We start from the raw sequence: 230,686 nt of genomic DNA on the forward strand, positions 1-230,686 counted from the left end.
AACTCACCATAGTGTGGTGGCGATAGCGAGAAGGACACACCTGTTCCCATGCCGAACACAGAAGTTAAGCTTCTTAGCGCCGATTGTAGTGAAGGGTTTCCCTTTGTGAGAGTAGGACGTCGCCATGCTGTAATTATTCCGGCATAGCTCAGTTGGTAGTAGCGCATGACTGTTAATCATGATGTCGTAGGTTCGAGTCCTACTGCCGGAGTCAAACATAGCTTGTTTTTATGTTTTGAAATAACGAATTACCTAAGTTTGCCGCTTTAGCTCAGCTGGTAGAGCGCATCCATGGTAAGGATGAGGTCGACGGTTCAAGCCCGTCAAGTGGCTTTGTTCCAAAAAAAATTAGTGTGGTAGTGATAGCGAGAAGGATACACCTGTTCCCATGCCGAACACAGAAGTTAAGTTTCTTAGCGCCGATTGTAGTGAAGGGTTTCCCTTTGTGAGAGTAGGACGTTGCCATGCTGTAATTATTCCGGCATAGCTCAGTTGGTAGTAGCGCATGACTGTTAATCATGATGTCGTAGGTTCGAGTCCTACTGCCGGAGTCAAGAAAATAAGCGAAGAAATGAGTTTTCTCATTTCTTCGCTTATTTTAGTTGAAAAAATGAAAACTGTTAGGATCTTGCGCACCAGATCGTGCCACGACTTCTTGTCCAGAATGGATTTGCATAAACGGCATACGGCTTTTATTTACAAAAGATCGACCTAAAGATTGAATAAAACGGACATATTGTATTTTTTCACTTTCAGATAAGGTATGCCACTTCTCTGTTACATTCAATTGGATATGACGAACTTCTCCATTTTCGTATAGAGAAACAGAAGCGCTTTGAATATAAGGTAGTTCTTTAGAACGAGTGGTATGAAGTAGAGTCGCTAGTCGTTCATTTGCTGTTTGAGAAAGTTTACTCACTGAAGCAGACAACGTTTCAGACTGTAAAATCGTAGAAGAAGATTTAGGGACGACGCTAATCGACAGTAAAAACGTAAAGCTAGCGAATGCTAAAAACAAAAGGGGAAAACGTTTAGGCTTAGAAGAAACGAATGAAGTGATCAGCCAAATCAGCCCGACAATAAATGCAAGTAGTGCCATTAGACCTGTATAAAACATAATATCCTCACTCCTTTGGTAAATAAAGCGGATACATGTATTTGTTCCAAGACAACTAGGTATATGTTTAGTGTACCTAGCTGTGTTTCAAAAGTCAAAATTTCTACTCAAAAAAACACTTGGCTAAGCCAAGTGTTTTATTCGTTTACGATATCAATCATTGAGGTATCTTGTACAGTTGAACGTGCAACTAATTTACCATCAGATTGAATTTGCATATAAGGATAGGTTTCGCCATCTTTAAATGGACCAGAGATCGCTTTTAACAAATCGATATATTTTTCTTGTTCATCTTTAGAAAGATCTTTCCAATTATCATTTACGTTTAGTTGAACATATTTAATGGAGCCATCATCATTGGTTAAGACTTCTGCTCCAGTAGCATCCATATAGTTGCCATCGTTGTAGTCATCAAATGTAGTTTTTAGAATCTCATCATTCTTCTTTGCAACATCATTTTCTTCAGCAGTTGCAGTTGTGCTTTCTGCAGTAGATGAGTTAGAAGTGCTAACGGATGGAGCTGTATTTTGTTTCTCCGTATTGCTTGTCGTACTTTCCATAGTAGATGAATTAGATGTGCTAACAGATGGAACTGTATTTTGATTTGCTGTATCACTAGTTGTCCCTGTGATGGTGACAACTACAATAAACCCAATCAAACTTAAGGCAAAAACGATACCCGGTATTTTTTTATTTGTTTTACGAATAAATGCTGCCACTAACCACACCAAACTAATGATCGCTAGAAATAAAAGCGCCATGCCAGTATAAAACATAATTTTCCTCCTTTGTTATTTAATATAAATAATTTTCTTGAAATATTAAATAAATTTATTAACCATTTATTTATATTATGATAACTTAAAAGAAAAATCATGTCAAAAATTACGGATGGAATAATATTATATATGTTATTTAAATTGAATGGTTTGATGAATCATATCGGAAAAAATAGAACTGATGCTGCTCATCTGAGTATCATCTTCTCGATTATTGGACATTAAAATTACTACATTATCCATCGCAGGCGTAAATAAAGCCAGCGTTTGTTGTTGCGCGATTTCACCTCGCGCACGATAGTAATTCAAATAGTTATATTGTCCACCGACATACGTTTCTTTATATAATGGTGCTAACATTGTTGTTTTTGTTTTTGGTGAGAGCAGTTGTCCTTGAAAGAGTAAAGTATAAAATGTATACAAATCGTTAATCGTCATATCAATATTTCCAGTACCTAGTTCTTTTTCATACGTATCCGTTGAAAAAGGAATCAATTCCCCATAGGGATCAAAAGTGGTTTGTTTGTAAGACTGACTATGCTGGGGTTCATTTAGCCAATTTGTAAAATAAGAGATACTCGTTAAGTGATAAGGGAGAATCAATTTTTTCTGGAGAGCCTCCCAATAACTTTGATGTGTGAGTTGTTGGATGATTCCTGCTAAAAGGTGATAATTGATTGGGCTATAGACAAATTGCTTTGGATGACTAAACGTCGTATGAGCTACATAATAATCTAAAAGTGCGGTCTCAGATTCTTGATGTTTTGGTTTTTTACTCAAGTGTAAACCGCTGACCATATCGAGCATTTCTTTGATAGTAATCTCTTGGCTATGCGGGATCTGAGGATAAAATGTAGCTAGTTTTGTTGTAAAAGACAACTGCTTTTGATCAATTAATTGTCCAATCAAAGCTGCAGTAAATGCTTTTTGGATAGATCCGATTTCATAATGTGTCTCAATAGAATTTTTAATAAACGCTGCTTTGTTTTGGAATCCATAGCCTTTATATAGTAAGACGTGGTGTTGTTTTACGACCAATGCCGTTCCGATAAAGTGAGCATCTTTTAGCCATTGATCATAAGTCGCCCCTTGTTGTTCGAAAGAATTACTTGGTGAAAGTACGGATGTATCTGCATGGATCGGTAAGGGGAATAGAGCACATGCTAAGCATATAATAAACCATCTGAGTTTCTTCATTTCATGAGTCCTCCTATTTGTTCTTTATTGTACGGCGATTTTATTGAAATGGATAAAAATGAAGAAATATTCGCAAAAACTTAAAAAAGTACTTGCGAAATCGTGACAAAATTGTTATATTATAGAAGAAGTTATTCCGGCATAGCTCAGTTGGTAGTAGCGCATGACTGTTAATCATGATGTCGTAGGTTCGAGTCCTACTGCCGGAGTTTAAAACATCCAATTTGGATGTTTTTTTTTGTCTAAAATTCAACAAGGCGGGATTTAAAAAATCAGTCTTTTTTTGTTTCATGGTATACTTAAGTTAGCAGTAGGAGGGACAGAAATGGCAAAAGAATTTACACGTCAACATGAAGTCGTTTATTATGAATGCGATCGTACCGGATCCATGACGATTCCGATGTTGATCAGTATCGCAATTCGTATTTCAGAAGAACAAAGTGACCAGTTGAATCGAGGAACAGATTTTATCCAATCCTTTGGCGTGACATGGATTTTAACCAACTATCATGTGACGATTTCACGTCTACCTCAAGTAGGCGAAACCGTTAGTGTAACAACAAAGGCACAAGAATATAATAAATACTTTTGTTACCGGACGTTTTGGTTTTATGATGAAGCAGGAAATGAATTGGTCAAAATCGAATCTGTTTTTGCATTGATGGATATCCATACCCGTAAGATGAGCCGGGTCACAGAAGAAATCATTGCGCCATTTGAGAGTGAGAAGATCAGTAAGATTCGTCGTTTTGGTCAACTGACTAAGTTGGATAAAGAGAAACCTTACACACAGTTGCCTTATCGTGTCCGATTTTATGATATCGATAGCAATCAACACGTCAACAATGCAATTTATTTTAATTGGATTTTAGACGCTTTAGGATACGATTTTTTAAATCAGCATCAACCAAAGTCCATTACAATTCGTTATGAAAAAGAAGTCTCGTATGGCAATCAAATCGATAGTTTAGTTCAAATCGATGAGACGACTATATGTAGCCGACATTTGATTCAAGTCGGAGATGATCGGTGCTGCGAGGCAGAAATTGAATGGCAAAAAAAATAAACGAACGCATGCGTTCGTTTATTTTTGAATAAATTGGCGGAAATCTGTTTCGGACAACTGGGCATTTTTCCCAATCAATAATTTGATTCTTGCTTTTTGACTATTGACGGTATTACAAAAAATAATCCCCATTTTTTCAAGTTCTTTTCCACCGCCAGGATATCCATATACCGGTTCAGCAACGCCATTAAAACAACGTGAAACCAATACGATGGGGATATCTTTATCTAGCAACTTTTGGATCTCGGGTAATGTTGCAGGTGGGAGATTTCCAGCACCTAAGGCCTCGATTACGATTCCATCAATTTTTGTTTGATTTAAAATGTGAAAAAAGTCTCCTGTCATCCCTGCATAGGCCTTGACGATCGGGACCAATCCTTGCATTTGATTGACATCATACCGTATCGTATCTAAAGATTCTAACATAAACAAAATCCGATGTTTTGTAATGATTCCGATAGGTCCTAAAGTGGGCGTTCTAAACGTCGCCACATTGGTCGTGTGCGTTTTGGTTACGTAGCGTGCAGTATGGATCTCATCGTTTAAGACTACCAATACGCCTTTTCCGATAGATTCATCAGATTCTGCTACCCGTAGTGCATTGGCAAAATTATACAGTCCATCACTGCCGATCTCATTACTAGAGCGCATCGCACCAGTTAGAATGATAGGCAATAAATCTCCGATAGTCGTGTCAAGAAAATAGGCGGTTTCTTCTAATGTATCCGTTCCATGCGTCACGACGATACTGTCAAAGCCTTCTGCTTTGGCTTGTTGAATCCGTTGTTTTAATGCAATCATTTCAATGAATGTCATATGAGGACTTGGGACATTTAAAAAATCTTCTACAGTCAAAGTAATACTTTCAGGAATCGAAAGAGTGGTTGTCAGTAGTGGATTAATGGCATCAGGAGATACACCAGTTGCATCTTCTTTCATAGCGATAGTGCCTCCTGTATGCAATACGAGAATTTGTTTCATAACGTGTGCTCCTTTTTCGTCGTCGTGTAAAAAAAGTATACGCAAGCTATCTGAGATATACAAGGGCAAATGCTAAAAATAGCGAAATTTCTTTAAAGGATGTGAGGTCATGATTTATATTGGGTGTACTGGATTTGAAGAACATCAAGTGATTACTGGAAAAACAAAAACAGGATTATCAGAGTATGCCAGTCAATTTCCGATCGTTGAACTGGATACAAGTTTTTATTTTATCCCAACACAACAGGCAATTAAAAAATGGATCCGAGAAACACCAGCAAGTTTTCGATTTATTTTAAAAGTACCGGGCATATTCACGACACACCATCCATTACCAGAAAATACGACATTTCAACAAGAGGCACAGCGCTTTTTGGAAAGAATCGCCCCCTTATATCAAACAGGTCGACTATTTTGCGTTTTAGCTCAATTTCCGGCACGATTCACTTGTACCAGTGAGCATGTTACTTATCTAGAAGAACTCAAACAGTTATTTTCAACTATTCCATTAGCGATTGAATTTCGACATCGAAGTTGGTATGATAAGCGGTATAACAAAAACATGTATCGTTTTATGTATGCCCATCAGCTGTCATTAGTCATTGTAGATGAACCTAAAAAATTGCCAACTACTGTGCCATTAGATCCAACGATTACCAACAAAACAATAGGCGTGATACGCTTGCATGGACGAAATGATGCAGGATGGCTGCATACGGGAAAAGATGCACGAAAATTCCGTACCTTATATCGATATTCGCAAGAAGAATTACAAGAATTTGCTACTCTTGCCAAAGAACTCACAAAAAAGACTGCAGATGTCGCATTTATTTTCAATAATAATTCAGGTGGAGATGCAGCTGAAAATGCTCGCCAGCTGATTCAACTGTTAGAGATTACATACCATGATTTAAATCCATCACAATTGGATTTATTCTAATAAAAGGAGGCTGAGTCGATGAAAAACATCAAAGCGATTTTTTTTGATATAGACGGGACATTATTAACTAGTCAAGGTCAAATCCGTCATTCAACACGTTGCGCGATTGAAACGGCTCAAAGCCAAGGTATTTTTTGTGGGGTTGCGACAGGAAGAGCTCCATTTGAAATCCAACGTCTGATTCAAGATTTACCGATCGATGTCTGTGTCAGTTATAATGGATCATTAGTAGAGATGGCAGATGTATCGATTTACGAACGAACGTTTTCGCCAGAGCGTTTAGAAGAATTAGTCGAAGTATGTACCCATCAAAAACGTCAAATGATTTTTGAAACAAGAACGAAAAAAATAGGTAGTTTCGCGATTCGAATTGGTCATACTTATCCATTCTCAGCATGGATCCCAGTGCTTTCAAAATGGTTTCCACTAGAAAAAGTAACGAAATTGTTTTCGTATCTTAAAACCAAGCGCTTGTCTAGAGGTGTCAGACAAATGCTTGACCAACAACTGAAAGTGTATCAATGTGTGGTATTGACGACGCCAAGTGACGAGGCTTCTTTGCATCAACTAGAACAAGTCGACGTTTTGCGGTCGAATCCCTATTCGGTAGACATCGTACCAAAAGATGGGAATAAAATCGTCGGGATTCAAATGTTTGGACGGTTTACGGACATTTCTTTAGATGAGATCATGGTGTTTGGTGATCATGAAAATGATATGGGGATGTTACAAGCAGCAGGAATCGGTGTGGCAATGGGGAATGCCAGTGATCACGTGAAGGCTGTGGCTGATTATGTCACAAAATCAAATCAAGATGATGGGATCTGTGAGGCAATGGAACATTTTGGTATCCTTACAAAAACAAAAAAAACGCTCTCTAATGGTTTAGTCGGCCAATAGAGAGCATTTTTTTAATCAAAAAATGTGTAATATAAGTTGCGAATGGCAAGCTGTTCTTGTTCTTTATGAATACCAAACATAATACTGACCTCAGACGCTCCTTGATTGATCATCTCAAGATTGATCTGTTTACGGGCAAGAGCAGCCGTACTTTCGGCCGTGATCCCCACGCGTTGACGCATTCCTTCGCCAACGACGACTACCATCGATAGATCATGGGTGATGCGTAATTCATCTGGATCGATATCGTAGGCGATCTTACGCAATAATTCTTCTTCTAAAACATCGGTTAATTGATCTGCACGTAAAATAATCGAAATATCATCGATACCAGAAGGCATATGTTCATAATTTAAACCAAACGTTTCGAAAATCTTTAAAACGCGTAAGGTAAAGCCGACTTCGCGGTTCATCAAGTACTTGCTGATATAAATCATACTAAATCCTTCATCGCTAGCGATCCCGACCACAGGCTGATGGGTGGTATCCCGTTGATTTGTGATTTTTGTTCCTGGATGTGTGGGATTATTCGTATTTTTGATGACTACTGGGATATGTGCTTTAAACGAAGGCATCAACGCTTCTTCATGAAAAACACCAAATCCAGCATAAGCGAGTTCGCGCATTTCACGATACGTCAGTTCGTTGATCAGTTCTGGTTGATGAACATAGTTTGGATTTGCAGCAAAAATCCCATCGACATCTGTAAAGTTCTCATAAAGATCCACTTTTAAACCAGCAGCAACGATTGCACCACTTACATCAGACCCACCACGAGAAAATGTACAGATTTCTCCTTTTTTTGTCACGCCAAAAAAACCTGGGATGACTAAAATTTCCTCAGCACGTTGCCACTTCGCGATTCGTTTATAAGCTTCAGGCAAAATTTGTGCGTTTTGAGGTTCTTCACTAACGAGCATACCGAGTTCTTGCGGGCTGACGTAGCGCGCATTCACCTGTTGTGTATTTAATACGGCTGCAATCAAACGTGCATTATTGTTCTCACCACTTGCTAGAACACGATCGTAAAAATAAGGCGTAAAAAACTCATCATGTAATGTTAGTTGTTCTAAATCATGTTTGATTTCTTCTAATACTGTTGTCTCGACATTAAAATGCATACCGATCTCAACATAACGTTGATAGATAGCATGAACTAACGTATCTGTCGGTGCCTGATCTAAAATGGCTTGATGCAACTCAATCAATAGATCGGTTACTTTGGTATCTTCCTTACTACGTTTTCCCGGTGCTGAAACCACAATGGCACGACGTGTGGCATCGTCTTTGATGATCGAAACTACTTTGGTCACTTGTTGTGCAGAAGCAAGTGAACTTCCTCCGAATTTGGCTACTTTCATATCGTCCGTCCTTTTGTTTTCATTCATTTTCATCTAGGGTACAGTTTTAAGCCTAATAAATCAATAGTTTTCTTAAAAAATTCCGAAGATTTGATGAGAAAAAAGCTGCAAATGGAAAATGTGTTTTTTTTTTAGTAGATTAGTGAACGAAGCAAGGCTTTATGGTATAATTTAACGTAGATGTCTTTATTTGAAGAAATGCCTTTCTTCTCGTCCGATTATGGTTCGATCGTGTAATCATCGGACTTAAAGCGAAAGTTTGAAAATTGGAGGAACCGTGAATGGGAAAAAACGGAGTCGTTGGCTTGGTCGTGGTGATTCTAGTCGTAGTCGCAGCTTTTTACTTAGTCGGCTATTTTATTAGAAAGAAAAATCAAGAAAAACTCAATGCGTTAGAAAAACGTAAAGAAATTTTATTTGATTTACCCGTCCTTGAAGAAATCGACGAAATCAAAAAAATGCATTTGGTTGGCCAAAGCCAAAATACATTTCGTGAATGGAAACAAAAGTGGACAGATCTATCAACCACTTCATTTGCTGAATTGGAAAGTCAAATCTTTGAAGTAGAAAGCTTGAATGAATCGCTAAAATTCTTTAAAGCTAAAGCTGCAGTTGAAGATGCAGAACAAACGATGACGGCAATGGAACAGCAAGCACAAGAAATTCGTAAGGGCCTAAAAGAATTGCGTGAAACAGAAGAACGCAATTCAGTCGCAGTACAAAATGCACTTGATCTTTATGAAGAACTAAAAACCGAATTACGCGAAGAATCAGATAAATTTGAACCTGCATTTGCTGAATTGCAAAAGTTAGCGAAGACAGTGGAAAGTGAATTTGCGAAATTTGTGATGCTAAACACTTCAGGCGATCCAGTTGAAGCGCGCGAAGTCTTGGCAAATGCAGAAAAAGATACGTATGCACTTGAAACAACAATGAAACGTATCCCTCCTTTGGCAGATGAATTAAAGAAACAATTTCCAGATCAATTAACTGATTTAAAAACTGGATACAAAAAAATGATTCAAGAAAATTACGTATTTCCTGAAGATCATGTGCTAGAAGATGTAAACCAGATCGATCATCAAGTACAGACAGCACTAGAAGAGTTAGAAAAACTTTCATTGGATAGTGTGGAAACGACATCTAAAGAAATCAATGATCAAATTGAAACATTGTATAGCTTTATGGAAAAAGAATATGAAGCGAAAAAATATGTCTTGCGTAACCGTAAAGTGTTAGCAGATTATATCAATCATTCGATTCGTAATAATCGTCAGTTATTGATTGAACTTGATCATACGGCACAAAGCTATGCGTTGAATCATAATGAATTAGGTCAAGTACGTGCATTCCAATCTGAAATCGAAGAATTATCGCGTCGTAACGAAGGACTAGCACCTCAAATTGAACATCATGAATTACCATTTACTGAAGTTCAAGCCTTTTTAAAAGATGCATTCCAAATTTTAGATTCGATCGAAAACCAACAAGTTGCAATTGATGAGGGCATTCATGAATTGCGCGAAGGTGAAAAAGTTGCACAAGAAAAAATGGAACATTACGAATTCACTTTACGTAATTTAAAACGATTTGTTGAAAAACAACGTTTACCAGGGCTTCCTGGAGATTATTTAGATTATTTCTTTACCGTAACAGACCGTGTAGAAGAACTAAATAAATCTTTAAATAAAATCCGTATCGATATGGATCAAATCAACAAACTGATTACAATTTGTGATGAAGATATGATTGAACTCACGGATCAAACACATTCATTTGTGGATGCAGCTGCGTTAACAGAACAAATGTTGCAATACGCGAACCGTTACCGTCATTCACATCCAGATATCAAAGCGGCTATCGATCGCAGTTTAGATTTGTTCAAACATGAGTATCGATACCAAGAAGCACTAGATGTAATTGGAACAGCTTTAGAACAAGTTGAACCAGGTGCTTTCAAGCGAATCGAAGATTTCTACTTTGAACATCCAGATCTAGTATAACGTGAAAAACAAGTAGCAGAATTTTCTGTTACTTGTTTTTTTTTCTAAATAAGTGATGAGGGTTTAAAAAGAGTTAAATAAGATACCTTGAAAGAATAGAAGTGGGGCCGTATAATGGATAAGAATTTCGAAAGTGAGGAAAAACAACTGTGATTTATTTTGACAATAGTGCAACTACGGCGATCGACCCTCAAGCATTAGATACATACATAAAAACAAGCCAGCGAATTATGGGCAATCCTTCTAGTTTACATGAATTAGGAAATCAAGCAAAACGTTTATTGGAACAAGCGCGAAAACAGATCGCCACTTCTTTAGCCGTGAGCGAAAAGGAAATCTTTTTTACCAGTGGTGGAACAGAAGGTGATAACTGGGTAGTAAAAGGTACAGCGTTAGAAAAACGTGAATTTGGAAATCATATCATCATCTCAAGTGTAGAACATCCGGCAATTAAAGAGTCTGCGAAACAACTGGCACAACTAGGATTTGAAATCAGCGAAGTTCCAGTTGATGAAAAAGGAATCGTCGAGGTGTCTGCATTAAGTGAGTTGATAAAAAAAGATACGATTTTAGTTTCCATAATGGCTGTAAACAATGAAGTAGGTGCGATCCAACCTATTGAAGAAATCAGTGCGTTACTCGAACAGTTTCCTAAGATTCACTTTCATGTGGATGCCGTACAAGCCATCACAAAATTAGAATTAGCTGATTGGTTAACGGATCGCGTTGATTTTGCTACTTTTTCGGCGCATAAATTTCATGGGCCAAAAGGAGTCGGCTTTATTTTTTGGCGTGAAGGACGTAAATTAGCTCCATTATTAACAGGTGGTGGCCAAGAAAAAAATTACCGTAGTAGTACTGAAAATGTACCTGCGATCGTCGCGATGGCAAAAGCGTTACGTTTAGCAAATGAACGAGCTATAGTGAAAAAAAATCAACTGCCACGTTTAAAAGAAGCACTTGTATCTGCCTTAAAAGGATATCGCAAAGTCACCGTCTTTTCAGAAGGTCCAGAGTATGCACCGCATATTTTATGTTTTGCCTTACGTGGAATACGAGGTGAAGTCTTAGTCCATGCATTTGAAGAAAAACAAATCTTTATTTCGACAACAAGTGCCTGTTCTAGTCGTAATAAACTGACAAGTAGTACACTTTATGCGATGGGAGTAGAAGAAAATCTAGCTACTTGCGCTGTCCGAATAAGTTTAGATGAACAAAATACAATGGCAGAAGTTGAGCAATTTATGATCATTTTCAATCAGCTCTATCAAAAATTTATAAAAGTAGGATAAGGAGTGTCAATGTGAAATATACAGAAATTATGGTTCGCTACGGTGAACTATCGACGAAAGGAAAAAATCGTCGCAAATTTATTATGAAACTCGCTGAAAACGTACGTCAAACATTAGGTGAGTTTCCTAAAATCAAAATCAATGCCGATCGCGATCGAATGCATTTATTATTAAATGGTGAAGATAGTACTCAAATCATTCCAAAATTGCAAAAAGTTTTTGGGATTCAAAATTTTTCGCCAAGTATTCGAGTTGAAAAAGACGTCGCGGCGATTGTCCATATGGCACAAGCGATGATGAAAGAACGTTATTCTGGAACAGAGACGTTTAAAGTGACCGCTAAACGAAGTGATCATAGTTTCGAAAAAAATAGTGGTGAACTAAATGTATTGGTTGGAAATGCAATCATTGATTTATTTCCAAAAATCGATGTTCAAATGAAAAAACCAGACATTAATTTGCGAGTAGAAATTCGTTTAGATGGTGCGTATTTATCTTGTGAAACGATCAAAGGTGCAGGCGGCTTACCTGTAGGAACAGCGGGTAAAGGCATGTTGATGCTTTCTGGTGGAATCGATTCACCAGTTGCCGGTTATTTGGCGATGAAACGTGGGGTATTATTAGAAGCTGTGCACTTTGCTAGTCCTCCGTATACAAGCGAACAAGCCTTACGCAAAGCAAAAGATCTGACAAAAAAATTAACGCCTTATGGTGGCTCGATCTCATTTATTGAAGTCCCATTTACTGAAGTACAAGAAGAAATCAAACGGTGCATTCCACAGGCATATTGGATGACGGTCACACGTAGAATGATGTTGCGATTGACTGATGCGATTCGTATGCAACAAAATGGTCTAGTGATTATTAATGGCGAATCTTTAGGACAAGTGGCTTCACAAACTTTACACAGTATGGTCGCAATCAACGAAGTAACCAGTACTCCGATCGTTCGTCCAGTCGCGACAATGGATAAATTGGAGATCATTGAACTTGCTCAAGAAATTGATACGTTTGATATTGCGATCCAACCTTTTGAGGATTGCTGTACGATTTTTGCGCCGCCTCAACCTAAAACACGTCCACAGCTAGAAAAAGTTCAAAAATATGAAGGACGAATTGATGTGGCAGGATTAATGGAACGGGCGTTAGCTAATCTTAAATTTGAAGAAATTTTAGTTTCTTCTTCTAATGAAGTATCTGAATTCGATGAATTTTTATAATGAAATCTATTTTAAACTACCTAGTCAGGATAGGACTGGGTAGTTTTTTTATTTCGTGAAAATTTGCACTTTGACTAGAAGCATGATACACTTATATGTGAAAAGATTAACAAGAGGTGAGAGCATTGGGAAAAGAATTACACAAAAAATTGCCAAAAGCGACAGCAAAACGATTACCTTTGTATTTAAGATATTTGAATATGCTCAATGAGTCGGGAATTGGTCGAATCAAATCAAAAGATTTTGCTCAAATCACGCAAATTCCTTCTGCAACGATTCGACGTGACTTTTCTTATGTCGGTGAACTAGGACGCAGTGGTTATGGGTATGATGTTCCTTATTTGGTTGAAGTCTTCACAGACTTATTAGAAAGTGATCAAAAAAAACGGATCGCGTTGATTGGGTTTGGAAATTTAGGAAAGGCTTTGGCAAATAATAATTTCCGACGCAACGAGAATCTACAAATTGTATGTGTATTTGATAACGATCCCAACTTAATTGGTAAAACGATTGCGGGCTATTATGTTCATGGGATGGATGAGTTAAAACAAGTTATTGAAGAAGAGCAAATTACGATTGCGATCTCGACTGTACCAAGCCAATACTCGCAAAATGCGATTGATCAAATCGTAGATGCCGGAATCACAGCGATTTTGAATTTTGCACCAGATCGAGTAAAAGTACCAAAACGAATCCATATTCAATATATTGATTTAACAACAGAGTTACAAACCCTGATTTTCTTTGATTCAATGATGAATCAAAAGGAAAAAGTTAAAGCAGAATGATTGTTTTTTTATCTTTATCTACCGTATACTAAAAGAGTAGAACAAGATAAAGGGAGTGGAATTAATGTACATTACACGTAAAGGGGAGCCCATCGAAGTACCAGGAAAACAACCAGAGGTGAATGAGAAAGCCCCCAATTTTCATCTATATGACATGAATGAACAACTCGTCACACTATCAAGTTTAGCTGGTCAACCAGTAATCATTAGTGTGATTCCAGATATCAACACGCGAGTATGTGCATTACAAACTAAACGCTTTAATGAGGAAGCCAGTCGTTTAGAAGGCATCCACTTTTTAACGCTATCTGTGAATACCAAAGAAGAGCAAGCTGCTTGGTGTGGACAAGAAGGTATCGAAATGACGATGTTGCATGATCCGGAGAAAACATTTGATGAGCAGTATCATTTAATGATGCCAGCTCTTGGTTTATACGCACGTAGCATTTTTGTATTGGATGCAAATGGTGTGATTTGTCATCGTGAAATCGTATCGGAAATGAGTCATGAACCAGATTATGCGAAAGCTTTAATGGTGGCAAAAGACTTAGTCTGATTGACTTTTGATCCGTGCTTGTTGTAAAATGTAGTCAAACAAAGAGCAAGAGGAGTATGTTATCCGTGTGTCTACAGAAAAAAAACCCAAGGCTGAAAGGTTTTTGTCGCACGTAACAGAAGGTAGCTTGTGAGTTATGGCTTTGAACAAAAAGTAGGAGCCATCGTGTCGTGTTCGTTAACACACGTATTAAGAGGCAGAGCATTCTGCAATTTAGGTGGTACCGCGTAATTTACGTCCTAATGTGTTTAACACATTAGGACTTTTTTTATGGAAAAATAAGGAGGAACATTATGACAGACAATCAATTATCAAGTAAGTATCAACCCCAAGATGTCGAACGTGGCCGCTATCAGTCATGGCTAGATCAAGATTTATTTAAACCAAGTGGAGATAAAAAAGCAAAACCCTATTCAATCGTGATCCCACCACCCAACGTAACTGGAAAACTCCATTTAGGTCATGCTTGGGATACTGCATTGCAAGATATGATCATTCGTCAAAAACGAATGCAAGGATTTGATACGCTATGGTTACCTGGTATGGACCATGCTGGAATTGCTACACAAGCAAAAGTAGAAGAAAAATTACGTGAGCAAGGCATCTCTCGTTATGATTTAGGTCGTGAGAAGTTTGTCGATCAAGTATGGGAATGGAAAGAAGAATATGCTGGTCATATTCGTGAGCAATGGTCTAAATTAGGCTTATCTCTTGATTACAGCCGTGAACGCTTTACATTAGATGACGGATTGTCAGAAGCGGTGCGTAAAGTTTTTGTTACTCTGTATGAAAAAGAGTTGATTTATCGTGGGGAATACATTATTAACTGGGATCCTCAAGCACGAACTGCGTTATCCGATATTGAAGTAATCCACAAAGATATCGAAGGTGCGTTTTATCATATGAGCTATCTTTTAGCAGATGGTTCTGGAGAAGTTCAAATTGCGACGACTCGACCAGAAACGCTTTTAGGTGATACAGCTATTGCGGTACATCCAGAAGATACACGCTATCAAGCATTGATTGGAAAACATGTGATCTTACCGTTGATCAATAAAGAAATCCCAATTATCGCCGATGAATATGTCGATATGGAATTTGGAACAGGAGTGGTAAAAATCACACCCGCACATGATCCAAATGACTTTGAGGTAGGGAACCGTCATGATCTTCCACGAGTAAACGTGATGAATGACGATGCGACAATGAATGAGTTGGCAGGACAATACGCAGGGATGGATCGCTTTGCTGCTCGTAAGCAAATCGTTGCGGATTTAGAAGCAGCCGGTCGTTTAGTCAAAATCGAAAAAATGATCCATAGTGTGGGTCACTCAGAACGAACAGGTGTTGTAGTAGAACCACGTTTATCTACACAATGGTTTGTGAAGATGGAGCCTTTGGCAAAACGTGCAATTGAAAATCAAGAAACTGAGGATGCTGTTGACTTTTATCCGCCACGTTTCAATCAAACGTTCTTACGTTGGATGGACAATGTCCATGATTGGGTAATTTCACGTCAATTATGGTGGGGGCATCGTATTCCTGCTTGGTATCATAATGAAACGGGTGAAATCTACGTCGGTATGGAAGCGCCAGAAGATGCTGAAAATTGGCATCAAGATCACGATGTGTTAGATACATGGTTTAGTTCAGCTCTATGGCCTTTTTCAACAATGGGTTGGCCGAATGAAGAGGCAGAAGATTTTAAACGCTACTTCCCAACGAATACACTAGTCACAGGCTATGATATTATTTTCTTCTGGGTAAGCCGTATGATCTTCCAAAGTTTAGAGTTTACAAATGAACGTCCATTTAACAATGTCTTGATTCATGGGTTGATCCGTGATGAACAAGGGCGCAAAATGAGTAAATCACTTGGAAACGGGATCGATCCAATGGAAGTGATCGAACAATACGGTGCAGATGCATTGCGTTGGTTCTTATCAAATGGTTCAGCACCGGGACAAGATGTTCGTTTTAGTTATGAAAAAATGGATGCAGCATGGAACTTCATCAATAAGATTTGGAATGCTTCACGCTTTGTCTTAATGAATTGTGAAGGAAAAACCGTAGCCGACCTTTCGATCGAAGGTGAAAAATCAGTTGCAGATCGCTGGATCTTGTCTCGCTTAAATGAAACGATCGTAAAAGTAACGGATTTATTTGACCGTTTTGAATTTGGTGAAGCCGGACGTCAATTGTATAACTTTATCTGGGATGATTTTTGTGACTGGTACATCGAGATGAGTAAAGAAACGCTATATGGCGAAAATGAACAAGCAAAAGCGATGAACCAAGCCGTATTGGTCTATACATTAGATCAAATCTTACGTCTATTGCATCCGATCATGCCATTTGTAACCGAAGAAATTTGGTCAAAACTACCACACGAAGGGACATCATTAGTTGTAGCAGACTACCCCGTTGCGCATGAAGCATTTGATGATCCAGCTGCGGTAAAAGGAATGGCCGTATTAAGTGATTTGATTCGTGCTGTTCGTAATATTCGTGCCGAGGTGAATACACCGTTATCTAAACCAATCACCTTACTGATTCAAACAGCAGATGAAGAGATCAATACCTTCTTAACTACCAATAAAAATTATATTGAGCGTTTTTGTAATCCTGAAGAATTGGTGATCTCAACAACCTTAGAGGCACCAGAACTAGCGATGTCTGCTGTCTTGACTGGAGCAACGATTTACTTGCCACTTGCTGGATTGATCAATGTGGAAGAAGAAATTGCACGTTTAGAAAAAGAATTAGACAAATGGCAAAAAGAAGTGAAACGTGTACAAGGAAAGCTATCTAATGAGCGCTTTGTATCCAATGCACCTGAAGAAGTCGTAGCACAAGAAAAAGCCAAAGAAGTCGATTATTTAGAAAAACAACAAGCTGTAACCGATCGTATTGCACAGTTACGTAGCTTGTAAGAACGTGTTGAAAAGATGGCAGTGAAAAACTTTCCTGTCATCTTTTTATCTTTTGAAGTGGAGGAGAAAACATGTACACAACGGTAGAAGAAGCAATCGAGTGGATCCATAGTCGAAAAAAATTTGGAGTCCGACCTGGTTTGATGCGCATTGAATCTTTGCTTGAAAAATGCGACCATCCAGAACATCAAATCCCAACAATCCATGTGGCTGGAACGAATGGGAAAGGATCGACGGTGAGTTTTTTACGGTCTTTGTTGGCAGAACAAGGATTGACAGTCGGCATATTTACCTCTCCTTATATCGAACGGTTTCATGAGCGAATCCAAATCGATCAAACGTTTATTTCCGACGAAGCATTGGTAACGATTGTCAATCGGATTTATCCGGTTGTGATGGCCTTAGATGAAGATCCAGAATTAACTGGAATCACAGAATTTGAAATTTTAACGGCATGTGCCTTTCTTTATTTTGCACAAGAAAATGTAGATGTCGCGGTCATCGAAGTTGGCCTAGGTGGATTATACGATTCCACGAACGTGATTACGCCAAAAGTCAGTGTGATCACTACAATCGGACTAGATCATATGGATATTTTAGGCGATACGATCGAAGAGATTGCCCTTCAAAAAGCTGGAATCATTAAGCCTTCTGTTCCGGTAGTCATCGGGAATATAGCCGAACCGGCATTGTCGGTTTTAAAACAAGTCGCAAAAAATAAACAAGCACCGGCAAGTATTTATGATCAGAATTTTCATCCACACTACGAACATGTAGATGCACAGTGGGGCGAATGGTGGACATTTTATAACGAAGCAGGCAGAATTCAAGAGCTATATATCCCGCTGATGGGGCGTCATCAAGTGGAAAATGCGAGTGTGGCTTTGGAAGCCTTTTTGAATTACTGCACACAAATGAATCTGAAACCGCAGCAAAAAGAGATCAGACGTGGATTAAAACAAGCGTACTGGCCAGCACGAATGGAACGACTGCATACAGATCCATTGATTATCGTAGATGGAGCACATAATGAACATGCGATGGCACGTTTAGTTGAGAATATGCAACAAGACTTTAGTCAACGTAAGATTTACGTGTTATTTTCTGCTTTACAAACAAAGCCTGTTACTCAAATGATCGATCAATTGCTTACGATTCCAAATTGTGAGATTTTACTGACGACATTTGATTTTCCAAAAGCCTTAGTACTAAGTGATTCATTATTAAAAAAGGCACCAAAACGGTTATCTTTTGTATCTTTATGGCAAGTAGGTCTTGGAGAGATTCTCGAAAAAATGCAAGAAGATGATGTATTGTTGATTACAGGTTCTTTATATTTTGTGTCAGAAGTTCGCGCGTTTATTTTAACTTTATTGGAGGAAAATAATGGCTAAACTAGAGGTACTTATATTTGATATGGATGGATTATTGATTGATTCAGAACAAGTCTATTATTTAGGAAGTCAAAAAATTGCTGATCAATATGAAATGGCGTATACAAAAGAAACCTATCTAGAAGGTTTGGGATTATCAGATGAAGAGTTATACGCTTGGTATCACAAAATCTACGATGACATCCACGGGGCAGATCTAGTTACACGATTTATTGAAGAAAGTTATGCCTGTTGTTTAGACTTGTTCGAGCAAGGGGAAGGAAAGTTAAAACCTGGTGTGGTAGAAGTCTTGGATTTTTGTGCTCAACATCAGATCAAAACTTGTGTAGCATCGAGTAATACCCGTCCTTTAGTTAAACAATTACTTGAAAAACAAGGGATATTCGAGCGATTCGATGCCGTGTTTACAGCAGATGATGTCGCCAAAGCCAAACCAGATCCAGCTTTATTTATCGCTGCTAAAGAATATTTTCAAACGCAACCACAACACATGCTCGTCTTGGAAGATTCACATAATGGTATTCTAGCTGCCAATCGAGCAGATATTTCAGTGATCATGATTCCTGATTTATTGCCACCAACAGTCGATATGCAAATGGAAGCCGTTCTAGAAAGTCTATCAGATGTTCCTCATTATTTAGTTGAACAAGGATTTATTTAAAAAATAAGTCGCAGTGAGAGGCTGTGACTTGTTTTTTTTTGCGTATATATAAGTAAAAGGAGGCGTATGATGGAACAAGAAGTGAATCTTCCACCTCGTGAACGGTTAGTTTTATATGGAGAAACCCAGTTGCACACAGCAGAATTACTCGCTATTTTATTTCGCAGCGGCAATAAACAATACGATGTAAATCAAATCGTCACGGCATTTATGCTACAATTTCCAACGCTTCATGCCTTACGTACTGCAAATTTAGCTGAATTACAGCAAGTCAATGGGATTGGATTGGTACGAGCAGTCGAGTTAAAGGCAATGATCGAATTAGGACGACGGATCCAAGTGAGTCAACAAACTAAATTTGGAAAAATTACGTCGAGCTTTATGATCGCGCAACAGTTGATGGAGGAGATGCGTGATTTAGCGCAAGAGCATTTACTGTGCTTTTACTTGAATACCAAAAATGAGGTAATGGGAAAAGAAACGATTTTTATTGGATCTTTGAATCAATCGATCGCGCATCCACGAGAAATTTTTAAAGGGGCCGTACGTCATAGTGCCGCTCGAATTTTAATTGCCCATAATCATCCCAGTGGCGACCCCAAACCATCAGAACAAGACTATGAATTTACGAAACGCGTGAAAAAGTGTGGATTCTTAATGGGAATCGAGTTACTAGATCACATTGTCGTAGGACACCAACAGTATGTTAGTTTAAAAGAAGAAGGCGTTATCTAGGGAGAATCTCTGAAATTCTATTGCAAAAAATCAAATACACGTGTAATATACTAGGTGTAATTTGTTTGAAAAGATTTTGAAGCAAAGGTTGTCAGGCCTCTGTCTTACACGAGCAATTTACGATAATTTAATGCTTTTGCATGAGGAGGTTATTTACATGGAACAAGGTACAGTAAAATGGTTTAATGCAGAAAAAGGTTTTGGATTTATCACGCGTGAAGACGGTAGCGATGTATTCGTTCACTTTTCAGCAATCCAAACAGACGGATTTAAAACACTTGAAGAAGGTCAAACTGTAACATTTGACGTTGAAGAATCAGATCGTGGTCCTCAAGCTGCAAACGTTACTAAAGCATAGATCATTGTAGCAAAAAAGCTCATTTCATTATGAAATGAGCTTTTTTTTATGCAGTTAATTCATCTGGTGTCATAATCATCCCTAAAATCATTGGATGACGTTCGGTTTGTTCAAATAAGAACGGCTGCAAGGCAGAAGCCATGGCTTCTTTTAATTTATGTTCTGTACAATCAGTTTGACGCAAAGCTTCACGTAAAGCGCGGAATAAAATCGTCTGTCCTTCATTGATCATTTCGCCGGATTCACGCATGTAGACAAATCCTCGTGACAAGATCTCTGGTCCGGCCAAAATTTCTTTTTTCGCGATATCGACAGTTGCAACAGCTAACACTAAACCTTCTTCAGAAAGAATACGACGGTCACGTAACACGACATTCCCGATATCGCCGATTCCATTACCATCCACATAGACATCACTGGCGTTAAAATGACCAGCAAGACGGGCGCTATCTGCAGTTAAGGCTAACATATCCCCATTTTCCATAATGAAGCAGTTTTCTTTTGGCACACCAGTTGCTTGAGCTAACTTGGTATGGATCTTCAACATTCTAAACTCACCATGAACAGGCATAAAGAATTTTGGTTTCATCAACCGTAACATTAATTTTTGTTCTTCTTGGCCACCGTGACCTGAAGTATGGATATTGTTTAGTTTTCCATGGATCACATGTGCGCCAGCTTCTAGCAATAAGTTGATCAGATGATTGACACTTGTTGTATTTCCTGGAATTGGAGAACTTGAAAAGATGACAGTATCATCCGGGTGAATCTGAATTTGACGGTGGGTTCCGTTGGCAATTCGACTAAGGGCAGCCATTGGTTCACCTTGAGATCCGGTACATAAAATCATGGTTTCATTTGCAGGTAAACGATTGAGTTCGTGGGCATCAACAAACGTCCCTTTCGGCACATTGATATAGCCTAAACGTTGGCCATTCACGATTGCATTTTCCATACTGCGTCCAAAAACAGCGATTTTTCTTCCCGTTGCGACAGCCGCATCGGCCGCTTGTTGCAAGCGGAAGATATTGGAAGCAAAACTAGCAAAAATAATTCGGCCTTCTACTTTTTCAAAAATTTTCACAATCGAAGAACCAATTGTTTTCTCAGATTTTGTAAATGTCGGAATCTCAGCGTTGGTGCTATCGGATAGCAGACAAAGCACGCCTTCTTCACCGATTCGAGCCATTTTGTGTAAATTCGCTGGCTCGCCTACTGGTGTAAAATCAAATTTAAAGTCACCAGTCGCCACGATATTTCCAGAAGGTGTTTTGACAACTACACCTAAGGCATCAGGGATACTATGTGTCGTTCTAAAGAAACTAACAGATGTTTTTCTAAAACGGATCACGGTATCTTCATTGATTTCATGCAGTGTCGCATCACGCAACAATCCATGCTCATCTAGTTTATTGGTAATTAATGCCAAAGCTAGTGGTCCAGCATAGATCGGAATGTTGGCTTGACGTAAAAGGAAAGGGATCCCACCGATATGGTCTTCGTGACCATGGGTGATCACTAACCCTTTTACTTTTTGGATATTTTGTACGATATAACTATAATCAGAAATAACATAATCGATTCCTAATAATTCATCTTCTGGAAATTTGATTCCAGCATCGATAATGATAATTTCATCTTGAAATTGAACCCCATAGCAGTTCTTACCAATCTCACCTAGTCCACCGATACCAAATACGCCAGTCTCATTATTTTTTAGTGAGACTTTCATCTTAAAACTCCTTAAGTTGGAAATCAGTGTTTTCTTTTTCGTATTCTAAATGGTTGCCATCTAGTAGTTGTACGAATTCGATGTTATATGGGGTATTTTCTTCAACAAGTTGACGTGCGATTACGTCAGATTCTGCTTCGATGTAGAGCGTTTGTGTTTGCTCTCTTTTTGGGTTTCTTTCTTTTGTTTCTTGATAATAAACTTTATAAATCATAATATAAACTCCTTTATCTGCGTCATGCAGTTGTTTAATTGGGGACAGTGTTTAGTCAACACAAAATAAGGTCAAAGGGACCTGGATTTTTAAACGATATACTCATACCAAACACGGATGTCTAGTCTAAGAGAAAGCCTTGTCTACGCCTTCAAATTGTCTGCTAAATCTGTTCAACCGGATACTAGGATAATTTTATCCTATACGTATCCATATTTTAGCATAAAAAGAAAAATAAGTATAGAAAGCAACCAAACTCTTTGGTCTAGCTCAAAGTTTTCTTTCAAAATTTACTATGATATAGTAAGGAAGAATGATTAAAAAGGAGGGAACGATAAGTGAAAGTTATGTGGCGTTACACAAAAGCATATAAAGGATTGCTGTTTTTGAATCTTATTTGTGCGTTTGGTTTTATTTTGATTGAACTTGGATTGCCAACATTGCTCGCGCAAATGATCGATGTCGGGTTACGACAAAATGATTTTGCGTATGTCCAAAAAATGGGATGGTGGATGTTGGGAATTGTTATTTTAGGTGTTGCGATGAATATTGGACTGGGGATTTCGACAGCTAGAATTACCTCGAATATCACTGCCGATATCCGAAATGAATTGTTTGAAAAGACGCAAACTTATTCACATTATGAATATGAACGGTTTGGCGTATCGTCATTGATTACACGTGTGACAAACGATGCCTATCAAATTATGCTCTTCTTACAAAGTACCTTAAGAATGGGATTGGTCACACCGATTATGTTTGTGTCCAGTTTAGTGTTGGTCTTTCGAACAAGTGCCTCTCTTGGATGGTATGTGTTTGGGGCGTTACCTTTCTTACTTGTAGGAATCGTCATCATTGCAAAGATCTCTGATCCGTTATCCGTAAAACAACAAAAGAACTTAGATAAACTAAATGGTTCCTTGCGTGAAACACTTTCTGGTTTACGTGTTATTCGCGCTTTTGTGAATGAATCCTTTGAAGAAAAACGCTTTGAAGACATTAACCGCGACTATACACAAAGTTCTAAAAAGTTATTTCGAATCATGGCGATTACTCAACCTGCCTTTTTCTTTTTATTCAATACGGTTATGGTATTGATCATTTGGCAAGGAAGTATCCAAATCAATGCCGGTGATCTTGAAGTCGGAAATTTGATCGCGTTTATTGAATATATTTTCCACGCATTGTTCTCATTTATGCTATTTGCGACTGTATTTATGATGTATCCTCGTGCAGCCGTTTCAGCTGGACGTATCGAGGAAGCCTTAGAAGCCAATCCAACGATTCAAAGTCCTGAAAATGGTATTACCACGACGACAACGAAAGGAGAGATCGCATTTGAACGGGTGACGTTTGCTTATCCAGGAGATAGTGAGTCACCTGTGATTCGAGATGTCTCGTTTGAAGCCCATCCCGGTCAGACCGTGGCGTTTATTGGAAGTACAGGAAGTGGGAAATCGACGCTGATTCAATTGCTACCACGTTTCTTTGATCCGACACACGGTAAAGTGAAAATCGATGGCTATGAGACTGCTGAATATGACTTAGCGCATTTGCGTCAAAAAATCGGCTATATTCCACAAAAAGCCTTATTGTTTACCGGAACGATTGCTGAAAACTTACGTTATGGAAAAGAAGAGGCAACCGATGAAGAGATTTATCGCGCATTAGACATCGCACAAGCAACGGAGTTTATTTCGCGTTTACCGGAAGGAATTGATACGAAGATTTCAGAAGGCGGATCGAATCTATCTGGAGGACAAAAACAACGTTTAGCCATTGCCAGAGCCGTGATTCGTCAACCAGAGATCTATATCTTTGACGATAGTTTTTCAGCTCTAGATTACAAAACGGATGCTGCTTTACGTGAAGCATTAAAACCAGTTACGACACAAGCGACTGTCTTGATCGTCGCCCAACGCGTTGGAACGATTCGTCAAGCAGATAAAATTGTGGTATTAAACGAAGGAAACGTAGTAGGAGAAGGCACCCATGAAGAATTATTAGAGACGTGTGCCATCTATTACGATATTGCATCCTCACAATTAACAGAGGAGGAGTTACGTAAATGAGACAGATAAAAGCATTATTTCGGATCGCAGAGTATCTGAAACCTTATAAGATTCGATTTGGTTTTGTATTGTTGTTAACCATTGCCAGCTCAGCGTTTAATGGGATCTTACCTTATGTAATTGGCTTGCCGACGACTAAAATCGCACAAGATCTTACAAAAGGCAACCCAGTTGATTTTGGGTATATCAAACAGACACTAGTCTGGATTTTGCTTGTCGGGTTTTCTTATGGGATTTGCCAATTGCTTGCCGGTGTGATGATGACCAATGTTGTACAATCCGCTATGCGCGATTTACGTCATGATATCGAACAAAAAATCAATCGCTTGCCTATGTCTTATTTTGATAGTCAAAAACAAGGAGATATTTTGTCTCGCGTCACAAATGACGTAGATGCCTTAAGTGGTGCGATGCAACAAGCATTGATTGGGATCTTTTCAGCGATCTTAAGCATTATTTTTGCTGTAGCGTTGATGTTTTACATCAATGTCTTTATGGCATTAGTGAGCTTGATCATGATTCCAGTATCGTATTTTATTTCTCAGTATATCGTCAAAAAGTCACAGATTTACTTCAATCGGATGCAAAACTCACTAGGAACCATGAATGGGTTCGTTCAAGAAAATATGACAGGTTTTAGTGTACTTAAAATGTATGGTCGTGAACAACAAACGGTTGAAGAATTTCATGAAGTCAATGGGAAATTGCGTCAATTCGGCTTTAAAGCCACTGTCATTTCAGGATTGATGATGCCATTTGTACAGTTGACATCCTATTTGACCTATGTCGTTATGGCTGTGTTGGGCATGTATTATGTGATTGCTGGTGTCTTAGTAGTGGGACAATTACAAGCCTTTATTCAATACATTTGGCAAGTCAGTCAACCTTTAGGCAATATCACACAGCTATCGGCATTGTTACAAAGTGCTTCGGCGGCGTCAAAACGGGTATTTAGTTTCTTAGATGAAGAAGAAGAGACGATCATTGGTGAAGATCAACAGTTACCAGAGCCTGTTACAGGAACCGTTAGTTTTGAAAATGTTTCGTTTTCATACCATCCAGATAAACCATTGATCAAGAATTTCAACCTTGAAGTAAAAGCTGGACAAACAGTGGCGATCGTAGGACCAACAGGTGCCGGGAAAACAACCTTGATCAATTTATTGATGCGTTTTTACGACGTGAATTCAGGTGCAATTAAAATCGATGGGGTCGATACTAAAACTGTATCCAGACAAGCTGTTAGACAACAATTTGGGATGGTCTTACAAGATGCATGGCTTTATGAAGGAACGATCGCAGACAATATCCGTTTTGGTCGTTTAGATGCATCTGATTATGAAATTGTCGATGCAGCAAAAGCCGCCAATGTAGATCATTTCATTCGAACGATGCCAAATGGCTATGAGATGGTGATCAATGCGGAAGGTGAGAATGTCTCATTAGGACAAAAACAGTTATTGACGATTGCCCGAGCGATTTTGGCGGATCCTAAAATTTTGATTTTAGATGAAGCGACAAGTTCTGTCGATACACGATTGGAACAATTGATTCAAAAAGCTATGGAAAAAATCATGACAGGACGCACAAGTTTTGTCATCGCCCATCGATTATCTACGATTCGTGAAGCCGATCTGATTTTAGTACTTGACCAAGGGTCGATCGTAGAACAAGGGACACATGAAAGTTTACTGGCATCAGGTGGATTTTATAGTAAATTATACAATAGTCAATTTGCAGAAGAATTGTAGAAAGAGGCGGAAGATGGAGCATTTTATCGCAACAGGTGCGCATGTGGTAGGGGACGTAACGCTTGGTAAAGAAGTAAGTATTTGGTATCAAAGTGTACTTCGTGCAGATGTTGCACCGATTATTGTTCAAGCGCGTTCAAATATTCAAGATGGCACGATCATTCATGTCGGACACGATCAGCCTACGATCATAGAAGAGGATGTGACAGTAGGACATCAATGTATGCTTCATGGCTGTCATATCAAAAAAGGTGCCTTAATTGGAATGAGTTCGATTATTCTAGATGGGGCTGTCATCGGAGAAAATAGCTTGATCGGTGCAGGCTCTTTAGTTACAAAACACACGGTGATCCCACCGAATTCTCTTGCCTTTGGTCGTCCAGCCAAGGTGATTCGACCGTTGACTGAAGCTGAAATCAACGCCAATCATGAGAATACCGCACATTATGTACAATTAGCTAAAGAATTTCAATCAGGAACGTATCCTGAACAATAAAAAAAGTGAGGATCTATTTTGATCCTCACTCTTTTTTATTGTTTATTGACTAAGATTTCATCGATCAAGCCATATTCTTTTGCTTCTGTTGCGGTCATAAAGTTATCGCGGTCAGTATCTTTTTCGATAACTTCAATTGGTTGACCAGTACGTTCTGCTAAAATACGATTTAAGCGTTCACGTGTTTTTAAGATATGACGTGCAGCGATTTCGATTTCAGTCGCTTGTCCTTGTGCGCCACCTAAAGGTTGGTGGATCATGATTTCTGCATTTGGTAAGGCAAAACGTTTGCCCTTAGTACCTGCTGTTAATAAGAAGCTTCCCATTGATGCAGCCATTCCCATTACGATGGTTTGAACATCTGCTTTAACAAAGTTCATTGTATCGTAAATCGCAAGTCCTGCGGTCACACTTCCACCAGGAGAATTGATGTAGATATAGATATCTTTTTCTGAATCTTGTGCATCTAGGAACAACAATTGTGAGATGATAGAGTTTGCCAAATCATCGGTCACTTGTCCACTTAACATAATAATACGATCTTTTAGTAAACGAGAGTAGATATCATACGCACGTTCACCTCTTGATGATTGTTCAATAACTGTAGGAATTAAATTCATTGAAACAGCCTCCTCTAATAGAATGAAATTAGTTTAACACAAACTAGGGTGAAAACCTAAGAGTAAGTATACACACAAGGTCAATAAAGGTCAAATAAAAAAACCTGTGTAAATTCGTGTCAAACGCTTAGAAAAATGCTAGAATAAGAAGAGAAATTAAGGAGGTTCGTAGATGATAGCTTTTGTTACTGGATTGATCGGTGTGTTGGTAGGTGCAGCCATCGTTACGTTTACCTTTAATTTACGGATTCGTTACGACGAGCGTAAAGAAAAACGCCAACGTGAGTTAGATCACCGAATTAGAGAAATTGAAACGTTAGTGTTATTAAATAAAAAAATTAACGAAATTTTAGAAAAACGAATGGTGATGATGGATAAGTATCTAAGCTTTGATGCTTTTGATGACTGTTATATTTCAGTAGATGATTATATCTACTTGCAATCTTTTACCGCTCAGAATAGTTTTTATTTACCTAATTATTTCGTAGAAGAGTTTTTCAAAAAAATCGCTACACGTAAAGTCGTCTTATCGCCTGAAGAAACAGTACAATACGGAGGATATGCCTTTAAAGGTGGTCGGATGTTGATGGAAAGTTTTTCAGATGAAATCAAAGAAATGATCTATGAGCGAAAAAATCAGGTACAGCAAATGACGGATCAACCGTATACCTATTTTTCAAAACCATTATAGTCGATGTGAATGAGGCTGATCTGTACACATACAGGTCAGCTTTATTCGTATCTTGAGAATACAAAAAAAGGAAGAAGCCTGTGGAAAAAGTAATCGTAATCGTTGGCCCTACTGCTGTCGGAAAAACAGCGTTGAGTGTCCAATTAGCAAAAGAAGTAAACGGTGAGATCATCAGTGGAGACTCGATGCAAGTCTATCGTCAATTAGATATAGGAACAGCCAAAGTCACACCAGCAGAAATGCAAGACATACCGCATCATTTATTGGACATTTGTGAGTTGACTGAAATGTATTCTGTGGCCGAATTTCAAAAACAAGCGCGTCAAAAAATAACAGAAATCACAAAAAGAGGACATATCCCGATCGTTGTGGGTGGAACAGGATTATATATCCAAGCGCTTTTATATGATTTTAAATTAGGTAGTTCGACGAGCGTGACACCAGAGCAAGAAAAAATCCAACATGAACTTGCTGTGTTAGAACAAACGCATACGCCAGAAGAGATCTGGCAACAATTACAGGCGTGTGATCCGTTAGCAGCTAAAACAATCCATGTAAACAATACCCGCAAAGTGTTACGTGCTTTAGAAGTGTACCGCACGACTGGAGAAAGTATTGTAGCACCTAAAGAAAACCCTGTCGCGTTATACGATTATTTTTTAATCGGATTAAATACAGATCGACACGTCTTATATGAACGGATAAACATTAGAGTTGAACAGATGATGCAACAAGGATTAGAACAAGAAGCGCGACAATTGCTCGCATATCCTCAGGCGCATGCTTGGCAAGGAATTGGATACAAGGAATTTATTCCTTATTTTCAAGCTCAACAAACGCAAGAAGAGACGATCGATGCAATAAAAATGTCTTCAAGACGATATGCGAAGCGACAATTGACTTGGTTTCGGAATCGTTTGTCGCCACATTGGTTTGATCTTGTGAGGCATCCAGAACAGTATGAAACAATCAAAAAACAAGTGCAACATTGGATGGAGGAAACGATATGAAAGAAGAACGAGTACTCATTGTAGGTGTCGAAACGGAAGAAAATTATCGCACGTTCCATTCTTCGTTAACCGAAATGCGCCAATTAGTACAAGCAGCGCATGGTGAAGTGGTAGCAGTCATGGAACAAAAACGTCCGGTAGTCAATCGCCAAACGATTGTGGGAAAAGGAAAACTTGCTGAGATCGCGTTAGCAGTCGATGCTGAAGAAATCGATATCGTCATCTTTAATCACGAGTTGACGCCACGACAACACCAAACACTCTCGGATCGATTACAAGTACTCGTCATCGACCGTGTGCAATTGATATTGGATATTTTTGCACTACGAGCACGTTCTAAAGAAGGGAAATTACAAGTAGAGCTAGCGCAACTCAACTATCTATTGCCACGTTTAGTCGGACAAGGTGCTGCAATGTCGAGACTTGGAGCAGGAATTGGTACACGTGGTCCCGGAGAAACGAAGTTAGAGACAGATCGTCGTCACATCCGTAATCGTATGACGAAAGTGAAACGAGAGTTGAAAGAATTAGCGGCTCACCGTGAACGAACAAGAGAAAAAAGACGTCAAAGTCAGTTGATTCAAGTCGGATTGATTGGATATACCAATGCTGGAAAGTCGACATTGTTAAATCGGTTGACAGATGCACAAACATTTGAGAAAGATCAACTCTTTGCCACGTTAGATCCATTGACAAAAAAATGGCGTTTGCCAGAAGGATTGATGCTCACGTTAACGGATACGGTAGGGTTTATGCAAGATTTGCCTACGCAATTGATTGATGCGTTTCATTCTACCTTGGAAGAAAGTCGTGCGATGGATATCTTGTTGCATGTTGTCGATGCCTCAGCTAGTGATCGTCAAATTCAAGAAAAAACGGTATTGGCGTTAATGAAAGAGCTCGGTTTAGACCATATCCCCGTATTAACGGTATACAATAAAGCCGATAAACTAGAAGAGGAAAATTTTATTCCTACTGTATTTCCAAATATTTTGATTTCAGCTTATGACAAAGAAAGCATTGCGCTTGTTTCAAAAGGAATCAAGCAATTGATTATGGAAAAGTTTGACCCATACGTTCTCTCACTACCAGATCAAGAAGCTTATCGTTTAGCCAATTTAGAACGTCAGACACTCGTAGTTGCGAAAGAATATGACGAAGAACATGGACAGTATGAGGTCAAAGGCTTCGTTGCTCCTGAAAATCGTACTGATGTTAGTTATTCTGACATGGAATCTTGACACTGTTTTCAACAATTGATATAGTTTGAACTATAGAGGCTGTGAAGAAAGGAAGTGCGGATAATGCGCGAAAAAGAACTTCGACGTTCGATGTCGGTTTTTCCGATTGGGACCGTTATGAAATTAACTGATTTAACCGCTCGTCAAATTCGCTATTACGAAGAGCAAGAATTGATCCATCCTGAAAGAAGCGAAGGCAATCGTCGCATGTATTCGTTAAACGACATTGATGTGTTGTTAGAGATCAAAGATTATCTATCAGACGGCTTAAACATGGCTGGGATCAAACGTGTCTATGAAATGAAAAAAGAAGAAGAAGAAGCAATCAAACATAAAAAATCCCTAACAGATAATGACGTTCGTCGTATCTTTTACGATGAGATTTTATCTCAAGGTGGGTTGGCTGGTGGATTAAATCAGCCCAATCCTTATTTACCACGTGGACCAAAACGTTAAAACAAGAAAGTAAAGGATGTCGAACATGTCAAAGCAAGTGCACACGTTAGAAAGTATTAAACAAAGCATACTCAAAGAAAATGTCCGCTTTTTACGGTTGATGTTTACAGATATTATGGGCACGATCAAAAATGTCGAAGTACCTGTTTCTCAATTGGAAAAAGTCGTTCAAAATAAAATGATGTTTGACGGTTCTTCAATTGAAGGATTTGTTCGAATCGAAGAAAGTGACATGTATCTCTATCCAGATCTAGCTACTTGGTTGGTTTTTCCTTGGGAAAGCGAACATGGAAAAGTAGCGCGCTTGATTTGTGATATTTATAATCCAGATGGAACACCTTTTGCAGGAGATCCTCGTGGAAATCTAAAACGCGTCTTACACCAAATGAAAGAAATGGGCTTTAGTGCATTCAACTTAGGACCTGAACCTGAATTTTTCTTATTTCAATTGGCACAAAATGGTGAAGTGACGACTGAATTAAACGATCGTGGAGGCTATTTTGATTTTGCACCTACCGATCTTGGTGAAAACTGTCGGCGAGATATCGTGTTAGAATTGGAACGTTTAGGGTTTGAAGTAGAAGCATCCCATCATGAAGTGGCACCAGGACAACACGAAATCGATTTTAAATATGCAGATGCCATTGAGGCGTGTGATAACATTCAAACTTTTAAATTAGTTGTGAAAACGATCGCAAGAAAACATGGGTTGCATGCTACTTTTATGCCAAAACCTCTTTATGGAATTAGTGGATCAGGCATGCATTGTAATTTGTCCTTATTTAAAGGGAAAGAAAATGCCTTTTATGATGCGCAAACTGAAGATGGATTAAGTCAAACGGCGCATCATTTCTTAGCCGGTTTATTGGAACATGCTAAGGGATATACGGCAATTTGTAATCCGACCGTCAATTCCTATAAACGTTTAATCCCTGGTTTTGAAGCACCGGTATATATTGCATGGTCGAGTCGGAATCGTTCGCCACTCGTACGCGTTCCAGCATCTCGCGGTATTTCGACTCGTTTAGAAGTTCGTTCGGTCGATCCATCAGCAAATCCTTATCTTGCGATCGCTGCACTATTGCAAGCAGGATTAGATGGGATTTTCCATCATACGACACCACCTGCACCAGTCGATCGCAATATCTATGTGATGAATGAGACAGAACGGGTCCGAATGAATATCTTTGATCTACCGTCTACTTTAAACAGTGCATTGCGAGCGCTTCGTAAAGATCCAGTGATCCAAAGTGCATTGGGCGAACATATCTATGCAAATTTTGTTGGCGCCAAGCAAATGGAATGGGCAGCATTTCGTCAAACTGTCTCACAATGGGAACGTGATCAATATTTAGAATTGTATTAAAAATTGGACGGAGAAAAAAACAACCAATTGGTTGTTTTTTTATACTAAAAATCAGCTATGATAACTAAAACAAAAAGAGGTGAGAAGATGACAGCGATCGTAGTAGTGATTGGTGGATCAGATCCATATGCTGGTGGTGGAATCCAAACCGATTTAATGACTATGCAAGCACACAATGTATTTGGCATCAGTGTGTTGACATCGATTGTGACCAATGTGAACGGACGATTTGAAATCCATGGCGTAGCAGAGGAAATCGTAAAAGCACAACTCGATTCTTTAACAGATATTCATTTCTCAGCAATCAAAATTGGATTAATAGTCACAAAAGCGCAAGTCGATCTTATTGCAGATTTTTTAACCGAGCATCCACAAATACCTGTAGTACTAGATCCAGTGTTTGCGCTTAAAGAGACCGATGAACGACAAAATGAATCTTTAGCTAGTTACGTAATGGAACGTTTGGCAATGATGAGTACAGTCTGTACACCAAATTTAAGCGAAGCGCGGGCATTGGTTCAAGAAAAACAGCCAGAAACAAAATCGGATTTGACGCAATTGGCTAAACAGTTGGTCGAACGCTATCACATTCCGATGTGTGTAAAGGGCGGTGCGCGTTTTCTTGATCGTGAAGCAGTCGATGTCTTAGCGACACTCCAAACGTCTCACACGTATACGTTACCTCTTTCTACAAAACAGACGACTAATGGTGCAGGGTGCGCCTTTGCTAGTGCCATTGCGGCCAATCTTGCAGTTGGCGCGTCGCTTGCAAAGGCAGTCGAACAAGCCAAACAGTTTGTGTATGAAAGTATCACACAAGGAATCTATGTGAATGAAACATTTGCCAGTATTTGGCCTAAAGGAGGAATTTGATGACTCGAGCAGTGACACGGTATGCATTATTAAGTGCGATGATTGTCGTGATTTCATTATTTTTTATTGTACCAATTCCCGCAACAGGTGGATTCGTCAATTTATCGGATGCAGGCATTTATGCGGTAGCGTTATTATTTGGCCCTCAAGCGGGATGGATTGTTGGAGGATTAAGTGGCGGGATGATCGATTTATTTTCTGGCTATCCACAATGGATCATATTTTCACTGATCATTCACGGATTTCAAGGATACGTTGTAGGCCAGTTTCGACATAAATCACTTCCAAAACAAGCGATTGGATTGATTCTTGGCGCAGCGATTTTGATTATTGGCTACGCTCTAGCAACGACATTACTGTATGGTCTAGCGGCTGGGATGGCATCGATTTTAGGGAATGTGATCCAAAGTGTAGTCGGAGTAGTTTTAGGTATTCCACTGTTAAAGGTGTTAACACGTGCCTTTCAGTATAGCTATTTTAAAAAGGGAGTGTAAGCATGGAAAAAATACAAATCCAAACGCAAATGACGGCATTGATAGAAGAAGTGTTAACGGCTGCAACATTAAAATCAGGTCAGCTTTTTGTTTTAGGATGTTCTACTAGTGAAGTGACAGGCGGTATCATTGGGAAACATTCAAGCAAAGAAGTTGGAGAATGGATCATTGAAGCTGTATTAGCTGTGCTAAAACCAAAAGGGATTTTTTTAGCTGTTCAAGGATGTGAACATTTAAACCGAGCTTTAGTCGTCGAAGAAGAATACGCTGAAGCACATGAATTGAGTATCGTTTCAGTTATTCCACAGTTACATGCAGGAGGTGCGTGTTCGGTTGCAGCATTTGAGCAATTTACACATCCAGTTGAAGTGGAACATGTAATAGCTAAAGCGGGTGTCGATATTGGCGATACAGCGATCGGGATGCAAGTCAAGCACGTTCAAGTACCGTATCGACCACAAGTTAAAACGATCGGTGCAGCCCACGTGACCGCACTGACGAGTCGCCCTAAATATATCGGAGGGCCACGAGCGCATTACGCATAAAAAATTAAAAACTTTTAAATTGACTTTTGATCGATGAGAAGGTAATATACTGTTTGGGCACTCTTTGAAAGAGTCAGAAAGTTCGATAGTACATCGCTCCCTATTCCATCAAACGAATAGGGAGCGATATTTTATTTTTATCGCTTTCACCTGCGAAATATAGAGACAAAGGAGTTTTTCAATTTATGACAAAATATATTTTTGTAACTGGTGGAGTGGTTTCTTCAATCGGTAAAGGAATCGTAGCAGCATCTTTAGGTCGCTTGTTAAAAAACCGTGGCTTAAAAGTGACGATCCAAAAATTCGATCCATATATCAACGTGGATCCAGGAACAATGAGTCCATATCAACATGGAGAAGTATTTGTAACAGACGATGGTGCAGAAACGGACTTAGACCTTGGTCACTACGAGCGTTTTATCGACATCAATTTGAACAAATATTCAAACGTAACAACAGGTAAGATTTATTCTGAAGTATTGCGTAAAGAGCGTAAAGGAGAATACTTAGGCGCAACTGTCCAAGTAATTCCACACATTACGAACGAAATCAAAGAAAAAATCATGCGTGCTGCTACCATGACAGACTCTGATGTGATCATTACTGAGGTTGGTGGAACAGTAGGAGATATCGAATCATTGCCATTTTTAGAAGCATTACGTCAAATGAAAGCTGATGTAGGTTCTGATAACGTAATGTATATCCACACAACTCTATTGCCAATCTTAAAAGCCGCAGGCGAAATGAAAACTAAACCAACACAACATAGCGTAAAAGAATTACGTGGATTAGGGATCCAACCAAATATCTTAGTCGTGCGTTCTGAAGAACCTGTTTCTCAAGATATTAAAAACAAATTGGCACAATTTTGTGATGTGTCACCAGAAGCTGTTATCGAGTCTCGTGACGTAGAAACATTGTACTCTATCCCGTTAAATCTACAAGCACAAAAAATGGACCAAATCGTATGTGATCATTTGAAATTAGATGCTCCAGAAGCAGATATGACCGAATGGCGCGAATTGGAACACAAAGTACAAAACTTAAGCAAAAAAGTAACGATCGGATTAGTTGGAAAATACGTGGAATTACAAGATGCGTATCTTTCAGTAGTCGAGTCATTGAAACATGCTGGATTTGCTTATGATGCCGATATCGATCTAAAATGGATCAAAGCACAAGACTTAACACCAGAAAATATCGATGCGGCTTTAAGTGGTGTGGATGGAATCTTAGTCCCTGGTGGATTTGGTGATCGTGGAATCGAAGGGAAAATCGAAGCAACGCGCTATGCACGTGAAAACGATATCCCATTCTTAGGAATCTGTTTGGGAATGCAAATGGCGTGTGTCGAGTTTGCCCGTAACGTAGTTGGTCTAGAAGATGCCAATTCTGCAGAAACCGTTCCAGGTACGAAAAACAACATCATCGATTTGATGGCGGATCAAGAAAATGTAGAAAACCTAGGTGGGACTTTACGTTTAGGTCTATACCCATGTAAATTGAAAAAAGGAACGAAGACAGCTGCGGCTTACAATAACCAAGAAGTCGTTCAAGAACGTCATCGTCACCGTTATGAATTCAACAATAAATACCGTGAATTATTCGAACAACATGGATTAGTTTTCTCAGGTGTTTCTCCAGATAACCGTTTAGTGGAAATCGTCGAAATCCCAGAAAATAAATTCTTTGTCGGCTGTCAATTCCATCCAGAATTGATTTCACGTCCAAATCGTCCACAAAGCTTGATCAAAGCATTCGTGGGTGCAGCGATCGAAGAAGCATAATTTTACGAAAAAGGAGGATCTTTTTGAGATTCTCCTTTTATTTTGATAGTTTTACTTGGAAATAAAGGGAAAATTTGCTAAAATATCAATGTTGGTTAAGTTAAACTTAACAAATAATGCGTTTTTAAATTTAGGAGGAAAAATTATGCCATTAGTATCAGGAACTGAAGTTTTCAAAGCAGCTCGCGAAGGCGGCTATGCAGTAGGCGCGTACAACACAAACAACCTAGAATGGACTCAAGCGATTCTAGAAGCTGCTGAAGCAAAACAAGCACCTGTATTAATCCAAACTTCAATGGGTGCTGCAAAATACATGGGTGGTTACAAATTAGTTGTAAACATGGTGAAAGATTTAATCGAATCAATGAATATCACTGTTCCAGTGGTACTACATTTAGACCATGGTTCTTATGAAGATGCATTAGAATGTATCGAAGTAGGCTACACTTCTGTAATGTTTGATGGTTCTCACTTACCATTTGAAGAAAACGTACGTCTTGCTAAAGATGTAGTTGAAAAAGCTCACGCTAAAGGAATCTCTGTAGAGTGTGAAGTTGGTTCAATCGGTGGAGAAGAAGATGGAATCATCGGTACTGGTGAATTAGCAGACATCGACGAGTGTGTAAAAATGGTAGAAACAGGAATCGACTTCTTAGCTTGCGGAATCGGTAACATTCACGGTGTATACCCTGAAAACTGGACTGGTTTAGCATTTGATCACTTACAAGCGATCGCTGAAGCTGTTGGACAAGATGTACCATTAGTATTACATGGTGGATCTGGTATTCCTCAAGATCAAATCGAAAAAGCAATCAAAATGGGTGTTTCTAAAGTAAACGTAAACACTGAATTCCAATTGTCATTTGCAAAAGCAACTCGCGAATACATTGAAGCTGGTAAAGATTTAGAAGGTAAAGGATTTGACCCTCGTAAATTATTAGCTCCAGGTAAAGCTGCAATTGTTAAAGATTGTGAAGAACATATTGACTGGTTCGGTTCAGCTGGAAAAGCTAAATAAGACCATATGATTGATGACTAGCCTAGGCTAGTCATCTTTTTTTTTCGCCTAATCTATGGTAAAATAATGAACGATGCGTCACAATGACGCAGAAAGAACGTAAAGCATAGGTGAATATAAAATGAAAAAAATAGTGATACATGGCAATCGACCACTAACTGGTGAGATTACCATCAGTGGCGCGAAAAATAGTGCAGTTGCATTGATTCCCGCGGCTGTTTTGGCAGACTCTCCGGTTGTATTAAAAGGTGTACCAGATATTCAAGATGTTCATTCTTTAATTGAAATATTAGAAATTATGGGCGTAAAAACGTCATTTGTCGACCACGAACTGACCATCGATCCAACGGAAATTGTCTCTATCCCCATGCCAACTGGCAAAATCAATAGTTTCCGTGCGTCGTATTATTTTATGGGCGCATTATTAGGTAAATTTGGTGAAGCAGTCGTTGGATTACCTGGCGGATGCTATTTAGGACCACGACCAATCGACTTGCATATCAAAGGCTTTGAAGCGCTAGGTGCGGATGTGAAAAATGAGCACGGAGCGATGTATTTGAAAACAACTGAAAATGGTTTAAATGGAACCCACATCTTTTTAGATATGGTATCTATTGGAGCGACGATCAATATCATGCTAGCAGCCGTGAAAGCAAAAGGGAAAACGATTTTAGAAAATGCGGCTCGTGAACCGGAAATCATCGATGTAGCGAATCTATTAAATAAAATGGGTGCAAACATCAAAGGGGCCGGAACCGATATGATCCGCATCGAAGGAGTGGACGCTTTACACGGCTGTACCCATGGAATCATTCCAGATCGGATTGAAGCGGGAACATATATTTCAATGGCGGCAGCTGTCGGAAAAGGAATCAAAGTCCAAAATGTGATCCATGAACATTTAGAAAGCTATCTTTCTAAATTAGCGGAAATGGGTGTTAAAATGGATATTGGAGAAGATTCGATCTATGTCCACGAATCAACAGATCTAAAACCAGTCAATGTGAAAACATTCCCTTATCCAGGTTTTGCAACAGACTTGCAACAACCGATCACACCATTGTTACTAAAAGCTAACGGAAATTCTCAAGTAACCGATACGATCTATGAAAAACGTGTCAATCATATTCCAGAACTTGCTCGTATGGGAGCAGATGTCTCTATTGAAGGCAATCTGATGCTTTTAACCGGGCCTGCACAACTAAAAGGAGCAGAAGTTGCCGCAAGTGATTTGCGCGCAGGTGCTTGTTTAGTGATTGCAGGATTGATGGCTGAAGGTCAAACGACGATCCGAAATGTGGAACACATTTTACGCGGATATGACCATATTGTTGAGAAGTTGACGGATTTAGGCGCACAGATAGAAATGATTGAGGACTAAGTAGGATGGCAGATTATTTAACGATTTCAGAATTAGAGCATAAAACGTTAAAAGAAATTTACACATATGCAAAACAATTTAAAATTCCGTATTATAGTCAAATGAATAAGAAAGAACTAGCATTAGCGGTGATTCGGGCACAAGCAGAAAAGCAAGGATTCTTTTTAGTTGAAGGGATCTTAGATATTATTGGACAAGATGGCTATGGCTTCTTGCGTCCAATCAACTATGGGCCAAGTGCGGAAGACATCTATATCTCGTCTTCACAAATCAACCGTTTTGGCTTGCGTAATGGAGACAAAGTCGCAGGAAAAGCGCGTCCGCCAAAAGAATCGGAGCGCTATTATGGTTTGATGCATGTCGATAGCGTCAATGGGAAAAATCCCGAAGAAGCAAAACAGCGTCCTCATTTTCCAGCATTAACGCCACTTTATCCAAATCGTAAGTTAACACTTGAAACCACAAAAGGACGACTATCTTCTCGAATGATCGATCTTTTTGCGCCAATCGGTTTTGGACAACGTGGATTGGTCGTAGCACCACCTAAAGCTGGGAAAACGAGTATTTTAAAAGAAATCGCCAGTGGAATCACCGAAAATCACCCAGATGTCGAATTGATCGTGCTTTTGATCGACGAGCGACCAGAAGAAGTGACGGATCTTGAACGCAGTGTTAAAGGCGATGTCGTATCGTCGACTTTTGACTTGCAACCAAGTAATCATACACGTGTCTCTGAACTCGTTTTAGAACGTGCGATGCGTCTAGTCGAAGATAAGCGCGATGTCGTGATTTTAATGGATAGTATCACACGTCTAGCGCGTGCGTATAACTTAGTGTCACCACCAAGTGGACGAACGTTAAGTGGCGGGATCGATCCAGCTGCGTTGTATCGTCCGAAAAAATTCTTTGGTGCTGCTCGTAATATCGAAGAAGGCGGCAGTTTGACGATTATTGCGACTGCCTTAGTGGATACCGGCAGTCGAATGGATGACGTCATTTATGAAGAGTTCAAAGGAACAGGAAATATGGAATTGCAATTGTCACGTCAATTAGCTGAACGCCGTATTTTCCCAGCTATCGATTTGAAACGCTCAAGCACACGTAAAGAAGAACTTTTGATGTCAGAAGGACAATTAGAAGAAACGTGGCGTATTCGCAATCAAATGCAAGGTGACTCGTTAGAATACACTGAACAGTTCGTACGGTTCATGAAAAAAACGCCAACGAACGAGGCCTTATTACAAGCTTTTAAGGATGTCACGTTTACAGAAAAAAATGCAAAAACTAAAAAAAGATAATTGCTAATTCAGTAAAAAAATGATAAGATACTCTTGTTGTATTAAAACAAATAACTCTGATTCAGCACATGACTCAGGGCAAAGGAGAAAAGCATAATGAAAAAAGATATTCATCCAGATTACCATCCAGTAGTCTTCTTAGACTCAACTACAGGTTTCACATTCTTGTCAGGTTCTACTAAACACTCACAAGAAACTATGGAATGGGAAGACGGAAACACTTACCCAGTAATCCGTGTCGAAGTAACTTCTGACTCTCATCCATTCTATACTGGACGTCAAAAATTCACGCAAGCGGACGGACGTGTGGATCGTTTCAACAAAAAATACGGTCTCAAAGATCAAAACGCTGCAGAATAATTTTGATTGTAAAAAAGCTTTCCTTGAAAAAGGAGAGCTTTTTTTTATTTGACGTTTAGTGGATAAAAAAAGCAGCTTCTCTCATGAGAAACTGCTTTTTCTTATATTTAGTCCATTCCGATCAAATAATCGTCTTCTTGCATCGCTTCGACACTACCTAATAGATAGCCGTTTCCGACTTGTGAGAAGAAGTCATGGTTACTTGTTCCAGTAGAGATCCCGTTCATGACGATCGGATTGACATCACTTGCGCCATCTGGGAATAAAGGATCTTGACCAAGATTCATCAAGGCTTTATTGGCATTGTAACGTAAGAAGGTTTTGACTTCTTCTGTCCAACCAATTCCATCATATAATTGCTCAGTATATTTTTCTTCGTTTTCGTATAATTCATATAATAGATCATACATCCAATCTTTTAAGCTTGCTTGTTCTTCTTCAGGAAGTTCATTAAAGCCTAATTGGAATTTATAGCCGATATACGTGCCATGAACTGATTCATCACGGATGATCAATTTAATGATTTCCGCAACGTTTGCTAGTTTATTGTTTCCAAGATAATACAGTGGTGTATAAAAACCAGAATAGAATAAGAAGGTTTCTAGAAAAACACTGGCGATTTTTTTCTCTAGAGGCGTACCGTTTTTGTAGATCTCGTTGATTCGTTCTGCTTTTTTCTGTAAATAAGGATTGGTATTCGTCCATTCAAAGATATTGTCGATCTCAGCTTTGGTATTTAACGTACTAAAGATTGAAGAATAGCTTTTAGCATGGACAGATTCCATAAATTGGATATTGTTTAATACTGCTTCTTCATGAGAGGTGCGCACGTCTTTTTTCAATTCATCCATTCCATTTTCAGATTGGAGTGTATCTAAAAGTGTTAACCCACCAAAGACATAGCCTACAAGTTCTTTTTCTTCAGCGCTTAGTTTACGCCAATCATCTAGATCATTTGATAAGGGGATACGCGTATCCAACCAAAATTGTTCGGTCAATTTTTCCCAAGTTGATTTATCGATGATATCTTCGATCGCATTCCAGTTTATTGCTTTATAGTAAGTCTCAGACATAAGTAGTCCTCCTTGCTTTCATTAAAAGAGAGAGTGCGTGATTAGATCACACAACTCTCACAATCGTTACTGCCGATTTCTTCTGCATCGTCTGTAAAAGTACGTACATAATAGATCGATTTGATGCCTTTATGGAACGCATAGTGACGTAAAATATTTAAGTCACGTGTCGTTTGTTTAGTCGTTGTTTTCCATTCATACAAGCCTTCAGGAATATCTGAACGCATGAAGAGTGTCATACTCATGCCTTGGTCGATATGACGTTGTGCAGTCGCGTAGACGTCGATGACTTTACGCATATCCATATCGTATGCTGATTTATAGTAGCCGATCGTATCATTTGATAAATGTGCCGCTGGATAGTAGATCTTACCGATTTTCTTTTCTTGACGTTCTTCAATCAAACGTGTGATCGGATGTAAGCTAGCACTTGTATCATTGATATAAGAGATCGAACCATTTGGCGCAACGGCTAAACGGTTTTGATGGTATAAGCCATCTTTTTGGATCGCTTCAGATAAAGCTTTCCAATCGTCACCAGTAGGGATATGAATTCCTTCAAATAAAGCTTTTACTTTAGCTGATTTTGGTTGATAATCGGCTTCGATATAAGGTGTGAAGTAAGAGCCGTCCGCATATTTTGATTGTTCAAAATTATGGAAGCTTTCGTTACGTTCTTTGGCGATTTGATTACTTTCCATCAACGTCCAGTAGTTTAACAACATGAAATAGATATCAGTAAATTCTAGAGAATCTTTTGAACCGTATTCCATTTGGTTTTTGGCAAAGTAAGTGTGTAGACCCATTGCGCCAAGACCGATCGTATGGTTTAAGCTATTTCCATTTTGGATCGAAGGGACGACATCAATATCAGAGGCATCGGTTACATAGGTCAACGCACGTGTCATTGTACGAACAGAGCGACCAAAGTCGGGACTATCCATTAAGTTCACAATATTCGTTGAGCCTAAGTTACAACTAATGTCGGTACCTAATACTTCATATTCTTGCTTGCCGTTGATCGCAGAAGGTTCTTGAACTTGTAAAATTTCTGAACACAAGTTACTCATAATGATTTTACCTGCAACAGGATTCGCGCGATTGGCGGTATCTACGTTGATGATATAAGGATAACCTGATTCTTGTTGTAATTTAGACAATTCATTTTCTAATTCACGTGCTTTGATTTTTGTTTTGCGGATACGTGGATTTTGAACCAATTCGTCGTATTTTTCCGTAATGTCGATATAAGAGAAGGGTTGTCCATATTCACGTTCGACACTGTAAGGACTAAATAAATACATGTCTTCATTTTTACGGGCTAATTCGTAAAATTTATCGGGTACTAAGACACCTAGAGATAATGTTTTGACACGAATTTTTTCATCGGCATTTTCTTTTTTCGCAGATAAGAAGGCCATGATATCTGGGTGGAAGACGTTTAAATACACGACACCAGCACCTTGACGTTGACCTAATTGGTTTGAGTAGCTAAAGCTATCTTCAAACAATTTCATAACCGGCATCACGCCGCTTGCTGCCCCTTCATATCCTTTGATCGGCGCACCCGCTTCACGTAGGTTCGACAGCGTGATTCCCACACCACCACCGATACGAGAAAGTTGTAGAGCCGAGTTGATTCCACGACCGATCGAGTTCATGTCGTCAGTTAATTGGATCAAGAAACACGACACTAATTCTCCACGACGTTTACGACCAGCATTTAAGAAAGAAGGAGTTGCCGGTTGATAACGTTGATGAATCATTTCATCGGCTAACGCAAGTGCAAGCTCTTCATTGCCATCTGCAAAGTATAAGGCGTTAAAGGCCACACGATCTTCATAAGATTCTAAATAATAGGCGCCATCATTTGTTTTTAAAGCATATTGCGAATAGAATTTATACGCGGCCATAAATGATTTAAACGTAAATTGTTGTTCATCTAAAAAGGTGTAGAGTTGTTCGATGAATTCAGATGAGTATTTAGCTAAGAATTCTTCTTCTAAATAGTCTTCTTCGATTAAAAAGTCGACTTTTTCTTTAATTGAAGAAAAAGTTTTAGTATTGGGTTCCACATTTTCTTTTAAAAATGCAGCTAGTGCTTCTTTGTCTTTATGCAAGGGGATTTGACCATTTACAGGTCGGTTGATTTCGTTATTTAGTTTAAAATAACTAACATCGTTTAAAGAGTATAAACTCATGGATACACACACCTTTACGTAAAATAAAATAAAAAAGATGGACTTGTAGTCGTACGACCGACAAATCCAACAGATAAAAAATCAAGAAAATTAGCTAGCTAATTGTTTTAATTGATCAGGACGGAAACCGATAATCGCTGAACTGTTATCAGAAGTGACAACGGGTACACTTTGGAATCCTTGTTCTTTTAAAATATCGATATATTCTGGTTGAGTATCGATATTGATTTCTTCAAATGAAACATTGTTTTGTGTCAAAAAGCGTTTCGCCATTTTACACTGCATGCAATTGTTTTTTGAGAATAATTTAACGTTCATAATTGTCTCCTCCTGGGGAATTTTCTAGTAGTTGTTATAGAGAATTTTAGTCGAACTTTTTAGGAAAGTCAACCTCAAAACACTAGATATTGTGTTTGAAATAAAAAAGAAACACAATAACTTGTGTTTCGGCTTGTTTGTTGTATATGTTATGCGGTTTGTTCAATCGATAGATAACAGATAAAAATTTGAATTGAACAAGATTGAATCGGCGATGAAAATAATCAATTTGAAACGATCCGACATATTCCATTTAATCATAAAATTGAGTAAAAAGGAACCAAAAGATACTAAAAAAATAGGGATTTATTTTCCGTGAAAACACGATTTTTGCTTGACAACAGGAAAACGATAATTTTAATTAGGATCTTTTTGATTTCATTCGTGTTTGGATAACATACAAGCAGTTACAAGAGTGATCACACAACAGATTTTTCCTATAGATATAGAAATAATAACATCACTTCAATCGAGAGGATTTAAAAAAAATGACTTTATCTATAAATAAAATAACGATTTAAAATATTTTTCCTACTATTATTAGTAGAATAATTTATGTTATAAAAAGTGTAAGCAACAATTGACTTTTTCAAAACAGAGGTGTAAGATAAGCGAGTATTCATTTTAGGGACGTTAGCTCAGTTGGTAGAGCAGCTGACTCTTAATCAGCGGGTCGTGGGTTCGAACCCCTCACGTCCCATGGGTGCCAAACCCATGAGAATGGTATCTTGTCGGCGTCTTCGGACGTTTCGAAGACGAGATGCGCATTCTCTTTTTTTTGTGCTATACTATATCAAAAGGGGAGCTAGGGGCTAAAAATCGAAAGTTGGATGTGATACACCCATGATGAAAAAACGTTTACATAAGTTATATGTATTTTGTGATTTTATGCTAACTTTATTTTGGATTGCGCTTTTTGTATTGAGTTTAGCTGGCATGATCGATATCAACCAAGCGCCCTATGTCTATCTTGATCAACTGATTTTACTGATTTTTACCATCAGCTACATCATTGGATTTGTCCGCGCGCCTAAAAAACGGCGGTATATGATCGACAATATATTTAATTTACTGGCGATTGTTCCTTTAAATTTACTAAACATTGGCATTTTATCAAGAGCCAATCGAATTTTTCGAATTATTAATCTTTTAGCAAAACTTGGTCAAAATAAAAATAGTATTTTATATCGTAATGGATTTATTTACGCGCTCTATGCGAGTGCATGCATCGTTTTTGTAGGAAGTGGCTTTTATAGTATCGTGGAAAATATTAGCTACGTGGACAGTATTTGGTTTAGTATTGTGACGATGACGACAGTCGGATATGGGGATATCGTACCTCAAACCCCTTGGGGAAGAGTGATTGCATCGATTACGATGGTATTTGGGATTGGATTTATCGGGATGTTGACGTCTACGATCACCAATTATTTTAAAGATAAACAAACCAAACAACACGATACAGAAAGTGATGCTCAAGAAGAATTAGAAGAAACGCAATTGCATCAATTAACGAAACAAGTCGATGAATTGACTCACTTGGTCAAACGATTGTCTGAACAAATCGAGTTAGAAAAGAAGAAGCCTTAAGTAAAAGCGAGGAAATTGTTCATACTTTATTCATAATTAATTGGTATAGTCTATTTATACCAACAAAGTCTTATTAAAGACAACCCTAACACTTTTTCATTTTTACTCCGGCCTATTGGTTCCCCAAACCAATAGGCTCTTTTTTTATGTAAAGATGAAACCCAAGTCAAAATATTGTATAATGGAACAGATAAAGTAAACGGAAAGAAAAAAGAGGTGGCCAATATGAAAAAAATCTTGGTTGTGGACGATGAAAAACCAATTTCAGATATCGTTAAATTCAATTTGAATAAAGAAGGGTATGAAGTATTTACCGCATATGATGGAGAAGAAGCACTTGAAAAAGTGCGTGAAGTCGAACCTGATTTAATTCTTTTAGATTTAATGTTACCTAAAATGGATGGCTTAGAAGTGGCACGAGAAGTCCGAAAAACATACGATATGCCGATCATTATGGTGACAGCAAAAGATTCTGAGATCGATAAAGTACTTGGTTTAGAACTTGGTGCTGATGATTATGTGACCAAACCATTTTCTAATCGAGAACTCGTGGCACGTGTAAAAGCAAATTTACGTCGTGGAGCAACGAGTGCCAAAGAAGCTGAAGAGCCTGCAAATGCAGAATTGAGCATTGGGGATTTAACGATCCATCCAGAAGCGTATATGGTAACCAAACACAACGAAGCGATTGAACTGACCCACCGTGAGTTTGAGCTATTGCATTATCTTGCCAAACATATCGGGCAAGTGATGACCAGAGAACATTTATTGCAAACGGTTTGGGGATACGATTATTTTGGTGACGTTCGTACTGTTGATGTAACGGTCAGACGTTTACGTGAAAAAATTGAAGACAATCCGAGTCATCCAAACTATTTAGTGACTCGCCGTGGTGTAGGCTACTATTTACGCAATCCAGAACAGGAGTAAGTAAAATATGAAGACAAAAGTTCGCTTCGTCCAGTCGGTGAACTTTAAAATCGCCCTGACATTTATCTTGATTTTGTTGATTTCAATCGAGATTATCGGGGCGTATTTTATTCGCGGATTGGAACGTTCTACGATTAATAGTTTTATTACGGATATGAACAACAGTGCCTCTTCGATTTCCTATGTTGTGGCCAATGAATTAAGTAAACAAGACAATACCGATGAGACGACGACGAATGCCGCGATTCAACGATTACTTGAAAATAGTGACAATGCAGAAGTCATCGAGATGCGGGTTGTCGATGAAAAAGGGATTGTGCGAGCAACAACAGATGTTAGTGACCAAAGTTCTGTCGGCAAGCGAAACGATTATCGCGATATCGATGACTTTTCAGCCAAAAGTTTTATTACCGTCGATCCAGATGGGAAACGAGTACAAATCAATGTACAGCCGATCCAATCGCCTTCTGGTGAAGCAGTGATTGGAGCCTTATACATCAAAAGTGATTTAGAAAAAGAATACCAACAAATTAAAAATACAGCGTTGATCTTTGTGACGTCTTCTATTATTGCAGCAGGGATCTCGATGATCATTGCACTATTTATTGCACGTTCGATCACGCAACCGATCGGTGAAATGCGTCAACAAGCGATTCGCATCGCACGTGGTGACTATAGTGGTAAGGTAGCCATTCATGCTCAAGATGAGCTGGGTCAGTTAGCGGATACTTTTAATCAACTCGCCGAGCGAATCGAAGAAACGCAAGAAGCAATCGAATCCGAGCGAAATCGATTGAACAGTGTATTGTCACATATGACAGATGGTGTTATTGCGACCGACCGTAGAGGAAAAGTGATCACGATCAATGAGATGGCCTTGTCGTTATTGGATCTAAAAACAGAAGAAGAAGCGATAGGACTTTCGATTTTAACGATGCTGAAAATGGAAGCAGACTATACGTTGCGCGATTTATTAGAAAATCAAAATGAATTATTGCTCGAACGACCATCGGATTCAGTCGAAAGGGGTCAATTGATTTTACGTGTCGACTTTTCAATGATCCGTAGGGAATCTGGCTTTATTTCAGGATTAGTTGCGGTTATTCATGACGTAACTGAACAAGAAAAAACAGAACAAGAACGTCGAGAATTCGTTTCAAACGTTTCTCATGAATTGCGTACGCCGTTAACGAGTATGCGTAGTTATATCGAAGCACTAAGCGAAGGAGCTTGGCAAGATCCAGAAATCGCACCGAATTTTTTAAAAGTCACATTAGATGAAACTGATCGCATGATCCGCATGATCAATGATTTATTAAATCTATCTCGAATGGATAGTGGCAATGCGGAATTGCAAAAAGAATGGGTCAATTTTAATGAACTCGTTAATTTTGTCTTAAACCGATTTGATATGATGGTTACCAATCAAACGAAGCGATATACCATTCGTCGTGAGTTTACGCAACGTGAATTGTGGATGGAAGTCGATGCCGATCGGATGATCCAAGTGATCGATAATATTATGAACAATGCCATCAAATACTCTCCTGATGGGGGCACGATCACGGTTTCACTATCTGAAACACATAACCATATTTTATTAAGTATCCGTGATCAAGGGTTGGGGATCCCGAAAGCCGATCTCACCAAAATCTTTACACGTTTTTATCGTGTGGACAAAGCTAGAGCACGTCAACAAGGTGGTACTGGTTTAGGACTTGCGATTTCTCGTGAAGTCATCAAAGCTCATGGTGGCTCGATTTGGGCACAAAGTCGAGAAAATTATGGATCGACCTTTTTTATTAGTTTACCTTATGAACCGTATGAGGAGGATTGGTGGGAATGAAATGGCAACGACTACTTTTACGTCTCGCGTTGTGTATCTCCATTGCGACTAGTTTTTACTTGTCTTATTTGATCTGGCTCAATCCAACGAAAGCTGTTGCGACGCTACCACAAACAAAAGAGATCACAACAGAAGGTGAAATGACCACGAAAAACTTCCGTAGTTTAACGGATGTCTTTTTACCGTTACAATTGGTTTGGATCAATGAAGATCAAGCGAATGAAACGAATTCCGAACAAATCATCAAAACGTTATTGAGCGAAGTGGGCAGTAATGAGATGCAACAGCCTAAACTAGTTACGTATGAGGCTCCCAATGAATTTATCGAAAAAACGAGTGTAAAAAATGGATTTGATTTTATTTTTATGAATCGAATCTCATTGAATGAAGCAATCGATCTTTTTGATTTAAAATTAGACTTAGAACCACAACAAGTCGAAAAAGAATTGATGTTTGATCAAATGAGTTACAACAGTGAAACCAAGACACTTCATTTTATCGATGCGTCTAAAAAATCAGAACTTATCGTAAAAGTAAATCTGAATGAAACCGAAGTTCAAACGATTTTAAAACAAGATAAAGTGGCTTGGCAAGCTGTAGAATTTACACCTGATTTACTTTTACAACATTATTTAGTCGATCAACCAGTTGAAATGAAATTGTACAGCTATATCTCGACGGTACAGCCGTATTCGATATTTCGCGATAGTTTCTTCCATTCTCCTCAAGAAGCTAGTTTGAGTGATGACACCAATGATTTGATGCTGACCGATCAATCTGAAATGATGACGGTACAGTTAGACAATCGTTTAGTAGAATATCGAGATACTGATATCACAGGTGTACACGATAATTTATATGTGAAAAGCTACGATTATATCCGGAACCTAGGGATGAATTACGGAAACTTACGCTTTTTAGATCGTTTTGAGAATACATTAAATTATCGGATCTTTGTGGAAGGATTTCCAGTATTTAGCAACAATAACGATGGATTGATCTCGATGCAGTTTACAGAAAAAGCGCAAGCTGGAGATGAATGGGCGGTAAAAATCGCAGCAAGTTTAAATACGATCCAAATCCCGATTCCTTCTGATAAAACCATCCAATTGCCATCTAATAAATCTGTTTTATTGGATCTACAAGCACAAGGGCTTGATCTTAGCCGAGTATCAGCTATTATGATCGGCTATGAGTGGAATGATATCAAAGATACGAATGTAGTCGATTTGATCCCGACATGGTATATCAAATATGATCATACATGGCAAAGTCAACAAGCATTAAGCAATCAATTGCAGCAAAGTGCAGGTGAACGATAATGGGATTTAAACGAATCGAGTGGATCTTTTTTATCGCCTTTTTAGGTGTAAATATTTTTTTATTGAATATTTTTCAAGCGTCAAAAAGTGATCAAATGATCGTATCTCCTGAAAGTCAAAAAATTCCTATCGAGCAACGATTAGAAAATGACGAAATTCGATACGAAGGAACACTATCTGATCAAAGTTTGACTGGATATTACTTAAGTGCAAAACCTGCTACGATGCAAAGTTTATATACAGAAATCAAGAAAAACAATAGCCAGCTGTTGAGTGATGGTGAAACGAAATTTGATGGCACACGCTTAATCCATCAAACAATGGACAAATTTATCGTACCGGAAAAAGAAGATTTAGTTGCAGCAAGTCAAACCTATTGGAAAAAGAGCGTAATGCGTGGAGATGAATACACCTATCAACGCAATTTTTCAACGCTGTCTGATGAGAAAATTGAAATCGTTGCGACGCAATCTTATGAAGGAATTCCAATCAATGATCCATCAAGTCAATTGATCTTAAATTTTGCTAAAGAAAATGAAGAGTATGTCAATACGAATTACTCCCAAACGTTTGTCAGTAATTTGACACCGCTGCGTGAATCGATGTCTTTATATACAGAAAAAGAGGCTATCGCGACGCTGTATAGTAACAATCGTTTGCCTGCTAAATCCACGATCGAATGGGCACAGCTAGCCTATACGCTGATTTTAAATGTTCGGGGACAAAACGTGTACATTCCAGCTTGGATCGTGTCTGTCAAAAAAGCAGACAATTCCCGTCAGTTAGAAGTCGTCAATGCGTTTAGCAATCGAATTATTACCAATTCCTCTGTTCGCAAGGTGGAAAATTATTAGTGCTTCGCGTATACTACGTAAAGTAGAAACAAAAAGGGGTCAAACGTAATGAAAACCAACCAAGCATTTCAAGTCAGTATTTTAGCAAGCGGTAGCTCAGGAAATTCACTTTACATTGAAAGTGAACAAAAACGGATTTTAGTCGATGCTGGATTAAGTGGTAAAAAAATTACTTCATTATTGAGCGAAGTAGACCGTAAGCCTGAAGATTTAGATGCCATTTTAGTGACACATGAACATCGTGATCATATTCATGGCGTAGGCGTTTTGGCGCGAAAATATCATTTAGATGTCTATGCAAATCAACAAACTTGGCAAGCGATGGATCCGTTGATCGGTAAAGTCGATGTGGCACAAAAACATATTTTTGATATGGAGAGCGTGCTCACTTTGGGTGATTTGGACATTGAAAGTTTTGGGGTATCTCACGATGCAGCAGCACCGCAATTTTACAAATTTAATAAGGCTGGTAAGTCTTTTGTGGTATTAACGGATACGGGATATTGTAGCGATCGCGTGCGTGGGATTGTAAAAGATGCCGATGCGTATTTGATTGAAAGCAATCATGACCTGCAAATGTTGCGTATGGGAGCATATCCTTGGAATTTAAAACAACGCATCTTAGGCGATAAGGGCCATTTATCCAATGAAGATGGTGCGCTTGCGATGAAAGATCTTCTAGGAGATCGTACGAAACGTATCTATCTAGGTCATTTGAGTCGAGAGAACAATTTGAAAGAATTAGCGCATCTTACGATGGAAACCACCTTAAAAGAATACGATAAAGGTGTCGGTGAAGCCTTCCATCTATACGATACCGACCCAGATCGCGCGACAGAATTATTTGCCATTTAAAAAAGACTTGCTCTCCTTTGACATCAGGTGAAAGGAGAGCAAGTCTTTTTTATGTGAGAAATAGCGTGCCAACGACGACTAAAGTATTCATTCCGACGTGGCTGATAATCGAGGTCCAAATGCGGCCAGTTCGCATGTAGAGAAAACTAAAGAATAAACCTAGTGCTGCATATAAAATGAGATGGCCATCAAAATGCATGAGCGCAAACAATAAACTGCTGACACACATGGCAAACCAAACGGGAGTGCGTGAGGCTAAAGAACTGAAGATTGCCCGACGAAACACAAATTCTTCCATGATCGGTCCACCGATCGTCACTGCCAAAATAAAGAAGGGTTGAGATTTTACCAGTGAAATAATTTGTTCCGTATTTTTCGACGCTTCGGGAACGCCAAATAGAGCGATTTCAAGTTGCATTGCTAGACTTTGAACTAGAATAGCCAAAAAGATCCCGCCGATTCCCCAAAGTAAGATTTGTTTCCAATTTGCAGGTCGCTTTTCAAATCCGATCAATCCGTGTTTTAGATAAATCAAAATCAAAAAGACTGCACCAAAGATATACGTAATCAACGTGACCCACAAACTAAGACTAACTGGAAAAAATGCGGGGAGGAGATAGCAGATAGCATACGTTAAAATCGTGAGCGTACTGTATTTTTTTAAAGACATGAAATGCCTCCTTTCTTCATTAGTAGTATAACAAAAAAATCAAGTAGCATCTTATTTCCATGAATTTTTAAAAATTATTCAAAAAACTTGCATTCTGATGGAAAAATGAGTAATATAATCTGTGTAAGTTAGCACTCGATTAAAGAGAGTGCTAAAACTAAAAAACCTATTTTTTTGGAGGGATAAAACGTGTTAAAACCATTAGGTGATCGTGTATTGATCGAAGTATCAAAAGAAGAAGAAACAACTGCTAGCGGGTTTGTCCTAGCTTCAGCAGCAAAAGAAAAACCACAAACTGGTACTGTGATCGCAGTTGGCGAAGGACGTATTCTCGATAATGGAGAACTAGCACCGGTTCCAGTAAAAGTGGGCGATACAGTCTTATTTGAAAAATACGCAGGCTCAGAAGTAAAATATGACGGCGTAGACTATATGATTTTTTCAGCCAAAGATATCGTGGCTATCGTAGAATAAAAAAATATTTTTGAGGTGAATAAAACATGGCAAAAGACATTAAATTTGCAGAAGATGCACGAGCAGCAATGTTGCGTGGTGTAGATAAATTAGCAGATACAGTAAAAGTAACATTAGGACCAAAAGGCCGTAATGTCGTATTAGAAAAAGGCTTTGGTTCACCCTTGATTACAAATGATGGTGTGACGATCGCAAAAGAAATCGAATTAGAAGATCATTTTGAAAATATGGGTGCGCAATTGGTTTCAGAAGTTGCATCGAAAACAAATGATATCGCTGGAGACGGTACGACAACAGCAACTGTGTTGACGCAAGCAATCGTCCGTGAAGGATTAAAAAATGTAACGGCTGGAGCAAACCCATTAGGCGTACGTCGTGGAATTGAACTAGCAACAAAAGCTGCAGTGGAAGAATTGCATGCGATCTCTTCAATCGTCAATACTAAAGAAGCGATTGCTCAAGTAGCTGCTGTTTCCTCTGGAAGCGAACAAGTAGGTAGCTATATTGCCGATGCAATGGAAAAAGTGGGCAATGATGGCGTGATTACGATCGAAGAATCAAAAGGGATCGAAACAGAACTAGATGTTGTAGAAGGGATGCAATTTGACCGCGGCTACCTTTCACAATACATGGTAACCGACAATGATAAAATGGAAGCTGTTTTAGAAAATCCATATGTCTTGATTACAGATAAAAAAATCTCAAATATTCAAGACGTATTGCCATTACTAGAACAAATTTTACAACAAAGCAAACCGCTATTGATCATCGCAGACGATGTCGATGGTGAAGCATTGCCAACTTTAGTGTTAAACAAGATCCGTGGTACATTTAACGTAGTTGCGGTTAAAGCACCAGGCTTTGGTGATCGTCGTAAAGCGATGTTAGAAGATATCGCGATCTTAACAGGTGCCACAGTCATTACAGAAGATCTAGGATTAGAATTAAAAGATGCATCAATCGACATGTTAGGACGTGCAAGTAAAGTCGTTGTGGATAAAGACAACACAACGATCGTTGAAGGAGCAGGACAAACAGAAGCGATTGCTGCTCGAGTTCAAATCATCCGCAATCAAATCGCTGAAACGACGTCAGACTTTGATCGTGAAAAACTACAAGAACGTCTAGCGAAATTAGCAGGTGGTGTGGCAGTAGTAAAAGTTGGTGCACCAACTGAAACGGAATTAAAAGAAATGAAACTACGTATTGAAGATGCATTAAATGCAACTCGTGCTGCTGTTGAAGAAGGCATGGTTTCTGGTGGAGGAACTGCTTTAGTCAACGTGATTCAAAAAGTCGCACAATTAGAAGCAGAAGGTGATGTGGCAACAGGAATTCGTATCGTTGTTCGTGCATTAGAAGAGCCAGTACGCCAAATTGCAGAAAATGCAGGCTACGAAGGTTCAGTCATTATTGATAAATTAAAACAAGCTGAACTAGGCATTGGATTTAATGCAGCAACTGGCGAATGGGTGAACATGCTAGAAGCTGGAATCGTTGATCCAACAAAAGTAACGCGTTCGGCATTACAAAATGCAGCATCCGTAGCAGCATTATTATTAACTACAGAAGCGGTTGTGGCCAATAAACCAGAACCAGAAAAACCAATGCCACCAATGGATCCATCTATGATGGGCGGCATGATGTAAAAAAAAAAGAACTTGCCTAGGCAAGTTCTTTTTTTAGTGCAATACTGCAGTGGCTAACGCTTGTTGGATGGCAAGAATGCTGTCATCTTTTCGAAAAGGTAATGTGATTGTCGGTTCTACCGCGCTAGAAATCCAAATGTCTAGTTCGGCATCTAAATCAAAATGGCCACTTGTTTCAATACTAAAGTGTGAAATGCTGCGATAAGGAATGCTATGATATTGACTTTTCTTCCCTGTTACGCCTTGTTTATCAACAATGATCAAGCGTTTGTTGGTAAATACGACTAAGTCGCGAATCAAAGTGAACGCTAAATCGACAGTTTCATTTGAAATCAAGATCGATTGCAATTCGCGTGTTACATTGGCCGTATCTGTTTTTGTGTTGTTGCCTAAAAGTCCATCGAATAATCCCATGCTCAGTTCCTCCAATCTTATTTGAGGTAAGTATAACATGAAAAACTCCTGATGAATCTTTGGGAAAAGGTGAAGCGGAACATTTCTACTTCTTTTTTCAATCTATCTGTTATAAAATAAGGAAAGATTAAAAAAGAGGAGTTGCACTCATGCAAAATATCTATCCAGATGATAGTTTAACGCTACATACTGATCTTTATCAAATTAATATGATGCAAACATATTGGGAATTAGGCAGAGCTGATCGTCATGCAGTTTTTGAATGTTACTTTCGTGACATGCCTTTTCAACATGGTTACGCCATCTTTGCTGGTTTAGAACGCCTTGTTCACTATTTAGAACATTTGAAATTTACTGAAACAGATTTAGCTTATCTACGCGAAGTAGGCGGCTATTCCGAAGGTTTTTTAGCGTATTTACGTGAATTTAAATTTGCCTGTACCGTGCGTGCTGTAAAAGAAGGGGAATTGGTGTTCAACAATGAACCGTTGATTCAAGTAGAAGGTCCGATCGCCCATGCCCAATTGATTGAGACTGCCCTATTGAATATGGTCAATTTCCAAACGTTGATTGCAACAAAAGCCGCGCGTATCAAATCTGTCATTGGAGAAGATCCGTTATTAGAATTTGGCTCAAGACGTGCGCAAGAATTAGATGCGGCCATTTGGGGAACCCGTGCTGCTTTTATTGGTGGAGCAGATGCTACGAGTAATGTCCGTGCAAGTAAAATTTTTGGGATTCCAGCAAGCGGAACCCATGCACACTCATTGGTTCAATCGTATGGAAACGATTATGATGCCTTTATGGCGTATGCAAAAACGCATCGTGATTGTGTCTTTTTAGTCGATACGTATGATACCTTGCGTTCAGGTGTACCTAATGCGATCCGCGTTGCAAACGAAATGAAAGACAGCATCAACTTTTTAGGTGTACGAATCGATAGTGGAGATATGGCATATATCTCAAAAAAAGTACGTGAACAATTAGATGAAGCTGGATTTACAGATGCAAAAATCTTTGCATCAAATGATTTAGATGAAAGTACGATCTTAAGTCTTAAAATGCAAAAAGCGAAAATCGATGTATGGGGTGTTGGAACAAAATTGATTACCGCATATGACCAACCCGCATTAGGCGCTGTGTATAAACTGGTTTCGATGGAAGATGATCATGGACAAATGATCGATACGATCAAGTTGTCCAGTAATGCAGAAAAAGTTTCCACACCAGGAAGAAAGCAAATTTGGCGAATCACAAGACGTTCGAATGGGAAATCAGAAGGAGATTACATCACGCTTTGGGATGAAGATCCACGGACTCAAACGGAGTTGTTTATGTTCCACCCGGTCCACACATTTATCAATAAAACCATCAAAGATTTCCACGCGCGTCCTTTATTGTTAGATATCTACCAAGAAGGAACGCTAGTCTATGACTTACCTGTTTTAGAAGAAATCAAAGCTTATTCAAAAGCGAGCTTAGATTCATTATGGGATGAATACAAACGTGATCTAAATCCACAACCGTATCCTGTGGACTTATCACAAGAATGTTGGAATCATAAGATGCGTTTGATTGAACAAGTACGAAAAAATGTTCAAGCGCTAAAAGTAGAGGAATAAAGTAGGAGGAATCTAAATGACGACACAAGAAGCGATTATTGCAGAATTAGGTGTACAACCAACTATTGATCCAAAAGAAGAAATTCGGAAAAGTATTGATTTTTTAAAAACTTATTTAAAACAATATCCATTTTTAACAACATTCGTTTTAGGGATCAGTGGAGGACAAGATTCTTCATTAGCAGGGCGTTTGGCACAACTGGCTATCGAAGAAATGCGAAATGAAACAGGCAATCCCAATTATCAATTTATTGCAGTTCGCTTGCCTTACGGGGAACAAGCTGATGAAGAAGATGCTTTGCGTGCATTAGAATTCATCCAAGCAGACATTGAGGTACGTGTTAATATCAAAGATGCAGTCGATGCACAAGTTCAAGCAGTTGCAGATACGGGAATTCCTGTTAGTGACTTCAACAAAGGCAATATCAAAGCACGTCAACGTATGATCTCACAATACGCGATTGCAAGTGAACGTCATGGGGCAGTATTGGGAACCGATCATGCAGCAGAAAATATCACTGGCTTCTTTACCAAGTATGGTGACGGTGGCGCGGATATTTTACCTTTATTCCGTTTAAATAAGCGCCAAGGTAAGGCGTTATTAAAAGAATTAGGTGCACCAGAGGCTTTATATACAAAAATCCCAACAGCCGATTTAGAAGACGGCCGTCCATTGGTTGCCGATGAAGTAGCACTTGGGGTAACGTATGATGCAATCGATGATTACTTAGAAGGCAAAGCTGTTCGTGCTGAAGATCAAGAAACGATTGAACGCTGGTGGAATAAAACGCAACATAAACGTCACTTGCCAATTACGATTTTTGACGACTTTTGGAAGTAAAAATAACAACGATTTTAAAGTTTCTGATGTTATTTTTTTGAAATCAACAGGATTTTATTTGCAACAAATTAGGGATTGTCTTATAATAACATTACAGGAGTTTTGGGGAAGACTCTGTCAACAACGTCGAGAGGAAAACAGCAATGTTTCCTCTTTTTTTTATTCTCTTTTTGTCAGGAGTGAAGTACGTGAACAGACCTTCGTTTGTTGCCAAATGTAGTGCAACGATTGCAAGTATCGTTTATATTTTTGCCTCGCATTTTTATTTACAATGGTGTCAAAATCATTTTTCAGTATCCTTAGCCTATAAATTTGCATTTGAATGGCATACAGAAAAATTTTTATTAGGGAGTATCTGTTTAGCCTTAGTATATGTTTGGCTCTCTACAGTAATTGGATCGTATAAGTTAGGGGCGATGGTTTATTTTGTTGGGATCGGTTTAGTTGGTTTTGTGACTAGCCAAAAAATGAGTTATCGCAATGAACCTCTCTATCCAGATGATTTTCGACTGATGTTTCAATGGCAAATGTTTCGTGATTTGATCCCGAATTGGCTTTTTTGGCTGATTTTAATTGTCGTATTGGGTATGTGTGGTCTAGTGTTAGGACAAATCGTCAGAAGTCTTATTCGACCAAAATGGTACCAAACAAAACGTCTAGTGGTCTTTTTACTGACATCAGTCGCTTTAGTGAGTTTGGGCCAATTTAATCAAGAGGGCAACTGGATGCGCCAAGCATATAACAAAAGTGCTTTGTGGATTCCGTATTCACAAGAAATGAATTATTATAATGTAGGGTTTGTTGGAGGATTTTTATATAACTTATTTGTTCCCACGATGGAGCCTGTCGAAGGCTATTCTAAACAAGCGATCGAGGATATCGTCACGCGTTACAATACACGTGCGAAAGAAGAAGTCGTTGAAACTGAGCAACCAAATATCGTATACGTAATGAGTGAGAGCTTTTCTGACCCGTCACGCTTAAAGGGAATCACGTTACCAAATGATCCACTTGAACGCTACCGTGTAGAGCAACAACAAACACGCGCGGGTCAAATGCTATCGCAAGGTTATGGGGGAGGAACGGCAAATATCGAATTTGAAGCACTCACGGGCTTTTCGATGAGTTTATTGGCTCCTCAAATGACTACGTCATATACGATGTTAGTTCCGAAACTAGACCATATGCCTTCACTCGTTTCCTTTTTAAATGCTCAAAATTATGAAACGACTGCGATTCATCCTTATGATACGTCTATGTACCGTAGAAAAGAAGTGTATTCGATTTTAGGATTTGATCACTTTTATGATCAAAGTGACTTTAAAAACGCTGTACGTCAGGAAAATAATCCTTATATATCCGATCAAAGTGCCTATGAAAAAGTACTCGCACAATTAAAAAATAGTTCCACTCCGCAATTTGTCCATCTTGTCACGATGCAAACGCATATGCCATATGGGACGAAATACACGACACATCCTTTTCAAATGGCTGGATTTGATACAGAGGTAGCAGCAGACTATTTAGAAGATATCCATCTTAGCAGTGAAGCCTTTGTGGACTTTTTAGCTGATCTCAAGCAATTAGATCAGCGAACCTTAGTGGTATTTTGGGGAGACCATTTACCTGGTATTTATGATGAAACGATTCGAGAACAAAATGAAGAGGTGCAAATGCATTTAACTGATTTTATGTTTTACGACTCAAAAACAGCATTTACTCCTCAGAATGATTTGATCTTAAGTCCCTATTATTTTGCACCTGAACTATTGGTCGATCGGGGATTACCGATTTCTGGATTTTATGCTTTACTTCATCAAGTCTCAGAATTTTTACCTGCCGAAGAAAAAAATCAGAGTTATCAACAGAAAAATTGGCAAGCCACTAGAACATTGACCAAAGAACAAGCCAAAATTTTCCATGACTATCAATTAATCACGTACGATATTGTAGCTGGAGAACAATATAGTTTGGATGATTTCTTTACTTTGCCGCAATAATCCAGTATCTAAACAAGCTACTTTTCGTTTTTGTCAGCGAAAAGTAGCTTTTTTTCTTTGTCAAGACAGATTTAGTTGTAAAAAAAAGATGTTTCACATCCGAAAATACCGTATGTAAAAAAAACTCCTAAAAATAGAAAGCTAGTCTAACATGTAAACAAAATGGTATAGCTTTCATGCGTGAAACTTTTTTTTATTGGCGATCCGTGTGGATAAGTGAAGCAGTTAGGATAGCCTGATAAATCTTTTCAATCTCATCTTGCATGCCTCGAAGTTCAAAATCTCCTAAAAAAGGAACGTGGAACTGTGCGGCGTATTGTTTTGCCGTTAGACAATATTGATTGTTAAAGTTTTTATTACCACTGCCGATAATGCCTTTACAATACCTTTGATTATCGCCATAATCGATATAGTCCCGCATGGCTTCTGTTAAAATCTCTTGGTCACCCGAATCGATGCCGTTTCCCCCTTCTAAATAGGTTGGAACACAGACGACAAATGGTTCTGTTTCATTCGTAAATGGAGTATTGTCGTGGATTTCTTTTACTGAAAATACAGTTCCTTGTTCCGCCGCGTATGCTTGTAAACGCGTGACGAATGAACGTGTATTTCCAGAGATTGAAATATAGAGTATATTCAAAATAAATTTCCCCCTTTTCTTCTTTACGTAGTATAGCAAGAATTAAAACAGACGACTAGTTTAAACAATGAAAGGAATGAGAAGATGATTCGTCCAGCAAATGTACAAGATCGAAACCAAATGGCAGAATTAGTGTATGTGATCTTTTCCGATATGGAATTGCCGCTCGTAGCACGGTATTCTAAAGAGGAGTTGATCGCATTCGTCGTAGAAGCGATGTCAGATCCGACTTATCGTTATAGTGAAACCAGAGCACTAGTCAAAGAAGTCGATGGTAAAGTTGTAGGTGTCGCATTTGGTTATCTAGCAGATGAAGAAGCAATTATTGATGATGCTTGGAAACATGTAGCTAGAGCGCATAACATTGTAAGACCATGGCAATTGTTTACAGATAAAGAAACGTTACCAAATGAATGGTATCTAGACTCGATTTGTGTGTCTAGTCGCCAGCGTGGCCAAGGAATCGGCTCGCAATTACTCGCTGCAGTCGAAGAACAAGCCAAAGCAAGTGATCAATCTTATCTTGGTTTGTGTTGTGATCAACAAAATCCTCAGGCAAAAAAATTATACGAATCCTTTGGGTATCGTGTCGTACAAACACAACAAATCAGCGGTCATGTATACGATCATATGCAAAAAAAACTTAGCTGATCTACAGCTAAGCAAAAAGAGGTTGAGCCAAATAAGGTTCAGGCTCTTTTTTTCGGTTGTAGAGCCAATAATCCATAATCGCTGCGATACAAATACAAAGCGGTGCATCTTTTGCATCGTGTACCGTTAATTTATAATAGTTTTCTTTAAGGTAGGTTTCTTTATTGAGGTGCATGATTGGATGATGAAAATGACGAATCGCATAGTGATGATGGTAGATATTTCCATAAACAGTCCAATGAAGCTGTCGAATATAGTAAAAATCACCTGGCCAATTAAACAATTTCTTCAAGGTTCCAACTTTTTGAACGTCGAGATAAAGATCAAAACGTCTTCCTACTAATACACTGGTTTGTTTGACGCTTGCGGCAAGCGACCCATCCATACAATAAAGTGAGAGCACATCATTTTTAGTTCCCCAATGCCCGATCAGAAGGTAAAGCGCTTGTCCGTCTTTATCTCTGACGATCGTTTGCGTATTGGTGCCTAATCGTTGTTCTTGGATAAAATATTCTGGCATCTCGATTCACTTCCTTTTTGAATTGCATCGGTAGACAGATATAGTGTAACATAAAGGAGAATGTTAGAAAAATGATTATAAAAGAGGGAAGAGATGACGTTGAAAAAAAGAATATGGTCGATGACTGCAGTTGCTTGTTTTGGGATTGGATTGAGTTCGCTACTTGAGGTGCCGCAAGTTCAAGCAGCAGCCGTGACAGCTAGTCAGCAACAATTTATTGAAACAGTTGGTGAAGATGCACGTGTATTAGCTGGTGAGAATGATTTATATGCATCGGTGATGATTGCGCAAGCTATATTAGAAAGTAACTGGGGACAAAGTACATTGGCGTCACCCCCAAATCATAATTTATTTGGGATCAAAGGAGATTATCAAGGTGCATCGGTGATGATCGAGACATCAGAATTTGTCAACAATAAATGGATCAAAGTCAATGCTGCGTTTAAACGTTATCCTTCTTATAACGAATCATTGCTAGATCATGTGCACAAATTAAGAACGCGTTCATTTTCACCAGGTGTTTACTATTATGCTGGGGCTTGGAAAAGCAATGCGCCAACGTATCAGGATGCCACCGCATTTTTGACTGGAAAATATGCCACTGATCCACAGTATAACCAAAAATTAAATCGCTTGATCGAGACCTATGACCTTACACAATACGATCAACCTTCAGCTAATTCTGTGGCACTGTATCGTTTATATAATCCAAATAGCGGCGAACATTTTTATACTTACGACACCAATGAAAAGCAACATTTGATTACAGTAGGCTGGAAATATGAAGGAATCGCTTGGAATTCTTCGCTTTCAGGAGATCCCGTCTATCGCGTGTACAATCCAAATAGTGGAGATCATCATTATACGATGCAACAGCAAGAGGTAGCGCATTTAGTTTCAGTGGGCTGGCGTGCAGAAGGCATTAGTTTTTATTCCAATGGTGGAAAAGAAATTTTACGTGTATACAATCCTAATGCAAAAACCGGGACGCATCACTATACGTTTAATCCTGGTGAAAAACAAGCGCTCGTCAATCAAGGCTGGCAAGATGAGGGAGTTGGCTTTTATGGCGAATAAAACATGGAAAACAGAGCTAGCACCTATTTGTTCTACCCAAATGATGCAAGACTTGCGTACATTTGTGGAGCAAGCGTATGCCACAGAACAAATCTTCCCGCCACAAGAACAAATTTTTGAAGCGTTAAAACAAACACCTTACGAGGATGTAAAAGTCGTGATCTTAGGGCAAGATCCTTATCATAATGAGCATCAAGCAAATGGACTAGCGTTTTCTGTTAATAAAGGGCAAAAAATCCCTCCTTCTTTACGAAATATGTATAAAGAAATGGAGTCTGATCTAAAGGTAAACGCCCCTACACATGGAGATCTTCATGCTTGGGCAAAACAAGGAGTGTTATTGTTAAATACTGTGCTTACGGTAAAAGCACATCAAGCCAACTCTCATCAAAAAAAAGGGTGGGAACAGTTTACAGATGCTGTTATCGATGCAGTCAATCAACGTCAAACACCAGTCGTTTTTGTATTATGGGGTGGATCAGCACAGAAAAAGAGTAAACGAATTGATACACAAAAACATAAAATTATTACAGCAGCTCATCCTAGTCCATTATCGGCATATCGTGGCTTTTTTGGTTCGCGGCCGTTTTCTACCATAAATCAAGCCTTGGCGGAATTAGGGCAAAGTCTAATCCAATGGCAAATTCCCGAGTAAAAACGCGCATTGCTTTAAAGACTTATCATTTCTTTCTTACTAAATAGTAATACAGGAGGAAAAAACTGTTTTTTTTGACGTAGATAGTGTATGATAAACGAGAATGATGTGTAAAAAATGGAGGGTCTTTACTAATGGAATTATTTGATAGTTTAAAATTTAGAATCGTACGTCGCGGAATCAAAATTGCGTTCCCAGAAGCAACAGATACACGTATTTTAGGAGCAGTTGCCCGTTTAAACGGAGAAGAATTGATCGAACCTGTATTGATTGGAAAACGTGAAGAAATCGAAAAAGCAGCAAAAACACGTGGAATCAATATTTCAGATTTAACAATTTATGATCCAGACAACTGTGGCCGTTGGGATCAAATCGTAGAGGCATTCGTAGAACGTCGTAACGGTAAAGTAACACGTGAACAAGCAGAAACATTACTAAAAGATGAAAACTATTTTGGTACAATGTTGACATATATGGGAATCACAGATGGTTTAGTGTCTGGTGCGATTCACTCAACAGGAGACACTGTGCGCCCAGCTTTACAAATCATCAAAACAAAACCAGGAATCAGCCGTACAAGTGGTGCGTTCTTAATGATGCGTGGGAATGAGCAAGAAAAATATATCTTTTCAGATTGCGCGATCAATGTAGCACCAACACCACAAGAATTAGCTGAGATTGCTGTTGCGTCAGCTGAAACAGCACAATTATTTGATATCGACCCTAAAGTTGGAATGTTGAGCTTTTCTTCAAAAGGTTCTGCTAAAGCACCTCAAGTAGATGCGACAGCAGAAGCAACAAAAATTGCCCAACAATTAGCACCAGAACTTGCAATTGATGGCGAATTACAATTTGATGCCGCTTATAGTCAAGCAGTAGCGAACTTAAAAGCTCCAGATTCAGAAGTTGCAGGTCACGTAAATGTCTTTGTCTTCCCAGATTTACAATCAGGAAATATTGGCTACAAAATTGCGCAACGTTTTGGTAACTTTGAAGCAATTGGACCAATCTTACAAGGATTAAACAAACCAATCTCTGATTTATCTCGTGGATGTAATGAAGAAGATGTTTACAAATTATCAATCATTACAGCTGCACAAACATTAAACAGCTAAATCTTAAAAGGAAAGTTCTGAAAATGAACTTTCCTTTTTTCTATCACAATTTGAAAGGAAGAAAAAAGATGCGTTTAGTAGGAATCGATGCATTACTAGCATTTGCGACACATGTTGGACAAGTAGCTGAAAAACAAGATGTTTTACTGTTAACAGGTGATCTAGGTGCTGGAAAAACAACTTTTACCAAAGGAATCGCTAAAGGATTAGGGATTACTCAAATGATCAAAAGTCCAACCTATACGATTATTAGAGAATATGATGGTCGCTTGCCACTTTATCATATGGATGTCTATCGGATCGTTTCGGGTTCGGATGAACTTGGATTAGAAGATTATTTTGAAGGTGATGGGCTGAGCGTAGTCGAGTGGGGACGTCAGTTAGAAGAACTGCCACATGACTTTTTAGAGATCACATTAAAAAAAGATCCCGCAGATGAAACGGTACGTCATTTAGTATTTTCGATCGAAGGTGCGCAAGCGCAAGCGTTTTATGATCGGATTATGGTCGCACCATGGAAGTAAGTTTTCGTAAAGCCATTCCTTCCGATGCTGCGAGGATCAAGGCCTTTATTTCTCAAATGAGTCAAGACAGTGACACTGTATACTTTGACCCAGAGATAAAAGCGTTATCGCCAAAACGCTTTGCTGAACAATTAGCAGTCATTTATGACTCACCGCAACATTTATTTTTGATTGCAACGACGACAGATTGTATCGGATTGATTTCGATTCAAGCGCTTGACACACAGCGTGGTGAAGTCGGTATTGCAGTTGCAAAAACTTTTCAAAGAATGGGGATTGGATCGATTTTACTTGAAGAAGCGCTGATATGGTTTGAAGAAGAGTCAGAACTTGATCAGCTTTGTTTGAGCGTCGTTTCAAATAATACTGTTGCCATCAACTTGTATCAAAATTTTGGTTTTCAATTTGATGACACCATACAACACTATTTACCTGAAGTTCCATATGCTACACTTTCGTTTATGTCCTATAAAAAAACACGACCTTCTGCTTAAATCAGAAGATCGTGTTTTTATTTTGGGTAATAAGAGACAAAAGGTTTGAGTAAGGAAAGATCAAAGTGTGTCGCTTGATGAATCAAGATCAAAGCGCAAGCACGACTGTCTTCTAATGCATCATGATGATTCAAAGAGATATTTAAATAATCGGCTACGGTATTGAGTTTATGGTTCGGCAATTTTTTATAACAGGCTCGGCTTGTTCGAACCGTATCTAGAGTTAAATACGTTGGTTGTGTGAATCCAGAATAAGCTAAACAAGCTGAAAGTACACGATTATCAAAGGCTGCGTTATGGGCGACGATCAAACTATTTGGATTAAAATACTGTTTAATCACTGGCCACACTTGTGCAAACGTGGGGGCATCTTGCACCATATCTGGTGTAATGTGGTGTACGTTGATCGTGTGAGGTGAAAATGGAGTATCCGGTTTGATCAATGTCGAAAATTCACCTACAATTTTATTTTCACGAACCATTGTCAGCGCGATGGAACAGGCGCTATGTGGTTGAGAAGAAGCTGTTTCAAAATCTAGTGCTAAAAAATTCATGGATTTAACTCAAGGTCCAACGTCGCTTCAATTGGACAATGGTCACTTCCTAAAAGTTGCGGATACAAGTTTGCTTCTTGTAATTGTGGACGCAAGCGTTCGCTGATCACGAAGTAATCGATTCGCCATCCGGCATTGTTTTTACGCGCATTAAATCGATAACTCCACCAAGAATAGGCGCCAGTTTGTTCAGGATGCAACGCGCGATACGTATCGATATAGCCATTTTCTAATAGTGTAGTAAATTTTTGGCGTTCCTCGATCGTAAATCCAGCATTTTTTTGATTGGTTTTTGGATTTTTTAAGTCGATTTCTTGATGTGCAACATTTAAATCGCCACACAAGATAACGGGTTTTTGTGCATCTAATTGATTGATATAGCTTAGAAAGGCATCTTCCCATTCCATACGATAATCTAAACGTTTTAATTCGTTTTGTGAGTTTGGTGTATAACAAGTAACCACAAAGAAATTCGGATATTCTAATGTGATAACGCGACCTTCTTGATCATGTTCTGCTTGTCCGATTCCATAAGTGACGTGTTGTGGTTCATGTTTTGTAAAAATAGCAGTTCCTGAATATCCCTTTTTTTCAGCATAGTTCCAATACTGATGATACGCTTTTAGAGGCATGTCGATTTGACCAGCTTGTAGCTTTGTTTCTTGTAAGCAGAAAAAATCAGCATCGAACGCGTCAAATACCTCCATAAAGTTTTTTTTCATTACGGCACGTAAGCCATTTACATTCCAAGAAATAAATTTCATCTGTATTCCTCCTTGCATAGCTCTATTTTACTGAATCCTGTTTTCAAATGAAAGGCATGCAAATCTTTCTTAAGGTTTTAACAGAAATTAAGGTAAGTTTGAAGAAATCATGCTACACTATAGCAGATGCTTAAAAAAGAGAGGGAATGTACAATATGGATAATGCAGGATTAACGATAGAATTTCCAGAAATGGAAATTTTGACGCACGAACCGTTGATGAAGTATACCTATACGAAAACAGGAGGACCGGCAGATTACTTGGTTTTCCCGAAAACACAGCACGAAGTCCAACAAATCGTGACGTATTGCACACAACATACGATTCCTTGGTTAGTTCTTGGAAATGCAAGTAATTTAATCGTACGTGACGGAGGGATTCGTGGCGTCGTATTGATGCTGACGAAAATGACCAATATGACGATTGACCATACAACGATTCAAGTAGAAGCGGGTGCTCGTTTGATCGATGTTTCAAAAGCTGCAGGAGAGCACCAATTGACTGGTTTAGAATTTGCATGTGGGATTCCAGGAAGTATCGGCGGTGCAGTATATATGAACGCAGGCGCATACGGTGGTGAAATCAAAGATGTATTTGTTTCGTGTGATTATTTAGATGAAACAGGTACGATTCGCACCCTAACAGCAGCAGACATGGCTTTTTCCTATCGTCATAGTGCCGTTCAAGAGAAAAAAGGAATCGTCTTGTCAGTGACCTTTGAGTTACAGCAAGGTGTCGTACAAGAAATTCAAGAAAAAATGCAAGAACTTACGCGTTTACGTGAAGACAAACAGCCGTTAGAATATCCATCATGTGGTAGTGTCTTCAAACGTCCAGAAGGCCATTTTACCGGGAAATTGATTCAAGATGCAGGGTTACAGGGGATGTGTATCGGTGGTGCACAGATCTCGACGAAACATGCAGGATTTATTGTGAATATCGATCATGCTACAGCAACAGATTATGTGGAATTGATTGCGCATATTCAACACGTTATTTTTGAAAAATTTGCGGTTTCTCTAGAGACAGAAGTTCGGATTATCGGCGAACAATAAAAAGCAGTCCCAAAATGGGACTGCTTTTTATTGTTTACGTTGATAAAGTTTCAATAAAACGGTCGCGATCGCACTCGTTGCGATTCCAGCTACTAACGCTTCTGGAATGCCTTGTGTCAAAATGATGCCATTGATTGCGGTATAGACAGCACTACCACTTTTTCCAATCAATTGTGCATATTGAGCTTGAAACAGAAAGTAGATCCCGTTCATGACTAAAATCGTGTTCGTTAACCCGCCCAAGGTTCCAGCGATAAACAATAGCACTGGTTGATAGCGTTGTTTGGTCAACTTTAATAAGGCACGATACACATAATAAGGCACGATCCCAATCAAAATACGTGGAACAAGCGCGATGATTACAGCTTGGATACTTCCATGTTCAGCTCCAATCGGTGCAACAAAAGGCGAAAATACAAATGAAAGTGGCGTGACGATAACAGTTGAGCGAATCATACTGATAATGCCAAAACAACCGCCTAAAAATCCGCCTAATCGTGGTCCCAATACGATGGAAGCGATAATGACTGGAATATGCATCGTTGTAGCATTGATAGGACCTAAAGGGATAAAGCCTAAGAATGGTACGGAAGCAAAAAGCAATAAAATAGCTAGAAAAAATGCAGTTAATACTAAGTCGAAGTGTTTAGATCGACGATTCATGTCACGTTCCCCCTGATTATGTGTTAAGTGTTGTATCGACGGCTTCTAGTAAAGTTTCTAGCGATGCCAATGCACCACGACCGTAGTCGCCACAGGCTAGTAAAGCTTGTCTAGGAAGAATTTCATCATAGCCGATTTCTTTCAAGGAAGCAAGATTTTTTTGTGTCAAGACATGTTCGTACATAACTGTATTCATGGCGGGGGCAATTAATTTCGGTACCTCATTAGGTAAGGCCAACGCTACAGTAGAAATCAAGTCATCTGCCATGCCGTGACTTAATTTCGCAATGGTATTGGCTGTAGCTGGTGCAACTATAAATAAATCTGCTTGTTTCGCTAGTTCAATGTGATTGATCTTTTCAGGCTGTTCTTCATCCATTACACTCGTATGGACCTTACGTTTAGATAATGCTTGAAGTGTTAGCGGTGTAATGAAAGATTGACTACTTTGAGTCATCAAGACATCGACTTCGTATCCAGATTTGGTCAATTCATTCACTAAATCTGCTGCTTTATAAGCTGAGATACTTCCGCTGACACCTAATACGATTCGTTTTGCGTTCATCTAATTATGCCTTCTTTCTTTTGATTATAGGGACAAGCGTGCACACGATTACGTGCGCGATTTCTGCTTTAGTATTGGCTTGCGCTAAAATTCCTTGTTCATTCACAAGATAACCTACGTGTGTAGAAGCTGTGATTTGGCTAAGGTCATTGGCTAACACAAAATCTGCTTGATTGGTTTGCTGTGCTTTTTTTGCTACAGCGATCAATTCATCTTGTTCGACTTGAACCAATAATTTAAAGCCGACTAATAGCGTAGTAGGTTGGTATTGTTTGATCAGTTGAATGACTTTGGGTGTTTTTTTTAAAATGACAGTCAAGTGATCTGTCGCCGACGAGAGTTTATTTTCTACAGGATGAGGCAATGTATCAAACCATTGTGCTGTAAAGTCTTCGTTAGGATGAGTATAGTGCCACTGGTTTAATGCTTCAAGTAATTGTGCTTGGGATAAACTCGCACTTGGCGTGAAATCACTCACGGCCATACTATGGATTACCGCATCATAAGTATGCGTTGTCAGTAATGTTGTCATTGTCGTTACTAGATCAGCGGTATCGTGGATGGGATAGACGCTAAGCTGTTCATGAGGTGCAGGTTTTTTGGCATGTGTCGTAACGATTGCATCGACTGTAGCTTGTTGTGCTAACCATTCAGCAACGATCAAACAACCTAGCGTACCAGTCGATTGATTGGTAATCTCGCGCACTTGATCGATTCGTTCACTTGTACCACCTAACGTAACTAAGATTCTCATATTTGTCCTCCTATGCTTGCCTCGTGTTATTTGTAATTTATTCGATGATGAATCGACTCAAATCAAGAGTCTGACTGAATGTATCTACTATCGTGTTATGATCATCAAATTTTTTTAGTGAAAAATCAGTAAACCAAACGTATCATAACATAATTTTAGTTTTTTAACGGAAATTTTGGTTAGATTTTCGTGATTTTTTAACAAAACACAGCCTTCTAGACTTGTGTTTTTTTGAAAAAAATTCTATTCTTAAGCAGTATGTCTATCTTTGTTTAGAAAACGAATGACAGCAGACAAAGTGCATTAAATTAGAATGCAAGATCAAAGAATAGAAGGAGGAAACAAATGGGGAAACCAATTATTTCATTCCAAAATGTAGTGAAACAATACGATGATGAAGTGATTTTGAAAAATGTCAATTTTGAAATAGAAGAGGGGCGTTTTTATACTTTATTAGGTCCTTCAGGTTGTGGCAAAACGACGATTTTACGAATTATTGCAGGATTTTCAGAGGCCACTAAAGGAGATGTATATTTTGAAGGAAAACGAATCAATGACGTACCGGCAAACCAACGTCAAGTCAATACCGTCTTTCAAGATTATGCTTTATTTCCACATATGAATGTATTTGATAATGTAGCCTTTGGGTTGAAAATAAAAAAATTACCGAAAGCAGAAATTGCTAAAAAAGTAACGGAAGCCTTAAAACTGGTACAATTAGCAGGATACGAAACAAGAGAGATCAGTGAGATGTCAGGTGGACAACGTCAGCGTGTGGCGATTGCGCGTGCGATTGTCAATGAGCCAAAGGTATTGCTGTTAGACGAACCTTTATCTGCACTTGATTTAAAGTTACGTACCGATATGCAATATGAATTACGTGAATTACAACAGCGATTAGGGATCACCTTTATTTTTGTTACACATGATCAAGAAGAAGCGTTGGCCATGAGTGATGAAATCTTTGTTTTAAATAAAGGGAAAATCGTTCAAAGCGGTACACCAGTCGATATTTATGATGAACCGATCAATCATTTTGTTGCTGATTTTGTGGGGGAAAGCAATATTGTGAATGGCATTATGATCGAAGACAATACAGTCGAATTTGTAGGCAAACGTTTTGAGTGTGTCGATGGCGGTATGCGGCCCAATGAACCAGTTGAAATCGTAATTCGACCAGAAGATCTGTCATTGACTACCTTAGAAAATGGAAAACTAAGTGTCAAGGTCGATACTCAACTTTTCCGTGGCGTACATTATGAAATTATCTGCTACGATGAACAAGGCAATGAATGGATGGTCCATTCAACTAAAAAAGCAAAAGAAGGTAGTCAAATCGGTCTATTTTTCGAACCAGAAGACATCCATGTCATGCGGTTCAATGAATCAGAAGAAGATTTTGATGCACGTTTAGAAAGCTACGAAGAATAGGAGGGAGAAGATGACTAAAAAACGTCCGTTGTATGCGATCCCGTATTTCTTCTGGCTGATATTATTTGTTATTGCACCAGTACTGTTGATCGTGTATCAATCGTTTTTTAATATTGATGGTCAATTTTCACTCATCAATTATCAAACGTATTTTACATCGGGGAAATATTTGACGATGACATTGAACTCAGTTTGGTACGCTTTTTTGATTACATTGTTTACATTGATCATTAGTTATCCAACAGCATATTTTTTAACAAAATTGAAACATAAAAATTTATGGCTGTTATTAATTATTTTACCAACGTGGGTCAATTTGTTATTAAAAGCTTATGCATTTATTGGGATTTTTGGTATTCATGGAAGTGTGAATAACTTTTTAGGGTTATTTGGGATCGGACCAGAACAAATTTTATTTACCGATTTTAGTTTTTTGACGGTTGCAACCTATATTGAACTTCCCTTTATGATTATGCCGATTTTTAACGCCTTAGAAGAACTAAATCCTTCCTTGATCAGTGCAAGCCGAGATTTAGGTGCAAATTCTTTTGAAACGTTTCGTCGCGTGATTTTTCCGTTGTCGTTAAGCGGTGTAAAAAGTGGTGTTCAAGCAGTATTTATTCCATCACTTTCACTGTTCATGTTGACACGCTTAATTGGTGGAAACCGTGTGATTACGCTCGGGACAGCAATTGAGCAACATTTCTTAGTGACACAAAACTGGGGGATGGGCTCAACGATTGGTGTCGTCTTGATCATTGCGATGTTTATCGTCATGTTCTTCACCGGTGAATCACGTAAGGGCAAAGGAGGAAGACGATGAAAAAATTATCTGTGCTTAAATGGTCTAATCTTTATCTAGTACTCGTCTTTGTCGTTTTGTATGCGCCTATTTTTTATTTGATTTATTATTCATTTAATGACGGGGGCACGATGAATGAGTTTACTGGATTTACTTGGGACAATTATCGTGCTGTCTTTGAAGACACGCGATTATTGATTATTGTGCTGGATACGTTTATGTTGGCGTTCTTATCGTCACTTGTGGCTACAGTGATTGGTACGATCGGTGCTATGATGATCTACTATACGAAAAAGCGTAAGACACGCGCATTATTTTTAGGCTTGAACAATATTTTATTGGTCTCACCGGATGTCATCATTGGGGCAAGCTTTTTGATTTTCTTTACCTTAGTTGGTTCATGGATCAGAGGCTTTAGTTTGGGCTTTTTCAGTGTGTTACTTTCGCATATTGCATTTAGTATTCCGATCGTCGTGTTGATGGTCATGCCGAAATTGCAAGAGATGAATGATTCGATGATCGATGCGGCACGTGATTTAGGTGCCAACCAGTTCCAAGTGGTCAAAAATATCATCTTACCTTATCTATCACCAGGAATCATCGCCGGGTATTTCATGGCGTTTACGTACTCATTGGATGATTTTGCAGTGACATTTTTCGTCACAGGAAATGGTTTTTCAACCTTATCCGTAGAGATCTATTCAAGAGCTCGACAAGGAATCAGTTTAGAAATCAATGCGTTAAGTACATTGGTCTTTTTATTCTCAATGGTCTTAGTGATCGGGTATTACTTTATCAGTAAAGACAACCGACCAAAGCGTGCGAAAAAGACGAGAGTGGAGGCGACGATTTTACGATGAGAAAATTAACTTCTTTAATTATCGGGATTGTCGCGGTGATTTTTGTATTGATTGCAGGTGCACATCAATTAGAACGATCAACTGGAATGTCTGGTGCGAAGGTTGTGAATATTTACAACTGGGGTGACTACATCGATCCTGCACTTTTAAAAAAATTCGAACAAGAATCTGGGTATAAAGTCAATTATGACACCTTTGATTCAAATGAAGCGATGTTTACAAAAATTCAACAAGGCGGAACGGCCTATGATATCGCGATTCCTAGTGAATATATGATCCAAAAAATGATCAAGGCGAAACTATTGATGCCTTTAGACCATCAAAAGATCACAGGATTAGAAAACATCGAACCCCGCTTTTTAGATCTTGATTTTGACACTAAGAATCAGTATTCGATCCCTTATTTTTGGGGCACGTTAGGAATTGTCTATAACGACAAAATGGTCGATGGAAAAAAGATCACGTCATGGAATGATTTATGGCGTCCTGAACTAAAAGACAATATCATGTTGATCGATGGAGCGCGTGAAGTAATTGGGCTAGGATTGAATAGTTTAGGGTATTCATTAAATAGTAAAAGTATGACACAGCTTGATCAAGCCTATGATAAATTAAAAAAATTAACGCCAAATATTAAAGCGATTGTTGCCGATGAAATCAAAATGTACATGGAAAATGAAGAAAGTGCAGTTGCGGTCACGTTCTCGGGAGAAGCAGCCGATATGATGGCTGAAAATGAACACTTGCACTACGTGATTCCAAATGATGGGACCAATCTTTGGTTTGACAATATCGTGATTCCAAAAACGGTGCAAAATAAAGAAGGGGCGTATGCCTTTATCAATTTTATGTTACGCCCAGAAAATGCTGCACAAAATGCGGAATATATTGGTTATTCTACACCAAATGAAGCCGCATTGAAGTTATTGCCAAAAGAAATTACAGAAGATAAACAATTTTATCCTTCAGAAGATGCGTTGAAAAAAATGGAAGTGTATAAAGATCTAGGTCCGGAATATCTAGGGATTTATAATGATCTATTTCTAGAATTGAAGATGTATCGGAATTAATCAATCGACAGACAAAACAGGACACAAAAAAGGAAGCGCTAGGCTGCACCTTTTTGTGTCCTGTTTTTAGTTTGCGTGTAGCATTTTTTGATACCAACGATCCATTGCTTGGTGTTCTGTCTCAAGTAGTGGTCTCGCTAAAGCTTGAAAGCCAAACCGTTCATATAATCGACACGCAGCGTCTAGTGAATGATGCGTTTCTAAATAGCAGACGGCATACTGTTGACTCGCAAAATCTAGAGCTGTTTCCATAAGCTTTTGCGCAAGTCCTTGTTTTTGATAGGCAGAAGAGACATATAGTTTTTGTAACTCACAGGTTTGTGATACGCTTGCTAAAGGTGCAATACCGACTCCACCGATCACTTCATCCTGATCTACAATTACCCAATAAGCAGCTTTTGGATGATTATAATACGAACTAAGTGTTGTCAATTCAGGATCAAAATAGGCTGTTCCAGGAATAGCTAAATCAGCTGCTTCTAAACTGGTGCGAATCAATGTTGCAAGTTGTCGATCATCTTTTGGTTGTAAACAACGTAATTCCATAAACAGCGCTCCTTTAAATTGTTTGTGTGACATTTTTCATCCAGGCATTGGAACGAATTAGACGGTATCCTAAATAACTTTTGATCCATTCGACTGCTTGACAGATAAAATAGACCCAAACAATTGCCAATTCAGTATGTGTACTTAAAACAAAAGCTAATGGAAAGGTGATCGTCCAAACAAAAACACTATCAAATAAGAAGGTGATAAAGGTTTGGCCACCTGAGCGTAAAATAAAGTAGCTTGCATGGTTAAATGCATAAAGGGGCATGCAGATTGCCGCGATACGAATAAATTGACTGGCTAAGGTCTTTACTTCGGGTTCTGTCTGATAAATGGCTGGAAATAGTGGCGCAACAAGTAACATGAGACTTCCAATAATCAAGCAACTTACGACCGCAAAAAACAATAATTTTCGGGCCGCATCTCGAGCTTCTTGCATTTTATTAGAACCTAATAGTTGTCCGATAATGACCGCCACAGCGCTCCCTAACGCCATATAGACGATGTTAAATAAATTAGAAACCGTAGAGGCGATGTTTAAAGACGCGATGACAGCTAATCCACGAACGGAGTAAGCTTGCAAAATCATCGTTTGTCCAATCGCCCATAAAATCTCATTGGCCATCAAAGGGGATCCTTTAATCAAAATTTGTTTGGTCAAGGTCCAAGGGATCGAGAAGTTGCGATAGACTTGGATACAAAACGGATGCTCGGTGGCATGTGTATGGACCCAGATCACAATGATCGCACATTCTAAAATACGTGCAAGCAAAGTAGCGATCCCAGCACCTAATACCCCTAATTTAGGAAAGCCTAATAATCCAAAAATCAATAAAAAGTTTAAGGCGGTATTCAATACTACGGCTGTACTACTGGCAAACATCGGCACAATAGTTTTCCCCATATCACGTAAGGCACTAGCGTAACTTTGAGATAAGGCAAAGAAGGGAAGACTAAAAAGCATGATCCATAAAAATTCTCGCGCAGACTCATGAGCTACTGTAAGTTGTGTGCTTGTTTTATCCCCATGTAGATATAATGAAATGAGCATATCTTGTGCATAGAATAAGACAACGATCGCAATCAGACACATCAGTGCACTACCGATCAATTTAAAGCGAAATGCATTTCGCATACCAACAAAATCTCGTTTTCCATAAAACTGAGTCCCAAAAATACTAGCAGCTGAAACAATTCCAAAAATACTTAAGTTGAATACAAAAATCAGTTGATTGACAATCGCAACACCAGACATTTGGGCTGTTCCGATTTGTCCCACCATTAAATTATCCAGTAGGCCAACAAAATTTGTAATCGCATTTTGGATCATAATCGGTACAGCGATCGTCAAGACGTGCAGATAGAAGGCACGATCTCCAATATATTTTTTCATTTAGTTCCTCATATCACGTGATTACACGGTTTCTTCCTGTTCTAATTCTAGACTGATTCGTTCCCATTCTTCCATCAAGGATAGTTGTTGGGTTTCGATTTCTTCACTTGTTTGGGTTAATTCTTGTAAAAAGACATGATTATTTAAATGTTCTGGTTGAACCATTTTATCCTGGCACATTTGATGTTCTGTTTCAAGCGTGGCCAATTGTGTTTCAATTTCTTCGATTTTACGTTGAAATTGACGAATTTTCTTTTGTTTTTCTTTTGATTGTTGGAAATTTTGTTTTCCTTCAGATACAACCGTTTCAATCGACGGTTGTTCTAAGAGTGCTTGAAGTTCAGCTTCTTCTTGTTTCTTTTCTAAATAATAATCATAATCACCTAAGAAAACACGTGCTCCTTCTTCGGAGAGTTCGACAACGGTCGAAGCAATTCGATTGATAAAGTAACGGTCATGAGAGACAAAGAAAATCGTGCCATCGTAATCAATCAACGCATTTTCTAAGACTTCTTTATTGTCGATATCTAAGTGGTTTGTCGGTTCATCGAGCATTAAGAAATTGTCATGATCCATAGCCAGTTTCGCAAGCGCTACTCGAGCTTTTTCTCCACCACTTAATAATCCGATCGGTTTTTCAACATCTTCACCTGAAAAAAGAAAACTACCTAATACGGTACGGATTTGACCTTCTGGTAAAGTAGGATGTGCATCCCATAATTCTTGTAAAATCGTTTTTCTTGTCGATAGTTCAGCTTGACCTTGATCATAATAGCCGACAGAAACGTTTGCGCCAAAGGTTGCTTGACCTTTTAAAAACGGTTGTCTGTGAATGATCGATTTTAGTAAAGTCGATTTTCCGATTCCGTTTGGTCCGACCAACGCTACGGCATCATGTTTACGAATATCGAGATTGATGGGCTCGGATAAAATCGTATCCTCATATCCAATTGCAGCATCGGTAACTTGTAAAACGATATTGCCAGATGGTTTTTCAACTTCAAATAAGAAATGAGCAGATTTTTCATCACCTTGTGGACGGTCTAGACGTTCCATTTTTTCTAGTTGCTTCCGGCGGCTTTGCGCTCGTTTGGTGGTTGAAGCGCGTACAAGGTTACGTGCAACGAAGTCTTCTAATTTGGCGATTTCATCTTGTTGCTTTTCAAAAGCCTTCATTTCACTCGCCAGTTGTGTCGCTTTCTCATCCAGATAGCGACTATAATTTCCTTTGTAATGACGCATTTTATGACGGCTTAATTCGTAGACTTCTGTCACGACTTTATCTAAAAAATACCGGTCATGAGAGACGATCAATAAGGCGCCACTATAGCCTTGTAAATACGTTTCTAACCAAGAAAGGGTCGCAATATCCAAATGGTTCGTCGGCTCATCTAGAATCAAAATATCTGGTTTTTGTAGCAACATTTTAGCCAAAGCAAGTCGTGTTTTTTGACCGCCAGAAAGCGTGGAGATCGCTTGATCGTAAAATGATGCATCAAATTGAAATCCATGTAAAACCGAACGGATTTCATTTTCATAACCATAGCCATTTTGTTCACTAAATTCATGCTGAATGCGATCGTATTCAGCTAACAATTGGGTATATGCTGGTGTAGTCGGGTCGATTTCACCCATTTTAAGTTCCATTTCGCGCATTTTTGCTTCTAATTTGCGAATCGGCAAAAAGGCATCCAACATTTCATCATAGACAGTTTTTTCTGAAATCAATCCAGTATCTTGGGCTAAATAGCTTAATGTAGCTTGTTTGTTTTTAATCACAGCGCCTTCATCCGGTTGTTCCACTCCAGCGATTATTTTTAATAAAGTGGATTTTCCAGCACCATTACGTCCCACTAGACCAATGCGTGCGTGACTGCTAATTTCCATTTGGATATGTTGAAATAAAATATCTGCACCAAAAAGTCGTGCGACTTGATTCACTTGTAATAAAATCATTAAGGGCCTCTTTCTTTGCTTTATCTAATAGCAATTGATCTAAAATCCGTATAAAACTAGGATTTGTGCATGCTTAGTCTATCATATTTTAAAGAAACTAGCGATATGAGAAGAAAAGACTTTTGTGAAAAATTGCTAAATTCTGAGCAATCAAATTGCCTTTTATACGTGAATTTTGTATTATAACACTTGTACTAGTGAATTGTTCACAATGGAGGGTTTTAATTTTGAAAGACAATCAAATTCCAAAAGCAACAGCTAAGCGGTTGCCTTTGTATTATCGTTATCTAAGAATTTTAAATGACGCTGGGAAAAAGAAAGTATCATCAACAGAGCTAAGTGAGGCAGTACAAGTCGATAGTGCAACGATTCGACGTGATTTTTCTTACTTTGGGGAGTTAGGAAAACGCGGATATGGCTATGACGTAAACGACTTGATGCAATTTTTTGCACGTACGTTAAATGATGATCATATGACTAATGTTGCCTTGATTGGAGTCGGAAATCTAGGTAGTGCGCTCTTAAAATATAAATTCCACCAAAGCAATAGCATTCGCGTGAGTGCTGCATTTGATGTGAATCCGGATATCGTGGGACGTATCGTGGATGGAATCCCGGTCTATCCTATGACGGATATGAAAGAGCAGATTGCGATCCAACAAATCGATATCGCAATCTTAACTGTTCCAGCGCAACGTTCACAAGACGTAGTCAATGAATTAGTTGAGGCAGGAATCAAAGGGATCTTAAACTTTACACCTGCTCGAATTACGGCATCTAGTGATATTTTGGTGCAAAATGTTGATTTAACCAATGAGTTACAAACATTGATTTACTTCCTTCATTCTGGTGATACCACTACATTTACAGACGAAATCGTATAAAAAAGTAACACCGTATCGTTCAATTTAGAGCGATACGGTGTTTTTATTTTCTTAAAAAATGACAAAAAACAAGAGACGAACTAGTTTTTTTCACAATTTAGGTGTATCGTGTGAACAGGTTCAAAGTAAAAGTAAAGGAGAATCCTATGTTTCAGTCATTACCAACGTCTGTCTTACAAATGGGCATGATCTTTTTATCGATTGTCATTGAAGCATTACCATTTGTTTTATTAGGCTGTTTGATTTCAGGGTTTTTGCATGTCTTTTTAAGTGCAGAACGTGTGAATAAGCTCTTGCCAAAAAATAAATTTTTAGCCATTATTGTGGGTTCAGTATTGGGCGTATTTTTCCCATCTTGTGAGTGCGGGATCGTGCCGATCGTGCATCAGTTTTTAAAAAAAGAAGTGCCGACTTATACTGCATTTCCTTTTATGCTGACCGCTCCGATCATCAATCCAATCGTCTTGTTTTCAACCTTTATTGCTTTTAGCAATTCCTGGAAATTTGTTTTCCTGCGCGTTTTGGGAAGTCTGCTCGTCGCGCTACTGGTTGGAATTTGGTTGGCATATATTTATACCAAAAATCCTTTGAAAGAAAGCTACCAAGCTGGGTCAACTCATGAACATGAGCACGATCATCAACACGATCATCAACATGTTGCTTGTACACCACCAAGTAAAATCGAAAAAACAAGTCATATGTTCCAACATAGTATCGATGAGTTTTTTGATACTGGGCGGTACTTAATTATTGGAGCCTTGATTGCTTCAGGGTTACAAGTGTACTTGCCGACAAGTATTATTTTAACATTAGGGTCAACGAAATTACTCGCTATCTTAGTCATGCTCGCGCTTGCGGTGATTATGTCGTTATGTTCAGAAGCTGATGCATTTATTGGAAGTAGTTTGCTTAGTTTGTTTGGTGTCGCGCCTGTTGTCGCATTTTTAGTATTCGGTCCAATGGTCGATATCAAAAACTTACTCATGATGAAACGGTATTTTGGAACGAAATTTATTGTTCAATTGGTGGCCTTGATTGCAGTAATTGTCACAATTTTTGCTTGGGTGGTGTAAAAGATGATTCGTAGTTTAATTTTAATTGGCTATAGTCAAATGATGATGTATTTACAGCTGACCGGTAAGTTGGATCAGTTTATCAATATTCATTATCAATATTTAGCGGTGATTTCGATGGTCTTATCGTTATTGTTAGGATTGATTCAACTGTATTTTTGGGTGAGAGAAGATCCTAAACAAAACAAGTCGCATGCTCACCACCACGAAGATCACGATCATACGATGAGTAGATCGCAAAAACTAGTGGCGTATGTGTTATTAGTACTGCCTATGATTGTGGGCTTGTTATTTCCAACGGTAAGTTTAGATGCTACGATCGTTCAGGCAAAAGGGTTCCAATTTCCTGTGAGTAAAGAATCTGTGGGTGATCCTGAGATGAATACACAATATCTTCAACCCAATACGAGTATTTATTACAATAAAGAAGATTATCAAAAACAAATGGATGGATTACGTAAAAAGTACATCAAGGATGGAAAACTAACCGTTACAGAGGAGAATTATCTGGAAGTCATGGAACTGATTTATAATTATCCAAGTGAATTTATCAATCGTCCGATTCATTACGAAGGATTTTTATTTAAAGCACCAAAAAATCAAGGTGATTTTTTGTTTCGTTTTGGAATCATTCATTGTGTGGCAGATTCTGGTGTATTCGGCCTACGCGTGTTTTTGCCAGATGGGACGACGGCTACAGATAATGAATGGTTCTCAGTAGATGGTGTAATTGAATCGGATTATTACGAGCCGTTCCAACGCGATTTGCCTACCGTCAAAGTTGAAAAAATCAAAAAAATCGATGCACCTAAAAACGAATATGTCTATCGGACTTTTTGATTTTGAATAGAAGGATTTAATTGTAGTTTCTCGTTATTTTTAGTACAATAGAAAAGAAGAACAGTATTCTTTTACGAAAGAGGTGTCGTACTATGGGATTTACAGATAAGACAGTTCGGTTTGATTTTGAAGACAATCGTAAACGCGAAGTAAGCGAAACATTGGCGATTGTGTACACTGCACTAGAAGAAAAAGGATATAACCCGATCAACCAAATCGTTGGGTATTTACTTTCAGGTGATCCGGCTTACATTCCGCGTTATCAAGATGCACGAAATTTAATTCGCCGTTATGAACGAGATGAAATCTTAGAAGTATTGATTCGTGAATATCTGGGAAATCATGGGGTTAATTTATAATGCGCATTATGGGGTTAGATGTAGGGTCAAGAACAGTAGGTATTGCTGTAAGTGATCCGATGGGATGGACAGCACAAGGTATTGAGATTATTCGAATCAATGAGGATGAAGGCCAATTTGGGTTTGATCGTGTAAAAGACTTGATCTCAGAATATGAAATTTCACGCTTTGTTGTAGGTCTTCCTAAAAATATGAATAATTCGATTGGACCACGTGCTGAAGCATCAATGGCATATGGAAAACAATTAGAAGAATTATTCCAACTACCTGTGGAGTATCAAGATGAACGTTTAACAACAGTTCAAGCAGAACGTATGCTTGTCGAACAAGCCAATACATCACGTGCAAAGCGTAAAAAAGTGATTGATAAAGTTGCTGCTGTGATGATCTTGCAAAATTATCTTGATGGCCCAGGAAAAAAATTATTTTAAACCAATGAAAAGAGGAAAAAAGAATGGCAGAACATACACACGATCATAACCATGATCACGATCATGAAGGACATGAACACATTACATTAGTGGATAATGAAGGCAACGAAACGTTATACGAAATCTTACTTACAATCGACGGTCAAGAAGAATTTGGCCGCAACTACGTATTACTTTATCCAGCAGGCGTTCCTGAAGATGAAGATGTAGAATTACTAGCATATGCTTACGTTGAAAAAGAAGACGGCATGGAAGGCGATTTAGAACAAATCGAAACCGAAAAAGAATGGGACATGATCGAAGAAGTGTTCAACACATTCATGGCCGAAGAAGAAGCTGAATAATAATTACTAGGAGAAACCTTGATACATAAGGGTTTCTCCTTTTTTTATGTTTTATTAACCCACAAACTAACCCACATTGACTATAATTCTAGGTGTTTTACGAGTTTTTCAACTGTTTTTTCTTTGGTTTCTTTAGCCAAGTGACCGTAAACATCTAAGGTCTGAGAAATTTTCGTATGACGTAAACGTTCTTGGACTTCTTTCATATTTGCGCCGCTATCCAGTAAAAGAGAAGCGTGTGTGTGTCTTGTGGCGTGAACGCCTAAGAATGGCACATTAGCTTCTTTAGTGATTGTGATTAAACGTGCATAGATAGCATGATGAGTAACAACTTGTTTATAAATACCGCAGAAAATCATAGTTGGTTCAGTAATGCCCAAAGTGAGCATATATTTTCTTTGGTCTATTTGCCATTTCTTCAATTTGCTAATCGTTGCAGCATCGAGAATCACAGTTGCATTACTTGCAACGGTCTTAGTGGTAGATACCTTATAACCGTTTTTCGTTTGGCTTAGTGTCTTATTGATAGATACAGTTTGGTTAGTAAAGTCTATATCCGACCAATTAAGCGCCAGTGCTTCACTGATACGGCAGCCGCTATAGATCAAGAAACGCAGCAGTACACTATTAAAATCATTGTTATAGCTTGGTTTCGTATGATCTAGATAGTTAAATAGCTGCTTTAGTTCTTGTTTGGTGTAGACTTTTACTTTTTCAGCTTGTTGAACTTCTTTCACACGTTTAGGCATTAGAACGTACTCTAGTGGGTTACGGTCTATGATACCTAGATTAATAGCGTACTTGAACACACGGCTAGTGGTAGAGTGTAGCACTCTATACTGATCCGTAGTTTTTGCCCACTGATTGACAATCTTTTGAGCAGTAGCCACATTGATCTCTTTTATTTTCATCTTGCCATATTTGGGCAAGATCCACTTATCAAATTTGATTTGTGTTTTTATAAATGTTACTTCTTTCACAGTCGTTTGATAACTTTCAAGCCACAATTCAAACACTTCTTTAAACGTTTGTTTAGCATTTTGCTGCAAACCGTTCTTCTCAAACTCAACTTGTAGCCGGCTTAATTCTAATTGAGCGGCTTTTTTTGTGTCAAAATTACTTCTAGTAGTCTCGATGCGTTTACCAGTTGCAGCATCTATACCTAGATAGACTTTAAACTTCCATTTCTTACCTTTTTTTGTGTCGTATTGTTTAAATGTTGCCATTGTTTTTCCTCCAGTTACTACGCTTGGGGAGCATATTAGGAGGAGTTAAATCAAAATATCTTTTAGAGTTTCTAATTCATTAATTAAGAATTTTCTGTCTAAGGGAGAAACGTTTTTTCCGTAATCAGTGAATTCTATAATTAGCCTTAAAAATCTATTCATAGAATATATAAATTCGTTATCAATATCGCTTTCTATTAATTCTAAAGTCATTTTTAATAACTGAATTTTACTAGAACTAAGATTATTTAAATCAATAGTTGCTATTTTTTCTAATATAAACTCAGTATTTGAATTTTCAATAGAACTAGCAAGAAAACTAAGTAACTCCACAGAAGCTTCTGGATTATCTACATCAATTTCTTTTATTTTATTCTGTAAATCAGAAGAGTCTTGATATAAATCTTCAAAAGTTTTTTTACCATACAATATATAGTAGGTGGATATACCGTATATCTCAGATATTTTTTTGATACGGTCGCTACTAGGTAATGTTTTCCCACGTTCCCATCTAGAAACAATACTTTTGCTTGCCGGAGGTTCGAACAATTCTCCAAATTTTTCCATAGTTAAACCCTTTTGAGTTCTCAAAGATTTAATACGTTGTCCTACGGCTTGTTTATCAACGTTATTCACAGTAGATACCTACTTTCAATTTCAATTTGTCTCAAAAAGTTGTACAAAGTGACTTGATTTATTTTATCATACATGATACCTTATGTATACGGAGTTACGTAAAGTGACTCTAAATTAAATATTTTGAAGTTGCATAAAGGGACTGAAAGGAGGAATACAAATGGAATTGAAAATCGAATCATTAGAATTAGCTGATCCGGCATTTCAACCAATCGTTGAAAAAATTGCCGCAGCAATTCAAGAAGCTAACCAAGTTAGCACAAAGCGCCAAGAGTTGCCAAGGTACATGACTAAAGCGCAAGCATCCGAGTATATCGGTTGTAGCTTTAACACATTTCAGAAATTTGTAAGAGCCGGATTACCGCTTATTACAGTTGACGGAATTGTAAGAGTAGACCAAAAAGATGTAGATGATTTTTTAGCAAAAAACAAAAAATAACTCACTACGCTTGGGGAGCTGTATAGAATGAGTTAAGTTGTCCGTTGCAAATGGTTTGATAATAGGAGGAAAAACAATGCAAGAAAAAACAATTAAAGAATTAGTGGAGTTTTTACAATTTAGTGTAATCAATTTATTAGACGGTGTAGAAAGTCGAAAAGAAAATTCTGAATTGCAAATGTTAATTTCAAATGTTGAAGATGATTTATCAGAAGTTAAATCTTTCGTTGATAACAAGGAGGAAAAATAAAATGGACGAACAAACAAAAGCAATTCAAAAAGCATTGGTAAAAGTAATTGGAGTAGAGTCAGCCGAAAAGGTGGCTAACCTAAAAGGGGAGGAATTAAAGCAAGTCTATAACTTAGTTTATGAACAAGCATCTTATCATGATGTACTGCCGGAAGAAATCACTGTAAAAGATGTTATCCAAGAAATGTATTTCAATGTTCACAATGATTTTATTAGAACTTTTGAACCGGAAGAATCAGAGGACTTTCTTATCCAAAGATTAATGCTCTTATCAGAGTTGCTAGGATTTGAATTGGAGGATTAAAGGAGTAAAAAAATGAATGAGAGCAAAGAAAAAGCCAATAACGTTCACACCGACCAAAGTTTGACGTTAAAGGCACACAGTAAGCTATTAAGCTTATTATCTTTTGCTCCATTATACACTAAATAGAATGGAGATAAAAGAAATGTATGCAATTAGAAGAACATTAGCTGTTATTTTGTTGGTTCTCGTATTTTCAGCAGCACCAATATTTTTAAAATTATTTATTGGTTTGCCAATATTTATGATTTTGTTATTGGACTATGAAGAATTTTGCTTTCAATCAAAAATGAAATCTGGAGGACAACAAAAATGAACGAACAAGAACTTTTGAAAAGAGCCGTTACACTGACGGCAGCAGCTAACCAATTAAAACTAGCAGAAAGATTGATTGAAAACGTGGAATATGCACGCATCAACAAAGATCAGTTTTCTGTTAATCATCAATTACAATCTGGAGTATTAGAAGATATTGGAGAGGTCATTTCTGATATTAGAAATACAATCCAAGATGTAAGTAATGATATTTGCCCAGACTAATTAGGAGAGTGCCTACATGAAAAAAATACATTGTTTAGAAAATGATTTAGAAAATCTTACAGTACAAGCAGTTTATATTACGAATGCACTAAAAGGTGTGATTAATAGTTTATATTTTTCAAATTTAGAAGATACAGAAAATAAAACCATACTCATTGCCACAAGTGAAGCGTTGAAATGTTTAGCAGAAAAGCATGCAGACGATTTGGAAAAAATATTAGAGGTGTAAGCTATGGTAAATCACTTAGAACGAGCCTTAAAGTTGCAAAAAGACGGCTTTTTCATCTATCCATTAGCGTCGAATACAAAAGTACCGCTTAAAGGTTCAAACGGTTTCAATGATGCCACAAACGATTTAGAAACAATCCGTAAATGGTGGACTGATGAACCTAGTAGAAACATTGGTTTGATGTTAAAGCAGCATAATTTAATTGTTATTGATTGTGATAATCATATCGAGGGAGTAAATGGAATCGAAAACTTCAAAGCTATAGCTGCTAAGTACAATGGTTTGAATACATTAAACACGTACAGACAGATTACACCACGCAACGGAATACACTTTATTTTCAAATTGCCAGTAGGTGTTGAGATAGAGCAGCAACAAAGCATATTTTCAGACGTTTTGGGAACTGAAAAAACCGGAATTGATGTTATTAGATACGGTTTACCTTTAGCGCCTACAATCACTAAAAACGGTCAATACAAGGCGGTTGGAGAATTAACTAATATTGAACCTTTACCACAATGGATTGTTGATTTACTGGTAAAAGATAAGCCGGTATATACCACGAATTATGGACGGCAAACAGGCAAAAAATATACTGGAAAGTTCTTAGATGAATTGGTAAAAGGTTGCGAGGACGGCAATCGTAACAACTGGATAATGATACAAATTTCTAAGATGTTAGCAGTTGGGGCAGATTTAGACACGATCTATAAATTAATTCTAGTTGTGAATGATAACTTTCTTGATGAACCAATAGAAGTGAAAGAAATAACTGCCACGTTTAAAAGTAGAGTCAAAAAACATACAAAGGGGCGTGATTGATTGGATAAAGATATTTTAGAATTTATTGAATCGGAACAAGCAAAAATAAACGAACAAGCAGCGATCAATACAATGGCACAATTAAAATCACGCTTGCAAGAAGCCGGCGAACAGTGGAGAGAAGAAAATACTAGCGTAAACGAAAATACAGGCAAAGTAAAAGTGCCGAATGTAACGCCACGAGCGGTTGCGGACATTTTAAAGCGTGAATGTGATTTTATTTTGATTGATGAAGATAACCCAGAGCTTTCTCCTTTAGCTGCTTATGATTTAGACAGTGGTATCTATCAAAAAGGCGAGCGCTTTATCAATCGTTTATCTTTAGCAGTAGAGAGAACACTAAACGCCAACGCTTGTAATACTGTAGTCCATTATTTAACGAATGAGTGTAACGAGCGTAAAAGAACGAAAGATAAAAATTTAATCGTAGTAAACAATGGTATCTATAACCGAAAATTGAAGCAGTTGCAGCCATTTTCTAGCGAATATGTATTTGTTAATAAGGTGGCGACTAACTACGTTCCAGAAGCAAAAGAACCGCAATTTGAGGACTGGAATTTTACTAACTGGATCAAAGAATTATCAGACGGCGACCACCACAAAGAAAAATTGTTATGGCAGCTATTTTTTGTAGCAATCAACGCCAACTATATATCTGAAATTTCTATTTTCTTTCTAAGTGAACAGGGTAGAACTGGAAAATCAACATTTCAGCAGTTATTGACAAACTTAGTAGGAAAGCAAAATACTGCCAGTTTAAAGATCAAAGAATTTGAGAGTGATTTTAAATTAGCTAGTGCATACGGTAAAAGCTTGGTTATTGGAGACGACAACAACCCAAAAGATTTTAATGAAACAAGCGAAAACTTTAAATCAGTTGTAACTGGAGATAGTGTACTTCTTAATCCAAAAGGAAGAGAGCCGTTTACAACGACTTTAACACCGTTTGTTGTTCAATCTATGAATGGTTTGCCACGTTTTAAAGACATAACAGACGGTATGCAGCGCCGGCTTAGAGTACTTCTATTCAATCATAGCTATAAAGGTACAGGAAACAATAGACGAATCAAAGAAGAATATATCTACGATCACAGATTACTAGAATATATCTTATCTAAGGTAATAGATTTAGAATTTGATGAAGTAGAAGATACAGAAGAAAGTCGCCAAGCAATCCATGAGTTAGTTGTAGAAAATAGTGCAGTATTAGCTTTCTTTGAAGAAATGTTTTGTGAATTGGAATCTGATCGGCTACCAATGAAATTTCTGTTTAAGTTGTTCCAAGCGTGGAGTGCCTACGAGAATCAGCCAACGACAATGAAACAGAATACTTTCACTAAAGAACTAAAATCTATTGTAGAAAAAGACGGTTGGACGTATATAAGGAACAACGTAGCACCGTTGCATCATTTTTACCAAGTTGATTTGAAACAATTAGAAAAGTTAGATATTCATTATAAATTTAGATTTGATGTGGATACCCATAAGAAACAACCTTTAATAGAAAAAGATAGCAACAAATAACCAAAAGCGACAATCGGCAACAATGGATTTTACAAAGTTGTTGCCTTTTGTATCGCTTGATATACAAGGCTTTCTTTTTATTTTGGTAACAAAGCAACATTTATTTTATAAATTATAAATAAAAAATAAAATAAATACAAAAACATACAAAAAAATAAATATATATATAATTTAGCTTTGATTTGTTGCCTTGTTACTAAGTTTTTTATATTTCTTGTGGGAGTAAGGATAGAGCGAAGCAACAAAGTTTAATTTTATAAATTTAGCAACAAGTTAATTTGTTGCCTTAAAGGAGAACGAGCAAATGAAGCACAATATAGATGCAATGCAGCGTGGCTTGATTAATAAAACAGTACGTGCTGCTTATGAAGTATTCAAACAATCCGAGGAATACGACACGATCATGTACAAGTATTCTGGAGAAAAGCAAAAACGATTAGTGATTATGAGCGTTTACGATAAAGTACAAGAGTTGTTACTAGAAAATCAGATCAAGAAATGGCAGAAGCTAAGCAAAGATGAATTACTAGCCGAATTGGTAGATGTGGCCAGAACAGTAAAATACTTTGAAACAGAACTGTATGAAATGAACGATAAGGCATTATCCAACGAATCTATCACAGATAACTGTTTCAATGCTTATGCCGGTATGTTATCGAATCAAAGTCTAGATGTATTTGAAGCAATCGAAAATTTAGCATCGGAGGGTTCTTTGTGAGATATGATTTAAACAAAATAGATGAAGATGTTCTTGGATTGATACCAGTAGGAGAAAGCCGTATTTTAACTAAAGATATAGTTTCTATGGTGGGAGTTAGTGAACGAATGGTTAGGGAGTCAATCGAACGACTAAGAAAAAGAGTGCCTATTGTAGCATCGAGAGAAAAGCCGTTTGGATTGTATATTGCGAGTGATGAAGATGAATTTCAAAGAGGTATAGCAGCCTTTGAAAATCAAGCTAAAACAATGATGAAGAATGCCGAACAGTTGCGGAATACACACCTTAAAACGTGGCGCTATGATTTAAACAATCCATTGTGGAGATCACACGCACAAGAAGAACTACACTTATTCATGGATAATCATGAGTTAATAGCACAGTTTGAACTAGACGGAGAGGACACGACAAGTGGAGTTATGACTTTACCGCCGGAGATTGCGAAAATGGTTGATGAGGGAGAGCAGCTTATATTTGTACGAATTAAGGGAGGTAGCGAATGAGCGAATTAATCTTTGTAGATAAGAAGGGTAAACAATCTTATGTGAATGTGCCAGATTATTGTAAGATAGAACTCATTTTACAAGACGGAAATTTGGTTAAATCGAGAGTAGATAATGACTTGAATTTTATTAGCTTAAAAACGTCGGAAAACGTTGATAAAACAACAAAAAACAGCATGATTAAGTAGTTTTATTATGGTAAAAATGTTATAATAGAGGTAGTTAAATAAGCAGCTATCTGACTATGAATAATAGAGGATATAAGAGTTTCATCATTGAGTTGATGGGTTCTTGTATCCTCTTTTTTTACGTTTGCATGGAAATCTTGACAGTTTGGGGGAAATGTATGGATAAGTTTGATTTAGAGCAGTATTTAAACCTAGCTGCAAAGATTGACGAACTGGAGCAGCGCAAGCATGAAACACGTTTAGCCATGTACGATCAAACACTAGCTACTCATATTGCTTATGACGAGTTAGGCATACATACCAAAGCGCCTAAGATTGAGTATATCGTGTCTGATAATGTAACAGCTTGTGAGTTGATAGAGGAGCGAATAGCACGCCTAAAGGATAAGCAGAAGTATTTTATCCGGTTTGTGCATACATTGCCTAAAATCGAACGTGAGAGCCTTTTAAATGGTACTGCAAACGAGTTACTACAGGAAAAAGCGCTTGATGAAATATACGAGATCGAGACGGCTATTTGTTTCAAGTATGGATATAAGCCACCTATCGAACGCATACAGGTTTCTGACGATCCGTTGGAAGAATTAGATTTGATGATTGAGGTGTTTTCAGCATGAGTGATTACATTGATATGCCTATACGGTTGAAATGGTTCTTTGCCCACTGGAAAGGGTATGTAGTCAATCGTGAGTGGTTGAGTAAAAGAGAACGATATGCAGCACTGATTTTCTTTAAAGGTCTGAAACAACTAGATCAAGAAGAACTCATATTTTTAAGAGAAAAGTACTATACTGACAGACCGGCGCAAGAGAACTTTTCAACTGGAATATCAAAAACTTATCTCCAATATTCTGATGAAGTAATGGCAATGAAATCAGATATGAGTATCAGAGAGTACAGGAAAAAACGTGTAAGAATCGAAAAGAAATTAGAAATGGTATTGCACAAAGTAAAAGAAGAACAAAAAGAGTATGTAACGAATCAAGCCGAGGAATTTAAGCTAAAAGCCGGAAAATTGTATTTGAAGTCTTTCCAGTTGAGCGTATTAGGTAGAGTATTGCCGGAATATGTTTTGACGCAAGACGGTACACAAGCGAAAGTGTTCCAGAAAGATGATGAATTGGCCAGAAGATTTGTTTCTAAGCTAGGTATGGAAAAAGAACCAATAAAAGAAAACAGATACGATTATGATTATGAATGTATTGTTAATTGGGAAATTTAGAAAGGAGGTTTTACAATGGCAGAGTTAAATATCAGACAAGAGAAATTCATGAACGCTTTACTAGAAACGGCATCAATGGAAGCAGCTTCTAAGAAAGCCGGCATTTCACGTCAAACAGGTTACAAGTATATGAAAGATCCAGTGTTTCTTGCAGCGTATCGAAGTTTACGGCGTGATGCTATGCAGCAAGTGACGGAAAGTCTAAGAAAAGCTTCACTGGAAGCGGTAGTTGTCCTAAAAGAAGTCATGAACAATTCAGAAGCGCCGGCATCATCTAGGGTATCTAGTGCTAGAAACGTGCTTGATTTGACCTATAGAGCATTTGAATTAGATGACCTAGCGGAAGAAATAGATAAGATCAAAGAACAGTTGGAAGATGTGTAAAATTGCTTATCCTGATATTTCTGAGGTCCTAAAAAGGAAGTGAACATACTGAAGCTAAAAACAGATATACAAAAAATTAAAAAGCGTATGCAATTAAAATACTCCAATGAATTTGAGGTAATGCTAGGAGTTGAATTGTATCTATACGGTGTAAAAAGAATCATGGAGTTTGACGAATCTGTTTTATACATTGTTAGCCCAGAACGAGTAAGCGAACCAATGAAACGGCAAGCGTTGGCAGAATATGACAGGAATAGAAATATTTCTGGTCAAACTATCCAAAAGATTTACGAGGAGTATAAATCATGAACCTTTATACAATGCGAACCCAGAAAAAGAAATTGGAACAGCTACTAAAGAAACGTGAACGCCAAAAGGCTAAACCGGTGTTTATAACTGATCGAGAAGCACGAGAATTTGACTTTGATAGCTTGCCAAGTGATACGGTTATTATTATTGACGATATATTAGAAGAGGAGAATGGATATGACAACAATTAAATTAATGTTACCAGAATTATATGAGGAAAGAAAAAAACTTGCCACACGTAAAAATGAACTAGAAACTACGATTGAGGATAAAAGCAGAGAGCTATCTAACTTAAAAGCCGAGTATCAAAAAATCTTAGCTAACAATTTTGATGATCCACAATTAGAAAAAAATTATGACTTACAAGAAAAGGCTAAAAAATCAATCAACATGAGTAAGCAGAAGTTACATGGCGTGCAGTCTCTTTCTAATCAAGGCTTACAGAAAAAAGCGTTAGAAGTGCTAAAACATGATATGCAAACTATTTTTAATGAACGTGTAGCAGAAGTTAAAGAATTGATTTTGAACACTGAGACTTTAAGAGCGAAAGTACGAGAAGCAGAACGTCAAGAAGGTTTAAAAAGCATTGAGCTTACAAGCGAAAGTTCAGAATATAGTCGCTTAGTCGATTTGTATGAACTAGACAAAGCTTTCAGACATGAATTAAGTCAAGAACCTTATTCGCTCTATAAACATCTAAGCAGCGTAACGTTTAATGAAGCCAGAAGACAATTAAAAAACGAGGGAGCGATTTAACTATGTATGAAGAAATGTATAACGGACTGAGAAAAGCAGTTCTGGAAAGTGGAGATGATTTATCCAAAGAAATTGTGAATAGGTTTGACAAGATCGCCGAGAAATACAAAGAAGAACCACAACAAAAAACCGAGAAAAAAGTATCTGTTTCTGAATTAGCTAGAGCCAACAGAATTGTAAAATGAGGAGGGACTAAATGGCCTACCAATATAATTTAGAAGATGCCAAGCAAGCGGCACGAGATTATTTTTCAGATAAGTTAGATGTGTATGTAAGTAATCTGCTTTCTATGAGTAAATCACAATTAAAGAAAACTATTCTAGAAACGGAAGAAAGAGCCGTGAGGAATGAAAGTGATGAACTGTCTTACGTTAATCTAGTGATCGCCCAATATGTGTATCGTGAGCGGTTCAATCGAGAAGTATATCTGACTAAGACTAGCTTAAAAGGTGTTACAGAACGTTTTCAAGGACTGCCTTAACGGTGGTCTTTGATTTCAATTAGGTTTATCCGCTAATAGCGAGTAAATAAATAAAAATAGGAAAGGGGGAATATAAATGGAGACATTCGAGGTACAAGCGGTACTTTCAGCAATAGATAAAAATTTTACTAGCGTTATGAAAGAAGTTCAAAAATTGACTGATGCAACCACGAAAACGGCAGACAATGCCAGTAAGAACCTTGGTAAAATGAACGATAGCGCAAAAAGAGGCCTTCCTTCAATTGGAAACGTTGTAAAAGGTCTTGGATTGTTCAAAGTAGCTGATGCCGGTATAAATGCCGTTAAAAATTCGCTTGGTGGTGCTATTGAACGGTTTGATAAGTTGTCACAGTTTCCAAAAGTATTGGAAGCATTAGGGGCAAGTACGAGTGACGCAGCAGACGCAACAAACATACTAAAAAAAGGTATTGACGGTTTGCCAACGACTTTACAAGATGCGTCATCAACGGCCCAACAAATGTTTTCCGTGTTTAAAGACGGTAAAAAGGCGGCTAACACTACAATCGCTTTAAATAATGCTTTACTTGCTTCTGGAGCTTCTGGAGATGCAGCGGCACGAGCAACAGATCAATATTTGAAAATATTGCGCACTGGTAAGGTAGATTTAGATAGCTACGGATCATTACAAGAAAACATGAGTGTAGGGCTAGATAAATTAGCCGCCAAGTTTGGTTTTACCGGAGCAAGCGCCCAAAATGATTTATACAAGGCGTTACAGAGTGGAAAAGTTACCATAGACGATTTTAACCAAGGTTTATACGATATTCAAGGAGGATTAGGAGGAACGGCAGAAATTGCCAAGAAGTCCACCGAGGGTATTGGAACATCTATGAAAAATATCGGTACGGCTATTACTACTGGTTTAGCTAACTCGATAAAAACAATTAATGACACGTTAAAAAAACAAGGCTTTGACAACATCTTTGAAATGTTGAATAAGGTAAAAGGTGCTATATCAGAAGGGTTTAATTCGTTCAATGCAGCGTTGCCAGATATTCTAGAAAAACTAGGTAAAGCAATTAAATTTGTAGGAGATAACGCCGACTGGATTATCCCAATATTATCTGGTGTGGCGAGTAGTTTTGTGGCTTTTAGTGCTGCCGAGAAGTCAATAAAGGTTATAACCGGTATAAAAGAAGCTTTTGCCGAGTTCAAAGGTATAAGTTCATTAATTGGAATGATTGGACCAGTCGGTTGGATTGCCATTGGAATTGGAGCGATCGTTGCAGCCGGTGTGTTGCTTTATAAAAATTGGGATACTGTAAAAGAATTTGCGGACAAAGTGTGGTCTGGTGTTAAAGATGTTATTGGTGGTGCTGCTGATTGGGTAACCGAGAAGTGGGAAGGTACTAAATCATTCTTCAATGGCATTTGGGACAATGTAACGAGTACGACAAAAAGCGCTTGGGATGGCGTGAGTTCTACTGTTTCAGATTCAGCACAAAAAACGAAAGACGATTGGGCAAGTATTACTTCATTCTTTAGCGGTATCTGGGATAGTATCAAACAAACCGTGGATGATGTTTCATCTACTATAAAATCGACATTTAATGCAGTAGTGGATGATGTGAAAGCAAAATGGGAGACTGTTACGAATTTCTTTAAAGGTATTTGGGACTCTGTAACTGAAGGAGTAACGAATTTTATTTCGATAGTTACCGAAAAGTTTAACTTTGTTAAATCGTTATTCTCACCACTAATCACTGCATTGTCGAATATTAAAGGCTACTTCATGGTCGCTGCACATAATGCGATTGTAGGAATGGTCGATATTTTCAAATCTGGGTTTACTATCTTGAAAAACGTTGTATTGGCTCCAGTCTTGTTTATCGCTAGTTTAATTTCTGGCGGATGGGACGAAGCAGTAAACAACATGAAAGCAGTTTGGGAGAACATTGTAACTGCATTTAAAGATATCTGGATCAACATTCAATTTATCTTTATTTCAACTATTACTGCAATTAAAAATACATTAAATGCAGCATGGAACGGTATTTTTATATCAGCTCAAAAAGTGTGGACTCAAATCCAGTTGTTCTTTACGAATTTATGGATCAGCATTACAACAAGTATCAAAACAGCTTGGATCGATGTGAAGTTATTCTTTACAAACTTATGGATTGATATTATTTATGGTGTTCAAACCGCATGGACGAATATTCAAACCTTCGTAACAGATACGATCGCGAATACCATTCAAGGTGCAAAAGACTTGTGGAACGCATTTACAACGTTCTTGAGTGATTTGTGGACAGGTATCAAAACAACTGTATCTAGTTCAGTTACGCAAACAAAAACAGATACGATCAATACTTGGGATAGTCTGATTCAATGGGGGAAAGATACATGGAATGGATTTACAACATTCTTATCTACAACTTGGGATAACATCGTAAACGGTGCAAAACAAGCTTGGGACAATATGACGCAAGGTATATCTGATGCTATCCAAACAGTCAAAGATACCTTTGATAAACTACGAGAGATCGATCTATTTGAGATTGGCAAGAATATCATTGATGGCTTGGTGAATGGGATTAAAGAGAAAGCTCAAGCGGTAAAAGATGCAGTAAAGGATGTTGCGAGCAGTATTACTGATAAAGTGCAAAAGATTCTACACATTGCCTCCCCTTCTAAAGTGATGAAGAAAATGGGCGGTTTCACTGCTGAAGGTTTGGCCATTGGTATTGCAGACGGTGCAAATAGTGTTTCTAAAGCTTCTGATTTACTTGCACAAGCAGCACAACCAGATTTAGACATGTCCGCAAGTTTGGCAAATATGAATGGATCCATGAGCAGTACAATCCAACACGAAGTTAACATGGGCAAAGCGAAACAAAGTGCAACGTTTAATGTCAATCTAGGCAATCAACAATTTACTGCATTTGTAGACGATATTAGTCAAGCAATGGGGAACAATGCAGAAATCAATTTAGCTTTTTAAACACAAATAAAGTCACTTTCTATAACAGAAAGTGGCTTTTATAGGTTATTAGTTTCCTTATTTTTTAATAAGCGATATACTTATTTCAGATACAGAAAGGATGATTGACATGGAAAAAAGAAATAGTTTTAGTTGGCCCTATTTTATAATGGGCGTATTGTTTGTACTGGTTTCTCTATTTGCGTTTCAAGATCCAACAGGTAGTCTAGCAGCAATTGTTTATTTATTTGCAACATTAGCTATTGTAAAAGGTGTTTTTGAATTATTCTTTAGACGTAAATTACATGAATTTACAAATCAAAAATCGACTTTACTAATCGTTTTAGGTGTTTTTGATTTGATTATTGGTATTTTCCTGTTCTTTAACGTAGAGATCGGACTACTAGCTTTACCTTTTATCTTTGCTATCTGGTTTATTGTAGATTCTGTTATCAACTTAGCGGAAGCAGATATTTTCAAAAGTGCTAGTAAAGGTTATTACTGGTTTGTAGTTATTTTGAATATTATCGGAATCATCTTAGGAGTTATGCTACTGTTCAATCCACTTGTTTCTGCATTTACATTAGCATTTTTAGTAGGTTTCTACTTAATGATGATCGGTATTTCTTTAATTGTTTTTGCGTTTTAATCAATAAAAATATATTTTGTTAGAGTTACAAGTCATTTTCTACTATTAGACCATTAGAAAGTGACTTTTTCATTGTTAAATTACTCCCCAAGCGCAATGAGATTTAGTAACCCACACACTAACCCACATATAGTTGATAAGATATGCGATTATATGATGTAGGTACGTTGTTGTTATGATTTAAAATACCGTTATGACAGGCTTTATAATTCTTTGAAAGTCATACGTCATTCATGGCCGAAGAAGAAGCTGAATAATAATTACTAGGAGAAACCTTGATACAAAAGAGTTTCTCCTTTTTTTGTCTTCTTGAATTCATTGTACGGTAGAAAGTATAAATTATTTATCAAATACGCTATTTTTTTGTAGTTAAGTTCATTTTTTTTGAAAAATCGAAAAGAAAATGAGCAAAATACATTGAATGATAACGATATCTATTTTATTTGTTTTATAAAGCTTGATGGGAGAGTATCTATTGGTCTCTCATCAAAAAAAAACTACATTTAAAATAACGAATGCTATCTGTGAAACAACTATCAATCATACATTTACGTAAGACTTTACTATTAAATTTCAATTGTTATAGTATACTCGAATAGGGTAAGATGCTAAGAAACATGCAATAAGAGAGGAATGTGAAGACATGGAGACAACTGTCTTTCGGTTTGATAAAGTCGCTGTTTCAGATGGATCAATCAATCAGCAGGTCGAACAATATTTGGAAAAAATAAGTGAAGGCACTCAGTATTTAGATGATGGGGACAACGTCAAAGCGATGGCCGTGTTAAAAGAAATTAATTACAGTTTAAATGTTGAATGCAATGAGTATACGAAAGCTACTTTTTCAAAAGATCTTATTTTTACGTCAAATTTAAAAAATCGTTATTGCAATGGAATTTTTAAAGCCAAATTCGATCAAAAACAATGGAAAAATCCTCAAACGTTACGTCGAAATTTTCTTGAGATCTATCGACATATGTTTGATATCAATCACTGAGAAATAGACCGATCACATCATGTGATCGGTCTATTTCTTTGGCTATGTTCTATTGCTTTCTTTTGAGTTAAAAAGCAAAATTTTTGCCAAAATTTCACAAACACGATAGTCTAATTGTACTAGCTCGAATACAAAGAGGGGGAGTACATTGATCGAGCACTGGGAAACATTAGTAAGTGAACTTTATGGACTATTGAAACAAGAAACTCATTCAAGTATCGCGTCACTATTATCAAGATAATAAAAACGAAGATGAACAGGAGAGTAACCCTTATGACAAAACCACATTTAGTTGATCCAAGAAATATGTACCACACTGAAAAATTTCCAAAGCAAGATCAAGATACACCAGCATTAGATGATAAAATGGGACCACTTCCAGATTGTGGTGAAACAAGTTACGAAGGAAATCATCAATTAGAAAATCGTCGTGTATTGATTACAGGTGCAGATTCTGGAATCGGTCGTGCAGCAGCGATTGCATTTTCTAGAGAAGGCGCAGACGTAGCGATTCAATTTTTACCTGGTGAAGAAACAGATGCCAAAGAAGTAGCAGAATTGATTGAAAAAGAAGGACGTAAAGCGTTACTTTTAGGATATGATTTCAAAGAAAGTGACCATTCAAAAGAGATGGTAGAAAAAGTAGTGGCAGAATTCGGTGGATTGGATACATTGATTTTAAATGCCGCACAACAAATCTCTCAACCAACTTTAGAAGATCTAACGATGGAACAAGTTGAAGAAACGTATAAAGTCAACATTATCTCAATGTTTGCGTTAGTAAAAGAAGCGGTGCCACACATGCCTCCAGGTAGTGCCATCGTGACGACAACTTCAATCCAAGGATTTAATCCAAGCCCTGGCTTGTTAGATTACGCGTCGACTAATGCTGCAGTAACCAATTTTACAATTGGATTAGCTAAAAAATTAGCAGATAAAGGAATTCGTGTAAACGGTGTTGCACCAGGACCGATTTGGACACCGCTACAATTAGATGGTGGTCAACCTGAAGAAGATCTACCAGAATTTGGTCAAAATACGCTATTAGAGCGTGCGGGACAACCAGTCGAATTGGCACCTGTCTATGTATTTTTAGCATCAAACAAAGCAAGCTACGTTACAGCTCAAATTTATGGCGTAACCGGCGGCGAAGCAATTAATTAAATGAAAACATGATCGACGCTTAAACGTGTCGGTCATATTTTTTTTTTTTTGATTTTTATATGATAACCGGTTGACATATTTTTGAAAGCGATTTATAATCCAGATATAGAAAGCGCTTATATTTTTTGTGTCAACCGGTTAGTATAATCAATCTGGAGGAAAAGAAAATGTCGAAATTGAAAAAAGCCTTTAAAAATCAGTCTTATTTACAAAGTTCGGTTACATTAATGTTGTTTTTTGCATCATGGGGAGTTTGGTGGTCATTTTTCCAATTATGGTTAACCACACCAAAAAGCGGATTAGGTCTTTCTGGTAGTCAAGTGGGAACCGTATTTTCCGTTAATTCACTCGTGACCTTGATTTTGATGTTTATCTATGGTGCGGTCCAAGACAAATTAGTCATCAAGCGATCACTTTTAGTCTTTGCTTCTGTAATCGCTACCTTAATTGGACCATTCTTCATTTATGTGTATGGACCGTTGTTGCGAAGTCAATTTAACATTGGAATTTTAGTCGGTGCAGTAGTTTTGTCGGCGGGCTATCTTTCTGCAGTCGGTATATTTGAAGCTGTTTCAGAACGTTTTAGTCGTTTATTTGATTTTGAATATGGACAAGCGCGTGCGTGGGGATCATTTGGTTATGCTATCGTAGCATTATTGGCTGGCTTTTTATTTGTTATCAATCCTAATTTAAACTTTTGGGCAGGATCTTTCTTTGGGCTTTGTCTATTGCTGAATGTTTTATTTTGGAAACCTAAAGCAGAACGAGAAGCGATCGCGAAAATGAGTGATGCATCGACAGAATCGACTGTTCCATCATTAGGAGAAATGTTTTCTTTATTAAAATTAAAACAATTATGGGTGGTCATTGTGTTTATCATGTTTACTTGGACATTTTATAACGTCTTTGATCAACAGATGTTTCCAGGGTTTTATACTAACTTGTTCTCCTCACAAGAAGTTGGACAGCAAGTATATGGAACGTTAAATTCAGTCCAAGTATTTTGTGAAGCGGCTATGTTAGGTGTAGTTCCATTGATTATGCGTAAAATCGGAGTGAAAAAAACGTTGTTGATTGGTGTGACTATCATGTGTTTACGTATTGGATTATGTAGTGTGACGACAAGTCCGGTTGCTGTATCGATGATTAAAATGCTTCATGCATTAGAAGTACCTATGTTTATTTTGCCAATGTTTCGTTACTTTACGTTGCATTTTGATACAAAATTATCTGCCACACTTTACATGATAGGATTTCAAATTGCCGCTCAAGTTGGACAAGTGATTTTATCTACTCCTTTAGGAATCTTACGAGACAATGTTGGATTTACCATGACTTTTAGAATTATTTCATTGATCGTATTGGTTTCAGGTATCTTTGCGGCATTCTTATTAAAAAATGATGATCAAGATGTTTTAGGTGATCCGTTTATTCGACAATAAAATGAAAAACATACACATTAGATAAAGAAAGAAGGAATTAAAATGGAAAAAGAATTTATCGAAGTAAAAAATGAGCGTTATCGTTTAGGCTATCATATTATGGCGAGTAATGGTTGGATCAATGATCCCAACGGATTTGTTTATTTCAACGGCTACTATCATATTTTTTATCAGCACCATCCATACAGTGAAAAATGGGGTCCAATGCATTGGGGCCATGCTCGTAGTAAAGATTTAGTACACTGGGAAACATTGCCGATCGCTTTAACACCAGGTGACGTAGAAGATCAAGACGGTTGTTTTTCAGGAAGTGCGATTGTAAAAGAGGACACCTTGTATTTATTTTACACAGGACATCATTATTATGGGGATAATGATCCCGATCATTTTTGGCAAAATCAAAATATGGCTTACAGTAAAGATGGGATTCATTTTACAAAATATGAACACAATCCAGTGATTGCAAAAGAACCTGCAGATAATACACATCATTTCCGCGATCCTAAAGTTTGGGAACAAAACGGTGTTTATTATATGATCTTAGGTAGTCAAGAAAATGATGGCTTGGGTCGCGTTATTATTTATCGCTCAAAAGACTTGCTTGATTGGGAATATGTAGGGCCAATGACGAAAGCGAAAAGTTTAGCTGAAGAAGGATTCATGTGGGAGTGTCCAGACTTTTTTGAATTAGATGGATCATCTGTATTATTGCTCTCTCCGCAAGGAATCGAGGCTCGCGGAAAAGATTATTTGAATCTCTTCCAAACAGGTTACTTTGTAGGAACGTTAAATGAATCGGATATGACATATGCACACAAAGAATTTAAAGAATTGGATCGTGGTCATGATTTTTATGCGACACAAACCACACTAGCCCCAGATGGACGTCGTTTGGTTTTCGGCTGGATGGATATGTGGGAAAGTGAGATGCCAGAACAAGCAGATGGCTGGGCAGGTGCGCTCACGTTACCACGCGAGTTATCTTTAAAAGACGGTCATCTTTACATGAAGCCGGTACGTGAACTACAAGCATTGCGTCAAGAAACACAATGCGATACAGTGCAAAAAATAGAAGCGGAGTGTGAACTTGCTCATGAGTTGAAACAACATGAATTGATCATCGATTTTGAAAAGATAAGCCTAGATACTGCATGGACGTTATCTTTTGATACGAATGTCGCACAAGTGATGCATCTTACGTATGATCCAAAAAATCATGAATTAATTTTACGTAGAACCGACAATAACGAAGCCCGTTATGGTACAATCCAAGAGGAGAAAGTTTTCTCATGTCAGGTATTTATCGACACTAGTTCAATTGAGATTTTTCTGAATGATGGTGAAACGGTATTTACTGAGCGTTATTATTCTGAAGCACCACTGGCTTGTCGTTTGACTGTAGATCAGCCAACGACGATTGCACATACAGTATACGCTTTAGATAGTAAGGCGATTACCTATATCTAAGGAGGGTTCCATTTTGTTAATTGGAAGTATTGAAGCAGGCGGTACAAAATTTGTTTGTGCAGTAGGCGATGAAGACTATCGTGTGAAAGATCAGGTGACGATCCCAACTACAACACCTGAAGAAACAATTGCAAAAACGATCGAGTATTTTAAACAATTTGATATTGAGGCATTAGGTGTAGCATCTTTTGGCCCAATCGAAATTCGTAAACATTCACCAAAATACGGATATATTACGACAACACCTAAAAAAGGATGGCAAAATACCGATTTATTAGGTCAGCTAGAAAAAGCGTTGAACGTTCCAGCAGCGTTTACTACGGATGTGAACGGTTCAGCTTATGGTGAATACATTATGTCGACACTTACAAATGAAAAAATCGATTCGGTTGTCTACTATACTGTGGGAACAGGAGTCGGTGGTGGTGCAGTCATCGAAGGACGTCTTTTAGGCGATGCTGGGCATCCTGAAATGGGCCATACGTTTGTTAAACGTCATCCTGAAGATTTAGATTTTGAAGGAATTTGCCCGTATCATGGAGACTGTTTAGAAGGTTTGGTTGCCGGCCCAACATTTGAAGCTCGTCTAGGACAAAAAGGTGAAACTGTTCCGTTGACTGATCCAGTTTGGGATATTTTGGCGTATTATCTAGCACAAGCTGTGATTCAAGCGACGCTGATCACACGTCCAGATAAAATCGTATTTGGTGGAAGTGTTGTCAATGATGTGTTATTGACTAAAATTCGTGAAAAAACTGCTGAAATGCTGAATGATTATGTTGAATTACCTCCATTAGAAAAATATATTACACGTCCTTTGATCCAAAATAATGGATCGGCAACTTTAGGAAACTTTGCATTAGGACTACGTTTGTTACAAGAATAAGCGATGACCCCGTGATGCCTTTGTGTATGACGGGGATTTTTTTAAGGAGTGAAGCGATGCGTCCCAAATTAGAAGATGTAGCAAAATTAGCCAATGTCTCCAAAACGACGGTGTCTAGAGTTTTAAACAAGCGAGGCTATTTAAGTCAAGAAACGATCGATAAGGTTGAAGCGGCAATGAAAGAACTCAATTATCAACCAAATACAGTTGCCAGACAGTTATATAATAAAAAAACTAATTTGATTGGCTTGATTTTTCCGACAGTCGCTAATCCTTTCTTTGGAGAATTGGTTGCGATTTTAGAAAATGAACTTTATCAACGAGGGTATAAAGTGATTATTGGAAATTCAATGAACAATCGTCGTAAAGAAACAGATTATTTAAATCAATTGTTAAGTGAACAAGTCGATGGCTTGATCGTAGGTGCGCATAATCAAGGAATTGAAGAATATCGTTATGAGCATTTACCGATTGTCGCAATCGATCGTGTGATGAATGAAGATATTCCGATTATTGAATCCGATAATTATTTTGGTGGAAAACAAGCGACGCAACTCTTGATCGATCAAGGAGCAAAAGTAATTTTACATACGAATGGTCCTGCTGATTTAGATACACCAGCAATGCGTCGACGTAAAGCTTATGAAGACACAATGCAAGAACATGGCTTAGTCCCTGAGACTGTTGTCGTCGATTTTAATATTACTTATGAAGAAAAACAACAAATTTTCCAGAAAATATTTGATGAGCATCCAAATGTTGAAGGGATTTTTGCCTCCAATGATGTGGATGCGATGATGTTGTATCAAATTGCACAACAACGCCAATATCGTGTGCCAGAAGATCTGTTGATCGTAGGATATGATGGCACTACGTTGATGCGTACCTTATTTCCCGATTTGACTACAATTGTTCAGCCAATACGAGAGATCGCGCTACAAGCGATTCAAACGTTAGAAAAGCGATTGGCTAAACGTGAGACGGCTAAAGAATATATTTGCCCAGTGCAGTTGCATCATGGAAAAACAGGATTTAAAAAACAGACGACCATTTAATCAAGTGGTTCGTCTGTTTTTTTGAAGGTAAATCCACGAGAAGATAAAGGAGTTGAAAAGACGATTTGCGTATTCGTACGACCAAATGATTGAATCTGATTGATAAAATGATCCAATTTAGAAGTCGTTGGAAACACGACTTTTAAGAGCATTGAATAAGGTCCCGTCACGCAATCACATTCTAAAATATTGGGAATATCTTGGATATACGTATAAAATTGGGGTTTTTGTTGTGGTTCAACAGATATTTGGATATAGGCTTTAATCGCTAAATTTGTTTGTTCGTAATCTAAAGCAGCATGATAGCCCGTAATGATTCCGCGTTCTTCTAATTGCTTGATGCGTTGTGAAATCGCAGGACCGCTGATAAATAACCGTTCACTTAAGTGTTTGATCGAACTGCGTCCATCTTGCTGTAATAATGTTAATAATTGATAATCTAAGTGATCCATGACTTTCCTCTTTTCTAAATTTAGCGTATTTTTCTTTGATAAAAAACAAGTAAGCGATTGCGTACTTTGATAATAAAAGAAGTACACAGATCGTCTTATTTTCCTAATGAATCTATGATAGTTTATCATATAAATAGCAAGGGGGAGAAACAATGATGCGGATTGAAGAAGATAGTTTAGGACAAGCATTGATTCATGAAGATTCTTATGAGGGGATCCATACGTACCGTGCAAAGGAAAATTTTACGATTAGTACAGCTGTAGTTGATCCCAAATTGCTGCACGCTATGATTTTAATTAAATCAGCAGCAGCCAGTGCGAATGGCCGAGCAGAACTGATTGAGACAAAAAAAGTCGAAGCAATCAAAAAAGCAACTCGTGATGTATTGGATCAGACTATTTCTTTAGACTGCAAATTAGATGCTATCCAAGGTGGAGCGGGAACATCAACGAATATGTATATCAACGAAGTGCTAGCCAATCGAGCGTTAGAGCATTTGCAATATACAAAAGGAGAGTATCAGTATTTAGATCCTCTAGATGATGTCAACAGAAGTCAATCTACAAATGATGTTTATCCAAGTTCAGGTAAAATCGCGATCTATTTATATATGATCGAATTAGACCGGGTTTTAGGATCTTTGATTGCAGCGTTCCATAAAAAAGCACAAGAATACGCGACTGTTCAAAAGATGGGGCGTACACAGCTACAAGATGCTGTACCCACAACCTTTGGGACAACGTTTTCTGCTTTTGCGACTAGTTTAGCACGTTGCCAAAAACGTTTGTCTACAAGTCGTAAAGAATTGACCTCTTTAAATCTAGGTGGTACAGCAATCGGAACGGGTGTAAATGCTAGTCCGATCTATCAACAAGCAATTTATGAAGAGCTAAATCATTTGTTACCGTTTAAAGTCTATCCTGCTGATCATTTAGTCGATGCAACACAACATATCGATCAATTTGTTCAGATTTCAAGTAGCTTAAAAGCATTGGCTGTGGCGTTATCGAAAATCGCGCATGATCTTCGCTTAATGGCAAGTGGACCACGCAGTGGATTAAATGAAATTCAATTGCCTAAACGCCAAGCAGGATCTTCAATCATGCCAGGAAAAGTCAATCCAGTCATTCCAGAAGTCGTGCAACAAGTCGCCTTTCAAGTAATGGGAAGCGATGTGACGATTACACTTGCAGCGCAATCTGGTGAATTAGAATTAAATCCGTTTGAGCCTATTATATTCCATCATTTATTTCTTTCGTTAACCAGTTTGATTCAAGTTTGCGATACGTTTCAAACGAAATGTGTTGAAGGTATTGTGGTGAACGAAAGACATTGTCAGCAACAAGTTGATCAAAGCGTCAGTTTGGCGACTCGTTTAACCCCATTAATTGGATACAAAAAAGCCAGTGAGCTAGTTGAAAAAGCGTTAAAGGAGAATCAACCGATCGAAGCTTTTTTGAGTGAAGAAGTGATTTTGAAATTACACAAGGTACGTAACTAAAACTATTGTCACATACTTGAAATTCCTTTGCGCTCCGTTCGTTTATCCGTCATAATAGGATGGATAAGAAAAGGAGCGAAGACTGTGAAGGAATTAAAACAAAATATTTGGATTTTATTGACGATCTGTTTGTTTATTTTTATGTCGACTTTAGACTCTAGTATTGTAAATATCGCGTTGCCGACGATTAGCCGTGAACTTGCCATTCCATTGACCCAAAGTGAATGGGTCGTGTCGAGTTATCTACTAACGATTTGTTGTACGTTATTGATTTTTGGGAAATTAGGCGATATGTTGGGGAAAACGACAGTATATAAAGCCGGAGGAGTCATTTTTATTGTCGGATCACTTTGTTGTGGACTAAGTCAAAACTTACTGATGCTTGTCGCTTCACGTGTATTGCAAGCATTAGGATCAGGAATGATTATGAGCAACAGTAATGGGATTATTACTGAAACATTTCCAAAGCAACAGCGAGGTCGAGCGCTAGGAATTTTGGCAGCTTTTGTTTCATTAGGTGCGATTACAGGTCCTGGATTAGGGGGATTGTTGCTAAGTCAATGGAATTGGAATGCGATTTTCTTGATCAATGTACCGATTGGTATTATTGGCATGTTGTTTGGATATCGTATTTTACCAAAAAGTGCGCATCGTCAAAAACAACAATTGGATTATATCGGCATGTGTTTATTAGCGGGGATGATTCTGACATTTTATGCAGCGATCCAAACCTTAACAAGTGCTGCATTGATGAGTATTGCGTTGCTGATCGGAACAGTTGTTTGTTTTGTCGCTTTTTATTTTTGGGAGAAACGTGCACGTAATCCATTGGTTGAATTGTCGTTGTTTAAAAATGAAATATTCGATGAAAGTTTAGTAAGTGCATTATTTGTCTTTATCAGCGCATTCTTTTTTACGATGATCATGCCCTTTTATTTACAAGAGATTAAAGGATTTTCAACAAGTCAAGCGGGGATGATTATGATGGTATTTCCAATTGTTCAAGTGGTATTAGCCCCAATTGCTGGATATTTAGCGGATCGATTGAATAAACGAGTGCTCACAATTATTGGGTTAGGTTTATTAACTTGTGGCCAGTTGACTTATTTATTGTGGCAAGTGACAAGTCCACTTACGATTATTATTCCCTCGATTATTTTATCTTCGATGGGCAATTCTTTGTTCCAAGCGCCAAATAATACCATCATTATGAATGCAGTTGAAAAGCGTTTTTTAGGAATCGCTGGGGCATTAAATGCATTGTCTAGAAATCTAGGCATGGTTTTAGGTGTCGGGCTATCAACGACAATCTTGACGCTTGCTGTCCATTCATTTTCTAACGGACCAGTAAACGATCTTACAAGTGATCCAATTATATTTGTTAAAGGAATGCATGTAGCCTTCACGGTCTCTATGACATTGTGTTTTGTCGCTTTTTTATTTATTTTAACCATGACGGTCAAAAAACAAAGACAACAAAAGAGACTGTAATAAAAGTCGTCAGCTCGAAGAACACTTTTTGTACATTTTTTAGGGGGTGTGACAGATTTCTGTCACACCCCCTTTTTCTTAGTTTAATTTGTCTAAATATTTATCTAATTGTTCTAATTCTTTTTCTTCATATTTGTCGTATTTGCCAGCTTCATGCAAGATACGTTTGATTTCATGCAACGCTTTTTTCTCTGCATACCATTTTTTGATTTCGTGTTTTTTTGCATCATCTTCTTCTAAGGCATCTAATTTCGTTAGTTCATCTTCCAATTTTAGTACCGCATTTGCAATATGGTCAAGTACGTGATCTTCTTTTTTTTCGTAATCTGTCATACAAAACACTCCAATCTTTTTTTTAGTACTACTTCAATATAGCGCTTTCTTTAAAATAAAGCAATGGATATCCATTGCACGTTACCCGATAATATTGTCATTGACAATCGCGAGTTTGATTTGGCGTAATTCACGATCCACAAAAGTTCGTTCATTTTGTAGTTGAGTATTGATCGTTTTGATTTGATGCAATTCTTCATGCAATTCACGAATTTCGCGAGTCAATGTTGTAAGTAAAGTAATCATTTCTTCATTTTGGTTCATAATGCAGTTTCCTTTCTGTCTTGAAATACGGGATGATAAAACATACGATAGATGATGGCAATCACAACTGGAATTAATGCACATAATAGGTACAATCCTTGGTAGGAAAGAACTGAGTGTAACATACCTAAAATATAAGGACCTACGCCTAATCCTAAATCAAGTCCAATGAAGTAAGTAGAAAGCGCAATTCCGATTTTGGACAAATCAACGGATTTTAGACAAACAGCTTGACCATTTGACATAAAGGTACCATAGCCTAACCCAATACAAGCACCTGCCACAAGTAACATCCAACTTGTAGTTGTAATGGCTAGTAAGCCTAATCCTAAAGTTAGGAAAATAAAGCTAGGATACATCACAGAATCTACACCTTTTGCGTCAAATAAACGTCCGGTCATAGGACGAGTAAACGTAACAGCTAACGCATAGACTACAAAGAAGAATGCACTGGCTGAGATTAAATTTAATTCAGTAGCATACGTAGAAAGAAAGGTCAACACGCTAGAATAAGATAAACCGATGAAAAAGGCAATCGTCGAGATAAACAACACTTTTTTTTCAATAAAACGATCCCAAGACCAGCCAGTAAGTGCTGCTTTTTCGTTGGCGGATAGTGTGATGTTTTTTACAGGGAAAGTCAGACACATGACTAGAGTCAAAATAGATAATAAGATAGCGACCCAAATAATAAATCGAAATCCAAACAAGGGAAGTAGCAGCATTCCAATGAATGGACCCACTGCAGCAGCTAGGCTCGTACTTAGTCCGTAATAATTAATGCCTTCACCGTGTTTGCTTTCTGGAATATAACTGGTCACAATGGCATTTGCCGCAGTTGAAATCATGCCATAAGCAAATCCATTTAAGAAACGGACGCCGTCTAATAATAAAATCGTCGTAGAAAATAAATAGCCTACGGTAGTTAGTACATATAAGATTGCACCTAAACGTAAAATTTGTTTGCGCCCAGTCAACTCCAATATTTTTCCAATATACAATCTGGCAACCAGTGTTCCGATGATAAAAATACCTGTCGCTAAACCTGCTTGAGCACTCGAAGCATTCAATTCTTGACTGGCAAATTGAGCAGTAATGACCACAAAGCAGTAATAAATTAAAAAGACAATAAAATTGATCAGTGTAATGAGAATAAATCCTTTGTTAAATAGACGCGAGTTTGTTTCTTCCATAATTTTCCATCCTTTAGCTGTATTTTTTGGATGTGTTTACTATAATGAAAATTTCAGAAACATACATGCGATTTTGTACATGTTGAAATACAGTGAATAAGAATACTATCAAAATACATTAACAAATGGTATTGTTTTTTTAGTTGAAATCACGTTAACTAAAAATGGCAAGCATACGCTAAGCGATTATTGTAGGAGGAATTACAGTGAAAAGAGCAGTTTTAGAGGAATATTTAAAACAACATAATTTTCCGATTATTCGTAAAAAGAAAAAACATTACTTAACGTATGAAGGAATCAAAGACCGATATGTTTATATTTTGAAAGAAGGAATCGTCAAAACGAGTATGATCTCAAATGAAGGAAGAGAGTTTAATCTAAAGTATATTCATGAGATGGAAATCGTTTCCTTATTTAAAGATGAATATTCTCCATTAGTCGAGGCTCCTTTTAATATCCGAGTTGAATCTACAGAGGCGACTTTATATAAAATTGAACGTGAACAGTTCTGGCGTGATGTGAATCAAGATCCTCGCTTGCAACAATATGTCAAAGAATATTATCGGGTGTATTTGATGTATACGATGAAAAAAATGCAGCAGATGCTGATGAACGGAAAATTTGGCGCGATCTGTGCGGAATTAGAGGAGTTGTGTGAACAATTTGGACGTGAAACAGCAGAAGGAATCTTGATTGATTTTGAAATCACGAATGAAGAGATCGCGCGTTTTTGTGGGATTACTTCAGCCAGTAGTGTCAATCGAATGATGCAAAAATTACGCCAAGAGCAAGTCATCAAGATTGTTGAACGCAAAATTTTGATTTTAGATCGTCCTTTGCTTCAAGCCAACATTCCCTATTAAAAAGCTAGGAAGAATCTCCTAGCTTTTTTTCAGATATGTGTGTAATGGTTTTTGATAGCCAGTTAAATCAGGTTGGTTCCCTTGTATTTTTTGTGCCAGCAAGTACCCGATTAAAGGACCTGTAGTAAGACCAGAAGAGCCAAGACCACTTGCGACAAACAGCGCTTCATTTGGGATTTGATCAAAAAAAGGTGCAAAATCAGATGTATACGCGCGCGTTCCGATTTGATAATGATAAGGTGAACTAAATAAATGAGTTGGTGTGTTCAAAAAGCGTGCAATGGATTGCGTAAGGCGATCAAATGCGTCTTTTGTAGGTGTTAGATCAAAACCAGCATCATTTTCATGCGTAGCACCGATCAGTATTTTTCCGTTTGCTAAGGGAATAAGGTCAGCTTCACCATCGAGCATCGCGACGGGTAAATCATGGGTATCCACTGTCGTATCAAAGGCGATCAATTGTCCTTTTTGGGGACGAATATCGACTTGATAACCAAGTGGAGCTAATAAAGTCTTTACATGAGGACCACTCGTTAACACGACTTGATCCACAGCATGTTCTCCTAAATCGAACTCGACGATAAATCCTTGTGGTCCTTTTTTTAGCAGCGCTTTTTTTGTGTGAATGACGCCACCTTCTTTAAGAATGCGTTGATAGAGCGTAGTAAGCAATGCTTGTCCATTTAATTTTGCTCCGCCTGAAATCATTAAAGAGGCTTGTGGTTGTAGTAATGAAAAACGTGCGGCGGTTTCTTTAGCGGTCAGTAAGTCGATCGTGCCAATTTCTGGAGCGTCTTTTTTCCGCTCGGTTGCTAAATCAGCAAGTTCTTCTAGCTGTGCGTTAGGACGAATAAGTAAAGCACCTGTTTTATGATAGATTGAGTCATCTAATTCTAGATCACGCACCAGTTTTGTATAAAAGGCAGCTCCATCTTTGGCTAAAGCATACCATTGTTTGTTTCGTCTTTTAGAAAGCCACGGGGAAATAATACCGGCGCTCGCTTTTGTAGCTTGTCCGATTCCATCATCATAAACCGTGACGTCATAGTGTTCTTTGGCTAAATAATAGGCAGTTACTGCTCCAATGATTCCGCCACCGATTACGGCAATTTTTTTCATAGTGTCCACTCCTTTATCATCAAAAGCATGCCATATTTTAAGAAAGGTGTCAAAATGCATGAAAGAAAACGAAAGAAACTACTAGAAGTGATAAAAAAATGATATGATAGCACTAGTCTATTTAAAAATTATCAAATGAAGAAAGGATTCGAATGATGAAATTATCGATTGTGGTTCCTTGCTACAATGAGCAAGAAAGTTTGCCATTATTTTATAAAGCAGTACAAGACGTGGTCACAAAGATGCCAATTGAGCCAGAATATATTTTTGTGAATGATGGTTCTTCAGATGCAACGCTTGAAGAATTAAAAAAATTACATCAACTCTCACCTAAAACAGTTCATTATATTGATTTTTCTCGTAACTTTGGGAAAGAAGCAGCGATTTATGCAGGACTACAAGCCTCAACAGGAGATCTTGTGACGTTGATGGATGCCGATTTGCAAGATCCACCAGCTTTACTTCCAGAAATGTATCAATTGATTACAAACGATGGCTATGATTGTGTGGGGACAAGACGTGCAGATCGTGAAGGTGAGCCTGCGTTACGTAGCTTTTTTGCGAAAAGTTTTTATAAAATCATCAATAAGATCTCGCAGACTGAAATGGTGGATGGCGCACGCGATTTTCGTTTAATGACGCGTCAAATGATTGATGCCATTCTAGAAATGTCAGAATATAATCGCTTTTCAAAAGGGATCTTTAGTTGGGTAGGGTTTAAAACAACGTATCTCGCTTATGAAAATCAAGAACGAGTTGCTGGAAGTACTTCGTGGTCTTTTTGGCAACTATTGAGTTACTCTCTTGAAGGAATTATTAATTTTTCGAATTTTCCACTTCAATTGTCGGCAATCGGTGGAGTGATCTCTTGTGTGATTGCAATCATTATGATGATAGGCATTGTGATCCGAACATTGATTTTTGGCGATCCTACATCTGGTTGGCCATCTATGGTGTCGATCATCTTGTTTTTAGGTGGAATCCAACTGTTCTTTATGGGCATCTTAGGACAGTACATCGGAAAAATTTATTTAGAAGTGAAACGACGTCCAGTTTATTTAGTACGCGAAACCGATTTGGAACAAACGAAAAAGTAGAGGAGACTTCCTCTACTTTTTTAGTGTGTTGCTTTTTGGATGGCTTTTTTTGTATTTGCAAAATGTAGCTTAGCGTAACGCGTTAACACATCGACTCCAAAGCGACTAATGAGTTGTGCGGCAACATCATCTGATTTTGCTCCAGCTCCAGAAGGTAAGGTGATCCCAGCTTCTTTAGATAGTGTCGATAATGTTGTTAAAAATGTCGCACGACAAATAATCGACGCGCTGGCTACTGCTAAATGATATTGTTCCCCTTTTGTGACGAAATATAGTGGTAAGGTAGGTGACGTTGTTTCCATAGCTAAGTATTTACGGTAATTTTTCTCTGGAGTGAATTGATCGATCAAGATTCCATCTGCTTTAGAAACAAGGGGTTCAAGTAAACAAACTGCTTGGTTATGCAAGGCGACTTTCATACGCACAGCATTGTATTGTGGCTGGATCTCATTGTATTTTTCGGGCATCACAATCAATTCTTTATATGGCAATAGTTTTTTGATTTTAGGTGCCATCGTGAGTATCTGAGTGTCTGTCAGTAGTTTGGAATCTTTTACGCCTAAGTCTTTTAATGCAGCAAAATGTTCAGGACCTGCAAAAGCAGCACAGACGACTAATGGGCCAAAGTAGCTGCCATTGCCGACCTCATCACTTCCAATAAAAGGCAATTGGGCTAAATTTTCAGGCAATTGAGTTCGTGCTGGTTGTGTTTTTTTTGTCGCTTTTTTTTCTGGTAGCGTCGTGCTCCATTTTTGTGCTTCGAGATTTGCCTGTTGTCCTTGAAACATGACTTTTTGTGAAGTATATACGGTGATCGTCGTTTGATTTGATTTAGCCGCAAAGGTTACGTAAGGGGCTTTGGTCGTGATTTTTTTTGATTGATAATGTTCGATTAATGTTTGGATTTGCGTTTTTGTCAATTTAAGAACAATGGTTTCCATAGTGATCTCTCGTTTCTTAATTATTAGGAAATATTACTGTAAAAAAACTCCTTTATCTATTATAATAGATAACAGTTGTAGATTGGTATACTTTTTTTAAGTATACTTTAGGAGGAAGTTAGTAAAATGGCGATTCAAAAAAAGCGTTATAAAGCGGTCATCGACCATCAATCCTATACGATCATTGGGACACAAAGTACCAAGCATATGGATATGGTCACTTCAATAGTCAATGAACAATTAGCCGAATTGCATCGTTTATCGCCACAATTAGATAAAGAGCAAGCAGCAATTTTAATGGCCATCAATGCTGTATCGGACCAATTGACCAAACAAGAACAAATTTTACGCTTAACGAACCAAGTGGAAGAACTAAAACACGCGGCGATCAAGGCCGTAGAACTTGAAAATCGTTTGAAGCGCATTGAAGCAATCGAACAAGAAGCACGTCAAGTATTAGAAAAGAATGGTAAAAAAGATCCCGTCATTCAAAATCACTTAGAAGCCCAAAGTATTCTAAATGAAGAGCGAAAACGCTCAATCAAAGAAAAATCTTCTCAGGGATGATAGAAAGGATACCAGATGCTAGGAATACTTTTTTTATTGATCTGTCTATTTGCATTTTACAATGGAGCTAGAAGAGGGGTAGCACTGCAACTTGTGCATCTAGCTGGTTTTGTCATTGCGTTTTTTGTTGCACTGAGCAACTATAAAGCCTTAGGCACACATATTGAATTATATGTTCCGTATATGTCCGTTACGCCAGATTCTTCCTTTGCCTTTTATTCGATGGAGCAAGGATTTGAACTAGGACATGCGTATTATGCAGCAGTTGCCTTTTTTGGTATTTTGTTTTTTGGATGGATACTTACGAAATTTATTGCGATTTTCTTTTTAAAACTACGTGATTATGCCTTTTTGGGTCGATACGATTGGATCATTTCAGGAGTATTAAATACGTTAATGTTGTATGTTTTATTTTTTGGCGTATTGTATATTCTATCGTTCGTTCCTTTATCGTTCATCCAGCACTGGTTCAAAGAAGGCGAATTGGGTTATGGTATTGTTAAACATACTCCGATTTTGTCTAAATGGTTTTATCAGTTACTTATAACCAACATCATATAAACGATAATCAACTGAAAAGGCAGGACGTTTTTAGACGACTGCTTTTTTCTATAATGTCAATTTAAACATAGAAGGTGAAACAGATGAATTCACGTATTTTAAACGTGTTAGAATTTGATCAAGTCAAGCAGCAATTGGCTCCTTACTTGGTCACAGATCAAGGAAAGAAAACCTTGACCAAATTATTTCCATTGACCAATCCGTCAAAAATCACACAACGATTGGCGGAAACAAGTGATGCGCAAAAGATTCAACGATTACGTGGTGGGATCCCAATTCCTAAATTAGAAAATATCGAACCACATTTGAAACGTATTCAAATTGGAGCAGATTTAAATGGGGTAGAGATTGCTCAAATTACACGTGTGTTGAGCACAACAAGTGAAGTAACCCGTTTTTTTGCAGAACTTGCAGAATTAGACATCGAGTTAACACGCGCCTATACATTTAACGAAGAACTTGTGGTATTGCCTGAATTGACAAAACGATTTAAACAAGCAATCGAAGATGATGGTCGTGTAACAGACGACGCATCTGAAGAATTGCGCCAATTACGCCAGCAGATTCGTCGCAATGAAAAAGTGATTCGAGAAACATTCGATGGATTGATCCGCGGCAATAATACAAAATACCTGAGCGATGCGATCGTAACGATTCGTAACGAACGCTATGTGATTCCGGTGAAACAAGAGTATCGTGGAATCTTTGGCGGTGTAGTGCATGATCAAAGTGCATCGGGTCAAACAGTATTTGTCGAACCTAAGCAAATCGTTTCGTTGAATAACAAACTACGTCAGTCACAGTTGGCCGAAAAAAATGAAATTTTACGTATCTTAGCAGAACTATCTGCCGAGCTCGTTCCTTATCAAAAAGAAATCCATCATAATGCGTATATTTTAGGTCAATTTGATTTCATGAATGCTAAAGCACAATATGCAAAACAATTAAACGCAACGATTCCCACGGTCAGTGAAAAAAATGAAGTCGTCTTTTTAAGTGCACGTCATCCTTTGATTGACCAAACACACGTTGTACCAAATGATATTGTGATTGGTAAAGAGTATCAAGCGATCGTCATTACGGGACCCAATACAGGTGGGAAAACAATCACGTTAAAAACGTTAGGTTTGCTACAATTGATGGGACAAGCAGGTCTTGCGATTCCAGTAGCAGAAGAAAGTCAAATGGGGATTTTTAGTCAAATTTTTGCAGATATCGGTGACGAACAATCCATCGAACAAAGTTTGTCTACTTTTTCTTCTCATATGACCAATATCGTATCGATTATTGACCAAGTCGATGATCGTAGTTTAGTGTTATTTGATGAATTAGGTGCAGGAACAGATCCTCAAGAAGGTGCAGCACTAGCCATTTCGATTTTAGATGCTATCGGTGCCAAAAATGCTTATGTTATGGCGACAACACATTATCCTGAATTAAAAGTATATGGATATAATCGTGCCCAAACGATTAATGCCTCAATGGAATTCGATGTAGATACGTTAAGTCCAACCTATCGTTTATTAATCGGGGTACCAGGACGAAGTAATGCGTTTGAGATCTCAAAACGGTTAGGACTTCCGACAGAAATTATTGATCAAGCCCATCAAATCATGGATGGAGAAAGCCAAGACTTAAATGAAATGATTGCCGATCTTGAAGAACGTCGGAAAATGGCCGAAATTGAATACACACAATTACGTGATGAAGTCAAAGAGGCAGATCGTTTACGTAAAGAATTAGCGGATGCAACAGCATATTTTTACGCAGAACGTGATAGCCAAATTGACGAAGCGAAAAAAGAAGCCAATCGAATTGTAAAAGAAGCCAAAGAAGAATCCGATAAGTTGATCCGTCAATTGCGTAAAATGCAACTAGAAGGAAAGCATCAAGTCATCAAAGAACATCAATTGATTGATGCGAAAACGCAAATGAATCAATTGCAACATGATGAAGTCTTGCAAAAAAACAAAGTACTGAAAAAAGCCAAAGCGGCGAAAACCTTAAAAGTCGGCGACGAAGTAAAAGTAACATCTTATGGTCAACGGGGTGAATTGATCAAATCCCTTGGAAATGGTCAATGGCAAGTTCAAATGGGAATCTTAAAAATGACGATTTCTGAAGACGACATCGAAGTGTTACAACAAGAAAAATCACCAAAACAACGCGTCGTGCATACTGTTCAAAGTAATCAACAAGCGCACGTTTCCCCTCAATTAGATTTAAGAGGAAAGCGATATGAAGAAGCGTTGAATGAAGTCGATCAGTATTTGGATGCCGCGATTTTAGCCAATTATCCTCAAGTGACGATCGTCCATGGTAAAGGGACTGGTGCTTTACGACAAGGGATCGTGAATTATTTACAAAATCACCGTAGTGTCAAAAGTTTCGGTTTTGCTCCGAATAATCAAGGCGGAAATGGTGCAACGATCGTCGTTTTCAAATAACAGTAAGCAAGTTAGTATTAGAAAAAAAAAAGCGGTGTTATAATAGCACTATAAACTTAATGGAGGTATGCATAATGGCACACAATATTACAGACGCGACTTTCGCTGAAGAAACAGATAAAGGATTAGTATTAATCGATTTTTGGGCAACTTGGTGTGGACCTTGTCGCATGCAAGCCCCGATTTTAGATCAATTGTCAAATGAATACGATGAAGATGCATTAAAAATCGTAAAAATGGATGTAGACGAAAACCCTGAAACACCGTCATCATTTGGAATTATGAGTATTCCAACATTATTACTTAAAAAAGATGGTGAAGTAGTAGAAAAATTAGTAGGTGTTCATACAAAAGACCAACTAGAAGCAGTCATTGCAGCACACCAATAATGACAAAAAGATACTGATGAATCAATCGGTATCTTTTTTTGTACAAAAAGCGAAAGGAAGAAGTCGATGAACGAAAAAATCAAGCATAAACTCGCCTTGCTTCCCGATCAACCTGGATGTTATTTGATGAAAGATAAAAATGGCACGATTATTTATGTTGGTAAGGCTAAGGTGTTGAAAAATCGTGTGCGTTCTTATTTTACGGGAAGTCATAATACGAAAACGGAGCGTTTGGTGAGCGAGATCGAGGATTTTGAGTATATCATTACGGAATCAGATATTGAAGCATTGGTATTGGAAATCAATTTGATCCAAAAAAATGATCCGAAATACAATATCATGCTAAAAGATGATAAATCGTATCCGTTTATCAAAGTAACCAATGAGCGTTATCCACGATTATTGATTACACGAAAAGTATTAAAAGATAAAGCATCGTATTTTGGTCCCTATCCTGATGTTCGAGCAGCCAATGAGACCAAAAAACTGCTAGATCGTTTGTTTCCCTTACGAAAATGTAAAGTCCTCCCAAAAGAAGTATGCCTGTATTATCATATGGGACAATGTTTAGCTCCGTGTGTATTTGATGTACCTAAGGATACGTATACACAGATGACAGCTGAAATTAGACGTTTTTTAAACGGGGGACATACAGCCATTCAAAAAGAATTGGAACAAAAAATGCAACAAGCAGCTGAAAAAATGGAGTTTGAACAAGCCGGTGAATACCGCGATCAGATTCAAGCGATTGAAACGATCATGACAAAACAAAAAATGACCCAGACGGACTTACTAGATCGAGATGTATTTGGCTATGCGATTGAAAATGGTTGGATGTGTGTACAAGTCTTTTTTGTTCGTCAAGGAAAAGTAATTGAACGTGACGTGTCGATGTTTCCATTTTATAACGAGGCGGAAGAAGATTTCTTAACATTTATTGGTCAATTTTATCAAGAAAATCATCATTTTTTACCGCGAGAAGTTTTAATTCCAGACACGATTGACCAAGTAAGTGTTGAGGCGATCGTTGAGACTCGAATTACACAACCTAAACGTGGGGAAAAGAAAAAATTGGTAGAACTAGCTAATAAAAATGCACGTGTGTCTTTGACTGAAAAATTTGAATTGATCCAGCGTAAAAATGAGCGGACGATTGGAGCCATTGAACGTTTAGGACAAGCCATGAATATCCCAGTACCGATTCGAATTGAAGCATTTGATAATTCGAACATCATGGGGACTGATCCGGTTTCGGCGATGGTGGTATTTATTGATGGAAAACCGATGAAAAAAGAATACCGTAAATATAAAATTAAAACAGTAACAGGACCAGATGACTACGCTTCAATGCGTGAAGTGATTTATCGTCGTTACTCTCGTGTGATCAAAGACCAATTGCCATTTCCTGATTTGATCATTATCGATGGAGGGAAAGGGCAAGTCGACGTTGCGCGGGATGTCTTAGAAAATCAATTGGGAATCGATATTCCGATTGCTGGATTAGCTAAAAATGATCAACATAAAACCAGTGAATTATTATTTGGACCAAACTTAGATACGATCGATTTGGCACGAAATTCTGCTGAGTTCTTTTTGTTACAACGCATTCAAGATGAAGTCCATCGTTTTGCGATTACGTTCCATCGTCAATTGCGTAGCAAAAATAGTTTCGCATCAAAATTAGATGGAATAAACGGATTAGGTCCAAAACGCAAACAAGATTTACTAAAAGAATTTAAATCATTGAAAAAAATTGAGGCAGCCACAATTGAAGAGTTACAAGCAGTAGGCTTACCTAAAGCAGTAGCTGAAAATACGTATCACGCTTTACACAAAACCCCACCACAGACGTAAGTCGTGATGGGGTTTTAATCAGTTGAATCGTTCCACTAAATAGGTGAAAAATTCTTGATCAGTTGGATTGGTTTTAAATCCTTGTTCGGGATGCCATTGAACACCCAAGATGCAAGAAGAATCGATTACGCCTTCAATCGCTTCAACAGCGCCATCTGTCGCGCGTGCAGTAACGGTAAAAGGTGGCGCGATTTGGTCAACTGCTTGATGATGATAAGAATTGACAGCAACCGTTTCTGGTAGAAATTCCGCAAGATAGCTATTGGGTTCAATCGTAATCTCATGTGTTGCTTTGGTAAGTGGAACGGGAGATTGAACATGCGCAAGGGTTAAACTTGGATCTAAAGATAGATCTTGGATCATGGTTCCGCCAAATGCTACATTTAATAGTTGCATCCCACGGCAGACACCCGCGATCGGTTTTTTTTGACGAATTGCTTCTTGGATCAACGCAAGTTCAAACGTATCACGTTGTTTGAAGAGATCTCCCAATTTTTCATGTGGGTCTTGATCGTATAAACTAGGATCCACATCTTGTCCACCAGCAAGAAGCAAGACATCGATTAAGTCGATATAGTCTTTTGCTTGTTCTGGCTGACCTAAAGGCAAAATAATCGGTAGTCCACCAGCTTTAGTCACGCCTTCGACAAATTCTTTTGGGGTATAAGAGAACGTATATTCATTTTGATCTTCTGGATTCACGGCAGTCCGTTCATTTCCAGCGATTCCGATTTTTCGTATCATAGAGACTCCTTAAAAAAAAGCTGATGCCTGAGCATCAACTTTTATGTGTAATTATTTTGCGCGTACGACTTCGATTTTGTAGCCATCAGGATCGACTACAAAGTAATAAGAAGGGGGTGTACCTGGTAGTCCTTTAAGATCAGTTACATTAAAACCGGCTTCTTTATGTGTTTCATGTAGTGCAGCAACATCTTCTGTTGCAATTGCGATATGGCCATAGCCATCGCCTAGATCGTATGCTTCGTGATCATAGTTGTATGTCAATTCTAGTTCGTAGTCGTCACCTGGTAAAGTAAGGTAAACTAAAGTGAATTTCGCATCTGGAAAATCACGACGACGACTTTCTTCAAATCCAAAAGCCTCTGTATAAAATTTTAATGATGCCTCTAAATCTTTTACACGTACACAAGTGTGTGCCATTTTCATAAAAAGATTCCTCCATTCTTTTCGTTGATGAGTCTATAATAACATAACAAATAAAAATCCTGAATTACTTTGTTTAGTTTAGACTTGTGCCAAAAGAAAAAACACGCTAAACTTCTTTTAAAAGGAGCGAATGTGAATGAATAAACAACCAGTGTTTGGGAAAAAAGAAACTAATAAAACGTATAAAGAACGAAAAGGTGCATATGTGGTGATCCACCGTCATGAAGGGCAGGAAGTAATTTTGGTTCAAGCACCAAATGGAGCATATTTTTTACCCGGTGGTGAAATCGAACAAAATGAAACGCATCCGGAAACGATTGCACGTGAAATGTTAGAAGAAGTCGGATTTGAAGTTCAAGTCGGAGAGTATTTAGGAGAAGCGATCGAATATTTCTATTCCAGTCATCGCGATACGTATTACGAGCATCCAGGCTATTTTTATGTCGTGGACCAGTTTGAAAAAGTAGCAGAACCAACGGAAAAAACCAATCAATTATTATGGACCTCACCAGAAGAAGCGATGCTGTTATTAAAACGCGGTAGTCATCGATGGGCTGTCCAGAAATGGATGAAATCTTTATAAAAAATACCACACTTCGTTCAACTTTTTTAAAGTAGTGCGAAGTGTGGTGTTTTCTTTATACTAAAGCATACGTGCGAATGGCGTGCGCGACACCATGTTCATTATTGGTTTTAGTAATGACTGTTGCGTGGTTTTTGACGTTTTCTGTGGCGTTACCCATGGCCACACCAGTTCCAGCATATTGGATCATTTCTAAATCATTTTCATTATCACCAATCGCCATCACTTCATCACTAGTTAAGCTTAAGTGAGTCGCTAGTTGATGGACTGCGGCTCCTTTGTTGACATTCTTGTTTAAAATTTCTAAAAAGAATGGCGTGCTTTTCACTACTGTAAAACGTTCACGCATAAAATCTGGAAGCTCTTGTTCAACACGAGCTAATTTTTCAGGATCATCGATCATCATCATTTTAATAATCGATAGATCCGGCGTCATTTCTTCTGGTGTACGATAGCGAATCGGCATGTTCACTAAGTAGGCTTCATGGACGGTGTAAGGACTGATATCTCGATTTGCCGTATAGATATGTTCTTCTGTTTCAGTATGCAAATGCACGTCTAAACGACGAGCAGTCATTTCGATATCTAAAAAGTCTTCATGTGTCAGTCCGTGAAGTGAGATTTTTTCTTTTGTATGAGCATCTTGAATAATCGATCCATTGTAGCTGATGACGAAATCATCTTGTTTGTCTAAACCTAATTCTTCCACTAATGGCAATACGCCAATAATCGGGCGACCTGTACACAATACGATTTTGATTCCACGTGCTTGTGCTTCGTCTAGTGCAGCTTTGACCTCTGAAGTAACTTGGTGTTGATCGTTTAGTAACGTACCATCGATATCGATAGCGATTAATTTGATTGACATCTTCTCATCCTTTCTAAATGAGTGCACCATTATGAATATGTGCACGAAATTGCATGTATGTGTCATGAAATAAGTCATAGGAACTTGAATGATCTTCATGAATCATTTCACGAGGGAAATAAAATCTATGATCACCTTGAGATTGTCCAGCTAAAGCCGCAACTAAGGCACTAACATGAGACAACTCAATAAGGGTACCATCTTTTTCTTGTAATTCGATTTGTGTCCGTGAGCTTTTTGCATTCGGACGATAAAAATCATAAGGTAAATCAAAACTAGAATTCGTTGCAGTATAATAAGTTGGATTAAATCCGACTTTTTCGACTGCTGATGTTAATGCCTCTAGTAATGCATCATCTTGAGGAGATAAAAAGGTTGCTGATTTTAATGGTTTGCGGTTTAAAAAGCGTCGTGCCAAATCATTAAGGATTGGATCATCACTTTCTAACCAATGAATAAAGTACGTATTTAATACACCGTCATCTAATTTTAAATAGTCTTCCAACTGAAAGTGTTCTTTGAAAAAGGGAACAAGCAGTGGGGCACTACGATCAAAATAATCCGGCTGTTTTGTATACAATTCTTTAGCACGAGCCAATAAATGTGAGAGCCCGACTTCCATCCCACGAGAAGTTGGATGGAAATAGACTTGAACATACATCTGATAACGACTGACGATATAATCTTCGACAGCATGCATCCCACTCATCGAAAAACTAATTCCGTGTTCATATGGACGAATAACTCGCAAGATGCGTCGCAAGTCAAATGTGCCATATTCTACACCAGTATAGTACGCATCACGCAATAAATAATCCATTCGATCCGCATCGATTTGACTAGAAATTAGTTGCACGACTTGAGGATTCGGATATTCTTTAGTGATCACGCTTGCGACTTTTTCAGGAAATCCCGCTTCTACTCGATTTAAAATTTGATAGACTTCTGTTTCAGGAGAAGTCAAAATCGCGACAGTTTGGGCTTCGTGATCGGTTTGAAATAAGTGTTCAAACGTATGGGAATAGGCACCGTGACCAATATCATGTAATAACGCAGCACATAAAGTCACGAGACGCTCTTCATCGTCCCAACCACCAATACCGATTTGTTCAATCGAATAGTTTCGCTCGAAAAGGTCGCAAATGTTGCGGGCAATCTCATATACTCCTAATGAATGTGAAAAACGTGTATGCTCGGCACCATGAAAGGTAAACGATGCTGTACCTAATTGGTGGATTCTTCGTAAACGCTGTACTTCACGAGAATTGATCAAATCCAAGATGACTTGATGTTGAACATGGATATAGCTGTGTACGGGATCGCGAAATACTTTTTCAATTGGAAGTACTTGTTGTTTATAACTCAATCGGCGGCCTCCTTTAAAACCTCATTTCGATCGAGCATATTTTTTGCTCGTTTTTGAAATAGAGGAGTCGTTTTGACGGTTTGAAGTAGTTCTTGTTGCATTTGTGGGTTCTCTACTGCATGAAAGGCAACTTGCAGTCGTTTTTTGACATCACGTACGTCAATCTCTGTGCCTAAAGCCGCTTCAACTGTCGTCATACAAGCAGGATCGATCTCAGGGAATCCGCTATCGGGCAATACTTGTGCGGCATCGTAGAACGATTTCGCGATTTGACCGCGTAGCTGTTGGTCTCCATTTACACTAAGATAGACCATCACTGCGATGTTCTCTTTGATTCGTCGTTGCGCCATCCCAGCGATTTTTTTGCCATTTACGCTTAGGTCGAATGTTCCTGGACAATAAGAGTTTACAATCTCATAAGCTTCAATCGTTAATTCAGGAAAGGCTTGTTGGATAAGCGAAAGGCAAATCGTATACGCATCGTCGATCGTTTGAATCGCTTCAGTTTTTTTGAAAATATACGAAAGATTGAGCACGCCTTCATCTGCAATAACCCCTAAGCCACCAGAATTTCGGATAATAGGAGTCAAATGCTGTGCTTTAATCGTCTGTACACCAGCAGCTAAATCCGGTACTTTCGTATCTTTCATACCTAAAATAAACGTATGGTTCAATTGCCAAAAATGTAAATACGCCTGTTCATCAGGCAATTCATCAAGTAAGCAATCTGTTAAGACGAATGGCAATAATGTCTCTTGAGCAGATAAACTCAGTTGGTCGAGCATAAAAACAGTCATAAAAAAATCCTTTCTATTATTTCTAGCTTCATTATAAACGATTTCGTTTCTTTTTGGCGAAAAGTTCCTTTTAAAATGAAGAATCGTTGACAAATTGGCCAAAAGCATTGAAAATGTGAACAGAAAACACAAGGAGGTCAAAGTGTGGAAAATAAACAAGGGCAGGCAATTGCGATTCATTTAGAAACAATTGTCCAACAAGAAGGCGAAACGCAGAATTTTGTATTTGATCTGGATGGTCAATTAGTAAAAATCGGGGATACGTTATATATTCGCTATAAAGAAGAGACAGCAGAAGGGCAAGTTCCAGTAACGATTAAATTGTTACCTGACGGTAGTTTACAATTGATCCGTGCAAGTGAGATGCGCTTACGCTTAAAATTTGAATACAAAGAAACGATCGAAAGTCATTATAAAACACCATATGGCATGATGTTTTTTAGCACCTACACACACGATATGCATGTGAGTTTAAAAGATCAACCCACGGCTGGCGATATTGCGATTGATTATGATTTATTTTTAGGGGAACAAAAAGCAGGAGAATATCAAATGCGCTTGACGTTTACTGCATAAATTTTAAGAATTTAAAAGAAAAAATTGCTTTTTTGTCTACATTTTTGTATGATTAGGAGTAGACTGTGAAAGGACGTGTCCCGATTGGAAATTAATGTATTTGAAGGCCTGGATAGAAGCGAATTGTCCATGATTGAAGTGGCGCATGCGATTTTAGAACAACGTGGAGATGTGATGGATTTTTCTGATTTAGTCAATCAAATCCAAACCTACCTTGGAAAATCTGATGGTGAAATTCGTGATGCTTTGGCTCAATTTTATACGGATTTAAATATTGATGGAAGTTTTATTTCATTAGGAGATAATCGTTGGGGATTACGCTCTTGGTATGCAATCGACTCAATCGATGAAGAAATTAATCATGGCTTAGATGAAGATGATGAAGATACACCAAGAAAACGTAAACGTAAAAAAGTAAATGCCTTTATTAACGACGATGAAGATGCTATTGACTACAACGATGATGATCCAGAAGATACTGATTTGTCTGAAGATGAAGAAGACGACGATTTATTTGAAGACGAAGAAGATGATGATGAAGAAATCTCAGCATATAACTCAGATTTACAAGAGATTGGTGCAGATAATTCTGACGATGAAGAAGTGGTTCCTGAAAACATCGAAGAAGATCTAACGATTATCGACGATGATGAAGAAGACGAATTCGACGACGAATACGAAGAAGACGCAGAATAAAAAGAAACACTCAGGAAGAAGATCCTGAGTGTTTTTTAGTACAATACGTGAAAAAGAAGTTGAATTCAAGAGCGACGAGTTATGATATAATGCAACAAGACACAAAAAAAGCATACTCTATAGAGTATGCTAAAAGCGCATCCTAAGGGAATCGAACCCCTGTCTCAAGAACCGGAATCTTGTGTGATATCCACTACACTAAGGATGCAAATACTCATTAAGTATACCGGAAATTTTTAAAAAAACAAGGGGGAGTTAAATGAAATTTGAACAACAGTTGTCACAACAACAAAAACAAACCCAAAAGCTTGCACTTACACAACAGCTGCAACAATCTTTACAAGTGCTGCATTATTCAAGTGAAGAATTATTTGACTTTATCAATCAACAGACATTAGACAATCCTTTGATCGAATTAAACGATCGCTATTTCTCAGGACTAAGCCACAGAGGTCATACTGCATCGACTTATGAAGTGAATTTTGGTCAGCTACAAGACAATCGACAATCACTTTTTGATTTTCTAGTAGGACAAGTACATTTAAATTATCGGGATACAGCACTTCGTAATCGTATTTTAAGATTGATCGAGTACATCGATCCTAATGGATGGCTAGTGACACCACTTGATCAAATTGCAAAGGAGCATCAAGAATCGTATTTAGAATGGCTAGATGCCTTAACGCTACTGCAACAATTAGACCCTCCAGGAATAGGTGCGCAAAATTTACAAGAGTGTTTGATGCTGCAAACCGAGCGCGACAGTCAAGCGCCCGAACTGGCCTACTTGATTTTAGAATCGTATTTTATGTTGTTCGTTGAACGAAAATGGGCACAAATTGCTGAGGAGTTAAAGTGTAGTATAAACGAAATTCAACGCGTATTTGATTATGTCCAAACGCTCACACCAAAGCCAGGTGCAGCGTTTGAGCAAGAAGAGGGATTGTTGATCATTCCTGATCTAGAAGTAATGATCGATCATGATAATGTATCGTTAACGAGTTTACGCTCTATGCAGCCGCCATTAAAATTCAACCAAGCATACTATGATGAATTGAACGAAACGAAAAATGAAGAAGTGACGCAATTTTTAAAAAGTAATCGCAAAACCTTTGATTGGCTAAAACAGACATTAGACCAACGAGAGAACACGATTTTAAGAATTGGCGAATTGATCGTCCAACGTCAAATATCTTTCTTTTTAGAAGACCATCATCCGTTGAATCCATTGACGATGCGTGAAGTAGCAGAAGCATTAGAACTACATGAATCGACCGTCAGTCGTGCAGTCAATAAAAAATACATGTCGACCCCATTTGGTACCTATGAACTAAAAAGCTTTTTTACAACACGTGTATTGACGTCATCTGGAGAAGAAATTGCAACGACGCAAGTAAAAGAACATTTAAAACGAATGATTGAACATGAAGAAAAACGCAAGCCTCTATCCGATCAAAAGTTAGCGGATTTGCTCTCTAATATCGGATTTACAATCTCAAGAAGAACAGTGACGAAGTATCGTGAAGCATTAGGACTTCCTACGTCAAAAAATCGTAAACGATTTGAATAAAGTGCACGTATTTTTTGAGTGCGCTTTATTTTTTTAGCCAAAAAGGGGGATTCTAAAAAAGCATAGTTTTCAGTTGCATGAAGCTAAAAATCGTGCTATCATAATTTTTGTAAGGAACAACATCCTTATATCGATATTTTTTTTAGTCTTAATGGGTCGCAATAAGTCTATGTTGGACGCAAATTGTCCAATGGAAGGATCGAGAAAACATGCAAGACGAATTAAAATTGTTAGAGAATATCATTCCTGATATTTTGACCGTACTGCAAGAACGGTATCGTATTCTTCAACAGATTTACTGGATGCAACCTGTAGGTCGACGAAATTTATCTGAAAACCTAGGTTTAACCGAACGCGTATTACGGACAGAAACTGACTTTTTAAAACAAATCGGTTTAGTTGAAAGTTCAAAAAGTGGTATGATGTTGACAAACAAAGGAGACTTGGTTTATCTTGAAATGGGCACCATCATGGATCAATTATTTGAAACGAAGCAAGTTGAATTGCAACTTGCAAAGTATTTAGGTATTGAGAAATGTTTGATTGCTAAAGGAGATTCCAGTCAACAAACTAAGGTAGTCAGTTCATTTGGTGAGATGGTAAATGAAAGTTTAGCCACTCGATTACCAGATGGTAAAAATGTTATCGCCGTAATGGGTGGTACGACAATGGCAGCAGTTGCTGAAGAAATTGGTCAGTTGGAAACTGAAAAACGACATAACATCTTTGTCCCGGCACGAGGTGGAATTGGCGAAACCGTTAGTGTTCAAGCCAACTCTGTAAGTGCAGTGATGGCGATTCGATCGCAAGGTGAGTATCGTTCACTCTTTGTTCCAGAACAGTTAAGTTCTTTTGCATATGAAACCTTGTTGCAAGAACCTTCTATTAAAGAAGTGTTAACTCTGATTAACCAAGCAAATTGCGTGATTCATGGTATTGGCCGTGCGCTTCATATGGCAGCACGTCGAAAAATGTCTGAAAGTGAAATTTTGATGTTAAAGCAACACAATGCAGTGGCAGAATCATTTGGTTATTTCTTTAATGAGAAAGGTGAAATTATTCATAAAATCCCACGCATTGGATTACAGCTAAAAGACATCCAAAATATTCCATACGTATTTGCGATTGCAGGTGGTAAAGATAAAGCAAAGGCCATCCATGCATATATGAAAAATGCACCAAAACAAACGTGGCTCATTACAGATGAAGCCGCGGCAAACGAGATTTTAAAAGGGGTAACCCTTTAAAATAAATTTTTTATGATTTTCATAAGGAGGAAATCTTAAATGACAATTAAAGTAGGTATTAATGGTTTTGGACGTATCGGACGTTTAGCTTTCCGTCGTATCCAAGAAGTTTCAGGAATCGAAGTTGTTGCAATCAACGACTTAACAGATGCTAAAATGTTAGCTCACTTATTAAAATATGATACAACTCAAGGACGTTTCAACGGAACTGTTGAAGTTCACGAAGATTCATTCAACGTTAACGGTAACGAAGTAAAAATCTTAGCTAACCGTAACCCTGAAGAATTACCTTGGGGCGAACTAGGCGTAGACATCGTTTTAGAATGTACTGGTTTCTTTACTTCTAAAGAAAAAGCAGAATTACATTTAAAAGCTGGTGCTAAACGTGTTGTTATCTCAGCTCCTGGTGGAGACGATGTTCCAACAATCGTTTACAACGTTAACCATGAAACATTAACAGGTAAAGAAACAGTTATCTCTGGTGCTTCTTGTACAACTAACTGTTTAGCTCCTATGGCTAAATCATTAAACGATAACTTTGGTGTTGTTGAAGGATTAATGACAACTATCCATGCTTACACAGGTGACCAAATGACTCTTGATGGACCTCATCCTAAAGGTGACTTCCGTCGTGCGCGCGCTGCTGCTGCAAACATCGTTCCTAACTCAACTGGTGCTGCTAAAGCTATCGGCTTAGTAATCCCAGAATTGAACGGAAAATTAGATGGAGCTGCTCAACGTGTACCAGTAGCTACTGGATCATTAACTGAATTAGTTACTGTACTTGACAAAAAAGTTACAGTTGACGAAGTAAATGCTGCTATGGAAAAAGCTGCGACTGAATCTTTTGGTTACACAACTGATGAAATCGTATCTTCTGACATCGTAGGTATTACTTATGGTTCATTATTTGATGCAACTCAAACTCGTGTTATGACTGTTGGCGATCAACAATTAGTGAAAACTGTTGCTTGGTACGATAACGAAATGTCATACACTGCACAATTAGTACGTACTTTAGAATACTTCGCTAATTTATAAGATTCACTTCTTAGTAGATTCTAATTTGCAAGTTATAAGCGGGGAAGCGACGCGCTTCTCCGCTTTTTTTTAGGAATTTATACGCTAAATATACGCTAGGAGGCAATTTCAATGGCAAAAATGACAGTTCAAGATTTAGAATTGAAAGATAAAAAGGTTTTAGTCCGCGTTGACTTTAACGTGCCGTTAAAAGACGGTCAAATTACGGATGATACTCGTATCAAAGCAGCGTTACCAACAATCCAATACGTGATTGATCATGGTGGAAAAGCCATTTTATTCTCTCATTTAGGACGTGTAAAAACTGAAGAAGATAAAGAAGGTAAATCTTTAGCTCCAGTGGCCACTCGTTTATCTGAATTATTAGGAAAAGATGTTACTTTTGTAGATCAAACACGCGGTGAAAAATTAGAAGCAGCAATCAACGATCTTAAAGACGGCGATGTTTTATTATTTGAAAACACTCGTTTCGAAGATATCGATGGTAAAAAAGAAAGCAAAAATGATCCTGAACTAGGAAAATATTGGGCTTCTTTAGGTGATGTATTTGTAAATGATGCATTTGGTACTGCTCACCGTGCGCACGCATCAAACGTCGGAATTGCTTCTACAGGCATTCCAACTGCTGCAGGTTTTGTAATGGAAAAAGAAATCAATTTTGTTGGTGGCGTTGTGGAACACCCAGAACATCCAATGGTTGCGATTTTAGGTGGAGCGAAAGTTTCGGATAAAATTGGCGTAATCGAAAACTTAATTGATACTGCAGATAAAATTTTAATCGGTGGTGGAATGACGTATACATTCTACAAAGCTTTAGGATATGAAGTTGGAATGTCTATTTGTGAATTAGACAAAGTGGATCTTGCAAAATCTTTATTAGAAAAAGCAAATGGAAAAATCATCTTACCAATCGATACAGTTTGTGCGGATGACTTTTCAAATGATGCACACATTGAAATTCACGAACACAATATCCCTGCAAATCTTGAAGGATTAGATATCGGACCAAAAACAGTGAAATTATTTACTGAAGAATTACAAGGTGCGAAAACGGTAATCTGGAATGGACCAATGGGTGTATTTGAATTATCTAAATTTGCTGAAGGTACGATCGGCGTATGTAAAGCAATTGCGGAATTAAAAGATGCAACAACAATCATCGGTGGTGGTGATTCTGCAGCAGCTGCGGAACAATTAGGTTTTGCAGATAAATTTACTCACATCTCAACAGGTGGTGGAGCAAGTTTAGAATTGCTAGAAGGAAAAACATTACCAGGATTAGCTGCAATCAACGACAAATAAGTCGAGATCAATAAAGGAGTGTCAAATTATTATGCGTAAACCAATTATCGCTGGAAACTGGAAAATGAACAAAACGGCTTCTGAAGCAAAAGCGTTTGCTGAAGCTGTGAAAAATGCTATCCCATCAAATGATGCAGTAGATTCTGTTATTGGAGCACCAGCATTATTTTTAGAAACTTTAGTAACTGAAGCTAAGGGAACAGATTTAAAAATTGCAGCTCAAAATAGCTACTGGGAAAATGAAGGTGCATTTACTGGTGAAACTTCACCTGCAGCGCTTGCTGATTTAGGTGTGGACTATGTGATCATCGGACACTCTGAACGTCGTGAATATTTCCACGAAACAGATCAAGAAATCAACAAAAAAGCAAAAGCTATTTTTGCGAACAACATGACACCAATCCTTTGTTGTGGTGAGTCTTTAGAAACTTATGAAGCAAACCAAACAGCTGATTGGATCGAAACACAAATCACTGCAGGCTTAGAAGGCTTAACAGCTGAACAAGTGAGTGCAATGGTCATTGCTTATGAACCAATCTGGGCAATCGGAACTGGTAAATCAGCTGATGCAACAATTGCGGATACAATCTGTGGTGTTGTGCGTCAAACTGTTGAAAAATTATACGGTAAAGAAGTTTCAGAAGCTGTACGTATCCAATACGGTGGCTCTGTAAAACCAGAAAATATCGCAGAATACATGGCAAAAGAAAATGTTGATGGAGCTTTAGTTGGTGGCGCAAGCTTACAAGCTGATTCTTTCTTAGCATTATTAGATGCAGTGAAATAATTCGCTTTCATTTTCAGTTTTTATTTGCAGTCTGAGCAAAAGTTCATTACAATAGAAGAGTATTAAAGGGAATCCCCTTATTAATTACACAACTCAAAGGAGAGACAAAACATGTCAATTATTACTGATGTTTACGCACGCGAAGTCTTAGACTCACGCGGTAACCCAACAATCGAAGTAGAAGTATACACTGAATCAGGCGCTTTCGGACGCGGAATGGTTCCTTCAGGAGCTTCAACTGGTGAGCACGAAGCAGTTGAATTACGTGACGGCGACAAAGCTCGTTACGGCGGAAAAGGTGTTACAAAAGCAGTAGATAACGTAAACAACGTGATTGCTGAAGCTATCATTGGTTACGATGTACGTGATCAAATGGCTATCGATAAAGCAATGATCGCTTTAGACGGTACTCCAAACAAAGGTAAATTAGGCGCGAACGCTATTCTTGGTGTTTCTATCGCTGTTGCACGCGCAGCTGCTGATTACTTAGAAGTGCCTTTATACCACTACTTAGGCGGATTCAATACTAAATTATTACCAACTCCAATGATGAACATCATCAACGGCGGATCTCACTCAGATGCTCCAATCGCATTCCAAGAGTTCATGATTTTACCAGTTGGCGCACCAACATTTAAAGAAGCTTTACGTTGGGGTACTGAAGTATTCCACGCGTTAAAAGCAATCTTACACGACCGTGGTTTAGAAACTTCTGTAGGTGACGAAGGTGGATTTGCTCCACGTTTTGAAGGAACAGAAGACGGTGTTGAAACAATTTTAGCTGCGATCAAAGCTGCTGGATTAGAACCTGGTAAAGATGTATACCTAGGATTTGACTGTGCATCTTCAGAATTCTACGAAGATGGTGTATACAACTACGCTAAATTCGAAGGTGAAACTGGTGCGAAACGTACTGCTGCACAACAAGTAGACTACCTAGAAGAATTAGTAAACAAATACCCAATCATCACTATCGAAGACGGTATGGATGAAAATGACTGGGATGGATGGAAACTATTAACTGAACGTTTAGGCGACAAAGTTCAATTAGTAGGTGACGATTTATTCGTTACAAACACTGAAATCTTATCTAAAGGGATTGCTCAAGGAATTGGGAACTCAATCTTAATCAAAGTGAACCAAATCGGTACTTTAACTGAAACATTTGAAGCAATCGAAATGGCTAAAGAAGCTGGATACACTGCAGTAGTATCTCACCGTTCTGGTGAAACAGAAGATTCTACAATCTCTGATATCGCTGTTGCAACAAACGCTGGCCAAATCAAAACTGGTTCTTTATCACGTACTGACCGTATTGCAAAATACAACCAATTACTACGTATCGAAGACCAATTAGGTGAAGTTGCTGAGTACAAAGGCTTACAAGCTTTCTACAACTTAAAAAACAAATAAGCATTGAATAGATGTGAATTTTAGGCTCTAAATCTTGTCTTGACAAGATTTAGAGCTTTTTTTTGATGCAATCTTCAAAAATTAGTTTTATGACTAGCGTTATACTTCCCAAAAAATAGGCAACGTACTACTATTATAATGTATAAGAAACAAACATTATGTTGGGGGCGGACGTTATGATGATTGGAATTGGAGATACAGTAGCATGTAATAATATTCAAGGTGAAGAAATTAAAGGAATAATTATTAAGTTTAATGATCGAACTGCGATTGTGAATTGTGACGTGTATTCACATTTAGTAAAATTATCGGCACTTGAAGCGCTAGGCTATAAATGGGAAAAATAAACCAAACATTAGGAGGATAACGAAATGGATTTTGAATATGAAGCAAATCGCATTGTGATTACGGAAGGAAATCAAGAAATTGGAGAAATCACTTGGGCAATCAAAGATGGGATCATGACAATCAACCACACAGGTGTAGATGCGAATCATCAAGGAAAAGGATTAGCGGCACAATTAGTCGACCGTGCAGTCGAACTAGCACGTAAAGAAAAATTAATGATTGATCCGCTTTGTCCTTATGTTAAAGCGAAATTCGAAAAAGATAATCAATATGCAGATGTATGGAAAAGATAAAACTTTCATTTGATATTAGTGGAAACTTGGCCTTAAGTATGATAGAGTAGCTTTGAGAGACTTTTGATTGAAAAAGGAGGCAAGTTTTACATGTATGATTTTCTTTTAGCAGTAGTGATTATTTTATCATTTGTCATTGTAATTACGATTATGATGCAACCAAGTAAACAAAATAGCGCAGCAAGTGCCTTTACAGGTGGTGCTGACCAACTGTTTGGGAAACAAAAGGCCCGCGGTTTTGAAGCCGTGATGCAACGTTCAACAGCCATCTTAGGCGCTGTATGGATTATCTTACTATTTCTTTTGTCATTTTTATCATCAAAATAGTAACTTTGCCTCTCAGAAATGGGAGGTTTTTTTTCTAGATTTAGGGAGTTAAAGGAGTTTAACAAGAATGAAGAAGAAGTTTGTAACGCCAAAACCAATATTTAGTCAACAAGGCAAGCGAGCAGTTATTTTGTTTCATGCCTATTCTGGAAGTCCAAATGATGTCAGAATGTTGGCAAGAAAATTAGAACAAGCACACTATACGGTGTACACCCCTATGTTTAAAGGACATGGAACGGTCGATCCACACGATATCTTAGCACAAAGCCCAGATGAATGGTTTGAAGAAGCTAAAGCTGCAGTTCACGACGTGATTGCTAAAGGCTATGAACAGGTAGCAGTGTTTGGTTTGTCGCTTGGAGGAATGTACGCCATTCGTTTGTTAGAAGAAGCGATTCCACAAATTATCGGAGGCGGTTCTTTTTGTTCACCGATCACACCTGTAGAAACGAATGTCCCAAAAAGTTTTATGTGGTATGCCAAGATGGTCTTAGATACCTTTACCGAGTTAGATGACGAAGAAAAAGTAAAACAACTGGAGACGGTTCCCCAAAAAGTAGCGACACAACTTGCTGGGATCCAAGCGCATAGTCAGCAATCGTTTGATCGTTTACGTACGATTACATGTCCGATTTTATTCGTTCAGGCTGCTCAAGATGAAATGATTCCGGCTGAATCAGTCTTTCACACGATACAACAAGTTACAGATAAAAAATTTACATTAAACTGGTATCCAAATAGTGGCCATGTTGTCACAGTTGGACCAGAAAGAAAGCAGTTTGAACAAGACGTATTAGCGTTTTTAGAAACACTTTCTTGGAATGAGGAGTAATATGAAGCAAACAATTAAAGAAAATATTTTAGCGTATCTTACGCAATATGATAAAAAGAGTATTACGATGGAAGCCTTAGCTAAAGCAATGGGCTTGGAAAAAAGCAATGAATTTAAAACACTCGTGCAAACCATTGCCGTTATGGAACGTGAAGGGTCGATCGTACTCAACAAAAAAGGCAACATTCAATTGCCTCAACCCTTATTTTTAGTGGAAGGGACGTTTCGTGGGAATGAGCGTGGATTTGGCTTTGTGAGTATTTCTGATGAAGAAGCAGATGTTTATATCCCACAAGAAGCGACTGGCTATGCGATGGATGGCGATATTGTAGCGATTGATATCACTAAAGTAGCCCAACCAGGTAGTGACAAAGGAGCAGAAGGCAAGGTTGTCGAAATCCGCGAACGCGCCGCACAAGACGTTGTGGGCGAGTTTCATTTATTTGATGACGAAGAGATCAAAGATACGGATCTTTACGGCTATGTGACTCCTAAAGACAAAAAAATCAATGGCGTGAAAGTCTTTGTTTCTGCAGAAGGCATTCGTCCAGTAGATGGGGCAATCGTGAAAGTCACACTAACGCATTACCCTGAAAAAGGTTATGCTAAAAGTGCGGAAGGACTTGTTGTCCAAACATTAGGTCACAAAAATGATCCCGGTATGGATATCGTATCGGTCATTGCAGCACATGGAATTCCGATGACGTTTCCAGACGATGTGATTGCGCAATCAGAAGCCGTTGCAGATACCATTGATCCTAAAGATTTTCCAGATCGTCGTGACCTTAGAGATCAACTGATCGTGACTATTGACGGAGAGGATGCAAAAGATTTAGATGATGCGGTTACTGTAAAGAAATTAGCGAATGGACATTATTTTTTAGGCGTCCATATTGCAGATGTTTCGTATTATGTAACCGAACAGTCACCGTTAGACCGCGAAGCCTTTGAGCGAGGAACAAGTGTTTATTTAACAGATCGTGTGATCCCAATGTTACCACAACGATTGTCTAATGGAATCTGTTCCTTAAATCCTCGTGTGCCACGTCTAGCGATGAGCTGTGAGATGGAAATCGATGCACAAGGTTTCATTGTACACTACGATATCTTTCCAAGTATCATTCAAACAACAGAGCGCATGACGTACACGGCAATCAATCAAATCATTGAAGAACAAGACCAAGAAACACGTCAACGCTATGAAAAACTAGTCCCAATGTTTGAAGAAATGGCAGATTTACATGCTTTATTGGATACGATGCGTCAAAATAGAGGGGCCGTATCTTTTGAAGATCGAGAAGCACAAGTTGTTGTAGATGAAAATGGACATCCGTTAGATATTCGTGTCCGCACGCGTGGTGTAGGCGAAAAAATGATTGAATCATTCATGCTTGCAGCAAATGAAACAGTCGCAAAACATTTTGCTACTCAACAATTGCCATTTATTTATCGTATTCATGAAGATCCTAAAGAAGAAAAATTAAAACGATTCTTTGATTTCGCAGCAGCGCTAGGAATCTTAGTCAAACAAACAAATGGTTCGATTACGCCTAAAGCGTTGCAAACCGTCTTAAAAGAAGTAGAAGGACGCCCAGAAGCCCCCGTTATTAGTACGGTGTTATTAAGAAGTATGCAGCAAGCGAAATATGCAGAAGAAAACTTGGGTCATTACGGCTTAGCTGCAGATTATTACACGCACTTTACTTCTCCGATTCGTCGTTATCCTGATTTGATCGTACATCGTTTGATCCGTACGTATTTAGCAGATCGTAGTGAAGCAACGCAAAAAAAATGGGAAGAGCAATTACCAGATATTGCGCTGCACAGTTCGCAAATGGAACGTCGCGCAGTTGAAACCGAACGTGAAGTCGATGCTTTGAAGAAAGCAGAATTTATGGCAGATCATGTTGGAGAAGAGTTTGAAGGAATCATTGGTTCGGTCGTTAAATTTGGCTTCTTTGTTGAATTACCAAATACGGTAGAAGGGTTAATCCATATCAATGCCTTAAAAGACGATTACTATCATTTCGTTGAGACGCATTTGGCTTTAGTAGGCGAGCGTACTGGACGTACGTTTAAAATCGGTCAAAAAGTCTTGATTCGGGTAACAAAATCCGATCCAGAAACACGTGAAATCGATTTTGAATTGCTTTCTTCTGAAGAAGTCGAAACATTACCTATTCAAACGAAACAAAAAAATACACGCCGTGGTTCAAATTCATCTGCTATTAAAGAAAAAGTCCAACAAGCAGGACGAAAGAATGGATTCAAAGAGAAATCCCATGGGAAAAAAGGAAAGAAAAAACCTTTTTATAAAGGTGTGAAGAAAAAGAAAGGTTCGAAAAAAAAGTAAAGGAGTAAATTTATGCCAAAAGGAGAAGGCCGTTTAATCGCCCAAAATAAAAAAGCTCGCCATGATTATAGTATATTGGACACGATGGAAGCAGGTATTGTGTTACAAGGAACAGAAATTAAATCAATTCGCAATAGTCGAATCAATTTAAAAGATGGTTTCGTTCGTGTTCGAAATGGAGAAGCCTTTTTATATAATGTGCACATTAGCCCTTATGAACAAGGAAATTTATTCAACCATGATCCATTACGTACACGTAAATTACTTTTGCATAAAAAACAAATCCAAAAATTATTTGGGGAAACCAAAACAGCTGGTGTTACGATTGTTCCTCTAAAAGTCTACATTAAAGATGGATATGCTAAGGTATTGATTGGGATTGCAAAAGGAAAACGCGAGTATGATAAGCGTGAAACCTTAAAACGTAAAGACCAAGATCGTCAAATTAGCCGAGCACTAAAAAATTACTAAAAAAAATTACAAAAATCAATAAAACTTGCTTTGATTTTGCTGTCGATTCTGATAGCATTAGACGTAAGCAAGTATGACAAAAACGGTATGATGTCGCTTACAAATGTAATGAAGCCTGTTTTTTTTCAAATTCGCAATTTTGTTTGAAAAAATGAAGAAAACACTTTGAATTTTTGCATTAGTGGTGGTATGATACCGTTGTTGTTTAGAATGATTGAAAAATCACAAAATCATTTTTGGGGTTTTGGTTGAAAAGAGGTGAGCTGTTTTGGAAGAACAATCTCTATTGTTTCATATTGGGCCGATTTGGTTTGATGGGACTGTGCTGCTGATGACATTATTGTCGTGTTTCATTGTATTTTTGATTGTGTTCGTCTGCACAAGGAACTTAAAATTGAAGCCTACTGGTAAACAAAACTTTATTGAATGGGTCATTGATTTTGTTCGTAAAGTCGTGGCAGATAATTTGCCAAGCAAAGAAGTGAAATCGTATCACTTAATCGCGGTTACATTATTTTTATTTGTATTTGTAGCCAATGAGATTGGACTAGTGACACGGATCATCTTGAGAAATGAACTTACGCTATGGAAATCACCAACTGCTAATCCTGCGGTAACCTTAACGTTAGCGTTGATGGTGATTGCAATGACGCATTTCTTCGGAGTGAAACAATTTGGATTTAAGGGATATCTAGTAAATTCTTATTTGAAACCGGTTGGATTCTTGCTGCCAATCAAATTGATCGAAGAATTTACGAATATCATTACCTTGGGTCTACGGTTATACGGAAATATTTTTGCAGGAGAAGTGCTATTGGGCTTACTTGCGAATATGTTCATTAGTTTGGGTTGGTGGTCGTTACCGATTGCTTTACCACTAGAGATGATCTGGATTGCCTTTTCATTATTTATTGGAGCAATTCAAGCTTATGTTTTCGTTACATTATCAATGGTTTATCTTAGTCACAAAATTGAAGCAGAACATTAAAACATACTTAGGAGGAAATACACATGAATTTTATCGCAGCGGGTTTAATCATTATTGGAGCGGCTATCGGTGCCGGAGTTGGTAATGGGATGGTAATTTCAAAAACAATCGAATCAATGGCACGTCAACCAGAAATGTCAGGTCAATTGCGTTCAACAATGTTTATCGGGGTTGGTTTAGTTGAAGCGGTGCCAATTCTAGGGGTCGTAATCGCCTTTATTTTAGTTTTTGGTCAATAAGCGATAACCTAAACTAAAACGAGAAACAATGAAAGGAAGTTGCGCGATGCTTAATCAATTGGTAGTAGCAGAAGTTCAAAACACAACTTGGGGCAATATTATTGTCGTAAGTGGCGCGATGTTGATTTTGCTCTTGTTGCTTAAACATTTTGCTTGGGGTTCAGTAAGTGAAATGCTAAAACAACGCGAAGACAAAATCGCAAACGATATCGACTCTGCAGAACAATCAAGACTAAAAGCCGCTGCTCTAGAACAAGAGCGAGAAGCTCAGTTATTGAACTCTCGTGCTGAAGCAGCGACAATCATTCAACAAGCAAAAGACAATGGAGAGATGACTCGCCAAACGATTGTAGAAGATGCAAAAGACGAAGCATCTCGTTTGAAAACAAAAGCGCAATCGGATATCGCCATTGAAAAAGATGCAGCGTATCAAGCAGTTAAAGATGATGTTGCAGCGATCTCATTGCAAATTGCTGAACAAATCTTGCGAAAAGAACTGTCTAAAGATGCGCATGAAGCATTGATCGAAACATATATCGATACATTGGGATCAACAAATGAAACTCGATAAGGCGACTGTTGGTAAACGCTATGCTAAGGCACTTTTTGAATTGGCGACAGAAGTGCATGAAGAACAAGCCGTTTATGAACAATTACTCGTACTGCGTCAAGTCTTCATCGAAGTAGCTGATCTTGGAGAAATTTTAAGTGATGTTCGCTTAGAGATGACTGAAAAGAAAGCTATTTTAAGTGCTTTGACTCCCTCATTTGATCCGTTGATCCAAAATTTTTTGGCTGTCGTATTTGAGTACAATCGGATGGATGATCTCTTATTGATTATCGACGAATATGAACGACGCTTTGACGACAAGCAAGGATTGATTATTGGGACAGTCACGACAGCTGTTGAATTAACAGCCCAACAAAAATCTGCTATTGAAATGCAGATCGCACCTTTATTGGGATATGAAAAAGCACAACTTACAGAACAAATCGATCCAACAATTATCGGTGGAGTTGTGGTTGAAGCCAATCATCAAGTTGTGGATGGAAGTGTCAAGAGTCGCTTAGAAGAATTACGAATGAAATTATCAGAATAGATAGTTGATGAGAGGTGAACTAAATGTCGATTAAAGCAGAAGAAATTAGTGCCTTGATTAAAGAACAAATCAAAAATTATCATAATGAACTTTCAGTTGAAGAAATCGGAACCGTAACGTATGTCGGAGATGGAATCGCACGTGCGCATGGTTTAGAAAATGCGATGAGTGGCGAGTTGCTAGAATTTGCTAATGGTTCATTTGGTATGGCACAAAATTTAGAGTCAAATGATGTCGGAATTATTATTTTAGGTGATTTCGAATCAATTCGCGAAGGCGATAAAGTAAAACGTACTGGAAAAATTATGGAAGTACCTGTTGGGGAAGCGTTAATTGGTCGTGTTGTCAATTCATTAGGGCAACCAATCGATGGATTAGGCGACATTAAAACGACACGGACACGTCCAGTTGAAGCTGCTGCGCCTGGTGTTATGCAACGTAAATCAGTTGATGAACCTATGCAAACAGGTCTTAAAGCAATCGATGCATTAGTACCGATTGGTCGCGGACAACGTGAATTGGTCATTGGTGACCGTAAAACTGGGAAAACATCGATTGCGATTGATACGATTATCAACCAAAAAGGTCAAGATATGATCTGTATCTATGTAGCGATCGGACAAAAAGATTCGACTGTGCGCGCGCAAGTAGAAACGTTACGTCGTTATGGGGCGTTAGACTATACGATCGTCGTTTCAGCCGGTGCATCGCAACCAGCGCCAATGCTCTACATTGCACCATATGCTGGAGCTGCTATGGGTGAAGAATTTATGTACAATGGGAAACATGTACTGATCGTATACGATGATTTATCAAAACAAGCTGTGGCTTATCGTGAATTATCCTTACTATTAAGACGTCCTCCAGGTCGTGAAGCCTATCCTGGTGATGTGTTTTACTTGCATTCACGTTTATTAGAACGTGCGGCAAAATTAAGTGATGAATTAGGTGGAGGGTCAATGACAGCCTTGCCGTTTGTAGAAACGCAAGCTGGAGACATCTCGGCTTATATTCCAACTAACGTTATCTCAATTACAGATGGACAGATCTTTTTAGAAAGTGATCTATTCTATTCAGGGATTCGCCCGGCTGTAGCTGCGGGACTTTCAGTATCACGGGTTGGAGGATCTGCGCAAATCAAAGCAATGAAAAAAGTTGCCGGTACGTTGCGTCTTGATTTAGCTAGCTATCGTGAATTAGAAGCTTTCACACAATTTGGTTCCGATTTAGACGCAGCCACACAAGCAAAATTAAATCGTGGACGACGTACAGTTGAAATTTTAAAACAAAAATTGCATGAGCCACTACCAGTTGAAAAACAAGTAGTGATTTTATATGCCTTAACGCATGGATTTATCGACAGTATCCCTGTAGAAGAAATCTTACATTTTGAATCACAATTATTTGATTACATTCAAAATAATGCACCAGAAATTTTTGAAACGATTCGCACTACAAAAGATTTACCTGAAGAAAAAATTCTTGATCAAGCAATCAATGGATGCAAAGAATTATTTCTTGCATCATTAACGAACGCGTAACAAGCAAAGAAGAGGTGAATAAGGATGGGTGCGTCTTTAAATGAAATTAAACAACGGATTGCTTCAACAAAAAAAACCAGTCAGATCACTAATGCGATGCAAATGGTATCTGCAGCAAAATTGACAAAATCAGAAGCACATTCGAGAAAATTTCAAATCTATGCATCAAAAGTAAGAGAGATCGTAACTCACTTAGCAGCACAACAGTTGACAGATCTAGCCACTGTTCCTGCTTCTTCTGTGGGCATCAATTATGGAAGTATGTTGATTAGTCGTCCTGTTAAAAAAACAGGGTATATTGTGATTACTTCAGATGGTGGATTAGTTGGTGGTTACAATAGTTCGATTTTAAAACAAATGTTAACAATGATCAATGAAGACCATACCTCACCTGATGAGTATGTCATGATCTCGATCGGTGCTACGGGGGCTGACTTTTTCAAAACTCGTGGGATTACATTGGCTTACGAACTGCGTAATTTATCAGATCAACCAAGTTTTGAAGAAGTTCGAAAAATCGTGAATACAGCGACTTCAATGTACCAAAGTGGTGTCTTTGATGAGTTATATGTGTGTTACAACCACCATATCAATTCATTAACAAGCCAATTTCGAGTAGAGAAGATGTTGCCAATCGTTGATCTTGATCCAAGTGAGGCGAAAACATATGAACAAGAATATATTTTCGAACCTTCACGAGAAGAGATTTTGACGCAACTCTTACCACAATATGCAGAAAGTCTGATTTATGGCGCTATCGTTGATGCGAAAACGGCAGAGCATGCTGCGGGTATGACAGCGATGAAGACGGCTACAGATAATGCAAAAAATATTATTGATGATTTAACGATCTCATACAATCGAGCACGTCAAGGTGCCATTACACAAGAAATTACTGAAATTGTTGGTGGTGCAGCTGCGCTCGAATGATTTTTGAGTGAATGGAGGAGAATAAATGAGTTCAGGCAAAATTGTTCAAGTAATCGGACCAGTTGTTGACGTAGAGTTTTCGTTAGATCACTCCTTACCAGATATCAACAATGCGCTGGTTGTATATAAAAATGATGCCAATAAAACAAAAGTTGTTTTAGAAGCAGCGTTAGAATTAGGTGACGGAATCATTCGTGCGATTGCAATGGAATCGACTGATGGATTGCAACGTGGGATGGAAGTTGTCGATATGGGAGAATCTATTTCTGTACCAGTTGGAACAGAAACTTTAGGACGTGTGTTTAATGTATTAGGAGATACGATTGACTTAGAAGCTCCTTTTCCTAAAGATGCACCGCGTAGTGGAATCCATAAAAAAGCCCCTAATTTTGATGAATTAAGTACAAGCACAGAAATTCTAGAAACAGGGATCAAAGTCATCGATCTATTAGCCCCTTATTTAAAAGGTGGTAAAGTTGGATTGTTTGGGGGAGCCGGTGTAGGAAAAACGGTATTGATTCAAGAGTTGATTCACAATATCGCACAAGAACACGGTGGGATTTCGGTCTTTACTGGTGTTGGTGAGCGTACACGTGAAGGAAACGATTTGTATTATGAAATGAAAGATTCAGGAGTCATTGAAAAAACAGCGATGGTGTTTGGACAAATGAATGAGCCACCTGGTGCACGGATGCGTGTAGCCTTGACTGGATTAACGATTGCTGAATATTTCCGTGATGTTGAAGGACAGGATGTACTGTTGTTTATCGACAATATCTTCCGTTTTACACAAGCTGGTTCTGAAGTGTCTGCCTTGTTAGGTCGTATGCCATCAGCTGTGGGATATCAACCAACATTAGCTACCGAAATGGGGCAATTGCAAGAGCGGATCACGTCAACGAAAAAAGGATCGATCACTTCCATTCAAGCCATCTACGTACCTGCCGATGACTATACCGATCCAGCACCTGCAACTGCGTTCGCCCATTTAGACGCAACAACTAACTTAGAACGTAAGTTGACGGAACAAGGGATTTATCCAGCGGTAGATCCATTGGCGTCTTCTTCTAGTGCACTAGCACCAGAAATCGTTGGTGAAGAGCATTATCATATTGCGACAGAAGTGCAACATACCCTACAACGCTATCGTGAATTACAAGATATTATTGCGATTTTGGGAATGGATGAATTATCAGAAGATGAAAAAGTATTGGTTGCGCGTGCGCGTAGAATCCAGTTCTTCTTATCTCAAAATTTCCATGTAGCGGAACAATTTACCGGTCAACCAGGATCTTATGTACCGGTTCAAGAAACAATTGCTGGATTTAAAGGGATTTTAGAAGGTAAATACGATGATCTTCCTGAAGAGGCGTTTCGTAGTGTTGGCCGTATCGAAGAAGTCGTTGAAAAAGCGAAAACGTTAGGCTACTAGAAGAGAGGTGTCTCATGGAACAACAATTAACGGTAAATGTCGTTACACCAAATGGTATCGTGTATGATCACCATGCGACAATGGTTGTAGCAAAAACGATTAGTGGTGAGTTAGGGATCTTGCCTCGCCACGCACCGATTATCGCTCCTTTAATGATTGATGAAGTGAAAGTAAGACGTGTGGATTCTGATACACATGTGGACTGGATCGCTGTCAATGGTGGGATTTTGGAAATGCGTGATAATCTTGTCTCCATTGTGGCCGATAGTGCAGAACGTGAACGCGACATTGATGTAACGCGTGCAGAACGCGCGAAAATGCGTGCAGAACGTCTGATTGAAGAAGCCAAACAACGTGAAGACATCGATGAAGTGAGACGTGCAACAGTAGCGCTTCATCGCGCAATGAACCGGATCAATGTATCGAAGCATCAGTAAGAGTCTCCAAAATGGAGGCTCTTTCTTTTTTCGAGCACAATTTATTTTTTTAACCCTCGTTTTGTGATATTATGGACTCATGAGTTTTTTTGTTAAAGGAGCAAAGAAAATATGCAAGTATATGGAGTCGACATTCTTATTCGTTTTTGTAGTCATCTGACGTTTATTTATCTTGCGTTTTGGAGTTTGCAAGCATTGCGTTTGGAGACGTTTTTCCAAAAACAAAAAACCACTCAACTTAAAATCTTGTTGTTATTAGTAGCCATCGGATTAGGCTATATGGCAAGTCAATTCTTTTTAGAAATAATTATCTTAAGTAAAAATTTAGTCACAGTCGGTTTTTAAAAAATAGGAAAAAGAATCAAAAAGATAGTTTTGATTACTTTGGAGGGAACAACTATGGAAGAAATCATCGTTAAAGGTGGTAACCAATTAAAAGGAACAGTAAAAATTGAAGGCGCAAAAAATGCGGTGTTACCCATCTTAGCGGCAACTTTATTAGCAGAAGAAGGAATTACAACATTACATAACGTACCTATTTTATCGGATGTATTTACGATGAATGAAGTGATTCGTCAATTGAATACAGAGGTAACATTTAATCAAGAAAACAATGAAGTGATCATCGATGCCACAAAAAAATTACACATTGAAGCACCTTATGAATATGTAAGCCAAATGCGTGCCTCAATCGTAGTAATGGGGCCACTTTTAGCGCGTAATGGCCATGCGAAAGTAGCGATGCCTGGTGGGTGTGCAATCGGAAAGCGTCCAATTGACTTGCATTTAAAAGGATTTCAAGCTTTAGGCGCAACGATCATCCAAAAAGATGGCTATATCGAAGCGATCGCGGATGAATTAACGGGTGCCGAAATTTATTTAGATTTCCCAAGTGTAGGGGCAACGCAAAATATTATGATGGCTGCGGTAAAAGCTAAAGGAACGACTGTAATCAGTAACGTTGCTCGTGAGCCAGAAATCGTGGATCTAGCGAATATTTTGAATAAAATGGGTGCAAAAATCTATGGAGTAGGGACAGAAACAATGCGTATCGAAGGTGTTTCCACACTTCATGCTGTCAATCACGCAATTGTTCAAGATCGTATTGAAGCGGGAACATTTATGGTTGCAGCAGCGATGACACAAGGGGATGTATTGATTGAAGATGCTATTGCAGAACACAATCGTCCATTATTGTCTAAATTGAGCGAAATGGGTGCGAAAGTGATTGAAACTGAAGATGGTGTTCGAATCGTAGGTCCTAAAGAATTAAAGGCAACAACGATCAAAACCATGCCACATCCAGGATTTCCTACAGATATGCAAGCACAAATGACTGCGATTCAAGCTGTAGCAAATGGACGTAGTGTCGTAACGGAAACCGTTTTTGAGAATCGTTTCCAACATTTAGAAGAAATGCGTCGTATGAATCTAGATGTTAAAATCGATGGGAATGTAGCTTTGATTGAAGGAGCAGCAGATTTACAAGGAGCAATCGTCAATGCAACAGATTTACGTGCAGCAGCAGCCTTGATTTTAGTTGGGTTGCGCGCAAATGGCGTAACGCGTGTGCGTAATCTAAAATATTTAGATCGTGGATACTATGAATTCCATAAAAAATTACAAGGCTTAGGCGCTGATGTAGAACGTGTATCAGATATGCCAAAAACAGCCGCAGCTAAAGTAGAAGCTTAGGAGTGTGACTTCGTTGAGAACAACACAACCGGTATTGCTTGCGTTATTCAAAGTATTGATTGTGATCATTATCGCCTTTTTACTATTTTTTATTGGATTAATGATTGGCTATGGTGTGTTTGGTGATGGATCGCCATTTGGTGTGTTTAGTGATAAATTATGGCAACATATTTTCACATTTTTCATTTAGAAAAGAAGGTTGTACATGAAAAAAGCATTGATTACACTTGTTAGAGGGTATCAAAAAGGGATTTCCCCACTGCTTCCACCAAGTTGTCGGTACTACCCAACGTGCTCAAGTTATATGATTAAAGCAATCGAAGTCCATGGAGCTGTTAAAGGTGTGGCGATGGGGAGTGCTCGAATTGCACGTTGTCATCCATTTGTTAAAGGTGGTTTGGATTACGTCCCACAAGAGTTTTCGCTAACACGTAATACGCAAGATAAAGTGGAACCAAAATACAATAATGAAAGAGGAAACGAGTAATTTCGTTTCCTCTTTTTTGTTATTTTATTTTCTTTGGCAAATAGTGACAGAATAAAGAAAATATTCTGAAAATTCATTGACTTTCGTTTTAGTTTTCGGTATATTATGAATCATATTCAAACGGAATTAAGGGAGGAAAATCTAGATGAAGAAAAAATTTGCATTTTTGTTTGCGGGTCTGGTGTTATTAAGTGCATGTAGTGCAGGTCCAACTGGGAAAGATAGTGCAGAAGGCGGAAATAAACCTTCTGGAGATACCATTAAAATTGGCGCGAATTTAGAACTTTCTGGTGATGTTGCGGGATATGGAACACAAGAAAAAGAAGGTATCGAATTAGCAGTTGATCAAATCAATAAAGATGGTGGAATTTTAGGGAAAAAGATTGAATTGATCGTAAAAGATAATAAATCAGATAACAATGAAGCCGCAACTGTTGCAGCGAACTTGGCTACTAATGATAAAGTAGTTGCCATCATTGGACCGGCGACTTCAGGTGCAACAAAAGCAGCTACACCGAATATTACAAAGGCTAAGGTGCCGATGATTACGCCTTCTGGAACAGATGATTCTGTGACAATGGCAAATGGCAAAGTACAACCTTACGTATTCCGTTCAAGTTTCCAAGATAGTTTCCAAGGAAAAGTATTAGCAGAGTTTGCACAGAAAAATCTTGATGCTAAAAAAGTCGCGATTTTAGGAGATAACTCAAGTGATTATGCAATTGGATTAACCAAAGCCTTTAAAGAAACATATAAAGGCGATATCGTCTTGGAAGAAAACTTTACAAAAGGCGATAAAGATTTCCAAGCCGTATTAACAAAATTAAAAAATACCGATTTTGATGTACTATATATCCCAGGATATTATGAAGAAGCAGGATTGATCATCAAACAAGCGCGTGAATTAGGAATCGAGCAACCGATTTTAGGAGCAGATGGTTTTGGTGATGAAAAGATGATCGATTTAGCCGGTGCGAAAAATGTTACCGACGTATATTATACTGGCCACTTTTCAACATTAGCCCCTGCCAATGATACCGTACAACCATTCATTGACGCATTTAAAGAAAAATATGGTAAAGAGCCTTCTACATTTAACGCCTTAGCCTATGATGCCATGAATATGGTGAAAAAAGCGATCGAAGATGAGAAATCAGCTGATTCAGAAGCCATCACAAAAGGCTTGGCAAACTTAAAAGATTTTGTTGGTGTAACTGGAAATATTACAGTAGATAAAGATCATAATCCTGAAAAATCAGTAGTTGTGATTGAATACAAAGACGGTAAAGAAAGTTCTGCCGTGACAGTTGAACCATAAATAAAAAGGTAGACTGGAGCAAAATCGTCAATGGTTTTGTTCCAGTTTCTTTTTAAGAAAGGAACGATACGATGGAAATGCTTATACAGCAATTAGTCAATGGATTATTTTTAGGTAGTATTTACGCCTTGATGGCACTTGGCTATACAATGGTATATGGAATTATAAAATTGATCAACTTTGCTCATGGTGAAGTGTATATGATCGGAAGTTTTATTGGCTATTTTTTGATTAAACAATTAGGATTAGGTTTTTTTCCTGCGATGATTTTATCGATGATCGGTTGTGCGGCGATTGGAGTTATAATAGAAATTTTAGCCTATCGTCCATTGCGTAAATCAACACGTATTTCAGCATTGATTACAGCAATCGGTGTATCTTATTTACTACAAAATGTCATGATCTATTTTTTTACACCAGATAAACGCTCATTTCCACAAGCGATCGAACGTAAAACTTATGATCTAGGCTTTTTATCCGTTAGCAATATTCAATTATTGATTTTAGGTGTTTCGCTTGTTTTGATGATTTTGTTGCAGTTGATCATTAAAAAAACGCGTATGGGGAAAGCGATGCGTGCGGTTAGTGTGGATCCAGATGCAGCACAATTAATGGGGATCAATGTCAATCGGACGATTTCGTTTACTTTTGCATTAGGATCTGCGTTGGCGGCAGCTGGTGGCATGTTGATCGGACTATATTACAATTCAATTGATCCGATGATGGGAGTCGTTCCAGGATTGAAATCTTTTGTAGCTGCGGTATTAGGCGGAATCGGTGTGATCCCAGGAGCTGCAGTCGGTGGTTTTGTGATTGGATTGGTAGAAACCTTATCTACCGCACTAGGGCTTTCAGCATATAAAGATGCCTTAGTATATGGAATTTTAATTTTAATCTTATTGATTCGCCCTGCTGGGATTTTAGGTAAAAACATTAAAGAGAAAGTGTAGGTGGCTGAAATGAAAAAAAATCTAAAGTATAATCTCGTTTGGCTACTGATCGCCTTGGTTCTTTATTTTGGCTTATTTGGATTATATAATGGTGGCGTCATTAATATTTTTACAGACGCGATTATTGTCAATATCGGAATCAACATTATGTTAGCTGTTAGTTTAAATTTAATTATTGGATTTGCAGGTCAATTTTCTTTAGGACATGCTGGTTTTATGGCGATTGGAGCATATGCAAGTGCCATTATTACAAGTCAGATGCCAACGATTGGTGGCTTTGTGATTGGATTGATTGCAGGGATGGTCGTAACAGGAATCATTGCGTTAGTTGTTGGGATTCCTACACTACGTTTAAAAGGTGACTATCTAGCGATTGCAACACTGGGGATTTCTGAAATCATTCGTATTTTTATTGTGAATATGGGATGGTTAACCAATGGACCTTCTGGAATTTTTGGGATTCCAGAATTTAGCAATTGGCAAATTGTCTTTATTTTTTCTGTAATCAGTATTTTATTTGTCTCAAACTTTATTAATAGTGGCTCAGGACGCGCTACACTAGCAGTGCGTGAAGATGAGATCGCTGCGGAGTCGATGGGAGTCAATACAACAAAATTTAAAGTAATCGCGTTTGTTTTTGGTGCGATGATCGCTAGTCTTGCAGGTTCACTTTATGCAAGTTACCAACAATCTGTTTTTCCAAGCGACTATACGTTTAATAAATCTATCGATATCTTGATCATTGTTGTATTTGGTGGTCTAGGAAGTACAACAGGTGCTGTGGTGGCAGCCGTTGTATTGGGGGTGATCAATATGTATCTACAAGACTTTGGTAGTTTACGTATGATCATCTATGCTTTGGCCTTGATTATCATCATGATCTTTAAACCAAGTGGATTGCTTGGTACTTGGGAATTTTCAGTGAAGCGTCTATTTGATCGTTTTACAAAGAAAGGAGATGGCCCAAATGCCCCTATTAACGGTAAGTAACTTAACAAAACATTTCGGTGGGCTAACAGCGGTCTCACGTGTCAATTTAGATGTAGAAGAAAATGAATTGATTGGACTAATTGGTCCGAACGGTGCGGGAAAAACCACACTATTTAACCTTTTAACAGGTGTCTATGAACCAAGTGAAGGAGATGTGATTTTAACCGTTGGCAATAAAGAGCAACGATTAAATGGTGTGAAACCTTATAAAGTAGCTGATCTGGGATTGTCACGAACCTTCCAAAATATTCGATTGTTTAAAGAATTGACGGTAATGGACAATGTGTTGATTGCTATGAATGCTAAAAATAAAGAAGGCTTCCTAACGAGCGTCTTTCGTTTGCCAAAATTTTATAAAACGGAAGAAATGATGCGACAAGAAGTACTTTCGTTACTGCGTATCTTTGATATGGAAGAAAAAATCAATACGCTAGCGAAAAATTTACCTTATGGAGAACAACGACGATTGGAAATCGTTCGGGCATTGGCAACGAAGCCGAAAGTGTTGTTTTTAGACGAACCTGCTGCTGGAATGAACCCGCAAGAAACCGCAGAATTAACGCAATTGATTCGTAAAATCCAACGAGAATTTGGCTTAACGATCGTATTGATTGAACACGATATGAACTTAGTGATGGATGTTTGTGAGCGTATCTATGTCTTAGAATATGGACAAGTGATCGCACATGGGACTCCAATCGAGATCAAAAATAATCCTCGCGTAATTCAAGCGTATTTGGGAGGCGAATTATAATGTTGACTGTTGAAAATCTATCTGTCCACTATGGAATGATCCAGGCAGTTCATGATGTATCTTTTCATGTCAATGAAGGAGAAATCGTCTCGTTGATTGGAGCCAATGGAGCAGGGAAAACAACGATTTTACGTACGATTTCTGGACTTATTCGTCCATCTGAAGGAACGATTTCATTTGTGGATCAACCGATCCAAAAAATGGCACCGCAAAAAATTGTTTCTTCTGGATTGTCGCAAGTGCCAGAAGGCCGTCATGTCTTTGCGGGACTAACTGTTCAAGAAAATTTAGAAATGGGTGCCTTCTTACGTAAAGACAAACAAGTGAAAGAAGACTACACTCAAGTATTTAAAAAGTTTCCTGTATTAGGAGAACGAAAAAATCAAGATGCCGCGACTTTATCTGGTGGAGAGCAACAAATGTTAGCAATGGGGCGTGCGTTGATGTCAAAACCAAAATTATTATTATTAGATGAACCTTCAATGGGATTGGCTCCAATCTTTATTCGTGAGATTTTTTCAATCATCGAAGAAATCAAAGCGCAAGGCACAACGGTTTTATTGATCGAACAAAATGCAAATATGGCGTTATCGATTGCAGATCGTGGTTATGTGTTGGAAACTGGAAAAATCGTTTTAGAAGGTACGGGAGAAGCGTTACTAAGTAGTGAAGAAGTGAAAAAAGCATATCTAGGAGGATAGAATATGAGCGTACGTGATTTTATGACAACTAAAGTGATAACGGTAACTCCAGAAACACCGGTATTTGATGCAATCGATTTGATGAAACAACATGAAATTCATCGTTTACCCGTTGTTCAAGATGAAAAATTAGTGGGATTGATTACAGAAGGGATCATTCATGAAGCATTACCTTCAAAAGCAACTTCGTTAAGTGTTTATGAATTGAATTATTTAATTACAAAAACTAAAGTAAAAGACGTGATGCTCAAAAAAGTCGAAACGATTGCACCAGATGCATTGCTCGAACAAGCGATTGATCAGATGCGCAAAAAAAATATTGCAGTTTTACCTGTCTTAGAAAAAGAGCAATTGGTTGGGATTATTACGAACAATGATATTTTTGACGCCTTTTTAAATATAACTGGATACGCTCAAGGTGGAACAAGAGTGACGATCCAAATTGTAAACGATCAATTGGGCATCATTGCAAAAGTAGCCCAAATTTTGGCAGATCATGCATTAAGTATTGTAACAGTAGTAGTCAATCACCAAGAGACAAAAACGATCATTGAAGTTCAAGTAGACACAACGCAAGCGAGTCAAGTAGAGTCCTTACTCACTCAAGCTGGATATCAAGCGACAGCCGTATTGGTTAATCCTTAAAAAACAAATCCGACGCTTTAGTCGGATTTGTTTCATTTAAAGATTCTATATTTTTTTATACTTTTATGCTAAACTCTAATAGAGGTGACGAAATGAAAAAAAATAAAGAAACTGAAATTCGTATGGAAGAGACAACGAAGACGATTCAAGGTACGACATACGAAGTAGCCACATTGATGTTAGGTAAAAAAACAATCGGTGAAATTTTGGTCTATGCACCAAAAGAATTTCAAGTATTTGTACGTGAAGAGCATATCGGGAGTGCAAAAACAATGGACGATGCCGTAGAATTATTTATTCGCCAATGGAATTTACAAGAATAAAAATTCGATATCTTACTTGCATAAAAGAAAAGACTAGTGTATTATAAATAGGTCGAGTTGTTTTAGACAACTTATGGAGGAGTAGCGAAGTGGCTAAACGCGGCGGACTGTAAATCCGTTCCTTTTGGTTCAGTGGTTCGAATCCACTCTCCTCCATCATTGGGGTATAGCCAAGCGGTAAGGCAAGGGACTTTGACTCCCTCATGCGTTGGTTCGAATCCAGCTACCCCAGTCTTTTAGCAAAGAGTATCGGATCTTGTATTCGATACTCTTTTTTTATTGTAATTTAAAGGAGGAACTGAAGATGAAATGGACAAAAAAGTAAAGGAAAAAATCGAAGCAAAAGCCTTAGAAGTATATGATCTAACCAAAACACAGCAACAACAAGAAGAAACCAAACGCGATACCCCTAAAGGAAAACAATTGACGCAAGCACGTATCAAGTGGAAAGCGAAAAATCACTAAACACAGTGATGTAAGGAGGAAGTAGATGGCAGAGGTACCTATCTATATTAAAATTCATGATGCTTTAAAAGCGAAAATCGAGCGCAATGAATGGCAGATTGGCGATCGTTTACCGTCTGAGCGAGAACTTGCCCAATATTTTGATGTAAGTCGTATGACGTTAAGACAAGCGATTCAGTTACTATCGGATGAAGGGATCTTGGAACGAAAGATAGGTTCAGGAACATATGTGGCCAACCAAAAAGTTCAAGAAAAAATGACCGGTACAACTAGTTTTACTGAAATCATGGAGTCGCAAGGACGTATTCCTTCTAGTAAAGTAACTTCTTATTTTGTTACTACACCAACATCGAGTGAACGTGAGAATTTGAAACTTTCCGAGTCTGATACGGTAGTTCGTATGGAACGGATTCGTTATGCTGACAATGTTCCGATTTGTTTTGAAGTGGCTACGATTCCGGCATTATTCGTAGAGCATTTATCAAAAGAAAAGATTACTCGTTCACTTTATGCTGCACTAGAAAGTGAAGGTAAGACTATTAGCCGAGCAAATCAAACGATTTCGGCTACAATCGCGTCTGAACATGTAGCAGATTTTTTAAATGTGAAAAAAGGCGATGCGATTTTACGTTTGCGGCAAGTTTCATTTTTAGATAATGGACAACCATTTGAATATGTGCGTACACAATATGTTGCGTCGCGTTTTGAATTTTACTTAGAAAAATAAAAAAGTAGACACCCAGTGTCTACTTTTTTATCCTACCTCTAATTTGGTGTGTAGGGATAGCAGACTTCAACGATTTCACCACGTTTAATCTGAACTTGTCCATTTACAAAATCTGTGATAGCTAGAACGAATTGATCTTCTAGCGATGTACATAACGTCATCTGAACCGTTTCAGCATAATCGATTTTTTGAATAGGCTGATCGATCGTTTGAAGATAGTGTGTGAGTTTATCTACTTGAGCATAATCAATCGTCACAAAAAGTTGTCTTTCTTGACGCACGTCGACTAATCCAACGTCTTGTAATGCATGCGAAGTTGAGGTAGAGTAGGCACGAATCAAACCACCTGCGCCTAATTTGATTCCGCCAAAGTAACGAATGACGATCGCTAAGACATTGACGACTTGATTTTGGGTCAATACTTCTAAAATAGGGGCACCGGCAGTTCCGCTAGGTTCGCCGTCATCGCTAGATCGTCGAATCTCACCTTGTTTTCCTAAAATAAATGCGGAACAGTGATGATTTGCTTTTGGATGCTCTTTTTTTGCAGCTTGAATCAAGTCTTTTGCTTCTTCTTCGGTCTCGATATGATACAAGGCACAGATAAAGCGTGATTTTTTGATGTCGATTTCAGCTTGATGATCGCGTGCGATTGTGATGTAATGGTCTAACATAGCTTTCCCTCCCATGAAAGTATATAAAAAAATAATCTGCGATGCAATTTTTCGATTTAATCGATTACATAATTTACTAAAGTGAGGAACGAGATACATGAAAAAAACGATATTACTTGTCTGTACGACAGGACTTACAACCAATATCCTGGTTGCGAAAATGCAGAAATTGATTTTTGCAAACGATTTACCATTAGAATTGATTGCTGTACCTGCAACAGAACTCGAACGAGAATTTGCACAGTACCATGCAGATGCTTTATTGCTCAGTCCACAAGTACGTTATTTGCGACCAGTAGTCGAAAAATTAGTTCAAGATCAGCAAATTCCTTATGAAGTCATCAATATGGCAGCATATGGCATGATGGATGAAGTCCGAATTTTAAATTCCGCGTGCACCTTATTGGAATAATTCAAACCATACAGCTATTTTTTATCGAGTCGATAAAAAATAGTCGTATGGTTTTTTTTTTGCGTATCTACTTGCGTATCTACTATAGAGGTGAGGAAAATGGACGAAGGAAAGATGCAGGTTGTTTCGCAAATCGATTATCCTACTAGTCGACCAGCTTTGATTGCTAGTCGAAATAATTATCATTGTCAACGGTGCAATTTTCAATTTACATTTCCTAATGATCATCCAGTCGTGTATTGTCCAGCTTGTGCTCGTTATGGAAAAGTGACTTTAGAAGATGGATTGTTAATGGGTCCGACTATTCAGCATAATCAAGTTTTTGGTTGTGCATGGCAAGGTCAGTTAACCAAGGCACAACAAAAGGTAGCGGATCAATTGGTTGAAGGAGTGAAGAATGGAGAAGATCAACTTGTTTGGGCAGTAACAGGTGCTGGGAAAACGGAAATGATGTTTCCAGTGATTACCTTTATTTTGAATCAAAAAGGACGAATCGTCATTGCCTCCCCTCGTGTGGATGTCTGTCGAGAATTATATCCTAGACTAAGAGATGCTTTTCCGACTGTAGATTGCGTGTTACTTCATGGGGATGCTGAGGAAAAATATCGTTATAGTCAGTTAACCGTTTGCACAGCACATCAATTAATTCATTTTTATCAAGCTTTTGATCTGTTGATTTTGGACGAAGCGGATGCATTTCCGTATGAAGGCGACCAGCAGCTGTTATATGCGCAAGAACAGGCAGTGACAACACTTGGTACTCGAATTTTTTTAACAGCAACACCTTCGCGTCATTTGTTACAACAATTGCCAACTAATACAAAACAACGGACATTGCCAAAACGATTTCATGGGCGAGATCTACCGGTTCCACACTTAGCGTTTCATACGGATTGGCAAGAGTTGACAAAACGTACGATTAAAAAATTAAGCCGTTTAGTGGAACATTTAGCTAGCCAAACCTTCACCTTGATTTTTTGTCCAAGCATTGAATTGGTTCAAAGTGTTTATAAGGTATTAAAAACAACGCTTCCAAACTATCGTGTTGCATGTGTCCATGCTAACGAGGAAGAACGTCATCTCATTGTGACAAATGCAAGAGAAGAATCTTACGATATTTTAGTGACAACAACGATTTTAGAGCGCGGAGTCACATTTCCTAAAGTTTCTGTTGTCGTTCTTGCAGCGGACCATCGCGTGTATTCAAAATCTGCTTTGGTTCAGATTGCTGGTCGAGTGGATCGTAAAGGAGACGTTGTCATGGGAGAAGTATGGTTTTTATATCGCCGCAAGACGAAAGCAATCAAAGCAGCTTGCGCTGAAATCAAACAAATGAATCGTTTGGCAAAGTCCGATGAAGTGTAGTTATTGTCAAAAAGCGATTGTCAGAAACCTTACATTTAGTGAAATCATCAGTTTGCGTTATCCGATCTCAGAATTCTGTTTTAGTTGCCAACAGCGTTTTATACCCATCAGTAAATTTCGTTGTCCAACCTGTTGCAAAACGCAAGAAGCCAATCACCAATGCGACGAGTGTCTTCTTTGGCAATGCAATTATCCAGAATATGCCTTTTGTCATCATGCATTGTATCAATATAAAGATGGCTTTAAAGAATGGCTGACACGTTACAAATTCAATCAAGAGACGCTGCTGGCTTCTACGTTTGTTCCTGTATTGAAACAGCATCTTCGTCGATTCGATCAATGGATCATTTGCCCGATTCCTTTATCCACGCAACGATTTAGCCAAAGAGGGTTTAATCAAGTAGAATTCGTCTTAACACAGGCTAAGATTCCGTATCAGATGTTATTAAAAAAAGAAATCCATAGTGCACCGCAAAGTGAGAAAAAGCGACATGAACGCTTACAGACTAGGCAACCTTTTCAATTAGCAATCACTGCCGATCAGGTCGAAGGCCGTTCGATTTTATTAGTAGATGATGTTTATACAACAGGTCGAACGATGTTTCATGCAGCAGAATGCTTGCTTAGACTACCTGTTAAAAAAATTCAAACCTTCTCATTTGCACGTTAAATATAAAGGAAACGATTTCTTTTTACTTTTCGCTTGAACTTAGTTATAATATACATGTAAAGAGAAATAAGAGTGGTCCTATATTTCTTTTTAATTGGTAGATGAAAGGGGTCCTTTGTATGTTTAAATTTAATGTTCGTGGAGAAAATATCGAGGTTACTGAAGCAATCCGAGAATACGTTGAGAAAAAAGTTGGTAAATTAGAACGTTATTTCAGCGATTCACCAGAAGCAACAGCACATGTAAATTTAAAAGTGTATTCTGATAAAACCGCTAAAGTTGAGGTTACGATTCCGTTACCATACTTAGTATTACGTGCAGAAGAAACTTCGCCTGATTTATATGCAAGTGTCGATCTAGTTGTAGATAAACTAGAACGTCAAATCCGTAAATTCAAAACAAAAATTAATCGCAAATCCCGTGAAAAGGTATCACCAGAAGACATCTTCTTAGCAACTAAAGATTTAGATGATGAAATTGCTGAGTTGGATATCGTTCGCACAAAACGTCTTTCATTAAAACCGATGGATAGTGAAGAAGCAGTTCTACAAATGAATATGCTTGGACACAATTTCTTTATTTTCGAAGATGCGGAAACAAATGGTACAAGCATCGTTTACCGTCGTAAAGATGGAAAATACGGGTTAATCGAAACAAATTAATCCGCTATCTAAAATGCAGTTAAGCAACTACCAGAAAGGAGTGTTTTTAAAACACTCCCTTTCTGGTAGTTTTTTTATGTAAAAATATTAAACTATAGTAGAGAATCGGTAGAAAATGTTCCTTTTCTCTTCAAGTAATGATAAAATAACTTGAAGACTGTCGTTTTACACGAAATTGACGTGAAGGAGATATATATACGAATGGCAAATTTTTTGAAAACATTAATTGAAAATGATAAAAAAGAAATCAAACGTTTAGAACAAATTGCAAAAAAAATTGATGGTTACGCCGATCAAATGGCAAATTTAGATGACGCTGCTTTACAAGCAAAAACAGATGAATTTCGTGGCCGATATCAAAAAGGTGAAACACTTGATGAATTATTACCTGAAGCGTTTGCGGTTGTTCGCGAAGCGGCTAAACGTGTATTAGGACTCTATCCTTATAAAGTCCAATTAATGGGTGGGATCGTCTTGCATGATGGGAATATCCCAGAAATGCGTACCGGTGAAGGGAAAACCTTAACGGCTACGATGCCTGTTTATTTAAATGCCCTTTCTGGTAAAGGAGTTCACGTTGTTACAGTAAATGAATATTTAGCGACACGTGACTCAACAGAAATGGGGGAGTTGTATAATTTCTTAGGGATGACGGTTGGGTTGAATATCAATTCAAAATCTTCAGAAGAAAAACGTGCTGCGTATGCTTGCGATATTACGTATAGTACAAATAATGAATTAGGGTTTGATTACCTACGCGACAACATGGTGGTATACCGTAATCAAATGGTACAACGACCATTGAACTATGCGATCGTGGATGAAGTGGATTCTATTTTGATCGATGAAGCAAGAACGCCATTGATCATTTCAGGACAAGCGGAAAAATCAACAGCACTTTATACACGTGCCGATAGTTTTGTGAAACGTCTAAAAGAAGAAGAAGACTACAAAATCGACTTACAATCTAAAACAATCAGTTTCACTGAACAAGGAATCGAAAAAGCTGAAAAAGCATTTAATCTAAATAATTTATATGATTTAGAAAATACAGCATTGACCCATCATTTGGATCAAGCATTGCGTGCAAACTACATCATGATTTTAGATATCGATTATGTAGTACAAGAAAATAAAGTCATGATCGTAGACCAATTCACCGGTCGTATTATGGATGGTCGTCGTTATTCGGATGGATTACACCAAGCGATCGAAGCAAAAGAAGGCGTAGAAATCGAAGATGAAACAAAAACAATGGCTTCGATCACTTTCCAAAACTTCTTTAGAATGTATGAAAAATTATCAGGAATGACAGGGACTGCGAAGACAGAGGAAGAAGAATTTAGAGAAATCTACAATATCCAAGTTATTCAAATTCCGACCAACCGACCAGTTGTCCGTGATGATCGTGCAGATTTATTGTATCCAACTTTGCAAACGAAATTTGAAGCTGTCGTTCAAGATATCAAAGAACGTTACCGTAAAGGCCAACCTGTTCTAGTCGGAACTGTGGCTGTAGAAACTTCTGAATTACTGTCACAAATGTTAACGAAAGAAAAAGTTCCACATGAAGTACTGAATGCTAAGAATCACTTTAAAGAAGCAGAAATCGTATTGAATGCAGGTCAAAAAGGTGCGGTTACGATTGCCACCAATATGGCTGGACGTGGTACAGATATCAAGCTAGGATTAGGTGTTGAAGAAGTTGGTGGATTAGCTGTTATCGGGACTGAACGTCATGAATCTCGTCGTATTGATAATCAGTTACGTGGACGTGCAGGTCGTCAAGGAGATCCTGGGGTTTCACAATTTTATCTATCGCTTGAAGATGATTTGATGAAACGTTTTGGGTCAGAACGAATTAAAATGTTCTTGGAACGTTTACGTATCGATGAAGAAGATGCGGTGATCCAAAGTAAGATGTTAACGAAACAAGTTGAATCTGCTCAAAAACGTGTAGAAGGAAACAACTACGATACCCGTAAAAACGTCTTGCAATACGATGATGTGATGCGCGAACAACGTGAAGTTATCTATAAACAACGTCAACAAGTGATTATGGAAGAAGTTTCGTTATCAGAACCATTATTGAATATGGTCAAACGTACGATTGCACGTGTTGTGGATAGCCATACTCAATTAGAAGAAGCTCAATGGAACTATGAAGGAATCGTCGATTTTGCTGGTAGTGTGCTAGTTCATGAGGATTCAATCTCACAAGAAGATCTAAAAGGAAAATCAGCTGAAGAAATCAAAACGTACTTATTCGATCGTGCTAGAGCGGTCTTTGATGAAAAAGTGGAACAATTAAATAGTCCAGAGCAGCTATTGGAATTTGAAAAAGTTGTGATTCTACGTGTAGTCGATTCAAAATGGACAGATCATATCGATGCGATGGATCAACTACGTCAATCAATTGGCTTACGTGCATATGGACAAAATAATCCACTAGTAGAATATCAAACAGAAGGTTATTCAATGTTTGAAGCAATGGTCGGTGCAATCGAATATGAAGTGACACGCTTGTTTATGAAGGCTGAAATTCGTCAAAATGTGCAACGAGAACAAGTCGCACAAGGTGAAGCAGAACCAATAAATGAAGCACAACCGACTGCATTTGAAAAAGTTGGTCGTAATGACCCTTGTCCTTGCGGTAGCGGCAAAAAATTTAAAAACTGCCACGGAAAAGGATTATAGTAAATAAAAAGCTGGCCGCATGTTTAGGACCAGCTTTTTATTTCGTTTATATTCAAGGAGGAATTATTTAATGGAAATCAGTGAAATGCGAAATCAAATCGCCGAAATGCAAACAAAAATCAATAGCTTTAGGGGGTCTCTTTGACTTAGATCATTTAGAAGAAGCGATTTCGATTGCTGAACAAAGAATGGCTGAGCCTGGTTTTTGGGACGATACCGTAGCTGCACAAAAGGTAATCAATGAAAATAATGTGAACAAAGAAGCCTATGATCAATTCCATGAATTGGCAGAAGCGCTAGAAGAATTAGATGTTATGTTAGAAATGCTGCAAGAAGAACCAGATGAGAGCATGGAAGTTGAATTAGTAGATGGTATCAAGCAATTAACTGAAAAAATGGGTGTGTATGAACTCGCCATGTTATTAGATGAACCGTATGATCACAATAACGCTATTTTAGAGCTGCATCCTGGTGCAGGTGGAACAGAATCCCAAGATTGGGGAAGTATGCTCCTTCGAATGTATCAACGTTGGGCAGACAAACAAGGCTTTCAAGTGGAAATGCTGGATTATTTAGCAGGCGATGAAGCAGGAATCAAAAGTGTTACCTTATTGATCAAAGGGCATAATGCATATGGATACTTAAAATCAGAAAAAGGTGTCCATCGTTTAGTCCGAATCTCGCCATTTGACTCAGCAAATCGTCGTCATACGTCATTTTGTTCTGTTGATGTGATGCCAGAGCTTGATGCGACGATCGATATTGAGATCAATACAGATGATTTAAAAATCGATACGTATCGTGCAAGTGGTGCTGGTGGACAACATATCAATAAAACCGAATCTGCCGTGCGGATCACACACATCCCGACCAATACAGTAGTCGCGAGTCAAGCACAGCGCTCACAGTTAAAAAATAGAGAGCAAGCGATGGGCATGCTGAAAGCTAAACTGTACCAATTAGAAGTGGAAAAACAAGAACAAGAAGCAGCAGCACTTCGTGGTGAGCAAATGGAAATCGGCTGGGGATCACAAATACGATCCTACGTTTTTCATCCTTATTCAATGGTTAAAGACCATCGTACCAATTATGAAACTGGAAATGTTCAAGCTGTCATGGATGGAGATCTAGATGGATTTATCGATGCGTATCTCAAACGAAAATTAACAAACGAATAAACTATAAAAAGTTATAGTATTGCAATCTATTTGTAATTTACTGCAAATAGGTTGCAATACTGCTGTGATACACTAGTTCGGTATGGGAAAGGATTTGAGAAACATGATTGAAATGAAGGATGTTTTAAAAAAGTACTCGAATGGTACAACAGCCATCCGTAATATTTCGATTACAATTGATCAAGGTGAATTTGTTTACGTAGTAGGACCTTCGGGAGCAGGTAAATCGACATTCATCAAATTGATGTATCGAGAAGAAAGAGCAACAAAAGGAATATTGACTGTTGCAGGCTATAATTTAGTTAAAATTAAAAATCGTGATATCCCTTATCTGCGACGTGAAATTGGTGTCGTGTTCCAAGATTATAAGTTATTATCGAAAAAGACCGTGTATGAAAACGTAGCATACGCGATGCAAGTAACGGGAAAGAAACAGCGTGAAATCAAAAAACGCGTGATGGAAGTATTAGATCTCGTTGGTTTGAAACATAAAGTTCGTGTGTTTCCAAGTGAACTATCTGGTGGGGAACAACAACGTGTTAGTATTGCACGTGCGATCGTCAATAAACCTAAAGTATTGATTGCCGATGAACCGACTGGAAACTTGGATCCAGAAAATTCATGGGAAATCATGCGTTTATTAGATCGTATCAATTCACAAGGGACCACTGTAGTCATGGCAACACATAATAGTACGATTGTGAATACGATTCGCCACCGAGTGATTGCGATTGAAAATGGTCGGATCATTCGAGATCAAGCGGAAGGAGAATATGGATACGATGATTAGAACATTTTTCCGCCATTTAACAGAGAGTATCAAAAGTTTACGTCGTAACGGATGGATGTCGATCTCAGCCATAAGTGCCGTAACGATCACATTAGCATTACTGGCGGTATTTGCAGCGATTATTATGAATGCTGTAAAATTAGCAGACGATATGGAAAAAAATGTAGATGTCTCTGTTTTTGTTGTCACAGGTGCTAACGATGAAGATCGCAAGGAATTAGAAAAAGAATTAAATGCGATTGCGCATGTGGATAAAGTGACGTTTTCAAGTAAAGATGAACAATTAGCAAAAATCAAAGGCAGTTATGGTAAGGCATGGGATTTATTTGAACAAGACAATCCATTACATGATGTGTATATCGTCAGTGCGACTGATCCACAGTATGTTAAAGGAATTACAGAAGATGCTAAGGACTTGACCAAATATGTTCAAGATGCACGCTATGGAGATGATTTATCAGATAAAATCTTTAGTATTGCCAAAGGTGTTCGGACGTGGGGGCTAGTAGGCTCACTATTGCTCTTATTTATTGCGATGTTTTTAATTTCGAATACGATTCGAATCACGATTATTTCACGTCAACGTGAAATTCAAATCATGCGTCTTGTTGGAGCGAAAAACGGCTATATTCGTTGGCCATTTTTCTTAGAAGGTGGATGGATCGGCTTTTTAGGTGCGCTTGTGCCAGTTGCGATCATTGTGTTTGGCTATCAACAATTTTATTATGTAGCCAATCCAGTCATGATGCGCTCAAATTATGAACTAGTAGCACCAGGAACATTTATTTTACCAGCAGCGATCGGTGTAGTTGTAATTGGGATTTTGATTGGGTCGATTGGTTCGGTCATTTCAATGCGTCGCTTCTTAAAAATTTAACAAATCAGACTGGGCGCGTATGCTCAGTCTTTTTTTCTGAGTAGCTTAACAGAAAGCTTGCAAGTTCAAGCATCATTGGGTAAACTAGTAAAGATTCAAGTGAGATGGAGGAATTTAGAAATGGCGAATCCAACAATAGCGATCGTAGGGCGTCCGAATGTCGGGAAATCAACAGTATTTAACCGCATTGCCGGTGAACGCATTTCGATTGTAGAAGATACACCCGGAGTAACAAGAGATAGAATTTATGCAACTGGTGAATGGTTAGGGCGAGAATTTAGTATTATCGATACAGGTGGGATCGATCTTGGCGACGAACCATTTATGGATCAGATCAAGCACCAAGCAGAAATCGCGATCGATGAAGCCGATGTTATCATTTTAGTGGCAAGTGCACGCGAAGGTGTAACCGATGCCGATGAAATGGTCGCACGTATTTTATATCGTAGCAAAAAACCAGTGATTCTGGCAGTCAATAAAGTCGATAACCCAGAAATGCGTAATGATATCTATGAATTTTATGCATTAGGTTTAGGCGAACCGTATCCAATTTCTGGTAGTCACGGATTAGGTTTAGGTGATGTATTAGATGAAGCTGTGAAACATTTTAGCACAGAAGTTGAAGAAGTCGACGATAGCATTATCAAATTTAGTTTGATTGGTCGCCCGAATGTTGGGAAATCTTCTTTGATCAATGCGATCTTAGGAGAAGACCGTGTTATTGTGTCGGATATCGAAGGAACAACTCGTGATGCCATCGATACTAGCTTTGTTAGTGAATCTGGTCAAGAGTTTACTATGATCGATACAGCGGGAATGCGCAAGCGTGGGAAAGTCTATGAATCCACTGAAAAATATAGTGTAATGCGTGCGATGCGTGCCATCGAGCGCTCGGATGTCGTCTTAATGGTGTTAAATGCTGAAGAAGGCATTCGTGAGCAAGACAAACGTGTAGCCGGATATGCACATGAAGCAGGTCGTGGATTAGTGATCGTTGTAAATAAATGGGATTTAGTCGAAAAAGAAACCAATACGATGCGTGATTTTGAAAAAGAGATTCGCGAAGAATTCCAGTATTTAGACTATGCGCCGATCGTGTTTGTTTCAGCAAAAACCAAACAACGGTTGCATCAATTGCCAGAATTGATCGAATTAGTAAGTATGAATCAAAACTTACGTATCCCTTCTGCTGTATTAAATGATATTATTATGGATGCAGTCGCAATCAATCCAACGCCTACAGATAAAGGCAAGCGGTTGAAGATTTTTTATGCCACACAAGTAGCTGTAAAACCTCCGACCTTTGTGATTTTTGTAAATGAAGAAGAATTGATGCATTTTTCTTACGCACGCTTTTTAGAAAATCAAATTCGTAAAGCTTTTGTATTTGAAGGAACACCAATTAAAATCATTGCGCGTCGTCGAAAATAGTAGATTTTAGCATAAAAAAAGTGAATTTACAAAGAAAATTTTTAAGAATATTTGTTTTTTGATGTTTTTTCTCTTTTTTTCTATAAAATCGCTGAAATCCTTGATATTACAACATTCTTATGGTAACGTATTATCAGAATATTGATCCTATTCGTCAATATTATTTTGATTCTTTGGACCACTCAAAGAATCAAGAAAAGAGAAAGAAAACCTATTCAGGAGGTGAAACAAATCTCATGGCAAACAAAGCAGAATTAATCGAAAAAGTTGCAGCTGCAACTGATCTAACAAAGAAAGATGCAACAGCAGCTGTTGATGCAGTCTTCTCTACTATTCAAGAAGCTTTAGCTAACGGTGAAAAGGTTCAATTAATCGGTTTTGGTAACTTTGAAGTCCGCACTCGTGCAGAACGTAAAGGTCGTAACCCACAAACTGGTGAAGAAATCAAAATTCCTGCAAGCAAAGTTCCTGCATTCAAACCAGGTAAAGCTTTAAAAGACGCAGTAAAATAAGCATTAGTCGTTTACGACTAGTCGAGTGAAAGAGGGTAGAGTATTCTATCCTCTTTCACTGTTTTTTTTAAGTTCAGGAGTATACTCAAATCTGAAGAATTCCTTGTTTCTTCTCTCTTTTTCTTGATTGCTGTTTTTATTTGAATTATTTTCATGTATAATGGTACAAGTTAGTGGGAACGTATGCAAACACAATCGCTGCAAGAAATTCTATATAATATAAGGAAGATAATCAATGAAAAAACCTAAGGACAACCTAGAAGAAATCAATGACAATCACTTGATATCAGAAGACGATGGAGATACTTCTAAAAACGATAAACGTTTACTAAGAAAAAAAGAAGATAAAATTGTGCGCAAGATTACATTGACTGTATTAGTGATTGTGCTCGTTGTAGGTGGTATTTTAACATTTAATATTTACCGCTACGTTTCAACAAGTCTACAACCATTAGACACAAAGAGTAAACAAAAGATTGAAGTTGTGATCCCAACTGGGTCATCAAATAAATCAATCGGTGAGATTTTAGAAGAAAAGAAAATTATTAAAAGTGGTACAGTATTTAATTATTATACAAAATTCAATAACTTAACCGGTTTTCAAGCAGGTACGTATGATTTTTCGCCTAGTATGACACTAGAAGAAATTGGAAAAGCCTTAAAAGATGGTGGCGTTAGCGGACAACAAGCAGATGCGAAGTTGACCATTCCAGAAGGCTACGATATCGATCAAATCGGAGACGTTATTGCTGAAAAAACAGCGTACAAAAAAACGGATTTTCTAACCTTGATGAGCAATCAAGAGTTTTTTGATTCACTAGTCGAAAAATATCCAGATCTACTCGATAGTGCAAAAGAGGCGACAGATGTTCGTTATCGTTTGGAAGGGTACTTATTCCCAGCTACGTATGATTTTTATGCAGGTATGACATTAGAAGAATTGGTGACCAATATGGTGACGAAAACTAATGAAGTACTGTCTCCTTACTATGAAACGATTAAACAAAAAAACCTTACTGTTCAAGAAGTCATGACACTGGCTTCATTAGTTGAAAAAGAAGGTGTAACTGACAGTGATCGTCGTAAGATCGCTCAAGTATTCTTTAATCGTTTGGATGCGGGTATGCCATTGCAATCTGATATTTCGATCTTATACGCGTTAGGTGAACATAAAGAATTGGTGACGATCGAAGATACAAAAACAGATTCTCCCTATAATCTTTATGTAAATCCAGGTTTTGGACCAGGACCATTTGATAATCCAAGTGAACAAGCCATTCAAGCAGTATTGAATCCAGATAGCAATAAGGATTATTACTTTGTCGCAGATATCAAAACTGGAAAAGTGTATTTTGCTGAAACCTATGAAGAACATTTAGTGAACCAAGCGAAATACGTAGACAATCAATAATACGAAAATTGAAAAAGAATAACACGAAGGAGAACTATGAGTATGGTAGAAAAAGTATATCCAATGACTTTGGAAGGTAAAGAAAAGTTAGAACAAGAATTAGAAGAATTAAAAACGGTCAAACGTGGCGAAATCATTGAGCGTATCAAAATTGCTCGTAGTTTTGGGGATCTTTCTGAAAACTCTGAGTATGAATCTGCTAAAGATGAACAAGCCTTTATGGAAGGCCGCATTACTACGTTAGAAACGATGATTCGTTTTGCTGAGATCATTGACAAAGAGAATCTGGACAATGATGAAGTCTCAATTGGGAAAACAGTAACGTTTATTGAATTGCCAGACGGTGAAGAAGAAGTCTATACCATCGTTGGAAGTGCAGAAGCAGATCCATTTTCAGGAAAAATCTCAAACGACTCTCCAATTGCACAAGCTTTGATTGGAAAAAAATTGAACGATCAAGTGACGATCTCCACTCCTGGTGGCGATATGTTGGTTAAAATCACGGCGATTGACGTAAACTAAATGAAAAAAGCGAGTTGCTATGACTCTGAATTCATAAAACGGATTCTTAGTATAGTGGACTTGCTTTTTTTTCATTCTAAAGTAGGAAGGCAAAAGCGAGTTTATTTGTTACAATACTACTAATAGCAAAAGGAGGAAAAGACATGAAAAATTCGTGGAAGTTCTTTTGGATCGTGTCATCCATTTTAGTCATCGCCTCGTTATGGCAACTTGTTCAGCGGATCGACTTATTGATGCTATTAGTGCTAGGAAGTTTTATTGTTTATTTTGGTAGTAAACGTAAACATAAACGAATGTGGCAAATCATTGGAGGATTATTAGTCTTAAACGGATTGATCAACACCTCTTCTGTTGTGTTTTTAATGATTTTTGTTGTCATCTTTCTAGGACTAAAAGGATTTGAACTGACACAGGCTGCTTTTTTTACGAAGCAATGGTTTGGGAAAAAAGAGATCAAAATCATTGAAAGTCAGCCACCGAATCCACATAATCAAACAATTACAAAAAAACCGTTTATTGGAGATCAACGAATCGGAACAAAGATTTATGAATGGGATGACATTTCGCTTTCTTTGTTTTCAGGAGATACAATTATTGATTTAGGAAATACATTGTTACCCAAAAAAGATAATGTCATCATTGTGCGTAAATTCTTTGGGAAAACACGGATTTTAGTTCCGACAGGAATCGAAGTAATGGTGCAGCACCAAGCCTTATTAGGAAAGGTCTCTTTTGATGAACAGACAGTAGAATTGCACAACGAAGAGTATACAGCCTATAGCCAAGCTTACGATGAAGGAATTCGTCGAATCAAAATTTTATCGCAAAGCGCCATTGGAGATCTTGAGGTGATTCGGATATGAGTCTACGTTCAATCAAATGGTTGATTTCTATTTTATTTACCCTGTTTTTATTTACGATGTCTTTATTATTGGCAAATAGTATTTTTCAAAGTCGGATGCAAAAAGAATGGCTATTTGATTTTTTTCAATGGCGCATTTTATTTATGCCGGTAATTTTGTACCTATTGATCATCGCATGCATTGGCGGTGGTGTATTGTTTTTGATTTTGGGATTTTGGCAAAAACGTCTGTTGAAGCCGTTAACTGAAGAATTGCATAAAGTAGCTAGTGGTGATGTTGAAGAAGAACGTTTCTTTAGTATCCAATTAGAGCGTTATCCCTATTTAAAGGATCCGTTGTATGATTTACTTGCGATCAAAAAGAAAATGCGCACCATTTCAATCGAGGTACAACGTTTAACCGCACAACCGATCAATTTGGATGGGCAGACAAAAGAGGAAATTTTAGAAACCGAGCGGCATCGCCTAGCACGCGAGCTACATGATTCAGTTTCGCAAGAGTTATTTGCAGCAATGATGATGATGTCGGCAATGAATGAAGTCGCGCAAAAAAATCAAATACCAGATGTGCAACAAAAACAACTCGCCCTTATTACAGATATTATTAATAAAGCACAGTCTGAGATGCGCGCTTTACTCTTACATCTACGCCCAGTCAATCTTGAAGGTAAGACCTTGAAAAAAGGGATTGAACAATTATTAATCGAGTTAAAAACAAAAGTCAATATTCAGATTACGTGGCAAATCGAAGATGTACAAGTTGCGAGTAATGTTGAAGACCAAGTATTTCGTATCGTTCAAGAATTACTTTCGAATACCTTACGTCATGCCAAAGCTGAAGAAGTTGAAGTGTATTTACATCAAGTCGAGCATTTATTGTTATTTCGATTTATTGATGATGGAATCGGCTTTGATGTGGATGAGGTCAAAAGTGGCAGTTATGGATTGATGAATATCCGAGAACGTGTTCACAGTATTGGCGGAAATTTAAAAATCATTAGTTTTAAACAACAAGGAACAAGTGTAGAGATTAAAATTCCAATTTTTGATAAAGGAGTGGAACAAGAATGATCGAAGTGTTGTTAGTAGATGATCATGAAATGGTTCGTTTGGGCGTATCTGCCTATTTATCGATTCAAGAAGATATTGAGGTAGTCGCTGAAGCAGAAGATGGTACGATTGGGGTTGAAAAAGCTTTAGCTTTACGACCTGACGTGATCTTAATGGATTTGGTGATGGAAGAGATGGACGGTATTACCGCAACAAAAGAGATTTTAGCACAATGGCCAAGTGCTAAAATATTGATCGTAACCAGTTTTATCGACGATGAAAAAGTATATCCAGCAATTGAGGCTGGAGCAAGTGGATATTTATTGAAAACGTCTGCAGCACACGAGATTGCAGATGCTATCCGAGCAGCTTACCGTGGAGAAAAAGTGTTAGAAGCAGAAGTATCAGAAAAGCTAAAAAACACACTGTCGACACGTACATTCCATTTACATGATGAGCTAACTACAAGAGAGCGGGAAGTCTTGCAATTGATTGCAGAAGGAAAGAGTAATCAAGAAATTGCAGATGAGTTATTTATTACATTGAAAACGGTGAAGACACATGTCTCAAACATCTTATCAAAATTAGAAGTCGAAGACCGTACACAAGCAGCCATTTACGCGTTAAAACATGGGTATGCAAAATAAAGTGTGAGTTTTCTTAGTAGGAACTTAGTATGACCTTTGTTATAATACACTTAGGATCTTGAGTAGAGGAGACTGTCAGGTGAAACAAAACTATGCGATTATTGGATTAGGACGATTTGGAGGCAGCATTTGCCGTACCTTGGCCGAAGCAGGTCAAGAAGTATTGGCGATCGATGCGAACGAAGATCGTGTGAATGAATACATGAATATTGCCACGTATGCTGTGGTTGGAAATGCACAAGATGAAGCCGTTTTGCGTTCATTAGGGATTCGTAATTTTGATTATGTGATCATTGCGATTGGAGAAGATATTCAAGCTAGTATTTTAGTAACGCTTATGATTAAAGAGATGGGTGTGCCGCATGTCGTAGCAAAAGCACAAAACGAATACCATGCGCGAGTACTTGAGAAAGTCGGTGCCGATCGTGTCGTCCATCCAGAACGAGATATGGGGACACGGATTGCACATAATCTAGTCTCTAAAAATATTTTGGATTTTATTGAACTATCAGACGAGTTCTCATTAGCTGAAATTCGTGTGACCAATCCGAAATTTTTTAACTGTAGTTTGGTGAAATTGAATTTCCGCCAAAAATATGGATTGACTGTAGTGGCGATCAGACGACCAAATGCCAAAATCATTGTCTCTCCTTCTGCAGATGAGGTCGTATTAGAAAATGATAATTTACTCGTTATCGGAAACGCCGATGACGTAGATCTTTTAGATCGTAAATTGAATGAATAGAAAGTAAAGGTGAATGTATGAACTTAACAATTACTCCCCAAGCGATGGATTGGTTTAAACGAGAGATCGCATTAGAAAAAGGAATGGGTGTCCAATTTTTTGGAAAAGTCTATGGCAAAACGGATGTCCATGAAGGCTTTTCAGTTGGGCTTTCTGTAGCAACACCAGAGGAAACAATGGTTCAAGTCACCAACGAAAACTATTTATTTTTCATCGATAAAGTAGATGATTGGTTTTTTAAAGGCTATGATTTAACTGTGGATTACGATCCATCATTAGATGAGCCGACGTATCGCTTCACAGAAAGTAAATAAAAAGCAAGCGAGTTCATCACTCGCTTGCTTTTTTAATACCCTTGTTCTAAGTCGACTTGGTTGCGTACTAAAGTACGAGAAGCAGTAAATTCACGAAGATTTGGCAAAAAGATCTCCATAAATTTCGTTTCAAAATGTGGCGTATAACCAGAAATGTGTGGCGTGATCATTAAATGTTTCGTTGACCATAAAAAATGATCAGGTGGTAAAGGTTCTGTCGTCGCTACATCGATCGAAGCAAAGGCAAATTGTTCAGTTGTTAACGCCTCACTAAGTGCTTGTTCATCTACACTTTCGCCACGACCTACATTGATAAATGCAGCATGTTTTTGTAAAGTAGCAAAAAAAGCTTGATCATATAGACGAGTCGTTTGACGAGTCAAAGGTAAAATATTGATGACAATATCGCTTTTTCGTCCTACTTCATGTAACTGATCTAAAGAGAATGTTTCGTGAAATGGCTCTTTGGCGTGACCACTACGATTGATACCAAATACGGTAACACCTAGTGGAACTAATCGGTGTGCCAAAGTCGTTCCGATATTGCCGGTTCCTACAATCGTGACAGTCAGCTCGGACAATGGTTTAAATACAGCGTCGTCAAGTCCCCACTGATGCGTTTCTTGCTGTAAGGTAGCTGCAAATAATTGTCTTGTGTACATGTAAAGGACACCGACTACATGGTCGCTGATAGATTCTGAATGAATCCCACTGGCATTGGAGACGAGAATACCTCGTGAGGCAAATTCAGATAATGGGAGTGTATCCACACCGGCTGAAATCGAATGGACCCATTTTAATTGGCTATCTTTAGAAAATAATGGGGCTTCCCATTCTTTTTTCCAGCCAATTGTAACTTGAACATCATGCCAATCGAATGAATCCGTGTCAACAACTACATCGTATCCTAAAGCATTCATTTCATCCAAAAATGTTTGTTTAAAGGATCTTGCTAATAATATATGCATTGAATCACTCCTTTTTTGTATTAAAAAAGACTAGTGTAGACTAGTCTTTTCTTATTATACTATTTCTTTTTTTTCTTGACGAATCACATTGAAAAAAATAAAAGATGTAGCGAGAAAAATAAACGTTGTGGCATCAAACGTAGCATTTAAAAACAACATTCCTGCCGCAAATAGCGTTGGGATCGTAGAACAGACGACCAAGGTTTTCAACGTATTTAAAAAGCGCCACTGTGCAGAGCGTGCGCGCAAAAAGATCGAAAACGCTAAACTCATAATCACAAGTGTAATAACTAAAGTTAAAAACGATGGATAGACTGCGATGAGAAAAATAAGGACGTATAAAAACCACGGCAATTGATTTTCAGCGAGTCCTTGTCGTAACGAATCTCCAGTTAAATTGGTAAAAAGCGAACTTGAGTAAGGCAGAATAATTGGATTTGTACTAAAAATAGCAGACGTGAATTCGCCTTGTGGTAAGGATAGTACCGCTTCATTTTTGAGCAATCCAATATTAAATAAGTTGCCTAGATCTTCTTGTGTGACTTGTTCTACGGAACGTTGGTTGTCTGGATCAAATGTAAAAATAATCGAATCCGTTTGATAAATAAATCCTTTTGTTTGTTCTTTTGTCTTCAGCTGCCCATTTTGAATCGAAAAATCAGGGATTTTTTTGGCGATTTCTTGACCGTCCGCGCGAATCGACTGAAAAATTTCAGCTACTTGAAAGGTCATTGGGATAGCAAACAAAAAGCTTAAACAAAGTAAATAGACAACAATTTTTCCAAAGGGAACTTTTCGGACTTGAGTCAAGGTGTTGAATTGGAAAAATGAACTACGAATTAATTGAAACATGGTCATGGAAACGACTCCTTTTTAACTTACGATCTACTGGTCATTTTAAACAAGTCTAAGAAAGAATACAAGCGCTAGTCAAATATTCTTTAGACTGTTATACTAGCTTAGTAAATCTAAAGGAGAATCAGATGAAAAATAAACAATTACTTAGTGTCGAAATCTTGAGTTACTTATTTTTTGGTGTATTGACTACAGTGGTCAATATTGCGGTATATTTCTTTTTTCGAAATGTCGTAGAAGTCAATTATGTGATTGCCAATTCAATTGCTTGGATTTTATCCGTTTTATTTGCATTTGTGACCAATAAAAAATGGGTATTTAAAAGTCAAACGACATCTCGTGGTGCATATTTTAAAGAAGCGTTCTTATTTGTAGCCTATCGTGCATTGTCTTATGTCTTGGATATGGGCGCGATGTTCGTCATGTTGAGTGTCCTACATAGCTCAGATTTTTCAGCTAAAATCGTTTCACAAGTCTTTGTGATTGTAGCAAACTATGCGTTTAGTAAGTGGTTGGTCTTCAAATAAAAAAATGTTTAAAAAAACAGAGCAAATTTTTTGATGAAACCCAGTTTATTTGCTACTCTTAAGGAGTACTAACAAACAATTAGGAGGAATTACTTTATGGCTTACGAATTACCAGAATTACCTTATGCATACGATGCGCTAGAACCACAAATCGATGTGGAAACAATGCATTTACATCACGATAAACATCACAATACTTATGTGACGAACTTAAATGCAGCGGTTGAAAAATATCCTGAATTAGCAGAAAAATCAGTGGAAGACTTAATCGCAGATATGGATGCAATCCCAAGTGATATTCAAACAGCAGTACGTAATAATGGTGGTGGCCATGCCAATCATAGTTTCTTCTGGGAAATCTTGACACCAAATGCTACTGAAGAACCAGTAGGCGAATTAAAAACAGCGATCGAAGATACATTTGGATCTTTAGATGCATTAAAAGAAGAATTTAAAAAAGCAGCAACTGGCCGTTTTGGTTCAGGTTGGGCTTGGTTAGTAGTAAAAGACGGTAAATTAGCCGTAACGTCTACAGCAAACCAAGATTCACCATTAATGGAAGGCCAAACTCCTGTTTTAGGTTTAGATGTATGGGAACATGCCTACTACTTAAACTATAAAAATGTACGTCCAGATTACATTGATGCATTCTGGAAACTTGTAAACTGGGAAAAAGCAAACGAATTATTCGTCGCTGCTAAATAATCAGTTGAAAAGAGGGCCTAGGCCTTCTTTTTTTATGAAAAAGAGTTGCGAACGGTTACAATTTTGATATAATAAGTAAGGTAATGTTATGAGTGGAGGAATGAAAAAATGGAACAAGGTACAGTAAAATGGTTTAACAACGATAAAGGGTTTGGATTTATTGCAGTTGAAAATGGAGACGACGTATTCGTACATTTCTCAGCGATTCAAGGAGACGGATTTAAATCACTTGAAGAAGGCCAAGCAGTGAGCTTTTCAATTGTAGAAGGGTCAAGAGGACCTCAAGCTGCAGACGTTACAAAAATTTAATTACAGATAAACAGGTGGCTCATTTTGGGCTACCTGTTTTTTATTTTGTCAGCATTCATGGTATACTAGTTAGACTATGGAGGTGGGAGGATGGAAGTCGAATATAGTGTACAGACCTGGCAAGCTAAAGTGTATTATGGGCAAACGTTGCAAGAATTGACCAAAAAAATCCCAGTTGATCATCAACTGATCGTGTTTACTACTCCAAAATTATATGAGAAATTTGCAGATCGGATTACAAAATGGTACAACACGCAAACGGTATCGTTTTATATTATGCCTCAAGCGCTGTATCAAAATAATTTAGAGGAACTTTCTCAGATCATCTATTTCTTGAGACAGTTTGATACAAAACTTCCTATGGTTTGGATTGCATTTGGTAGTGAGAGTGTGGTATCTTTGATTAGTTTTCTAAGTGTCCATGGAGAATATGAGGTACAGCTTTATTCAGTGCATCACACCATCCAGTCTTTCGTAACCGCCTTATTCCCGACTAAAGAAATCGTGGCAAAAGCCCAAGTAAGCTTGCATACCGAGACGATCCCTAAACGGATTGGATACGTTCAATTGAATCAACAATATTCGACAGCTGAACGAATGATCGATTTGGCGATTTTAATCAAATATGGTTATTTAACTAATCGTGAATTACTTGAGCATATCTTTCAGACCTATCAAACGCCAGAACAACTAGCTACGATTCCCATGACGCCTTTTATAGACCATGTAGTGCTTGCTACTAGTCATCATGCTAAGCACGTGCAACAGTATGAACGATTATTTGAACGCGCATTTTATACAATCGATGGCGGGCATTTATTATCTGCAAATATGAAACGTTTCTTAGGGCTGTTCTTTCATTTGGTTTGGGATTTATTGAATCTTGATGAACAAGAGATGTGCCATCGCCTTTTTCAATGGTTCCAACAATTAGGATATCCGGTATACTTACCAAAAGGTCTTGTATTAGCAGATTATTTCATACAAGTGGAGGACGACCTCAAACAACAAAATCAACTGATACGAATGACGGCTATCGGACAAGTGGCATCTGTTTCGATCGATGTTACGAACTCTAAATTAGCAGACATTCTTGATTATTATCAACAAGAAGTAAAAGGAGCACATGAAGATGAGCGAAAGTGAAAAAATGTTACAAGCGTTACAACAAGAAGATTTAGCCCAAGCACAATTGGCCTTTCAACAAGCCTTACGAACAGATGATGAAGAAACATTAGCTGGATTAGGAGAAGAATTGTTACAGCTTGGTTTTTTGGAAGAAGTCAACGAAATTTTTCAAGTGTTATTGAAGAAAAATCCTAAACAAGTGGGGTATTATTTACCTTTAGCTGAAGTAGCCATCGAAAATAATGAAATCGAAACGGCTTTTGAAGCACTAGAAAGTATTCCCAAAACGAGCGAGTTCTATGCGCAAGCACTGTTAATTACAGCAGACTTGTATCAAGTGCTTGGAATCCCAGAAGTCAGCGAAGCAAAATTAAAGGAAGCACTTGAATATGTAGACGAACAAAGTGTGATTTTATTTGCTCTAGCCGAACTATACTTTACAACAGATCGTTATCAAGAAGCCTATGAGTATTATCAAAAAGTAGATGCGAAACATTTTGATTTACCTTCTGTTTCGTTGATTGAACGCCAAGGTGTAGCACTGAGTATGATGGGGCAGTTCGAAGAAGCAGTTTTATTATTAGAACAAGCTTTAGAAGAAGAGGAGACCGATGATCGCTTGTTCCAACTAGCATTTGTGTATTTGCAAATTGAAGAACATGAAAAAGCGATTCATTATCTTCAAAAATTACGTGTCTTAAATCCACAGTATGAGGCATTGTATCTTTTCTTAGCGGAGACTTTACAAAAAGAAGAACTTCTTCAAGAAGCACAAGAGGTGGTCGAAGAAGGAATCAATGAAAATCCATATCGTGTAGAATTGTATCATTTTGCTTCGGAAAATGCGTATCGTTTAAATGAAGTGAAAAAGGCCGAGCAATTTTTGATCGATGCTTTGGAAATCGGCGAGCGTATGGATGATACATTATTGATTTTAAGTAATCTGTATATCGATGAAGGATTCTATGAGGAAGCATTAGATGCGATCCGTCAAATGGAAAATCAAGACCAACCATTTGCACTATGGAACCGTGCTAAAGCCTCTTATGAGCTAGAAGAATTTGCTGAAGCAGCAAAATATTATGCTTTAGCGAACGAACAACTCCATCATGAAATTGATTTTATGAAAGAATATGGGTTATTCTTACGCGAAGAAGGTCAATTGGAAGAAGCGATCCAACTCTTGACTCATTATGTAGCACATGAACCAGGCGATTTAGAAGTCCAATCGATTTTAGACGATCTGGCAGAAAGATAGGTGAAAAAAGTGATCCAGTTAGAAGAAAAAATCCAATGGTTACGTTATCTCTTGACTTCGGTCACTTTTTCTAGACGTGAGATTTCGTGGATGCTTGAATATTTGATTCACCATGAAGGAATTGTCAAACAAATCCAATTTGTGGAACATGTTGACAAAACACCACGGGGAATCCGATTGAAGGCAGGCAGAAATGTAGAGCAACCGCTCGTGTTGTTTTTAAATGGGCGGACATTTACCGATGTAGATCAAATTTTTCATGAGATTCGGTTTAAATGGCAAGAACCGCTGTTTGTCGAGTGTGAGTTTGAGACACATACGATCCCCAATCGTTATGTAGGATTAGTCGAAGACAATCCGTATTATCGTTGGAATGATCAAATCAGTGCCGAAGATATCGAACGAATCGAACAGTCATTAAAACAAGTTGAAATCGAGCAACAAATCAAACAGCTTCAAGCAGAAATTGATCGTGCACTAGATCAAGGAGATAAACTGCAGTTTGAACAGGCCAGTGCTCAATTAACACAATTACGTATGCAAAAGGCTGACTCTTAAGTAGTTAGTCTTTTTTGAAGTGGAGGAGTAAACATGAGTAAAACATTAAATGAAATGCAACAAGAAGTCGATGCCTATATCTCTCAATTTAAGTCAGGCTATTTTAGTCCTTTAGCACAAATGGCCCGATTGACAGAAGAAATGGGAGAATTGGCACGTGAAGTCAATCATCATTATGGTGAAAAAGCTAAAAAGGCAACAGAGCCTGCAAAAACAGTAGCTGAAGAACTAGGGGATGTCTTGTTTGTTACCATGATCATGGCCAATTCGTTGGATATTGATCTGACAGAAGTCTTTGAGCAAAATATGCAAAAATTTAATACACGCGATGCCAATCGTTTTGAACGAGTGGATGAAGAAAGAAAAGAGGACTAGCTGTGAGTCATTCAATTACATTACCACATGAATTTATTGAAGCCAGTCCAGTGATCCAATTGATTGAACAAGCTGGCTATGAAGCCTATTTTGTGGGTGGGAGTGTCAGAGATTTAGTTCTAGATCAACCCATTCATGATGTGGATATTGCGACGAGCGCCTTTCCAGCTGAAATCAAAGCTTTATTTAAACGGACGATCGATGTTGGGATCGAGCATGGCACGGTTTTGGTATTGTCTGGTGAGCAGCAATACGAGATCACGACATTTCGTACAGAGTCGACTTATCAAGATTTTAGACGACCTGAGAAAGTAGAATTTGTACGTTCGCTAGCAGAAGATTTAAAACGCCGTGATTTTACGATCAACGCTTTGGCTTTAAAATTAGATGGCCAAATGATCGATCTATTTCATGGTTTACAAGATTTAAATAAGCGAATTATCCGTGCAGTGGGAGATCCGCAAGAACGGTTTCATGAAGATGCGTTACGCATGATGCGTGGATTGCGTTTTGTGAGTCAATTGAACTTTGATATGGAAGAACAGACGCTTCTAGCTATTCAGGAAAATAGCCATTTATTGAGTAAAATTTCTGTTGAACGCATTGCGATCGAATTTGAAAAACTAATGCTTGGGTGCAATCGTAAACAAGCTTTAGAATTGTTTTTGCAGACAAAGGCGTATCAGTTTTGTCCACAGTTTCAAGAGCATAAACAAGAACTAATTCAGTTAGCGAATTTACCTTATCATAAAGTGAATGACACGATCGAGGTATGGAGCTTAGTCGTTTATACACTAGCCATTAAGCCTGAGAATGTCAGTTCATTTTTAAAAGCGTGGAAAGCATCCAATCAAGTCATCAAGTTAGTGCAATCGATTTTATTTGGAATGACGATTCGCCAAACCAGACAGTTGTCTACGTATGAGTTGTATCAATTAGGTTCAGAAAGTATTGCGTATATCGAACGCTTAGTTTGCTTTTTTGATCAAGAAGCCGATCCAACAGCACAGGTTCGCTATCACGCACTTCCTATCCATTCATTAAAAGAACTAGCAGTCAATGGCCGTGATTTAATGACACATTTTCACAAAGATTCAGGACCATGGCTCAAAGAATCTCTGCAAAAATTAGAGCGTGCAGTGGTTGAAGGACAAGTCTCTAATGAACAACAAAAGTTATTTGATTATCTGGAAGTATCAGGTCTATATTAATTCTGTGCAAACGCCTTCTGATGTGCTAAAATTAAAGAGTAATAAATATTGTTTAAGGAGTGTTTCAGATGGCAAGAGAGATGAAAGCATTAAAATTCCTTTTCCGTAACGGAGAAACTTGGACAGTAGATCGCCGCTTTATCGGAGATTTATGGATTAAACAAATTACAACAAGCTACGGCCGCATCAATGGAGGCGAATTTGTTGAAATTCACCCATGTGCTGGGTTTAAAATTGAAATTTTCCAAGAAGGAGATCAAGTGGCAACACATGATATTAACCTTGGTGGATTAGAACTAGGAATGTTCTCACGCGCGTTAAAATATCAAGATATCGAGCGCATGGAAATTTTATACCGTACTGGTGCTTCAGAAATTGTTTACTTCCCATACAAAGATACAGATGGCGATGGATTAGACAATGTGTACCAATCAACTAAAATCAGCGAATCAACAAAAAATCTATATATTGTAATCGATCCTGAAAAATCAGTCGACGACATTTATGGGCAAGAATTAAAATAAACTAAAAAAACACGATATTCCTATCGATAGGAGTATCGTGTTTTTTATGTCAGTAAATCCCTAGGGATCACTTCAAGTTAGATTGAGATTTTGTTGTCGCTAAATCATTTTTAAAGGTCAGTGTTAAACTAGACTCGGTCGCATCTTGATTGGTTTGGGTCCAAGAATAGAGCGTTTTGGTAGAACCATTGACTACGGTGATATTGATGCCATTTGGTTCACCAAATTCTTCTCGAGCATTTTCTGTTGTATAGGTCGAGTCGATCGTAATTGCATCAAATCGCTTTAAGGTAATGGGAGTACGAGGAGTTAATTTTTTGTTTATCAATGATTTTGAAATCGCATGATCATCGACAAACGACACAAGTAGCCTGTAGTCAGATGCTAAAGGTAGTTGTTTCCAAGTTAATGTCGTGCTACTGATACCATCAAGATAAGAAAAATCACGAGTAGTTGCGTCACCAAATCGTTTGATTACTTGGTCAGGAGTACTCCCATTTTTTTGACTAGGAAAAATCCCACTTAACTGTATCGCATCAAAATTTTGCAGTACAGAATCCGTCATATCCATCTTGGTATGTTGTGGAGTAGTTGACATCATAGCAGATGTCGATGAATGAGAGGACATCGAACATCCAGTTAAAAAAAATCCCATCATAAAACATAGTCCTAAACATAATTTTTTCATTATCGTTCACTCCTTTGCGTGACTTCAAAACAAAACCATAAGATAAATCGACATAAGAGTAGTTAGAGCTCGGTCGTACTGCTGACCATTAGCACTGATTCTTCTAGCGCGTCAAAGCCATTTTTAATATAGAACTTTTCAGCTGGTGTACCACGATCTGTGTCGAGCATGATCGCAGAGATAGAACGTGCGTGTAATTCTTGTTTTACACGTTTTAACAATACCGTACCTAATCCAGAATGCTGTTTTTGATTGTCAACAAAAAATGTATCTAGGATGTACTCGGTACCTTGATACCACGGTTTAATAAAGCCAAGAGCAACACCAATAAAATCGTTAGAATCGTCATCGTATGCAATAAATCCGATAAAGGTATTCATTGCGTAAAGATTTTGAACGTATTCGTTGATTTGAGCAGGATCATGGGTTTCATTCCAAGGCTCGGCGGCAAATACATCGACATATTTTTGTACAATCAATGGAAAATCAGTCGTTTCGATGGGACGTAGTTTCATAGTAGTCTCCCCTTTTATCTTTTCTTTCCTCTAGTATACCGCTATTATAAAGAGAGGTAAATTTATTCTATGGTAAATGAAAAAAGGAGCGAGATTATGAAACTAGATATGGTTGGAATCATCACAAAAGATATGCCAGGTGCAATTAAATTTTATGAAACATTAGGATTTCAAACAGTAGCTAGGGAATCATCAGATTATGTTGAATTGCAGCATGAAGGTGTACGAATATCATTGAACACAGCCAAAATGGTCGCGAGTATATATGGATATGAACCAAAAACAGTTGGAGATACCGTAGAACTCGCTTTTTTATGTGAGTCTGTAGAAGACGTTGATCATGCTTATTTTAAAATGATAGATGCAGGATATGAATCTTTTAGAAAACCTTGGGATACTTTTTGGGGACAACGCTACGCGATCATTAAAGATATCGATGGGAACTTACTTAGTTTATTTGCCGATTTAAACTAAAAAATCAATGGATAGGAGCAAGATAAATGGAGGAGAACTTACAGTTGTTTTGGCATCAATTTAAAGTAGCTAGGCCGGAATACAAGTCAGTAACAGTTGGATCCGCATGGAGTTTTGGTGATTCAAAAGAAATGGCAGATCAATTAGCTAAACTTGTACTTTCAGGTGAAAAAACAGCAACAGCTAGTGCCAAAGTCGAGTATGAAGTAAATAATGAACCCCTGCCTGAAGTAGAGGCGAATCGAGTCGATATAGTATTAGATGGAAGCAATCAGCCTGTTGCTATCATAAGAAATACACACGTTTATCTTATTCCCTTCAATGAAGTGACGGCATCCCACGCGTACAAAGAAGGAGAAGGCGATAAATCGCTAGACTATTGGCGCAAAGAGCATCGAGAATTTTGGATGAGAAGTTTTAAAGAACAAGCAATTTTTGGAGTCGATATAGACACAATGGATGTAGTATGTGAAGAATTTGAAGTACTCTGGGCAAAGTGAGGGAAGTTAATTTGCTGAACTAGTACGGAAAATATAATAAATAAACCTAATGATGTCAAGAATGATGTCACGTTTTTATTTCAGACAAAACAAAAAGCCTAAAACACTGACAAATCAGCGTTCTAGGCTTGAAAACTAAATGATTATTTAGTTTCGCGGTGCAAAGTCACTTTGCGTTCGCGTGGGCAATATTTTTGCTTTTCCAAACGATCAGGGTTGTTACGTTTGTTTTTGTTTGTTAGGTAGTTACGTTCTTTACAAGAAGTACACTCTAAAGTAATGTTTACGCGCATGTATTTTCCCTCCCTTTACGGTTAGAATCTAACTAAGATCACTCTCAGACTTAAATATAATAGCACGTTTTAAATAAGAAATCTAGCATTTCTGATGATTTTTGTTAAGTATTTTTACTTGACGAATTTCACATGGCTTTGGATTCATTTTTTTTGAAAACATGGTAAAATAAAGCAGTGAAATGAGGGGATGTCATGACGAAACAACAATTACGCGAGCAAGTATTATACGCTTTGACAAGGTATAGTCAAACACAGGAAAAACATGATGAAGAATGTCATTTAGGTGCAAAACTATTGGCATCGCCATCTTTCAAGCAAGCACGTTCAATTGGCATCTATCGTTCGATGGCACATGAAGTCGATACATGGCCGATTATACAAGAAGCTTTGAAAACAAAACAAGTCAGCGTGCCGGTAGTCAAGCAAAAGCGATTAGTCTTTCAAGAAATTTTTCCAGATACACAGTATGAGAAGAGTAACTTTGGAATTTTAGAGCCTATGGATGCACCTGAGATCGTGCCTGAAACATTGGATCTATTGATCGTACCTGGTGTTGCATTTACACAGTCTGGCAAACGCTTAGGCTACGGTGGGGGCTATTACGACCGCTTCTTGACAGCAAATGCGCACACGACGATTAGTTTAGCGATGCAGCTTCAACTTGTGTCTGAAGAAATCTTGCCGATCGAAGCGCATGATCAGCGGATACAACAAATTTTAACAGTATAGGAGAACGATATGCAGTCATTTTCAATGAAACGAATTCAACAAGAACCTTTTTTTACTTGGTTATTTTTAGCCATGCAAACAGTAACCTTTGCATTAGGCTATTTATTGCCAACTGATCCTTTAAAAAATGCTGGGGTATTATATGGTCCATCGGTAGTGTTTTTAGGAGAATACTGGCGTTTCATTACACCGATTTTTTTACATTTTGGTTTGATGCACTTTGCTGTCAATTCAGTCGTTTTGTATTTTATGGGAAAACAAATCGAGCAAATCTATGGACATACACGTTTCTTTATCTTGTATCTAGGTAGTGGGATCTTAGGAAATTTGATGAGTTTTGCGTTTAATCAACCAGGGATTATCTCAGCAGGTTCAAGCACGTCACTCTTTGGGCTCTTTGGGGCCTTTGTGGTATTAGGGTTTCATTTTCGGAATCAACCAGGTATTCAAGCAATGGTCCGTCAGTTTGGATTGTTTTTGATTTTAACATTTGCGTTTGGTGCGTTTGATCAAAGTATTGATATTTGGGGCCATGTAGGAGGATTACTTGGTGGAGTATTATTTGCCAATACTTTAGCGTTGCCACAAAACAAAGGTCAATATTCGATCCACATTCGAATTTTATCAGGGATTCTTTGTTTATTTTTTATCATATTCTTTTTGATGTACGGTTTCAAAAAATATCTCTAGAGAGTATAATAGATGAGGAGTTCGCCAATGGAAACGCTCTATGATGTACAACAGTTACTAAAACGCTTTGGGATCATCGTGTATTTAGGAAAGCGTCTTTATGATATTGAGTTTATGACATTAGAAGTGAAAACACTATATGATAGTCGTTTGATCGATCGTGATACGTATTTATCAGCGCGTACCATTTTAAAACGTGAACATCATATTGAAGAAAGTAGAGGAGAGAAGTAAATGGATAAAAAAGTAATTGGAATCGATTTAGGTGGGACTACAGTAAAATTTGCGATTTTGACGCAAAGTGGAGAAATCCAACAAAAATGGAGTATTCCAACGAATATTTTAGACGAAGGCACACATATTGTTCCAGAAATCATTGAGTCAATCAATCATCATCTATCTTTGTTCACTATGAAAGCAGAAGATTTTGTCGGTATTGGAATGGGGACACCTGGAAGTGTGGATCGCCAAAAAGGAACAGTTATCGGTGCGTATAATTTAAACTGGAAAACGACGCAATGGGTAAAAGATGAGATCGAAAAAGGAACTGGAATCCCGTTTTTTATCGACAATGATGCCAATGTAGCTGCTCTTGGAGAACAGTGGAAAGGTGCTGGAGAAAATGCACCGGACGTGGTCTTTGTGACTCTTGGAACTGGTGTTGGTGGAGGAATCATTATGAATGGTCAATTATTGCACGGCGTCGCAGGTGCTGCCGGTGAGATTGGCCATATTACAGTCGATCCAGATGGCTTTATGTGTACATGTGGGAAAAAAGGTTGTTTAGAAACGGTATCAAGTGCAACTGGAATCGTACGTGTGGCGCGCAAAATGGCAGAAGAATACGCTGGAAGTTCTGAACTGAAAACGTGGTTAGATGATGGACAATCGATTACGAGTAAAGATGTGTTTACTTCAGCTCAAAATGGCGATCATTTTGCGAATTTAGTTGTAGATAAAGTGTGTTATTTCTTAGGATTAGCCGCTGGAAATATTGGAAATACACTAAATCCGTCAAGTATCGTTTTAGGCGGTGGCGTTTCTGCAGCAGGTGAGTTTTTAAGAAGTCGTGTCGAAGAGCATTTCTTGAATTTCACGTTCCCACAAGTTGGCGAATCAACAAAAATCAAATTAGCGGAATTAGGAAACGATGCAGGGGTCATTGGTGCAGCATCGTTGGCGATTAGCAAGTAGAGAAGGGTTGGATTAGGATGAATTTTTTACAAGGATTAACACTCGTTTTATTTTTAATCATCGTAGGTATTGGATTAAATTGGTTGTACTACTATATTTTAGGGAAACGATCAGCAACCATGTTAGATCAAGAAGCGTTTAAAGAAGGAATGCGTAAAGCACAAATAATCGATGTACGTGAAAAAGATACATTCGACGCAGGTCATATTTTAGGTGCACGTAATATTCCGTATACCGTTTTAGCACAGTCTTATGCGTCGATTCGTAAAGACCAACCTGTGTATTTATATGATACTGCGCGTGCGTTAAGTGTACGTGCAGCAAATAAATTACGTAAACAAGGTTATAAAGACATCTATATCTTAAAAGATGGCTACCAAACGTGGACTGGAAAAACAAAAGCGAAGACAAGATAAAAAAAATCCCGCAATTGCGGGATTTTTTTTATCTTGCGTGACTCTTACGGTGAGCTTTCTTACGATTCTCATCGATCATTGCTTCTTTTTGTTCCATCGGTTCAATCACTTGTTTTTTGATTAATTTTACTAAGCCCATCGCTGCGATCACTGTAGTTGCAGTTCCTGCAAAAAAGCCGGATGTAAATTTTTTCATTAAACCTCACCTCACATAGTTAGTACTTCTATTATGAAGGAAAAGTTAAAAAATGGGAAGTAAAAACCTTTTTGCTAAAATTTACTAAATAAATTGAAAAAATTTAGTAAAAAATGTATAATGAAAAAAACAACAGAAAAGAGGACTTGGACATGGAACATTTAAAAGCACAATTTGAAAACGTTTTTAATGAGAAAGCAACAGCGCATTATTTTGCACCTGGTCGAATCAATTTGATTGGCGAACACACAGACTACAATGGCGGACATGTATTTCCAGCTGCGATCACATTAGGAACATATGGTCTAGTGAGTTCACGTAAAGATCGGGAGGTCCATGTTTATTCTGAAAACTTTCCTGATAAAGGTGTGATCGTATTTAACTTAGACGATCTAGTATATAAAAAAGAAGATGACTGGGCAAACTACCCTAAAGGTGTTTTGGCTTACTTAATTGAAAGCGGTTATCAGCTTGATAAAGGACTCAATATCCTATTTTATGGGAATATTCCAAATGGCGCTGGTCTTTCTTCTTCGGCCTCGATCGAGTTATTAACCGGAATTATTGCTAAAGAAAGTTATCATTTAGCTATCGAGCGATTGGATTTAGTAAAATTAGGTCAAAAAGTAGAAAATCACTTTATTGGTGTGAATTCAGGCATCATGGATCAATTTGCCATCGGTATGGGAAAAAAAGAACATGCAATGTTACTTGATACAAACACGTTGAAGTTTGAGTATGTACCGGCTGTGTTTGGTGAGTATGTCATTGCCATCATGAATACCAACAAACGCCGTGAATTAGCCGATTCAAAATATAATGAGCGTCGTCAAGAATGTGAAGATGCATTAGAAAAAATCCAAACAAAAAAAGACGTACACTCTTTGGGTGAATTAACCGAAGACGATTTGATAGAAGTGGAAGAAATTGTTGCAGACGAGACGTTATTTAGACGTGCACGCCATGCGATCACTGAAAATGAACGTACATTAAAAGCGAAATCTGCTTTAGAAACAAATGATTTAGACACATTTGGTCAGCTATTGAATGCCTCTCATCATTCATTAAAAGAAGATTACGCCGTGACTGGAATTGAGCTTGATACGTTAGTAGCGGCAGCTCAAGCTCATGAGGCGTGTTTAGGCGCACGTATGACTGGAGCTGGGTTTGGAGGATGTGCGATCGCATTAGTCAAACAAACTGAATTTGATGATTTTGTTGAAGCTGTTTCAAGTGCCTACGTGAAAAAAATCGGTTACAACACAGATATCTATCAAGCAAGTATTGATGATGGTGCCAGAAAATTATAAGATGAGTAAGGAAACATTAAAGGAGGATATCATAACATGGCAATTTTAGTATTAGGTGGAGCTGGATATATCGGGTCTCACGCAGTAGATCAACTGATTACAGATGGGCAAGAGGTTGTAGTAGTTGATAATTTATTAACAGGGCATAAAGATGCGATTCACAAGAACGCAACATTTTATGAAGGAGATATCCGAGATAAAGCTTTTTTGACAAAGGTATTTGATCAAGAAGAAATTACAGGAGTCATCCATTTTGCAGCAAGTTCTCTAGTTGGAGAATCTGTTGAAAACCCCTTAAAATATTTCAATAATAATGTGTATGGTATGCAAATTTTATTAGAAGTCATGCAAGAACATGATGTGAAACATATCGTATTTTCTTCTACAGCGGCAACGTATGGAGAACCAGAAGTAAGTCCAATTACCGAAACAACACCTACGAATCCGAAAAATCCATATGGCGAAAGTAAATTGATGATGGAAAAAATGATGAAATGGTGTGACGAAGCGTATGGGATGAAGTTTGTTGCCTTACGTTATTTCAACGTAGCAGGTGCAAAAAAAGATGCATCGATCGGTGAAGATCATACTCCAGAAACACATTTAGTTCCGATCATCTTACAAGTTGCATTAGGTCAAAGAGAACACTTGCAAATTTTTGGTGACGACTACAACACACCAGACGGAACTTGTATTCGTGATTATGTCTATGTAGAAGATCTGATTGCAGCCCATTTATTGGCTTTAGAGTATTTACAAAAAGGGAACGAGAGCAATCAATTCAATTTAGGATCAAATAACGGCTATTCTGTAAAAGAGATGTTAGATGCCGCGCGCGAAGTAACTGGAAAAGACATTCCAGCTATTGTAGCACCACGCCGTGCAGGAGATCCAAGTAGTTTAGTTGCCTCTGCAGCTAAAGCAAAAGAAGTATTAGGTTGGGAACCTAAAACAACTGAAATTAAAGAAATCATTCGTACAGCTTGGAATTGGCACGTTCAACATCCAAACGGGTACAATGATTAAGGAGGAGTAAGCATGTCTATCAGCCAAGTGATTACCGATTTTACAACATATGCCATTCAGATAGGTGGATTTATGGAGATGGATCGTCTCTATGTACAAAATCGCTTATTGGGAATGATTGGAGAGACGACTCTGGAAAAAACTCAAGTCAGAGAGGTAGATCGTTTACCAATTGAGTTAGCAGAACAACTTTACCAACGTGCTTTTGAGAATCAAAAAGTAGGGCATGATCCAGTTGAAAAGGAACAGTATATTACGCAGCTGATGGATATTTTAACGCCACCACCTTCTGTTGTGAATGCCTTTTTTGCTCAACATTATGCAACAGATCCCAAAGAAGCAACCGATTATTTTTATACGTTGTCACAGCAAAATGACTACATTAAAACTAAAGCGATCGCTAAAAATATCGCCTTCAACTCACCTAGTCAATATGGTGAGTTAGAGATTACCATTAATTTATCAAAACCAGAAAAAGATCCAAAACAAATCGCAAAAGAAAAAGAAGCCGTACAAAGTGACTATCCGAAATGTTTACTTTGTATGGAGAATGAAGGGTATTTAGGACGAGTGAATCATCCAGCTCGAAGCAATCATCGGATCATTCGAATGAATCTAGACGGTGAATCATGGGGATTGCAGTATTCACCTTATGCTTATTATCAAGAACATTGTATTTTCTTATCAGAGATCCATCGTCCAATGACGATCTCTAGAAAAACTTTTGAACGTTTGTTGCAAATCGTTGAAATTTTTCCGCATTATTTCGCAGGATCCAATGCCGATTTACCGATCGTAGGTGGATCGATTTTATCTCATGATCACTATCAAGGTGGTGCACATGAATTTCCGATGGCTAAAGCGGCAATTAAAGAAACGATCGTGTTACCTTTGTTTCAACATATCCAGGCTGGAATCGTCGATTGGCCGATGTCTGTGATTCGCTTACAAGGTGAGGACAAACAAGCGCTAGTAAATGCTGCAGAGTATATTTTAGCAAGTTGGAAATTATATTCAGATGAAGCTGTAGATATCGTAGCTCATACGACACAGCCGCACCATACGATCACACCGATTGCCAGAAGACGAGGTGCACAATTTGAACTAGATCTTGTCTTGCGTGACAATCATACAACAGCTGAGTTTCCTGAAGGAGTGTATCATCCACATCGAGATATTCAACATATCAAAAAAGAAAATATTGGGTTGATCGAAGTCATGGGACTGGCGATTTTACCGCCACGTTTAAAACAAGAAATGATCGAGATGCATCATTATTTACTAGATGAAGATCATTCATTGTCTGAGATCCATCATAAATGGGCTCAAGAAGTCAAAGCTCGTCGTCAAGAGATTACAAAAGATAACGTAGAAAGAATCGTGGAAGAAGAAATTGGCGCAGTCTTTTTACGTGTGCTAGAAGATGCAGGTGTCTTTAAAGACACACCAGAAGGACACGCTGCCTTTTTACGATTTGTAGCGCAGTTATAAAAGGAGGGATTTTTTGGCAACGATCAAAGATATTGCAACGCGTGCCGGAGTGTCTCCTGCAACTGTTTCACGGGTATTGAATTTTGATACGGAATTATCAGTAGCGATGGAAACGAGGCAGAAAATTTTTGAAGTCGCAGAAGCATTAAATTACCATAAGCACAAGCAAAAAAAGAAGGAAACGGCTTTGATCCGTTACGTTCAATGGTATGACTCAGAGGAAGAACTTTCTGATTTGTATTATCTAGCTTTACGTTTAGGGATTGAAAAAAAAGCAGAAGAGATGAACATACGATTAGTGAAAGAGTCGCTAGATCAACTTTCAGATCTAGAAGTAGACGCTACGATTGCAGTCGGAAAATTCGATGCAAAACAGATTCGCCTACTTGATACAAACGCACATCCTGTTTTATTTGTTGATTCGGATGAAGCAAGAGGAAATCATCATGCGATCGTAGTCGATTTTGAGCAAGGTGTCCAACAAGTGATCGATGCCTTTATCCAAAAAAAACATACTAAGATTGGGATCTTGTCTGGAATCGAGTATACTAAAAAAAGTCATCATATGATTTTAGATCGACGTTTAGTTGCGTTTAAAGAATATCTGACACGCTTAAAATTATGGGATCCTCAGTTTCAATTGCAAGCAGAGTTTACAGTAGAATCGGGGTATCAGGTGATGAAAGAATACCTAGTCACTCATACAGATTATCCAACTGCTTTTTTTGCTTCAAGCGACGCTTTAGCGATCGGTGCGATGCGTGCGATCGCAGAAATGGGATTACGCATTCCAGAAGATATAGCCATTATTGGATTTAACGATGTAAGTGTAGCAAAATATGTCACACCGGCCTTATCGACAGTTCGCGTCTATGCGGAATGGATGGGGGAACTCGCAGTCCAGACGACAATGAATTTGATGAAAGATCCACCTCCTGTCAGCCAGACGATTACGGTAGCAACGGAATTAATGGTACGAGAATCTTCTTAAAGAAACGAGTGGTCTACTTAGAAGTAGATCGCTCGTTTTTGATTTGAATAAGGAGGTTTTTTTCTTGTTTCGATTTGTGGTAAGATAGACAAGAATTTAAGAAAGTAGGGAATGAATGATGAAAACCTTAGCAATCGATACCTCTAATCAAACGATGGCATTAGCCTTGATGGATGAGGATACGATGATCGCGCAAATACAGACCACGGTCAATAAAAATCACAGTCGATCTTTGATGCCAGCAGTTGATTTTTTGATGCACGCGGTTGAATGGGTGCCCACAGATCTAAATCGGATTGTTGTTGCCAAAGGTCCAGGCTCATATACCGGATTAAGAATAGGTGTCACTACAGCCAAAACTTTAGCGCAAACATTGGCTATTCCTTTAGTGAGTGTCTCTAGTTTAGCTGTTTTAGCTCAAAATGTGTCAGCAGATGATCAATTGATTATCCCAATCATGAATGCCAGACGCAAAAATGTGTATGCAGGTATCTACCAAAAAAATCCAGAGTTGACCTCGATCTTAAGTGATCGTCATATTGCATTAGCTGAATTGATTGCTTGGTTAAAACAGGACGGTCGATCTTGTATTTTTGTGGGAAAAGACGTAGAACTATTTAAAGAAGAATTATCTTCAGCTGTAGCAGATGCTTTCTTTGTTGAGGACGAGGCTGCCCAATATCCAAGTGGCGTCAATGCGTTCAAAGCGGCCAACGCGATCGGGGCTATAGAAGATGAAGCACAATTTATTCCAAGTTATTTAAAGAAAGTCGAAGCGGAGGAAAAATGGCTTGAAACACATCAAGAATCTTCTGAGTCGTATGTGGAAAAACTCTGATTTACAACAGCGACATGCGTTTAGATTTACTTACCCACAACGTACCATACAGATTGCCAATCAAGAAATCGATGTTTACCAAGCAAATCCTAATCACATTAAAAACCTTTTAGCACTTGAACGAGAAGTGTATGGAGAGACACCTTGGGAAAAGAGTGCATTTTTACATGAATTTACGTCTTCCTTACCTCATTTGTACTTATGTGTATTTGCAAATGAACAGCTGGTTGGGTTTAGTGGCGTACGTGTATTTCGACAAGATGGACATGTCACCAATATTATTGTCTCTCCTTCTTATCAAAACAGTGGGATTGGCACATTAATGATGCAAGAACTTGAGCGATTCTCACGTCAACAAACTTGTGTATCGATGTCGTTAGAAGTTCGCAAAAGCAATTTGGACGCGCAACGTTTTTATCGAAAGTTACAGTTTACAACGACGCTTGTAAAACCAAATTATTATGAACGTGAAGACGCACTTGAAATGAGGAAATGGTTATGATTCATGCATTAAGTAAAATGACAGATAAGCAAGCAGAACACCTGTATCATTTAGCTCAAGCTTGTTTTGATGCTTCTCCTTGGACAAGTGAACAATTCCAATCAGAAAGCACATTGCCGTATTCTACTACACTCGTGTTGAGTCAAGGTGATCGAGAAATTGGATTTTTAGTCTATCAAGAGATTGCCGATCAAGTCGAAATTTTATTGATTGGCATTCATCCGATGTATCGAAAACAAAAGCTAGCCACACAATTACTTACATATATGTTTTCTGCAACTAAAGCAACAACTTATCTTTTAGAAGTTCGAGCATCTAATGTCGCTGCTTATCAGTTGTATCAAGCCCATGGATTTGTACATTATCATACGCGAAAATCGTATTACACGCATCCTTTAGAAGATGCATACTTGCTTAAAAAAGAAAGTAGGAACACGCAATGAGTGAATTAATTTTAGCAATCGAAAGTAGTTGCGATGAAACAAGTGTCGCCGTAATTCAAGATGGAGCTATCATTTTGAGTAACATCGTCGCATCGCAAATCAAAAGTCATCAACGTTTTGGTGGTGTCGTACCCGAAGTAGCCAGTCGTCATCATGTCGAAGAAGTAACTACTTGTATTCAAGAAGCGCTTTTAGAGGCCAATGTAACCCCTCAAGATCTAACGGCTGTAGCGGTCACACAAGGTCCAGGACTAGTCGGTGCCTTATTGATAGGGATCACTGCAGCCAAAGCCTTCGCTTGGGCACACCAATTGCCATTGATTCCAGTCAATCACATGGCTGGACATATTTATGCCGCACGCTTTGTTGAGCCCCTCACGTTTCCGTTGATGGCTTTATTAGTCAGTGGTGGCCATACAGAGTTGGTGTATATGAAAGAAGCTGGATCGTATGAAATTATTGGTGAAACACGAGACGATGCAGCAGGAGAAGCTTATGATAAAGTCGGACGTGTTTTAGGGTTATCATATCCAAGTGGTAAAGAAATCGATCAAATGGCCCATTTAGGAAAGGAATCTTATCCATTTCCACGTGCAATGATCAAAGAAGACCACTTTGATTTTAGTTTCAGCGGATTGAAAAGTGCCTTTATCAATTTAGTGCATAATGCTGCTCAAAAAGGTGAGGTATTAGATGCAAATGATTTGGCGACAAGCTTTCAAGCAAGTGTAGTCGAAGTGTTGGTGAACAAAACGATTCGTGCGTGTCGACAATATCCGGTAGCGCAATTAGTGGTAGCGGGTGGTGTAGCAGCAAATCAAGGCTTGCGTGAAGCGTTGATTCCACACATGCAAGAAGCATGTCCTAATACTCGTGTGATTTTTCCGCCATTGGCATTATGCGGAGACAACGCGGCGATGATCGGTGCAGCCGCGCATGTAGAATTACAAAAGAACCATCTAGCTGATTGGGAGCTAAATGCTGTACCGAGTTTAGCCTTTAAACGCAAAGACAATGAAGTTTAGACTAGAAAAAACGGATGATCTTTGCTATAATCGGGTGTAGTTTTTACAATTTGACACATGAGAAAGTAAATTTATCAGCTCTACAAAGCGAGTTTAGAAAAGGTGGAAGCTAGACAACCTGATAAAATGAAACGCACTCAATCGTGTATTGGTCAGATGACCACGGTTAGCTATCGTTAAAAGTGGAGTCGATTTGCCTATAGGCGAATAAGTAGAGTGGTACCGCGGGAAATCTCGTCTCTAGTCAGCTAGGAGCAGACTAGAGACTTTTTTTATGAAAATAGAACTATATCAAAGGAGTACAATCATGAATAACAAAGAAATCGTCGCAAAAGCGATCCATCAAGTCGTTGCCGAACAATTATCATTTGAACAAGTGGTTCAATTATTAGAAAATCCAAAAAGCCCAGAACATGGAGATGTTGCGTTTCCAACATTTGCCTTGGCGAAAGCTTTTCGTAAAGCTCCCCAAATGATTGCAGCAGATTTAGCTGAAACGATCGATGGCGCAGCATTTGAAAAAATCGAAGTCGTAGGACCATATTTGAATTTCTTTATGTCAAAAGGTGCAGTAAGCCAACAAGTGCTACATGATATTTTGAAACAAGGGACACATTTTGGAGATGCTAGTATTGGACAAGGTCAAAACGTGCCGATCGATATGTCCTCACCAAATATTGCCAAACCGATCTCAATGGGGCATTTGCGTTCTACAGTTATTGGAAATTCTTTAGGCTTGATTTTAGAAAAAGTCGGGTATAACCCAGTTCGTATCAATCATTTAGGCGATTGGGGCACACAGTTTGGAAAACTGATCGTAGCTTATAAAAAATGGGGTTCAGAAGAAGCGGTCAAAGCACAGCCAATCAATGAATTATTGCGTTTGTATGTAGAGTTTCATGAACAAGCAGAAGAAAATAAAGCATTAGAAGATGAAGCACGTGCTTGGTTTAAAAAATTAGAAGACAACGATGAAGAAGCTTTACGTCTATGGAAATGGTTTAAAGAAGAGTCGATGAAAGAGTTCAATAAAATCTACGATATGTTAGATATCTCATTTGATTCTTTAAATGGTGAAGCATTCTATAATGATAAAATGGATGAAGTCGTAGAATTATTAGAAGAAAAACACCTTCTAAAAGAAGACCAAGGTGCAGAAATCGTAGATCTATCAGCCTATGACCTAAATCCGGCATTGATTCGTAAATCAGATGGCGCGACCTTATACATCACACGTGATATGGCTGCAGCTTTATACCGTAAACGTACGTATGAATTTGCAAAATCACTTTATGTTGTGGGGAATGAACAAAGTTATCACTTTAAACAACTAAAAGCCGTATTAAAAGAAATGGGCTTTGCATGGTCTGATGATATGCAACATATCCCATTTGGGTTGATCACAAAAGATGGTAAAAAACTATCTACTCGTAAAGGGAAAATCGTTTTATTAGAAGAAGTACTAAACGAAGCGATCGAGTCAGCAAATGACCAGATCAGTGAGAAAAATCCTGGTCTAGAAAATAAAGCAGAAGTCGCAAAACAAGTTGGTGTCGGGGCTGTTGTTTTCCATGATCTAAAAAATGATCGCTTAAACAATTTTGACTTTACGTTAGAAGAAGTCGTACGTTTTGAAGGCGAGACCGGACCTTATGTTCAATATGCGCGTGCGCGTGCAATGAGTATTTTACGTAAAGCAAACTTCACTGTATCCACTGAACAAGACTATGTGTTAACGGACGAAGGCAGCTGGGAAGTGGTAAAATTATTACAACAATATCCAGAAGTAGTGTTGGCCGCAGCTGAAAAATATGAGCCATCGATTATTGCGAAACATGCAATTAAATTGTCACAAGCATTTAACAAATATTATGCCAATACGAAAATCTTAGCAGAAGATGATCAAAAAGAAGCACGCTTAGCCTTAGTTTATGCCGTAACGCAATTGATCAAAGAAGATCTGCGTTTACTAGGACTAAAAGCGCCAGATCAAATGTAAAAAAAACGAAGAACAGCTCAAGCAGCTGTTCTTCATTTTTTTTTATAAGCGAGACAAGAAAAATTCAGCCAATTCTTCTGCATCTTCTACAGATTTCGTAATAATGACAATCGTATCAAAACCAGCCAAAGTGGCTACTTTTTGCTCGAGTGTATATTCATCTAATGCTGCGGCTAACAATTGAGCATTATTGGGCAACGTGTGTAAAATAGTTAAAAATTGCGCAGTATCTACTTTTGTTACATGTTCTTGAATCAGCTGATTTAGACTAGCTGCTTGTTTTTCTTCACTAGGGACGGTCATTTCTTGGAAAAGAACAAAACGATTCTCTCCATTTAAATCTGGTGTTTTGACGATTTTCAAATCTCTAATATCACGAGAAATTGTTGCTTGTGTAGCATCCACACCTAATTCTTTTAAACGGCCTAACAATTCTTCTTGTGTATGGATTGACTCTTGATGAATCAGGTCTTTAATGACTTGATGGCGTTGTGCTTTTCGCATCTAATAGACTCCTTTGCATAAAAATTCATCCCCATCATATCAAATTCCGGTTTAAAAGCCTAGTGGTTTTCTTTCAACTGTGACGAGTCAAAAAAGAATGAAGAAAATAGTTGCATTTCATTTGGAAATTCGCTATAATCTATCAGGTGTGATAAACACAAATCCACATTTTATTTTATTATGAGAGTGGTGCTGAAAATCAGTTCTCTCATAAGTTATGAAATAAAAGAGGAACTATAAAACCAATCGGAGGAAACAAATCATGGCAGTAATTTCAATGAAACAATTACTTGAAGCCGGCGTACACTTTGGTCACCAAACTCGTCGCTGGAACCCAAAAATGAAGAAATATATCTTCACAGAAAGAAACGGAATCTACATTATTGACTTACAAAAAACAGTTAAATTAGTAGATGCTGCATACGACTACATGAAAGCTGTTGCTGAAGACGGCGGCGTTGCTTTATTCGTAGGAACTAAAAAACAAGCGCAAGATGCTATCAAAGAAGAAGCATTACGTGCTGGACAATACTATGTAAACCACCGTTGGTTAGGTGGAACATTAACAAACTGGGAAACAATCCAAAAACGTGTTTCTCGCTTGAAACAAATCAACAAAATGGAAGAAGAAGGTACGTTTGAAGTCCTACCTAAGAAAGAAGTTGTAGGAATCAAAAAAGAACGTGAACGCTTAGAAAAATTCTTAGGCGGTATCGCGGATATGCCTCGTATTCCAGACGTAATGTACATCGTTGACCCTCGTAAAGAGCGTATCGCTGTTCAAGAAGCGCACAAATTAAATATCCCAATCGTAGCGATGGTGGATACTAACTGTGATCCAGATGAAATCGATGTAGTAATCCCATCAAATGACGATGCGATTCGCGCGGTTAAATTGATCACTGCAAAAATGGCTGATGCTTTCATCGAAGGAAACCAAGGTGAAGATCAAGTCGTAGAAGAAGATTTTGTTGCAACAGAAGCTACTTCAATCGAAGAAATCGTTGACGTAGTTGAAGGTTCTAACGAATCAGCTGAATAATTGATATTCAATGGAGCTGTTTCAAAGGCTAGGCGTATGCCTTTTTCTCCTTTGAAACAGCTTTTTTTAAAAAAACTTTAGGAGGAACAATAATGGCTCAAGTAACAGCTAAATTAGTTAAAGAATTACGCGACATGACAGGCGTAGGAATGATGGACGCAAAACGTGCATTAGTTGAAGTTGATGGTGACATCGATAAAGCAGTTGATTTATTACGTGAAAAAGGAATGGCGAAAGCGGCTAAGAAAAATGACCGTATCGCTGCTGAAGGATTAGCTTCAGTTGCAGTAGACGGAAACGTTGCAGCAATCGTAGAAGTAAACTCAGAAACTGACTTCGTTTCTAAAAACGAAAAATTCCAAGAATTAGTTAAAGAAATCGCTGAATTGGTTGCGAAAAACAAACCTGCAGATTTAGAAGCAGCGATGGCGATGCCTACTGCTAAAGGAACTGTTGAAACTGATTTAATCGAAGCAACACAAGTAATCGGTGAAAAAATTAGCTTCCGTCGTTTTGAAGTTGTTGAAAAAGGCGACAACCAAGCATTTGGTGGTTACCTACACATGGGCGGACGTATTGCTGTATTAACAGTAATCGATGGTTCAACTGATTCAGACGTAGCAAAAGATGTCGCAATGCACGTTGCAGCAATCAACCCTCGTTACGTAAACGAAACTCAAATTCCTCAAGAAGAATTAGATCACGAAAAATCTGTTTTAACAGAACAAGCATTAAACGAAGGCAAACCTGCCAATATCGTTGAAAAAATGGTTGTTGGTCGTCTAAACAAATTTAAAGCTGAAATCTCACTTGTTGACCAACCTTTCGTTAAAGATCCTGACTTAACAGTTGAAAAATACTTAGCAACTAAAGGCGCTACAGTAGAATCATTTGTACGTTTTGAAGTCGGCGAAGGTATCGAAAAACGCGAAGATAACTTTGTTGAAGAAGTTATGAGTCAAGTGAAAAAATAATTCTGTTCATTGAGCAGACGGGAACGCATATTTATGCGCTCCCTTTTTTTTGAGAATTTTCGTTTTGATAAATTGACGCAAACTTCTCATCAAATGTGACGATTCAGTAAATAATGTGCTAAAATAAGCATATAACTGTGATGGAGGATAAGATAGTGAAACCAAAATACCAACGTGTTGTATTGAAATTAAGTGGCGAGGCGTTAGCCGGAACAGAAGGATTTGGGATTAATCCCCCAGTTATTAAAGAAATCGTAAAAGAATTAAAAGATGTACATGATTTAGGTGTAGAACTTGCAATCGTTGTCGGTGGCGGAAATATCTGGCGTGGACAAATTGGTGCACAAATGGGAATGGAACGCGCACAAGCAGACTACATGGGAATGCTTGCGACCGTTATGAATGCCCTAGCTCTACAAGATACATTAGAAAATGCTGGAGTACCAACACGTGTGCAAACTTCAATCGAAATGCGTCAAATCGCTGAACCGTATATCAGACGTCGTGCAGAACGTCATTTAGAAAAAGAACGTGTAGTGATTTTTGCTGGAGGAACAGGAAATCCTTATTTCTCTACGGATACAACAGCTGCATTACGTGCTGCTGAAATCAATGCAGATGTCATCTTAATGGCGAAAAATAACGTCGATGGCGTGTATTCAGCAGATCCAAAACTCGATAAAGATGCAGTGAAATTTGAAGAATTGACACATATGGAAGTCATCTCAAAAGGATTACAAGTTATGGATTCAACTGCAAGTTCATTAAGTATGGACAACGATATTCCGTTGCTTGTATTTAATTTAAATGAACCTGGTAATATCCGCCGTGCAATTTTAGGCGAAAATATTGGTACAACTGTGAGGGGGAAATAACAATGGCAGATCAAATTTTAACAGATGCTAAATCAAAAATGAAAAAAGCGGAAGAAAGCCTACAACGTGAATTAGGCCAAATCCGTGCTGGACGTGCAAATGCTAGTTTATTAGACCGCGTATCTGTAGTCTATTATGGCGCACCAACTCCAGTGAACCAATTGGCTTCAATTACCATTCCTGAAGCACGTATTTTAATGATTACACCATTTGATAAATCTTCAATCAAAGAAATCGAAAAAGCAATCATGGCTTCTGACATTGGGATCACACCAACTAGTGATGGAAATGTGATTCGTTTAGTGATTCCACAATTAACAGAAGAGCGTCGTAAAGAACTAGCAAAAGACGTGAAAAAAGCAGCAGAATCGGCAAAAGTTGCGGTACGTAATGCACGTCGTGATGCACTAGACGCCTATAAGAAACAAGAAAAAGCCAGTGACATCACAGAAGATGATTTACGTGATGCAGAAAAAGCAGTTCAAACTGCAACTGACGATAGTATCAAAGCTGTTGATAAAATCGCTGCAGATAAAGAACAAGAATTACTTGAAGTGTAAGAAAAAAGGTGATCGTGTTCGGTCACCTTTTTTTTATTGAAAAATCAGGATAAATCGTCTCAAGCAAACAAGCAATTAAATTTCTCTGAATTATTATGGGTTTTCATGGGCAATTTAATGGTTTATTGCTATAATAAATAGACTAGTTATCTGATGGGAGCGACAAATATGTTACGATTTTTTCCACAAAAAAAGAACTATTTAGAAGAAACTCGTGATCAAACATTTGATCAAACATTGCCGATACCAGAGCATGTAGCGATCATTATGGATGGGAATGGGCGTTGGGCACAAAACCGCCGTCTTCCACGTGTGGCAGGGCATAAAGAGGGGATGGAGACCGTAAAAAAAATTACGCGTCATGCTTCACATTTGGGTGTAAAAGTGTTGACACTTTATGCGTTTTCGACTGAGAATTGGAAGCGTCCGACAAATGAAGTCGATTTTTTAATGCAATTACCAGTCGATTTTTTTGATAAGTTTGTACCCGAATTGATCAAAGAAAATGTAAAAGTACACGTGATGGGGTATCAAGAGTTTTTACCAAAACATACGTTAGAAGCCGTGGAACGTGCGATTGAACAAACGAAACACAATACAGGAATGGTCTTAAATTTCGCACTGAACTACGGAAGTCGTGCGGAGATCATTACGGCCATGCAACAAGTCTATACAGAAGTTGCTACAACGCATCAAGATGCTAGCCAAATTGATGAAGAATTATTTGAAAAGCATTTAATGACGGGATTTCTACCAAAAGAATTACGTGATCCGTCTTTATTGATTCGAACAAGTGGTGAGGAGCGAATCAGCAACTTTTTATTATGGCAAATCGCGTATTCAGAATTATTTTTTACAAAAGCCTATTGGCCAGATTTTGACGAACAATTGTTGGAAGAAGCCATTGCAGTATATCAACAACGCGATCGCAGATTTGGTGCGGTCAAGATCAAGGAGGATAAGAAATGAAGCAACGGGTCATTACCGCTGTTGTCGCGCTGATTATTTTCTTGCCCATCGTCTTTTTTAACTTTGGTGGTCAAGCAGTCAATTTATTAGCAGCCGTACTAGCAGTAGTTGGGGTGTATGAGTTATTTAGAATGAATCAATTAAATATATTAAGCTTTGAAGGCGTGCTTTCTGCACTAGGAGCCGTGATTTTGGTATTACCAAAAGATCCCTATTTTTCATTCTTAGCAGATCAAACTTCAAAATTCAGTTTATTTTATGTTATCGTCATGATTTTATTAGGGATTTCAGTGATCTCAAAAAATACATATACGATCGATGAAGCGGCATTTCCGGTACTGGTCAGTTTATATGTCGGTGTTGGATTTGAAACATTTGCTGCAGCAAGAGCAAGTAGTTTAGTCGTATTGATGTTTGGCTTGCTAATCGTTTGGGCAACAGATATTGGCGCGTATATGTTTGGAAGAAAATACGGTACAAAAAAATTATGGCCGGAAATTTCACCAAATAAAACGATTGAAGGAGCACTTGGCGGTATTGCTAGTGCAGTCATCGTAGCATTCGTTTATCTGATTTTATTTTCAGCAACACGTTATTTCGGTCATGGATTTTTTGTGATGTTACTTTTGACGATCGTTTTATCTGTGATCGGTCAGTTTGGAGATTTAGTGGAGTCGGCCTTTAAACGTCATTATGGCGTAAAAGATTCGGGTAAGATTTTACCTGGACATGGTGGGATCTTAGATCGTTTTGATAGTATGTTATTTGTCTTTCCAATGATGTATTTATTAGGCATTTTTTGATAAATCTAGTGCATGCACTAGATTTATTTTTTTACGAACGTTAAATTATTGTTACAAAATAGACAAGTCGGTAAAGAAGAAATGAACTGTGCTAAAATAAAAGAAACTCTATAAAATAGAAGAACAAAAGTGAGGATAGTGCATGAAAGCGTTATTAGTGTTTTTATTAATATTTTCTGTAGTCGTTGTCGTCCATGAATTTGGACATTTTTATTTTGCAAAACGCGCTGGGATCTTAGTCCGAGAATTTGCCATTGGAATGGGACCGAAAATCTATGCCCACCGCGGAAAAGATGGTACGCTTTATACCGTGAGGTTACTGCCTCTTGGTGGTTATGTACGAATGGCGGGTTTTGAAGAAGAAGACGAATTAAAACCCGGAATGGTCGTAGGCTTGGTGACAAATAAACAAGAAGTCGTGACCAAAATCAATACGAGTAAAAAAATCAATTTAACACAGGCGATTCCTATTGAAGTTACGCACTACGATTTAGTAGATGCATTAACGATTACGGGGTTTGTCAACGGAAACGAACAAGATGAGCGAACATTTTCCGTAGAAAAAACGGCGACCATTATCGAAGAAGATGGAACAGAATTACGCATTGCACCACGTGAGGTTCAGTTCCAGTCGGCAAAATTATGGCAACGTATGTTGACAAACTTTGCTGGTCCCATGAATAACTTTATCTTATCTTTTGTTATTTTTACAGTATTGGCTTTTGCTCAAGGTGGCGTCCAAGATTTGAATTCTACTGTAATTAGTGGCGTAGGCGAAGATACACCAGCTCAAGCTGCTGGTTTGAAAGCCGGAGATAAGATTACAAAAATCAATGAGAAATCCGTGACAAATTGGTCGGAATTGACACAAGCAGTTCAATCTGCCAAAGATCAAGATCTTACGATCGATTATCAACAAGGTGATGAGTCGAAAACAACAACGATCACACCTAAAAAAGTAGAACAAAACGGTCAAACTGCGTATCAAATCGGCGTATCTGCTCCAATCAATACTAGCTTTTCAGCCAAAGTTATTGGTGGTGTGACGATGAGTATCGACAGTTTTACGCGCATCGTGAAAGCACTAGGCTCATTGATTCAAAGCTTTAGTTTAGATAAATTGGGTGGACCAGTAGCGATTTTTGAGATCTCATCACAAGCAGCTTCACAAGGGTGGATTACAGTACTTAGTGTGATGGGAATGATCTCAATGAATCTGGGGATTTTTAATTTATTGCCGATTCCAGCATTAGATGGCGGGAAATTAGTGTTAAATATTATTGAAGGTGTTAGAGGAAAACCGTTGAGTCAAGAAAAAGAAGGGATTATCACATTAGTTGGGTTTGGTTTAATGATGGTCTTGATGGTACTTGTGACTTGGAATGACATTCAACGATTTTTCTTTTAAAAATGGGGAAATAAAGGAGTAATAATGAAGCAGTCAAAACTTTTGATTCCAACACGGCAAGTAGCTGACGAGGAAATTGATACCGTCAGTGAACGTCTCTTGAGTCAAGCGGGGTATGTGACAAAATTAGCTAGAGGGATCTATGCATATCTTCCGTTAGCGGAACGAGTGATTCAAAAAATCAGTCGAGTGATTCAATCTGAATTAAGTACACAAGATAGTATAAAAATGCGGATGCCTAATTTATTGCCACATGAGTATTCTTTAGAAGAATGTGAAACGCAAGTTGCTGAAAAGCTCTTTTCGGTGAATGATGCAGCGGGTGAAACGTATATGTTAGCACCCGCGCACGAACGTTCCTTCATGGATTTGATCATGAAGGAAGTTCGTTCGTATAAAGAACTTCCATTGTCGCTATTTCAAACCCAAATGAAATATCGTGATGAAACCCATAAACAAAGAGGATTGATCGATAGTCGGGAATTTTTGATGACAGATGTGTATTCATTTCATGCAGATCAGGAAAGTCTAGATCAATTTTATCGCCAAATGGAAGAAAGTATCGACCGCATTCTAACTACTTGTGGATTAACCTTTAAAGTAGTCAATGGGGCTAGTAAGCGTGTCGGAGCGAAAGCGATGCGAGAATTTATTGTACCTACAGCTATCGGTCAAAAAGAATTTTGCTATGCTAGTGAAGGTGAGTATGCCGCGACATTAGCTGTTGCAGTGAGCGAATCGGATACAAAAAAATCGCACGCGACATATCAACCTTTAGAAGAAATCGCAGAATTTGATATCCACACGACGCCGCTCAACCAAACGATTAAACCATTATTTTATCGTGTTAAAGAAGACTTGGTTGTCTTATTGTTACGTGCGGATCATCAAGTAAACGAAGAAAAGGTAAAACGTTTCTTTCAAGTTCCTTCGATTACTCCAGCCGATCAAGAAACGATTACGTCTTTCTTTGGCGACATACAGACCGACGATTTTTTTACCACGCTTAATCAACTGCCTATCTATGCTGACCAAGGATTATCTGAATTGGTCAATGCGCAATTTAATAGTCACATGCTTGCTCGTGCTTATCGTAATGTAAATTTCAATCGTGATCTACAGATTACTCAATTTTTAGATATTCAGTTGGTCAAAGAAGGTGATTTAGCATTAAATGGGCAAGGAACTTTGATTTTTGATCGTGGAATCTCGGTTGCTCAGATGACGAAGCTAGCTCCTGATTATGCCCGGCAAGTGGGCGCCATTTTTTTAGACGATCAAGAACAGCTTCAAACACTAAATATGGGGTATTATGGTATTGGTGTGACGCGAATATTTGCTTTGATTGTGGAACTGTACGCGATGGAAGATAAAATGTGTTGGCCACAAGCAATCGCTCCTTTTGATGTACACATCTTGCCTTTAGACATTACGGATCCTTTTCAAGTAGAACTAGCGACCCAAGTAGCACTCGAGCTCGATCAAGCAGGATATGATCTATTGATCGATGACCGAGAAACCAGTGCAGCAGATAAAGAACATGATGCAGCATTGATTGGGTGTCCGATTCAATGTACGATTGGTAAAAAAGCAGTTGAAGGAATCGTAGAACTGGAAATCAAAGCAAAACAAGCCGTCCTTGAAGTGCGAAAAGAAGAGTTATTAACGACACTTTCGATTTTATTACAATCAGAATAAGAAACTAGAAAGTGCTCGTCTCTTTCTAGTTTTTTTGTCGAAACGTGCTATACTGAAAGAACGTGGAATTTTTAAAAAAAGAATCAAGGAGGGAATTTCTTTGGCGGAAACACGAGAAAAATTTGAATTATTATTGGAGCAAATCCAACTGCCGCTTGCTGATCAGCAGCATCCCTTAATGCAACGTGCACAAATCAAAGAAGTCTACGTCCATACGCAATCTAAGCACTGGACGTTTCATTTTTTATTTAAGGATATCTTGCCAATCGAGCTATATCAACGATTTATTCAACATTTGACCTTAGCTTTTCATGAGATCGCTACGGTCAGTGCGAAAATCGAATGCGAAACACCGACTGTAACAAAAGAATTAGTTGAAGGATACTGGTCTGTTGCCTTGGCGCAAAAAAACTGTGAAACACCTTTTTTACAGCGTGTACTCCATCAACAACCCATCACATTTGAAAATAAAGAATTAACCGTCTTTGTTAGCAACGAATCTGTGATTTCGATGTTGAGTCAGCAATATTTTCCGTTGCTACAAGAAAACTATCAACAATTTGGGTTTCCACGCTTAAAATTAGTCGCAAAAGTCGATAGCAAGCAAGCGACTGAAGAATTACGTGCACATCAAGAACGTATGCAAGCCCAACAAGAAGAAGCGATGCGTCAAGCTGCTCAATCACTTGCAGCTCATGAGCAAAAGAAAAAAGAAGAACCCAAAAAAGTTCATTCTGGTCCAATCGTTCTAGGTCGCAATATTCCAAAAGACGAAGCGATCATGCCGATGGGAAATATTTTAGAAGAAGAGCGCCGAATTACGATCGAAGGGTATGTTTTTGATACCGAGGTTCGCGAACTACGCTCAAAACGCAAGATACTGATTCTTAAAATGACCGATTATACGTCATCTTTTATTGTAAAAAAATTCTCAAATAATGAGAGTGATGAGCAATTATTTGATGCAATCAAAAAAGGTAGCTGGTTACGTGTGCGTGGAAGTATCCAAGAAGATACGTTTATGCGTGATCTTGTAATGAATGCGCAAGATATTTGTGAAGTCAAACATGAAGCGCGTAAAGATTATGCACCAGAAAATGAAAAGCGTGTAGAACTACATGTCCATTCAAATATGAGTCAAATGGATGCAACCAATTCAATTAAAGATTATGTCAATCAAGCAGCAAAATGGGGACATAAAGCGATAGCGATTACGGATCATGGTGGAGCACAATCCTTTCCTGATGCCCATCATGCGGCAAAAAGTGCTGGAATCAAAATGGTGTATGGTGTCGAAGCCAATATTGTAGATGATGGTGTCCAAGTTGCGTATAATCCCAAACCGGTTGAGCTGACGAATGCGACATATATCGTATTTGACGTGGAGACTACCGGGCTTTCTGCAGTGTACAACACGATTATTGAACTTGCAGCAGTCAAGATGAATAAAGGAAATATCGAAGCCTCTTTTGATGAATTTATCGATCCAGGCCATCCATTATCTAAAACAACAGTGGATCTAACTGGAATTACCGATGAGATGGTCAGAGGATCAAAAAGTGAAGAAGAAGTCTTACGTTTATTCCGTGAATTTTCAGAAGGCGCGATTTTAGTTGCCCATAATGCCTCATTTGATATGGGATTTTTAAATACAAGTTACAAAAAATATGGGATTCCAGAAGCAGACAATCCAGTAATCGATACATTAGAATTAGCTCGTTATCTCTATCCACAATTTAAGCGTTTTGGATTAGGCGTCTTGACGAAAAAATTTGGCGTGAGTTTAGAACAACATCACCGAGCGATCTATGATGCAGAAGCGACAGCACATCTTGCGTGGATGTTTATCAAAGAAGCGATCGAAAAACATGAAATGCATGTACATGAAGAATTAAATCGACATGTCGGAGGAGAGAATAGTTATAAATTGGCTCGCCCATTCCATGCCACGATTTTGGTCGAAACGCAAGCTGGACTAAAGAATCTGTTCAAATTGATCTCAATGTCTAATATCGATTACTTCCATGATAAAGTGCCGCGTATCCCACGATCTGAATTGTCTAAATTACGTGAAGGATTATTTGTAGGTTCAGGGTGCGATAAAGGAGAAGTCTTTGTTGCGATGATGCAAAAAGGGGTCGAAGCGGCAGAAAAATTAGCTGAATTTTATGATTATATCGAAATTATGCCAAAACCGGTTTATGCGCATTTGATCGAACAAGAACTGGTTAAAAGTGAAAAAGATCTAGAAGACATTATCCAAAATTTAGTGACGATCGGTCAAAAGTTAAATAAACCGGTCATTGCGACTGGAAATGTGCATTACCTCAATGAAGAAGACGCGATCTATCGTAAAATTCTGATTAATTCAATGGGGGGAGCGAACCCATTAAATCGCCATAGTTTGCCTAAAGTCCATTTTCGTACCACGGATGAAATGCTTACCGAATTTCAATTTCTAGGAAACGAACTAGCAAAAGAAGTCGTCGTAGAGGCACCGAATGCATTAGTCGAACGTTGCGAAGATGTCGTGCCCGTAAAAAATGAACTGTATACTCCAAAAATTCCAGGTTCTGAAGAAGAGATCACGGAATTGAGTTATACAAAAGCAAAAGAATTATATGGGGATCCTTTACCTGATGTCGTGCAAAAACGATTAGAAAAAGAACTAAATTCAATTATCGGAAACGGATTTTCAGTGATTTACTTGATCTCGCAAAAACTTGTGCATAAAAGTAACGAAGATGGCTATTTGGTAGGGTCGCGGGGGTCTGTTGGGTCAAGTTTTGTTGCGACCATGACTGGGATCACCGAGGTCAATCCATTGGCTCCTCATTACTATTGTCCAGATTGTCAGTACTCTGAGTTCTATGAAGATGGTACATTTGGTTCTGGATTTGATATGCCAGAAAAAGATTGTCCAACATGTGGAAGTCATCTAAAAAAAGATGGACATGATATTCCATTTGAAACTTTCTTAGGATTTCATGGCGATAAAGTACCCGATATCGATTTGAATTTCTCAGGGGAATATCAGCCAGAAGCACATAACTATACGAAGGTATTATTTGGGGAAGAATATGTCTATCGTGCAGGAACGATTGGAACGGTCGCTGATAAAACGGCATATGGATTTGTGAAAGGTTATGAGCGTGATCATAATTTACATTATCGTGGAGCAGAGATCGATCGTCTAGCTAAAGGGGCGACGGGAGTGAAACGAACGACTGGACAGCATCCGGGAGGAATTATCGTTATTCCAGATTACATGGATGTCTATGACTTCACTCCAATTCAGTATCCAGCAGACGATGTCAATTCGGAATGGAAAACGACTCATTTTGATTTCCATTCGATCCATGATAATATTTTAAAACTCGATATTTTAGGACATGATGATCCAACCGTGATTCGAATGCTACAAGATCTATCTGGTATTGATCCTAAAACGATCCCAACAGATGATCCAGAAGTGATGCGTATTTTTGAAGGGACCGATGTGCTAGGAGTAACCTCAGAACAAATCTATTCAAAAACAGGGACATTAGGGATCCCAGAATTTGGGACTCGTTTCGTTCGAGGCATGTTAGAACAAACGCATCCTTCGACATTTGCTGAATTACTGCAAATCTCAGGGTTGTCTCATGGAACTGATGTGTGGCTTGGAAATGCTGAAGAATTGATTCGTCGCGGTGAATCGACATTAGCCAATGTAATTGGGTGTCGTGATGATATTATGGTGTATTTGATCCATGCAGGACTTGATGATGGATTAGCCTTTAAAATTATGGAAAGTGTGCGTAAAGGAAAAGGGATTCCAGATGACTGGCAAGAAGAAATGCGCAAACAAGATGTGCCAGAATGGTATATCGAATCGTGCTTAAAAATCAAATACATGTTCCCGAAAGCCCATGCGGCAGCGTATGTATTAATGGCGTTACGAGTAGCCTATTTTAAAGTCTATTTCCCAATCTTATATTATTGTGCCTATTTTTCTGTTCGTGCTGACGATTTTGATTTGGTTGCGATGAGTAAAGGGAAAGATGCTGTCAAAGAACGGATGAAAGAAATCACGGATAAAGGAATGGACGCATCGACCAAAGAAAAGAATTTACTGACCGTTCTAGAGCTATGTAATGAAATGCTCGAACGGGGATTTGAATTTGGGATGATCGATTTATATAAATCTGATGCTGAAAATTTTGTGATTGACGGCAATCGTCTATTGGCACCATTTCGAGCTGTTCCAAGTTTAGGTTTAAGTGTGGCGAAACAAATCGTAGAAGCACGAAAAGACGGCCCATTTTTATCGAAAGAAGATTTGGCCAATCGTGGGAAAGTCTCAAAAACATTGATTGAGTATATGACAGACAATGGGGTATTGAAAGATTTACCTGATGAGAATCAGTTGAGCTTGTTTGATATGTTTTAAAAAAAAGACTATGACAAATCTGTCATAGCCTTTTTTTATTTGCGTGTGAGTTTTACCACAACTTCACAACGAGCAGTTTGTGGAAACATATCAACAGATTGTAGATACTCGATTGTAAATTTTTTCGCTAAGGTTTTTAGATCACGTGCTAAAGTGGATACATTGCAAGAGACGTATACCATTTGTTCAGGTGGATAAGCTGTCAAAGTATCGAGTAACGTTTGATCCAATCCGGTACGAGGAGGATCGACAATCAAGCGATCGATTTTTATTCCCTGATTGACCCATGTCGGAATCCATTCTTCAGCTGTTCCAACTTCATAAACCGTATTTTTGGCATGCATCCGACGTGCATTTTGTTTTGCGTCGTCAATGGCTTGTGGGACAATATCCATACCTAAGACTTTTTTGACTTTAGCGGCAATATTTAACCCGATCGTACCTACGCCACAGTAAGCATCCACTACCGTATGCGTTTCATCTAAATCGAGTGCATCGATCGCTTCTTGGTATAATCGACTCGTTTGTAGTGGATTTAACTGGAAGAATGCACGTGCGGATAAATCAAACGTGACGTCATTAATGGTTTCTTCAATGGTTTCTTTTCCCCATAGATGAATGGTCTCGTCACCCATGACAATCGATGTTTTTTTATTTTGAACGTTTTGCATGATCGAGACTACCTCAGGAAAAGTATGCGTCAATTCTTCAATCATCGCTTGTTTTTTCGGTAATTTTTTTGAATTGGTGATAAAGACAAGTTGTAATTCGTCTGTTGCGACGCCGACACGAACCATTAATGTTCGAACGATCCCGCTATTTTGCTGTTCATCATAAATGGGGACTTGATATTTCGTAAGCAAGTCAACAACAAAATTGATCACCTCTTGTGTCCGTTCTTCTTGCACTAAACAATCGTCGATGGCAACGAGGTCATGACTATTGGCTTTATAAAGACCTGCTTTGACTTCATCTTGTTCTTTACGCAACTGGAATTGTGCTTTATTACGGTAATGCCAAGGATCATCCATGCCGATCGTTGGACGAAGATCGTAGTCTTTATAATGATCAGGCTTAAATTTCGTTAAGGCTTGTTTTAATAGATCACGTTTAAAGTCTAGTTGTTTTTGATACACAAGATGTTGCAATTGGCAACCGCCGCATTCATCATAAACCAAACAAGGAGGCGTGATGCGGTCTTTGCTTTTTTTGATAATCTTTTTTAAGCTAGCTTCAGCATAGCGTGGAGTGGCATTGGTGATTGTCGCGGTGATTTCTTCACCAGGCAAGGCGCGCGGTACAAAGACGATCAACTTTTTAAAATAGCCGATTCCTTCACCGTTGATCCCTAGGCGTTTGATTTTAAGCGGGATCGTTTGTCCCGTCGATACGATTAATTCAGTCATAAAAGCTCCTTTAAAAGTAAATTCGCTTCATTGTACCACAGAAAAGCCGATAGTAAAAAAAGTGTGGTACACTAGTCAAAGAATCATTCAGGAGGAAACAAAATGAAGATTGTCCAAGTAAAAAAAATGAAAAAAAATTATAAAGTGCTGTTTGATTCAGGAGACGAACTGATTGCATCAGAAGATTTTCTCATTATGGCACATTTATTTAAAGATCAAGAGTTTACCGAAGAAGAATTCCACGCTTTACAAGCCCAATCAGGCTATGACCGTGGTGTGCAACTGGCGATGAATTATATTAGCTATCAATTGCGGACAAAAAAAGAAGTCGATCAATATTTAAAAGAGCAAGAATTTTCGAGTGAGGATCGACCTAAGATTTTAACACGTTTGATTGAATTGCGTCTGATCGATGATCGATTTTATGCAGAAAGTTTTGTCCGAACGCAACTTTCCTTAGGGGATAAAGGACCAAAACAACTCAAACAAAAAATGAAACAAAAAGGTCTAGATGACGAAACGATCGAGTATGGACTTACATTTTATACGAAGGATGATGAACTAGATCTAGCGCAAGTCGTCGCACTTAAGCTCAACAAACGTATCCATCATAAGAGCTATCGTGAACGTCTGCAAAAAATTCGTATGGGATTGATGCAAAAAGGTTATGATACATCCATCATTGAGCAAGTGATGCAACAAATTTCGCTAGAATTAGATGAAGAGGAAGAAACCGTCGCGTTAGAAAAAACTGGTGAACAACTATTGCGCCGTCATGCGCGGTTACCTCTAGCGAAACGAGAACAAAAAGTAAAACAATCGCTTTATACAAAAGGATTTTCATTGGAAGCGATTCAGATATTTTTAGAAAAGGAACGAGAGAATGAAGAATGAGATCACGTGGTCACAAGAGACGATCGACCAATTTCAAATCCAATTTTTAGCTTGGTATCATCGCTATAAGCGTAATTTACCGTGGCGTGTGAATCAAGATCCTTATCGAATTTGGATCTCGGAGATCATGCTACAACAAACACGAGTCGATACGGTCATCGACTATTACTATCGATTTATGGAAAAATTCCCGACAATTGAACAATTAGCAGCTGCACCAGAAGAAGAGTTGCTTAAAATGTGGGAAGGTCTGGGCTATTATTCTCGTGCGCGAAATATTCAATCGGCAGCCAAGCAAATCATGGAACGTCACCAAGGACAGTTTCCAAATACAGTAGAAGAAATCAGTCAGTTAAAAGGGATTGGTCCTTATACCACAGGTGCGATTGCGAGTATTGCATTTGGATTACCTGAGCCTGCAATCGATGGCAATATCATGCGGGTCGTCAGTCGTTTGTTTTGTATTCCAGAAGATATTGCAAAACCGAGTAGTCGTAAAGTATTTGATCACTATACGCGCGCGATTTTATCACCAGAAGAACCAGGGGAGATGAATCAAGCGTTTATGGATCTAGGATCCGCGATTTGTACCCCGAAAAATCCAGAATGTGAAGCGTGTCCGCTGCAAGCATTTTGCCAAGCCTATCAAGAAGGCAATATGACTGATTTTCCAGTGAAAACGAAAAAGGCAAAACCAAAAGATGTCTATTATTTTGCTGCAGCAATCGAAAATGAGCAAGGAGAATTTTGGTTTGAGCAGCGTGAAGATCAAGGATTACTTGCGAAAATGTGGCATTTTCCTTTAGAAGAGGTGGATCAAGCCACTTTTGATCAAGCGTATAAACAGTTTCAAAAAGAGGAAATCGAGCAACTTTCTTTGATTGCCGAAGAAGAGGAGCAAGATCCAGTTTTATTTGATTCTTTGCCGGTCATCTGGCAAACACGCCACTTAGGTGAAGTCAAACATTTGTTTAGTCATTTGAGATGGCACGTGTTGCTTTTTTATGGACGTACACGTGAGGCACAAGCATTTGAAAATGGACAATGGATCGATAAAAAAGCTTATGAAGCCTATGCATTTCCAAAAATCCAACACAAAATGTGGGACGAAATCGCAAAAAATCAAAAACATTAGAGATTAGCGCTAGGCAAAGTTTTTGTTTATTGTTATAATATTGAGTGATATGGGTGTACACTCAAATAAAGGCGTTGATGTTTCGCTGAGGGAAGGATTGCTATGCGAGTTCCAAAAGAAGGAGAGTTTGTAACGATTCAAAGCTACAAACACGATGGCAATTTGCACCGTACGTGGCGAGATACCATGGTATTAAAAACTAGCGAATATTCAATGATTGGCGTCAATGATCACACATTGGTAACCGAATCAGACGGTAGACGTTGGGTTACCCGAGAGCCAGCAATCGTATATTTTCATAAGAAGTATTGGTTTAATATTATTGCGATGATCCGTGAAAAAGGTGTCTCTTATTATTGTAATCTTGCTTCTCCTTATCTATTAGATGAAGAAGCATTGAAGTATATTGATTACGATTTAGATATCAAGGTATTTCCTGATGGAGAAAAACGCTTATTAGACGTAGATGAATACGAGTTGCACAAGAAAATGATGCATTATCCGAAAGACATCGATTTTATTTTAAAAGAAAATGTCAAAATATTGGTCGACTGGATCAATAATGGAGAAGGTCCTTTTTCTGAAGGGTATGTAGATATTTGGTATGATCGCTACAAGCAATTGTCGCAAAAATAAAAAACACTGTCGCATGTGCGGCAGTGTTTTTTATTTAGAGCGTTTTTTCCATCGTCACATGTTCAATGCCAGCATCTAAAAAGATCTCACTGGCTACGTGATAGCCCAAGCGCTCATAAAATCCTTTGGCACTAAGTTGTGCACCTAAAGTAATAGTTGTAAATCCTTGTTGTTGTAAGCTGTTTTCGATGAACTGGATCAGTGTGGCGCCGGCTTGTTGTCCACGTGCCTGTTGTCTTACCGCCATACGTTGCAATTTAGCTTTCGTAGCACTTAAAGGTAAGATGCGTGCGGTTGCGATGGCTTCATCTTCTTTATAGCCCACAAAATGGATCGTTTTGTCTTCCAATTCGTCAATTTCCAATGTTTCTGGAACGTGTTGTTCTACGACAAAGACTGCTTGACGCAGTGCTAGTGCATCTTGGTAGATGTTGTCCTTTATATCAGTTGTGTGATAAATGTTCATAAAAAAACTCCTTTTTTATTAGAGGATCTTCAAACGTTAAAAATCGGTCTCGCCAAATATCTTCATAAAATGCAATGATTTGTAAGGCAGTGCACGTAGCTTGGTCTGTTGTGGAACTAGCATTTGGAAATGAATAAAGTGTAAAGCTCAATCCATGCGCAAATTTAATCGTACTATCCACACAATATTGTGTTTGGGCTCCCTACACTTCTAAGCAATCGATTTGTTCTTGTTTCAAGTGCTCAGCTAGATCGGTTTGGTAAAAACTATTCGCGTGTGTTTTAGCAATCCGCGTCTCTTCAAGATGAGCATCTAACTGTGGCATTAATTGCCAATCAGAATGACCGACTACCAAACTTTCATCAAAGCAAGCATTTGAATTCCTCCTTGGTTCCTTCTAGTATAGCGTATTCTAATGTAAAAAAAAGGAGATTCACATGATTTTCTATCATCTAAAAAAGTGACAAAATTGTTTGTGGTGTCTAGGACCATTCGATGGTCAAGCGATTTTGATTTCTTCATAGTAAATGTAAACAAATGAAATGGTGAAGAAAATGGAAGAAAATGAAGATAAGATTCGAATTTTATTAGTGTATGGAAAAGTATTATTAGAATGTAATTTTGACTTAGCGGAGATTCGTAGTGACATGTATCATTTAATGAATCAAATGGGGCTTCATCACTTATCGATTTTTATGACGCAAACCAGTTTGATGCTTATTGACAATACGACAGATAATGTGAAAATGATCAAAATCGATAGCTACGCCTATAATTTTGAAAAAATTAGTCATATTCATGAACTAGTCTTGCAGTTATCATTAAAAAAAATCAGTCTACAAGAATTTTATACTGCCTTAGTAGCAATAGATAAAAAAAGTTATGCCTTTTCGACGCCCACACAAGTGGTACATGCTGGAATTATTTGTGGTGCGATGTATAGTCTGATCAATGGGTGGTCCAATCTAGTATTCGTCTCTTTTATCTTAGGCAGTTTTGGTTATTTTTGTTTTTTGACTTGTCAAAAATATCTCAAAATCAAATTATTTACAATTTTTTTATATTCGATCTTCATTACGATTTGTTCGATGATTTTGTATAAAGTCCTGCACCTTCATAATGATTTTGCCTTGATTTTAAGTTGTATGATGCCTTTATTTCCTGGTGCAACCTTAGTCAATGCTATTCGTGCAGGAATCAACGGAGATTATATCGTCAGCTTATCTCAAGGTGTGGAAGCGATCAATACAGCCCTTATGCTAGGATTACCCGTAGCCTTTTTACTCACGATAGCAGTCTAAGGAGGAAATGGACATGATATTGCGTGCTTTTTTTAGTTTTTTCGTTAGTTCTTCGACTGCGGTATTAAATAGAGTGGAAAAAAAATACTATATTCTTTGTGGATGTTGTGGCATGGTCACTTCGTTTGCGTATAGTGTGGCGTCCATTTATTTTACTGCCCCAATGGCTTCTTTACTGTCGTGTGTGGCCCTGACGATCGTCAGTCAACTATTAAGTCACACCGTTGAGCGTCCGAGTTTGATCTTTACCGTTTCTGGAATTATGCCGATCGTACCTGGGAGTTTATTGTTTAAGACGTGCAATGCGTTTGCAGAAAACAATTACACACAAACTGTCAGTTACGGTGCACAAGCGATTTTAGTCGGAATCTCGATTGCGTTAGGTTTTTTCTTCAATGAAGCCTTTGCAGCAATTTTGGCTCAATTGCGTACACATAAAAAAGACTAACGATTTTGTTAGTCTTTTTTTACTTCACAAAAATAATGACAAAACTGTTATACAACAAGAGTTGGAAACAATGGTCGTTTCATGCTAAGTCCTCTATGCTAAAAAGTGTAAAAAATAAGACGAGGACGTGATTAAAGTGAAAGGATTAACCAAGGAACTGATACAAGAGATCCAACATAGTACAGAAAATAAATCATACCGTGTGGCCCAACATGCTGTAACAACGAATGGGATCTTTAAAGCAGCACAAAATATCCAAGCAATCAACGAGAACTATTTCAATTTTTCCGTAGATATCGACGATCACTTGGTGACTAATCAAAATCATAGCGGCCGTTGTTGGATGTTTGCTTGTTTGAACATTTTACGCTCGCATATTGAAACACAATACGAGATTGAAAATTTTGAGCTGTCGCAAAATTATTTGTATTTTTGGGATAAACTGGAAAAAGCAAATTATTTTTACCAACAGATCTTAGCAACTGCAAATAAAAAATTAGCCAGTCGAACGGTCCAATATCTACTTACTACACCACAACAAGATGGTGGTGACTGGAATTTGGTCTTATCCTTAGTAGAAAAATACGGCTTAGTTCCACATTATGCGATGAATGAAACAAGTTGTAGCATCGACTCTACAGAGTTAAATACGATATTAAATCGTAAACTAAGAAAAGATGCTTATGCGATCCGTGAAATGGTCGACCATCACGCCAAGCATTGTGAAGTCGAAATGTATATTAAACATCAATTAAAAATAATTTATACAATTCTTTGTACATCTCTTGGTACACCGCCTGAAACCTTTGATTTTACGTTCCGCACGAAAACGAACACGTTTGAACAGTACCCTAACTTAACACCACTTCAATTTTATCAAGAGTATTTGACATTGGACCTAACAGATTATGTCGCGATTATCAACGTCCCGGATGAATCGATGCCATTTCATCAGCTTTATCAAGTACAATTATCCGATAATATGATTGATGGGATCCCAAATTATTATGTAAATGTGCCAATCGAACAAATGAAGGAATTTACGATCGCGCAATTAAAAGCCAGTGAACCTGTCTTTTTTGGTTGTGACGTGCTGAAATATTTTGATCGAACAAAAGGGATCATGTCTTATGATCTTTATGACTTTGATGCGTTATTTGATACTACGTTTACCATGCCAAAAGGACCGCGTTTTGTTTATCGTGAAAGTCTTCCCACACACGCAATGGTGATTGGTGGCGTGCACATCGTAAATGAACAACCTATTCGTTGGAAAGTCGAAAACAGCTGGGGACGAGAAATCGGAGATAAAGGATTTTTTGTGATGGACGATGCGTGGATGAGTGAATTTGTCTATGAAGTAGTCATCAAAAAAGAATTTCTGTCTAAAGATGTGTTGTCTGTTTTAGAACAAGAACCGACTGTACTTCCATTTTGGAATCCGATGAATCCCATTGCAGCACAAAAATAGAAAGGTAGGATGAGTTATGTGTACAACTGTATTAGTAGGAAAGAACGCATCGCGCACAGGATCAACTATGATCGCTCGTAATGCAGATGCGGAGGAACCGATTCAACCCGTAAAATTTATCCACGTGAAAGCAGATCAAAATGGAAAAGGAGAGTATCGCTCAACCGTTTCGGAGTATACGGAAGACTATCCAGAACATTCTTTGGCTTATCATATGATTCCATTCATTGAAAGCGAGCGTCCAGAACTTGGAATCATGGGGGAAGCGGGGATCAATTCTTTAAATATCGCTATGAGCTCGACTGAAAGTATCTTTGGAAACCCTTCAGTATTGGCTCTTGATCCTTTAACAAAACGAGGACTAGGTGAAGATTCCCTGTTGAACATGGTACTTCCTTATATTCGCTCGGCACGTGAAGGCGTGACGTATACAGCCAATATTATTGCTCAGTATGGATCACACGAAGGAAATGGCATTATTTTTAGCGATAAAGACGAGATTTGGTATATGGAAATTCCATGTGGCCACCACTGGGTCGCAGTACGTTTACCAGATGATTGTTGTGCAGTCATTGCCAATCAGTCCTTGATCGAAGACATCGATTTTACAGATAGTGAACATGTAATGTATTCAAAAGGCATACAAGAATTTGTGAGTCAAAATAGATTGAATCCTGATCGTGAAGGGTTTAATTTCCGTCATATCTTTGGTACGAGTTCAAAAGAAGATCGTAAATACAACACAGCACGGGTATGGTACGGACAAAAATATTTAGGATTAGATACCTCAGATCCTACTGCAAGTAACATGCCATTTTGTTTTAAACCTAATCGTTTATTGACGGTAGCCGATGTAGGTGCTGTGTTAAGTTCACATTATGATGAAACAGTCTATGATCCATTTAATGAAAATGATGTAGTTCAAGCTACAATGTATCGTCCAATTGCTATGAACCGAACAGCGGAGTCACATATTCTAGAAATACGAAACCATGTCCCTGAAGAGATTGCCGCTTTATTTTGGTTAAATAGTGGACCGACTGCATTTAATCCTTACGTGCCATTTTATACCAATAGTGAAGATACGGCACCTGCCTATCATCATACTTCGCCAACTTATGACAACAGTCAAGCTTACTGGTTAGCACGTGAACTTGCTGTTTTAGTGGAACGGGATTATCAAACATTATCGTATGCCAATTTTGATTATTTGACAGCAGCAGCCATTTTGACCAATCAACTAGTTGCGCAAACAGATCGGCTTTATCAAGAAGGAAATAGAGAAGACGCTGTAGCTTTCTTAACTGAACAAAATCAACAAAATGCACAAAAAATAATCGACTTAACGAAAAAACATATTGGTGAATTGATTGAAAAAGGATTAGCGCTTTCTAAACTTACATTTGATATTACAAAAGACGTTTAAAGGGAGGAAACCAAGATGCAACATGTACACAAACCGTCTGCCTCACGTCCATCGTCTGCTGCACCGTCTACACAAAAATTTAAAACACTTTCTAAAATTAGTTTACCGACCTTTATTGGCTTAACATTTGCACTTGTCGCTGGACCGTATTATTCGACGTTGACCGCGACGGGTTGGAATATGTTTATCTACATGGGGATTGCAGCGCTTTGTTTTGCCTTGCCGATCGCGTTGATTTCTGGTGAATTTGGGACCACTTTTCCAGGTCGCGGGGGTCCAGAACTTTGGGTCAACAACACGCTAGGTCCAAAGTGGGGATTTGTGACATCCTGGTTGATTTGGGCCGCGATGTTTCCTTCTATGGTAGTGGTTGGAACGGGATTTGCACCGATGCTTGCGTTATTGATCAAACGAGCGGATCTCGTTGAAAATCCTATCTATACCTTAGTCGTGATCTTAGGATTGGTCTGGTCGATGACGATCTTAAATTTAAAATTCGATATGGCGAAAATCAATGGGAAATTTGGGATTTGGTTAGGCTTATATATTCCAGTATTGATGCTATTTTCGCTAGGGCTGATTACTTTTATTAAATTTGGGTTTTCATCTCACAGTATTTTAGGCCAATTTTCATTTCATAAATTGATCCCTCAATCTTTTACTTCAGGAACAGGGATGTACTTTAGCGGAATTATTTTTGTGTTTTTAGGTATTGAAATGTCTTCAGTTTTTATTACACGACTAAATAACCCGTCAAAACAATACTCTAAAGGCATTATTACGGCACTGATCATGTTGGCCTTGTTCTCATTGATCAATTCTTTTTTAGTAGCAAACGTGATTCCAGCTGGAAAGATCCAATTGAACAATGGGGCTCAACCGTTACAGATTTTTGCCAATGAATTAGGGTTGCCATATGTTTTAGTCCAATTGTTTTGTTTGTTTTCGATTGTTAGTGTTGTGACAAATATGTCTACGTGGTTTGTCAGTGCATCGAAAACGATTACGCAAAGTGCGCTTCAAGGTGATTTTCCACCAAAATTCAATTTTTGGAAAACCAATAAATTTAATGCGTGTAAGAGTCTATTACTCGTACAAGCCATCGCGATTTCACTTTTGGCAGGGGCTTATGTGGTGATTCCAGGAATCAACAAGGTATTTATCATCATTACCAACAGCGGAACCGTACTATATTGTATGGCATATTGCTTAATGGCCATCGGATTTATTGCTATGCGTCGACAAAACAAAGCGCAAAAACATCCGTTTAGAATCGGTAAAAAAGGAAACGGTTTAGGATATTTTATGGCTGGTTTATTGATCGTAACGGTTTTCTTTGCCTTAACGATAACCTTTATCAACAATAATTTAGTAAACTTTATTTTTGTAGTTGTATTAGTGGCCATTTTATTTGCGATTCCATTGGTGATTTATAAAATAAAAAAACCAGAATGGAAAGAAGGCTTACCAAAAGAAGAGTGAAGATCAAGAGAGTGTGAAGCCACAGCAGAAATGTTGTGGCTTTTCTTATCTGAAAGGAGAAAAAATGGATAAACAACAATTTTTAGCATTGGAAGAATTGGGTGGACTGACGTTCAATCAACGAATGACAGGTTTAGCAGCTGTTACGACCTACGTTGAAAAGATACGTCAAGATCCAAAATTTAGCCAAACCGATCGTAATTTATGTGCCTATATTTTAAAGCTGAGTTGGCAGGTCGACACATTATCTGCAGTCAACTTGCAGAAACTTGTCGATACGATGGAACAGACAAGCGATCGCGCAGCGCAAGAATGCCTTCTTCTCTTACAATGGATCGAAACGAAATGGCAGATCAAGAATACATTGATTCTTAAAGAGTGGATAACATGTATCCAAAATAAACAAAAGGTAGCCCCTTATACTACACGGTTAATCAAGGTACTAGAAGCTGGACACTTTGACAATCGTTTAGAACGTAAGCTTTGGTATGTATGTGACTGTATCCAAAGCTTACTGTCGATGCAAAAAAGTAGTGATACGTTGCTTGCGTTAGTCTATGATCCAGATTATCCTGAAGCGATCAAGCAAGCATACAGTGTATTACTTGACTTGCCCTATATTTTAACGATGCGGTATGGACAACGATTTAGTGAATATATGCTCAACGATTTCTCATTGACGCTGTATGTAACAGAATCCACGATCAAAATAACGGATATGGACCAGTCTTTAGCTACACCACTTCATACTCGATGGAATCATTCATTGGCCCATGATATTGCACTGTATAAACAATTAGTAGTCCAATTTGATCGATATTATCATCAGTTTTTGCAAAGAGCACTCAATCATTATTGAGCGAGGCGATGGTACGTAAGGGTCCCATTTTATTGTAAGTCAATAATAGTTGGGCGATTTTAGCAGGAGATTCGTTCATTCCTGTTTTGATCCAATATAAAATACTTTCAGCTTGGACATCGAATAAGATAATATTGATATACGCTTGAGGAATGTCCTCAAATAAGGAGGCAAATTCTTCTAAGTGACGTTCGAGCAAATAAGCTAAAAGGTCATATAGTGTTTGCTTAGCGTGGAAGTAAAAAGCCGAATCATTATGATCTTGTAACAATACTGGAAACAAACGATGTTCTGCTTTGACTTCTTTTAAAATCAAAAGAACAGTTTGATAATCCACAAAAATCGTTTCTTCATCGGTAACATTGATACGTGTAGGATCTAAGCGTTTATCTTTTAAAATATTCATCAATTGTGCTAACGTTTCCGTTGTTTCTTTTTTGATCAAGTGATGGATGTCTTCATAATAATGATAAAATGTACTACGATTTACTTGTGCTTTTCGACAAAGTTCGCTGACTTGGATCTCACGGATTGGTTTCATTTTAGACAATTCAATTAGTGCTTCATAAAGTTTTACTTGGGCATTATGCTTTTTTGCTACACTCATCGGTATACGCTCCTTTGATCCAACCAACAGTTTTCTGAAAACTGTTGGTTGTTTTTGTATAGGCTCCATACTATACTAAATTTCTAAATCCGACAATGTGTTGTATAGTTATAGGAGGCATAAACATGTGGAAAAAAGAATTACAAACGATTGCCCGCGATAAAAAATTACGAATCGTATTGATTGTGATCGCGTGTATCCCGTTACTGTATGCTGCAGTATTTTTAGGATCGATCTGGGATCCATACGCTAAATTAGATCATTTGAAAGTAGCAGTAGTGAATGAAGATCAACATGCCACCTTTCAATCAAAAGACATTGCGATTGGCGATACATTAGTAAACAATTTACAAAAAAATGATGCATTAGATTTTGAGATCGTATCAAGTCAACAAGCGAGAAAGGGGTTGGAAGATGGAACGTATTATATGAAGATCACGATTCCAAAAACATTTTCAAAACAAGCAACCACGCTATTTGAAGATACTCCTCAGCCAATGCAACTGGCCTATGAGACAAATCCTGGGCGGAATATGGTCGTAGGGACAATTGCCGAATCAGCAACCAAATCCCTACAAGAATCGGTTCGTAAAGAAGTGACAAAGACCTATACCAAAGCACTTTTTGACCAATTTAAAACAGTAGGTTCAGGACTGGTCACTGCTGGAAAAGGTGCTATGCAAGTAGAAAATGGAACCAGTGAGCTAGCTAAAGGAGCACAAACACTCACTGACAATTTGACTCGACTTCAAGCATCGACATTGGCATTTGCAGATGGAAGTCATACATATGAACAAGGAATCAGTACGTATACAGCCGGTGTGAGTACGCTAAATGATGGGGCGCAACAAGTGAACCAAGGAACACAAGCTTTAGCCACTCGTATTCCAAGTTTAACTTCTGGTGTAGATCGACTCTCACAAGGAGCACAAGGATTAAATGAAGGCGTAACGGCTTATACTGCTGGAGTTGTGAAAGTAAATGCCGGTGTGGCGACTTTAGCGCAAACGAATCCTCAATTAGTCACAGCAGTTCAAGGTCTACAAGATGGCTTAACTACTTTGTCAGAGCAAGCAAGTACTTTGCCCACAGCACTTACCAGTATAAATGAGAAAACGACGACTTTGGATGATGCCGTTCAAACACAGCTGATTCCATTAGTGAATCAATTAGTCGATCAATTACAACAAAATACGACTACAATCGATACACAAGACATTCGTCAAACGACAGAACAATTAAATCAAACTATGTCTACAATTATTATGCAACTAGATACTGATCAAGCGACACGATTAGCTGAGCAATTGACACAACTGAACACTCTTTCTGACGCACAGCAACAAAGTGTGATTTCAGAAACAACTGCTTTTTTGACACAACTCACACCATTAAAGGAACAACTGCAAACTGTCAGTCAAGCAATCGGAGAAATTCAGAGTCAACTTTTACAACTATCTTCAGCACCAACTAGTTCAACGCTTGCAAATGCCACAGCGTTACAACAAGGGATCGTACGATTTGGGGATTCATTTACAACAGTCAATGCCAACTTCACTCAAGTTGCTCAAGGTGCACCAGCTGTAACGGAGGCCTTAGCGACGTTAACGGATGGAAGTCAAAAACTTACAGATGGAGTGATCACCTATACAGATAGTGTCGATCAATTGTCAGCAGGTACGGCTCAACTTGTGACCGCAACACCGACTTTACTTGATGGAAGTACTCAGTTGACACAAGGCGTTACGCAATTAAATAATCAAGTACCCGCATTAGCTGATGGGATTCAACGTTTAGCGAGTGGAACAAAAAAAGTCGCAGATGGTAGCCAGCAATTGGCGACGAATAGTCCAGCGTTAACACAAGGTATCACAAAATTAGCCACAGCTTCAACGCAGTTAGCTGATGGTAGCCAACAATTGGCACAAGGAAGTCAAACACTAGCTACAGGTGGACGTACATTAGACGATGGTGCGACGACATTAGCCGAAAAGCTGACATCAAATGGTCAAGATGTGACTACGCAAGCAACCGTTTCTGATCATACGATAGAAATGTTTGCCACACCAGTCGCATTAAGTAAAACAGAGTACAGCCATGTTAAAAATTATGGTTCTGGTCTAGCACCATACTTTTTATCTGTCGCCTTATTTGTAGGAGCGCTAGCGTTTAATGTCATCTATCCAATGGCTAAAGCAATTAAAAAACCAAGCAAAACCTGGGAATTATTTACTTCAAAATGGATCTTAATGATTGTATTTGCATTAAGTCAAGCCGTTATCTTAGCTACAGTTATGTTGTTTGCAATGAAGATCCAACATCAAAGTATTATAGGATTTTATGTAATGGCGATCTTTTCATCACTTGCGTCGACTAGTTTAGTAACGCTCTTAAATGTTGCATTTGGGACGATTGGAAAAGGATTATCAATGGTAATGCTCGTCTTACAGCTAGGATCAGCCGGAGGGACGTTCCCATTAGATGTAAGTAATTCATTTTATCAGTTTTTACATCCACTATTTCCAATTACTTATAGTGTGATGGGGTTAAGACAGGTGATTTCAGGTGGGATGCAAGCACATGCCTTCAGTCAAGCTGTCTTGATATTAGGCATGTATCTACTCATCTTTAGTAGCTTCTTGTATCTTACGTTTTGGCGCAAGCTAAAAACAAATTGTATAGAAACAGTCAACTAAAAAATAGCCTTGCTCAAGTCGAGCAAGACTATTTTTTTAAAGTTGTTTAAAAAATGATAAAGACAATAATCGTCTAGCGATGATGACCACAACAAACGCTTTGATAGTATCGCCAGGAATAAATACAAGATTGGAAAGTAACGCTTGTAAAAGTGGCATACCCGTCATCAAACTTAAACCAATCGACCCCATAATATCGACGAATAACACACCAGGCAGCCAAATAATCAGAAATTGTTTGAAAAAATGAGTAGTTGCAAGGAAAGCTTTTTGATTTAGACCAATCAGCGTTGCACTAAATACCCAACTGACAAGATATCCTACTGTGACACCGGCAAAGACGGCTACGCCACCAGAACCGCCAGATAAAATTGGAAATCCTAATGCGACTAATACTAAAAAGAGTAAAATAGTTAACGTTCCTTTTCTGGCACCAAGTAAAATTCCTGCAAGCATAATTCCTAAATTTTGAAAGACTAAAGGAACGGGTAAAATCCCTAAAGGAATGGGTGGAATAAAGCCTAAAATAATAATAATGGCAATCATCATAGCAATGGCCGTAATCGTTCTCGTTTTCATCGTGTAAATTCCTCCTTTTAATATGTTACCCATTATATTATAATTGGTTAACAAAAGAAAGAGGAGAATCAAACATGTGTGAAAATAATCCATATACCATTCATGGTAAACTAGTCGATCAAGTAGGAAGGTGTGTCCATTATCATCAAAACGAAGATGTGGTGGCATTAAAATGTGGCGCTTGTCAAAAGTATTATGCTTGTTTTGTTTGTCATGATGAATGTGAGACTCACCGCTATCAGGCCATGGATCGAACGGATACTGCTTTAGTAATATGTGGGGTCTGTCGGCACACCTTGACGTATACTCAATATCAAATACAGTCGTGTCCTTATTGTTTTCAATCGTTTAATCCTAACTGTGCACTTCATCATGATATTTATTTCAACTAAAAAAAGATACGTAAATACGTATCTTTTTAGGTTAATGAGGAAAAATAGCCGTCAACCATTGGGATAATTTAGCCGGATTTAAAAAGGGGTCTGGCACTGTGGTCAATTTTCCTTGACTGTAACAATAGTAGATAAATAAAATCGCGCCAACGCCAAGTGTTTTTTCTACAACACCACCCGTTGTATAAAGTGGAATCTGGTATTTAAATTTTGAGAGTGGCTTAAGCCAATAAACACCATTTTTACTAAAACTGTCTTCTAAAATATGTAACGTAGCACCAAAAGCTAAGCAGTAACTTAAAGTCAATGCATCAAATTTTACAGTAAGTAGCGCACTAATAAAAAATAAAGCCAATGGGAAAAAAATAGTATGTGTCAGTCCACGATGTCCAAAGACTGCTTTAATGATATTAGATAGACCGAGTGTTCGTTGTCCGATGACTGAATGAGGTTCGTCGATATCTGGTAGCAACACACCAAGATTTAATAGCAATACATTAGTCAAATTCAATGTATTGGTTTGTGCCATAATCGGTAGCGCAATCGCATTACTAACTAATAAATGATTCGTGTATAACATAATGCTCTCCTTTATTCTTGTTAAGATAACTAGTGTAGCATAAAAAATAACATACCGAAATATAATTCGAATTAATAAGCCAAAAATAAAATCGAGATTATTTTTCGCTTTCCTTTTGCATCTTAGTTTAAATAGCCTATAATAAACAAAAAGGAGGCGAAAAAAAAACATGTTTACGAAAAAAAATAAACGAAGTCTAATGTATTGGTCACTTGAGATGCTTGTTCTTGCAACATTGATTTTTGTCTTAAGCAAAATCAACTTTTTATTTCAACCGATCGGTACTTTTTTCTCTACATTATTTATTCCAGTATTGATTGCAGGCTTTTTATTTTATGTATTAAACCCAATTGTTTTATTTATGACCAAACGGCTGCATATAAAACGCATACTTGCGATTGCTATTGTTTTTTTACTACTGATTGCAGCCCTAGTGTTAATTATCATGACAGTTATTCCTAGCTTGATTAATCAAATTGCACAACTTGCATCAAATATTCCAAACTTTATGAGTGATGTAGAGGACTGGGCAACGAAGCTTGCGAAAAGCGAGATGTTTAAAAAGTTCGATTTGATGGGCGAACTAGAAAAACTAAATATTTCATATGGCACCATTATCCAGCGTTTTTTAAGTGGCTTATCCAGTAGTTTAGGATCGATCTTTAGTACAGTAGCAAGTGCTACGATTATTATTTTGACGGCACCATTCATCCTCTTTTACATGTTAAAAGATGGGGATAAAATTGTGCCAAATGTCGAAAAAGTATTTTCTAAAAAGCGTGGCGCTCAGATTGCGGAATTGATGGGACAAATGAATCAGACATTAGCGAACTATATCAGTGGTCAAGTGATTGAATGTCTATTTGTTGGAACCTTTACATTTTTAGGGTATCTGATTTTAGGTGTAGATTATGCCTTTTTATTCGGTGTGATTGCTGGATTAACGAATTTGATCCCTTATTTAGGACCGTATCTTGGATTGATGCCCGCTGTGTTTGTCACGATTTTCAATGAGCCATTCAAAGCATTGTTGTGTTGTGTCGTTGTGTTGATCGTACAACAACTAGATGGAAATATTATCTATCCAAATGTAATCGGAAAAACATTAAAAATTCATCCATTAACCATTATTATCGTCTTATTAGTGGCTGGAAACTTAGCAGGATTGTTGGGAATCTTTTTAGGTGTTCCATTTTACGCGATTTGTCGTACGGTCATTATTTTTGTGATCAAGATTATCAAAGAAACTAAAAAAGGACCTTTAGAAATCGATACGTAAGAAGATTTCGTTGCAAAGATTTTTGCTTTATGATACGATTTGAGCGTGGATTTATCCATGCTTTTTTTTTATAAAAAATGAACAAAAACAGAATAAGGAGAGAATGCAACTATGAATGCTGACCCTGATAGTCAGTCGCTTTTAGCGCAAATTTTATTATTAGTTATCTTAACGTTGATCAATGCGTTTTTTGCTGCAGCAGAGATCTCGATGGTATCTATCAACAAAAATCGAGTAGAACAAAAAGCCGAAGAAGGGGATATAAAGTCAAAAAAACTGATGAAAATATTGAACAATCCGACCAACTTTTTATCTACGATCCAAGTAGGGATCACGGTTGTAAATATTTTATCTGGTGCGGCGTTAGCAGAAAGTTTAACTGCCAAATTGACTCCACTTTTAGGAACTGGTACAGCTGCGAGAAGCTTAGCTAATTTAATTGTATTAGCCGCTTTAACTTATGTATCTATCGTATTTGGTGAATTGTATCCAAAACGAATCGCTTTGAATAAATCTGAAGAAGTTGCTCAAGCCACTTCTGGCATTATCCGTTTGATCGGAACGGTGATGACACCATTCGTATGGTTTTTATCTGCTTCGACCTCATTGCTTTCAAAAATCACACCGATGAAATTCGATGATGAAGATTCAAAAATGACGCGAGACGAAATGCGTTATATGCTTGAAACAGAAGGTGTATTAGAAGACGAAGAACTAGAGATGTTACAAGGTGTATTTTCTTTAGATACAAAAGTTGCAAGAGAAGTAATGGTCCCAAGAACAGATGCGTTTATGATCGATATCAATGATCCAATGGAAGAAAGTTTAGAAGCGATGTTAGCTGAAAACTATTCGCGTATTCCTGTCTATAATGAAGATAAGGATAAGATCGTTGGTGTGATACACACTAAAAATTTACTAAAAGTCGCATTTCAAGTTGGGTTTGATCAACTGAACCTACAATCGATTTTACAAGAGCCGTTATTTGTTCCTGAGACGGTCTTTATTGATGATTTATTATATGAATTAAAACGAACACAAAACCAAATGGCTATCTTATTAGATGAATATGGTGGTGTTGTAGGGATTGTCACGCTTGAAGATTTATTAGAAGAAATCGTTGGCGAAATCGATGACGAAACCGATGAAGTAGAAAATCTCTATGAGAAAATCAATGAGCAAGAGTATTTGATCCAAGGACGAATGTTGATTGAAGACTTCAATGAAGTGTTTGAGACCACGCTGCATATGTCAGATGTGGACACAATGGCAGGTTATTTAATTACGGCCCTTGGCACGATTCCAGACAAAGATGAAAAATTATCGTTTGAAATTGATAATTTAACGTTGATCACCGAAGAGATGGAAGGCAGTCGAGTATTGAAAATTCGCGTGATTTTTTCAAAAGACGAAGAAAAAGAAATCGAGCCAGAAGAAGAACGTCGCTTTTTCAAAAAGGAATTTGATGATGACGAACCTCGTCGTTAAAAGAAGAAGCCGTGTGCTTCTTCTTTTTTTCGGCTTTATTTCATGCTATACTAAACCAGTTGTTACAATTAGATCGAGTAGAAAAAGGAGGATTGTACTCATTTTTTGAGTAAAACCTATATGAAAAACCCTAACTTACATCAGCAAGTCGACAGTCGCCGAACGTTTGCGATTATTTCCCATCCGGATGCGGGGAAAACGACAATTACAGAGCAATTATTATTATTTGGTGGCGCGATCCGTCAGGCCGGTACTGTAAAAGGAAAAAAAACCGGTAATTTTGCGAAATCAGACTGGATGGAAATCGAAAAACAACGTGGAATTTCAGTAACAAGTTCAGTAATGCAATTTGATTATCAAGATAAACGCGTAAATATTTTAGATACACCCGGACATGAGGATTTCTCTGAAGATACTTACCGTACATTGATGGCAGTAGATAGTGCCGTAATGGTCATCGATAGTGCCAAAGGGATTGAGGCTCAAACGAAAAAATTATTCCAAGTTGTCAAAAAACGTGGGATTCCTATTTTTACGTTCATTAACAAATTGGACCGTGATGGCCGCGAGCCACTTGAACTATTAGAAGAATTGGAAGACTTGTTAAATATCGAATCATACCCAATGAACTGGCCGATTGGGATGGGAAAAGGGATGGAAGGTCTTTACGATATCTTTAATGACCGTGTGGAATTGTATCGTCCTGAAAATTATGATGGCGAGCGCTTAGTGGCACTTGATGCGAATGGCGAATTGCCTGCTACGCATAAATTGACAGAAAATAGTGTGTACCATCAAGTGTTGGAAGAAGTCGAATTGTTAAAAGAAGCCGGAGACGAGTTTGATGTGGACAAAATCACCCGTGGCGAACAAACACCAGTATTCTTTGGTTCGGCGTTAACCAATTTTGGTGTCCAAACGTTCTTAGAGACCTTTTTACAATTTGCACCAGCTCCACATAGCCATCCAACAGTCGATGGACAAGAAGTTAGTCCTTATGAAGAGGAATTTTCTGGTTTTGTTTTTAAGATCCAAGCCAATATGAATCCTGCCCATCGCGACCGAATCGCTTTTGTCCGTATTTGTTCTGGTACATTTGAACGCGGGATGGATGTGAACTTGCAACGTACAGGTAAAAAAACAAAATTGAGTAATGTCACACAATTTATGGCAGATGCTCGTGAAAATATCGAAGAAGCCGTAGCTGGGGATATTATTGGAGTATACGACACTGGAACGTATCAAATTGGGGATACGTTAACTGAAGGGAAATTAAAAGTCGAATATGAAGAGTTGCCTTCATTTACACCAGAACTGTTTATGAAAGTCACAGCTAAAAACGTTATGAAACAAAAATCATTCCATAAAGGGATCTATCAATTGGTTCAAGAAGGTGCGATCCAGTTGTATAAAACGTATCTTGCAGATGAGTATATCATTGGTGCAGTAGGACAATTGCAGTTTGAGGTCTTTCAATACCGTATGTTAAATGAATACAATTCAGAAGTCATTATGACACCAATGGGCAACAAAATTGCACGATGGATCGATCCAGAAGATTTAGATGAACGCATGAGCTCATCACGTAATATTTTAGCAAAAGATCGTTTTGATCAACCGTTATTCTTATTTGAAAACCAATTTGCTGAACGCTGGTTTACAGAAAAATATCCTGAAGTAAAATTAAAAACACTACTATAATATAGACAAAAAACCGCTCTTCTTAATTAGAAGAGCGGTTTTATTATAGTATAGGAATGGATAGTTCAACTAAATTTGGTTCTTCAATAATGGTAAAGTGTTCAGGATCAAATGTACCAGTAGGCATTTTTTTGAAGAAATAATTTTTGATATCACGAACTTCATTTTTCATGATTGCTCGTTTTTCATTGACCAATAAAATCTCATAATGCGTTGGAGCTACGGTGTAGACGACAGTGATATCGCCGGCCGTATATACTTTGACCATCTCAGCATCGGTACTTTCAAGCTGTTGCATGACTAAACGTGAATGGCTATTCGTTACATTGATTAACTTCATTACGCTTCACCTCGTTTTATTTGGGTTTAAATGATTCGCTTACATTCTAATACTATTATAATTTTTATTGAAGAAAAGGGAAAGAAAAAGAATTTAAAAAGGCTAGAAAATCTAACCTTTTTAAGCAAACTATGCCTCAGTGTCTAAAGATGATGATTCTTTTGCTTTAATCGCAATTTCATTTTCTTCCGTTAGATAGGCAGTTAATTCATGAATCGTTGGATGATCTAAATAAAATTCAGCAATACTGTCTTCAATCGTATCTTGAATCGTACGACGTAACGGACGAGCTCCCATACTTGGATCAAAGCCAAGATCGACTAATTTTTCTTTCACGTCTAATGGGACATCTACATGCAAATGCTGCGCCTTTAGTAAATCATTAACTTCATCTAACATCAAATCAACAATCGTAACCAACATTTCTTTTGTTAGGGCATTAAACTCGATGATTCCATCGAAGCGATTTAAGAATTCAGGAGTAAAGTAATTTGGTAGTTGATTTAAAATTGAGCGTTGAGTGCCAGCTAGGCTTGCCCCAAAACCAACGCTAGCTTCGACATTTCCTGTACCTGCATTACTTGTCATGATAATGATCGTATCCTTGAAACTTACGGTGCGTCCTTTTGCATCAGTCAAACGTCCATCATCTAGAATTTGTAAGAACATATGCATCACATCAGGATGGGCTTTTTCGATTTCGTCTAATAGAATTAGACTGTATGGATTACGACGGACTTTTTCAGTCAATTGACCAGCTTCTTCATAGCCAACATAGCCAGGAGGTGATCCAATCAATTTTGCGATGCTATGTTTTTCCATATATTCAGACATGTCAAAACGAATCATAGCATCAGTTGAACCAAATAATTCTTCGGCTAGTTGTTTAGCTAGTTCAGTTTTTCCGACACCAGTTGGGCCAACAAATAAGAAAGAACCGATCGGACGATTTTGTTTTCCTAAACCGATGCGATTTCGTCGAATCGCTTTTGCTACTTTCTCTACAGCATTGTCTTGACCGATTACTTGTTTTTTCAAGTCTTCTGCTAAATTCTTTAATTGTGTTTGTTCTTTTTCTTTTAATTCACCAACTGGGATTCCTGTTTGGAGTTCGATCAGTTGTTCCATCGTTTTTTCAGTGATCACAGGAATTTCTTCATCTGCTAATTGACGATCTTTTAATTTTGTCAATCGGTTGATTTGATCACGGTAATAAGCCGCTTTTTCAAAGTCTTCTTCTTGAGAGGCTTTTTGTTTTTGTTCCTCAGCTGCAACCAATTTTTTCTCGATCGTTTTTGGATCAGCAAATTGGATGGTCAAGTTTTCTTTTGATCCAGTCTCATCTAGGAGATCGATGGCTTTATCGGGTAAAAAGCGATCTTGGATGTAACGACTAGACAATTCAGCTGCCGCACGAATGGCTTCTTCAGTGTATTTTACGTGATGGTAATCTTCATATTTAGACTGAATGCCCTTTAAAATAATAATAGTTTCTTCTATTGAAGGTTCATCTACACGGACAGGTTGCATCCGACGTTCCAAAGCCGCATCTTTTTCAATAATTCGGTATTCATTTAATGTAGTCGCACCAACTAATTGAATCTCACCACGTGCTAGGGCAGGTTTTAAAATATTACCAGCATCTAAATTGCCTTCACCAGTTGCGCCAGCACCGACGATTTCATGGATCTCATCAATGAATAAGATGATTTGGCCATTTTGTTTGATTTCATCCATTAATTTTTGCATACGTTCTTCAAATTGCCCACGAATCCCTGTACCTTGAACTAAAGAGGCTACGTCTAGACGAATCACTTCTTTGTCTAATAATTTTTGAGGGACTTCGTTGTTGACGATTTTTTGTGCAAGACCTTCAACTACAGCAGTCTTCCCAACCCCAGGTTCACCGATCAAGACAGGATTGTTTTTGTTGCGACGATTTAAAATCTCAATAACGCGTGCAATTTCACGATCACGCCCAATAACCGGATCGATTTGACCATCGCGAGCGAGTTGGGTGATATTTGAGCCGTATTCTTCCAATAATCCTTTCGGGCCGTTTTGTCTAGGTGGTTGCCCACCGTTCATACCAGATTGAGTAGGGGGAGTTTGTTCACGATTTTGTTGTTCCATTCGTTGGGACATTTGTTTGAAGAAATCATCAAGATTTCCAAAACCAAAGGGATCTTGTTGTGCCATACGCGCTCCTTGTTGTTGTTTTATTTTTTGATAGCAACTTTGGCAGTAATCGATTTGAGTTCGCTGACCAGCCACCGTTGCATATAAATGAATCGTTGCTTCATTTTTACCACAGTTTTGACAAAGCATACATTCACAACCTTTCATTAATAAACGTTCAATAATCATCAATAGTTTAATTGACCTTTATTGACCTTTAAAATTATTATACTGATTTTTTTTTGAGACGCAAGTATTTGAATTTGGCTTTACAAAAGTCAAAATTAGACAAAAAATTCTGTATAAATATTCTGTCTTTTTTCTTAATTCTCATGTAAAAATCATAAATATCTTAGTAAAACGGTTGTCTAATAAGGAAAAAAATGGTAATCTAAACAATTGAAAGGGTTAACCGTTTTATTTTTACGAAAACCCTAACAAAAATATTATTCGTTGAATAAAGGAGATTGATTAATTATGGAAAAGAAAGAATTTCACGTAGTTGCTGAAACAGGGATCCACGCACGTCCAGCTACATTATTAGTACAAACAGCTAGCAAATTTAGCTCAGATGTAAACTTAGAATATAAAGGTAAATCTGTAAACTTAAAATCAATCATGGGTGTTATGTCTTTAGGCGTTGGCCAAGGTTCTGACGTAACAATCACTGCAGAAGGCGCAGACGAAGCAGAAGCAATTGCTGCAATCGCTGAAACTATGCAAAAGGAAGGTTTATCTGAATAATGGTTGATATGCTAAAAGGAATTGCAGCAAGTGACGGTGTAGCCGTTGCAAAAGCGTACCTATTAGTTCAACCTGACTTGTCGTTTTCTAAAGTGTCTGTAGAAGATACAGATGCTGAAGCAAAACGTTTGGATGATGCCTTATCAAAATCGACTGAAGAATTACAATTTATCCGTGATAAAGCGGCACAAACATTAGGCGAAGCCGAAGCACAAGTTTTCGATGCTCACTTAATGGTATTGAGCGATCCTGAAATGGTTGGACAAATCAAACAAAACATTTCAGACAACAAAGTCAATGCAGAATCTGCTTTGACTGAAGTGACTGACATGTACATTGGAATGTTCGAAGCAATGGAAGATAATGCTTACATGCAAGAACGTGCTGCAGATATTCGTGACGTAACAAAACGTGTATTGGCGCACCTTTTACAAGTAACATTACCAAATCCTTCAATGATCAATGAAGAAGTTGTCGTTGTGGCACACGATTTAACACCTAGTGATACAGCTCAGCTAGATCGCAACTTTGTTAAAGCGTTTGTAACCGATATCGGTGGACGTACTTCTCATTCAGCGATCATGGCACGTTCTTTAGAGATCCCTGCGATCGTGGGAACAAAAGAAATCACAGATAAAGTGGCTGCAAACCAAATGCTTGCAGTGAACGGAATCACTGGTGATGTTATTTTAGACCCTACTGAAGAACAAAAAGCTGAGTTCATCGCAGCTGGTGAAGCTTACGCTGCTCAAAAAGCAGAGTGGGAAAAACTAAAACATGCCAAAACAGTTACAGCTGATGGCAAACATTTTGAACTTGCAGCAAATATTGGTACACCAAAAGATTTAACTGGAGTAAACAATAATGGTGCAGAAGCTGTTGGATTATATCGTACGGAATTCTTATATATGGATTCTCCAGATTTCCCAACCGAAGAAGATCAGTATGTAGCCTATAAAGCAGTACTAGAAGGCATGGATGGAAAACCTGTAGTCGTACGTACGATGGATATCGGTGGCGATAAAGAGTTACCATACTTGACATTGCCACACGAAATGAATCCTTTCTTAGGCTATCGTGCATTACGTATCAGTTTATCTAGTCTTGGTGAAGACATGTTCCGTACGCAATTACGTGCATTGTTACGTGCTTCTGTACATGGAAATCTACGTATCATGTTCCCAATGGTGGCGACTTTAGGAGAGTTTCGTTCTGCGAAAGCTCTTTATACTGAAGAACGCCAAAAATTAATCGATGAAGGTGTTGCAGTAGCAGATCACATCGAAGTAGGGATCATGATCGAAATTCCAGCAGCAGCAGTAATTGCAGACAAATTTGCTAAAGAAGTTGACTTCTTTAGTATTGGAACCAATGACTTGATCCAATATACAATGGCGGCTGACCGTATGAACGAACGCGTTTCATACCTTTACCAACCATATAACCCTTCGATTTTACGTTTGATCAAGCACGTTGTAGATTCAGCGCATAAAGAAGGCAAATGGGCTGGTATGTGTGGTGAAATGGCTGGAGATCAAACAGCAGTTCCATTGCTTATGGGTATCGGTCTAGATGAGTTCTCAATGAGCGCTACATCGATTCTAAAAACACGTAGCTTAATGAAACGTTTAGATACAACGAAAATGCAAGAATTAGCGACACGTGCATTAGATGACTGCGATACAATGGAAGAAGTAGAAGCACTAGTTGCTGAATACTTAGCTTAATCGCGATAAAAAGAGTGACTTTCTGTAAAGAAAGCCACTCTTTTTTTACATAAAACGTGAAGAATCCTTCATAAGACCTACATACAATCTAGTGAGCTATGCTATAATGAACAATGAACATTCTCTAAACATGAGAATAAACCTGGAGTTAGGAAGGGAATCATATGCTTAAGATTACAATGTTTTCAAAAGCAGATAAAGTGAAAGGTCAAGGTGTGGGTAGCGCGTATATCGAATTGATCAACATGTTGAACGAACAATTCAAACAAGAATTTGTGATCAACATCAATACATGGGGCAAAGCCGATATCTCACATTATCACACTGTTAATTTTCCTTTTTATTTATCAACGTTTTTCAAAAAGCAACGTGGTGTAAGAATTGGTTATGTTCATTTCTTGCCAGAAACATTAAAAGGAAGTATCGAATTGTTTGCGCCTTTTCAAAAAATATTTGAATGGTACGTGTTAGACTTTTATCGACGAATGGATGAATTAGTTGTTGTAAACCCTAGTTTTATTCCTGAGTTAGTCAAAGCGGGCTGTCCAGAAGATAAAATTACATATATTCCTAATTTTGTGTCGAATGAAGTATTTTATGAAAAATCAGCGAGCGAACAATGCGCGCTACGCAAGAAGTATGGATTTTCACCTGAACAATTTATGATTTTGGGTGTTGGACAAATTCAAAA

General features: G+C 38.1%; 248 protein-coding genes, 8 tRNA genes, 2 rRNA genes and 1 other annotated feature (1 of these 259 cut by a window edge). Of the genes, 205 read left to right on the plus strand and 53 right to left on the minus strand.

All coding sequences use genetic code 11. The annotated features are described in order from the left end of the window. Positions 1-12: 12 nt before the first annotated feature. The 5 genes from rrf (I573_RS05920) to I573_RS05940 all read left to right on the plus strand — a co-directional run bounded on the left by rrf (I573_RS05920) (position 13) and on the right by I573_RS05940 (position 551). Positions 13-128 (plus strand): 5S ribosomal RNA (gene rrf, locus I573_RS05920). A gap of 9 nt (positions 129-137) precedes the next feature. Beyond that, positions 138-211, plus strand: a tRNA-Asn gene (locus I573_RS05925). 49 nt (positions 212-260) lie between these two features. After that, positions 261-333: transfer RNA gene (locus I573_RS05930), tRNA-Thr, on the plus strand. A 19-nt stretch (positions 334-352) separates the two neighbouring features. Further along, positions 353-468: ribosomal RNA gene (gene rrf / locus I573_RS05935) — 5S ribosomal RNA — on the plus strand. 9 nt (positions 469-477) lie between these two features. Next, a tRNA-Asn gene (locus tag I573_RS05940) sits at positions 478-551 on the plus strand. Positions 552-598: 47 nt separating this feature from the next. Here I573_RS05940 and I573_RS05945 read toward each other — a convergent pair. From I573_RS05945 to I573_RS05955, 3 genes are all read right to left on the minus strand, one after another. Beyond that, a complete protein-coding gene (locus I573_RS05945) occupies positions 599-1,117 on the minus strand; it encodes a hypothetical protein (protein ID WP_016185935.1) in 519 nt (172 codons plus the stop codon). Positions 1,118-1,254: 137 nt separating this feature from the next. Further along, positions 1,255-1,893: a hypothetical protein gene (locus tag I573_RS05950; RefSeq protein WP_016185934.1), complete on the minus strand. Its 639-nt coding sequence runs from the start codon at positions 1,891-1,893 to the stop codon at positions 1,255-1,257. Positions 1,894-2,028: 135 nt separating this feature from the next. Beyond that, a complete protein-coding gene (locus I573_RS05955) occupies positions 2,029-3,093 on the minus strand; it encodes a serine hydrolase domain-containing protein (protein WP_016185933.1) in 1,065 nt (354 codons plus the stop codon). A gap of 135 nt (positions 3,094-3,228) precedes the next feature. Here I573_RS05955 and I573_RS05960 point away from each other — a divergent pair. Together I573_RS05960 and I573_RS05965 are read left to right on the plus strand one after the other, a co-directional pair. Continuing rightward, a tRNA-Asn gene (locus tag I573_RS05960) sits at positions 3,229-3,302 on the plus strand. A gap of 116 nt (positions 3,303-3,418) precedes the next feature. Then, positions 3,419-4,159: an acyl-[acyl-carrier-protein] thioesterase gene (locus I573_RS05965; RefSeq protein WP_016185932.1), complete on the plus strand. Its 741-nt coding sequence runs from the start codon at positions 3,419-3,421 to the stop codon at positions 4,157-4,159. Positions 4,160-4,177: 18 nt separating this feature from the next. Here I573_RS05965 and I573_RS05970 read toward each other — a convergent pair whose 3' ends face one another. Beyond that, on the minus strand, positions 4,178-5,140 hold the full coding sequence (locus I573_RS05970) for an asparaginase (RefSeq protein ID WP_016185931.1): 963 nt from the start codon (positions 5,138-5,140) through the stop codon (positions 4,178-4,180). Between the two features lie 109 nt (positions 5,141-5,249). Between I573_RS05970 and I573_RS05975 the strand changes: the two genes are divergently transcribed. Together I573_RS05975 and I573_RS05980 are read left to right on the plus strand one after the other, a co-directional pair. After that, positions 5,250-6,080 carry a DUF72 domain-containing protein gene (locus I573_RS05975; RefSeq protein ID WP_016185930.1) on the plus strand — a complete coding sequence of 277 codons (831 nt, stop codon included), beginning with the start codon at positions 5,250-5,252 and terminating at the stop codon, positions 6,078-6,080. 18 nt (positions 6,081-6,098) lie between these two features. Next, entirely contained in the window at positions 6,099-6,980 is an 882-nt protein-coding gene (locus I573_RS05980) for a Cof-type HAD-IIB family hydrolase (protein WP_016185929.1), read from the plus strand. An 11-nt stretch (positions 6,981-6,991) separates the two neighbouring features. On the opposite strand, the gene I573_RS05985 is transcribed toward I573_RS05980, so the two are convergent. Next, complete coding sequence (locus I573_RS05985; RefSeq protein ID WP_016185928.1) at positions 6,992-8,341, minus strand: aspartate kinase; 1,350 nt, start codon at positions 8,339-8,341, stop codon at positions 6,992-6,994. A gap of 281 nt (positions 8,342-8,622) precedes the next feature. Between I573_RS05985 and I573_RS05990 the strand changes: the two genes are divergently transcribed. The 10 genes from I573_RS05990 (at position 8,623) to I573_RS06035 (ending at position 20,281) form a co-directional block, all read left to right on the plus strand. Continuing rightward, positions 8,623-10,344, plus strand: a complete 1,722-nt coding sequence (locus I573_RS05990) for a septation ring formation regulator EzrA (RefSeq protein WP_016185927.1) — start codon at positions 8,623-8,625, stop codon at positions 10,342-10,344. Positions 10,345-10,493: 149 nt separating this feature from the next. Continuing rightward, entirely contained in the window at positions 10,494-11,636 is a 1,143-nt protein-coding gene (locus I573_RS05995; RefSeq protein WP_016185926.1) for a cysteine desulfurase family protein, read from the plus strand. Positions 11,637-11,647: 11 nt separating this feature from the next. After that, positions 11,648-12,856, plus strand: coding sequence for a tRNA uracil 4-sulfurtransferase ThiI (gene thiI / locus I573_RS06000; RefSeq protein WP_016185925.1), 1,209 nt, complete (start codon positions 11,648-11,650; stop codon positions 12,854-12,856). 125 nt (positions 12,857-12,981) lie between these two features. Then, positions 12,982-13,644: a redox-sensing transcriptional repressor Rex gene (locus I573_RS06005; protein WP_016185924.1), complete on the plus strand. Its 663-nt coding sequence runs from the start codon at positions 12,982-12,984 to the stop codon at positions 13,642-13,644. Positions 13,645-13,708: 64 nt separating this feature from the next. Further along, complete coding sequence (gene tpx, locus I573_RS06010; protein ID WP_016185923.1) at positions 13,709-14,200, plus strand: thiol peroxidase; 492 nt, start codon at positions 13,709-13,711, stop codon at positions 14,198-14,200. 32 nt (positions 14,201-14,232) lie between these two features. Then, positions 14,233-14,445, plus strand: a binding site (T-box leader). A gap of 48 nt (positions 14,446-14,493) precedes the next feature. Next, positions 14,494-17,133 carry a valine--tRNA ligase gene (locus I573_RS06015; RefSeq protein ID WP_016185922.1) on the plus strand — a complete coding sequence of 880 codons (2,640 nt, stop codon included), beginning with the start codon at positions 14,494-14,496 and terminating at the stop codon, positions 17,131-17,133. 71 nt (positions 17,134-17,204) lie between these two features. Beyond that, positions 17,205-18,527 carry a bifunctional folylpolyglutamate synthase/dihydrofolate synthase gene (locus I573_RS06020; protein ID WP_016185921.1) on the plus strand — a complete coding sequence of 441 codons (1,323 nt, stop codon included), beginning with the start codon at positions 17,205-17,207 and terminating at the stop codon, positions 18,525-18,527. Beyond that, complete coding sequence (locus tag I573_RS06025) at positions 18,520-19,188, plus strand: HAD family hydrolase (RefSeq protein ID WP_016185920.1); 669 nt, start codon at positions 18,520-18,522, stop codon at positions 19,186-19,188. The genes I573_RS06020 and I573_RS06025 overlap by 8 nt, the downstream gene beginning before the upstream one ends. A 69-nt stretch (positions 19,189-19,257) precedes the next feature. Next, a complete protein-coding gene (gene radC / locus I573_RS06030) occupies positions 19,258-19,923 on the plus strand; it encodes a RadC family protein (protein ID WP_016185919.1) in 666 nt (221 codons plus the stop codon). A gap of 157 nt (positions 19,924-20,080) precedes the next feature. Then, the gene (locus I573_RS06035; protein WP_016185918.1) at positions 20,081-20,281 is read left to right on the plus strand and encodes a cold-shock protein; all 201 of its coding nucleotides are present in this window, start codon (positions 20,081-20,083) and stop codon (positions 20,279-20,281) included. A gap of 46 nt (positions 20,282-20,327) precedes the next feature. Here I573_RS06035 and rnjA read toward each other — a convergent pair whose 3' ends face one another. Both rnjA and I573_RS06045 read right to left on the minus strand, forming a co-directional pair. After that, a complete protein-coding gene (gene rnjA / locus I573_RS06040) occupies positions 20,328-22,013 on the minus strand; it encodes a ribonuclease J1 (RefSeq protein ID WP_016185917.1) in 1,686 nt (561 codons plus the stop codon). Position 22,014: 1 nt separating this feature from the next. Next, a complete protein-coding gene (locus I573_RS06045; RefSeq protein WP_016185916.1) occupies positions 22,015-22,227 on the minus strand; it encodes a DNA-directed RNA polymerase subunit epsilon in 213 nt (70 codons plus the stop codon). Positions 22,228-22,565: 338 nt separating this feature from the next. Here I573_RS06045 and I573_RS06050 point away from each other — a divergent pair, with 338 nt between their 5' ends. Genes I573_RS06050 through I573_RS06060 form a run of 3 tightly spaced genes read left to right on the plus strand, consistent with a single transcriptional unit; the run spans position 22,566 to position 26,546 of the window. Continuing rightward, positions 22,566-24,299, plus strand: a complete 1,734-nt coding sequence (locus tag I573_RS06050) for an ABC transporter ATP-binding protein (RefSeq protein ID WP_016185915.1) — start codon at positions 22,566-22,568, stop codon at positions 24,297-24,299. Next, entirely contained in the window at positions 24,296-26,050 is a 1,755-nt protein-coding gene (locus tag I573_RS06055) for an ABC transporter ATP-binding protein (protein ID WP_016185914.1), read from the plus strand. The genes I573_RS06050 and I573_RS06055 overlap by 4 nt, the downstream gene beginning before the upstream one ends. Positions 26,051-26,063: 13 nt before the next feature. Then, positions 26,064-26,546 carry a gamma carbonic anhydrase family protein gene (locus I573_RS06060; RefSeq protein WP_016185913.1) on the plus strand — a complete coding sequence of 161 codons (483 nt, stop codon included), beginning with the start codon at positions 26,064-26,066 and terminating at the stop codon, positions 26,544-26,546. Between the two features lie 35 nt (positions 26,547-26,581). Here the strand turns inward: I573_RS06060 and clpP are convergent, their stop codons facing one another. Further along, positions 26,582-27,166 (minus strand): ATP-dependent Clp endopeptidase proteolytic subunit ClpP, encoded by a 585-nt coding sequence (clpP, locus tag I573_RS06065; protein ID WP_016185912.1) that lies wholly within the window; start codon positions 27,164-27,166, stop codon positions 26,582-26,584. Positions 27,167-27,338: 172 nt separating this feature from the next. On the opposite strand from clpP, the gene I573_RS06070 reads away from it, so the two are divergent. The 13 genes from I573_RS06070 to I573_RS06130 all read left to right on the plus strand — a co-directional run bounded on the left by I573_RS06070 (position 27,339) and on the right by I573_RS06130 (position 39,686). Then, the gene (locus I573_RS06070; protein ID WP_016185911.1) at positions 27,339-27,857 is read left to right on the plus strand and encodes a hypothetical protein; all 519 of its coding nucleotides are present in this window, start codon (positions 27,339-27,341) and stop codon (positions 27,855-27,857) included. 80 nt (positions 27,858-27,937) lie between these two features. After that, positions 27,938-28,867 carry a tRNA (adenosine(37)-N6)-dimethylallyltransferase MiaA gene (gene miaA / locus I573_RS06075; RefSeq protein ID WP_016185910.1) on the plus strand — a complete coding sequence of 310 codons (930 nt, stop codon included), beginning with the start codon at positions 27,938-27,940 and terminating at the stop codon, positions 28,865-28,867. Next, positions 28,864-30,108 carry a GTPase HflX gene (hflX, locus tag I573_RS06080; RefSeq protein WP_016185909.1) on the plus strand — a complete coding sequence of 415 codons (1,245 nt, stop codon included), beginning with the start codon at positions 28,864-28,866 and terminating at the stop codon, positions 30,106-30,108. The genes miaA and hflX overlap by 4 nt, the downstream gene beginning before the upstream one ends. Positions 30,109-30,171: 63 nt before the next feature. Further along, positions 30,172-30,564 (plus strand): MerR family transcriptional regulator, encoded by a 393-nt coding sequence (locus I573_RS06085; RefSeq protein ID WP_016185908.1) that lies wholly within the window; start codon positions 30,172-30,174, stop codon positions 30,562-30,564. A 25-nt stretch (positions 30,565-30,589) separates the two neighbouring features. Next, complete coding sequence (gene glnA / locus I573_RS06090) at positions 30,590-31,930, plus strand: type I glutamate--ammonia ligase (protein WP_016185907.1); 1,341 nt, start codon at positions 30,590-30,592, stop codon at positions 31,928-31,930. 87 nt (positions 31,931-32,017) lie between these two features. Further along, positions 32,018-32,803 (plus strand): hydroxymethylpyrimidine/phosphomethylpyrimidine kinase, encoded by a 786-nt coding sequence (locus I573_RS06095; RefSeq protein ID WP_016185906.1) that lies wholly within the window; start codon positions 32,018-32,020, stop codon positions 32,801-32,803. Next, positions 32,803-33,297: an ECF transporter S component gene (locus I573_RS06100; RefSeq protein ID WP_016185905.1), complete on the plus strand. Its 495-nt coding sequence runs from the start codon at positions 32,803-32,805 to the stop codon at positions 33,295-33,297. Before I573_RS06095 ends, I573_RS06100 begins: the two co-directional genes overlap by 1 nt. Positions 33,298-33,299: 2 nt before the next feature. After that, complete coding sequence (locus tag I573_RS06105; RefSeq protein ID WP_016185904.1) at positions 33,300-33,842, plus strand: TIGR01440 family protein; 543 nt, start codon at positions 33,300-33,302, stop codon at positions 33,840-33,842. Positions 33,843-34,027: 185 nt separating this feature from the next. Beyond that, positions 34,028-35,629, plus strand: a complete 1,602-nt coding sequence (locus I573_RS06110; RefSeq protein WP_016185903.1) for a CTP synthase — start codon at positions 34,028-34,030, stop codon at positions 35,627-35,629. 145 nt (positions 35,630-35,774) lie between these two features. Continuing rightward, positions 35,775-36,647 (plus strand): class II fructose-bisphosphate aldolase, encoded by an 873-nt coding sequence (locus tag I573_RS06115; RefSeq protein ID WP_016185902.1) that lies wholly within the window; start codon positions 35,775-35,777, stop codon positions 36,645-36,647. 121 nt (positions 36,648-36,768) lie between these two features. Then, the gene (locus I573_RS06120; protein ID WP_016185901.1) at positions 36,769-38,028 is read left to right on the plus strand and encodes a UDP-N-acetylglucosamine 1-carboxyvinyltransferase; all 1,260 of its coding nucleotides are present in this window, start codon (positions 36,769-36,771) and stop codon (positions 38,026-38,028) included. Between the two features lie 5 nt (positions 38,029-38,033). After that, positions 38,034-39,326, plus strand: a complete 1,293-nt coding sequence (rho, locus tag I573_RS06125) for a transcription termination factor Rho (protein ID WP_016185900.1) — start codon at positions 38,034-38,036, stop codon at positions 39,324-39,326. 96 nt (positions 39,327-39,422) lie between these two features. Further along, positions 39,423-39,686 carry a type B 50S ribosomal protein L31 gene (locus tag I573_RS06130; protein ID WP_016185899.1) on the plus strand — a complete coding sequence of 88 codons (264 nt, stop codon included), beginning with the start codon at positions 39,423-39,425 and terminating at the stop codon, positions 39,684-39,686. Between the two features lie 107 nt (positions 39,687-39,793). On the opposite strand, the gene nrdF is transcribed toward I573_RS06130, so the two are convergent. From nrdF to nrdH, 3 genes are all read right to left on the minus strand, one after another. Next, positions 39,794-40,759, minus strand: a complete 966-nt coding sequence (nrdF, locus tag I573_RS06135) for a class 1b ribonucleoside-diphosphate reductase subunit beta (RefSeq protein WP_016185898.1) — start codon at positions 40,757-40,759, stop codon at positions 39,794-39,796. A gap of 41 nt (positions 40,760-40,800) precedes the next feature. Continuing rightward, complete coding sequence (nrdE, locus tag I573_RS06140; protein ID WP_016185897.1) at positions 40,801-42,960, minus strand: class 1b ribonucleoside-diphosphate reductase subunit alpha; 2,160 nt, start codon at positions 42,958-42,960, stop codon at positions 40,801-40,803. 90 nt (positions 42,961-43,050) lie between these two features. Continuing rightward, complete coding sequence (nrdH, locus tag I573_RS06145; protein WP_016185896.1) at positions 43,051-43,278, minus strand: glutaredoxin-like protein NrdH; 228 nt, start codon at positions 43,276-43,278, stop codon at positions 43,051-43,053. Between the two features lie 627 nt (positions 43,279-43,905). Between nrdH and I573_RS06150 the strand changes: the two genes are divergently transcribed. The 7 genes from I573_RS06150 (at position 43,906) to I573_RS06180 (ending at position 50,675) form a co-directional block, all read left to right on the plus strand. After that, a tRNA-Lys gene (locus I573_RS06150) sits at positions 43,906-43,978 on the plus strand. Positions 43,979-44,121: 143 nt separating this feature from the next. After that, complete coding sequence (locus I573_RS06155; RefSeq protein WP_016185895.1) at positions 44,122-44,868, plus strand: potassium channel family protein; 747 nt, start codon at positions 44,122-44,124, stop codon at positions 44,866-44,868. A gap of 225 nt (positions 44,869-45,093) precedes the next feature. Continuing rightward, the gene (yycF, locus tag I573_RS06160; RefSeq protein ID WP_016185894.1) at positions 45,094-45,798 is read left to right on the plus strand and encodes a response regulator YycF; all 705 of its coding nucleotides are present in this window, start codon (positions 45,094-45,096) and stop codon (positions 45,796-45,798) included. A 7-nt stretch (positions 45,799-45,805) separates the two neighbouring features. Beyond that, positions 45,806-47,644 carry a cell wall metabolism sensor histidine kinase WalK gene (gene walK / locus I573_RS06165; protein ID WP_016185893.1) on the plus strand — a complete coding sequence of 613 codons (1,839 nt, stop codon included), beginning with the start codon at positions 45,806-45,808 and terminating at the stop codon, positions 47,642-47,644. Beyond that, positions 47,641-48,966: a YycH family regulatory protein gene (locus tag I573_RS06170; protein WP_016185892.1), complete on the plus strand. Its 1,326-nt coding sequence runs from the start codon at positions 47,641-47,643 to the stop codon at positions 48,964-48,966. Before walK ends, I573_RS06170 begins: the two co-directional genes overlap by 4 nt. Further along, positions 48,966-49,820 (plus strand): two-component system regulatory protein YycI, encoded by an 855-nt coding sequence (locus I573_RS06175; RefSeq protein ID WP_016185891.1) that lies wholly within the window; start codon positions 48,966-48,968, stop codon positions 49,818-49,820. The genes I573_RS06170 and I573_RS06175 overlap by 1 nt, the downstream gene beginning before the upstream one ends. Before the next feature lie 48 nt (positions 49,821-49,868). Continuing rightward, positions 49,869-50,675 (plus strand): MBL fold metallo-hydrolase, encoded by an 807-nt coding sequence (locus I573_RS06180; RefSeq protein WP_016185890.1) that lies wholly within the window; start codon positions 49,869-49,871, stop codon positions 50,673-50,675. A 49-nt stretch (positions 50,676-50,724) separates the two neighbouring features. Here I573_RS06180 and I573_RS06185 read toward each other — a convergent pair whose 3' ends face one another. Then, positions 50,725-51,345, minus strand: coding sequence for a CPBP family intramembrane glutamic endopeptidase (locus tag I573_RS06185; protein ID WP_016185889.1), 621 nt, complete (start codon positions 51,343-51,345; stop codon positions 50,725-50,727). Between the two features lie 189 nt (positions 51,346-51,534). Between I573_RS06185 and groES the strand changes: the two genes are divergently transcribed. Continuing rightward, the gene (groES, locus tag I573_RS06190) at positions 51,535-51,819 is read left to right on the plus strand and encodes a co-chaperone GroES (protein WP_016185888.1); all 285 of its coding nucleotides are present in this window, start codon (positions 51,535-51,537) and stop codon (positions 51,817-51,819) included. 26 nt (positions 51,820-51,845) lie between these two features. Next, positions 51,846-53,468: a chaperonin GroEL gene (groL, locus tag I573_RS06195; protein ID WP_016185887.1), complete on the plus strand. Its 1,623-nt coding sequence runs from the start codon at positions 51,846-51,848 to the stop codon at positions 53,466-53,468. Positions 53,469-53,501: 33 nt separating this feature from the next. Here the strand turns inward: groL and I573_RS06200 are convergent, their stop codons facing one another. After that, positions 53,502-53,882: a PH domain-containing protein gene (locus I573_RS06200; protein WP_016185886.1), complete on the minus strand. Its 381-nt coding sequence runs from the start codon at positions 53,880-53,882 to the stop codon at positions 53,502-53,504. A 149-nt stretch (positions 53,883-54,031) separates the two neighbouring features. Here I573_RS06200 and I573_RS06205 point away from each other — a divergent pair, with 149 nt between their 5' ends. From I573_RS06205 to I573_RS06215, 3 genes are all read left to right on the plus strand, one after another. Beyond that, complete coding sequence (locus I573_RS06205; RefSeq protein ID WP_016185885.1) at positions 54,032-55,504, plus strand: nicotinate phosphoribosyltransferase; 1,473 nt, start codon at positions 54,032-54,034, stop codon at positions 55,502-55,504. A gap of 16 nt (positions 55,505-55,520) precedes the next feature. Continuing rightward, a complete protein-coding gene (gene nadE, locus I573_RS06210) occupies positions 55,521-56,345 on the plus strand; it encodes an ammonia-dependent NAD(+) synthetase (protein ID WP_016185884.1) in 825 nt (274 codons plus the stop codon). 188 nt (positions 56,346-56,533) lie between these two features. Continuing rightward, entirely contained in the window at positions 56,534-58,345 is a 1,812-nt protein-coding gene (locus I573_RS06215; RefSeq protein ID WP_016185883.1) for an LTA synthase family protein, read from the plus strand. Between the two features lie 193 nt (positions 58,346-58,538). Here the strand turns inward: I573_RS06215 and nrdI are convergent, their stop codons facing one another. Beyond that, entirely contained in the window at positions 58,539-58,985 is a 447-nt protein-coding gene (gene nrdI / locus I573_RS06220) for a class Ib ribonucleoside-diphosphate reductase assembly flavoprotein NrdI (RefSeq protein WP_016185882.1), read from the minus strand. 84 nt (positions 58,986-59,069) lie between these two features. Here nrdI and I573_RS06225 point away from each other — a divergent pair, with 84 nt between their 5' ends. After that, a complete protein-coding gene (locus tag I573_RS06225) occupies positions 59,070-59,636 on the plus strand; it encodes a GNAT family N-acetyltransferase (RefSeq protein WP_016185881.1) in 567 nt (188 codons plus the stop codon). 7 nt (positions 59,637-59,643) lie between these two features. Here I573_RS06225 and I573_RS06230 read toward each other — a convergent pair whose 3' ends face one another. After that, a complete protein-coding gene (locus I573_RS06230; RefSeq protein ID WP_016185880.1) occupies positions 59,644-60,156 on the minus strand; it encodes an LURP-one-related/scramblase family protein in 513 nt (170 codons plus the stop codon). A gap of 93 nt (positions 60,157-60,249) precedes the next feature. Between I573_RS06230 and I573_RS06235 the strand changes: the two genes are divergently transcribed. The 5 genes from I573_RS06235 (at position 60,250) to I573_RS06255 (ending at position 64,021) form a co-directional block, all read left to right on the plus strand. Then, a complete protein-coding gene (locus tag I573_RS06235) occupies positions 60,250-61,233 on the plus strand; it encodes a glycoside hydrolase family 73 protein (protein WP_016185879.1) in 984 nt (327 codons plus the stop codon). Next, positions 61,214-61,888, plus strand: a complete 675-nt coding sequence (locus I573_RS06240; protein WP_425387055.1) for a uracil-DNA glycosylase — start codon at positions 61,214-61,216, stop codon at positions 61,886-61,888. Before I573_RS06235 ends, I573_RS06240 begins: the two co-directional genes overlap by 20 nt. A gap of 134 nt (positions 61,889-62,022) precedes the next feature. Then, positions 62,023-63,003: a phosphate acetyltransferase gene (gene pta / locus I573_RS06245; RefSeq protein ID WP_016185877.1), complete on the plus strand. Its 981-nt coding sequence runs from the start codon at positions 62,023-62,025 to the stop codon at positions 63,001-63,003. Positions 63,004-63,071: 68 nt separating this feature from the next. After that, positions 63,072-63,527 carry a tRNA (adenosine(37)-N6)-threonylcarbamoyltransferase complex ATPase subunit type 1 TsaE gene (tsaE, locus tag I573_RS06250; RefSeq protein WP_016185876.1) on the plus strand — a complete coding sequence of 152 codons (456 nt, stop codon included), beginning with the start codon at positions 63,072-63,074 and terminating at the stop codon, positions 63,525-63,527. Next, entirely contained in the window at positions 63,518-64,021 is a 504-nt protein-coding gene (locus I573_RS06255; RefSeq protein ID WP_016185875.1) for a GNAT family N-acetyltransferase, read from the plus strand. Before tsaE ends, I573_RS06255 begins: the two co-directional genes overlap by 10 nt. A gap of 17 nt (positions 64,022-64,038) precedes the next feature. Here the strand turns inward: I573_RS06255 and I573_RS06260 are convergent, their stop codons facing one another. Next, positions 64,039-64,575: a 3'-5' exonuclease gene (locus I573_RS06260; RefSeq protein WP_016185874.1), complete on the minus strand. Its 537-nt coding sequence runs from the start codon at positions 64,573-64,575 to the stop codon at positions 64,039-64,041. Then, positions 64,572-65,339 carry an exodeoxyribonuclease III gene (locus tag I573_RS06265; RefSeq protein WP_016185873.1) on the minus strand — a complete coding sequence of 256 codons (768 nt, stop codon included), beginning with the start codon at positions 65,337-65,339 and terminating at the stop codon, positions 64,572-64,574. The genes I573_RS06260 and I573_RS06265 overlap by 4 nt, the downstream gene beginning before the upstream one ends. Positions 65,340-65,494: 155 nt before the next feature. On the opposite strand from I573_RS06265, the gene murB reads away from it, so the two are divergent. Continuing rightward, positions 65,495-66,394 carry a UDP-N-acetylmuramate dehydrogenase gene (gene murB / locus I573_RS06270; protein WP_016185872.1) on the plus strand — a complete coding sequence of 300 codons (900 nt, stop codon included), beginning with the start codon at positions 65,495-65,497 and terminating at the stop codon, positions 66,392-66,394. A 27-nt stretch (positions 66,395-66,421) separates the two neighbouring features. Here the strand turns inward: murB and I573_RS06275 are convergent, their stop codons facing one another. Genes I573_RS06275 through coaB form a run of 3 tightly spaced genes read right to left on the minus strand, consistent with a single transcriptional unit; the run spans position 66,422 to position 68,376 of the window. Then, positions 66,422-67,057, minus strand: coding sequence for an ECF transporter S component (locus I573_RS06275; RefSeq protein WP_016185871.1), 636 nt, complete (start codon positions 67,055-67,057; stop codon positions 66,422-66,424). A gap of 16 nt (positions 67,058-67,073) precedes the next feature. Further along, entirely contained in the window at positions 67,074-67,622 is a 549-nt protein-coding gene (gene coaC, locus I573_RS06280) for a phosphopantothenoylcysteine decarboxylase (protein WP_016185870.1), read from the minus strand. Between the two features lie 4 nt (positions 67,623-67,626). Continuing rightward, positions 67,627-68,376 carry a phosphopantothenate--cysteine ligase gene (gene coaB / locus I573_RS06285; RefSeq protein WP_016185869.1) on the minus strand — a complete coding sequence of 250 codons (750 nt, stop codon included), beginning with the start codon at positions 68,374-68,376 and terminating at the stop codon, positions 67,627-67,629. Positions 68,377-68,721: 345 nt separating this feature from the next. Between coaB and I573_RS06290 the strand changes: the two genes are divergently transcribed. Genes I573_RS06290 through I573_RS06305 form a run of 4 tightly spaced genes read left to right on the plus strand, consistent with a single transcriptional unit; the run spans position 68,722 to position 72,539 of the window. Further along, the gene (locus I573_RS06290; protein WP_016185868.1) at positions 68,722-69,807 is read left to right on the plus strand and encodes an ABC transporter ATP-binding protein; all 1,086 of its coding nucleotides are present in this window, start codon (positions 68,722-68,724) and stop codon (positions 69,805-69,807) included. Positions 69,808-69,817: 10 nt separating this feature from the next. Next, entirely contained in the window at positions 69,818-70,630 is an 813-nt protein-coding gene (locus I573_RS06295) for an ABC transporter permease (RefSeq protein WP_016185867.1), read from the plus strand. After that, the gene (locus tag I573_RS06300; RefSeq protein WP_016185866.1) at positions 70,627-71,469 is read left to right on the plus strand and encodes an ABC transporter permease; all 843 of its coding nucleotides are present in this window, start codon (positions 70,627-70,629) and stop codon (positions 71,467-71,469) included. The genes I573_RS06295 and I573_RS06300 overlap by 4 nt, the downstream gene beginning before the upstream one ends. Beyond that, positions 71,466-72,539: an ABC transporter substrate-binding protein gene (locus I573_RS06305; protein WP_016185865.1), complete on the plus strand. Its 1,074-nt coding sequence runs from the start codon at positions 71,466-71,468 to the stop codon at positions 72,537-72,539. The genes I573_RS06300 and I573_RS06305 overlap by 4 nt, the downstream gene beginning before the upstream one ends. Before the next feature lie 66 nt (positions 72,540-72,605). Here I573_RS06305 and I573_RS06310 read toward each other — a convergent pair whose 3' ends face one another. The 3 genes from I573_RS06310 to I573_RS06320 are packed head-to-tail and all read right to left on the minus strand — an operon-like array spanning position 72,606 to position 76,437. Continuing rightward, on the minus strand, positions 72,606-73,085 hold the full coding sequence (locus I573_RS06310; protein ID WP_016185864.1) for a GNAT family N-acetyltransferase: 480 nt from the start codon (positions 73,083-73,085) through the stop codon (positions 72,606-72,608). Positions 73,086-73,098: 13 nt separating this feature from the next. Beyond that, a complete protein-coding gene (locus I573_RS06315; protein WP_016185863.1) occupies positions 73,099-74,481 on the minus strand; it encodes an MATE family efflux transporter in 1,383 nt (460 codons plus the stop codon). A gap of 21 nt (positions 74,482-74,502) precedes the next feature. Further along, positions 74,503-76,437 (minus strand): ABC-F family ATP-binding cassette domain-containing protein, encoded by a 1,935-nt coding sequence (locus tag I573_RS06320; RefSeq protein ID WP_016185862.1) that lies wholly within the window; start codon positions 76,435-76,437, stop codon positions 74,503-74,505. A gap of 227 nt (positions 76,438-76,664) precedes the next feature. On the opposite strand from I573_RS06320, the gene I573_RS06325 reads away from it, so the two are divergent. The 6 genes from I573_RS06325 to I573_RS06350 all read left to right on the plus strand — a co-directional run bounded on the left by I573_RS06325 (position 76,665) and on the right by I573_RS06350 (position 80,368). Further along, positions 76,665-77,321, plus strand: a complete 657-nt coding sequence (locus I573_RS06325; RefSeq protein WP_016185861.1) for a redox-sensing transcriptional repressor Rex — start codon at positions 76,665-76,667, stop codon at positions 77,319-77,321. A 146-nt stretch (positions 77,322-77,467) separates the two neighbouring features. After that, complete coding sequence (locus tag I573_RS06330) at positions 77,468-78,394, plus strand: permease (RefSeq protein ID WP_016185860.1); 927 nt, start codon at positions 77,468-77,470, stop codon at positions 78,392-78,394. 3 nt (positions 78,395-78,397) lie between these two features. Continuing rightward, positions 78,398-79,234, plus strand: coding sequence for a TIGR03943 family putative permease subunit (locus tag I573_RS06335; protein WP_016185859.1), 837 nt, complete (start codon positions 78,398-78,400; stop codon positions 79,232-79,234). A 92-nt stretch (positions 79,235-79,326) separates the two neighbouring features. Then, positions 79,327-79,593, plus strand: coding sequence for an IreB family regulatory phosphoprotein (locus I573_RS06340; protein WP_016185858.1), 267 nt, complete (start codon positions 79,327-79,329; stop codon positions 79,591-79,593). Further along, the gene (ruvX, locus tag I573_RS06345; RefSeq protein WP_016185857.1) at positions 79,593-80,024 is read left to right on the plus strand and encodes a Holliday junction resolvase RuvX; all 432 of its coding nucleotides are present in this window, start codon (positions 79,593-79,595) and stop codon (positions 80,022-80,024) included. The genes I573_RS06340 and ruvX overlap by 1 nt, the downstream gene beginning before the upstream one ends. Before the next feature lie 23 nt (positions 80,025-80,047). Continuing rightward, entirely contained in the window at positions 80,048-80,368 is a 321-nt protein-coding gene (locus I573_RS06350) for a DUF1292 domain-containing protein (protein ID WP_016185856.1), read from the plus strand. Between the two features lie 80 nt (positions 80,369-80,448). Here the strand turns inward: I573_RS06350 and I573_RS06355 are convergent, their stop codons facing one another. Further along, complete coding sequence (locus I573_RS06355; protein WP_016185855.1) at positions 80,449-81,594, minus strand: site-specific integrase; 1,146 nt, start codon at positions 81,592-81,594, stop codon at positions 80,449-80,451. A 45-nt stretch (positions 81,595-81,639) separates the two neighbouring features. Continuing rightward, entirely contained in the window at positions 81,640-82,230 is a 591-nt protein-coding gene (locus I573_RS06360) for a helix-turn-helix domain-containing protein (protein WP_016185854.1), read from the minus strand. Positions 82,231-82,390: 160 nt separating this feature from the next. Here I573_RS06360 and I573_RS06365 point away from each other — a divergent pair, with 160 nt between their 5' ends. From I573_RS06365 to I573_RS06485, 26 genes are all read left to right on the plus strand, one after another. Beyond that, on the plus strand, positions 82,391-82,669 hold the full coding sequence (locus tag I573_RS06365) for a helix-turn-helix domain-containing protein (RefSeq protein WP_016185853.1): 279 nt from the start codon (positions 82,391-82,393) through the stop codon (positions 82,667-82,669). A gap of 76 nt (positions 82,670-82,745) precedes the next feature. Further along, entirely contained in the window at positions 82,746-82,919 is a 174-nt protein-coding gene (locus I573_RS11510) for a hypothetical protein (protein WP_016185852.1), read from the plus strand. A 1-nt stretch (position 82,920) separates the two neighbouring features. Beyond that, the gene (locus I573_RS06370) at positions 82,921-83,223 is read left to right on the plus strand and encodes a hypothetical protein (protein WP_016185851.1); all 303 of its coding nucleotides are present in this window, start codon (positions 82,921-82,923) and stop codon (positions 83,221-83,223) included. Positions 83,224-83,365: 142 nt separating this feature from the next. After that, positions 83,366-83,536, plus strand: a complete 171-nt coding sequence (locus I573_RS11515; RefSeq protein ID WP_016185849.1) for a hypothetical protein — start codon at positions 83,366-83,368, stop codon at positions 83,534-83,536. Continuing rightward, positions 83,533-83,760 (plus strand): hypothetical protein, encoded by a 228-nt coding sequence (locus tag I573_RS06375; protein ID WP_016185848.1) that lies wholly within the window; start codon positions 83,533-83,535, stop codon positions 83,758-83,760. Before I573_RS11515 ends, I573_RS06375 begins: the two co-directional genes overlap by 4 nt. A gap of 16 nt (positions 83,761-83,776) precedes the next feature. Further along, entirely contained in the window at positions 83,777-83,989 is a 213-nt protein-coding gene (locus I573_RS06380) for a hypothetical protein (protein WP_016185847.1), read from the plus strand. A 3-nt stretch (positions 83,990-83,992) separates the two neighbouring features. Then, a complete protein-coding gene (locus tag I573_RS06385) occupies positions 83,993-84,811 on the plus strand; it encodes a bifunctional DNA primase/polymerase (RefSeq protein ID WP_016185846.1) in 819 nt (272 codons plus the stop codon). Further along, a complete protein-coding gene (locus tag I573_RS06390; protein ID WP_016185845.1) occupies positions 84,812-86,335 on the plus strand; it encodes a DNA primase family protein in 1,524 nt (507 codons plus the stop codon). A 304-nt stretch (positions 86,336-86,639) separates the two neighbouring features. After that, a complete protein-coding gene (locus I573_RS06395; RefSeq protein ID WP_016185844.1) occupies positions 86,640-87,053 on the plus strand; it encodes a hypothetical protein in 414 nt (137 codons plus the stop codon). Next, positions 87,050-87,556 (plus strand): hypothetical protein, encoded by a 507-nt coding sequence (locus I573_RS06400; RefSeq protein ID WP_016185843.1) that lies wholly within the window; start codon positions 87,050-87,052, stop codon positions 87,554-87,556. Before I573_RS06395 ends, I573_RS06400 begins: the two co-directional genes overlap by 4 nt. Next, on the plus strand, positions 87,553-87,744 hold the full coding sequence (locus tag I573_RS06405) for a hypothetical protein (RefSeq protein ID WP_016185842.1): 192 nt from the start codon (positions 87,553-87,555) through the stop codon (positions 87,742-87,744). The genes I573_RS06400 and I573_RS06405 overlap by 4 nt, the downstream gene beginning before the upstream one ends. 158 nt (positions 87,745-87,902) lie before the next feature. Continuing rightward, entirely contained in the window at positions 87,903-88,361 is a 459-nt protein-coding gene (locus I573_RS06410; RefSeq protein WP_245555070.1) for a hypothetical protein, read from the plus strand. Next, complete coding sequence (locus I573_RS06415) at positions 88,358-88,966, plus strand: hypothetical protein (RefSeq protein WP_016185840.1); 609 nt, start codon at positions 88,358-88,360, stop codon at positions 88,964-88,966. The genes I573_RS06410 and I573_RS06415 overlap by 4 nt, the downstream gene beginning before the upstream one ends. A 15-nt stretch (positions 88,967-88,981) precedes the next feature. Next, complete coding sequence (locus I573_RS06420; protein ID WP_016185839.1) at positions 88,982-89,350, plus strand: hypothetical protein; 369 nt, start codon at positions 88,982-88,984, stop codon at positions 89,348-89,350. A 305-nt stretch (positions 89,351-89,655) separates the two neighbouring features. After that, positions 89,656-89,850 (plus strand): hypothetical protein, encoded by a 195-nt coding sequence (locus I573_RS06430; protein WP_016185838.1) that lies wholly within the window; start codon positions 89,656-89,658, stop codon positions 89,848-89,850. After that, positions 89,837-90,415: a hypothetical protein gene (locus I573_RS06435; RefSeq protein ID WP_016185837.1), complete on the plus strand. Its 579-nt coding sequence runs from the start codon at positions 89,837-89,839 to the stop codon at positions 90,413-90,415. Before I573_RS06430 ends, I573_RS06435 begins: the two co-directional genes overlap by 14 nt. A 2-nt stretch (positions 90,416-90,417) precedes the next feature. After that, positions 90,418-90,600, plus strand: a complete 183-nt coding sequence (locus I573_RS06440; RefSeq protein ID WP_016185836.1) for a hypothetical protein — start codon at positions 90,418-90,420, stop codon at positions 90,598-90,600. A gap of 11 nt (positions 90,601-90,611) precedes the next feature. Further along, positions 90,612-90,896, plus strand: a complete 285-nt coding sequence (locus I573_RS06445) for a hypothetical protein (protein WP_016185835.1) — start codon at positions 90,612-90,614, stop codon at positions 90,894-90,896. A gap of 76 nt (positions 90,897-90,972) precedes the next feature. Beyond that, positions 90,973-93,861: a tape measure protein gene (locus I573_RS06450; protein WP_016185834.1), complete on the plus strand. Its 2,889-nt coding sequence runs from the start codon at positions 90,973-90,975 to the stop codon at positions 93,859-93,861. Positions 93,862-93,970: 109 nt separating this feature from the next. Next, complete coding sequence (locus I573_RS06455) at positions 93,971-94,489, plus strand: HdeD family acid-resistance protein (RefSeq protein WP_016185833.1); 519 nt, start codon at positions 93,971-93,973, stop codon at positions 94,487-94,489. Between the two features lie 643 nt (positions 94,490-95,132). Next, positions 95,133-95,486, plus strand: coding sequence for a hypothetical protein (locus I573_RS06460; RefSeq protein WP_016185832.1), 354 nt, complete (start codon positions 95,133-95,135; stop codon positions 95,484-95,486). 273 nt (positions 95,487-95,759) lie between these two features. Further along, positions 95,760-96,650, plus strand: coding sequence for an SDR family oxidoreductase (locus I573_RS06465; protein ID WP_016185831.1), 891 nt, complete (start codon positions 95,760-95,762; stop codon positions 96,648-96,650). A gap of 167 nt (positions 96,651-96,817) precedes the next feature. Next, complete coding sequence (locus I573_RS06470; RefSeq protein ID WP_016185830.1) at positions 96,818-98,092, plus strand: MFS transporter; 1,275 nt, start codon at positions 96,818-96,820, stop codon at positions 98,090-98,092. A gap of 42 nt (positions 98,093-98,134) precedes the next feature. Next, positions 98,135-99,559: a glycoside hydrolase family 32 protein gene (locus tag I573_RS06475; protein ID WP_016185829.1), complete on the plus strand. Its 1,425-nt coding sequence runs from the start codon at positions 98,135-98,137 to the stop codon at positions 99,557-99,559. Between the two features lie 13 nt (positions 99,560-99,572). Then, the gene (gene scrK / locus I573_RS06480; RefSeq protein ID WP_016185828.1) at positions 99,573-100,445 is read left to right on the plus strand and encodes a fructokinase ScrK; all 873 of its coding nucleotides are present in this window, start codon (positions 99,573-99,575) and stop codon (positions 100,443-100,445) included. 56 nt (positions 100,446-100,501) lie between these two features. Beyond that, a complete protein-coding gene (locus I573_RS06485; RefSeq protein WP_016185827.1) occupies positions 100,502-101,500 on the plus strand; it encodes a LacI family DNA-binding transcriptional regulator in 999 nt (332 codons plus the stop codon). Here the strand turns inward: I573_RS06485 and I573_RS06490 are convergent. After that, positions 101,497-101,952, minus strand: a complete 456-nt coding sequence (locus tag I573_RS06490) for an Lrp/AsnC family transcriptional regulator (protein ID WP_016185826.1) — start codon at positions 101,950-101,952, stop codon at positions 101,497-101,499. The two genes, I573_RS06485 and I573_RS06490, sit on opposite strands and share 4 nt — an antisense overlap. A gap of 152 nt (positions 101,953-102,104) precedes the next feature. Here I573_RS06490 and I573_RS06495 point away from each other — a divergent pair, with 152 nt between their 5' ends. Further along, complete coding sequence (locus tag I573_RS06495) at positions 102,105-103,454, plus strand: aspartate ammonia-lyase (RefSeq protein ID WP_245555071.1); 1,350 nt, start codon at positions 102,105-102,107, stop codon at positions 103,452-103,454. Between the two features lie 84 nt (positions 103,455-103,538). Further along, positions 103,539-104,945, plus strand: coding sequence for an MFS transporter (locus I573_RS06500; RefSeq protein WP_016185824.1), 1,407 nt, complete (start codon positions 103,539-103,541; stop codon positions 104,943-104,945). A 78-nt stretch (positions 104,946-105,023) separates the two neighbouring features. Here the strand turns inward: I573_RS06500 and I573_RS06505 are convergent, their stop codons facing one another. The 3 genes from I573_RS06505 to I573_RS06515 form a co-directional block, all read right to left on the minus strand. Beyond that, on the minus strand, positions 105,024-105,278 hold the full coding sequence (locus tag I573_RS06505) for a hypothetical protein (protein ID WP_016185823.1): 255 nt from the start codon (positions 105,276-105,278) through the stop codon (positions 105,024-105,026). An 81-nt stretch (positions 105,279-105,359) separates the two neighbouring features. Continuing rightward, positions 105,360-105,542, minus strand: coding sequence for a hypothetical protein (locus tag I573_RS06510; protein ID WP_016185822.1), 183 nt, complete (start codon positions 105,540-105,542; stop codon positions 105,360-105,362). Further along, positions 105,539-106,735, minus strand: coding sequence for an MFS transporter (locus I573_RS06515; RefSeq protein ID WP_016185821.1), 1,197 nt, complete (start codon positions 106,733-106,735; stop codon positions 105,539-105,541). The genes I573_RS06510 and I573_RS06515 overlap by 4 nt, the downstream gene beginning before the upstream one ends. Before the next feature lie 206 nt (positions 106,736-106,941). Here I573_RS06515 and I573_RS06520 point away from each other — a divergent pair, with 206 nt between their 5' ends. Beyond that, positions 106,942-107,598, plus strand: coding sequence for a Crp/Fnr family transcriptional regulator (locus I573_RS06520; RefSeq protein ID WP_016185820.1), 657 nt, complete (start codon positions 106,942-106,944; stop codon positions 107,596-107,598). An 18-nt stretch (positions 107,599-107,616) separates the two neighbouring features. Here I573_RS06520 and I573_RS06525 read toward each other — a convergent pair whose 3' ends face one another. Further along, positions 107,617-108,717: an NAD(P)/FAD-dependent oxidoreductase gene (locus I573_RS06525; protein WP_016185819.1), complete on the minus strand. Its 1,101-nt coding sequence runs from the start codon at positions 108,715-108,717 to the stop codon at positions 107,617-107,619. A 155-nt stretch (positions 108,718-108,872) separates the two neighbouring features. Between I573_RS06525 and I573_RS06530 the strand changes: the two genes are divergently transcribed. After that, positions 108,873-109,814, plus strand: a complete 942-nt coding sequence (locus I573_RS06530) for a glycosyltransferase family 2 protein (RefSeq protein WP_016185818.1) — start codon at positions 108,873-108,875, stop codon at positions 109,812-109,814. A gap of 20 nt (positions 109,815-109,834) precedes the next feature. Here the strand turns inward: I573_RS06530 and rnhC are convergent, their stop codons facing one another. Further along, on the minus strand, positions 109,835-110,755 hold the full coding sequence (rnhC, locus tag I573_RS06535; protein WP_016185817.1) for a ribonuclease HIII: 921 nt from the start codon (positions 110,753-110,755) through the stop codon (positions 109,835-109,837). Positions 110,756-110,881: 126 nt separating this feature from the next. Between rnhC and zapA the strand changes: the two genes are divergently transcribed. From zapA to uvrC, 5 genes are all read left to right on the plus strand, one after another. Continuing rightward, positions 110,882-111,322, plus strand: a complete 441-nt coding sequence (gene zapA, locus I573_RS06540; protein WP_016185816.1) for a cell division protein ZapA — start codon at positions 110,882-110,884, stop codon at positions 111,320-111,322. A 15-nt stretch (positions 111,323-111,337) separates the two neighbouring features. Continuing rightward, a complete protein-coding gene (locus tag I573_RS06545) occupies positions 111,338-111,883 on the plus strand; it encodes a CvpA family protein (RefSeq protein ID WP_016185815.1) in 546 nt (181 codons plus the stop codon). A gap of 83 nt (positions 111,884-111,966) precedes the next feature. Next, positions 111,967-114,330 carry an endonuclease MutS2 gene (locus I573_RS06550; protein WP_016185814.1) on the plus strand — a complete coding sequence of 788 codons (2,364 nt, stop codon included), beginning with the start codon at positions 111,967-111,969 and terminating at the stop codon, positions 114,328-114,330. A 74-nt stretch (positions 114,331-114,404) separates the two neighbouring features. Continuing rightward, complete coding sequence (gene trxA / locus I573_RS06555; RefSeq protein WP_016185813.1) at positions 114,405-114,719, plus strand: thioredoxin; 315 nt, start codon at positions 114,405-114,407, stop codon at positions 114,717-114,719. Between the two features lie 66 nt (positions 114,720-114,785). Further along, positions 114,786-116,573, plus strand: a complete 1,788-nt coding sequence (gene uvrC, locus I573_RS06560) for an excinuclease ABC subunit UvrC (RefSeq protein WP_016185812.1) — start codon at positions 114,786-114,788, stop codon at positions 116,571-116,573. Positions 116,574-116,591: 18 nt separating this feature from the next. Here the strand turns inward: uvrC and I573_RS06565 are convergent, their stop codons facing one another. Further along, entirely contained in the window at positions 116,592-117,317 is a 726-nt protein-coding gene (locus I573_RS06565) for a gamma-glutamyl-gamma-aminobutyrate hydrolase family protein (protein WP_016185811.1), read from the minus strand. A 51-nt stretch (positions 117,318-117,368) separates the two neighbouring features. Then, positions 117,369-117,743, minus strand: a complete 375-nt coding sequence (gene gloA / locus I573_RS06570; protein WP_016185810.1) for a lactoylglutathione lyase — start codon at positions 117,741-117,743, stop codon at positions 117,369-117,371. Between the two features lie 136 nt (positions 117,744-117,879). Here gloA and I573_RS06575 point away from each other — a divergent pair, with 136 nt between their 5' ends. Further along, positions 117,880-118,326, plus strand: a complete 447-nt coding sequence (locus I573_RS06575) for an NUDIX hydrolase (RefSeq protein ID WP_016185809.1) — start codon at positions 117,880-117,882, stop codon at positions 118,324-118,326. Between the two features lie 55 nt (positions 118,327-118,381). Here I573_RS06575 and yidA read toward each other — a convergent pair whose 3' ends face one another. From yidA to I573_RS06590, 3 genes are read right to left on the minus strand one after another with little or no spacing between them, the layout of a single operon-like run. Next, positions 118,382-119,194, minus strand: a complete 813-nt coding sequence (yidA, locus tag I573_RS06580; protein ID WP_016185808.1) for a sugar-phosphatase — start codon at positions 119,192-119,194, stop codon at positions 118,382-118,384. Positions 119,195-119,207: 13 nt separating this feature from the next. Next, positions 119,208-120,560: an HD domain-containing protein gene (locus I573_RS06585; RefSeq protein WP_016185807.1), complete on the minus strand. Its 1,353-nt coding sequence runs from the start codon at positions 120,558-120,560 to the stop codon at positions 119,208-119,210. Continuing rightward, on the minus strand, positions 120,557-121,357 hold the full coding sequence (locus I573_RS06590; protein WP_016185806.1) for a lipoate--protein ligase family protein: 801 nt from the start codon (positions 121,355-121,357) through the stop codon (positions 120,557-120,559). Before I573_RS06590 ends, I573_RS06585 begins: the two co-directional genes overlap by 4 nt. 144 nt (positions 121,358-121,501) lie before the next feature. Between I573_RS06590 and I573_RS06595 the strand changes: the two genes are divergently transcribed. Both I573_RS06595 and rpoE read left to right on the plus strand, forming a co-directional pair. Then, positions 121,502-121,933, plus strand: a complete 432-nt coding sequence (locus tag I573_RS06595; RefSeq protein WP_016185805.1) for a YwiB family protein — start codon at positions 121,502-121,504, stop codon at positions 121,931-121,933. Between the two features lie 84 nt (positions 121,934-122,017). Further along, positions 122,018-122,629 (plus strand): DNA-directed RNA polymerase subunit delta, encoded by a 612-nt coding sequence (gene rpoE, locus I573_RS06600; protein WP_016185804.1) that lies wholly within the window; start codon positions 122,018-122,020, stop codon positions 122,627-122,629. A gap of 136 nt (positions 122,630-122,765) precedes the next feature. Here rpoE and I573_RS06605 read toward each other — a convergent pair. Next, a tRNA-Arg gene (locus I573_RS06605) sits at positions 122,766-122,837 on the minus strand. A 51-nt stretch (positions 122,838-122,888) separates the two neighbouring features. On the opposite strand from I573_RS06605, the gene rpoN reads away from it, so the two are divergent. The 35 genes from rpoN to I573_RS06765 all read left to right on the plus strand — a co-directional run bounded on the left by rpoN (position 122,889) and on the right by I573_RS06765 (position 150,335). Beyond that, the gene (gene rpoN, locus I573_RS06610; RefSeq protein WP_016185803.1) at positions 122,889-124,199 is read left to right on the plus strand and encodes an RNA polymerase factor sigma-54; all 1,311 of its coding nucleotides are present in this window, start codon (positions 122,889-122,891) and stop codon (positions 124,197-124,199) included. A gap of 209 nt (positions 124,200-124,408) precedes the next feature. Further along, positions 124,409-125,446: a sugar-binding transcriptional regulator gene (locus I573_RS06615; protein ID WP_016185802.1), complete on the plus strand. Its 1,038-nt coding sequence runs from the start codon at positions 124,409-124,411 to the stop codon at positions 125,444-125,446. Between the two features lie 39 nt (positions 125,447-125,485). Further along, positions 125,486-126,487 carry a type I glyceraldehyde-3-phosphate dehydrogenase gene (gap, locus tag I573_RS06620; protein ID WP_016185801.1) on the plus strand — a complete coding sequence of 334 codons (1,002 nt, stop codon included), beginning with the start codon at positions 125,486-125,488 and terminating at the stop codon, positions 126,485-126,487. A gap of 111 nt (positions 126,488-126,598) precedes the next feature. Further along, the gene (locus I573_RS06625) at positions 126,599-127,789 is read left to right on the plus strand and encodes a phosphoglycerate kinase (protein ID WP_016185800.1); all 1,191 of its coding nucleotides are present in this window, start codon (positions 126,599-126,601) and stop codon (positions 127,787-127,789) included. Positions 127,790-127,820: 31 nt separating this feature from the next. Next, a complete protein-coding gene (gene tpiA / locus I573_RS06630; protein WP_016185799.1) occupies positions 127,821-128,576 on the plus strand; it encodes a triose-phosphate isomerase in 756 nt (251 codons plus the stop codon). Between the two features lie 111 nt (positions 128,577-128,687). Continuing rightward, positions 128,688-129,989, plus strand: a complete 1,302-nt coding sequence (gene eno / locus I573_RS06635; protein ID WP_016185798.1) for a surface-displayed alpha-enolase — start codon at positions 128,688-128,690, stop codon at positions 129,987-129,989. A gap of 176 nt (positions 129,990-130,165) precedes the next feature. Then, the gene (locus I573_RS11520; RefSeq protein WP_016185797.1) at positions 130,166-130,336 is read left to right on the plus strand and encodes a hypothetical protein; all 171 of its coding nucleotides are present in this window, start codon (positions 130,166-130,168) and stop codon (positions 130,334-130,336) included. A gap of 24 nt (positions 130,337-130,360) precedes the next feature. Continuing rightward, positions 130,361-130,630 (plus strand): GNAT family N-acetyltransferase, encoded by a 270-nt coding sequence (locus tag I573_RS06640; protein WP_016185796.1) that lies wholly within the window; start codon positions 130,361-130,363, stop codon positions 130,628-130,630. 90 nt (positions 130,631-130,720) lie between these two features. Beyond that, complete coding sequence (gene secG / locus I573_RS06645) at positions 130,721-130,957, plus strand: preprotein translocase subunit SecG (protein WP_016185795.1); 237 nt, start codon at positions 130,721-130,723, stop codon at positions 130,955-130,957. Positions 130,958-131,024: 67 nt separating this feature from the next. Then, positions 131,025-131,789: an alpha/beta hydrolase gene (locus I573_RS06650; RefSeq protein WP_016185794.1), complete on the plus strand. Its 765-nt coding sequence runs from the start codon at positions 131,025-131,027 to the stop codon at positions 131,787-131,789. A gap of 1 nt (position 131,790) precedes the next feature. Continuing rightward, positions 131,791-134,142 carry a ribonuclease R gene (gene rnr, locus I573_RS06655; RefSeq protein ID WP_016185793.1) on the plus strand — a complete coding sequence of 784 codons (2,352 nt, stop codon included), beginning with the start codon at positions 131,791-131,793 and terminating at the stop codon, positions 134,140-134,142. A gap of 12 nt (positions 134,143-134,154) precedes the next feature. After that, the gene (smpB, locus tag I573_RS06660; protein ID WP_016185792.1) at positions 134,155-134,613 is read left to right on the plus strand and encodes an SsrA-binding protein SmpB; all 459 of its coding nucleotides are present in this window, start codon (positions 134,155-134,157) and stop codon (positions 134,611-134,613) included. Positions 134,614-134,881: 268 nt separating this feature from the next. Next, positions 134,882-135,601 carry a F0F1 ATP synthase subunit A gene (gene atpB / locus I573_RS06665; RefSeq protein ID WP_016185791.1) on the plus strand — a complete coding sequence of 240 codons (720 nt, stop codon included), beginning with the start codon at positions 134,882-134,884 and terminating at the stop codon, positions 135,599-135,601. Positions 135,602-135,624: 23 nt separating this feature from the next. Further along, positions 135,625-135,840: an ATP synthase F0 subunit C gene (atpE, locus tag I573_RS06670; protein ID WP_016185790.1), complete on the plus strand. Its 216-nt coding sequence runs from the start codon at positions 135,625-135,627 to the stop codon at positions 135,838-135,840. A 46-nt stretch (positions 135,841-135,886) separates the two neighbouring features. After that, positions 135,887-136,411, plus strand: a complete 525-nt coding sequence (atpF, locus tag I573_RS06675) for a F0F1 ATP synthase subunit B (RefSeq protein WP_016185789.1) — start codon at positions 135,887-135,889, stop codon at positions 136,409-136,411. After that, a complete protein-coding gene (gene atpH / locus I573_RS06680) occupies positions 136,398-136,940 on the plus strand; it encodes an ATP synthase F1 subunit delta (protein WP_016185788.1) in 543 nt (180 codons plus the stop codon). Before atpF ends, atpH begins: the two co-directional genes overlap by 14 nt. 23 nt (positions 136,941-136,963) lie before the next feature. After that, a complete protein-coding gene (gene atpA / locus I573_RS06685; protein ID WP_016185787.1) occupies positions 136,964-138,481 on the plus strand; it encodes a F0F1 ATP synthase subunit alpha in 1,518 nt (505 codons plus the stop codon). Positions 138,482-138,505: 24 nt separating this feature from the next. Beyond that, a complete protein-coding gene (locus tag I573_RS06690) occupies positions 138,506-139,411 on the plus strand; it encodes a F0F1 ATP synthase subunit gamma (RefSeq protein WP_016185786.1) in 906 nt (301 codons plus the stop codon). Between the two features lie 25 nt (positions 139,412-139,436). Then, the gene (gene atpD, locus I573_RS06695; RefSeq protein WP_016185785.1) at positions 139,437-140,843 is read left to right on the plus strand and encodes a F0F1 ATP synthase subunit beta; all 1,407 of its coding nucleotides are present in this window, start codon (positions 139,437-139,439) and stop codon (positions 140,841-140,843) included. 14 nt (positions 140,844-140,857) lie between these two features. After that, complete coding sequence (locus I573_RS06700; RefSeq protein WP_016185784.1) at positions 140,858-141,280, plus strand: F0F1 ATP synthase subunit epsilon; 423 nt, start codon at positions 140,858-140,860, stop codon at positions 141,278-141,280. Positions 141,281-141,391: 111 nt separating this feature from the next. After that, positions 141,392-141,625 carry a DUF1146 family protein gene (locus tag I573_RS06705; protein ID WP_016185783.1) on the plus strand — a complete coding sequence of 78 codons (234 nt, stop codon included), beginning with the start codon at positions 141,392-141,394 and terminating at the stop codon, positions 141,623-141,625. Between the two features lie 54 nt (positions 141,626-141,679). Next, positions 141,680-142,975 (plus strand): UDP-N-acetylglucosamine 1-carboxyvinyltransferase, encoded by a 1,296-nt coding sequence (gene murA / locus I573_RS06710; RefSeq protein ID WP_016185782.1) that lies wholly within the window; start codon positions 141,680-141,682, stop codon positions 142,973-142,975. Between the two features lie 13 nt (positions 142,976-142,988). Next, positions 142,989-143,165: a DNA-directed RNA polymerase subunit beta gene (locus tag I573_RS11390; RefSeq protein WP_016185781.1), complete on the plus strand. Its 177-nt coding sequence runs from the start codon at positions 142,989-142,991 to the stop codon at positions 143,163-143,165. 15 nt (positions 143,166-143,180) lie between these two features. Further along, positions 143,181-143,462 (plus strand): membrane protein insertion efficiency factor YidD, encoded by a 282-nt coding sequence (yidD, locus tag I573_RS06715; protein WP_016185780.1) that lies wholly within the window; start codon positions 143,181-143,183, stop codon positions 143,460-143,462. Positions 143,463-143,607: 145 nt separating this feature from the next. Further along, positions 143,608-144,780, plus strand: coding sequence for an ABC transporter substrate-binding protein (locus tag I573_RS06720; RefSeq protein WP_016185779.1), 1,173 nt, complete (start codon positions 143,608-143,610; stop codon positions 144,778-144,780). Between the two features lie 71 nt (positions 144,781-144,851). Next, positions 144,852-145,730 carry a branched-chain amino acid ABC transporter permease gene (locus I573_RS06725; protein ID WP_016185778.1) on the plus strand — a complete coding sequence of 293 codons (879 nt, stop codon included), beginning with the start codon at positions 144,852-144,854 and terminating at the stop codon, positions 145,728-145,730. Positions 145,731-145,739: 9 nt separating this feature from the next. Further along, positions 145,740-146,720 carry a branched-chain amino acid ABC transporter permease gene (locus tag I573_RS06730; RefSeq protein WP_016185777.1) on the plus strand — a complete coding sequence of 327 codons (981 nt, stop codon included), beginning with the start codon at positions 145,740-145,742 and terminating at the stop codon, positions 146,718-146,720. Further along, positions 146,698-147,474 (plus strand): ABC transporter ATP-binding protein, encoded by a 777-nt coding sequence (locus I573_RS06735; protein WP_016185776.1) that lies wholly within the window; start codon positions 146,698-146,700, stop codon positions 147,472-147,474. The genes I573_RS06730 and I573_RS06735 overlap by 23 nt, the downstream gene beginning before the upstream one ends. After that, complete coding sequence (locus I573_RS06740) at positions 147,474-148,175, plus strand: ABC transporter ATP-binding protein (protein WP_016185775.1); 702 nt, start codon at positions 147,474-147,476, stop codon at positions 148,173-148,175. Before I573_RS06735 ends, I573_RS06740 begins: the two co-directional genes overlap by 1 nt. 3 nt (positions 148,176-148,178) lie before the next feature. Then, the gene (locus tag I573_RS06745) at positions 148,179-148,820 is read left to right on the plus strand and encodes a CBS and ACT domain-containing protein (RefSeq protein ID WP_016185774.1); all 642 of its coding nucleotides are present in this window, start codon (positions 148,179-148,181) and stop codon (positions 148,818-148,820) included. Between the two features lie 92 nt (positions 148,821-148,912). Further along, positions 148,913-149,143, plus strand: coding sequence for a DUF2969 family protein (locus tag I573_RS06750; RefSeq protein ID WP_016185773.1), 231 nt, complete (start codon positions 148,913-148,915; stop codon positions 149,141-149,143). Positions 149,144-149,218: 75 nt separating this feature from the next. Beyond that, a tRNA-Tyr gene (locus I573_RS06755) sits at positions 149,219-149,299 on the plus strand. Between the two features lie 4 nt (positions 149,300-149,303). Next, positions 149,304-149,375: transfer RNA gene (locus I573_RS06760), tRNA-Gln, on the plus strand. Between the two features lie 77 nt (positions 149,376-149,452). Further along, positions 149,453-149,608: a hypothetical protein gene (locus I573_RS11525; protein WP_016185772.1), complete on the plus strand. Its 156-nt coding sequence runs from the start codon at positions 149,453-149,455 to the stop codon at positions 149,606-149,608. Positions 149,609-149,633: 25 nt separating this feature from the next. Beyond that, positions 149,634-150,335 carry a GntR family transcriptional regulator gene (locus I573_RS06765; RefSeq protein ID WP_016185771.1) on the plus strand — a complete coding sequence of 234 codons (702 nt, stop codon included), beginning with the start codon at positions 149,634-149,636 and terminating at the stop codon, positions 150,333-150,335. 38 nt (positions 150,336-150,373) lie between these two features. On the opposite strand, the gene I573_RS06770 is transcribed toward I573_RS06765, so the two are convergent. Then, positions 150,374-151,009 (minus strand): YigZ family protein, encoded by a 636-nt coding sequence (locus I573_RS06770; RefSeq protein ID WP_016185770.1) that lies wholly within the window; start codon positions 151,007-151,009, stop codon positions 150,374-150,376. A 97-nt stretch (positions 151,010-151,106) separates the two neighbouring features. Between I573_RS06770 and I573_RS06775 the strand changes: the two genes are divergently transcribed. The 17 genes from I573_RS06775 to I573_RS06855 all read left to right on the plus strand — a co-directional run bounded on the left by I573_RS06775 (position 151,107) and on the right by I573_RS06855 (position 167,154). Beyond that, the gene (locus tag I573_RS06775) at positions 151,107-151,421 is read left to right on the plus strand and encodes a PTS sugar transporter subunit IIB (RefSeq protein WP_016185769.1); all 315 of its coding nucleotides are present in this window, start codon (positions 151,107-151,109) and stop codon (positions 151,419-151,421) included. A 99-nt stretch (positions 151,422-151,520) separates the two neighbouring features. Then, positions 151,521-152,786: a DEAD/DEAH box helicase gene (locus I573_RS06780; protein WP_016185768.1), complete on the plus strand. Its 1,266-nt coding sequence runs from the start codon at positions 151,521-151,523 to the stop codon at positions 152,784-152,786. After that, positions 152,776-153,456: a ComF family protein gene (locus I573_RS06785; RefSeq protein ID WP_016185767.1), complete on the plus strand. Its 681-nt coding sequence runs from the start codon at positions 152,776-152,778 to the stop codon at positions 153,454-153,456. Before I573_RS06780 ends, I573_RS06785 begins: the two co-directional genes overlap by 11 nt. Before the next feature lie 119 nt (positions 153,457-153,575). Further along, complete coding sequence (gene hpf / locus I573_RS06790; RefSeq protein WP_016185766.1) at positions 153,576-154,118, plus strand: ribosome hibernation-promoting factor, HPF/YfiA family; 543 nt, start codon at positions 153,576-153,578, stop codon at positions 154,116-154,118. A gap of 201 nt (positions 154,119-154,319) precedes the next feature. Then, complete coding sequence (secA, locus tag I573_RS06795) at positions 154,320-156,815, plus strand: preprotein translocase subunit SecA (protein ID WP_016185765.1); 2,496 nt, start codon at positions 154,320-154,322, stop codon at positions 156,813-156,815. A 70-nt stretch (positions 156,816-156,885) separates the two neighbouring features. After that, a protein-coding gene (prfB, locus tag I573_RS06800) for a peptide chain release factor 2 (RefSeq protein ID WP_155855539.1) occupies positions 156,886-157,993 on the plus strand; the annotation gives its coding sequence in 2 pieces (ribosomal slippage) (positions 156,886-156,957 and positions 156,959-157,993; 1,107 coding nt in all). A gap of 103 nt (positions 157,994-158,096) precedes the next feature. Further along, positions 158,097-158,783: a cell division ATP-binding protein FtsE gene (gene ftsE, locus I573_RS06805; protein ID WP_016185763.1), complete on the plus strand. Its 687-nt coding sequence runs from the start codon at positions 158,097-158,099 to the stop codon at positions 158,781-158,783. Continuing rightward, positions 158,776-159,660, plus strand: coding sequence for a permease-like cell division protein FtsX (gene ftsX, locus I573_RS06810; protein WP_016185762.1), 885 nt, complete (start codon positions 158,776-158,778; stop codon positions 159,658-159,660). Before ftsE ends, ftsX begins: the two co-directional genes overlap by 8 nt. A 120-nt stretch (positions 159,661-159,780) precedes the next feature. Further along, complete coding sequence (gene der, locus I573_RS06815; RefSeq protein WP_016185761.1) at positions 159,781-161,091, plus strand: ribosome biogenesis GTPase Der; 1,311 nt, start codon at positions 159,781-159,783, stop codon at positions 161,089-161,091. A 119-nt stretch (positions 161,092-161,210) separates the two neighbouring features. Beyond that, positions 161,211-161,603, plus strand: a complete 393-nt coding sequence (locus I573_RS06820) for an HU family DNA-binding protein (RefSeq protein WP_162138472.1) — start codon at positions 161,211-161,213, stop codon at positions 161,601-161,603. A gap of 235 nt (positions 161,604-161,838) precedes the next feature. Next, entirely contained in the window at positions 161,839-163,014 is a 1,176-nt protein-coding gene (gene mltG, locus I573_RS06825; RefSeq protein WP_016185759.1) for an endolytic transglycosylase MltG, read from the plus strand. A gap of 42 nt (positions 163,015-163,056) precedes the next feature. After that, complete coding sequence (gene greA, locus I573_RS06830) at positions 163,057-163,536, plus strand: transcription elongation factor GreA (protein WP_016185758.1); 480 nt, start codon at positions 163,057-163,059, stop codon at positions 163,534-163,536. 143 nt (positions 163,537-163,679) lie between these two features. Continuing rightward, positions 163,680-164,399, plus strand: coding sequence for a cell wall-active antibiotics response protein LiaF (liaF, locus tag I573_RS06835; RefSeq protein WP_016185757.1), 720 nt, complete (start codon positions 163,680-163,682; stop codon positions 164,397-164,399). Next, positions 164,396-165,469 (plus strand): sensor histidine kinase, encoded by a 1,074-nt coding sequence (locus tag I573_RS06840; RefSeq protein WP_016185756.1) that lies wholly within the window; start codon positions 164,396-164,398, stop codon positions 165,467-165,469. The genes liaF and I573_RS06840 overlap by 4 nt, the downstream gene beginning before the upstream one ends. Beyond that, positions 165,466-166,095, plus strand: coding sequence for a response regulator transcription factor (locus tag I573_RS06845; RefSeq protein WP_016185755.1), 630 nt, complete (start codon positions 165,466-165,468; stop codon positions 166,093-166,095). The genes I573_RS06840 and I573_RS06845 overlap by 4 nt, the downstream gene beginning before the upstream one ends. Before the next feature lie 79 nt (positions 166,096-166,174). Next, entirely contained in the window at positions 166,175-166,840 is a 666-nt protein-coding gene (locus I573_RS06850) for a potassium channel family protein (protein WP_016185754.1), read from the plus strand. Positions 166,841-166,857: 17 nt separating this feature from the next. Further along, positions 166,858-167,154: a HesB/YadR/YfhF family protein gene (locus I573_RS06855; protein ID WP_016185753.1), complete on the plus strand. Its 297-nt coding sequence runs from the start codon at positions 166,858-166,860 to the stop codon at positions 167,152-167,154. 32 nt (positions 167,155-167,186) lie between these two features. Here I573_RS06855 and I573_RS06860 read toward each other — a convergent pair whose 3' ends face one another. Together I573_RS06860 and I573_RS06865 are read right to left on the minus strand one after the other, a co-directional pair. Beyond that, on the minus strand, positions 167,187-168,122 hold the full coding sequence (locus tag I573_RS06860; RefSeq protein WP_016185752.1) for an NAD(P)-dependent oxidoreductase: 936 nt from the start codon (positions 168,120-168,122) through the stop codon (positions 167,187-167,189). Between the two features lie 54 nt (positions 168,123-168,176). Beyond that, entirely contained in the window at positions 168,177-168,980 is an 804-nt protein-coding gene (locus I573_RS06865; protein WP_016185751.1) for a DUF1189 domain-containing protein, read from the minus strand. Between the two features lie 125 nt (positions 168,981-169,105). Between I573_RS06865 and I573_RS06870 the strand changes: the two genes are divergently transcribed. The 9 genes from I573_RS06870 (at position 169,106) to I573_RS06910 (ending at position 175,572) form a co-directional block, all read left to right on the plus strand. After that, on the plus strand, positions 169,106-169,504 hold the full coding sequence (locus I573_RS06870; protein ID WP_016185750.1) for a GtrA family protein: 399 nt from the start codon (positions 169,106-169,108) through the stop codon (positions 169,502-169,504). A gap of 96 nt (positions 169,505-169,600) precedes the next feature. Then, positions 169,601-170,209: a superoxide dismutase gene (locus I573_RS06875; protein ID WP_016185749.1), complete on the plus strand. Its 609-nt coding sequence runs from the start codon at positions 169,601-169,603 to the stop codon at positions 170,207-170,209. 108 nt (positions 170,210-170,317) lie between these two features. Next, positions 170,318-170,518 carry a cold-shock protein gene (locus I573_RS06880; RefSeq protein WP_016185748.1) on the plus strand — a complete coding sequence of 67 codons (201 nt, stop codon included), beginning with the start codon at positions 170,318-170,320 and terminating at the stop codon, positions 170,516-170,518. Positions 170,519-170,608: 90 nt separating this feature from the next. After that, the gene (locus I573_RS06885; protein ID WP_016185747.1) at positions 170,609-171,664 is read left to right on the plus strand and encodes a hypothetical protein; all 1,056 of its coding nucleotides are present in this window, start codon (positions 170,609-170,611) and stop codon (positions 171,662-171,664) included. After that, a complete protein-coding gene (locus I573_RS06890; protein WP_016185746.1) occupies positions 171,651-172,904 on the plus strand; it encodes a tetratricopeptide repeat protein in 1,254 nt (417 codons plus the stop codon). The genes I573_RS06885 and I573_RS06890 overlap by 14 nt, the downstream gene beginning before the upstream one ends. Further along, positions 172,905-173,462: a YpiB family protein gene (locus tag I573_RS06895; protein ID WP_245555072.1), complete on the plus strand. Its 558-nt coding sequence runs from the start codon at positions 172,905-172,907 to the stop codon at positions 173,460-173,462. Positions 173,463-173,495: 33 nt separating this feature from the next. Continuing rightward, on the plus strand, positions 173,496-173,837 hold the full coding sequence (locus tag I573_RS06900; protein ID WP_016185744.1) for a nucleotide pyrophosphohydrolase: 342 nt from the start codon (positions 173,496-173,498) through the stop codon (positions 173,835-173,837). Positions 173,838-173,839: 2 nt separating this feature from the next. Continuing rightward, a complete protein-coding gene (locus tag I573_RS06905) occupies positions 173,840-175,048 on the plus strand; it encodes a CCA tRNA nucleotidyltransferase (RefSeq protein WP_016185743.1) in 1,209 nt (402 codons plus the stop codon). 68 nt (positions 175,049-175,116) lie between these two features. Next, the gene (locus I573_RS06910; protein ID WP_016185742.1) at positions 175,117-175,572 is read left to right on the plus strand and encodes an apurinic/apyrimidinic endonuclease family protein; all 456 of its coding nucleotides are present in this window, start codon (positions 175,117-175,119) and stop codon (positions 175,570-175,572) included. Between the two features lie 67 nt (positions 175,573-175,639). On the opposite strand, the gene I573_RS06915 is transcribed toward I573_RS06910, so the two are convergent. Together I573_RS06915 and I573_RS06920 are read right to left on the minus strand one after the other, a co-directional pair. Continuing rightward, positions 175,640-176,260: a DUF3862 domain-containing protein gene (locus I573_RS06915; protein ID WP_016185741.1), complete on the minus strand. Its 621-nt coding sequence runs from the start codon at positions 176,258-176,260 to the stop codon at positions 175,640-175,642. Between the two features lie 62 nt (positions 176,261-176,322). Beyond that, positions 176,323-176,775 (minus strand): GNAT family N-acetyltransferase, encoded by a 453-nt coding sequence (locus tag I573_RS06920; RefSeq protein ID WP_016185740.1) that lies wholly within the window; start codon positions 176,773-176,775, stop codon positions 176,323-176,325. A gap of 96 nt (positions 176,776-176,871) precedes the next feature. Here I573_RS06920 and I573_RS06925 point away from each other — a divergent pair, with 96 nt between their 5' ends. Together I573_RS06925 and I573_RS06930 are read left to right on the plus strand one after the other, a co-directional pair. Further along, positions 176,872-177,249 carry a VOC family protein gene (locus I573_RS06925; RefSeq protein ID WP_016185739.1) on the plus strand — a complete coding sequence of 126 codons (378 nt, stop codon included), beginning with the start codon at positions 176,872-176,874 and terminating at the stop codon, positions 177,247-177,249. Between the two features lie 26 nt (positions 177,250-177,275). Next, positions 177,276-177,749: an ASCH domain-containing protein gene (locus I573_RS06930; RefSeq protein ID WP_016185738.1), complete on the plus strand. Its 474-nt coding sequence runs from the start codon at positions 177,276-177,278 to the stop codon at positions 177,747-177,749. A gap of 143 nt (positions 177,750-177,892) precedes the next feature. Here I573_RS06930 and rpmG read toward each other — a convergent pair whose 3' ends face one another. Then, entirely contained in the window at positions 177,893-178,042 is a 150-nt protein-coding gene (gene rpmG, locus I573_RS06935; RefSeq protein WP_002356321.1) for a 50S ribosomal protein L33, read from the minus strand. Positions 178,043-178,237: 195 nt separating this feature from the next. Between rpmG and I573_RS06940 the strand changes: the two genes are divergently transcribed. Genes I573_RS06940 through I573_RS06960 form a run of 5 tightly spaced genes read left to right on the plus strand, consistent with a single transcriptional unit; the run spans position 178,238 to position 181,074 of the window. After that, a complete protein-coding gene (locus I573_RS06940; protein WP_016185737.1) occupies positions 178,238-178,774 on the plus strand; it encodes a 5-formyltetrahydrofolate cyclo-ligase in 537 nt (178 codons plus the stop codon). 9 nt (positions 178,775-178,783) lie between these two features. Further along, positions 178,784-179,464: a rhomboid family intramembrane serine protease gene (locus I573_RS06945; RefSeq protein ID WP_016185736.1), complete on the plus strand. Its 681-nt coding sequence runs from the start codon at positions 178,784-178,786 to the stop codon at positions 179,462-179,464. Between the two features lie 27 nt (positions 179,465-179,491). Continuing rightward, positions 179,492-179,698 (plus strand): YqgQ family protein, encoded by a 207-nt coding sequence (locus tag I573_RS06950; RefSeq protein ID WP_016185735.1) that lies wholly within the window; start codon positions 179,492-179,494, stop codon positions 179,696-179,698. Continuing rightward, positions 179,699-180,658: an ROK family glucokinase gene (locus tag I573_RS06955; protein WP_016185734.1), complete on the plus strand. Its 960-nt coding sequence runs from the start codon at positions 179,699-179,701 to the stop codon at positions 180,656-180,658. A gap of 17 nt (positions 180,659-180,675) precedes the next feature. Next, on the plus strand, positions 180,676-181,074 hold the full coding sequence (locus I573_RS06960) for a rhodanese-like domain-containing protein (RefSeq protein ID WP_016185733.1): 399 nt from the start codon (positions 180,676-180,678) through the stop codon (positions 181,072-181,074). A 28-nt stretch (positions 181,075-181,102) separates the two neighbouring features. Here the strand turns inward: I573_RS06960 and I573_RS11395 are convergent, their stop codons facing one another. Next, a complete protein-coding gene (locus I573_RS11395; protein ID WP_016185732.1) occupies positions 181,103-181,270 on the minus strand; it encodes a DUF3042 family protein in 168 nt (55 codons plus the stop codon). Positions 181,271-181,422: 152 nt separating this feature from the next. Here I573_RS11395 and I573_RS06965 point away from each other — a divergent pair, with 152 nt between their 5' ends. The 9 genes from I573_RS06965 (at position 181,423) to argS (ending at position 190,895) form a co-directional block, all read left to right on the plus strand. Beyond that, positions 181,423-182,580: a galactokinase gene (locus I573_RS06965; protein WP_016185731.1), complete on the plus strand. Its 1,158-nt coding sequence runs from the start codon at positions 181,423-181,425 to the stop codon at positions 182,578-182,580. Positions 182,581-182,616: 36 nt separating this feature from the next. Next, complete coding sequence (gene galE, locus I573_RS06970; protein WP_016185730.1) at positions 182,617-183,606, plus strand: UDP-glucose 4-epimerase GalE; 990 nt, start codon at positions 182,617-182,619, stop codon at positions 183,604-183,606. A gap of 12 nt (positions 183,607-183,618) precedes the next feature. After that, on the plus strand, positions 183,619-185,097 hold the full coding sequence (gene galT / locus I573_RS06975) for a UDP-glucose--hexose-1-phosphate uridylyltransferase (RefSeq protein ID WP_016185729.1): 1,479 nt from the start codon (positions 183,619-183,621) through the stop codon (positions 185,095-185,097). A 13-nt stretch (positions 185,098-185,110) separates the two neighbouring features. Then, complete coding sequence (locus I573_RS06980; protein WP_016185728.1) at positions 185,111-186,088, plus strand: LacI family DNA-binding transcriptional regulator; 978 nt, start codon at positions 185,111-185,113, stop codon at positions 186,086-186,088. 118 nt (positions 186,089-186,206) lie between these two features. Then, entirely contained in the window at positions 186,207-186,926 is a 720-nt protein-coding gene (gene tsaB, locus I573_RS06985; protein ID WP_016185727.1) for a tRNA (adenosine(37)-N6)-threonylcarbamoyltransferase complex dimerization subunit type 1 TsaB, read from the plus strand. Beyond that, positions 186,880-187,428: a ribosomal protein S18-alanine N-acetyltransferase gene (rimI, locus tag I573_RS06990; RefSeq protein WP_016185726.1), complete on the plus strand. Its 549-nt coding sequence runs from the start codon at positions 186,880-186,882 to the stop codon at positions 187,426-187,428. The genes tsaB and rimI (I573_RS06990) overlap by 47 nt, the downstream gene beginning before the upstream one ends. Beyond that, positions 187,425-187,871, plus strand: a complete 447-nt coding sequence (gene rimI / locus I573_RS06995) for a ribosomal protein S18-alanine N-acetyltransferase (protein WP_016185725.1) — start codon at positions 187,425-187,427, stop codon at positions 187,869-187,871. Before rimI (I573_RS06990) ends, rimI (I573_RS06995) begins: the two co-directional genes overlap by 4 nt. Then, the gene (gene tsaD / locus I573_RS07000; RefSeq protein WP_016185724.1) at positions 187,868-188,896 is read left to right on the plus strand and encodes a tRNA (adenosine(37)-N6)-threonylcarbamoyltransferase complex transferase subunit TsaD; all 1,029 of its coding nucleotides are present in this window, start codon (positions 187,868-187,870) and stop codon (positions 188,894-188,896) included. The genes rimI (I573_RS06995) and tsaD overlap by 4 nt, the downstream gene beginning before the upstream one ends. 307 nt (positions 188,897-189,203) lie before the next feature. Continuing rightward, positions 189,204-190,895: an arginine--tRNA ligase gene (gene argS, locus I573_RS07005; protein WP_016185723.1), complete on the plus strand. Its 1,692-nt coding sequence runs from the start codon at positions 189,204-189,206 to the stop codon at positions 190,893-190,895. 42 nt (positions 190,896-190,937) lie between these two features. On the opposite strand, the gene I573_RS07010 is transcribed toward argS, so the two are convergent. Further along, the gene (locus tag I573_RS07010; protein WP_016185722.1) at positions 190,938-191,399 is read right to left on the minus strand and encodes an arginine repressor; all 462 of its coding nucleotides are present in this window, start codon (positions 191,397-191,399) and stop codon (positions 190,938-190,940) included. A 262-nt stretch (positions 191,400-191,661) separates the two neighbouring features. On the opposite strand from I573_RS07010, the gene rpsB reads away from it, so the two are divergent. From rpsB to I573_RS07055, 9 genes are all read left to right on the plus strand, one after another. Further along, positions 191,662-192,441 (plus strand): 30S ribosomal protein S2, encoded by a 780-nt coding sequence (gene rpsB, locus I573_RS07015; protein ID WP_016185721.1) that lies wholly within the window; start codon positions 191,662-191,664, stop codon positions 192,439-192,441. Between the two features lie 92 nt (positions 192,442-192,533). Next, on the plus strand, positions 192,534-193,415 hold the full coding sequence (gene tsf / locus I573_RS07020; RefSeq protein ID WP_016185720.1) for a translation elongation factor Ts: 882 nt from the start codon (positions 192,534-192,536) through the stop codon (positions 193,413-193,415). Between the two features lie 152 nt (positions 193,416-193,567). Next, positions 193,568-194,290, plus strand: coding sequence for a UMP kinase (gene pyrH / locus I573_RS07025; protein WP_035020756.1), 723 nt, complete (start codon positions 193,568-193,570; stop codon positions 194,288-194,290). A gap of 2 nt (positions 194,291-194,292) precedes the next feature. Beyond that, a complete protein-coding gene (gene frr / locus I573_RS07030; protein ID WP_016185718.1) occupies positions 194,293-194,850 on the plus strand; it encodes a ribosome recycling factor in 558 nt (185 codons plus the stop codon). 168 nt (positions 194,851-195,018) lie between these two features. Then, complete coding sequence (locus I573_RS07035) at positions 195,019-195,819, plus strand: undecaprenyl pyrophosphate synthase (RefSeq protein WP_016185717.1); 801 nt, start codon at positions 195,019-195,021, stop codon at positions 195,817-195,819. Then, positions 195,816-196,622 (plus strand): phosphatidate cytidylyltransferase, encoded by an 807-nt coding sequence (locus I573_RS07040; RefSeq protein WP_016185716.1) that lies wholly within the window; start codon positions 195,816-195,818, stop codon positions 196,620-196,622. Before I573_RS07035 ends, I573_RS07040 begins: the two co-directional genes overlap by 4 nt. 142 nt (positions 196,623-196,764) lie before the next feature. Beyond that, positions 196,765-198,030, plus strand: a complete 1,266-nt coding sequence (rseP, locus tag I573_RS07045) for an RIP metalloprotease RseP (protein ID WP_016185715.1) — start codon at positions 196,765-196,767, stop codon at positions 198,028-198,030. A 24-nt stretch (positions 198,031-198,054) separates the two neighbouring features. Beyond that, positions 198,055-199,728: a proline--tRNA ligase gene (gene proS, locus I573_RS07050; RefSeq protein WP_016185714.1), complete on the plus strand. Its 1,674-nt coding sequence runs from the start codon at positions 198,055-198,057 to the stop codon at positions 199,726-199,728. Between the two features lie 100 nt (positions 199,729-199,828). Continuing rightward, positions 199,829-204,160 (plus strand): PolC-type DNA polymerase III, encoded by a 4,332-nt coding sequence (locus I573_RS07055; protein ID WP_016185713.1) that lies wholly within the window; start codon positions 199,829-199,831, stop codon positions 204,158-204,160. A 35-nt stretch (positions 204,161-204,195) separates the two neighbouring features. Here the strand turns inward: I573_RS07055 and rlmD are convergent, their stop codons facing one another. Beyond that, the gene (gene rlmD / locus I573_RS07060; protein ID WP_016185712.1) at positions 204,196-205,566 is read right to left on the minus strand and encodes a 23S rRNA (uracil(1939)-C(5))-methyltransferase RlmD; all 1,371 of its coding nucleotides are present in this window, start codon (positions 205,564-205,566) and stop codon (positions 204,196-204,198) included. 102 nt (positions 205,567-205,668) lie between these two features. Between rlmD and I573_RS07065 the strand changes: the two genes are divergently transcribed. The 3 genes from I573_RS07065 (at position 205,669) to ntdP (ending at position 208,231) form a co-directional block, all read left to right on the plus strand. Beyond that, entirely contained in the window at positions 205,669-206,460 is a 792-nt protein-coding gene (locus tag I573_RS07065; protein WP_016185711.1) for a RecX family transcriptional regulator, read from the plus strand. Beyond that, positions 206,450-207,595, plus strand: a complete 1,146-nt coding sequence (gene mutY / locus I573_RS07070; protein WP_016185710.1) for an A/G-specific adenine glycosylase — start codon at positions 206,450-206,452, stop codon at positions 207,593-207,595. Before I573_RS07065 ends, mutY begins: the two co-directional genes overlap by 11 nt. A gap of 102 nt (positions 207,596-207,697) precedes the next feature. Further along, entirely contained in the window at positions 207,698-208,231 is a 534-nt protein-coding gene (gene ntdP, locus I573_RS07075; RefSeq protein ID WP_016185709.1) for a nucleoside tri-diphosphate phosphatase, read from the plus strand. A gap of 34 nt (positions 208,232-208,265) precedes the next feature. On the opposite strand, the gene I573_RS07080 is transcribed toward ntdP, so the two are convergent. Then, on the minus strand, positions 208,266-208,697 hold the full coding sequence (locus tag I573_RS07080; protein ID WP_016185708.1) for a GNAT family N-acetyltransferase: 432 nt from the start codon (positions 208,695-208,697) through the stop codon (positions 208,266-208,268). A 202-nt stretch (positions 208,698-208,899) separates the two neighbouring features. Continuing rightward, on the minus strand, positions 208,900-209,052 hold the full coding sequence (locus I573_RS11400; RefSeq protein WP_081634497.1) for an isochorismatase family protein: 153 nt from the start codon (positions 209,050-209,052) through the stop codon (positions 208,900-208,902). Positions 209,053-209,251: 199 nt separating this feature from the next. Between I573_RS11400 and I573_RS07090 the strand changes: the two genes are divergently transcribed. From I573_RS07090 to I573_RS07115, 6 genes are all read left to right on the plus strand, one after another. Further along, entirely contained in the window at positions 209,252-209,998 is a 747-nt protein-coding gene (locus I573_RS07090) for a threonine/serine exporter family protein (protein WP_016185707.1), read from the plus strand. A 13-nt stretch (positions 209,999-210,011) separates the two neighbouring features. Next, complete coding sequence (locus I573_RS07095) at positions 210,012-210,446, plus strand: threonine/serine exporter family protein (RefSeq protein WP_016185706.1); 435 nt, start codon at positions 210,012-210,014, stop codon at positions 210,444-210,446. A 127-nt stretch (positions 210,447-210,573) separates the two neighbouring features. Further along, positions 210,574-211,917, plus strand: a complete 1,344-nt coding sequence (locus I573_RS07100) for a C1 family peptidase (protein ID WP_245555073.1) — start codon at positions 210,574-210,576, stop codon at positions 211,915-211,917. Between the two features lie 16 nt (positions 211,918-211,933). After that, a complete protein-coding gene (locus I573_RS07105) occupies positions 211,934-213,343 on the plus strand; it encodes a C69 family dipeptidase (protein ID WP_016185704.1) in 1,410 nt (469 codons plus the stop codon). 15 nt (positions 213,344-213,358) lie between these two features. Beyond that, positions 213,359-214,825: an amino acid permease gene (locus tag I573_RS07110; protein ID WP_016185703.1), complete on the plus strand. Its 1,467-nt coding sequence runs from the start codon at positions 213,359-213,361 to the stop codon at positions 214,823-214,825. A gap of 64 nt (positions 214,826-214,889) precedes the next feature. Then, complete coding sequence (locus I573_RS07115; protein ID WP_016185702.1) at positions 214,890-215,684, plus strand: hypothetical protein; 795 nt, start codon at positions 214,890-214,892, stop codon at positions 215,682-215,684. Here the strand turns inward: I573_RS07115 and I573_RS07120 are convergent. Then, complete coding sequence (locus tag I573_RS07120; RefSeq protein ID WP_016185701.1) at positions 215,671-216,291, minus strand: TetR/AcrR family transcriptional regulator; 621 nt, start codon at positions 216,289-216,291, stop codon at positions 215,671-215,673. The genes I573_RS07115 and I573_RS07120 overlap by 14 nt on opposite strands. A gap of 125 nt (positions 216,292-216,416) precedes the next feature. Between I573_RS07120 and I573_RS07125 the strand changes: the two genes are divergently transcribed. After that, a complete protein-coding gene (locus tag I573_RS07125) occupies positions 216,417-218,987 on the plus strand; it encodes a YhgE/Pip domain-containing protein (protein ID WP_016185700.1) in 2,571 nt (856 codons plus the stop codon). A 36-nt stretch (positions 218,988-219,023) separates the two neighbouring features. Here the strand turns inward: I573_RS07125 and I573_RS07130 are convergent, their stop codons facing one another. Beyond that, positions 219,024-219,566 (minus strand): biotin transporter BioY, encoded by a 543-nt coding sequence (locus tag I573_RS07130; protein WP_016185699.1) that lies wholly within the window; start codon positions 219,564-219,566, stop codon positions 219,024-219,026. Positions 219,567-219,640: 74 nt separating this feature from the next. On the opposite strand from I573_RS07130, the gene I573_RS07135 reads away from it, so the two are divergent. Then, positions 219,641-219,958: a CHY zinc finger protein gene (locus I573_RS07135; RefSeq protein ID WP_016185698.1), complete on the plus strand. Its 318-nt coding sequence runs from the start codon at positions 219,641-219,643 to the stop codon at positions 219,956-219,958. A 31-nt stretch (positions 219,959-219,989) separates the two neighbouring features. Here the strand turns inward: I573_RS07135 and I573_RS07140 are convergent, their stop codons facing one another. Further along, complete coding sequence (locus I573_RS07140) at positions 219,990-220,538, minus strand: metal-dependent hydrolase (RefSeq protein ID WP_016185697.1); 549 nt, start codon at positions 220,536-220,538, stop codon at positions 219,990-219,992. Positions 220,539-220,707: 169 nt separating this feature from the next. On the opposite strand from I573_RS07140, the gene I573_RS07145 reads away from it, so the two are divergent. From I573_RS07145 to I573_RS07155, 3 genes are all read left to right on the plus strand, one after another. Beyond that, positions 220,708-221,817 (plus strand): AI-2E family transporter, encoded by a 1,110-nt coding sequence (locus I573_RS07145; protein ID WP_016185696.1) that lies wholly within the window; start codon positions 220,708-220,710, stop codon positions 221,815-221,817. Between the two features lie 111 nt (positions 221,818-221,928). After that, on the plus strand, positions 221,929-223,305 hold the full coding sequence (locus tag I573_RS07150; protein ID WP_016185695.1) for a hemolysin family protein: 1,377 nt from the start codon (positions 221,929-221,931) through the stop codon (positions 223,303-223,305). A gap of 120 nt (positions 223,306-223,425) precedes the next feature. After that, positions 223,426-225,006 (plus strand): peptide chain release factor 3, encoded by a 1,581-nt coding sequence (locus I573_RS07155; protein ID WP_016185694.1) that lies wholly within the window; start codon positions 223,426-223,428, stop codon positions 225,004-225,006. A gap of 43 nt (positions 225,007-225,049) precedes the next feature. Here I573_RS07155 and I573_RS07160 read toward each other — a convergent pair whose 3' ends face one another. Continuing rightward, positions 225,050-225,346 carry a DUF1827 family protein gene (locus I573_RS07160; protein WP_016185693.1) on the minus strand — a complete coding sequence of 99 codons (297 nt, stop codon included), beginning with the start codon at positions 225,344-225,346 and terminating at the stop codon, positions 225,050-225,052. Between the two features lie 129 nt (positions 225,347-225,475). Beyond that, positions 225,476-227,674: an ATP-dependent Clp protease ATP-binding subunit gene (locus tag I573_RS07165; protein ID WP_211213405.1), complete on the minus strand. Its 2,199-nt coding sequence runs from the start codon at positions 227,672-227,674 to the stop codon at positions 225,476-225,478. A gap of 327 nt (positions 227,675-228,001) precedes the next feature. Between I573_RS07165 and I573_RS07170 the strand changes: the two genes are divergently transcribed. The 3 genes from I573_RS07170 to I573_RS07180 form a co-directional block, all read left to right on the plus strand. Further along, a complete protein-coding gene (locus tag I573_RS07170; protein ID WP_016185691.1) occupies positions 228,002-228,268 on the plus strand; it encodes a phosphocarrier protein HPr in 267 nt (88 codons plus the stop codon). Next, positions 228,268-229,995: a phosphoenolpyruvate--protein phosphotransferase gene (ptsP, locus tag I573_RS07175; protein ID WP_016185690.1), complete on the plus strand. Its 1,728-nt coding sequence runs from the start codon at positions 228,268-228,270 to the stop codon at positions 229,993-229,995. Before I573_RS07170 ends, ptsP begins: the two co-directional genes overlap by 1 nt. A gap of 164 nt (positions 229,996-230,159) precedes the next feature. Continuing rightward, positions 230,160-230,686: the 5' portion of a glycosyltransferase family 4 protein gene (locus I573_RS07180; RefSeq protein ID WP_016185689.1), read on the plus strand. 511 nt of this gene lie beyond the right edge of the window; only the first 527 of its 1,038 coding nucleotides appear in the window; it begins with the start codon at positions 230,160-230,162; the stop codon falls past the right edge of the window.

This window comes from Enterococcus sulfureus ATCC 49903 (genome assembly GCF_000407605.1).
GTDB lineage: Bacteria > Bacillota > Bacilli > Lactobacillales > Enterococcaceae > Enterococcus_G > Enterococcus_G sulfureus.

Bases quoted from the DNA above. Each gene is read 5' to 3' on its own strand.
- ptsP (WP_016185690.1), top strand. From the start codon at position 228,268: ATGGTTGATATGCTAAAAGGAATTGCAGCAAGTGACGGTGTAGCCGTT.
- I573_RS06185 (WP_016185889.1), bottom strand. From the start codon at position 51,345: ATGTCTTTAAAAAAATACAGTACGCTCACGATTTTAACGTATGCTATC.
- I573_RS06750 (WP_016185773.1), top strand. From the start codon at position 148,913: ATGAAAAAAAATAAAGAAACTGAAATTCGTATGGAAGAGACAACGAAG.
- trxA (WP_016185813.1), top strand. From the start codon at position 114,405: ATGGCACACAATATTACAGACGCGACTTTCGCTGAAGAAACAGATAAA.
- I573_RS06640 (WP_016185796.1), top strand. From the start codon at position 130,361: ATGGATTTTGAATATGAAGCAAATCGCATTGTGATTACGGAAGGAAAT.
- zapA (WP_016185816.1), top strand. From the start codon at position 110,882: ATGGCGATTCAAAAAAAGCGTTATAAAGCGGTCATCGACCATCAATCC.
- I573_RS06305 (WP_016185865.1), top strand. From the start codon at position 71,466: ATGAGAAAATTAACTTCTTTAATTATCGGGATTGTCGCGGTGATTTTT.
- I573_RS06745 (WP_016185774.1), top strand. From the start codon at position 148,179: ATGAGCGTACGTGATTTTATGACAACTAAAGTGATAACGGTAACTCCA.
- I573_RS06290 (WP_016185868.1), top strand. From the start codon at position 68,722: ATGGGGAAACCAATTATTTCATTCCAAAATGTAGTGAAACAATACGAT.
- rimI (WP_016185725.1), top strand. From the start codon at position 187,425: ATGATTCATGCATTAAGTAAAATGACAGATAAGCAAGCAGAACACCTG.
- rnhC (WP_016185817.1), bottom strand. From the start codon at position 110,755: ATGGAAACCATTGTTCTTAAATTGACAAAAACGCAAATCCAAACATTA.
- I573_RS06945 (WP_016185736.1), top strand. From the start codon at position 178,784: ATGCAGTCATTTTCAATGAAACGAATTCAACAAGAACCTTTTTTTACT.
- I573_RS06445 (WP_016185835.1), top strand. From the start codon at position 90,612: ATGGCCTACCAATATAATTTAGAAGATGCCAAGCAAGCGGCACGAGAT.
- I573_RS06490 (WP_016185826.1), bottom strand. From the start codon at position 101,952: ATGGATCACTTAGATTATCAATTATTAACATTATTACAGCAAGATGGA.
- I573_RS06225 (WP_016185881.1), top strand. From the start codon at position 59,070: ATGATTCGTCCAGCAAATGTACAAGATCGAAACCAAATGGCAGAATTA.
- I573_RS06395 (WP_016185844.1), top strand. From the start codon at position 86,640: ATGAAGCACAATATAGATGCAATGCAGCGTGGCTTGATTAATAAAACA.
- I573_RS06110 (WP_016185903.1), top strand. From the start codon at position 34,028: ATGACAAAATATATTTTTGTAACTGGTGGAGTGGTTTCTTCAATCGGT.
- I573_RS07160 (WP_016185693.1), bottom strand. From the start codon at position 225,346: ATGAAGTTAATCAATGTAACGAATAGCCATTCACGTTTAGTCATGCAA.
- I573_RS06440 (WP_016185836.1), top strand. From the start codon at position 90,418: ATGTATGAAGAAATGTATAACGGACTGAGAAAAGCAGTTCTGGAAAGT.
- coaB (WP_016185869.1), bottom strand. From the start codon at position 68,376: ATGAGAATCTTAGTTACGTTAGGTGGTACAAGTGAACGAATCGATCAA.
- yidD (WP_016185780.1), top strand. From the start codon at position 143,181: ATGAAAAAAGCATTGATTACACTTGTTAGAGGGTATCAAAAAGGGATT.
- eno (WP_016185798.1), top strand. From the start codon at position 128,688: ATGTCAATTATTACTGATGTTTACGCACGCGAAGTCTTAGACTCACGC.
- I573_RS05965 (WP_016185932.1), top strand. From the start codon at position 3,419: ATGGCAAAAGAATTTACACGTCAACATGAAGTCGTTTATTATGAATGC.
- I573_RS07115 (WP_016185702.1), top strand. From the start codon at position 214,890: ATGGATAAACAACAATTTTTAGCATTGGAAGAATTGGGTGGACTGACG.
- I573_RS06765 (WP_016185771.1), top strand. From the start codon at position 149,634: ATGGCAGAGGTACCTATCTATATTAAAATTCATGATGCTTTAAAAGCG.
- ftsE (WP_016185763.1), top strand. From the start codon at position 158,097: ATGATTGAAATGAAGGATGTTTTAAAAAAGTACTCGAATGGTACAACA.
- I573_RS06725 (WP_016185778.1), top strand. From the start codon at position 144,852: ATGGAAATGCTTATACAGCAATTAGTCAATGGATTATTTTTAGGTAGT.
- I573_RS07120 (WP_016185701.1), bottom strand. From the start codon at position 216,291: ATGAGTGTAGCAAAAAAGCATAATGCCCAAGTAAAACTTTATGAAGCA.
- I573_RS06900 (WP_016185744.1), top strand. From the start codon at position 173,496: ATGAGTAAAACATTAAATGAAATGCAACAAGAAGTCGATGCCTATATC.
- I573_RS06505 (WP_016185823.1), bottom strand. From the start codon at position 105,278: ATGACAGATTACGAAAAAAAAGAAGATCACGTACTTGACCATATTGCA.
- I573_RS05950 (WP_016185934.1), bottom strand. From the start codon at position 1,893: ATGTTTTATACTGGCATGGCGCTTTTATTTCTAGCGATCATTAGTTTG.
- I573_RS05980 (WP_016185929.1), top strand. From the start codon at position 6,099: ATGAAAAACATCAAAGCGATTTTTTTTGATATAGACGGGACATTATTA.
- atpD (WP_016185785.1), top strand. From the start codon at position 139,437: ATGAGTTCAGGCAAAATTGTTCAAGTAATCGGACCAGTTGTTGACGTA.
- I573_RS06880 (WP_016185748.1), top strand. From the start codon at position 170,318: ATGGAACAAGGTACAGTAAAATGGTTTAACAACGATAAAGGGTTTGGA.
- rseP (WP_016185715.1), top strand. From the start codon at position 196,765: ATGAAAGCGTTATTAGTGTTTTTATTAATATTTTCTGTAGTCGTTGTC.
- nrdF (WP_016185898.1), bottom strand. From the start codon at position 40,759: ATGTCTGAGACTTACTATAAAGCAATAAACTGGAATGCGATCGAAGAT.
- I573_RS06485 (WP_016185827.1), top strand. From the start codon at position 100,502: ATGCGTCCCAAATTAGAAGATGTAGCAAAATTAGCCAATGTCTCCAAA.
- I573_RS06045 (WP_016185916.1), bottom strand. From the start codon at position 22,227: ATGATTTATAAAGTTTATTATCAAGAAACAAAAGAAAGAAACCCAAAA.
- ftsX (WP_016185762.1), top strand. From the start codon at position 158,776: ATGATTAGAACATTTTTCCGCCATTTAACAGAGAGTATCAAAAGTTTA.
- I573_RS06155 (WP_016185895.1), top strand. From the start codon at position 44,122: ATGATGAAAAAACGTTTACATAAGTTATATGTATTTTGTGATTTTATG.
- I573_RS07130 (WP_016185699.1), bottom strand. From the start codon at position 219,566: ATGAAAACGAGAACGATTACGGCCATTGCTATGATGATTGCCATTATT.
- I573_RS06405 (WP_016185842.1), top strand. From the start codon at position 87,553: ATGAGCGAATTAATCTTTGTAGATAAGAAGGGTAAACAATCTTATGTG.
- rnjA (WP_016185917.1), bottom strand. From the start codon at position 22,013: ATGAAAGTCTCACTAAAAAATAATGAGACTGGCGTATTTGGTATCGGT.
- I573_RS06465 (WP_016185831.1), top strand. From the start codon at position 95,760: ATGACAAAACCACATTTAGTTGATCCAAGAAATATGTACCACACTGAA.
- rpoN (WP_016185803.1), top strand. From the start codon at position 122,889: ATGAAATTTGAACAACAGTTGTCACAACAACAAAAACAAACCCAAAAG.
- I573_RS06470 (WP_016185830.1), top strand. From the start codon at position 96,818: ATGTCGAAATTGAAAAAAGCCTTTAAAAATCAGTCTTATTTACAAAGT.
- I573_RS07125 (WP_016185700.1), top strand. From the start codon at position 216,417: ATGTGGAAAAAAGAATTACAAACGATTGCCCGCGATAAAAAATTACGA.
- I573_RS06340 (WP_016185858.1), top strand. From the start codon at position 79,327: ATGGGATTTACAGATAAGACAGTTCGGTTTGATTTTGAAGACAATCGT.
- walK (WP_016185893.1), top strand. From the start codon at position 45,806: ATGAAGACAAAAGTTCGCTTCGTCCAGTCGGTGAACTTTAAAATCGCC.
- I573_RS06355 (WP_016185855.1), bottom strand. From the start codon at position 81,594: ATGGCAACATTTAAACAATACGACACAAAAAAAGGTAAGAAATGGAAG.
- rlmD (WP_016185712.1), bottom strand. From the start codon at position 205,566: ATGACTGAATTAATCGTATCGACGGGACAAACGATCCCGCTTAAAATC.
- I573_RS06575 (WP_016185809.1), top strand. From the start codon at position 117,880: ATGAATAAACAACCAGTGTTTGGGAAAAAAGAAACTAATAAAACGTAT.
- groL (WP_016185887.1), top strand. From the start codon at position 51,846: ATGGCAAAAGACATTAAATTTGCAGAAGATGCACGAGCAGCAATGTTG.
- I573_RS11520 (WP_016185797.1), top strand. From the start codon at position 130,166: ATGATGATTGGAATTGGAGATACAGTAGCATGTAATAATATTCAAGGT.
- I573_RS07090 (WP_016185707.1), top strand. From the start codon at position 209,252: ATGGAAGAAAATGAAGATAAGATTCGAATTTTATTAGTGTATGGAAAA.
- hpf (WP_016185766.1), top strand. From the start codon at position 153,576: ATGTTTAAATTTAATGTTCGTGGAGAAAATATCGAGGTTACTGAAGCA.
- I573_RS06105 (WP_016185904.1), top strand. From the start codon at position 33,300: ATGGAAAAAATACAAATCCAAACGCAAATGACGGCATTGATAGAAGAA.
- I573_RS06545 (WP_016185815.1), top strand. From the start codon at position 111,338: ATGCTAGGAATACTTTTTTTATTGATCTGTCTATTTGCATTTTACAAT.
- I573_RS06015 (WP_016185922.1), top strand. From the start codon at position 14,494: ATGACAGACAATCAATTATCAAGTAAGTATCAACCCCAAGATGTCGAA.
- I573_RS06860 (WP_016185752.1), bottom strand. From the start codon at position 168,122: ATGCATATATTATTAGCAAGATCCTTTAAACAAACATTTTTGGATGAA.
- I573_RS06085 (WP_016185908.1), top strand. From the start codon at position 30,172: ATGCGCGAAAAAGAACTTCGACGTTCGATGTCGGTTTTTCCGATTGGG.
- I573_RS06940 (WP_016185737.1), top strand. From the start codon at position 178,238: ATGACGAAACAACAATTACGCGAGCAAGTATTATACGCTTTGACAAGG.
- I573_RS06845 (WP_016185755.1), top strand. From the start codon at position 165,466: ATGATCGAAGTGTTGTTAGTAGATGATCATGAAATGGTTCGTTTGGGC.
- I573_RS06865 (WP_016185751.1), bottom strand. From the start codon at position 168,980: ATGACCATGTTTCAATTAATTCGTAGTTCATTTTTCCAATTCAACACC.
- I573_RS06890 (WP_016185746.1), top strand. From the start codon at position 171,651: ATGAGCGAAAGTGAAAAAATGTTACAAGCGTTACAACAAGAAGATTTA.
- I573_RS06780 (WP_016185768.1), top strand. From the start codon at position 151,521: ATGGACGAAGGAAAGATGCAGGTTGTTTCGCAAATCGATTATCCTACT.
- I573_RS06920 (WP_016185740.1), bottom strand. From the start codon at position 176,775: ATGAAACTACGTCCCATCGAAACGACTGATTTTCCATTGATTGTACAA.
- I573_RS06385 (WP_016185846.1), top strand. From the start codon at position 83,993: ATGGTAAATCACTTAGAACGAGCCTTAAAGTTGCAAAAAGACGGCTTT.
- I573_RS06415 (WP_016185840.1), top strand. From the start codon at position 88,358: ATGAGTGATTACATTGATATGCCTATACGGTTGAAATGGTTCTTTGCC.
- I573_RS06785 (WP_016185767.1), top strand. From the start codon at position 152,776: ATGAAGTGTAGTTATTGTCAAAAAGCGATTGTCAGAAACCTTACATTT.
- I573_RS06255 (WP_016185875.1), top strand. From the start codon at position 63,518: ATGGAAGTAAGTTTTCGTAAAGCCATTCCTTCCGATGCTGCGAGGATC.
- uvrC (WP_016185812.1), top strand. From the start codon at position 114,786: ATGAACGAAAAAATCAAGCATAAACTCGCCTTGCTTCCCGATCAACCT.
- I573_RS06320 (WP_016185862.1), bottom strand. From the start codon at position 76,437: ATGATTTTATTACAAGTGAATCAAGTCGCACGACTTTTTGGTGCAGAT.
- tsaD (WP_016185724.1), top strand. From the start codon at position 187,868: ATGAGTGAATTAATTTTAGCAATCGAAAGTAGTTGCGATGAAACAAGT.
- I573_RS06530 (WP_016185818.1), top strand. From the start codon at position 108,873: ATGAAATTATCGATTGTGGTTCCTTGCTACAATGAGCAAGAAAGTTTG.
- I573_RS05970 (WP_016185931.1), bottom strand. From the start codon at position 5,140: ATGAAACAAATTCTCGTATTGCATACAGGAGGCACTATCGCTATGAAA.
- I573_RS06955 (WP_016185734.1), top strand. From the start codon at position 179,699: ATGGATAAAAAAGTAATTGGAATCGATTTAGGTGGGACTACAGTAAAA.
- I573_RS06315 (WP_016185863.1), bottom strand. From the start codon at position 74,481: ATGAAAAAATATATTGGAGATCGTGCCTTCTATCTGCACGTCTTGACG.
- I573_RS06230 (WP_016185880.1), bottom strand. From the start codon at position 60,156: ATGCCAGAATATTTTATCCAAGAACAACGATTAGGCACCAATACGCAA.
- I573_RS06820 (WP_162138472.1), top strand. From the start codon at position 161,211: ATGGTAACGTATTATCAGAATATTGATCCTATTCGTCAATATTATTTT.
- I573_RS07170 (WP_016185691.1), top strand. From the start codon at position 228,002: ATGGAAAAGAAAGAATTTCACGTAGTTGCTGAAACAGGGATCCACGCA.
- rpsB (WP_016185721.1), top strand. From the start codon at position 191,662: ATGGCAGTAATTTCAATGAAACAATTACTTGAAGCCGGCGTACACTTT.
- I573_RS06475 (WP_016185829.1), top strand. From the start codon at position 98,135: ATGGAAAAAGAATTTATCGAAGTAAAAAATGAGCGTTATCGTTTAGGC.
- I573_RS06300 (WP_016185866.1), top strand. From the start codon at position 70,627: ATGAAAAAATTATCTGTGCTTAAATGGTCTAATCTTTATCTAGTACTC.
- I573_RS11510 (WP_016185852.1), top strand. From the start codon at position 82,746: ATGCAAGAAAAAACAATTAAAGAATTAGTGGAGTTTTTACAATTTAGT.
- I573_RS06870 (WP_016185750.1), top strand. From the start codon at position 169,106: ATGAAAAATAAACAATTACTTAGTGTCGAAATCTTGAGTTACTTATTT.
- rnr (WP_016185793.1), top strand. From the start codon at position 131,791: ATGAAGCAAACAATTAAAGAAAATATTTTAGCGTATCTTACGCAATAT.
- I573_RS07135 (WP_016185698.1), top strand. From the start codon at position 219,641: ATGTGTGAAAATAATCCATATACCATTCATGGTAAACTAGTCGATCAA.
- atpF (WP_016185789.1), top strand. From the start codon at position 135,887: ATGCTTAATCAATTGGTAGTAGCAGAAGTTCAAAACACAACTTGGGGC.
- nrdE (WP_016185897.1), bottom strand. From the start codon at position 42,960: ATGAGTTTATACTCTTTAAACGATGTTAGTTATTTTAAACTAAATAAC.
- atpE (WP_016185790.1), top strand. From the start codon at position 135,625: ATGAATTTTATCGCAGCGGGTTTAATCATTATTGGAGCGGCTATCGGT.
- I573_RS07065 (WP_016185711.1), top strand. From the start codon at position 205,669: ATGAAGATTGTCCAAGTAAAAAAAATGAAAAAAAATTATAAAGTGCTG.
- I573_RS06180 (WP_016185890.1), top strand. From the start codon at position 49,869: ATGAAAACCAACCAAGCATTTCAAGTCAGTATTTTAGCAAGCGGTAGC.
- I573_RS06925 (WP_016185739.1), top strand. From the start codon at position 176,872: ATGAAACTAGATATGGTTGGAATCATCACAAAAGATATGCCAGGTGCA.
- murB (WP_016185872.1), top strand. From the start codon at position 65,495: ATGGATAATGCAGGATTAACGATAGAATTTCCAGAAATGGAAATTTTG.
- I573_RS06735 (WP_016185776.1), top strand. From the start codon at position 146,698: ATGCCCCTATTAACGGTAAGTAACTTAACAAAACATTTCGGTGGGCTA.
- secA (WP_016185765.1), top strand. From the start codon at position 154,320: ATGGCAAATTTTTTGAAAACATTAATTGAAAATGATAAAAAAGAAATC.
- I573_RS07155 (WP_016185694.1), top strand. From the start codon at position 223,426: ATGAAAAACCCTAACTTACATCAGCAAGTCGACAGTCGCCGAACGTTT.
- I573_RS06335 (WP_016185859.1), top strand. From the start codon at position 78,398: ATGATTCGTAGTTTAATTTTAATTGGCTATAGTCAAATGATGATGTAT.
- pta (WP_016185877.1), top strand. From the start codon at position 62,023: ATGGAATTATTTGATAGTTTAAAATTTAGAATCGTACGTCGCGGAATC.
- I573_RS07150 (WP_016185695.1), top strand. From the start codon at position 221,929: ATGAATGCTGACCCTGATAGTCAGTCGCTTTTAGCGCAAATTTTATTA.
- I573_RS06295 (WP_016185867.1), top strand. From the start codon at position 69,818: ATGACTAAAAAACGTCCGTTGTATGCGATCCCGTATTTCTTCTGGCTG.
- I573_RS06025 (WP_016185920.1), top strand. From the start codon at position 18,520: ATGGCTAAACTAGAGGTACTTATATTTGATATGGATGGATTATTGATT.
- yycF (WP_016185894.1), top strand. From the start codon at position 45,094: ATGAAAAAAATCTTGGTTGTGGACGATGAAAAACCAATTTCAGATATC.
- I573_RS06130 (WP_016185899.1), top strand. From the start codon at position 39,423: ATGAAAAAAGATATTCATCCAGATTACCATCCAGTAGTCTTCTTAGAC.
- I573_RS07035 (WP_016185717.1), top strand. From the start codon at position 195,019: ATGTTACGATTTTTTCCACAAAAAAAGAACTATTTAGAAGAAACTCGT.
- galT (WP_016185729.1), top strand. From the start codon at position 183,619: ATGTCTATCAGCCAAGTGATTACCGATTTTACAACATATGCCATTCAG.
- I573_RS06435 (WP_016185837.1), top strand. From the start codon at position 89,837: ATGACAACAATTAAATTAATGTTACCAGAATTATATGAGGAAAGAAAA.
- I573_RS06840 (WP_016185756.1), top strand. From the start codon at position 164,396: ATGAGTCTACGTTCAATCAAATGGTTGATTTCTATTTTATTTACCCTG.
- I573_RS07140 (WP_016185697.1), bottom strand. From the start codon at position 220,538: ATGTTATACACGAATCATTTATTAGTTAGTAATGCGATTGCGCTACCG.
- proS (WP_016185714.1), top strand. From the start codon at position 198,055: ATGAAGCAGTCAAAACTTTTGATTCCAACACGGCAAGTAGCTGACGAG.
- greA (WP_016185758.1), top strand. From the start codon at position 163,057: ATGGTAGAAAAAGTATATCCAATGACTTTGGAAGGTAAAGAAAAGTTA.
- I573_RS06915 (WP_016185741.1), bottom strand. From the start codon at position 176,260: ATGAAAAAATTATGTTTAGGACTATGTTTTATGATGGGATTTTTTTTA.
- I573_RS06770 (WP_016185770.1), bottom strand. From the start codon at position 151,009: ATGTTAGACCATTACATCACAATCGCACGCGATCATCAAGCTGAAATC.
- I573_RS06430 (WP_016185838.1), top strand. From the start codon at position 89,656: ATGAACCTTTATACAATGCGAACCCAGAAAAAGAAATTGGAACAGCTA.
- rho (WP_016185900.1), top strand. From the start codon at position 38,034: ATGGCAGATTATTTAACGATTTCAGAATTAGAGCATAAAACGTTAAAA.
- hflX (WP_016185909.1), top strand. From the start codon at position 28,864: ATGAAAGAAGAACGAGTACTCATTGTAGGTGTCGAAACGGAAGAAAAT.
- nadE (WP_016185884.1), top strand. From the start codon at position 55,521: ATGACGACACAAGAAGCGATTATTGCAGAATTAGGTGTACAACCAACT.
- I573_RS06095 (WP_016185906.1), top strand. From the start codon at position 32,018: ATGACAGCGATCGTAGTAGTGATTGGTGGATCAGATCCATATGCTGGT.
- gap (WP_016185801.1), top strand. From the start codon at position 125,486: ATGACAATTAAAGTAGGTATTAATGGTTTTGGACGTATCGGACGTTTA.
- I573_RS06690 (WP_016185786.1), top strand. From the start codon at position 138,506: ATGGGTGCGTCTTTAAATGAAATTAAACAACGGATTGCTTCAACAAAA.
- ntdP (WP_016185709.1), top strand. From the start codon at position 207,698: ATGCGAGTTCCAAAAGAAGGAGAGTTTGTAACGATTCAAAGCTACAAA.
- I573_RS07165 (WP_211213405.1), bottom strand. From the start codon at position 227,674: ATGCTTTGTCAAAACTGTGGTAAAAATGAAGCAACGATTCATTTATAT.
- tsaE (WP_016185876.1), top strand. From the start codon at position 63,072: ATGCGTTTAGTAGGAATCGATGCATTACTAGCATTTGCGACACATGTT.
- tsaB (WP_016185727.1), top strand. From the start codon at position 186,207: ATGAAAACCTTAGCAATCGATACCTCTAATCAAACGATGGCATTAGCC.
- argS (WP_016185723.1), top strand. From the start codon at position 189,204: ATGAATAACAAAGAAATCGTCGCAAAAGCGATCCATCAAGTCGTTGCC.
- galE (WP_016185730.1), top strand. From the start codon at position 182,617: ATGGCAATTTTAGTATTAGGTGGAGCTGGATATATCGGGTCTCACGCA.
- I573_RS06495 (WP_245555071.1), top strand. From the start codon at position 102,105: ATGATGCGGATTGAAGAAGATAGTTTAGGACAAGCATTGATTCATGAA.
- I573_RS06035 (WP_016185918.1), top strand. From the start codon at position 20,081: ATGGAACAAGGTACAGTAAAATGGTTTAATGCAGAAAAAGGTTTTGGA.
- I573_RS06930 (WP_016185738.1), top strand. From the start codon at position 177,276: ATGGAGGAGAACTTACAGTTGTTTTGGCATCAATTTAAAGTAGCTAGG.
- I573_RS05945 (WP_016185935.1), bottom strand. From the start codon at position 1,117: ATGTTTTATACAGGTCTAATGGCACTACTTGCATTTATTGTCGGGCTG.
- I573_RS06525 (WP_016185819.1), bottom strand. From the start codon at position 108,717: ATGAAAAAAATTGCCGTAATCGGTGGCGGAATCATTGGAGCAGTAACT.
- I573_RS06775 (WP_016185769.1), top strand. From the start codon at position 151,107: ATGAAAAAAACGATATTACTTGTCTGTACGACAGGACTTACAACCAAT.
- mltG (WP_016185759.1), top strand. From the start codon at position 161,839: ATGAAAAAACCTAAGGACAACCTAGAAGAAATCAATGACAATCACTTG.
- I573_RS07010 (WP_016185722.1), bottom strand. From the start codon at position 191,399: ATGCGAAAAGCACAACGCCATCAAGTCATTAAAGACCTGATTCATCAA.
- I573_RS06705 (WP_016185783.1), top strand. From the start codon at position 141,392: ATGCAAGTATATGGAGTCGACATTCTTATTCGTTTTTGTAGTCATCTG.
- der (WP_016185761.1), top strand. From the start codon at position 159,781: ATGGCGAATCCAACAATAGCGATCGTAGGGCGTCCGAATGTCGGGAAA.
- murA (WP_016185782.1), top strand. From the start codon at position 141,680: ATGGAAGAAATCATCGTTAAAGGTGGTAACCAATTAAAAGGAACAGTA.
- I573_RS06120 (WP_016185901.1), top strand. From the start codon at position 36,769: ATGAAAAAAATAGTGATACATGGCAATCGACCACTAACTGGTGAGATT.
- I573_RS06070 (WP_016185911.1), top strand. From the start codon at position 27,339: ATGATAGCTTTTGTTACTGGATTGATCGGTGTGTTGGTAGGTGCAGCC.
- I573_RS11395 (WP_016185732.1), bottom strand. From the start codon at position 181,270: ATGAAAAAATTTACATCCGGCTTTTTTGCAGGAACTGCAACTACAGTG.
- I573_RS06650 (WP_016185794.1), top strand. From the start codon at position 131,025: ATGAAGAAGAAGTTTGTAACGCCAAAACCAATATTTAGTCAACAAGGC.
- I573_RS06550 (WP_016185814.1), top strand. From the start codon at position 111,967: ATGAATTCACGTATTTTAAACGTGTTAGAATTTGATCAAGTCAAGCAG.
- I573_RS06515 (WP_016185821.1), bottom strand. From the start codon at position 106,735: ATGGAAGAAACAAACTCGCGTCTATTTAACAAAGGATTTATTCTCATT.
- I573_RS07145 (WP_016185696.1), top strand. From the start codon at position 220,708: ATGTTTACGAAAAAAAATAAACGAAGTCTAATGTATTGGTCACTTGAG.
- clpP (WP_016185912.1), bottom strand. From the start codon at position 27,166: ATGAATTTAATTCCTACAGTTATTGAACAATCATCAAGAGGTGAACGT.
- radC (WP_016185919.1), top strand. From the start codon at position 19,258: ATGGAACAAGAAGTGAATCTTCCACCTCGTGAACGGTTAGTTTTATAT.
- I573_RS06260 (WP_016185874.1), bottom strand. From the start codon at position 64,575: ATGAATTTTTTAGCACTAGATTTTGAAACAGCTTCTTCTCAACCACAT.
- I573_RS11525 (WP_016185772.1), top strand. From the start codon at position 149,453: ATGGACAAAAAAGTAAAGGAAAAAATCGAAGCAAAAGCCTTAGAAGTA.
- I573_RS05985 (WP_016185928.1), bottom strand. From the start codon at position 8,341: ATGAAAGTAGCCAAATTCGGAGGAAGTTCACTTGCTTCTGCACAACAA.
- I573_RS05990 (WP_016185927.1), top strand. From the start codon at position 8,623: ATGGGAAAAAACGGAGTCGTTGGCTTGGTCGTGGTGATTCTAGTCGTA.
- I573_RS06720 (WP_016185779.1), top strand. From the start codon at position 143,608: ATGAAGAAAAAATTTGCATTTTTGTTTGCGGGTCTGGTGTTATTAAGT.
- I573_RS06100 (WP_016185905.1), top strand. From the start codon at position 32,803: ATGACTCGAGCAGTGACACGGTATGCATTATTAAGTGCGATGATTGTC.
- I573_RS06950 (WP_016185735.1), top strand. From the start codon at position 179,492: ATGGAAACGCTCTATGATGTACAACAGTTACTAAAACGCTTTGGGATC.
- I573_RS06380 (WP_016185847.1), top strand. From the start codon at position 83,777: ATGAAAAAAATACATTGTTTAGAAAATGATTTAGAAAATCTTACAGTA.
- I573_RS06060 (WP_016185913.1), top strand. From the start codon at position 26,064: ATGGAGCATTTTATCGCAACAGGTGCGCATGTGGTAGGGGACGTAACG.
- I573_RS06235 (WP_016185879.1), top strand. From the start codon at position 60,250: ATGACGTTGAAAAAAAGAATATGGTCGATGACTGCAGTTGCTTGTTTT.
- I573_RS06200 (WP_016185886.1), bottom strand. From the start codon at position 53,882: ATGGGATTATTCGATGGACTTTTAGGCAACAACACAAAAACAGATACG.
- I573_RS06205 (WP_016185885.1), top strand. From the start codon at position 54,032: ATGCAAAATATCTATCCAGATGATAGTTTAACGCTACATACTGATCTT.
- atpA (WP_016185787.1), top strand. From the start codon at position 136,964: ATGTCGATTAAAGCAGAAGAAATTAGTGCCTTGATTAAAGAACAAATC.
- tsf (WP_016185720.1), top strand. From the start codon at position 192,534: ATGGCTCAAGTAACAGCTAAATTAGTTAAAGAATTACGCGACATGACA.
- tpx (WP_016185923.1), top strand. From the start codon at position 13,709: ATGTACATTACACGTAAAGGGGAGCCCATCGAAGTACCAGGAAAACAA.
- I573_RS05955 (WP_016185933.1), bottom strand. From the start codon at position 3,093: ATGAAGAAACTCAGATGGTTTATTATATGCTTAGCATGTGCTCTATTC.
- I573_RS06565 (WP_016185811.1), bottom strand. From the start codon at position 117,317: ATGATACGAAAAATCGGAATCGCTGGAAATGAACGGACTGCCGTGAAT.
- I573_RS06740 (WP_016185775.1), top strand. From the start codon at position 147,474: ATGTTGACTGTTGAAAATCTATCTGTCCACTATGGAATGATCCAGGCA.
- I573_RS06370 (WP_016185851.1), top strand. From the start codon at position 82,921: ATGGACGAACAAACAAAAGCAATTCAAAAAGCATTGGTAAAAGTAATT.
- I573_RS06175 (WP_016185891.1), top strand. From the start codon at position 48,966: ATGGGATTTAAACGAATCGAGTGGATCTTTTTTATCGCCTTTTTAGGT.
- I573_RS06885 (WP_016185747.1), top strand. From the start codon at position 170,609: ATGGAAGTCGAATATAGTGTACAGACCTGGCAAGCTAAAGTGTATTAT.
- I573_RS06450 (WP_016185834.1), top strand. From the start codon at position 90,973: ATGGAGACATTCGAGGTACAAGCGGTACTTTCAGCAATAGATAAAAAT.
- I573_RS05975 (WP_016185930.1), top strand. From the start codon at position 5,250: ATGATTTATATTGGGTGTACTGGATTTGAAGAACATCAAGTGATTACT.
- I573_RS06310 (WP_016185864.1), bottom strand. From the start codon at position 73,085: ATGGAATTACGTTGTTTACAACCAAAAGATGATCGACAACTTGCAACA.
- I573_RS07040 (WP_016185716.1), top strand. From the start codon at position 195,816: ATGAAGCAACGGGTCATTACCGCTGTTGTCGCGCTGATTATTTTCTTG.
- rpmG (WP_002356321.1), bottom strand. From the start codon at position 178,042: ATGCGCGTAAACATTACTTTAGAGTGTACTTCTTGTAAAGAACGTAAC.
- I573_RS07095 (WP_016185706.1), top strand. From the start codon at position 210,012: ATGATATTGCGTGCTTTTTTTAGTTTTTTCGTTAGTTCTTCGACTGCG.
- I573_RS06350 (WP_016185856.1), top strand. From the start codon at position 80,048: ATGGCAGAACATACACACGATCATAACCATGATCACGATCATGAAGGA.
- mutY (WP_016185710.1), top strand. From the start codon at position 206,450: ATGAAGAATGAGATCACGTGGTCACAAGAGACGATCGACCAATTTCAA.
- atpH (WP_016185788.1), top strand. From the start codon at position 136,398: ATGAAACTCGATAAGGCGACTGTTGGTAAACGCTATGCTAAGGCACTT.
- I573_RS06365 (WP_016185853.1), top strand. From the start codon at position 82,391: ATGGAATTGAAAATCGAATCATTAGAATTAGCTGATCCGGCATTTCAA.
- coaC (WP_016185870.1), bottom strand. From the start codon at position 67,622: ATGAACGCAAAACGAATCGTATTAGGTGTCAGCGGAAGTATCTCAGCT.
- I573_RS06875 (WP_016185749.1), top strand. From the start codon at position 169,601: ATGGCTTACGAATTACCAGAATTACCTTATGCATACGATGCGCTAGAA.
- I573_RS06020 (WP_016185921.1), top strand. From the start codon at position 17,205: ATGTACACAACGGTAGAAGAAGCAATCGAGTGGATCCATAGTCGAAAA.
- I573_RS11515 (WP_016185849.1), top strand. From the start codon at position 83,366: ATGTATGCAATTAGAAGAACATTAGCTGTTATTTTGTTGGTTCTCGTA.
- liaF (WP_016185757.1), top strand. From the start codon at position 163,680: ATGAAAAATTCGTGGAAGTTCTTTTGGATCGTGTCATCCATTTTAGTC.
- I573_RS06510 (WP_016185822.1), bottom strand. From the start codon at position 105,542: ATGAACCAAAATGAAGAAATGATTACTTTACTTACAACATTGACTCGC.
- gloA (WP_016185810.1), bottom strand. From the start codon at position 117,743: ATGAAAATGGCACACACTTGTGTACGTGTAAAAGATTTAGAGGCATCA.
- I573_RS06625 (WP_016185800.1), top strand. From the start codon at position 126,599: ATGGCAAAAATGACAGTTCAAGATTTAGAATTGAAAGATAAAAAGGTT.
- I573_RS07080 (WP_016185708.1), bottom strand. From the start codon at position 208,697: ATGAACATTTATCACACAACTGATATAAAGGACAACATCTACCAAGAT.
- tpiA (WP_016185799.1), top strand. From the start codon at position 127,821: ATGCGTAAACCAATTATCGCTGGAAACTGGAAAATGAACAAAACGGCT.
- nrdH (WP_016185896.1), bottom strand. From the start codon at position 43,278: ATGAACGTTAAATTATTCTCAAAAAACAATTGCATGCAGTGTAAAATG.
- I573_RS06855 (WP_016185753.1), top strand. From the start codon at position 166,858: ATGAACTTAACAATTACTCCCCAAGCGATGGATTGGTTTAAACGAGAG.
- yidA (WP_016185808.1), bottom strand. From the start codon at position 119,194: ATGTCAATCAAATTAATCGCTATCGATATCGATGGTACGTTACTAAAC.
- I573_RS06265 (WP_016185873.1), bottom strand. From the start codon at position 65,339: ATGAAATTTATTTCTTGGAATGTAAATGGCTTACGTGCCGTAATGAAA.
- I573_RS06170 (WP_016185892.1), top strand. From the start codon at position 47,641: ATGAAATGGCAACGACTACTTTTACGTCTCGCGTTGTGTATCTCCATT.
- I573_RS06730 (WP_016185777.1), top strand. From the start codon at position 145,740: ATGAAAAAAAATCTAAAGTATAATCTCGTTTGGCTACTGATCGCCTTG.
- secG (WP_016185795.1), top strand. From the start codon at position 130,721: ATGTATGATTTTCTTTTAGCAGTAGTGATTATTTTATCATTTGTCATT.
- I573_RS06410 (WP_245555070.1), top strand. From the start codon at position 87,903: ATGGATAAGTTTGATTTAGAGCAGTATTTAAACCTAGCTGCAAAGATT.
- I573_RS06615 (WP_016185802.1), top strand. From the start codon at position 124,409: ATGCAAGACGAATTAAAATTGTTAGAGAATATCATTCCTGATATTTTG.
- I573_RS06420 (WP_016185839.1), top strand. From the start codon at position 88,982: ATGGCAGAGTTAAATATCAGACAAGAGAAATTCATGAACGCTTTACTA.
- I573_RS06960 (WP_016185733.1), top strand. From the start codon at position 180,676: ATGAATTTTTTACAAGGATTAACACTCGTTTTATTTTTAATCATCGTA.
- I573_RS06460 (WP_016185832.1), top strand. From the start codon at position 95,133: ATGGAGACAACTGTCTTTCGGTTTGATAAAGTCGCTGTTTCAGATGGA.
- I573_RS06330 (WP_016185860.1), top strand. From the start codon at position 77,468: ATGTTTCAGTCATTACCAACGTCTGTCTTACAAATGGGCATGATCTTT.
- I573_RS06590 (WP_016185806.1), bottom strand. From the start codon at position 121,357: ATGACTGTTTTTATGCTCGACCAACTGAGTTTATCTGCTCAAGAGACA.
- I573_RS06910 (WP_016185742.1), top strand. From the start codon at position 175,117: ATGGCAAGAGAGATGAAAGCATTAAAATTCCTTTTCCGTAACGGAGAA.
- glnA (WP_016185907.1), top strand. From the start codon at position 30,590: ATGTCAAAGCAAGTGCACACGTTAGAAAGTATTAAACAAAGCATACTC.
- I573_RS06700 (WP_016185784.1), top strand. From the start codon at position 140,858: ATGGAACAACAATTAACGGTAAATGTCGTTACACCAAATGGTATCGTG.
- smpB (WP_016185792.1), top strand. From the start codon at position 134,155: ATGCCAAAAGGAGAAGGCCGTTTAATCGCCCAAAATAAAAAAGCTCGC.
- I573_RS06115 (WP_016185902.1), top strand. From the start codon at position 35,775: ATGCCATTAGTATCAGGAACTGAAGTTTTCAAAGCAGCTCGCGAAGGC.
- ruvX (WP_016185857.1), top strand. From the start codon at position 79,593: ATGCGCATTATGGGGTTAGATGTAGGGTCAAGAACAGTAGGTATTGCT.
- I573_RS06965 (WP_016185731.1), top strand. From the start codon at position 181,423: ATGGAACATTTAAAAGCACAATTTGAAAACGTTTTTAATGAGAAAGCA.
- I573_RS06275 (WP_016185871.1), bottom strand. From the start codon at position 67,057: ATGAATCGTCGATCTAAACACTTCGACTTAGTATTAACTGCATTTTTT.
- I573_RS06375 (WP_016185848.1), top strand. From the start codon at position 83,533: ATGAACGAACAAGAACTTTTGAAAAGAGCCGTTACACTGACGGCAGCA.
- I573_RS06455 (WP_016185833.1), top strand. From the start codon at position 93,971: ATGGAAAAAAGAAATAGTTTTAGTTGGCCCTATTTTATAATGGGCGTA.
- I573_RS06055 (WP_016185914.1), top strand. From the start codon at position 24,296: ATGAGACAGATAAAAGCATTATTTCGGATCGCAGAGTATCTGAAACCT.
- frr (WP_016185718.1), top strand. From the start codon at position 194,293: ATGGCAGATCAAATTTTAACAGATGCTAAATCAAAAATGAAAAAAGCG.
- I573_RS07105 (WP_016185704.1), top strand. From the start codon at position 211,934: ATGTGTACAACTGTATTAGTAGGAAAGAACGCATCGCGCACAGGATCA.
- I573_RS07110 (WP_016185703.1), top strand. From the start codon at position 213,359: ATGCAACATGTACACAAACCGTCTGCCTCACGTCCATCGTCTGCTGCA.